Here is a 200,169-nt window from a genome sequence, read left to right as displayed (position 1 = left end):
GTCCCTGCTGCCCGCCGGTCCCCGGCTCCGCCGCGGCGGAGCCGGGGACCGGCGCGTGTCCGGGCCCGGGATGATCAGGAGATTCTGGTTGAATGGCCGCGGTGAAGGGACGACTGATCCTGGCGGCCGCCGCGCTCCTGGCGGTCACCTCGCCCGCCCCGGTGCGGGAGGGGCGGCCGGAGCTGGCGGTGATGACGTGGAACACCTGCGCCGGCACCAACTCCGACTGCGGCCTGTACCGGGCGGACGCCGCCACCCTCGGCGAGACGGTCGCCCGGTACGCCACCGACCGGCCGATCCGGCCCGGGGTGATCCTGCTGCAGGAGTTCTGCACCGGGGCCGACGACGCGCTGCGGCGGGCACTCACCGCGCGCACCGGCCGGAGCTGGAGCGTGCGGTCCTGGGCGCTACCGGGTGCGGACGGCGCCCCCTACCTCTGCCACCCGGACCGGGCCGGCCGGCCGCGCGGCGCGGCGAGCATCGTGCTGGCGGTCGCCGACGAACCGGTAACCTTCCAGGTGTTCCCGCTGCCATCCCCGCCCTGGTACGTCGGGCGGGCCGTGCTGTGCGCCACCCTCCCGGGCCGCAAGGTCCGGGTGTGCGGCACCCACCTGTCGTCCGGGCGCGCCGACGACGATCGCCAGCCGGGCGCCCCCTATCGGACCCGGCAGGTCACCGAACTGATGGCGCACGCCGCGGTGCCCGGCTACCGGTCCGTCTTCGGCGGCGACCTGAACATCGCCCCGCCGGACAGCGGGGACGGCACCGCCGCCGCCCGCCGGGCCATCGCCCCCGCCTACCGCGCCTACCAGGAGTGCGACCGGCGCGGCACCGCCCGCACCGGGCAGTGGACGCACCGCAACCAGGCCGGCACAAAGAAGCTCGACTACCTCTTCGCCCCGCACGGCACCCGGGTCCGCTGCGACCTGGCCCCGCTCACCCCGCTGTCCGACCACCGCCCCCTCTACCTCCGGGTGTCCTTCTGACGATGACCGGACCATCACACGTCGTATGGAAGCTTGGGAACCTTGATCGTGGTCGACGTCATACCTGTCAGCATGCCGAGGAAGGGGTGACGCTGCCGCTCGTTCGCTGGGTTCAGGGCGACTCACGGCGGGCGCGGGCGCGGCGCTTGCCCTCGTGCATGGCCTGCACGCGGGCGACCGGGATGGTGTGCCCCTCGGCGATCAGGTCGGCCGGCAGGCGCTGCGGCGCCGGCATCGCCGCCGCCCACGGGTCGCCCTCGCCGAGGGCCGCGACCGCGGTGCGGACGGTGAAGTCGCCCGGCGCCACCCGGTCCAGGTCCGACCAGGCCACCGGGAAGGACACCGGCACCCCCGGCCGGACGCGCGGGCTGTAGGCGGCGACCACGGTGGCCCCGCCGGCCCGGGTGGAGTCCAGGAACACCTTGCCGCCGCGGTCCTCCCGGATGAAGGCGGTGGTGGCCAGCGCCGGGTCCAGCCGCTCGGCCCGGGCGGCCAGCGCCCGGGTGGCGGCCGCCACGTCCGCCATGTCCGCCTCCGCCTCGACCGGCACGAACACGTGCAGGCCCTTGGCGCCGCTGGTCTTCACCGCGCCGGCCAGCCCGGCGCCGGCGAGCGCCTGCCGCACCAGCAGCGCCGCGCCGACCGCCGCCCGGAACCCGTCGCCGGGCGGCGGGTCCAGGTCCAGCACCAGGTGGGTGGGGTGTGCCTCCCGGCCGGCCAGGGTCAGCCCCGGGTGGTACTCCACCGCCCGCTGCCCGGCCAGCCACAGCAGCGTGCGGCGGTCGTCGCACAGCACGTAGGAGATCTCCCGCCGCGACGTCTCCGCCCACACCTTAACGGTGCGCACCCACGGCGGCGCGTTCTTGGACACGTTCTTCTGCATGAACGGGGCCTGACCCGCGCGCACCCGGACCACCGACAGCGGGCGGCCGCGCAGCGCCGGGACGATCCGGCCGGACACCGCGTCCAGGTAGTCCACCAGCTCGCGCTTGGTGACGCCGGCGTCGTCGAACAGCGGCCGGTCCAGATTGGTGAGGGTCACGCCCTCCCGCACCTCTTCGCTGGTCACCACCCCACCCTGCCACACCGGCCCGACAGAACACCGGCCGGTGCGAGGCGGAATGGGACCGGACCCCGAGGAGGGCGGGAGCCGGTCGCTCCCGCGAAGTGGCCGGGCGCCGGCGCGGATCGCCGCACGCGCGCCGGGACGGCCGCCCGGCCCGTCCGATCTCCCCGGCGCGCCGCAGGAGCCTCGCGGTGACGGGGGGTGCGGCGGGCGGCCGGAGAAGGTCGCGGTTCCGGCGGACGGGCCCCGCGGAGGGTGGGGCCCGGCCGCCGGAACGTCGGGCCGTACGCGAGGCCCTACCCTGTCGGCGGGACTGGGTAGAGCCGATCCTGGCAGGTTACGGTCAGTCCGTGTTGTCGATGCGTGCACACCGGATTGCCGATACGCGCCCGGCCGGCGATGCCGGCGATGCCGGCGCCCGGAACCGTGGCGCGGCGTGGTGCCCGGGACTCCTGGCCATCGGCGTCGACCCGCCCGGTACCACTCGGTGTCCGTTCCGGTCGCTCAGCGTGGTGTCTGCTGGTGGAAGGCCAGCCGCCAGCCGGCCGGCCGGCGCACATACAGGCTGCTCATCAGGGCCGAGTACTCCGGGGAACCGTCCCGCCGGGCGACCACGCCGTAGGTGACCAGCGCCGTGCCTTCCGCCGGATGCCGAACCTGCATGTCGTCCAGTTCGTAGGATGCCCAAGGAGGCCCGGACATGGACTTCACGGCCGTCCCCCGGTCGGCCACCGACAGGCCGCCGGGAAGCAGCATGACGACCTCCCGGTCCAGCACCTCTTGGTAGAACGCGGCGGCGGTCTCCCCGCTGGTCGCCAGCGCCCGCCACCCCTGCTCCTCCAACTCCATCGGCTCGTCCCGTTCCATCAGGGTCACCGCCTCTCCTGATCGATCTCTCCTGATCGATCGCTCTTGCCGTTCTCGCCCCCTACCCCGGTTCTGCGGGATCACCACATCCGAACCGGCGGGCACCTGCTCGCCCCGGCCGGCGACCCGTGCTGCGCGACAGCATCCTGATCACCTGGCGCCCGGCGAAGTGGGACGTCCCGCCCGCACCACCGCCCGCCGCTACCCGGGCCGGCCGGGGGCGGGCAGGGCGGCCAGGGCGAGGTGCCAGGGGAAGGCGGCGATGTCGTCAGGGGTGCCGCCTGGCACCTCCGGCCCGGAGCCGTCCGGGCCGGACAGCACGGTCACCCCCTCGGCGCGCAGCCGTCCGACGGCGTCGCGGAACGGGATCCGCCCGGCCAGCGCGGCGTTGACGTAGGGGAGCACCACGATCGGGATGCCGAGCCCGGGCGCCTCGGCGAGCAGCCCGAGCGCGTAGGTGTCGGCGATGCCGGCCGCGAACTTGTTGACCGTGTTGTAGGTGGCCGGCGCCACCACGATGGCGTCCGGGCGGGGCGGCTTCGGCTCGCTAGGCCTGCGGTACCGGCTGCGCACCGGCCGCCCGGTACGTGCCTCCAGCGCGGCCACGTCCACGAAGTCCACCGCGGACGGAGTGGCGACCACCTGCACGGTCCACCCGGCGTCCTGGGCGAGCGCGACGAGCCGGCCGGCGTCCGGCGCCGGACCGGCCGCGCACACGATGAGGTAGAGGCTGCTGCTCATGCCACCACCTTCCCGGGTCCGGCCCCGCCCCCGCCAGCACGTTGGGGCGAGGACCACCCCTGCCCACCGGGCGGGTCGCACGGTGCGCGGCGCTCGCACCGTGGTCGCGGTCAGCGCTGGCGGGATGCGGCGTACCGGGCCGGCGGCACCGAGACGTGCCGCCGGAAGTGCCGGGTGAGGTGCGCCTGGTCGTAGAAGCCGGTTCGCACCGCGACGTCGGCCGCCGGCTCGCCGGCCAGCAGGCGCTTGCGCGCCAGCTCGATCCGCGCCCCGGTGACGTAGGCGTAGGGGGAGACGCCGAACCGCCGCCGGAAGCTCCGCACCAGGTGCGGGACCGTCCGGCCGAACAGCCGGGCCGCGTCGGCGAGCACGACCTTCTCGGTGACGTGCTCGTCCAGGTAGGCGCGCAGCCGCTCGGCCAGCGCCGGCTCCGGCTCCAGGTCCGCCGCACCGCGCCGCTCCAGGTGCCGGCGCAGCCGGTCGGCGATCATGGCCAGCCGGGTCTCCACGTCCAGGAGGTCGGGATCGGCCAGCCGGTCGTGCAGGCGGCTCAGCGCGGCCCGCAGCTCCGGGTCGAACAGGGTGGAACCGTCCACCGCCGGCCCGACCAGATCGGCGGGCAGGAAGCCGGCGTCCAGGTAGAGGTTGCGCTTGCGGAACCCGCCGTGCCGCTCGGCGGGGTAACCGTCGTGCACGACCCCCGGCGGCAGCACCGAGACGGCGGCGCCGGCCGCCCCGTGGTGGCGGGTGTCCAGGTCGTAACGCAGCGCCCCGGCATCGACGATCAGCACGGTCCAGGTGTCGTGGCAGTGCCTCGGGTAGCGGTAGCCGACGATGCGGGCGTGGAAGATCTCCGAGATGCCGGGCACCGGCGGGCGCCAGGCCGTCACGCGGCACGAGTCGGGCATGTCCTCCTCGTCCACATCAACATCGTACAAGCGCCCTCCGGCCCCGGTCGGGAAGACTCGTGGCCATGAACACCGAACCCATCAACCTGACCAAGGCGCTGGCCTCGTTCGACGAGGTCTACAGCCCGCGGATCGTCGCGCGGATGAACGACTACGACGTGCGGATCGCGCACACCGAAGGCGAGCACGTCTGGCATGTCCACCAGGACACCGACGAGTTCTTCCTGGTGCTGGACGGCCGGTTCGACATCGCCCTGCGCGACGCCGGTGGCCGCGAGACCACCGTGACGCTGAACCAGGGCGACGTCTACGTGGTGCCGAAGGGCACCGAGCACAAGCCGTCGTCGCCCGGCGGGTCCATCCTGATGTTCGAGCCGTCCGGCACGCTGACCACCGGGGACCACCACGAGGGCGAGCTCCCTGACCATGTGGACAGCACCACCGGCCACGAGATGTGACCTAGCTCACATCCTGCTGCGCGAACAATGAGGGCGTGTCCGGGCGAAAGCCGGTGAACATCAACCGGACGGGAGCGCCATGTGATCGCAGATGACCCCGGCAGGCCCGACGACGCCGAAGTGATACGCCGGTCCGCCGACGACCCGGAGGCCTTCGCCGGCCTCTTCGACCGGCACGCCGCCGCGCTGCACCGGTACGTGGCGCGGCGGCTCGGCGCCTCGCTCGCCGACGACGTCGTCTCCGACGTCTTCCTGGCCGCCTTCCGGCGGCGCCGCCGCTACGAACCCGCATACCCCGACGCCCGCCCCTGGCTGTACGGCATCGCCGCCAACCTGATCCGGCGGCACCACCGGACCGAGATCCGCTCCTACCGTGCGCTGGCCCGGGCCGGCGCCGGGCAACTCGCCGAACCGGCCGCCGACCGGGTCGACGACCGGGTCGCCGCCCAGCAGGCCGGCCTGGCCGCCGCGCTCGCCGAGCTGCCGGCCGCCGACCGCGAGGTGCTGCTGCTGATCGCCTGGGCGGACATGACCTACGAGGAGGTGTCCCGCGCGCTGGACGTCCCGATGGGGACGGTCAAGTCCCGCCTGCACCGCGCCCGGGCCCGGACCAGCCGCGCCCTCGGCGGCGCCGATCCCACCCAGAACCGGGAGGAGGCCTTCCCATGGACGACCTGAAGATGCTGCGCGAGCTGCGCGCCGACGTCCCCGAACCCGGCCCGGAGTGGCTGGTCCCCGCCCGGCGGGACCTGCTACAGCGCGTGCGGGCCCGCCGCCGGATACCGGCCCGCCCGTTGCTGGCGATCGCCGCGCTCGGCGCCGCCGCCGCGGTCACCGTCACCGTGGTCCAGCCGGACCGGCCGTTCGACGGCCGGCGCGGGGTGCCCGCGGTCGTCCAGCTCGACGCCCGCGTCGTGCTGGCCAACGCCGCCAAGGTGGCCGCCCGCCGCACCCCGGGCGAGACGCCCCGTCCAACCCAGTGGCAGTACACCAGGCAGGTCGTCCGGCAGCAGAACGACGAGGCGCCGGAGATCCAGGAGCACTGGATCCGCTACGACGGCAAGCAGATCATGTCGGAGGGCAGGGTCGAGGACGTGCCCCCCGACCCCGGGGACGACGACCTGTCACCCCGGCAGTACGACGAGAAGCTACGCGAGCTGCCCACCGATCCCCGGCGGCTGCTGGCCAAGGTGACCGGTGACCGCCACTGGATCGACTATCCCAAGGAGGAGGCCGGGGTGTTCACCGAGCCGCCCGCCGAGCGTGGCTTCCGGGTCATCGGTCTCTACCTGAGCCGGTACGGCGTGATGCCCCCCAAGCTGGAGGCCGCCATGTTCCGGGCCCTGGCGCTGATCCCCGGCGTGCATGTCGACAAGGACATCGCCGACGCCGACGGCCGGCGCGGCATCGGCGTCCGGCTGGACACGGGCAGTCCCGACCCGCTCACCCGCGAATACCTGATCCTGGACCCGGACACCTACCGGTACCTGGGCGAACGAAAGGTCCTGCTCCGCGACGAGTACGTCCCCGGCGAGAGCGATCCGCTGGGACGCCAGGGCGATGAATGGGCCAGCGCTCTGCTCGTCTCGCGGATCGTCGACCACCCCGGCGACCGCTCCTGACCGCGGCCCCGCCGGCCGCACGCGGACCGGCCGGCGGGGGCGGCGGAGGCCGGCGGATCGTCCGGCTCGCCGTCGAGGACGTCGTCCATCGGGGCCGGCCGGGGGCGGCCGGAATCGCGACCACCACCCGTCAACGGCGCGATGGGCGGAGCCGGGCGGGCTCTGGACGGCGGGACCTTGACAGTGCCGGTCGCCGGGATCAGGATGCGCTCGAACCGCCCTTCCCCCCGTGCGTCCCGGAGGGATCCATGTCTCCACCCACCCCGCCCCGCCTCACCCCGGCCGGGCCGCCGCCCGCCGCCCGCCCGGCGGCCGACCGGCGTTCCCCCCACCATGGTGACGCCGGCCGGCCGGTATCGCGGGACCGCGGGGGCACCCGCGCCCGATTACAGGTTGACGATCGTGACGTCGGCGATCTCGGAGATGTGCGCGTCGCACTGCGCGGCGGACACGCCGCTGCCGTAGACGATCGGCCCTCGGACGTAGTACGGGCGGCCGTTGAACCGCTCGCAGGTGAGCTGGAGATACCACCCGGACTGGGTGCTGTTCCAGCAGTCGGCGGCCACCCGCCCGATGCCCAGGTTGTAACTGAACCGGCAGTTGGCCGGGTCGACCGTGGCCTCGGCGGGCTGGGCGGCCAGGGTGAGAACGCTCACCGCGCCGATCGCGACGGCGGCGGCACCGGCCCGTGCGCGCAGGACACCGGACATGATCACCTCTCAGTTCTCGACGTGATCCGAACGTATCCGCGCCCGTCCCCGCCGGAGTCTCAGCGAAGTCTCAACCCTCCGCCCCCTGCCGTGGCGGAGGCCGCCAGGCGCGTTCGCGCGGCGCTGGCGATGACCGGTGACGAGCATCCGCTGCTGATCGTCAACATCGTGGGCCCGCTCGGTATCGGCAAGACCCGCCTGCTCACGGCGCTGGCCGGCGGGTTCGTGGATCTCGGCCGCTCCCCGGACGCCACCGAGGTCCGCACCGGTCCGGCCCGGACCCGCCCGGGCGGGCTTTCCGGCGGTGGCCGTGCCGGGGACGGGCTCGTTCCGGGCACGCCCACCCTGGCCGGTTCCGCACCGCACGGTTCCGTGCCGCACGAGCCGCCGCCGCTCGCCATCGACGGGGTCGACACCGACCGCCGGGCGGCGGCCGCGGCCCGCTTCCTGGACCGGGCCGGCCGCGGCCGGTTCCTGGTCGCCGGCCGGCTCCCCCTCGCCGCCCGGCCCGGCTGGACGCACCGAGCCGTCGTCACCGTCGAACTCCGGCCGTGGGCGCCGGCCGACATCCGCGAGCTGGCCGCCGCGCTCGGGGTGCCCGGTCCGGAGGCGGCCGAACAGGTCGTCCGGCTCAGCGGCGGCATCCCGCTGATCGCCGAGTCGCTGTGCCGGGCGTTCCGGCGCGCTACCGACCCGGGACCGCCCGGCGCGCTGGCCGATCTGGCCGCCACCGAGGTGCTGAACCGCCTGGCCACCGAGTCACCGGGACCCGGCGCCACGGCGCTGCCGGTCGTGGCCACCGTCGACGGCGCGGACCAGGACCTGCTCGCCGCGCTCGCCCGGGTCCCGTCCGGGGCCTTCACCCGGCTGGGCCGGCTGAGCGTCGTCCGCCCGGACCGTCACGGGCTGACCGTCGCCGAGCCGTACCGGACGCTGCTCGACCTCGCCTACCGCTGGCGGCACCCGGTGCGGCGCGACGAGCTGGCGGTGCGCGGCGCCGCGCACCGGCATCGCCAGCTGGCCCGCACCACCGACCCGCCGCTGCGCGCCCGCCTCACCGACCAGGTCCTGTACCTGGCCGGTCACGGCCCGGCGCGCCGGGATCTGTTCACCGAGGCGGCCGGCGCGTTCTCCATCCGGCGCGCCGGCGACGGGGACGCCGAGACGATCGCCCGGCTGATCCGATTATGGGCGGCCACCGAAGGCCTGGCGGCGCGGCTCGCCGAGCGGATGCGCGACCGGTGGCTGGCCGGCACCGACCACGGCTTCCATCTGGTGGTGGACACCGGCGGCCGCTCGGTCGGCATGGCCAACCTGACCCCGCTGATCCCGGATGGCGCCCCGGCTCTCGAACCGCTGCTGCAGCAGCATGCCGGCCCGCTGCTGGACGCCATGAGGTCCGGGTCGGTCGTCGGCATGATGGCCGTCGAGCCGCGGTCCGCCGCCGCCCAGCCGGTGCTCGTCCGGCACATCCTGCGCACCGCAGTCGCGAGCGGCGGGCTGGTGGTGTCCACTCCGTGGGTGCCCTACCAGCGGATCGCGGCGCGCTTCGGGCTGGACCACCTGGGCGACACCCGGCACGACCTGTACCGGTGCGGCCGGCCGAGCGCCCTCTACACCCGTGCCTTCACCCCCCACGACCTGCCGTCATGGCTGCGCGGCATGCAGGGACCGCACCCCGCGGCCGCCTCGCGGCCGGCGGGGCTCGTCCGGGACGCGCTGCGAGATCTGCACCGCCCGGATCGGCTGGCCGCCTCACCGCTGCACGCCCTGTCCGGTCACGGACCGGTGCCGCTCGCCGACCTGCTGCGGCACGCGGTGGACGCGCTCGCCGCCTCGGCCGCCCCCGCGGACGCCGAGGCCGGGCGGATCCTGCGCCTGTACTATCTGCAGCGGGCCGGCGGCCACGACCTCCTCGCCCACCGTCTCCACCTGTCCCGCGCGACCTATTTCCGCCGGTTGGACCACGGCCTCGCCCAGGTCACCGCCATCGTCACCCAGGCGCTGGCCACCCCCGGCCCGCCCGGCTGACGGCCGGCCACCGGACGCCCCCCCGTCCAGTGCCGGCCCGGTGCCGGTCACGACCGGCCGCACCGGCGACCGGCACCGGGTCCGGGTGCAGGCGGCCGGCAGTTCGTGGACGCCCCTGGCCGGGTCATCCGGAACGGGAACAGCACGTACCCGTCCTGGACGGGGCCGCTCAGCCGCCGAAGCCCGGGTCGCCGCCCAGCTGGAGGGCGCCGTTGAGGACCACCGAGGTCAAGGTGAACTCCTTGCCGGCGTTGTTCCACGCGATCGGGGAGGTGGCGCCCTCGACCAGCGCGTCCAGCGGAGGCAGCGCGTCGGGCACGGCGCCGGAGATCCACTCCGGGATCTTCTCCAGCACCGCCGCGATGGCGCCGATGATGCCGCCGGCCACGATCGCGATGACCACCCGGATGATGAGCCGCTTGCCCGCGGTGGCCACGCCGGAGGCCACCAGGCCGGCGACCGCGAGAATCACGTCGGCCGCGATCTCGGTCCCCTGGACCCAGGGCGCCACCGTGGACCAGCTGTTCTCCCGGGGCGGGCGGGTCTCCACGAAGGTCAGCGCCTGGGTGCCGTCGGCCTTCTTGCCGAGCGCCAGCGTCGCGTAGGAGGTGACCTCGGCGTAGGCGTCGATGCCCGGCGAGATGTTGGTCTTCACGTAGGCGTAGGTGGTCAGTTCGGTTTCGTCCAGGCTGACCTGGAAGGTCGTCATCTGCGGGTGGTAGTCGATCAGGGCGACCCGCACCGGGTCGAGCGCCACCGTCCGGGTCGACACGATCTCGCTGGCGTTGTTGGCGACGGCGAACGTTCCCTTCTCCGCCGTGGGGAAGTGGCTCGCGGCGGCGGGCAGCACCATCTTGGTCATGAACCGCTCGGCCGAGATGCTGAACCCGGCGCGGGCTCCGGCCGGCAGCGCTCCGGCGGCCAGCTCGTCCAGCGTGCCGTCGATGTCGCGGCCCTCGGTCATGCACAGCACGCCGAGCAGCGCGTGGTCGGCGTCCTTGGCGTCGGCGTAGGCGTAGGCGGTGTAGGTGGGCTTGAGCCAGGCGAAGGCGCCGCCCGCCGCCGACTCCGCCGCGCCGATGTCGACCGTGGCGAAGACGTGCTCGAACCTGGCGAGGTTGGCGTCGCACCACTGCTGCAGCAGCTGCTTCAGCGCGTTGTCCAGGCCGTCGCTGCGCGCCGGCGAGGTGTAGGTCACCGCGGACACCTCGACCACCGGGTCGTCGAGGGACCCGCCCTTGGTGCGGATCCGCAGTTCCTTCGCCCCCGGCCCGGATTCCCCCGAGTCGGGCAGGTAGAGCAGGCGGACCAGCGCGTACGCCACCCCGCCGGTGACCTCGACGGTGTTGCCGTTGCTGGTCAGGGTGGCGGTGAACGGCAGGTGCATGCGGACGTTCGTGCCGGAGCCGGCGCCGGTGGCCAGCGACCAGGCGCCGAAGGTGCCGGTGCCGTCGATCTCGCCGCTGAAGACCGACGCCGGGATCCGGGCGTCCCACTTCTCAGGGGAGGTGCCGCGCGCGGCGATGGCCCGGTTGACGTCGGTCAGCCGGACGGCGAACGTCGTGTCCCAGCCGTTGGTGTGGAAGGTGACGTTGGAGGCGGCCCGTGTGGTCCGGACGCGGGCCGCGCCGGGCGTGTCCCGGCCGGCGACCTCGCGCGCGTCGCGCAGTTCGAGGTGCAGCAGCCGGTCCTGGTCGAAACCGAGCGGTACCTGGAGCGTCATGGCTCTCCTCACGAGATCGATGATGATCGGCCCGGATCCGGGCCGGATGTTCATGGCCGGCCCGCCGCGCACGTCCGCGGCGGGCCGGGTGGTGGACGGCGGTCAGGCCAGCCGGCCGCCGACCGCGAACCCGCCGTCCAGCTCGGCCCGCTCGACGGCGATGGCGCGGGCCCCGCACCACCGCACGGCCCGGCCGCTCCACCGCTCCAGCCCGGCCGGCCCGCGCCGCGAGCCGAGGACGGCGGTGAGGTCATCGGTGATGATCGTCACCACCAACCGGGTGATCGCCTCGACCAGCGGCCCGCCGAGCACGAACCACAGGGGGATGTCCGCGGTGGACCCGCTCTGCGGGGTTCCGTGCGGGGTGAAGGCGATGGTGCCGGCCGCCGGGTCGAAGACCAGCCGCGACCGCCCGGTCACCCAGTAGGTCATCGAGATGCCGGCCTTGAGGTCGCAGTCGCCCTCGACCCGGACCGCCAGGTCGCCGCCGACCACCCGGGCCGACAGGTAGGTCACCCGGGGCGTGTACCAGATCGCCCCCTCCTTCACCGGCCGGATGCCGAAGGCGGCGGTCTCCCGGATCTCGCCGCGGCCCGGTACGCAGACCAGGTCGGCGGCCGAGGCGTCGCCGCCGAACACCTCGGGCAGGCCGGGCAGCACCACCGCGGCCAGGAATCTCTCCGCCGACATGGCGAACGCGACCTCGGTGCCCGCCTTGAGTAGCGCCGGGTCGACCGTCCGCGGCAGGCCGCCGGCATCCCGGGTGCTCCGGGTGCCGAGCACCGCCAGGTGCCCGGCGTCCCGCTCGGACGGCCTGAGATAGACGTACGCCGGGTGCACCGGCGCCAGCGGGTCGGCCGAGCCCGGGGGCACCAGGTCGACCTCGGCCAGCACCGACGACAGCACCTTGGCGCGCTCGCACAGCGCCGTGGCGATGCCGTTCAGCACGATGCGCCGGCCGAGATCGCCCAGCCGGTCCAGGGATGCCGCCGGGCCGGTCAGCGCCACCGGGGTGACCGCGCCGGGTACCGGGTCGTCCCCGGTCCGCGCGGCCTTGCCCAGCGCGAACACCAGCCGGGCCGGGCCCGGGCCGGTTGCGGCGTCGCGGGGGAGCAGGTCGAGCGAGAGCATGACGACCGCGGTCAGCCCGGCCAGGTCGGCCGTGGCCGGACCGGCCGTGACCTGACCCCGGCCGATCGGCAGCGCCAGGGTGAGCAGGTCACCGGTCCGGCCGGGCAGGATCCGCCAGGCGTCCAGCGTGCCCGAGCCCTGGTAGCGGGTGCCGAAGGTGTCCCCGGCGAAGGCGAACTCGTCGATCAGCTCGCCGGGCCGCGCAGCGAGCATCCGGTTGACGGCCTCGATCGACACCGCGGTGACCGTGTCCCAGCCGGCCAGTTCCATGCTCCGCCTCCGCAATTCATTGGTAGGCCGGAATGAGCATGCGCCCGACGTATCGCCATCCGATTTACGGCGAATATCGGCTTATCGGCCACCATTTCAGTGGTAAATGCGCAGGTGGCAGGTACGAGTTATGGGATCTTGACAGCAGCGGTCGCCTACCCGCTGGCCGCGCTCGCCACCTCGCCGGGCATCGACCGGCGGTGGCGGGCGTTGATCGCCGTCGCGGTGCCGGCGCTCTACCCGCTCTCCTTCCTGATCTGACCCGCCGCGGCGGACCCGTACCGGGCGACGGCGGGGCTCAGCCGAAGCGGAGCTCGGCGGCGTCGTGCGGGTCGGCCGGCCGGTAGGCGACCTGAGGGAACAGCCCGTCGAAGACCGCGGCCCGGTCGAAGTCCATCGCCCGGGTCCGGGCCCGCAGCTCCAGTGCCTGCCGCTCGGCGGCGGGCATGTCCAGCACCACCCGGTCCAGCGCGGCGGCCAGCCCGGCGACGTCCCCCGGGTCGACGATGACCGCGGTGTCGCCGACCGCCTCGGCGGTGCCGCCGGTCACCGTGGTGACGATCGGGCCGCCGCCGGACAGCATCTTCTCGGCCAGCGCGATGCCGAACGTCTCCACGAAGTCCGGTTCGGGGCGGGTCGGCAGCGCGTACGCGGCGCACCCGCGCATCAGCGCCGCCTTCTCCGCGTCGTCCACGTCGGACAGCAGCATGATCCGCTCGTCCGGCCCGGCCAGCGCCCGCACGTCGTCCAGCGCCGGCCCGGTGCCCGCGACGACCAGCTTCACCGCCGACCGGCAGCGGGTTTGGGCGAAGGCATCCAGCAGATCGTAGATCCCCTTGGCCCGGGTCACCCGGGACAGGAACAGCACGTACCCGTCCCGGGTCAGGCCGCGCCGGGCCAGCACCGCGTCCACCTCGGCCGGATCCAGGTCCAGGAAGGCGGCCGAGTCGATCGGCGGGTAGCTGACCGTCACCCGGCGCCGGCACTCCTCGGCGAACGCGGTGCCGCAGTGCGCGTCCACCTGCTCGGCCGCGCCGATGATCTCCTGCCGGGTGTACTCGGACACCGCGACGACCTCGTCGTTGGCCAGGAACGTGGTGAACAGCACGGTCGCCGCGCCGAACCGCCCGTCCCGCAGGCACGAGGCGATCACGTTGGTCACGTCCGAGCCGACCGCCTTGGCCACGGTGTGCACCTCCGGCGCGAACCCGGCCGCCCGCGCCGCCGCCACCGCCTCCACCACCACCGAGGTGTGCGGGGCCAGGTACATCGACAGGCAGATCGTCGGCACCGGCTCGGCGAGCAACTCGACCAGCCGCCCGGTGAGCCCGGCCTGGAACCGGCCGTCCGGCACCCGGTAGTCGCCGACCGGCTCCGGCCGCTCCACGGTGATCCCCGGGCTGTAGGGCAGTAGCCGGTCCAGCGGCTTGAGCGGCAGTCCGGCCGCGCGTAGCGCCGGCACCGGCCAGGTCAGCAGCCGTACGTCGTCGAACCCGCGGGTCAGCGCGGCCTCGGCCAGGTTGCGCGCCTCACCGGAATGGCCGCAGATCACCGGGTCGGCGCGGACCACGATGACGAGCCGGCGGCGGGGGTGGTTCATCGTGGTTCCTCCGGGTTCGGGGGGAGATCGGACAGCGACGGCGGGCGCGGATGTCGTCCCCAGGCCGACGGCTCCGGCCCGAGCCGCAGGTGCAGCCGCCCGCCGCGATGCACGGTCGTCGCGCTCAGGTACGCCGCGGCCAGCGGCTCGCCGTCCAGCGTCGCCGACTGCACGTACCGCACCGGCGGATCGCGGTCGAGGCCGTCGGCGCCGATCGGCGTCTCCCGGTGCCCGCTGGTCTCCACGACGAACTCGCCGCCGCCGACCCGCAGTACGCTGCGCGGGAAGGCGGGCGCGTTCACCAGGAACAGGTTCTGCCCGGCCACCGGGAACAGCCCCAGCGACGCCCAGACGTACCACGAGCTCAGGCCGCCGGAGTCGTCGTTCCCCGGCAGCCCGCCGGGCCCGGTGCCGAACTGCCAGGTCAGCGCCGCGTGCACCACCTCGGCGGTCCGGTCCGGCCGGCCCGCGTAGTGGTAGGCCCACGGCGCCTCCATGTCCGGCTCGTTGTTCAGCCCCTCGAAGCGGTTCAGCGCGTACCCGGCCGCCATCTCCGCCACCGCCGGCCGCCGGCCGGGCTGGACCACCGGCGCGGCGCCGAAGCCGAAGAACCGGTCCAGCATCCCGGCGAACGCCTGGTCGCCGCCGGCCAGCGCGATCCGCGCCGCCATGTCGTGCAGCAGGCGGAACGAGTAGTTCCACTTGCCGCCCTCGTAGAATTCCGAGTCGCGCAGCAGCCCGGTGGCCGGGTCGAACGCGTTCGCCCACTGCCGGCTCCGCTCCGCCAGGTCCTCGGCCAGCCGCCGGTCGTTCAGCGCCCGGGCCACCTGGGCGGTGCAGTGATGGGCGTAGGCCAGGTCCAGAGTGTGCGAGATCGGGTGCACCACCCCGTGCTCGAAGAAGTCCTCCCCGTACAGCCGGCGCAGGTCGTCCACCATGTGGACCAGCGCCCAGTTCCAGTCCAGGCCCGCCCGGCCCAGCGCGTGCGCGTCGGCCAGCGCGGTGTGCACCAGCGCGCTGCCCTGCCGGAAGAACCGGTCCGCGCCGCGCGCCATCCGGTACCCGATCGGGAAGTTGCCCTCCTCCTCGCACACCCGGATCAGCGACTCCAGCAGGTCCACCGCCCGGTCCGGCGCGATCGCCGCCAGCAGCGGCAGCTGGGTCTTGTAGATGTCCCACATGGTGCACACGTCGAACGCGTACGGCCCGGACGCCGGCCAGAACGGGCTCTCGTCGTCGGTCACGCACGGCTTGATCAGCGCGTGGTACAGCGCGGTGCCGAACACCGTGCGGCGGGCCGGCGTGCCGCCCTCGACCTGGACCCGGTCCAGGTGCGCGCCCCAGCGCGTCCGGGTGCGGGTGCGCACCGCGTCGAACGCCGGCCGGCCCTGGCCGCACTCGCGCGCCAGGTTGTCCCGCGCCTGGTCGCAGCCGCGCAGCGAAAACCCCAGTCGCACCTCGATGGCCTGCCCGGCGGCGGCCGGCCCCATGAACATCAGCCCGAACGGGCGCAGCGTGGTGTGCCGGATGCTGTCGAAGTCCAGCCGGGTGCCGCCGTGCACCAGCCGCCGGTCGTACCAGAGCATCTGCCGCCAGCCCGGGCTGTCCACCTCCAGGTACACCGACAGCGGCACGCCCTCCATCACCACCGTGCCCTGCGCCCGGCCGTGGCCCATGCTCTCCACCTGCGCCCGCAGCGGCACCGTCCGGCCCAGCTCGATCGCCAGCCCGCCGCAGGACAGGTCCACCACCACCCGGGCACTGCCGCATTCGGGGAAGGTGTACCGGTGCACGGCCACCTTGGCGCCCACCGTCAGCTCGCAGCGCACCCCGGTGTCCAGCGTCGCCGCGTAGTACCCCGGCTCGGCCACCTCCTCGTGCAGCGGCCAGGCGTCGCCGAGCACGTCCAGCGGCTGCACCATCGGGGTGACCCGCACGTAGTTGTAATACTTGCGGATCGCCCCGGTACCGGACTGCTGGAAATGGGTGAACCCGGACGCCTGCAGCCGGTCGAACAACTCCTCGGGCACGCCCTCGGTGCTCTTGGCGTACCGGCCGTACCCGGTGGGGTAGGCGCCCGAGTAGGCGCAGGCGGACACCATGCCAAGCGGCGAGGTGGCCCCGGGGTGGGTGTTGCCCACCTGCGGTTTCGGCCACCACCAGGTGGCGGCCAGACCGCGCCCCGCGGGCAGGTCGGTCGCCGCCGTACCGATGAATGGATCAACGTGGCCGAAGATGCCCGGACTCTATCCAGCGCACCCCCCACCTTGGGTTTCGTGGAGGTGAACTACTTCTTCCAGCCAGGTCAACGACGCCGGCGGGCCGGCTGGGTGGCCTGGCCGCCCGACCCGTTCGGGCACCCCGCCCAGCGGCGGGCGGGGCTCCCGGGCGATGTACGTTTCATGCGACCGGGTGACGGCCTGGCCGGAAGGCCTTCTCATCGACCCTGGTCACGGCGGAGGAAGGTCGCCACGGCGGCCCGTCGTCGCCGCCGTGGACGTGCGCGGCGGCCGCCGGTCTGGTTGCGACGGCGGTCGAACCGGTACCGTCCGGTCGGGCGTGTCAGGGCATCGAACCTGTTCGGTCGGTGTCGCACTCCGGTCGTTACGCCGGGGTATGCGGCCGGATCGGGCGGGTTGCGAGCGCGGACGCGCTCCAGACCCCGACGAAACCCGTCTCTGGAGCCACATGTCAGGAAATCGCTGGGCGGCCCGCGCACTGCTCGCCACGTCCCTGCTGCTGATCGCCCCCATGACCGCCCTTCCACCGGTCGCCGCGGCGACACCCGCCGCCGGCCCGGCCGCCGCGTCGGGCACGCAGGCCGCCACCGTGCCGCTGACGGACATCAACGTGGTCACCACCCAGGTCGCCTTCGGCCTGCGGCGCCCGGTCGCCATCGCCGCACCCGACGACGGGACGAACCGGCTGTTCATCGTCGAGAAGCGCGGCACCGTGCGGGTCTACCACCCCGACACAGGCCTGGCCGCGGACCCGATCATCGACATCACCGCCTCGGTCGACGAATCCGGCAACGAGCGTGGGCTGCTCGGCATCGCCCTCGCCCCCGACTTCGCACAGAGCCACGTCCTCTACCTGGCGTACACCGCGCTGCCCGACAGCGCGGTGACCCTGGCCCGCTACCGGATGGACGACAAGCGCCTGGAGCCGCTGCTCTCCCAGGAGCACTCCCAGGAGAACAACCACAACGGCGGCCAGCTCACCTTCGGCACCGACGGCTACCTGTACATGAGCATCGGCGACGGCGGCGGCTCCGGCGACCCCTTCGACTCCGGGCAGCGCCTGGACACCTTGCTCGGCAAGATCCTGCGCGTCGACGTGAAGCGGGCCTGCGGCTCGCTGCCCTACTGCATTCCCGCCGACAACCCCTTCGTCGGCCGCGCCGGCGCCCGCGGGGAGATCTGGATGTACGGCGGGCGCAACCCCTGGCGGTTCTCCATCGACCAGGCGGACGGCTCGATGTGGATCGGCGACGTCGGCCAGGGCCGGTGGGAGGAGATCGACCACCTCAAGGCCGGCAAGCAGGCCGGCGCGAACCTCGGCTGGTCCTGCTACGAAGGACTCGAGGTTTTCGACCAGGGCCAGTGCCGCACCGACGTCCAGTACACCAAGCCGGTCTTCACCTACTCGCCCTACACCGGCGGCTGCGCGGTCATCGGCGGACTGGTCTACCGCGGCCGGCAGTACGCCGACCTGGTCGGCGGCACCTACATCGCCACCGACTACTGCTCCTCCACCACGTGGGCGCTCCGCGAGGACGGCAAGGGCGGCTACACCTGGGGCGAGCTCGGCCAGATGCCCACCCAGGTCACCGCGTTCGGCGCCACCCCCAGCGGCGAGTTCTACGTCGTCAACGACCTGCCCGGCGGGCTGCACCGGGTGTCGTTCGAACGGGCCGCGCCGACCTGCCGGGTCAAGGTGAAGGCGCAGACCTGGGGCACCGGCATGACCGTCGACCTCACCATCACCAACACCGGCACCAAGCCGATCGACGGCTGGAACCTGTTCTTCCGGCTGGCCCCGGGGCAGACCGTCGTCTCCGACTGGAACACCGACCTCAGCCAGGGCAGCAACGTCGTCATCGCGACGAACGCCGCGCACAACGGCGCCATCGCCCCCGGCGCCAGCGTCACCATGGGCTACCTGGCCAACCACACCGGCGACGCGTCACTGCCGAGCCACTTCTCCCTCAACAAGGACGCCTGCGCCGTAGGCTGACCGGCGCTCCCCGGTCGGTGCGGTGGCGCCCCGCCCCGCACCGACCGGCCACCGGCGGAACGCCAGGTGAAGATCTCAGTCACCGCCCGGTGGGGGGAGCGCTGCAGGCGCGGCCGGCGGAGGCGGCTGACCGGACCCATGCGTCCACGAGCGCGGATACTTCAGGCCGTCACGAGCGTGTCATGTCCGCGGATGCCATCGTTTCGTGATGCGCTGGTGGAACGTGAAGGACGGCGGGAACAGGACCGGTGATGGGGCTTCAGAGCTTGTGGGGCAGGCTGGGGGTCCTGCGTGACACGCTGCGAACGCAGCTGTGGCTGCTGCCGTCCGTCGGAGTGGGGCTCGCCGTCGCCGCCGGGGTGGGGCTGGCGCGGGTGGACGCGAGAATCGATGACGACCTGCCGGCATGGCTCGCCGGCTACCTGTTCGGCGGAGGCGCCGATGCGGCCCGCAGCGTGCTGGAGGCCATCGCGGGGTCACTGATCACCGTGACCTCGCTGACCTTCTCGCTGACCGTGGTCACCCTTCAGCTGGCCAGCAGCCAATACTCTCCCCGCCTGCTGCGCACCTTCTCCGCTGACCGGCTGGTCCAGCTCACCCTGGCGCTTTTCCTGGCCACCTTCACCTATGCGCTGACGGTGCTGCGCACCGTCCGCGCGCCCGACGAACAACAGGCATTGTTCGTACCGCAGGTCGCGGTGACCACGGGCTTCGTCCTGGCCCTGGTGAGCGTGCTGGCCCTCGTCATGTTCCTCGCCCACCTGGCCCAGGAGATCAGGGTCGAGAGCCTGCTGCGCAAGGTGCACGCGGATGCGGAGAAGACCGTCCGCCGCATCCTGCCCCCACGCCAGGAGGCGTCCGACTCCGCGGGGAGCACCGTGCCGGTCCCGCCCACCGGCGCCCTGCCCTTGCCGTCACCCTCGTCGGGCTTCGTGGTGCGCGTGGACGAGCAGGCGCTGCTGTCGGCCGCGGTGCAGGCCGACGCGGTCGTCTACCTCGACTGCTGCCCGGGAAGCCTGCTGATCGCGGGCACACCGGCCGGGGTGGCCTGGTCGCGCACCGCCGACTCCTTGTCCGGCGAGACCGGCACGGATCTGGCCGCGAAGGTGGCCAAGGCGATCGACAACCGTCCCGAACGCAGCGCGGCACACGACCTGACCTACGGCATCCGCCAGATCGTCGACGTGGCCGTCCGCGCCCTGTCGCCGGGCATCAACGACCCGACCACGGCCGTGCACGCACTTGGACACCTTTCATCTCTGCTTTGTGAGCTGGCCGGCCGGCAACTGGGGCCCCGGCTGCTGACGGACGGCCACGACCGGATCCGGGTGGTGTTGAGCCGGCCCGACTTCGCCGACCTGCTCGACCTGGCGATCCAGCAGCCCCGGCATTACGGCGGGGACGACCCGGCCGTCCTCGCGCAACTGCTGTCCATGCTGCGAGACCTCGCGTGGTGCACCGCCCACTCGCAGCGTCCGGCCATCGCCGACCAGCTGGCCCGGGTACGCCGCCACTTCAGCGAGCGACGCTACGATCCCGGCGAGCTGGCCCACTTCGACGGGCTGGCCAGGCAGGTCGAGGCGGCCCTGGCCGGCCGGTGGACCGTCGCGGGCGGGACGTGCTGAGTACTCCGCGACGCGCCATACCAGCAGCCGGGCGCCCGGTTCCCGAACTCGATCGCGGCGCTCGAACCGGAGCGGGACGCCGGCACCCCCGCCTGGGCCACGGTGCCAGACGACGGGTGTCCCTGATGCCGGAGGAAGGGGCGGTGGCGGTCGGCGCCTTCGCCGTCACGGTCGACGCGCTGGACGCACTGCCTGCCGGCGCCAGGACCGACCACCACGATCGCTTGTGCGTCCGCTTCATGGGGCCGTCACCTGAAGGCTCAGCGCGGTACGAGACGCTCGATCGTGCCCGCGACGCCACGTCTGCTCGGCGGGCCGATGAAGCTCTGGATCAGGCGCCGGGGTGGCAGGGCCGTCTCGCCCGGTTTTCCCCGCTGTCCCCGGTACCAGCCCTCCTGGTTCTCGGTCCGCAGGTGGCGAGCCAGGTGGCGTGGCGGTCGGTGAGGTCCTGGCCGGTCAAGTCGGTACGGCCGAGATCGCGGTAGTTCGGCAGCCACCCGGCCACCTCGCCCTGGGAGCGCTGGAGCGCGAACAGATCCCACAGCTCCCGGTGCGGCACCGCCGTGCCGGCGGCGTCCTGGTAAGCGCGCAGGAACGCGTCGGCGACGTCGGTGCCATGGAGCAGCACCAGGTCCAGCCGGCACCAGCCGACGTCGAACCCGCGCGGCGCCACCGAGGCCCCCGACCAGTCCACCACCCCGGTGAGCCGTCCGTCCGCCCACAGCACGTTGCCCGACCAGTAGTCGAAATGCGTGAGCACCCGCGGCTCCGCGACCAGCTCGGCCCACCGCTCCCGCACCTCGCCGCCGGCCCGCCGGGCGATGTTGGGGAGTTCGGTCACCGCGTCCCGGAACCCGCCCGCCGCGACCGGCGCGCGGTGTATCAAGGCCAGCGCCTGGCCTAGTTGCACGGCCCAGCCGAACGGGTCGGCCGGCATGATGTCCGCCCGGCCCGGCAGCCGGGACAGCAGCACGGCGGGCTCGCCGAACCGCTCACCCGCCGGATCGGCCCCGACCAGGCGTGGTGCCAGGCCGTCCAGCCCGTCCAGTGCGGACAGCACCCGCACCTCCCGGTACGCCGCGTCGTCGCCGGCGGGGTATCGGCGCAGCACCACCTCCGGGTCCGGCCCGGTCAGCCGGACCAGGTGCGTCGCGGCGTGCGTCCCCCCCGCGAGCGCCCGCACCCCGCGCACCTTCCCGCCGCAGACCCCTACCACCCAGTCCAGCACCGCCCCGGACAGCTCCCCATCAGACATCGCGCCAGTCTCGTGGACCCGTTCGCTACCCGGCGACCGATTTTCTCCACCGCTCCCGTGGCCCGTCCGGCGATGAAGCCCTCGTCCTTGAGCACGTTGAGGGTGCGCTGGACGGTCTGGCTGGTGACGCTGTACCGCGCCATGAGCTGCTGGGTGGTCGGCAGGCGCGTGCCGGGCGGAAGATCGCCGGACATGATCAGCGCACGGATCTCGGCCGCGATCTGCTGGTGCCGCGGCCGGCCGTCGGGCTTCTTGGCCATGAGATCAGCTCGTCCGGAAGTGATAGCGGAAGTGGCGTCCCTCGGGGAGCATCGTCATCACCGACGCCTCGAACGGCACGTGACCGGCGGCGAACACGACCCGGAACAGCACGACGACCAGCGTGCCGGCCGCCACCTCAAGGATCTCACCCTCCTCGCCGGTGGCCGGCCGGACCGAGATGTCCTCGTACACCTCGTCGGGAACGTAGCCGAGCCCGGCGAGCAGCGTCGGCGCGCCGCCCCGGATCTTCCGCGCCTCGGCGAGACCGGTGCCGGCGGCGACCGACGCCGGGTAGTAGGAGTCGGTGAGCTCGACCGGACGGTCCTCGACCAGCATGACCCGCCGCCGGACCACGGCGGCCTCGCCGCCGCGCAACCGCAGGGCCTCGGCCACCTGGGCCGGCGGCACGACCTCGGCCACCTCGCGCAGCCGCTGGGAACCCGACCTCCCGGTCACCGCGAGCTCCTCCGACCAGGCGTCCGCCTGCCCGTCGCCGCGAGGTGACAGGTAGGACGCCGAGCTACCGACCCATTCAGGTGGACGGCTCATCGGGCATGACTCCCAAAGCGGCTCGGCCGGCAAGGTGGCAAGCGGACGGCTTCACCTTATCGCGCGGACCAGCTGCGAAAAGTCCCGCAGATCCGCCATTTCGGGTGGTAGCGGATGGCGCCACCGGCAGCAGATACCGCGGTCGAGGACCGCCCGGCCGCCGGGGCCGGTCGGGCGAAAACCGGTTGCCGCGGAGGGCGGGGCAGGGAACCGTGGATGTGCTGACATACAGCACCCGCCATTCCCAGACGTTGCGGCGCCGATTCGCGCCGTAATTCCACGCGCCCATACCCGTTCAAGCGAAGAGAGGGTCTTTGTCCGAACAACCCGCCCGGCCGGACCCCCCGTCCACGGGGACGGCCGGCGTGACCGTGTTCGCCTCGCCCGCGAGCTGGATCGAGTCCGATGCCGTCGCGCAGTGCCATCAGGTAGCCGCCCTTGACGGCATGGTGCACGTCGCCGCCATGCCGGACCTGCACCCCGGCAAGGGCGCCCCCATCGGCGCCGCCATGGCGTCGACCGTCCTGTATCCGTTCCTGGTGGGGTCCGACATCGGCTGCGGCATCGCGGTGTTCCCCGTCAGGCTGAAGCGCGCCGTACCCGAGAAGCTGGCCGCCCGGTTCCCCGACCTCGATCGTGCGCTCGACCCGGAGCGGGACGCCGACGACCCCGCCTGGGCCGTGGTGAAGGGTGACATTCCCGCCGGTCACCTCGAAGGACTCGGCACGGTCGGCCGGGGCAACCACTTCGTCGAGCTGGCGCGGATCGGAACCATCTTCGACCCCGGCCACGCGAGCCGGCTCGAGCTCGCCGCCGGCGACCTGGTTCTCGTCGTGCACAGCGGTTCCCGGGGGCTGGGCGAGCGGATCCTGCGGGCCCACACCGAGGTCCACGGCGCAGGCCCCGCCCCCGATCCCGGCGACTACCTGGCTCAACACGACGACGCCGTACGGTGGGGGTCGCTCAACCGGCGGCTGCTGGCCGCCCGGGTCGCCCACGCGCTGGGGTTCGAGCCCGCCGAGCCGATCGTCGATCAGTGCCACAACCTGGTGGAGATCCGGGACGGGATCTACCTGCACCGAAAGGGCGCGGCGCCGGGTGACGGCCGCGACGTGCTCATCGCCGGTACCCGAGGCACCCCGTCCTACCTGGTGGCCGCGCACGCCGGGGCGCACGCCGGCCACTCCGTGGCGCACGGCGCGGGCCGCAAGATGTCACGCGCGGACGCCCTGCGCCGGGGCCGGGCCAAGCACACGGTCGAGGAGCTGCGCCGCACGCCGGTGGGATCGGTGGTGGTGTGCGGCGATCGCCAGCTCCTGTTCGAGGAGGCGCCGACGGCGTACAAGCGCATCGAGCAGGTCATCGCCGACCTGGTCGAGCATGATCTGGCGACCCCGGTGGCCACCACCGTCCCGCTGGTCACCTACAAGACGCCCGAACAGCGGGACCAGCGCGACCAGCGCGACCAGCGGGACCGGCGGGACCACCGCCGTAAGCGAGGCCGGGCGTGAGCGTCCACCTGCTCCTGTCGGCCGGGCGCGGCCCGCGGGAGTGCGCCTGGGCGCTGGCCGAGCTGCTGCACCGCCTGGAGGCCGACGCCGGCCGGCGGAACGTGGAGACCCGGCGGATCCATGACGTCCCCGGCGACCGTCCCGGCACCTATCGGTCGGTCATGGTCCGGATCACCGGAGCCGGCGCCGAGACGTTCGCCGCCTCGTGGACCGGAACCCTGTGCTGGCAGGCACCCAGCCCCTACCGGGCGAGCACCGGCCGGAAGAACTGGTACGTCATCGCCCGGCCGTGCCAGGTCGACGCCCCGCGCACGACGTTCGCCGAAGCGGACGTCGACATCGTCGCCTGCCGCACCGGCGGCCCCGGCGGCCAGCATCGGAACAAGGCCAGCACGGCGGTACGGGCCACCCACCGGCCCACCGGGATCGTCGTCGTGGTCGACACCGAGCGGCAGTTCAGCCTCAACCGTGGCATCGCCATGCGGTTGCTGCGCGAGCGCATCGAGCAGGGCGACGCGGCGGCCGAGCGCGCCGTCACCACCGCCCGCTGGCACATCCACGACGAACTCGTCCGCGGTAACCCCACCCGCATAGAACGCCCGAAACCTTCGGACCGGGACGTGTCCCCGCACAAACCGGCGGCCGCCGGCGGCGGCGTCCCAGCCGCTCCAGCTACGAGGACCACTAAGCCCTGAGATGGCACCGATCCGGACCTGGCCCGCCCCGGTTCACCGATCGCGCTGGACGCCGCGTGTTCCCTGGTGCGCCGGCTGATGAGGGGGTGATTCGGGTGGCGGTACGATCACGGCGGGCGCGCTTGGCTCGATTTATGTGGCTGCAGACCGCATACTGGGATGAATGAAACGCAACCCAGCCGCAGCCCGGCGAGCCCTGCCCGGAAGCCCCTTCAACGTTCCGACGCCCCCTCCGCCGCCTCTCGAGCACTTCGTCGTAGAGGACCTGGTGAGCCACGACAAGTACGGCCTCGGCCGCGTCATCGGCGTCGATGACGACGTCGCGGTTCTCGTCAGCTTCGGGACGGAGAACTATCGCATCAGCGCCCCCTACACCAAGCTCGTCAAGCTCTGAGACCACCCGGCCGGTTCCTGCGGCGCCGTGCCGCACCGTCTGGTCAGACCAGCGCCGCCACCGGGCCGACCGTCTTCGGCAGGGATGCCGCGCAATCCCGTCTGCCGGGCTCGCTGGATCAGCGGACGCTCCTGGCCGGTAGGCCGAACCACGCCGTGAGCCGCTGGCCGGTGGGGCAGGCGAGTACCAGGTGGCAGGCCGCCGCACGCCGGGTCATCGCGTGGACATCCGCGAGGAACGCCGCATATGACGCTGAACAGGATGGCGTTGCGAAGGTACCGCCACCGAGGGTGACGCCTGGTCACGGTGCTGACGGCCAGGCCGCAGGTTCTTGTCGGCCCTGCCTGATATCGGTTATCGCGTAATGCTTCGTTGACTCATGGAGCTGTGCGATGGCGACGGTCACCTTTCGAGATGAGACGGCAACCGGGAAACCGCTGGCCGAGTTCGAGCTGCCCGCTCTTCCGGAGCGCATCTCGGCCCGCGAGCTGGTACGGCTGCGCGTCCGGGAAGAGGTGGCCCGCCACAACGCCGCGCCGTCGGCCAGGTTCACCGGCCTGGTGCGCCCGTCGGAGACCGAGGTGGCGCTGAACGGCTACCGGACAGGTGCCGGCCGCCGGATCGACTGGGAGAGGCAGGCCGAGATCGCCGAGCGGGCCTTCCAGCACAACGGGTTCGTACTGCTGGTCGGAGACCGCCAGATCGAGGACCTGTCCGAGGTGATCGACCTGACCACCGACCCGGTGGTGTCCTTCATCAAGCTCGTCCCGCTGGTCGGAGGCTGACATGGGGGTGCTCGCCGAGTTCCCGCGCGCTTACGGGAACGTTCACAACCTCGACCAGCCGGCCGTTGACGCTTTTGCCCGGTTCGACGCGGCCTTCGCCGCGGGTGACGGGTTACCCGGGGTGGAAGAGGACCTGCGGATCTTCGGCCGCTGGGCGCAGATGCGGCTCAATCTCGGCCCGGACGGCGGTCACCACCACGATGAACGAGTCCTGAGCCTGACCAGGCTCGTCGCCGATGCCGACATCCCGTGGCAGGTCGCCGACGTCCGGCACCTCTGGCTGGTCGCCGACGTGCTGATGGCCTCGAAGCACACCGACTACGCGGAGCTGTATCGCGTCCCGCTGGCCGCCATCCGCCGCCTCGACTACATCGCCCGTCGCAGCATCCTCGGTGACAAGCTGGACTGGCTCCGCCGCAACCACCCGGTGGTCTGGGACGCGCTGCACGAGCAGCTGGCCGAGGTGCTGACCGAACCCGCCGAGCACGGCCCGGCCGGCGCGGTGCGCAACGTCGTCTGGGATTGCGACGACTTCGCCCGGCACCTGGCCGAGACCTACGGCCCGCGCCTGTCCGCGCCGGAGGTCATGCCGATCCTGCACCACTGGAACACCGCCCGATCTTCCAAGCTGAGCGGCAGGTGGCTGAAGACCGCCGCGAATCTACTGACGCCGCAGGCCGTCGCTCTCGTCCGGGAGATCCTCACCCTGGTCACGGCGCACCGGGAGCAACGTGTCAGCCACCGGGTCGACGGCTACGAGTGGACGACGATCGTCTTCCTGCACGAACGCACCGCCGTACCGGTGCGCGGCATGGTGTGGACCTGCGCGCTGCTCGACGAGCCGTGGGTGGTCCCCCTCCTCGGCGACGTCGCCCTCACCTGCGGAACCGGGATCGGCGGATCGGGTCCCAACTCCCGCAGCGAGATGCTCGCCAACGCGGCGGTGCACGTGCTGGCCCGCCGCGGCGGCCTGGACACCGTCGCGCCGCTGGCCAGGCTGCAGGTCAAGGTCCGCAAGAAGACCGTGCTGACCAACGTGGCGCGCACCCTGGACGCGGTGGCGACGGCGGCCGGGCTGGGCCGCGAGCAGCTGCTGGACCGCACCGTGCCGGACTTCGGCCTCGGCCCGGACGGAGTGCGCGAGGAGCGGATCGGTGACCACCGCGTACGGCTCGGCGTAGACGGCCCCGCCCTGCTGTTCGTCAACGGAGCCGGGAAGACCGTCAAGACGGCGCCGCAGGCCATCCGCAAGGACCCCGCGCTGGCCGAGCTCAGGAGCACCTTGAAGGAGCTGAAGCAGGTGCTTCCCGCCGAGCGGTTCCGGCTGGAGCGGGCGCTCGCGGAAGAACGGACATGGCGCTGGGACGAGGTGACCGCGTTCTTCCTCGACCACCCGGTCACCGGCCCGTACGCCCGCACCTTGATCTGGCAGACCTCGCAGGGGCCGGCCGGGATCCCCGTCCACACCGCCGATGGCTGGGAACTCACCGACCCGTGGGGGCGCAGCGTCCGGCCTGACCCTGGCAGCCAGGTCCGGCTCTGGCACCCGATCCGCGAGAGCGCGGCGGACGTACAGGCCTGGCGCGACCACCTGCTGGAGCACGGGATCCGCCAGCCGTACAAGCAGGCCTTCCGCGAGGTCTACCTGCTGACCCCCGCCGAGGAGCGCACCGGGACCTTCTCCGAACGGTTCACCGGGCACGTGCTGCGCTACGGCCAGGCCAAGGCCCTGCTGAACCAGCGCGGCTGGACCGGCCTGTCGATCGGCCACTGGGACTACGAGTGCGGCGGCGACCAGGGCGAGGCGGTCAAGCACCTGTCCGGGTGGCGGGCCCACTGGGGCATGAACGTGACCGGCGACCCGGAGGCCGACCAGTGGGGCACCGCCTCCTTCTGCCGGAGCGACCGGATCGCCTTCCACCGGGCGGAGAACGCCCCCGGCCGCTACGACGACGGTCACCACGCGGGCGTGCCGCTGGCGGAGGTCCCGCCGCTGGTGCTGTCGGAGGTGCTGCGCGACGCCGACCTGGCGGTGGGCGTCGCGTCGATCGGCCTCGATCCGCGGCGGGTCACCGAGCACGAGGACTACTGGCACTCCTACGGGTTCGGCGAGCTCACCGAGACCGCCCGCACCCGGCGCGACGCGCTGGCCCGGCTGCTGCCCCGGCTGAAGATCGCCGACCGGGCCGAGCTGACCGACCGCTTCCTGCGGGTCCGTGGCGACCTGCGCACGTACCGGATCCACCTGGGGTCGGGCAACATTCTGATGGAGCCCAACGACGCCTACCTGTGCATCGTCCCCGGCCACGACCGCGGCGCCGCCTCGGTCTTCCTGCCCTTCGAGGAGGACGGCGGCATGCTCTCGGTCATCCTGTCCAAGGCGTTCCTGCTGGCCGGCGACACCGCCATCACCGACCCCTCCATCACCCGCCAACTCCACCTCTGACCCGGCCCGTCGCCGGTCCAGGTCAGCCGTACGGGAAGGGGCGTCGTCCAGAGCGTTGGACGGGGCGGCGTGGAGATCGAGGTCGGTCGAGGAGCGTCACGCGCGCAGGACGGTGACCGGGCGGCCGGACGGGGTGGTCGCCTGGTCGAAGTCGCCGCGTTCCTTCCAGGGTGGGGCTTCGGGGCGGCGGTCGAAGATGACCAGGACGCCGGTGGTGAGGGTGAGGCGGTCGAGGTAGCGGTCGAGCTGGGCCAGGCCTTCGGGCAGCGGGTCGTCGGTGCCGGGTCGCCACACCTTCAGTTCCATGGCTTCGCGTTGTATCAGCCGTTCGCCGTCGGGGCCGGTGTAGGGCCAGCGGACGAGGACGTCCAGGCGTTTGGTGCCGGCGGCGTATTCGCGGTCGAGGTAGCCGCCGCCGTTGACCAGGCGGTGCAGGAAGGCCATCAGGATGATCTGGCAGGCGGCCTCGTGGTAGCCCTCCTGCCGGATGAGGACCTCGCCGTGCTCCCGCCAGAACACCACGAACTCCTCCAGCAGGCGGGGCAGGTCGAACCGGCCGTCGGGGAGCACGAGGCTGTGCGGGTCGGCGTGGATGTTCTGCTCGGTCAGCTCGCCCAGCACGCGCAGGATGACCTCCCGGTAGATCGGGTTGGCCACCTGCGGCGGGGGCTTCTGCGTGATCAGGCCGAGATCGCGGGCGTAGGCCAGGTCGCCGGAGTTGTGGCGGTCGATGTAGGTGCCGCCGGCGACGATGGGTTCCATCACCCGCTTCACCCGGGGCTCGTGTAGCCGGGCCGCCAGGGAGTCCAGGTGGACGGCACGCGCCCGGATCAGCCGCTCCTTGGCCTCTTCCACCTGCCCGATGGTGATGGTGCCGGTCACCCCCATCTGGGTGATGATCTCATCGGCGAGGGCGTTGACCAGCCAGGGCTGTCCCTGGGTCAGCTCGAAGATCCGCTCCACCGCGTCCTTGGCGAACTCCTGCCCGGTCACCTGCGTGTGCTGGCCGTACAGCTCGGCGATCTCGTCGGCGGTGAAGTCGCCCAGGCGCAGTGACTCAGCGACGATGTTGAACGGGCCGGGGTCGCCGCCGGAGGCGAGCTTGTAGTCGCGCACGTCACGCAACCCGCACAGCACCACGGAGGCGGGGAACGGATGGCCCTCAGGCCGCGCGTTGTGGCCGTAGCGGAGCTGGCTGAGGATGCTGACCATGCTGTTGCCCTGCAGTGCGTCGATCTCGTCGATGAGGAGCGCCACCCGGCGTGGGCAGCGGCGGCACCACGCGCTGAGCGCCGAACCGAAGCGGGTGCCCGGAGGGGACTGCGGCCAGGAATCCGGCGGTAGCAACTCGTCCGGCCATCCGGACTGCGCGGCGGCCTCGCGCAGGGATTCCAGCAGAATGGACTCCGCCCAGGCGACATCGTCGCCGGCCGACTTGGCGCGCTCGCAGGAGAACGTCAGGGCGGCGAAGTCGCCTTCGGCGGTCAGCTCTGAGGCCAGGGTGCCCAGCATGGTGGTCTTGCCGGTCTGCCGGGGCGCGTGCACCACGAAGTAACGGTCCATCTCGACGAGCGCCCGCGCCTCGGGAAGCCGTGGCGTGGGGGGCAGCATGTAATGGAGCCGCGGACCGCAGGGACCGGTGGTGTTGAAGTACCTTGCCCGGGGTGGCCGCATGGTCACATTCTGCCACCCCCCTGCCGCTCCTGGCCGGCCGCAACCACACCGAGCCGCCGTTCTCCGTTGTCCGCTGCAGCTTGATCGAGATGACGACCTCACTGGGTACGCAGCCGGGTGAACGCTACCCCGATCTTGGTCTGCTCGCAGGTCCGGCCGTTCTCGGCATCAGCCTGGTCGTCCTGTACGCCGGCAACGACAGGAGTCCCTCGCGCCGGTTCAACGCCTTCTCCGTTGCCGGCAGGTCGTTGACCTCGATCTCCGGTATCGCATGGGACGCGTCGATCTGCGATCGCTGCTCGCGACGCGTCACCATCCGGTGCGGTATTTCGTCCAGGCGATGGCGGCGGCGGCCGCTCGGCGCTGGTAGGCGCGGAGGTGGGGGACGGCGGGTGGGGCGGGAAGGCGGCTGGAGCGTGTCCAGTAGCCGGCGAAGGAGGCGGCGTAGCTGGTGATCACGTGTGCCGGGACCAGGTCCCAGGTGGGGATGCCGACCAGCGTCTTCTCCGCTGCTCCTGGTGTATGGCCTGCCATGATCATGTGGGGGATGAGATCGGTGACGTCCTGCCATGCGGCGCCCTGGCAGGGTTGGGCCCAGTCGACGACGTAGGCCGTGCCGTGGTGGGTGATGAGCAGGTTGTCGGGGCGGATGTCGCCGTGGACCAGGGTGTCGCCGTCGGCGTGGGCAGGCCACAGCTCTTCCAGGTCGGCGAGCGCGGGCAGGTGGTGCCGCTCCCATTCGCCGAGGTCCGGTGGCGTCGCGCCGGCCAGCTCGCGCCAGCCGCGTAGCATTCGGGCCCGGCCTGCGGACGCCTGTGGCAGGCCGTCCAGGGGGCAGGGCGTCAGGGTCTCTCCCATGATGGCCAGCGCCGCGGTGACGAGGGGGATGTCGGGCGAGCCGGGGGACAGCCGGGGGTGACGGCCGTGGATGTCGTCGAAGGCGAGGACGAACCATCCCGCGGCGGTGTCGTGCCAGCGCAAGCGCGGGGCCGGTGCGGCGCGGGGGAGCCGGGCGGCGGCGAGCGCTTCGGTGCGGTACTTCGCTGCCAGGACGTGATCGTCCGGGATGGCCTTGACGAACACCCGCTCGCCGCCGGCGAGGCGCAGCCGGGCCGCGACTCCGGGCGTGAAGCCGCCGCCCTGGACTTCAGCTGCGACGACGTCCGCGCCGAGCCGGCCGGCAATGAACTCGCGAAGACCTTCGGGCAGTTCCACCCAGGCGGGGCGGATCGCAGTGGCACCGAGCGGTGGATGGCTGGAGTCGTCGGTTTCTGGCATGGAAGTACCCCTTACACGTACGGACGGATCAGGCGATCACGCCGAGCAGGGGGAGGGCGCTGGGCCTCGATCGCTCCTGCTCGGCGTGGCTAGCTCGCCGTCCGGTGACGTGAAGGGGCATGTCTCTACGGTAGGTCAGTCAGCTCGAGGTGATGCCGATAAGCCTCGATCGAGAGGCGAAGGGCGTCGACGGCCTGCGGAGCGGCGCGGTGGGCAAGTGTGAGGATCCGCTCCAGCGAAGCGGCCAGGGACCCGCTGGTCGGCAGGGAGGGTGCGGTGATCATGGCTTCCAGGTCACGGAGGCAGGACCGGCCGATGGGGGTGACGCTGATGTCGGTGTCGAGGTGGTACCAGCCGTAGAACGCGTTCCGCGGTGACAGGGCGGTCCGGATCAGGGTGCGTGCAGTGGTGGCGAGCATGTGGTGCTCGGCGTAGGCCATGAACCGCTGGCCGCGCAGGATGCGCTTGTGGATCATCCAGGTGAGTACCAGGGCTTCGACGATGAGCTGTTCGCAGGTGAGGGGGGCGGCCAGGCGTGCCTCGACGAACGGGGCGACGGCCGGGTCAGGCGCGGGGTCTCCGGCCTTGTCGTTGCGGTAGACGAGGTGACCGCGGGTGAGCTTGGTGATGGCGGCGATCTTGTCGGTCGGCGCGAGGTACAGGTCGAGCTGGTAGAGCCGGCCGTCATGCTCGATCAGATGGACATAGCCCAAGCCGCCCATCCGGGGCACGATCGTGTCGGGCCAGCCCGGCATGATCGCGCCAAGGGTCGTGGAGGCCAGGGCGTCATGGACGGTCACGAACTCCTCGAACGCCGTGGGGGCGACGCCGACGACGAGGTCCACGTCCGAAAGCCGGTCGGAGGTGCCCCGGGCGATGGAACCGCGGACGAGCATGTGGGTGACGGCAGGGCCGGCCGCCAGGTGCTCGACGATGCGCTCCATGACCGCCAGCTGAACGGGTCGGTTGACGGCGGCGAGTTGGTCGATGGCCTCTGTGCAGGTGGACATGGGCCTCCTTTCAGTTGATGCCGAGCAGGACGGCCTTTTTTTCACGCCAGCCATCGGCGGCGTCGTCATGGCCTATGGCGTCGTACATGTCGGCGATCAGGTCGTAGGCGCGCCCTTCGGGCAGGGTGTGGTCGAAGAACAACCGCAGCAGGTGCTCCTCGGCTGCTTTGGCGTATCCGAGTTGAGCGAGTCTGAGAGCCTGCGCGGCGTGGTGGCGCAGAAGGGCGTCGGTCAGCGGGGGGAGGGGACGCACGCTGCCGGCCGGCAAATACTGGTCGCGGGTGAGGACGGCGAGTTCGGGACTGGCGTAGCAGTCCAAGATCAGGTGGACGCGGGCGGGGCCGAACCGGTTGCACGCGCCGTGCGCGTAGGTCGGAGTGAGCCGCCAGATGTGACCGGCGGCCAGGTGGACGGCCGAGCCGCTGAGGACCAGGTACGCCGAGGAACTCGTGACGATGGGGATGTGGAGGCGGTGCCGTTCCACATCCTTGAGTTCGCCGTAGTCGCGGTGCTCCCATAGGTACGCTGCGGCGTCCAGCCGGGCGATCCGCGCCCACATGAAGTGCAGGCCGAGGTCGGCGAGCAGTTGCCGGGTGGCGGGCATCGCCGCCAGCAGGTCGGTCTCGGTGGGCTCACAGTCGGTGATGGTCACGTCGGTGGCCCTGCCGGTCCGGTTGAGCAGCGACAGTGTCTCCCACCCGCCGGACTGGTACTCACCGTATTCCGCCATCCATCCGGAGGGGACGGTCAGTGCCTCGTGGCGGACGTGTTCGAGCAGGGCATGGTCGACTGCGCCGGCGCAGGCGACCTGTCGCAACAATGAAGTGGTCATCGAGGATCTGCCTTCATCGGTAGGGGGCTGCGCGCGATGTCCCGTATCTGTCGGCCCGGCGGGTACGAGCCGCTCCCCGCGCGAACACCGTGCCGCCGTTGATCTGGTCGGCCTTCTAGGAGCACCGGCCCGTTCATGAGACCGCCTGAGCGGCCCGGTTCTCCTGCTCGACGATCTCCAGAGTGAGCGCCGCCTTGTCGTCGGCATCGACCGTCCGATGCGCGTCGGTCTTCGACTCGGCCTCGCTGAAGGGCCGGTCGCGGGTAGCCCACCAGCGGCCGGTGTCCGAGCGGAAGGCCGACCAGCCATCCGGTACGAGGCTGCTCTCAGGCATGCAACCCGCCCTTGAGGGAGCTGCGTGGGGACGTTGCCGCGCCTCGTCCAGCTCTTCTGCCGACAATCTGACAACCGCTGCAGTCGAAGTGGCGGGAGCCCTTCAGCAGGCTCATCATCAGGTTGCATGTGCCGGCGGAGTCGGGCAGGGTGCGCGTGTCGAGGCGGCGTCCGGTAAGGAGCGCGGCCGTTCGGTGAAGTCGCGTCATCATGACAACGAGTAAACGGGTGATGACCTTCCGCAGTACAGATGACATCCGATGACAGGGAGGTGCTCGTGCCTCGCGCGGTGACCATCACCGGGACCCGATCCACCGATCACCGGCCGCTCGGTGAGTACCAGGCCCTGTTCCGCGAGTGGCTGTTCCCGTTCGCAGCTTCGGGCGTGCGGTTCTACGTCGGAGGTGCGCGCGGCATCGACTCGCTGTCGCTGCTCTGGCTGGCCGCCGAGACCGAGGCGGAACTGGTCGTGGTGGTTCCTGGCACCTTGGCCGGCCAACCGGACGACGCGCGGCAGGCCGTCGCCGTCGTTCGGCGGCAAGGACGACTGGAGGAGCTGATCGAGCTTGACCACCCTGATCATCCCTCGACCGAGGCGTATTTCCATCGCAACCGGTGGATGGTCGATCGCAGCGAGTTCGTCATTGGGTTTCCCCGATCGGGGAGCGAGGGTGGCGGAACGTGGTACACGATCGGCCACGCCGAGCGGCAAGGCAAGGCTCGCCTGATCCTGCCCGTGTAGGACGATCACATGCTGTACTTGGTTCATGACGCAGAAGGACCGGCGTGCGACCCCGCGATCCCTCCGCCTCCTGCGCGAACGGCGTGGCTGGTCGTGGTCTGACCAGGCTCGGGCGATCAGAGACGCCGCCCGCACACTGTCGATCACCCCGGTGGCGCGGCACGGAATCGCCAGCCTGGTCCGCACGATCGCCCGGTGGGAGAGCGAAGACGCCCCCGTGATCCCCGGCGAGCGGTACCAGTTGCTGCTCGCCTACGTGTTCGCACACCGCGGTGACGAAGTGGCTGTCGGGCCCGGCTCGGACTTCGATCACCTCATGTCCCTGCTGCCTTCCTGGGGCGTGCGCGCCGACCGCGTCGCCGAACTGCGCGCCCAGGTGGTCCGCACGGCCACCCCCGGCCACGCACTACTGGCCTTCTTGACCCCAGACCTGGGCCAGACACTGGCTCGCGTCCTGGCCGCGCCGCAGAACCTCACCAATGAGGTCGTCCAGCAGATCGATGATCTGGTCACCGGCATCAACGCTCAGGTCGGCAGCACGCCATTCTCGCGACTCCAGGTCGCCTTGGCGCCGGCGGTCGAGGCTTGCCGGGGCCTGCTCGCCGTCGACCTTCCGGATGTGATGCGGCTGCCATTGGCGCAGGCGGCGGCCAACGCGTTCATGGTGGCGGCGCGGATGGCGTTCGAGAGTCGTGACGATGGCACCTCAGCCGCTCTCTACGCACAGGCGGTGCGGACCGCACGGGATCTGCCTACTTGGGAGCAGGCCGCCATCCGCACCAGCCAAGCCCTGACCATGCTGTACTCCACCCGGGATGTGCCCGCGGCCCGGGGGGTCGCCGACGCGGCCGTACGGGATGCCCGCCGCAGCGACAGCCGGATCATGCGCTCTCGGGCACACGCGCTCCAAGCAGAGCTGGCCGCCCGCGCCGGCCAGGACCGGCACGCACTCGCCGCCCTCCACCTCGCCTGGCAAGAAGTCGACGGTGACGTCAGCTCCGACCCGGCAGCCGGCAGGTTCGGACCGGGATACCTCGACGGGTTCGAAGGAGTGTGCAACCTCCACCTCAACCGGGGCGCGGACGCCGAGCCACAGCTGGCCCGATCACGTGAGTCACTCACGCAGCCCAGGCAAACGGTCCAGCGGGCGATCGTCACCGCCGATCTCGCCCTCGCGCGGCTGCATGCGGAAGGCCCAGAGGCAGCGGCCGTGACATTGCACGCCTGCATCGACCTGGCGGCGGCCACACGAGCACGCGTACCCGCCTTGCGGATCGTGGACGTGCGTAACAGGTTGAAGCCCTGGCGTGGCGAGTCGTTCATCGCCGATCTCGATGAACACCTGCATGAGGAGCTCCTGGCGCGCTGACCGGAGTCCGCATCTCAGCCAACCATGGCCTCATGCCGGCCCATCTGGTGAACAACATGGCGCCATGTTCCGCGCCGGGTTTGATGGACATTGTGGTGCCCTGGGTTCTGTGGAGCTGAATTACCGGCTCATGCCACGGCGGTGGTATTGAGGTGTCTTGCTTAGGGCGGTCATTCGATCACAGTCTGTCACTTCCCGGGCGCCCCGTCTGGCCAGCGGATCGGCGGGTCAGGTGCTTGCGGTAGGTCCGCTCGGCGTAGGGGTCGCCCAGAGCTCCCGATGGTAGGCCAGGTGTCGCAGTTCCAGCCGGTGCCGCGCCACGCGCCGAAGCGGGCCGATCGGCTCGCCGGTCGGAAGGTCGATGGCCACCAGGTCGTCGTTGATCGTGACGGTGCCCTCGTCGAGCAGGACATGGTGGTCGGGACAGAGGCAGAGCACGTTGCCCGGCTCGTCAGGACCATCGTGCGTAGGTCCGGAGAAAGGCGGCCCGATTCGCCGCCGGGACGTCCGTCGGTGGACCTGATGAGGCGGCTCCGCCTTCAGGTGCCGGCCGAGGTGCCTCGGGTGGCGGGCAGGGCCATCGGGGCGAGGCCGAGGGCGGACAGGGCGGCGGCACCGCGGGGGGTGCCGGCGAGGAGGAGGGTTCGGGCGGACTGGTAGGGGCAGCCGGCGGTGTCGAAGGCGGCCGCGGTGGCGAGCAGCCGTTCCTCGTCGTGGTCGAGCAGGGCCTCGGCCCGCTCCACCAAAGCGGAGGCGACCGGGTTGCCGGTCACGACGGTACGGGCCTCGGCCACGCGGTCGCGGGCGTCGGGGCTTCCGGCGAGTACGGCGGCCTCGGTGCGCAGGGCGACGTACCAGTGGTGCCAGATCCAGGTGACCCACTTCCACACCTGCCCGGGCTCGGGGGCCGTCCGCTCCAGCGCCTCGGCCGCCTGCCCGCGGTGCAGCAGGAGGATCGCGTCGAAGACCGCCCCGTAGCCGTAGGTGTGCTCGGGCGGGGTGTCCAGCTCGTCCAGGATCCCCAGCCATTCGCGCTGCGCATCCCCGTCGCCGCGCAAACCGTGGATCATCGCGACGCCGCCCACCGCCGGGCGCAGGAGCGTCCGGGACGGGCTGCCGGCCCGCCGCCACGCGTCGAGGAACCGGACGCTGCCGGTGAGCACCTCGCCGACGTCGCCGGCGAGCGCGTCGACCATCAGCAGCCGGCAGGTGGCGCGATGGCCGACCTCCGCCAGAGAAGGGTGGTCGGCCAGCCGGCGCGCCCAGCGGCGGGCGGCCGGTACGTCGCCCGCGCCGAGGGCGGACTCGGTGGCGATGGCGAGCGCGTCGATCAGCTCGTGGGTGGCGGCGGGAGAGGCCGGCAGGGAGGACAGGAGCGTGATGCGCCGCTGGGCCGTGGCCGCGGTGGCGAACGTGTCGCCGGCCCAGCTCTGCGCGCCGGTGAGCGCGTCGAGTGCGGCCGACTCGGCGAGCGGGTCGCCGGTCCGGCGGGCGAGCTCGACCGCGTGCTCGGCGCGCGCGATCGTCTCGGGTACGGCGTTGCCGGGCGGGCCCTGGACGGCGCCGAACGCGTCGGTGAGCACCGCGGCCTCGGCCAGTGCCACGGCGGCCCGCGCGGCCGGATCGTAGCGGGCCGGGTCGTCGCCCGCCGGTTCGCGCGCCTCGGTGAGCAGCGCGAGCGCCTCCTCGTGGGACGGAAGCCGGACGAACATGGTCGAGAACCGGAACGCGATGGTGGCGGCGCTCGCCAGGTCGGCGGCGGCGCCGGCGGTGTCGCCGGATGCGCGGGCGGCGTCGGCCGCGGCGCGGCGCAGCCGGTACATGTCATCGCCGATGGTCCGGCAGCCGGCCACGGCCGCGGCCTGCCGGAGCATCGACGCCCCGGCGGCGGGGTCGGTGGCGAGCGCGGCGGCCTGCTCGTAGCGCCGCTGGGACTCGCCGGTCAGGTTGCGGGTGAAGGTCAGCTCCGCCAGGTGCCTGGCGAGCTCGTAGGCGTCCGCGCGCCGCTCCGGTCGCTCGGCCGCCCACGCGAGGGCGGCGCGGAGGTCGTCGGCCACCAGGTCGAACCGGGCCCGCCAGTCCTGGCCGGTCACCGCCAGGCCGGCGGCCTTGTCCAGGCACCAGCGCAGGTGCCGGGACCGGGCGCCGGCCAGTTCGCCGGCCTCGTCGAGCCGCTCGGTGCCGTACTGGCGGATGGTCTCCAGCGCCCGGTACTCGGTCCCGGCCGGCGACGCGGTCACCGCCAGCAGGCTCTGTTCGGCGAGCCGGGCCAGTCCGTCGGCGACGACGCCTTCCTCGCCTCCCGCCACCTGCGCGGCCGCGGCGGCGGTGAAGGGCGCCACGAACACCGACACCCGGCGCAGCAACGCCCGGTCGGCCGGGTCCAGCAGGGCATGGCTCCAGTCAAGCGCCGCGCGTACCGAACGGTGCCGCTCGTCGACGCGGGAGCCGCCGGTGAGCATGCGCAGCGGGTGGGACAGGGCGGCGGTGATGCCGTCCAGCCCGAGCGTCGGACAGCGGGCGGCGGCCAGCTCGATCGCCAGCGCCATCCCGTCCAGCCGCTCGCAGATCGCGGCGATCTGGTCGAGCGGCGCGGGATCCGGCGTCCGGCCGGCCGCCGCGGCCCGTTCCAGGAACAACGCGACCGCGTCCGACTCGCCGTCGAGGGACAGCGGCGGGACCGGATAGACCCGTTCGAACGGCACCATCAGCCGGGACCGGCTGGTCGCCAGCACCGTCACCCGGGGGCAGGCCGCGAGCAGCCGTTCGAGGAACGGCGCCACGCCGTCGACGACCTGCTCGCAGTTGTCCAGGACCAGCAGCGCGTGCCGGTCGGCCAGCGCGGCGACCACGGACGCGGTCATGTCGCGGCCGGGCTGCTCGCCGAGGCCGAGCGCCCCGGCGACCGCGGTCGCGATCATGCCTGCGTCGGTGACCGGGACCAGGTCGACGAACCACACCCCGTCGGCGTACGCGCCGGCCACCTCGGCGGCCACCGCCGACGCGAGCCGGGTCTTGCCCACTCCGCCCGGGCCGACGGCGGTGACCTGGCGGCCTGCCTTGACCAGCTCGATCAGCTCGGCGCGCTCGTTCACGCGTCCGATGAACGAGGTCAGCGGGGCGGGCAGGACCGGGGCCGTACGGGACGGGCCGGCGTCCACCGGCTCGGGGGCGCGCCGGGCGAGCGCCCGCCGATCGGGGGCCTCCAGCTTGCGCAGCAGCGAGGAGACGTGGCTCTCCACGGTGCGCACCGAGATGAAGAGCCGGGCCGCTATCTCGGCGTTGCTGAGATGGGCCCCGACCAGCTCCAGCACCTCGGATTCCCGAGCCGAGATTTCCACTTCCGCCGCCACTGTCCCAGTCTGCCGCATCCCCTCCGTGCCGTATCCGTGGCGCGGATCCGTGGTCACCACGGATGTGGGCCGGTGGGGCCGCCAGCGAGGCTGTGACCACGCGAACGACGCGCCCCACGATCACAGGAGCCGACCATGACCGGATCTTCCACCCCGGCGATCAAAACCGTGCTGCACCCCGTGTCCGACCTGGCCAAGGCCAAGGCGGTGTACGCGGCGCTGCTCGGCATCGCGCCGCAGCACGACTCGTCGTACTACGTCGGCTTCGACACCGAGGGCCAGCACATCGGGCTGGTGCCGGGCGGCGGACCGCAGGGCATGACCTCGCCGGTGGCCTACTGGCACGTACCGGACATCGAGGCGAAGCTGGCCGAGCTGACCGCCGCCGGGGCCACCGTGCAGGAGGCCGCGCACGACGTCGGCGGCGGCCGCCTGGTGGCCACCGTGACCGACCTCGACGGCAACGTCCTCGGTGTCCTGCAGGACCGGTGACCACGCCCTCCGCCCGCCGCACGACCGACCCCTCCCGAACAAAGGACCTGCCATGACCTCCTTCGAATCCGTCACCCTGGAAGTCCCCGACCCCACGACCGCGGCGGCCTTCTACCAGGCCGTCGGACTGGGCTCCTACGTGCACGTACGCGCCTCCGACGCGCCGTCGACGGGCTTCCGCGGGTTCGCGCTGTCCCTCGTGACATCCCAGCCGGGCAACGTCGACGCCATCATTGACGCCGCCCTCGAAGCCGGCGCCACGACGCTGAAGCCGGCCACGAAGAGCTTCTGGGGTTACGGCGGCATCGTGCGTGCCCCGGACGGGACCATCTGCAAGATCGCATGCTCGGCTAAGAAGGACACCGGCCCCGCCGCCCGGCAGATCGACCAGGTTGCTCTGCTGCTCGGCGTGGCGGATGTCAAGGCGAGCAAGCGGTTCTACGTCGAGCGCGGCCTGGTCGTGGCCAAGAGCTTCGGCGGCAGGTACGTGGAGTTCGATACCCCGTCGTCGGCCGTCACGCTCGCGCTCTACCCGCGCCGCGCCCTCGCCAAGGACACCGGCGTCCCCCAGGAGGGCTCCGGATCACACCGCCTCACGATCACCGGCGCCGCCACCCCCTTCAGCGACCCCGACGGCTTCCCCTGGGAGGCACGATCAGCCGTTGCCAACTCAGTCGGCAGCTGAGGCGTCGCCGGGAGAGGCGCGGCGATTTCGCCTCTTCCACCGTCGGATTAGAAGTGGACCCCCATCGGGAGGCCCATCATCGTCCTGACCTGCACCGCAAGTTCTCGGCAATCGTTCGGCAGCCAGTCCCATCCCACACATATCCCGCAGCAGCCCCAGCGTCCTAGCTCGGTGAGCCGGGTGGGAGAGTGAGGGGGTGATGTGTCAGGTCGTCCAGGAGCTACCGCTCGACGTGAGCGGCACGTTATGGATAGGGGCGAGTCAACGTCGGTGGTGGCGCCGGTGCTCGCTGGATCTGAAGGCTTCGGGGCTTGGCCAGCGTGGTCCCTGAACCTGGTCATCCTTCGACAAGTCAATTGCGAAAGCCGCGTACACGAGCATAACCTGTGGGTTATGCTCAGCGGGTGCCCTGGGAGATCATCCTGGTCCCTGAGGTCAAGGACTGGTTCATCGAGCTTGATGACGCCAGTGCTGACCAGGTCCGTGCTGCCATTGAGCTGCTCCACGAGCAGGGGCCAGCGATGACCCGACCTCTGTCTGATCGGATTACCGGATCGCGGCTCCACAACCTCAAAGAGCTTCGCCCAGGGTCTGCCGGACGTACGGAGATCCGGATCCTGTACATCTTCGATCCTGCGCGCCAGGCCATCCTGCTCGTGGCGGGCGACAAGTCGGGCAGCTGGAAGACCTGGTATACGGATGCCATCAAACTCGCGGAAGAACGATACGAACGCTACCTGAGCACTCCGGCCGAGGAGATCGAATGACCACCCACTACCGCTGGGAGACTGCTCTCGACCAGCGCCGTACCAGGGACCCCGGTATCGACGCCTCGGAGAGACGTGAAGATGCACAAACTGCGCGCGAAGCATTTGTTCTTGGCTATCACCTGGCACAGATGCGCAAAGCACGCGGACTCACGCAACAGATGGTGGCCCAGTCGATGGGCGTTAGTCAGGTCCGAGTGTCTCGCATGGAAAACGGCGAGCTAGGGCGGATGCAAATGGAGTCCATCAGTGCTTACATCGCAGCTCTGGGTGGTCACCTTGAATTGACTGCAAAGTTCGCAGAGGAGGATGAGGGCGAGCACGTTGATGTAGTCGCGATTAGTCGCGCGATCGTTCATGCTGCCACCCGCCTCTGGTCGGCATCCGACCGCCACTCCCTGCTGCAGCGCATCAGGCTTGAGGACTCTCTGCTATCACGGCAAATAACAGTGCAACTCGAGTCGCTCATGCTCTCTGCCGAAGGACGTATGCGCCCATTGCTCAGCGCAAAATGGGCGGATGTCGACGCCAAAAAAACGGCTTTGCATCACGCATTGATGGCACTCCACACGCGAGAGCTAACGGGGGAAGACATACTATCCGCCATTGATGATCCGGCTAAGTTGGCCCAACTTGCACGGGATGCCTTGGCTGACCCGAACGCACAGCTCGAGCCTTCGGGAGCCCGCTTCTACTCTTTGGTCGTGACGGCCTCTTCCGTACTCGTCGCCGAAATCGCTAGTGCTCTTTCGCGACTCGCCGCTGCAACGCCGGCCCCGAACTATGCCCAGTTTGTCAAGCTAGGGCAAGAGATCGAAGATAATCTGCCGTGGCTGCCTCTCGATACCTTGGGCGTGCCAGAGGGCTACCCTGCAAGCGAGGACTACACCTGGCAGTATCTTCACGCATTCGGCATCCAATTCAACTGGCAGGAGCCATTCGAAGCTGATCGCCGTCTAGCGAATTGCTCGCATGCGGCCTGGGATGCAGTTTGCGGCAGCGTAGAGGTCAAGGTCGGAGACGAGCGGATAACTACTCCTGTAGAATCGCTGCTGCGCCATCCCCGCATTATCGTATTCGGTAGCGCCGGTTCGGGGAAGACTGCACTTCTTGTGCAGCTTGCAATGCTCGCCTCTCGCAGAGGATCTCCACGTGAGGCTGCCTTGTCGGGAACTATTCCCTTTTTTATTAGCTTGAGGGACTATTCCGATAGGAATCTGCCAAGTCCCGAGAAGTTGCTCAACGACAACGCGGCCGCGCTTGCATCGGCTCCTCCGAAGGAATGGGTGCGTTGGCAGCTACGCGCCGGACGAGCTATGGTTTTGCTGGATGGTGCGGACGAAGTGATGAAAGCGCATCGGTCTGCAATTAAGGTGTGGATACGAGATCTTCTAAGACGTCACCCAGACAATCAAGTAGTAATTACATCGCGCCATTCTGCCGTTGATCCTCGCTGGTTGCAGGAGGAGGGATTTGTATACGCATCTGTCGAACCTCTCAACAAGGCCGAACTGTGGAATCTGATCCATTTTCGCCATGCAATTGCAGCTAAGGCTGATGTTACCCTCGCCAATAGAATTCAGGCCTACGAGACGGCTTTGCGCACACAACTCGAAGCGGTTCCAGGCCTGCAGGAACTCGCTACCACTCCGTTGCTGGCAGCGGTTATGAGCAGAGCCAATATGGAGCGAGGTGAATTGCCGGGCCGACTAACGGATCTATATAAGGCTTCGACCGAAGCGCTGCTTAATAGACGTTACTCAACGGTCTCTGCAGTGGCAGGCGGCAGGTCGACACAACTGCTGCAATACCTTGCATGGGTTCTACTAGTACGTGGTCGCGCACAAATCGAGCGAAACATCGCCGAAGACCTCGTCGCACTACGGCTACCATCGGTTTTTCCCTGGCAGCCTACGGCCGCTCCCGTCGATATTCTCGATGCGTTGATCGGTGAGACAGGAGTACTAGACGAATCATCACGAGGCACGATCCACTTCAGGCATCGAGCTATCCAGGATTACCTGGCCGCCAGAGAAGCTGCTGACATCGCTGCCGTTGATCTCCTTGCCGCGAAGGCACATGTTGCTCGTTGGTATGAAGTGATAGTGCTTGCCGCTGAGCAACTAAACCAACCAGGGCGAATCGATCTGCTGAAGCTACTGCTTAAGCGTATTGCTAAACAAGATGAGCGCTCGAGCCGAATCAAACTGGTTGTGATTGCTCTCTTGGAGTCACTGTCAACGATTCCAGCCGAGGTGGCAGAAGAGGTCAACCAGTATGTTGAAGAACTAGTCCCGCCACATAATTTGAGGACAGCTCTTTCGCTGGCGTCAGTCGGAGAACCGCTGCTAGATAAGATGCCCGACACCCTTGCTGGTGCCACAACCGAAAGTGCTAAAGCGACCATAAAGGCTGTGCAGCTGATTAGCGGACGCCGTGCTGTGGAATTGCTTCGCCGGTACTCACAAGATCCACGTCCACCTGTTCGCATCGCAGCCGTCGACGCTTTGAAACCCCTGTCGGCCGAAGACCTAGAGAATTCTTGTCTTAGTTGAGCTTGCATGCCGAATCTGGTGCGGTTTGGAACGCAAGCTCGAATCTTCCCATCGATCATAGAAGTTCGTAAGTCGGCCCCCGGCACCGGAGAATTGTCATCGGTATGTCTGATTGCCGGCTGGCTGGACCAGTAACTCAGGCTGTTCAGCTATGGAACTTGGCGGGCCGGGGCTGAGGTACGAAGTCGGGGCCCTTCGATCGGCTCCGACCAAGTGTGATGGCTGGCCAACCGGGTTGGCGATCATGGTGTTGTATCTGTGCGGTGGCGTGTTCTTTGACGACGGGTACTGGTTGTTCGGGCGGGAGCTGTGTAAGCCGGGCGGCCCGCGTTCCGCCGTTGGCAGGGACCGGCGTCGATGCCGTATGCCTGGCCGGCAGAGCGGGCGACGGTTCGCGCGGCGCCGCGGAGCGCCGTGGCCTTGATAACCCATAAGCACAACTGGGCAACGTAACCAGTAACACCCACATTAGGAGAGCGAGCTCTTCTCTGGCTCCAAGCATAATTTGAGCTGGGGACTGATCGCGGACAGTCCGTGCCAGGCAAGATCGCCCCTCGTATATCCCCCATGGTCGAGCGGGGAGCAGCGCATCATCCAATGGCGAACCCCCTCGAAGATCTGGGGGCTCTCCAGCGCTCAAGAGAGAGCATGGGCCGTCCCGGCTCCACCCCGGGTCGGGTTCCTCTTCAACGTGGATGACTGGAATCGAGCCCGACATAGGTTAGGAATCAGCGGGGGTCTTCCGTATGCGATCGAGCTTGAGGTTGGAGACCGGAGAGCGCTGCTATCCGGCTGAAGTGGTCCATGCCGTCATCTGTCACTCACCGGGTTCGCGGGGGAGGAGGGAGGCCAACTCGGGTGACCCATAGGTCAGGAAAACGAGGTCGCTGTCGCTGCTAGTGTCCCAGATGTCGCGGTCGAATGTCACGGGGACCGGGGCCGTGGGTGGCTGACGCAAATAGTGCTCGCTAGATATCGCGCCGTCGGAAGGTCTGAAGGAAACACGGGCATCGTCACGCGTAAGGAAGAGGTTGTAGATACCGGGGCGTCCGTCGTCTGGGGTCAGCCAGCGGCCTGAGAGAAGGTTGTTTGTAAGCTTGATGGCAAGAACTGGCGGAGTAATGTCTCCTACCAGGTTCGGAGGAGTCTTGATGGTTATGCCGTCATCGGGGGCGCCGAGGTCGTCGGTGCTCACGGGTTGGTTGTTGATGTCCTCGATTTGGGTTCGGATGCTGGCGATCTCGCTGGCGATGACTTCGTCGCTGAGGTCTGCAGCAAGGACGAGGTCTTCGATGACCTTCTCGACAGTGCCTAGGACAGGTGCTGCGCCCCCGACTATGTTGGTGAAGTCGTCGTAGTCCTCCTTGATGCCCTTGTAGACCTGCTCCTCGACAGTGTCTTGGTAGAAGTAGTTGCTGATTTGGAGGTCCTTGTAGGAAGCGCCGATACGGTCGATGCGACCGATGCGCTGCTCGACGCGCATCAGATTCCAGGGCATGTCGTAGTTGATGAGGCGCCCCGACGTCTGCAGGTTGAGGCCCTCGCTCATCGAGTCGGTACCGATGAGGACCTCGATACTGCCGTTGCGGAACCGGTTCTTGATCTCGGCCTTCGTGACCGGTTTCCAATCCCCTGCGACCGGATCGTAAATCTCGCCGCCGCGACCGGAGTAGCAGCCAAGCTTGTTGTAGCCAGCGGCCAAGAGGCGCTCGCGGACGTAGTCCATGGTGTCGGCGTACTGAGTGAAGACCACCGCGGAGTCATACGTCTTGAACGACTCGGCCAGATCCTCGACGAGCTGCTTGGCCTTCGTGTCCTCACCGGTGATGTCGCCGAGGTCGTTGAGGAAGGAACGGAGCTCGCTGATCTCCCCCTTAAGACGGTCGGCGCGGACGTCGAAGGCCTCGGGGTCGAAGAGAGAACCCTCCAGGTCAGCACCATCGTCGTCGGTAAGGAGGGCGGCCGCGCTCTTGCCCTGCTCGAGTACGTCCAAGCGGCGCTGGAGGGACTGCTTGATCGCTTCGAAGGAGGAAGTCAGCCGGCGCCGGTAGACCGTCATGATGAAACCGAGGGCCCTGGTGGCGTTGTCGGACTTATAGGCGTTGTAGTGGCGGCGGATGTACTCCTCGATACGGTCGTACAGCCTCCGCTCGTTCGGCGCTAGCGGGATGAACTCGTCAGTGACGTGTCGATACGGGATGACGACCGAGGCCGGGATGATGCCGGCCTCCTGGTAGGCCCGCATGGTCTTGCGGGTGTTGCGGAAAACTCGATCGCGCATCGGGGTGTGGCGGCGAGCCCACTTATCCATCCACTCCGAGGTGGCATTGGGGAACTGTGCCCTGAGGTCAGGCGAGGGTGGGTTGCCGGCCATCCCGATCACCGTGAACGCGTCGGCCCACCCGAGTGCATCGTTGACCTTCTGCTCCAGTTCGTAGTCGCGATCGGCGAGCGGGTCGGAGAAGTAATCTTCCAGCATGTCGCAGATGAGTTTCCAGCCGCGCCTCTCGGGCGGGTCGCCGAGGTAGGTGAAGTACTGAGTGAAGAAGAACGCCTGCTCGCCCCATTTACCCGGCAGTCCGAGGAGCTCGATGAGATCCCAGGCCTCGTGGGGGTGCATCTGCATCGGGGTCGCCGAAGCAAGGTAGAGCGCACGCCATAGGTCGCGCTTTTTCATCTCCTGGAGCAGCGCGAGTAGGGAGTTCGGTGTGTCGGTCGCCTTGGAGCCGCGGCGGCGGGCGTGGTGGGCCTCATCGACGAGAACGACATCCCACGGTCCGGCGTCGAGGATCTCGGTACGGCGAGCGCGGCGGCGAGCGAGATGGGAGGAGGCAAGCACAATCGGAAAGGCCGACCACGGGTTGGAATTCACGCCAGTCTCGAGGGGCTGGTCGAACCGGTCGACGAAATTGCCCTTGTCGTAGCGGGCGACGTCGAGATTCATCTTCTCGTGGAGCTCTTCCTGCCACTGTTTCATTACCGAGGCCGGCACTAGGAGCAAGGCTTTCCTTGCCCTGCCGGAAGTGAAGAGCTCACGTAGCACCATGCCTGCCTCGACGGTTTTGCCAAGACCGACCTCGTCGGCGAAGAGATAGCCCCGCGGGTACGTCGATACCACCCGATGGATCAACTCGGCCTGATGCGGTAGCGGCTGAGCCCAGGCCGTACCCACGCCAGTCCATGCGGACGCCTTCGGCGCATCTCGGAGAACGACCAGCTCGTCCCAGGCCGTCTGGATATCGACGTCCACCTCGACAGGCGGTGTCTTGTGATCGGCCCCCTCGGGCCTGGGCTGCGGCACGAGAGTGTTGGTGGGAAACGGCGGAGCGTCAGGAGCGTGCTCTATCAGGTGTTCTCGGACGGCGATGGGCAGATCGATGACAGCCCAACCTTTGTCGGGGTGGCCGCGCCAGTGCTGATCAAAGGCTTGCTCCTTGGGCTTTCCGTAGTCCTCCCATGACTCGGCACGCCAGGAGCGGTAGGCGTCGAAGGTCTCGTGGTTCTTCACCCATGCTGTGACCGAGGCATTGTTGGAGCCGCTAAATGCGACCTTGTGGCCGTAACGGTCTGTGAAGATGCCGTACTTGGTATGGAAGTAGCGGCCCGACTCCTTATGGGTAAGCAGGTGGCCATGCTTGTCGACCGGGATGCCGACTCGGATGTGAAGCTGGTTGTGGGCGACCATCCAGGCCAGCACGCTGAGATGCTCGCTCTGCACGATCTTGGTGCCCTCCAGGCCAGGATCAGCCAGTAGACGCTCGGCGATCACATCGTCGAGCGGGATGCCGGAGAGCACCGCGTCCACGTCCTTCTTACTGAGCTGGGCGCCGACGATGAGCCTCATCACGCCGCCACGGGCGATGAAGTACGCCGTGCCCTGCGCGGCAAACTGCAGTTCTGCACCGGACCAGTAGCCGACCGCACGGTCGTAGGCGACGGACCTGGAAAGCAACGGCTCGTAGAACGTCTCAAACGGTGCATCGTTGGGCGAGTACATCGCTTTCAGCGTCACACTCAGGAATGAGTCCTCGGCCGTAGCATAGTCGTGGTCGAAGAGACCATTCTGCACCGGTGCTGCTGGCGTTGCAGCATCGGGAAACAGGGCGTCGTCGTGCTCGGCCAACCTCACTCCATCTCGAAGAGCGCCTCAGGCTTGTCCTCGACCAGCGTGGCTACGTCGGTGGCCTCCGGCAGGGGCACGTCGGGGAAGTAGAGTGTGCACAGGGTGTCGAGGTTCCCTGCCTCGGGGACGACCCACTCTCCCTTAGCCTTGGCGCGCGGCATCGCGTTGACTAGACCTCGCAGGGTCGAGATGAAGCCAGCGTCGTTGGTGTAGCCGTGCTTGTCGAGGAATCGCTTCGCCGCCGGCATGCCATCGTGCTCAGCGATGTACAGGGCCGTGTCGACCGCGTCGATGATGTAGTCGAACGAGGCAGCCTCGGGGCGTACGCCGGGGGCGTGGGAGTCGCTACCGCGCCGCACCCGCTCACTCGGGGTGAGCAGGATGACCTTGCCTGAGGACTTGGAGACCACCTTGGCCCGCTCGAGATCGTCAACGTCGAGCCCACCGACGGCGAGCGCCAAGAGGCGGGCAGTGTCGAAGGGGAACTCGCGGGCAGCGAAGGTGTCCCAGGCCAGCAGCACGAAATCGGTGAGGGTGTCGACCTTCGCCGCTTTCCCGACCAGTCGTGAGCGGCGTAGTTCCACGATCTCTTCGCGTGCCAGGGCGAGGGCTTCCTCAGGGCGCAGCAGCTCGTCGCGACCATCCTCGTCGGGGGTCGAGGAGTAGACCGGCCAGCTCTGCGAGATCACTGACAGGGTGGGGCCGTACGTCGAGAGCAGCAGGTCAACGCCCTCAATTCCGTCGTGTTGGAAACGCATCGCGGCGTCGCGGGCCGCGCGGCGAACGTCCTGCTCGATGTCATCCAGATAGACCTTCGCGACACCCTCTCGATCTTCCCGCTTGCGGCACACCAGCATGATCGTCGACTGGGCTGAGTTGAGAGCTCTGATGTTGAGCCCAACCGCAGTCTCGGTGTTGACCGGCCACGAGGTCTCGATTGTGAATCCTGCCTGTAGAAGGCCCATGCCAAGGGTGTCCCACGCGTTTGCCTTCTTGTGCGTGAACATCACCGAGAGCACACCGTCACTGGCGAGGACTCTGCGGCACTCGGCGAAGATACTGGTCATCTTCGTCTCGTAGTCGAGGTCAGCGAGCTCTTGGCGACGCTTGCCCATCGTCAGAAAACGGGCGATGTTAGCGACGGCCTCGTTGTCCTTATCGGTAAGGTCGTCGTGGAAATAGTCGGGAACCAGCCGGCCGAGAGTACGCCTTTCCCATACGTAGAAGTAGTCGGCCAGTTCCGCGTACATCACGTTGTCGTAGTACGGCGGGTCCATGCACACATGGGTTACGACACCGTCGGGAAGGGCTAGACTTGCACCACTTCCCTGAAGGATGGTCACCTGTCGCGGCAATCGATTATTGACGTCCGCGAGCGAGACACCGGTCTCATCGAGCAGGCGTGCGATTCCACCATAAGCGTCGGTGAGCTGGTTGAGACACCACGAGAAAAGCGCCCGAGCACCCTCGAACTCGGCGAAGGTCCACTTGAATGAGAAATCATGGCGGTCGAAGACGCTGCGCATCTTCTGACGTGAGACGTCCCAAGACGACATGCGCGAGTTCCAGTTCAGAGCCTTGCCCTGCATCAAAGCCAACTGGAACAAGACGTCGGTGGCATCCTCACCGAGTGCCTCGCGGACCTCGGCTTCGAGGCTGGCAAACTCCTCGACGAAGACCCCCTGGACGAGTGCCTGCCGCCGAGTGAACATGTCGGTCCAGTAGGTGAAGCCGTAGGGCCGGATCTCGTGCTTGGGGATCAAGTCAGGGATCGCTTCGCTCGGCAGGATGCCGGTGGCGATCCAGAGGTCCTTAACCTCGGCGTACTTGGCTTCGGCGGCGGCGATGGCGTCGAGGTCTATCTGGTTGGGGGCACGGAAGGTGCGTTCGCCGGACGGCTTGCGGATGGCGACGGCGTAAAGGACCTGCTTCATCTGGCCAACCTGTGCGGCCTTCTTAATACAGTCGCCGTCGATGACGAGGTTGTCGTATGGCGAAATAGCCTTGCCACGGGCGGTAGTGCCAGTGGAAGCGTCGGTCTTGTCGACGTCCCTGCCAAGGACGACCTCGAAGATCGGTTCGGGGAGCGCTACGCCGTCGTACTCGGTAAGCATCCGAACGGCGGCTTCCTTGCCTGTGGTCTTGCGGAGCCACTTATCGGGCAGGAGTGGCACGGAACGGCCCGTACGGGGGCAAGGGATGGCGTTGGCCCAGATGTAGGCGATAACGCTCTCGCCACCCTGGAGTGGGAAGTACTCCTTGAGTCGGCTCTCGACGCGCTTGACAAGGACCTGCCCCCACTTTTCCAGTTCTGGAACCAGGTCGAGCCCCTTGGTCGCGGGAATCTCGACCCCAGCCTTAAGCACGCTAGCGGCGACGCCGTTGAGGTCGTTGGCGACCACCGGGAGCCCAAGGCGGGACGCCGCCCAAGGAATGCTGCCGCCACCGGCCGTCGGGTCGGCCAGCATCGGGAGTTTGCCCCAGGTATGGATGAGCACCGCATGGAGCAGGTCGATGTCCTTGCGCGGGATCGGGTTGCGAAAGGCCTGCTTGTAGCCGTAGCCGTTACCCTCGAGCTTCACGCCGGCGGCGTTGGCAGCGTCGATGACCTTCCGCCCGTACACCGGGTCGCCCCAGATACCGACAAGGTGAAGCAGCCAGCGGCGGTAGGCAGCCTCGTTCTGGAGTTCAGCAGCGTCTGGGAACGTCTCGGCGAGCTCGTCGGACCAGGCTGGTAGGACGCCAGCGAGGGCGACGGCGGCGGAGGCGACGAGGGGGCGGCGGGCCCACCAGATGTGAAGGAAGGAAAGCGGTGGAAGGGCGGAGGCGGCGCCGCGCTCGCGGCGGGACTCGATGCCGAGTTCAGCGACAGGGAGCCAGTCCTCTATGAGGACGCGTGGCTTAGTGCTGCTCAAAGATAGCTCTTTCAGGCGTCGGAGAGGAGGGTGCGGAGGGCCTTGCGGGCGCGATTGGCGTCGATGCCAATGCACTTGGAGTACCAGTAGTAGGTCTCCTCGATGCTCATGGCGTTGATGCCAGTGACGAGTGCACGGACGCGCTCGTGCTTGGCAATGGGCTGGGTGGCCATCAGGATCAGGGCCAGGCGCACGCCGTCGGGTTCGGCTAGCCGAATGGGTGCTTTGCGGGTGAAGGTCAGCACGCTGGGTTGGTGGCCCGATCGCCTCATAGCTGCAAAGAGGGCATCGATGACGCGGCTCGTCTGCTGCGGGGTGAGGGTGACGACGGCCGTGGCAAGGACGGAGCCGGCCTCCCCGTAGGTCTCCTCGATAGTCAGGCCGTAGGTCTCGCCACGGTCGGGGTGCACGATGAGACGGAAATCACGGACGCCCGTGACGGCAGCGAGCCGTCGGCTCGGGACAGTCGCCACGCGCTGGGAGGCGGTCACTTGGTCACCTCTGCAGTCATGCTGGTGCTCTTTATACCGAGCTTTTTGATGACGTCATGGATCTGTGCGAACTGCGGGTCGTTGACGTCGAGTGCCGGGTCAAATCGGAAGGTGAGGGTGAGGTCGCCGACCACCTTCGTGGCGGCGGTGAGCGCTTTCTTGGCGTGGCCATAGGCCACCTGGAAGTCGGCGCGCTCAGCGGTGCCCTGGAACTGGATGCCGCCTCCGGTGAGACCCTTGTACTCTGCGCGGATAGTGGAGCGGACCGCGATGGTCTGCTTCTGTAGCATGCCGAGCGAGGCAACAGCGAGGTCGATGTCGCTCGTGCCAGACGCAGTATCCGCGCTGACCTTCACAGTAAGAGTCTTGATGGCGCGGATCGCATAGTCGGAGACGGCGTCAAGCAGGGTCTGCATGGCCGCGCCGCCGGGGCCGTTCGCGGTGAAGGTCTTGGAGGTGGCGATGCGAGTGGGAACCTCGACACCTATCTCGTCGGCGGCCTCCCGGCTGAGGATGTGGAGGGTGTCGAGGCCCTTGTCCTTGATCGCCGAGGGAGAGAGCGCCCGGACACCGGCGGCAGGCGCGGTGTCGGTGACAACAAACCAGCTGTACTCGCTGGACTGGACTGCGGTGGCTAGCAGGTCGAGCACGTCGGTCTTGGAGGGCTCGCCGCCGCAGACGGCCTCAAGGCGGGTGCGGACGTCAGCGCCGGTGAGCTGGTCGCTGGTGAGCACCGAACGGAGGTCAGTTTGGGTGGGTTTTCGGACCAGCAGGCCGCGCTTCTGTGCCTCGGCCATAGTCATGACCTCGGCGTCGGCGCTGAAGGCGATCGACATACCAGCCTGGTTGTTGGCCGTGTAGGCCTTGCCGCTGGCCGAGTCGTAGTAGACCCAGTGGTCGTGGTTAACGCCGTTGACAATCGCGTCACGCAGCAGGGAAGTATTGCGAACGATGGAGGCCTTGTGGTCGGACCAGAAGTAGTCGGCGATCGCCGCCGTGCTCGTGGCCTCCTTGTTGGCCCAGGTGCGGTTGCGCAGGAAGGAGGCGGTGAACGGGCTGGTACGGATCTTGTCCTCGTCGGTCAGCAGGGTGATGACTGCAGAGGTGGCGTTCTTCGGGTCGCCCTGAGACTGGGCGGGAAGCTCCCGGTGGCGCAGGTAGCCGGTGGCCCTCTCGTCGGCTGGGTAGTAGATGTGCTTGAAGCACCGAGTGACCGCGATGCGGGCCTGGAGACGGGCCTCCTTGTCGTAGGCCTCGACCTTCTTGCGAACCTCCTCGCTGAACTGACCCAGCCGGTGAGTATCGGCGGCGAGGTTGTTGGAGGCGATCAGGGCACGTGCACGGTCCTTGAGCAGGTGGACCTGCTCGGCGTCGGCCAGGGCGAAAACCAGAGAGTTGCGGTATTTGCGCGGCGTACCGACCGAGCCGACCTTGTCGAGCATCTCTATGATTTGTGCCGGTGGTTGGTCGGCGTGGGCCGGGTCGACGGTAACGACATCGTGGTCGAGTACGACCACACGCAGCGCGTCCTTGTCCGCAATCTCAGCAGGGCCTGATGGGAAATGGATCGCGGTGACGCCGCCGTCGTTGGCGAACGCCTTCTGAATCAGGCTATCGACTTCCGCGGCCACCGCGGTGTTAGCGACGTTTCGCTTCTCCGTCTCGATGATGGCGTTGACGTTGGGCTCGATGTTGAAGCGCCAGCGAGCACCGTCGTACGACAGGTGCCAGAAAACCTTCTCCGACTCGGTCAGCGCCTTCTCGAAGATGGTGGCGTCCTCGCCGGGACGCAGGGTACCGACCACCCAATCGTTGCGGCCTGCTCCCGCAGTGGACACCATCTCCAGGGAGTGGGTGAATACGGTGCGGGCTACGCGGGTGGCGTAGGCAGGCTTGCCGGGGAAGACGTCGGTGTCGACGACAGCGGCGTGGGATGCCTTGGAAGCGAAGTCGCCCTTGGCTACGCTCGCGTACTCGGCGCGGCCGAGGCCGTCGGTGAGGTGGTTGAGGACCGGCTCGTTGGAATAGTCGATGTCGCCGACGTTGATGATCGCCGTGTTGTCGTTGGTGGCGTAGATGTTGGCCACGACCTCGGCCAGGAGCTTCAGGGCGCCGCGGGCGCGCTGGAACTCGGTTATGTTGCCCAGGCGCTTGTCGAGGACGCGGACCAGCTCGGGGTGAAACGGATAGCTCTTGGTGACCAAATCGCCATAGGAAACCGGGTGCTCGGCGCCGCCGGCGAGCTGCTCGGCCCTGGCGAGCTTCTCGTACAAGTCCCGGTAAGCGTCCCCGGCTGCCTTGGCGGCCTCCTCGTCGACGGAAACGAAGATGCGCTTCTTGAGGATTTCGCCGATCTCGTTGTCATCGGCCGGCTTGATCACCGCGCTCGGCTGCACCGCGCGGGTCAGCACGTCGCCGATCTCCCGGGCGGCCTTAACTGAGGCGGTGTTCGCGGCGTCGGTTTTCTCCTTCTCTTCACCGGTTAACTCGCTGATCTCGGTGGTCTCCGCACCGAACGCGTTGGTGGTCGCGGCCAGGGTGATGATGACCGAGACCTTGTTGGTCGGATCGGAGGCGACTTCGAAGAGATTGCCGAGGAAGACCGGTATCGCGCCGGCCATGCGTCGTATGTCCTCGCTCCCGGAGGAGGCCACCGCGCGCAGATACTTGGCTATCTCGTCGATGATCACGACTGTCGGTTTGCCACGGAAGGCGGCCCTGATCGTGGCGGTGCCCGGAGCGGTGCGTTGGGTGTCGTTCGCCTCCATCGCTGCGAACGCGTCATCGCCGATCTGGGCAGCCATCTCACCCCACATCGTGTAAGTGCGATGGCCGTTGGTCTCGATACCCGCGGTGGGGTCGAGCGCGTCGCCGACCAGGGCCGCTACTTGGACGGGGCCTTCGGGAAGCAGACTCAGGTCGAGGAACTCAGTGATGTTGGATGGCCGGGCACCCTTGGCGAGGTGGTAGACGGCGGTCAGACCGTGGGTCTTACCGCCACCGAACGAGGTCGTCGGGCGAAGTACGCCGTTTTCCCCCGCGACACCCTTCACTCCGCTCAGGCGACCGAAAGTCTTGGTGAGCAACGTCTTCAGACCGCTCGTGGGGTAGGTCTGCGCGAAGAATGCTTCCGCATCGCCGTACACCGGATAATGCTCCGCGTCGCGGACCACCTTGTCCAGCTGAGCTGCGAAGTGGTTGTCTGCCAACCCGCCTTCGAGGACGTCGTCCCGAGGATGACATACCTCCCGGAGCGGTACCAGATGTGCCACAAGCTTCCACCCCATCGTTACTGATGTGCTCAAGAGGTCCAGGAGGTGAGATTTTCATCAAAGCTCCCGATCCTTGACATGAGATCAGAGGGTGTTCGCACGTGGTAAACCGATGATCAATTTGCGTCTAAGTCGTTATCTGGCACGTCACCCCCTGGGCGAAGTACGAGGCCTGCGGAGCGTCTGAGGCGTAAGTAGTCCCTGATCCTGGCCATGAAACCTGGGTCGCTTGCCGTGCTCGGATGGGCATCGTGCAAGGCCCGTCCCTTCAGATACGCCCGGATCGTCGCCGGCACCGCCCCAGATGCCGCGCGATCACCGAGAGGACCAGCCACCTTTGCGCGAAGCCTGAGCTTCCCAACGTCCCCTTGCGTAGTATCTCGATGGCTTCGAGTGCGTCAGTGACTACATGGTCGGCCAGGTGGTCGACACTGAGTGAGGTGCCCCGGTCGACCCAAATCGCCGAAGAGGACTTCCTTGCTTTCCGGTGGACCTGCTACAAGCAGCACCGCTTCAGGAGGACAGTGCCTCTCACCGCCCGATGCCTGTTGACCTGGGAAAACCATCTATGACTGCGTTTCACTACTTGATCATTACGCGCACACTCCGCGTTTCGCCCTAGCGCTTCAGAGGCACCGAAGGTGTAGAAAGATCTCCGAGGAGTGGCGCGATGGCGCGGGCCGGGCAGGTGACGTCCCCTCGGGTGGTGTAACTCCAGGCTGCTGACGCAAGCCCCGGACATGGGGCGAGCCATCGTGTGACGGTCAGCGAGTTCCCGACCAAAGGTTCTCGCGGAGGACACCACACGATGGCTCTGGATCAGTCTGCCCTGCTCGACCTGTTGGAGTCTTTGAAAGCCGCCGACGCCGACGACGTCATCCGTCACGCTCTGCAAGCAGTTCTGCAGGCGTTGATCGAGGCGGAGGCGACTGCGGTAATCGGCGCCGCCCCGCACCAGCGCACCGAAGGACGCACCACCCACCGCAACGGATACCGGGACCGGCTGCTGACCACCGCGGCCGGGGACCTGGAGCTGAAGATTCCGAAACTGCGGTCGGGGTCGTTTTTCCCCTCGCTGCTGGAACGCCGCCGCCGTATCGACCAGGCCCTGTTCGCGGTGGTGATGGAGGCCTACCTGCACGGGGTGTCCACCCGCAGTGTCGACGACCTGGTCAAAGCCCTCGGCGCCGAGTCTGGCATCTCCAAAAGGAGGTCTCCCGCATCTGCGCCGACCTCGATGGCGAAGTCGCAGCGTTCCGCGACCGCCCCCTTGGCCACACAACCTTTCCCTACGTGTTCTTGGACGCGACCTACTGCAAGGCCCGGGTGAGTCACCGGGTCGTCTCCCAAGCCGTCGTCATCGCCACCGGCGTCTCGGCCGATGGCCGCCGGGAGATCCTCGGCTTCGCCGTCGGAGACTCAGAAGACGGCGCATTCTGGACCGCGTTCCTACGCTCCCTCAAAGCCCGCGGCCTGACCGGAGTGCAGTTGGCCATCTCCGACGCCCACGCCGGCCTGGTCAGCGCCCTGCGGGCGGTCTTCCTCGGCGCAGCCTGGCAACGGTGTCGGGTTCACTGGAGCTGCGCGTAATTAACGTGGTGGGTTTCCCTGTTGGGGAACGGAGGCCAAAAGGGCATCGACAGTTCGGTGTTTCCTCGGGGCTGGTTTGAGGTGGAATCCGTCTTCTTCCAGGAGCAGGCGCACGTCGAGAAGAGCGTTGCCGATGGTGCGGCGGCTCACTTGGAACAGCTCGGCCAACACCTCGCCGGTGCAGACCCGGCGGTGGAAGAGCACGGCGGCCAGCACGCGCTCCGCGTCGCCGATCTTCTGAGGAAAGATGCCGCCGCGGGTGCCCAGCTGGCGGGCGCCGCCTCGTTGTTGGTGACGGCGCCGTTCCACTCGGGCGGCCTGCCGGAGTGCGAGGCGGTCAACGAGTACGGCGAGATCGGTGCGGCTCATGCCGGTCAGGGCAGGGTCGGACAGGGTCTCGGGCAGCAGTTCGCGGCTGCGGGATGCCAGATCCCCGGTGCGCAGATAGGCCAGTAGCTCGTCGGGGGTGCTGAAGAGCAGGGTGGTCGGTTCGATGCTGACCTTGTTCTCCCGCAGCAGCACGCGGGTGTCAGTGATGACTTGGCTCATGGTGCGGTCGTTGATCTCCAACATTTCGCGCAGGACCCGCTGCGAGCACACGCGCCGCTGGTAGAGCAGGGTGACGAGGATGCGATCGCGGCCGTTGAGCAGGGGCTTCTTGCCGTGTGTTCCGGGGCGCTGACGACGTGGTCCACCGCGCGCTTCGTATCGCTGCTGTTCCCATTGGGCCCGCTGGGCCGTGGCCAGCTTTTCGGCCAGGGCATCGAGATCGCCGCTGGTCATGCCGGTCAGCCGCGGGTCGTCCAGCAGTTCCAGCACCGTGGCTCGTTCCGCTGTCGTGAAAGGGACTGGCGCGGCTGTCTGGTCGGTCGGCGCCGGGCGGAGGGTGTAGTTCCAGGTACCACGCACGGGGTGGAGTTCGATTGGCAGGGCCTGCATCCGTGCCTTGCTGATCGCCACGCCGAGCGGATAGGCGTTGAGGTCAAGTTCGGCGTGAATGCGCAGTCCAGTGCGGGTGGTGGTCGACGCGATCGTGTTGACGACGACTTCGTGGCTGGTCAGCGGCCTGCCTCGCCAGTTCATCGTGATCTGAGAGAACAGCCGGTGCTCGATTTTGTTCCACTTCGAAGTGCCGGGAGGGAAGTGGCAGACCGTGATGGCCAGTTGTGTCTCGGCGGCCAGCGCTGCGAGTTCGGCTTTCCAGGCCCGGTAGCGGTAGCTGTTGGAGCCGCCCGCGTCCGCGGTGACCAGCAGCCGGGTCGCGGCCGGATAGTCCAGCCGGCCCCGGGCCTGCCACCAGCGGCGGATCGTGGCGACCGCGAAGGCGGAGGTGTCGTGATCGACGCCGACGCTCACCCAGCCGACATCGGCCGTCAGGTCGTAGACACCGTAGGGGATGGCGGTCTCACCCTTGGGACCGGTGAAGAAGCTGTGGTCCTCAACCTCGATCGGCTCACCCTTGGGGCGCCACTCCCGTCCGGCGTTCGGCAGCCGGCCAAGCATCTCCTTCTTCTTCGCGTCGACGCTGATCACCGGCTCGCCGGCCGCCTGGAACTGTTTGACCTGCTCGTTGATGTAGCGGAACTGGGCGTCCCGGTCCGGATGCTGCTTGCCTTCCAGGGTCTTGGCGGTTCCCTGCAGGCTGAATCCGCTCGCTCGCAGCAGCTTGCCCACGGAACCCGGAGATACCGGATGGCCTTGACGGGCCAGCTCGGCGGCCAGCTTGCGCAGCGACTTTGTGGTCCAGCGCAGCGGCGACATGGGATCACCTCGTTCGTCCGGCTCGACCAGAGCCATCAGCGCCGCCAGCAGCTGCGGATCACGCTCCGTCAGACGCTTACGGCCACCTCCCTGTCTGCGGACACGTCCCCTGCCCAGAGGCGCAGAGCCTGTGTCCAGCTCGAGCAGGCCCCGGCGGACGGTGGTCTCGCTCGCTCCCGCAGCCCGCGCGACGGCGCGGACGCCGCCATGGCCGAGCAGTCCCGCCTCCGTCGCCAGCATCAGCCGCCGCTGCCGCTCGTTGAGATGCGGCAGCAACACGCCGAAACGCACGGCAAGTTGCTGCCGTACCCCCTCCTTGATCCCCATGCCGGATCAACGATCTACCCCGACGAAAGCGACCCCTTGTTTCTGTACGGGCCCACTTCATGCGGAACGTTTTGGCTCGCGTTCCGAAGGGGTCAGCCGAGATGGTCGCCGCCGCGATCCGGACCGTCTTCGCCCAACCGAACGCCGCCACGGTCCGCTCCCAGCTGGCCGCTATCGCTGCCATGCTCGGCCGCCAATTCCCTCCGGTGGAACAGATGCTGCTGGACGCGGCCGACGACGTCACCGCCTTCGCCGACTTCCCCTACCAGCACTGGAAGAAGGTCTGGTCGACCAATCCACTGAAGCGGCTCAACCGCGAGATCAAACGCCGGTCCGACGTCGTTGGCGTCTTCCCCAGCCCCGACGCCCTGGCCCGCCTGGCCGGCGCCGTCCTCGCCGAACACCACGACGAATGGCAAGTCAGCGACCGCCGCTACCTCTCAGAAGGATCCATGGCCCAACTCGCGGCCCCGCCCGAGAATCTAGCCGAACCCCTGGCGGCCACCGCCCTGGCCGCGTCATAGTCACAACGACCCTGCTCGCCGACCACACATGATCAGCTGCGAGTTACACCACCCGGCGGGACATCACCGGCGGGGGCATGGCCATCGCCGGATCGTGGCAGTGCAACAAAGCAACCTTGAGTCCGCGCGTGGCGGACATCTGCTCGTCGTCGGGCTACGCCGACGCGGTGACGAGCATGCCAGCCAGGGTCTCCAAGTGCGCTGGCAAGGCAGACCGCAATCCATGAGCCTTTTTCATCCCGACGTCGCAGGTCAGGAGCCTCGGATAGCGTCCGGTACCTGATCGACAAATAGAGAAGCCCCTGGTAGAAGGGTTGTCGACCAAGATCAACCTATACACCAGAGGCTTCAAGTTGCTGTTGTACCGTGCCGCGCTGCCGTTGTCACATCAGACGCTGTCCTACCTGTCCGGCCTCATCCGCCGCCACCGCAAGACCATCGGTTCGACCTGGCGCCGCCTCAACCCCGGCCGGCAGGCGCTGCTCGTGCTGGTCCACCTGCGCAAAGGGGAAACCCTCAGCGAGGCGGCGGCCGGGTTCGGCGTGGGAACAGCCACCGCCTGGCGCTACATCCACGAGGCTGTCACCCTGCTGGCCCGGCGGGCACCAAGCCTGGACCAGGCATTACGGACCGCCAGACGCGCCGGCTACGCCTTCGTGGTACTCGACGGAACGCTCATCCCGATTGACCGGGTGGCCGCCGACCGGCCGTACTACTCCGGCAAGAACCGGATGCACGGGATGAACATCCAGGTCATCAGCGCTCCCGACGGCACACCGTTATGGACTTCCGGTTCGCTGCCCGGATCGGTACACGATCTGACAGCGGCCCGCATCTGGGGCATCATCCGCCGACTGCAGGCCGCCGGCTTGATCACCCTCGCCGATAAGGCCTACGTCGGCGCAGGTCAGCGCGTCCTGGTGCCGTACAAGGGACGAGGCAAACCGGCCTCCCAGAAGAACGCCAACTCCGCTCACGCCAAGCTCCGCGGACCCGGCGAGCGGGCGAATGCGCAGGTGAAGAGCTGGCGAATCCTGCGAAAGCTACGCTGCTGCCCCCTTCGCGCAGGTCAGCTCGTCAAAGCCATCCTCGTCCTTCAACTACGCGAAGCAGGATGAAAAACGCTCCATGTGTCTGCCACGTCACTGCTTCGTTGATATCCACCAGTGTCCAGAGGCGATGTTAGCCATAGCGCTAGACAGCTATCATTCGGTCATGACCTGGGACGAGAACCAGCATCGAGTGAGTGGTGCGTTTGAGGAGTGGAGAACGTCGACTCAAGATATACGGGCATTCGAATATCTGAGCCTGAAGTGGGCCGAAGAGGGCTTCGGTAAATTAGAGAAGGAGGCTTCGCGTATCGCAGACCAGGAGAATCGCCCTCCGTCGGCCCTTTTCGGAGATCTAGACGTATTCTTCGAAAAGTACGATGAATTGAGTGGAGGCTTGTGGTCTACAGATTATGCCTGGATGATTGAAGCGGCTGCCATCAAAGATATGGTGACTGCTTTCGAGGTGTATGCCGAGAAATCGCTTGATGAAGCTCTTAAACCGTTTAAAATACAGGTGCCTCGCTCGGGAAGATTGCAATCGCCGGGCTGGCGGGAGTTGGTCCGGCTTCATCGACTCATTGGCAATGACCTAAACACCCCTGGCATCAATCGCAGCCGGAATATACGGCATATTCTAACCCATCAACGCGGCGAGTTGCGAACGGTCGAGCTCCGCGCCCAATTCAGCCAGGCAGATCCAGAGCCGCCGAGCGACCTAGATGCTGAGGACTATGGCATGTGGATCGCCACTAACCCTATCCAGTCAACTATCGATCTATCCTCGCATGTAGTCAACGGCATCTCCGACGAGCTAGCCCGGGTGGTCCGAAAAATGGACCCGCGGATATGGGCACTGTCGTGGGGGCGCAACATTCCTGGCGTGGAGGTTGATGTAGGAGAGATTCATAAGGAAATCGAGCGCCAGTGGATCCGCATGCGCAGATAACTAAAGAAGCACTTGGGGGGCAGATTCCAATAGGAGTACTTCGGGAATCGGTCATTTATAATCGGGTGGAGTTACCTCCCTGCGCCATTATTATTAAGAGACTGAGGTCAGAGGTATTTCCGGCCGGAGTGCCCGTGAAGATGGACGCTACTATTGCGAGCTATCCCCCTTCTTCCTATGTAGAATCTCCATGGCTTGGAGTACGTCCTTAACCACGTGGTCGGCCTGATGGTCACCCCCGGGCCAGAGGCCTCGGTCAATCCAGATGGTCCTGAGGCCCGCTGCGCGTCCGCCGGCGATGTCGGCCGTGAGATTATCCCCGACCATCCACCCGCCACCGGCGAGAGTCGTGCCGCAGCGCTGGGCCGCGATCTGAAACAGGGCAGCATTGGGCTTGCGCACTCCTTCGATTCCCGACAGCGCGTAGGCGTCTACGGCCTCGGCCAACCCGGTCTGCTGGATCTTCCCCAGTTGGTTGTCCGCCGTCCCGTTGGTCACGATCGCCACGCGCCACCCAGATTTCCGAAGCTCTGCTAGGCCTTCCAAAACTTCGGGTCGACAGCGCACCAGCTGCGGCATACGCCTTCGGTACTGGCGCCATAGTTCCCAGGCTGGGTGAGGTAGCGTGTAGCGCTCACGTACCTTGGCAAAGAAGAGTTCACGATGCGGAAATCCGGCCCGATCGAGAGCGACCAACCAGTCAATCGTTTCGGAGCCTAGGCGATGCTCACCGGCGAACTCTTCGGCCCACCTTCGAAACGCTTCGTCTAGGTCCACAAGAGTGTTATCTAGGTCGAAGAGCGCAATGGGCTGCATAGAACGATCTTACGGGACTGCGCAGCCAAGCTGCTAACCCTCGCCTCGCAGCGCTGCGCCGCCAGCTCGACTGCTCTTATGGCTAGCTTGCAGCAATGCGGTCAGCCTTAAGGCTTCATCTCAGGCTAGAGCGGGACGTCAATGAAGGTCGCTCCGTCCCAGTAGGCCAAGCTGATTTGTAGTTCAGCAAGCAACGCCCGAAGGTCCTCATGAGGCTCACCGGGGAGGAGGACCGCAAGCCCCGGGTAGCGCGGCTCGACATGCCGACGGTAATCCAAAAGCTGTCCGATAGCCATTCTCACGGCTTCGCGAGTGCAGGTACCTTTCAACTCGTACAGGACATGGCCTTGGGCATCGTACAGGTCGGTGAGGAGGGTGCCGGTGAGCCCCTTGACGGTGATCTGAAACCGCTTAAGATCCCGACCTTGGGCCTTCATAAAGGACTGGAACTGATCAGCGAGCTTGGCTTCACGCCGCTCGGCGGTCGTCTTTGGTGCCGCAGATCGCAAACTCTTCGTCTTTTTGTTCGTCTCTGGTTCTACAATTGCGCTGGTAGTGACGCTTGACGGAACTACAATGGCGCTGGTGGAAGTAGCTGGGGGGATGACGTCGTCTTCGACGTGCTGATACTCGCTGCCAAGGGGCCGCAAGCGAAACACGATTACGCGCCGCATCACGTGATTGCTGTTCGGCGCCTGGCGCATAACGTACGGCTGGATCTGGTCAAGCGCGAAGCGTCCCACGTAGCGGTGACGCTTGGTACCCGTTCCGGGTACGACACCGACGGCTTTGAAGACCTGCAGATCTCTTCCGTCATCGACATGATGCAAGGTCGCACGGTTCCCGGTGCCATGCCGGCCCTCGAAGGTTTGGTCGCCTTCACCGTGCCCGGTGTACTCGAACACTCGGCCGTGCTCGTCTACTTCGGCCAGCCAACCGTCGTAGTATCCGCGAAGTTCCCCTACCTTCGGGTCGGAGTAGAGCAGCACGTTGGGCGTTGTCCTAGAAGGGCAGATCCCCCTTGCGCGCTTCCGCCGAAAATGGGAGCAAGCTGCTCACGTGTCCGAATTTGTCCCGGCTCGAGCTGAATCATGACTCAAGCTTAGAGAAGCCCACCGACAACGGCAGCCACAAAGCCCACCTTCACATCAGAGCAGACGAGCACCTTCGACGTGGTACCCGACAGACAGTTACCGCCCTGGGAGCTTCAGCTGTAGACAGGAGCGTGCCGCTCGTGGGGCCGAATCCACCGGACCACCATGTTAGACAGCAATCTCTCACTCACTCCGAAGTCAGTTCAAACGTCAAATAATCTGATATCTGTACTGCATCATGAGTTTGTCGCCGCACGATCGAGTGCTGCATCGAGATCTTTGAGAAGATAAAGTATTGCCTGAATCTTGTTCCATTCCTCGATTGGCTCAGTCATTGATTTGGCCCGGTTTATCAGACGGTGCGCCGCCTTATTGCGCTCATTGCTAAGATCCTTCAACATGGCGCATAAAACTCCGTCGATGTCTGTTTCGGGTAAGCCGAGTGGTATAACTAGCGCGCGAAGATCCTTGTCGTCCATTCCGTGCGTCTTGTTGACGGTGTTCTCATATGCCGCATGTACCGCGTTTAGGAAGTCGGCGGCCTTTGGAACCTCCGCTGCATTTAGCGGGATTACTCCTTTGTCCCTTTTGATCAAATACCAAAGTGTGAGCGAATGACCGGTGCGCGTAGGTTGCCCTTTAGGTAGTCGATTGAGCCCATGCCGAGCAGCAGCCTTGCAGCGATCCTCAACGTATTGCTCGACTGCAGCACTAGCAAGGAGGCGGAACGAAAGTGCCATTCGATGTTCTTGGCGACTATATTTGTCGTAGTCCTTGCCGGTGACAATCAGGTCAGCCTTAAGCTCATCCAGCATCTGCCCGAGCCACCCTAGCTCTTTCGACGTCATGGGTGGCTGTTATTTCCGAGCTTCTAGGAGCTGAGACGCCCTACCGATGACGGGAAGCTGAACTCCAGTTATCTCTTGGACTTTCGTGCCGTAGCGGATGATGCGTCCGGCAACTGCGACTTCCGTCTTAGTCGTGGACTTAATGCTGTCTTGGAAAACTGGGTCGTTGCTACAAAGTTCTTCAAATGCTTGTCGGAGTTTTGTGGCGTTTTGGCTCACCAATTCCTGTGTCAGGATTGATTCCGCGAAGACTGCGCACATGAGGTCGTATACAGCGACATTGAACCGCGAGATGTAACCAGCTGTCGCGTCATATCGAAAGAATGCTTGCTTTGGGCCGAAGGCAGTCAAGGTCTTATTGATGGCTGCATCGCACGCAGCGGCCATGGCCTGGAATTGATCTCCCCTGAGCTGCCATTCTCTATTTCCCGACTCGCAAGCATCATCGAGAAATTCGCGAAGGTTTCCTGCATACTCTTCGAGTCGATCAAAGAAGGCGATAGTGCGGAGTAGCATCTCGGCGTCACGCATTCGGAAATCGGGTGCCTTAAGTCGGCGAGCCTTCCTAATGGCCTCACTCTCGATAGATCGCTGATTAATCCAGACGGTGAATTCGCCGGGAAATAGTGCTTGGCGCAACTCTTGTGGAGAGAGTGGGACGCTGTATTGATTGAGGCGAACAAATACCTGATAGAGGACTGCAGGTTTACTCCAGTTGCGAACTACTATTGTTCTGACCGGTTGGCTTAGGAGGTTATCGGCCCACTCCCGCTGATCGGGATCGGCTTGGATTTTGGCGAAGGTTTTGCCTTTCAGGTCTTCGAGGAATTGGAGTTTACCCAATCGTAGAGGTTTGAAATGTTCGTCGGGATCGGCGAATTGCTTCATGGTTACCAAACGTTGCTTGCCATCTAGAACAATGAATCTCCCCTTCTGTTTGTCTTCGGCAAGAACGATTTGAGGCACCGGAAGCCCTAGCATCAGAGATTCTATGTAGAGACTTTTGCGTGGCCCATTCCAGGCGTCTCGGCGTTGGAAGGCTGGGTTTATGTCGAAATTATTTCCTATTCGCTCCAAAAGCGAGTGGACGCTCCAGTCAAGAGTGTATGTGACCACTCCCGAGACGTCTTCTGCTGTCAGCTCGTCATATTCGCCCTCCTCCTCTATCTCATCTTCAGAAGCTGGATTCCAGAAATCACCTTGGAGGGAGAACTCGGTGTCCTCTCCGTTATATTCAGTCATTCTCGCGGATTCCTTAAAAACTGAGGGGATCTAGATACTCTCAAGGCTAGGCTTGACGCCGCGGCGGATCAACCAGGATGGCAAGTCTAAGGCGCTGGCCAACCTCCGTGCCCACTAATCGGAGCGGTGCCGTCCGACCGAGGTCCTGCCCCTCGCCGAGGCGGCTCACTGTCTCTCGGAGCTGGCTACCGCCCACTTAGACCGCTACTACGTCTACCTTGCCCGATCCTTACCTCTTCTGGCGATTGGAAGAATTGGCCGGCACCTAGCCACGTTGCTCGATGGCAAGGCGCGACGAAGGAGGGCCGCGGCAGCCGATCACCCCGACCACGTGTGCCGAGAATCGAAGTCAGTGATCGTCACGACCTTAACTGCCTACTGCTGTCGACTGCTCGGGCGCGCGGGGCGGTGCGTGCCCGGACCGGCCGAAGAGCCGCAGCCGGGCACGCAGACTGGCCAGCGCGCCCGGCGGGCCGCGCAGCGGGCCGCCTTTAAGGACGTGGAGAAAGTCCTCATCGAGGGTGATTGGCGGCCTGGTCCTGGGGCGCTTTGGCCGTCTGGGCTGGCCGGTGGTTCACTGGGCTTGTGGTGAGGGCTCGTCGTCCTCGTCCGGATCGTCTTGCCTGGTGATGTGCTCGGGCGGCTGGCCGGTTGCCGGGTCGGCGGCGAAGGTGCCGATGTTCTTGACCGTATAGATGAGGCCCTCGTCCAAGAGTGCATTGATCACCTTGCGGGCTGTCCGGCGGGCGATGCCGAACTCTTCGGCCATGCGAGGTTCGCCGGGGACGGGGTGGCCCGGCTTGTAGACGCCGGCTTTGATGCGGCGGCGCATCTCGGCGAGTACCTGCTCTGACTTGGGCTGATCAGGCCGGAAGTCGATCACATCTCTGACGATAGGAAGCGAACGGTAGGCCCAGGTCACGGGGCGTTACGGGGCGTACCGATCGGCAGGGGTAGGCAAGAGTAGGCAGGTCTGCTTATGATGCCCCGCATGGATGCACCGGAGCGGGACCCCGGGCAGGGGTCCCAGAGTGTTGTTCCGGGCCACCTGGATCTGAGTACGCCCAGTGTGGCGCGGATGTACGACTACTACCTCGGCGGCAAGGACAATCTTCCGGTCGATCGTGAGTGTGCCGAGGAGGTGATCCGCAAGACGCCGCATGTGCGGCTGATGGCGAGGTCGAACCGGGACTTCCTGGGGCGTGCGGTGCGGTTCCTGGCCGGCGAGTGCGGGATCACTCAGTTCCTCGACATCGAAACCGGCCTGCCGACGCAGAGCAACGTTCACCAGGTGGCGCAAGAGATCAATCCGCGGGCGCGTGTGGTGTACGTCGACAATGACCCGCTCGTGCTCGCCCATGCCCGCGCGCTGCTGGCCGACAACCCCAACACCCACGCCATGGCCGGTGACCTTCGAGAGCCGTTGCACATCCTGGGTGATCCGCACGTGCGGGGGGTGCTCATCTTCGGGGAGCCGGTGGCGGTGCTGCTGTGCGCCGTCCTCCACTTCATCCGCGACAGCGAAGACCCCTACGGCATCGTTGACACCTTCATCCGGGCGATGGCGCCTGGCTCGTATCTGTTGGTCTCGCATGCCGAGCAGCGCCGGGCATTGATGCCGGCGAGGGCGGCCTACGATCGGGCGAACGCTCCGGCAGTGCTGCGGACCCTGGTGGAGATCGCGAGCTTCTTCTACGGCCTGCGCCTGGTCGAGCCGGGCGTGGTCTACGTGCCGTTGTGGCGGCCGGACGGCCCGGTGTACACCGACGACCTGCGGGTGCCGGTGCTCGGCGGAATTGGGCGCAAGCCATGATCCCCGGGCTCGCGCCACCTCGGCATCCCGCCATCCGGGCCGCCTACCGGCTGCGGGATGCGCTGGATCGACATGGGATCGCGGCCGACGTCAACGAGGGAGCCGGCCTTGCGCTGGTGTCGGTCTGGTACGACCTGGTGGTCTGGGCCGGTCCCTGCTACCTGTGGTGGGCCGGCGGCGTGTCCCCGGTGACCGGGCGCTTCACCTACCGCTACAGCCCCGCCGATGACCCGGTGACCGCGGCTCGCCGGGTCGCGGATCGGTACCACGAGCTACGCCGGACACGTTCGCCGGACGCGCCTTCCTGGATCGCAGGCCATCCGCTGTGATCGTCGCGCTCGGCGAACGAACCCCTGCGGGTGGGCACGGTCGGCCGCGGCAAGCTGACTGTGCCCACCTGCGGGTGTGCTGGACCTTCGTGTGGCCCTATGGCGGCGTCATGCCGAGTGGGGCCATCTGTGAGGACTGCGGGACGTGGTGGCGGCTGGACCTCATCCCGCCGGCGGTGCTGCTACGTCTTCCCGGTGGGGTGGCGCCGAGTGAAGGGGGCGGCGAGTGAGGGCGTCGTACGCTTCGGCGATCTCGGCGGCGGCCTGGTCGGGGCCGATGCGGTCGGTGTGGAGGCGTAGGTGAAAGAAGCCGTCGTCGGCGTTGGCCTGCAGATCGGTCAATGTCTCATCCCATGCGGTCAAGCGCTGGGCGGTGTCGACGTCCCCGCGGCCCTGGGACCGCTGCCGGCAAACCTGGCGCGGTACCCACAGCAGTACGCGCAACCAGGGGTCCCGGCCGACGAGGGTGCGCAGGTCGGGGATGTTGCCGATGTGGGCAACAGGGATGAGTCCGGTGCCGGTCATGGCCTCGATCTCGGCGCGGTCGATGGCGTAGGTATTGCCGTACCGGTGGGTCTCGGCGACCGTGCGCCCGGACTGGCGCAGCTCGTCCAAGCGGGCCGCGGTGACCAGGTGGTACTCGTCGGCCCGGCCGGTGCCGACCTTCAGTTTGCGCAGCAGGCGAAACCGGGAGTCGAGCCGGTGAAGGGCGCTGGTGGTGGTGCTCTTACCGCTGGCGGGCGGGCCGTAGAGCACGACCCCGGTGGGCGGCGTGGTCACGTGAGGATGCGCTTAAGGGCGTCGCGGGTCTGGTCGGCAAGGCTGATCGCCGCCCCTAGCCGGTTGTCCACCGTCAGGTGTGCGGTCGCCGGCGGGTTGTCGACGTCCAGACCGGCCACGTACTCGTCCCAGTTCGCCAGCTTCCAAGCATCACGGGCGGCGGCGCGGAACTCGATGTACTCGCGCATGGACTCGGGATCACAGCGCACCCAGATCGCCGCGACGTCGATGCCCTTGGCGGCGCACCGGTTCTCCAACCGGGTGAACCATGCCTCATCGCGCAGTTCGGTGATAAACGGGGCCGACAGGATCGCCGAGGTGCCGACGTTGAGGTTGTCCCACGCGGTTTCCATCAGGCACCGGTACTCCAGCGGGCGCACCTCTTTCATGTACAGCTCGGTGTGCCGGTCGTTGGCGTCGCTCCCAAGGGAGATCAGCAGCCGCTCGACCATGGACGGGTCCGTCCAGTCAACGGCTCTGGCCCACTTTCGGTGGTGACGGAAAGTGGTTAGCCGAGCAGGATGCGATGACGGAGGAGCGCGAAGCCGGCTCGCCCGTACATCTGCCTCTTGATCATTTTCGTTTTGGTGTTGACACCTTCGGTGCCGCCGTTGTGGAAAGGGAGGGTGAGGGCGGCGTTGACGGCGGCCCGGTCGTAGTCCAGCCCACGGGTGAAGGCGTGCAGGTGGGGCAGGTCGGCCTGACGCGCTTGTTCAATCCAGTCGGTCAGTAGCTGGCCGTTGCCCGGCTTGGGGTCCAGGAGAGCGGCGAAGTCCCGGACGAGTCCGGCGAGCGTGGTCATCTCGTGGCAGGCGGCGATGGCGGCATCCAACCGCTCGGCGTGGTGGCCGGTGAGCTTGCTCGGTTCGGTAAGAAGAAGGGCGGCCAGACGCTTGGGCGAGATCGCGGGCCGGTCGCATTCGACGCGGCCTTGGTTGATGTAGCGGTAGAGCAGGTTCTGACTGCCGGTGTAGCCGAGCCTCTTGATCTCGACGAGGAGTTGCTGGACGGGAACGGCGGGATCTTCTGCCCGGCGTTCGCGCAGATGGTCGCGGAACGGGTCGACGAGCGTGGGCCGGTACTTCGGCACGCGCACCAGCCGCTCGGGCTCGCTGACCCGGGCATAGCGCTTGACGGTATTGAGCGCCAGGCCCAGACGGCGGGCGCATTCCAGCAGTCCGACACCCTGGCTGAGCAGGGCATGCACCTGCCGCCAGCGCTCGCGTGTAGTGGCTGCTCGCACCCCTTCTTTCGGCGGCGGGCCGGTCTTGCCCCAGCAGATCGAATGCGCGGCGACCTCTTTGACCACGGCTTGGGCCAGGTTGTGCCAGATATGCCAGCGATCACCGATCTGCACCGCTTCGGGCAGGGCGCGACGGATCGCCTCGGCATAGGCGCCGCTGCTGTCCCGGCACACCATCCGCACCCCGGGGTGGGCACGCAGCCACGCCTCCAAGGTGTCGGCCTGACGATCGGCGAGCACATCGATCCGCTCCCGCGTCACCGCGTCGATGATCACGGTGGCGTAGCGGTGTCGTTTGCGGAGCGCGAAGTCGTCCACCCCGATCACCTCCGGCACTGGACGAGCCGGCAGGGGCAAACGCAGCAACGACCGGACCGCGCTCTGCCGCGACATCCTGACTCCCAGCACGGCCAACAGGCGCGATCCAGCTCGCCCGGCCAGCTCCCGCACCACCGCCCCCACCTGCGTGGTCAAGGCGATCGTGCGGCGCTGATACGGCTCAGCCAGCCCAGGCAGCGGCTCCCGGAACGTCTGCCGCTCGCACCCCACCGTCGGACACCTCAGCCGCCGAAACCGCAGCCGCACCAACACCCGCTGCCCGCCAACAGGAACGTCGGCCAGCTGACGATCCACGTAGCCATGCACCCGCCCGACAGCCTCGCAGTCAGGGCACACTACCGGCGTTCCCCGGGACGCGACATGCACCACGATTGCCCCGGCCCCATCCCCGACCTCGGCTTGAACGCTGCCGATGGCCAAGTCAGCGAACTGTGGGAACAGCAGCCCTGGAAGATCCTTTACGTCACACCGGCGTCACGCTGACACAGCACGCCGAGATAACCATGGACCGACACGAGCTATCACGTTCCGTGACCACCGAAAGTGGGCCAGAGCCGAAGACCGTACAGTCCCCACTGGGAGTACGCCGGCCATGGCCTGGCCGCTGGAGAACAGGTCATCGCCAGCTTTCTGACCGGATGCTCTTCCCCTGCTACATCGAGCGATTTTTCCGGGAGTGCTGAATGAGCCGCCGCGACGAGCTGATGGCCGCTCCCGACATCCTCGAAGAACTGGGCGGGATCTCGGTCCGTACCTTCTACCGCTGGCGAGAGATCGGCAAGGCGCCGATGGGCTTCAAGCTGCCTAATGGCGAGATCCGGATTTATCGCAGCGAGTTCTATGCCTGGCTCGAATCTCTCCGGGAGGCTGCGTGAACACCTCCTATGACGTGAAGTTCTGGGACATCCGCCGCAACCAGTCCAGCAGGACCGCCTCCTTTGAGGTGCGCTGGAAGGTTGGCCGGCGGGGGAAATCCAAGAGCTTCCGTACCAAGGGTTTGGCCGAGAGCTTCCTGTCCGACATGCGACAAGCGGCCAAGCGTGGCGAGGCGTTCGAGCTGGAAACCGGCCTGCCCGAGTCGATGATCAAGGCCAAGAACGCGCGAACCTGGCTGCAGTTCGCACAGGCGTACGTCTTGGCCAAGTGGCCTCACTCCGCCGCCAAGTCCCGTGAGGGCCTGACGGACACCATGACAGGCGTCACGCTCGCGCTGCTGCACGACCGTCCGGGCAAGCCCGATACCGCAACGCTGCGGGCGGTCCTTCGCAACCACGTTTTTCTACCCGAAGACCGGCGGGCACGCCTCGATCCTGAGCAGACGGCGGCGATGCGCTGGCTCACTGCAGCTTCGCTGCCCGTCATCGAACTGGAGGAGGCCAAGACCGTGCGTGCTGTGTTGGAGGCGATATCCGTCAACCTCGACGGCACGCGGGCGGCTGACTCTACCTTCCGGCGCAAGCGCGCGGTGTTTCATCACGCGCTGGGCTACGCGGTTGAGCTGGGGGAACTTTCCGCGAATCCGCTGGACCGGGTGAAGTGGAAGCCTGCCAAGATATCGGGCGAGGTAGATCGGCGCGTGGTGGTCAATCCGACGCAGGCTCGGGAGCTCCTGGCGGCGGTCACCTACGTGGGCCGGACCCGCGGAGCGATGCTGGCTGGGATGTTCCCCTGCATGTACTTCGCCGGCCTGCGGCCTGCTGAGGCGGCGGGGCTCCGCGAGAAGGACTGTCACCTTCCCGAAAGCGGGTGGGGCCTGCTGACCTTGGAGGAGACTCGTCCGGAGAGTGGGCGGCAGTTCTCCGACTCGGGCGAGACTCATGATGTTCGTGGGCTGAAGCAGCGTCGGCGCAAGGCCATACGGGATGTACCGATCCCACCTGAGCTGGTGAAGATCCTCCGCGCGCACATCGAGCGGCATGGCGGCGCGGCTGACGGGCGGCTGTTTCGCACTGCGACCGGCGGCGTCTTCTCCACGACGGCTTACACCAAGGTGTGGAAGGAAGCGCGGATGTACGCGCTCACGCCTGATCAGGTTGCGTCGCCTCTGGCCGGTAGACCGTACGACCTGCGGCATGCGGCGGTCTCGCTCTGGCTCAACTCCGGGGTCCCAGCTCCGGACGTCGCTGAGCGGGCGGGGCACAGTGTGGACGTGCTGCTTCGGGTGTACGCCAAGTGCATCGATGGACAGCGAGAGATCGCCAACCAGCGGATAGCGGACGCGCTGACGACCTGAAGACGATCAATCTGCGAAGGGCCACGGGATGACCGTGGCCCTTCGATTTTGTGTGCCTGAGCTGGGCAAACGGCGTGGTTTTCATCCCGCATATATCCCGCAAGCACCCGCCTGGGGCTGCATTCGGTGGCATGTGGCTGCAGGTGGCCATGATCACCGATCAAGAGAAAAGACCAGGTCAGAGGGTAGATGACCTGGTGTGGAGGGCGCGCCCTGCAGGATTCGAACCTGCGACCGTCGGATTAGAAGTCCGATGCTCTATCCAGCTGAGCTAAGGGCGCGAGACTTGGGGCGGTGACCAGCGATGTCGCCGGCCGCGTGGCAGACTAGCATAGCCGCGAACCGATGAAACAGCATCGGATTTGGAGTCTCGCCAGATGGGTAGATCGCCGCTGCTCGCTCACCTCGTCCCGTCCTGGAGGCTGGCGCTGGCCAGTGCCCGCAAGTCGCCCGGCACGATCGAGAGCTACCTGCACACCGCCTCCCTCTTCCTCCAGTATCTCGAGGTTCACGGCCTGCCGGAACAGGTCGGCAAGATCAGCGCGCGGCATGTCCGGGGGTTCCTGGCCGGCCGGCTGAACGGGTGCTGGCTGGACGACCGGCGCACCCGGCCCTGTCCCTGCGGCCAGACCAGGAGCCGCTCGGCGGGCGACACCCACAAGCACTTCCGCAACCTGCGGGTGCTGTTCAACTGGCTGGTGGCCGAGGGGGAGCTGGCCGCCTCGCCGATGGCCAACGTGCAGCCGCCCGCCGTCACCGCCGATCCGATCGAGCCGCTGTCGGACGACGAGCTGGCGCGCATGCTCAAGACGTGCTCCGGCACCTCGTTCGTGGACCGCCGGGACACCGCCATCATCCGGGTGCTGCTGGACAACGGCATCCGCGGCGGCGGCCTGGCCGGCCTGCGCTATCACCCGGCCGACGAGGAGCGGAACGACGTCTATCTCTCCCAGCACCTGCTGCGGATCCGGTTGAAGGGCGGCCGCGCCCATATGGCGCCGATCGGCCGCAAGACGGCGGCGGCCTTGGACCGCTACCTGCGGGCCCGCGCCCGGCACAAGCACGCCGGCAGCCCGTGGCTGTGGCTGCCGGAGCGCGGCGTCACCGCGGCGGGCGGGGACCGGCGGCTGACCAGGACGGGCATCCTGCAGATGCTCAAGCGCCGCGCGAAGGAGGCAGAGATCCCCGGTGTCTACACCCACCGGTTCCGGCACACCATGGCGACCGGCTATCTGGACGCCGGCGGCGATCCCATCGACCTGATGCACATCGGCGGCTGGACGTCGCTGGCCATGGTGCAGCGGTACACCAAGGCCACCGCCGAGCGGCGGGCCCGCGCCGCGCATGCCCGGCTGTCACCGGGGGACCGGATCTAGGGTCTCTTCCAGAGGTGGATCAACATCGCGCGCTGATCCGCCTCGTGGCTCGGGGAGAGCTGGTTGACGCTCGGTGGACGGCGCTTGACGCCCTGCTTCCGAGGGGCATCATGCCCGGCGGGCCGCCGGTGCAGGGCGAACGGCGTCCGCCGAGCCCTGCGGGTCGCGGCCATCGACGCGTGGCGGTGAGTTTCACCGTTTCCGCGCCAGCAGCTGCACTCCGCGCGACCGGTGGCCGTTCATCGTCGCGACGTCGAGCCGATGCTCGTCCACCAGGTCGAACTCCGACAGCAGGGCGCGTAGGTCGGCGATGTCGTGGTGCCGGCACACCGCGCCGTCCTCGGTGGCGAACACTCCGTAGGGGGCGCTGAACCGCTCGGCGTAGGCGGTGTAGCGGGACCGGTTTCGCTCGTCGTCCTGCAGGATCAGATCACTGACGTAGAGCAGCCCACCGGGTGCCAGGACGCGGTTCAGCTCCGCGACGAGTTCCCGTTGCGCCTCGTCATCGGGAATGCACGTCAGCACGGCGAACAGCAGGACGACGTCGAAGCTCGCCGAGGGGCAGGGGAGTGCCGGTGGGGACTCCAGGACCTCGAAGCGCAGGTCGGGCTGCGACCGGCGACCCCGCGCGATCAGTGCGGGAGACAGGTCCACGCCGGACACCTGGGAGAACCCGTGGTCGCTCACTCGGCCATGACCCGGCCGTACCCGCAGCCGTAGTCGAGGATCCGGGTGTTCCGGTTCGCTCCAGCCAGCCAGTCGAGATTCAGCGGATGGGTGAACGTCTTCGTGGCGCCGACACCATCCCAGTACGCGACCTGGTTACCAAGATCCTTCATACGCGTACAGCATACGGATCCTCGACTCGCACCCGGTGGCGCCGCTGCTGGCACAGACCCGGGGCGTACCGCGATGGCCTTGGGCCGTCCGTGACGAATCGGAAGGGGATGCCGACATCCACCTCGCCGTCCGGCGGACGCGGAAAGAAGGCCGGTGAGATGCGAGGGCGATCAGGGCTCGCATCTCACCGTCCGAAGAAACCCGCGAGCGTGCGGCGTATGGTCACTGATCGGCTGATTCGAGGAGGATCTGCGCCAGCTCGCGGGGCTGGGAGAACATCGGCCAGTGCCCGGTGTCCATCTCGACCAGCCCCCAGTGCTCGCCGGGCAGCCAATCGGTCACGTCCTCGCGCTCCTCGCCCCCGGCCGGTCGGCATTGGATGTAGGTCGCCGGGAGCTCGTCAAGCGGCCCGGCCAGCACGGCGGGTTCGGTGAGCGTGGCACCCGGGTGCGGCGTCGAGCCGGCGACGATCCGGGCGATCTGCGCCTCGGTGAGGCCGTGGCCGGCGTAGTGGGACGCGGGCGCGACCGGCCAGAATCCGCCGTTCTCGGCGAGCGATGCCTTGAGTGACGCGCCGCCGTCCGGCCAGTCGGCGGTGAACGCCGCGCCGTCGGCCGGCACGCTGGAGTCGACGAAGACCACGTGGGTCAGGCGGTCGCCGATCCGCTGCGCGGCCTGGCCGGCCGGGATACCCGCGTAGCTGTGCCCCACCAGGACGACGTCGCGCAGGTCCCGGCCTTCGACCTCGGCGACGATGTCCTGGACGTGGGTCTGCTGCCCGGCCGGCACATCCCGCTTGTCGGCGAGACCGGACAGCGTCAGCGGGTGAGCGCGGTGGCCGGCCGCGCGAAGATACGGCACCACCTCGTCCCACGCCCACGCGCCGAGCCGCGCGCCGGCCACCAGTACGAAATCCGCCATGGCCGCACATTAATTGAGCAGCCGGACGATCGTCGGCGACGGCCGGGCTGCGAAGTCCGGTGGACCGAGGCCGGCGGGGTGGAGGCGGGTGCCGGTTTCAAGTTCGTGACTGGAGCCGGCGGGGGTGGCTGCGGGTGCACGTGGGCCCGGTCTTCGGGTACGCGGAAAAGGTGATGCGGTGCGGCGGCCGATTCGCGAGACTTGTCGGCATGGCCGTCGATATCACGCGCATCAATCCTGCCGAGCTTCATCGGACTCCTGGTTATCACCACATTACCGTTGTGGAGGCGGGCCGGACGGCGTTCCTGGCCGGGCAGGTCCCGCTGGACCCCTCAGGAGCGCTGGTGGGGCCGGATGATCTCGAGGCCCAGATCGACCAGGTGGCGGCCAACGCCTTCGCCGCCCTCAGTGCGGTGGGTGCCCAGCCCGATCAGGTCGTCCGTTCGGTGATCTATGTGGTCACTACCGATGTCGCGGTGCTGGGCGCCGCCTGGAAGCGCCTGAACGGTTCGGTCATCGGGCCGGCGTTCACCACCGCGGCCACGCTGCTGGGAGTCGCCCAGCTCGGGTTCACCGGGCAGCTGGTCGAGGTGGACCTCACGGCGGCACTGCCCGGCTGACCGCCACCAGCGCACACCACGTGGTTCGGGCCGCAGGTCATGCCGCCCGGGTGCTCTCGCAGCCGCTGATCACGTGGCCGGCTCTGACGAGGCCGGCCGCCCAGGGACGGTTACGGGATGTCGACCACTTCGACCGTCCACGGGCACGATCCAGCGATCTCCAGGTGGAAGGTGCCCGCCCGGTATTGCGGAGTCGTCTTGTCCGCTGACGCACCCGTCTCGCTGACCAGGAGATCTACGTGCCTGGTCCCGTCCAGCAAGGTGGCCGACATGAAAGCGGAACCGGTCGACGACTGTGAACAGTCGTAGGTGTAGTGCAGAGCCCATGAGGCGTCGACGGTGAACGGCGCGCTGTTCTTCCTGCCGCTGCCGTTGTCGGTGAGCAGCACCTTCCGTTCGCCCGGCGTCGCAGGTGGGGGCTGTGACCGGACACTCTGCCGGGCCGCGTCCGGTGGGACGGAGGTGGCGGTCGGCGCCGACGGGGGAGTGGAGCCGTTCGCGCAGGTGCCTGCGGCCTGTTTCTCGGCGACCATCTGCTCGACGGTCTTGGATCGGTACTCTGCCTGAGTTTCGGCCTCCGGGACGAATCGCCAGCGCCCGTTCTCGTACCTGAAATCGTAGGTGAACGCGGCGATCAGCCGGGTGACCTGCACCTTCGCCGTGTCGCCCTGGACGGTCGCGGACTGGACGGCGTAGCGGATTCCTTGCGCGACGGGCTTGCACAGCTCGAAGAGCCGCACATAGTCCCCTCGAGAGATCAGGTTGTGGGCGTCGCTGCTCCAGCCGTCCCAGAAGGCGCCGTGGTCACCGGCGGCGTAGGAATCGAACAGTGTCTGCGCGGCCGCTCGGGCACCGGCCTCGGTGTCAGGCTGCGGCTCGCCATCGTCGGCCAGGGCGACCCCGGCCAGGTTGGGGTGGTACTCACTCGGGTCGCCGGAGGGCTGGTCGAGAACCAGGACGATGGTGGTGGCGCAGATGGCGATGACCGCTGCCAGCGCGAGCGAGATGGTTAAGAGGATGAGTCGGGGAGTCATGGGTCAGATCCGGTAGCCGCCGATCGTCCCAGCAGGTTTTCTTATGTACCGGATCCGCGACTGCTTCATGACTCCTCGCTAGTGTCGGGGGCGCGTATATGACGCCTCTTCCTGTAGCGAGGTTGACAGCGGAATGTCCGCTACCAGGAAATGCCGGATCGAGATGGATCCGTACCCAGGCGGGACGGTCGTCGGCGGCCCGGACGGCGTGAGCCGAGCCATCGGCAGGCTGCGGCCGGGCGGGTCACGGGGTGTGGGCGGTGAGGCCGATGACCAGCCACATGAACAGGGTGCCGCCGACGGTGGCCAGCAGGGTGGCGCTGGTGGGGTGGTCGGTGGTGTGCGCCTCGGGCAGGATGTCGGCGGTCGCGAGGTAGAGCAGGAACCCGGCGAAGAACCCCAGGTAGCCGGCCAGCATCGGCTCCGGGATGTGCACCAGCAGGGTGAGCGCGGCACCGGCCAGCGGGGCGACGGCGTCCAGCAGGACGAGGGTGAGGGCGAGCCGCCGGGCGTTGCCGTACAGGGTGGTCAGGGTGAAGGTGTTGAAGCCGTCGGTGAAGTCGTGCGCGATGACCGCGATGGCGACGGTGAGGCCGAGCCCCTGACCGGACTGGAAGGCGGCGCCGATGGCGGTGCCGTCGATGAAGCTGTGCACCACCAGGGCGGATCCGGCGCCGAGGCCGACGCCGGCGTGCCGGTGGGCGTGGCCGGCGTAGTGGCCTTGCGGCACCTCGTGCACGGCCAGCGAACGCTCGACCACGTGCACGAGCAGGAACCCGGCCGCCATGGTGACCATGGGCACCGGCACGCCGAGCAGCCGGTCGGCCGACAGTTCGAGGCCTTCGGGGACGAGGTCGAAGGCGACCACGCCGAGCATGACCCCGGCCGCGGCGCCGAGGACGATGTGCCGCCGGTCCTGGACGCGCTGCGCCACGATGCCGCCGAGCAGCGTCGTGACGAAGGCGGCGAAGGCCAGCGCGATCGGCATAGGGATCACCGTAGCCCTCGCCGGACGGTCGGGTCGCCGTGCCGCCATGAGCGATGCCGGTGGTCGCCGCCCGCCCGTGCCTGAGGCGGCACGGCCGGGCCGTGGCCGGCCGCCGGTGGTGCCATCGCGCACAGCGGGGATCGCGGCGCGCCGCCACGGAACCGGGCGGGCCGTGCGGCGAGGCGCGAGTCCCGGGCGGCCGGCCCGCGGGAGAAACCGAGGTGGTTCCAACCGGGCCCGGCGGTGGCCGCGAGGCCGCGTCCGCACCGGACCGTGTGCGGGGTCAGCCGGCGGAGCCGCGGAGGGGGAGGCGGGCGGCGCGGTAGATGTCGTCGATCACCTTCATGTTGGCGATCGCGTCCGCCGGCGGGGTGAGCGGCGGCACGCCGTCCTGGACGGCGGCGAGGAAGGCACGCAGCTGGCCGGTGTAGGTGGGCTCGCCGGGCACCCGCTCGCGCCGCCGGCCGGCGGCGGTCTTGACGGTGAGCAGGTGGAAGAACTGCGGCGCGACGAAGTTGATGATCCGCAGGGATCCGCGCTCGCCCTCGACCCGGGCGCTGACGCTCATCAGCCGGCGCGACCACATGGACGTCTGGACGTGGCCGGTGGCGCCGCCTGGAAAGGCCAGCTCGGCGGTCATCGCTCGGTCGACGCCGGGGGAGCGCAGCAGCGCGGTCGCCGAGGTGACCGACGGTTCGCCCGGTCCGAGGGTGCGCAGGCAGTGCACGGCGTAGCAGCCGGCGTCCATCAGGGCGCCGCCGGCCAGCGGCAGCGAGTACCGGATGTCGGAGAACCTGGGGAGCGGGAAGCAGAACGAGGTGGTGACCCGCCGGATCTCGCCCAGCTCGCCTTCCACGATCTTCCGCGCGCGTTCCATCAGCGGGTGGTAGCGGTAGTGGAACGCCTCCATCACCACCACGCCCGCCGCCTGTGCGGCGTCGGCGACGGCCTGGGCCTCCACCGCGTTGGAGGTGAACGGCTTCTCGCACAGCACGTGCTTGCCGGCCTCGACGGCCTTCAGCGTCCACTCGGCGTGCAGGGCGTTGGGCAGCGGGACGTAGACGGCGTCCAGCGACGGATCGTCCACCAGCTCCTGGTAGGAGCCGTGCACGACGGGGACGCCGTGCTTGCCGGCGAACGCCTCGGCGCGGCCGCGGTCGCGGGCGGCGACCGCGGCCACCTCGACGCCGTCGACGGCCCGCGCCGGTTTGATCAGGGCGGTCGGGGCGATCCGTGCGGCGCCCAGTATTCCGATACGCATGGCGACATACTGCCAACACCGGACTCCATGTGGCATATCACGCTGGCACGGTGACGTGCCGGCCGGCGGGCGCCGCGGGCAGCGGCCGGTCCAGGGGGATCTCCAGGTGCAGGGTCTGGAAGCGGGCGGGATCGCCGTCGCGGGCGTCGAGGACGACCGTCGCCACGGAGCGCCAGAACGCCTCGGCTCCGGCGATCCGGGTGTCGGTGTGCAGGTAGAGGGCCTGGTACGTCGGGGAGGCGGCGACGAACCGCCGGGCCTGCTCGACCATGGCCCTGGCCAGGCCGCGGCGCCGGTGCCCGGGGGAGACGTAGACCCGGAACAGCTGGGCGGTGGCGCCCGCCGGGTAGCGGTCGGCCAGTGCCCGCGGGTGGGCGGGGGCCACGGCCCGGACGGCGGTGGTCCCGACGACCTGGTCGACGGTGGTGGCCACGAACAGGGCGTGCCGGGCGGGTCCGAGGTAGACGCCGTCGAGGTCGACGACGTCCCAGTGCCACTCGGGGCGGTAGCCGTACCCGAACTCGCGGTAGAAGGTGTCGAGCATGACGCCGCGGGCCCCGTCGAGATGCTCGGGAGCGGCGGGGTGAACGCGGTACTCGGACGGGATCATGAGGTGTCCTCCTTGTGATGCGTGCCGGGTGCGTGCGCGTCGGAGCCGGACGTCCGGAGACGCCGGGCGGCGGGGCCGCCGGATGGCGGGTGGCGGGGGGTGACGTCCGTGGACGGATCCAGCGGTTCCAGCCGGCCGCCGGACAGGACGCCGACCCGGTCGGCCAGCCGGGTGGCGACGCCCATGTCGTGACTGATCAGCAGCAGCGCCAGCCCGTCCCGGCGGAGTTCGTCCAGCAGGTCCAGCACGCTCGCCTGGGTGACCGTGTCCAGGCCGGCGGTGATCTCGTCGCAGATCAGCACGTCGGGTGCGGCGAGCAGGGCACGGGCCAGCGCCGCGCGGCGCAGCTCGCCCCCGGAGAGCGCGCCGGGCCGGCGGGCGGTGGTCGCGGCGGGCAGGCCGAGCCGGTCCAGCAGGGCGAGCGCCTCCCGCCCCGCTTCGCCCGCGCCGAGCCCGCGCAGCCGAACCGCGGTGCGGCTCACCTGGGCGGCCACCGGGCGGTGCGGGTCGAAGGAGGCGTGCGCGTCCTGGAAGACGTACTGGACGCGGGCCAGCTCGGCGCGGCTCCGCCGGACCAGGGCCGGCGCGAGCGGCCGGCCGTCGAGCAGCACGGTGCCGGCGGCCGGCCGGTGCAGGCCGGCGATGCAGCGGGCCAGGGTGGTCTTCCCGTCGCCGGAGCGCCCGAGCACCGCCAGGCAGTGGCCGGCGGGCAGCCGCAGCGAGACGTCACTGATGACCGGTGCCGAGCGGTGCCGCGCGGTCAGGCCGGCGACGGCCAGCCGGTCCGGCCCGTCCGGCGCCGGCGCGGACCAGGAGCGCGCCGTCGCCGGCCGGGTGCGGACGTCGCCGGTGTCCGGGCGGGCGGGTGGCCGGGCGGCGAGCAGCCGCCGGGTGTGGGGGTGCCGGGGTCGGGCGAGCACCTCGCCGGCCGGGCCGTGCTCGGCTACCCGGCCGTCGCCGAGCACCATGATCCGGTCGGCGATCTCCTCCACCACGTCGAAGTCGTGGGTGAGCAGCACCACCGCCATTCCCTGGTTCGCCAGGAGGCGCAGCAGGCGGGTGATCTGGTGCTTGGTGACTGGGTCCTGGCCGGTCGTCGGCTCGTCGGCCACGATCACCGAGGGGGAGCGCAGCAGCGCCTGGGCCAGCACCAGCCGCTGCTGCTGGCCGCCGGAGAGCTGGTGCGGGAAGCGGCGTGCCAGCTCCGCCGGCCCGGGCAGCGCGGCCTGCCCCAGCGCCGTGACCACCAGGCTCTCGGCGATCTCCCGGGTCCGGCGCGCGCCGGCGGAGCGGAGCCAGGGCCGGTGGGCGACGGGCCGGCCGGGTGTCTCGCGCCGCCCGGCACCGCTGGTCCCGGCGGCGCCGGCCGCCGACGTGGTGCGGGCCGCCTGCCGGGCGATCTCCCGCAGGACCCCGCCCACCCGGCGTACCGGGTTGAGCACGGACGCGGGGTGCTGCGGCAGGTATCCCACCCGCCCGGTCACCTCGACGGTGCCGGACAGCACGACGCCGGGGGCGTGCTCGCGGAGCAGCGCGCGCCCGATCGTGGTCTTGCCGCTGCCGGACGGGCCGACCAGGGCCAGCACCTGCCCGGCGGGCAGGGCGAAGGTGACGCCGCCGACCAGCGTCCGGCCGCCGGCCGCGGCGGTCAGCGCGTCGACCCGGATCATGCCGGTCTCCGGGTGGCCGGCCGGTCCAGCGCGCACCCGGCCGCCGGCGGGCTCGGCCGAGCCCGGCCGGGCGCCGCGTCCGGCGGGGCGGGACGGGGGAGGTCGCCGTCGGTGTTCGGCGGGGCGGGACGGATGATCTCGTCCTCCGGGTTCAGCCGGGTGAGACGGGTCGGGTCGGGTGCCGTGCCCGGTGGTGTGGGGCGGGCCGGGGTGCTGTGCGCGGCGGGGTGGGTCATGCCGTCCTCCGGGTGCGGATCTGGTCGAACAGCAGGTTGAGCCCGACGGCCAGCGAGACCAGCAGCAGTGCCGGGACGAGCACCGCCTCCGGCCGCACGAACATGCCGGCCCGGTTGCGGTCGACCATCACCGCCCAGTCGGCCGCGTCCGGCGGGACGCCGATGCCGAGGAAGCTCGCGGTCGCGACAAGGTAGAGCGCGCCGACGACGCGGACGCCGAGGTCGGCGAGCAGGGTGCGCAGCATCGAACGCGCGGCGTATCCGGCCCGGCGCCACCAGCCCTCCCCCTGCCCGAGCATCGCCTCCATCACGGGTCCGGCGGCGCTCTCCAGCGCCGCGGCCCGGCAGATCCGGGTGATCTCCGGCAGGTTGATCGCCGCCACGATGGGCACCAGGCCGGGCGGGCCGGGCGGAGCCGCGGCGGCCAGCAGGATGAGCAGCAGCATCGACGGGATCGCCAGCAGCAGGTCCAGCGGGCGCATCAGGAGCTCGTCGAGCAGCCGGCGCCGGGTCATCGCGGCGAGCAGGCCGAGCGGCGCGCCGGCGAGGTAGGCCAGCCCGGTGGCGGCCAGCGCGACCGTGACGACCGCGCGCCCGCCGGACAGCACCTGCCACCACACGTCCCGGCCGACGAAGTCGGTGCCCAGCGGTCCGGTGCCGGCCGCGAAGGGCACCCCGGGCGGGGCCGGCTCGCCGGCCGCCGGCGGGCCGGCGACGGCCAGGGCCAGCGGCACGGCGAGCAGCAGGCCGCCCAGCACCCACCGTGCCCTGCCCGGCCGGCCAGGCGTGGGATCGGGGCCGGTCATCCGGCGCCGTCCGACCGGGGGGCGAGGCGGTAGGCGGCGATGTCGGCGAGCAGGTTGACCGTCACCGTGGTGGCGGCGAAGAGCAGGGCGAGAGCGAGGATCACCGGGACGTCCCGGGCGGCGACCGCACCGGTCAGCGCGCTGCCGAGGCCGGGCACGACGAACACCGCCTCGACGGTGATCACGCCGCCGAGCAGCCAGTCGGTGGTCCGGGCCAGCTGCTGTACGGCCGGGGTCACCGCGTTCGGCAGGGCGTGTGCCCAGCGGACCCGGCGCGGCGCCAGACCCAGCCGGCGGGCGTGCGCGGCGTAGCCGGAACCGAGCGCGTCGATCATGCCGCCGCGGACCAGCCGGCTGATCGAGCAGATCGGCCGGGCCAGCAGGACGAGCACGGGGAGCACCAGCACCGCCGGGTCGGCGAGCAGGTCGCCGCCGGCGCCGATCGCGGTGGGCGGCAGCCAGCCGAGCCGCAGGGCGAACACGGCGCCCAGCACGATGGCGAGGGCGAACTCGGGTACCGCGTACAGCGCGACGCTCGTGCCGCTGATCACCCGGTCCAGGGCGCGGCCCGGCCGGACGGCGGCCGCGACGCCGCCGGCCACGGCCAGCGGTACCAGCAGGAGCAGGGTGATCGCGGCGAGCTGCGCGGTGGGCGGCCCGGATTCGGCGATGAACGCGGCGACCGGGCGTCCGGCGATCATGGAGGTGCCCAGGTCGCCGCGGAGCACGCCGAGCAGCCAGCCGGTGTACCGCTCGGCCGCCGAGCCGGTCAGGCCGAGTTCGTGGCGCAGCCGCGCGACGCGTCCGGGGTCGGGGGCGTCCCCGGCCAGCACGACGGCGGCGTCCCCGGGCAGCGCCTCGGTGAGTGCGAAGACCAGTGCGGTGACCAGCACGATCTGCGCCAGGCCGAGGGACAGGCGTCGCACGACGTAGCCGTGCATGATCATCGGGTCGGCCGGACTTGCCGGGCCACCGGCCCGCTCATGCCAGCCACACCTTGTCGAAGCGCGCCCAGTCCAGCGTGTTGGCCGGCGAGACGGCGATGCCCTGGAGCCCCGGCCGGGCGGCGATCAGCCAGTCGGCGAACCCCCACACCAGGTAGCCGCCTTCGGCGTGCTGCATCCGCTGCATCTCCGCGTAGACGCGGCCGCGGGCACCCGGGTCGGCCAGCGAGACGGCCTTGGCGTACAGCGCGTCGAACTCCGGTCGCCGCCATTTGGTGATGTTGGTGGTGGACGTGGTGAGCAGGCGCTGGGCGAAGTGGGACTCGATGGGCATCGCGCCGGACCGGAAGCAGCACAGGGTGCCCTTGTCGAGCACGTCGGTCCAGTAGGTGTCCTTGTCGCCCATGACGATCTCGGCGGCGAGCCCGGCCCGGCGCAGCTGGCCGGCGAAGACGGTCGCGGACTCCACGAAGCCGCCGGCCGCGGCGGAGGTGTCCAGCCGCACCTTGAGCCCTTCGGCGCCGGCCTTCCTGACCAGCCATCTGGCCCGCTCGGGGTCGTGGGCGCGTTGCGGGATGCCGGCGGCGTAGTGCTGGTAGCCCTTGCCGAACAGGTCGTTCCCCACCTGGCCGTGCCCGGCGAGCACGCTGTCGACCAGCCCGCGCCGGTCGGCGAGCAGGACCATCGCCTCGCGCAGCCGCGGGTCGTCGAACGGCGGCCGGTCCAGCTTCATGGCGAAGGCCTGCATGCCGCTGCCGGGCAGCCGGGTGATCCGCACCCGGGCGTCGTCCTGGTAGGCGCGGGCGGTGGTCGGGGTGACGTCGTGGGCGTAGTCCACCTGCCCGCCGAGCAGCGCGCCGATCCGGGCGGACTCCTCGTTGGCGGTCAGGTACTGCAGCTCGTCGACGTACGGCGCGCCGTCCCAGTGGTCGGGGTTGCGCCGCAGCAGCAGCGAGCGGCCCGGCTGGAACGAGGTGAAGATGAACGGGCCGGAGCCGACCGGCCGGGTGAAGTCCTCGGCGCCGTCCGGGACCACGAACACGCCGAAGGCGGCGAGCAGGTTGGGGAACTCGGCGTAGGGGTGCCTGAGCCGGAACTCGACGGTGCGGTCGTCCACCGCCCGGCTGCCCGGCAGGTCGATCACCGCGAGGCCGGCCCGGGCCCGGAAGGCGCGGCGCGGGTCGGCGATCCGGGCGAAGCTGTACAGCACGTCGGCGGCGCGTACCGGCCTGCCATCGTGGAAGGCGGCCTGGCGCAGGGTGACCCGCCAGGTGGTGAGGGCGGGGTCCGGCTCCCAGCGCTCGGCGAGGCGGGGACGGACCGACAGGTCGGGCCCGTAGTCGGCGAGCTTGTCGAACAGCGCCTTGGACCGGGACGCCTCGACGAACAGGTTGGACAGGTGCGGGTCGAGGGTCTCCTGCCCGCCACCGCCGGCGAAGGCCACCCGCAGCCGGCCGCCCCGGCGAGGCGTGCCGGACGCGGCGGTCCGGGACGTGGCGGTGGTGCCGCAGCCGGTGAGCAGGGCGGCGGACACGCCGGTCGCCGCGCCGAGGAAGGCGCGGCGGTGCACAGAACGCATGGGATCGGTCCTTTCGTGGGCGGCCGTGGTGGTGCCGTCGCACCGGGATCCGACGCCCATGAGAATGGTAACGATTTTCATTTTTAATGCAACCGGTGGGCCGCGCCCGTGCCGGGATCGGGCGATCTCGGTGCCCGATCGCCGGCGCGGGGCTAGAATCGGGCGCCATGTTCGTCGGCACGCGCACGCCCCAGGCGGAGGTGGCGCTGCCCGGGGGCGACATGACCGAGGGCGTCGTGCGGGTGGGCGACACCGTGCGGCGGCCGGTGGGCCGGTACGGCACCGCCGTGCACGCGCTGCTGCGCCATCTGGCGGCCGTCGGCTTCGACCGCGCGCCCCGGCTGCTCGGGGTGGACGAGCGGGGCCGCGAGATCCTCACCTTCCTGCCCGGCCAGGTGCCCACCCGCCCGCTGCCCGGGTACGCGGTGACCGACGGCACCCTGGCCGGCCTGGCGGAGCTGCTGCGCGGCTACCACGACGCGGTCGCCGGGTTCGTCCCGCCGGACGGCGCCAAGTGGGCGCCGGGCGCCACCGACGACGCCGAGCCGGAGCTGGTCGGCCACTGCGACCTCACCCCGGAGAACGTCGTGTTCCGGGACGGCCGGCCGTGGGGGCTCATCGACTTCGACCTGGCCCGGCCGACGACCCGGCTGTTCGACGCGGCGGTCGCGCTGCGCCACTGGGCGCCGATCGCCGACCCGGTGGACCGCGACCCGCGGCAGCTCGATCTGGACGTGGGCGCCCGGCTGCGGCTGTTCTGCGACGCGTACGGCTTCGCGGCCGCCGACCGGCGCCGGCTGCTGGAGGTGAGCCGGCTGCGGTTCGGCCGTTCCTACCAGGCCATGCGGGCGAGCGCCGAGGCCGAGGGCGGGCCGTGGGCCCGCATGTGGGCGGCGGGCGCCGGCGAGCGCATCCGCCGGGCCGCCGCCTGGCTGGACGCCAACTGCGACGACCTGGCCCGCCACCTTCTCTAGGACGGCGCCCGCCTGGGAACCATCGCCGGGCCGATGAATCCGAGCAGATCCGTTGATGGCAGGATTCGCCGGATGAGGATCCTGGACAGGCGGGCGCGGGCGGCCGGGCTGGTGGCGGGGGTGGTGCTGGACGCGGTGTTCGCCGATCCCCGGCACCCGGCGCATCCGGTCGCGGCGTTCGGGCGAGCCGCCGCGGCGGTGGAGCGGCGGCTGTACCGGCGGTCGGTGGCCCGGGGCGCGCTGCACGCCGGGCTGTGCGTGGGGACGGTGGCGCTGCTCGGGGTGGCCGCGGAGCGGGCGACGCGTGGCCGGCCGGCGGCGCGGGCGGCGGTGACGGCGGCGGCCACCTGGGCGGTGCTCGGCGGGACGACGCTGGCCCGGGAGGGCGCGGCGATGGCGGCGGCGCTGCGGGCCGGTGACCTGGCCGCCGCCCGGGAGCGGCTGCCGCACCTCTGCGGGCGCGACCCGTCCGCGCTCGGCCCGGCCGGGCTGGCCCGGGCGACGGTGGAGTCGATCGCGGAGAACACCTCCGACGCGGTGGTGGCGCCGCTGCTGTGGGGGGCGCTGGCCGGGGTGCCCGGATTGCTGGCCTACCGGGCGGTCAACACGCTGGACGCGATGGTCGGGCACCGGTCCGACCGGTACCTGCTGTTCGGCCGGCCGGCGGCCCGGCTGGACGACCTGGCCAACTTCCTGCCGGCCCGGCTGACGGGGGTGCTGGCCTGCGCGCTGGCCCCGGTCGCCGGCGGGTCGCCGCGGGCCGCATGGGAGGCACTGCGCCGGTACGGGCACCGGCATCCCAGCCCGAACGCGGGCCGGTGCGAGGCGGCGTTCGCCGGGGCGCTCGGCGTGCGGCTCGGCGGCCGGAACGTGTACGGCGGCCGGGTGGAGCACCGGCCGGAGCTGGGGGACGGGCCGCCGCCCGCCGTGGCGGACATCGCCAGGTCGGTCCGGCTGGCCCGCGCGGTGAACGCCGCCGCCGCCGTCCTCACCGCCGCCGCCGTCCTGTTCCTGCCCGGACTCGGCCGGATCGGCCGGGTGACGCGGCGGAACGCCGTCGGGGACATGGTTCGGTGAATGCCGTTCGGAAAGGTGGGGGCGTGCGGGGGACGTTGCTGGTGGCGGGGACGGCGTCGGACGCGGGCAAGAGCGTGGTCACCGCGGGCATCTGCCGGTGGCTGGCCCGCCAGGGCGTGCGGGTGGCGCCGTTCAAGGCGCAGAACATGTCGCTGAACTCCTACGTCACCGCCGATGGCGCCGAGATCGGCCGGGCGCAGGCCGCGCAGGCGCGGGCCGCCGGCGTCGAGCCGACCGCCGACATGAACCCGATCCTCCTCAAACCGGGCAGTGACCGGCGCAGCCAGCTGGTGCTGCTCGGCCGCCCGGTGGCCGAGGTGGACGCGACCGGGTACGGCGCGCACCGCGACCGGATGCGCGCCGTCGCGCTGGAATCGTTCGCCCGGTTGCGTGCGGCGTACGACGTGGTGGTGTGCGAGGGCGCGGGCAGCCCGGCGGAGATCAACCTGCGTGCCGGAGACCTGGCCAACATGGGGCTGGCCCGGGCCGCGAATATCCCGGTGGTCGTGGTGGGCGATATCGACCGCGGCGGGGTGTTCGCCGCGCTGTACGGGACGCTGGCGCTGCTGGACGCGGCCGACCAGGCGCTGGTGGCCGGGTTCCTGGTCAACAAGTTCCGCGGCGCGCCGGAGCTGCTCGCGCCCGGGCTCGCCATGCTGGAGCGGCTGACCGGCCGCCCGGTGTACGGGGTGCTGCCGTGGCTGGACACCCTGTGGCTGGACCTGGAGGACTCGCTCGCCCTGGACGGCCGGACCGGCCCTGCGTCCTGGGACGCGCCCGGAGTCGCGGCCGGTGCAGGGTCCCGGCACGGCGCCGGGGCCGGAAGCGGTACGGGGACCGAGGTCGAGACTGCCGCCGGTGCCGGAAAAGGGGCCGGAAACGGGATCGGGGCCGGGGCCGAGTCCGGAAACGAGGTCGGGGTCGGTTCCGGAAAGGGGACCGGAAACGAGATCGGGGCCGGAAGCGGGATCGGGGCCGGAAGCGGGATCGGGGCCGGAAGCGGGATCGGGGGCGGGGGCGGGGGGCTGCGGGTGGCGGTGGTGCGCTACCCGCGGATCTCCAACTTCACCGACCTGGACGCGCTGGCCGCCGAGCCGGGGGTGGCCGTCCGGTTCGTCACCGTCGCGCGGGACGCGGCCGAGATCGAGACGGCCGACCTGGTGGTGCTGCCCGGCTCCCGGGCCACGGTCGCCGACCTGGACTGGCTGCGCCGCACCGGGCTGGCGGGCGCGCTGCTGCGCCGGCGCGGCCCGGTGCTGGGCATCTGCGGCGGCTACCAGATGCTGGCCCGGACGATCGACGACGAGGTGGAGTCGGGCGCCGGCCGGGTGCCGGGGCTCGGCCTGCTGCCCGCGACCGTGACGTTCGGCGCCGAGAAGGTGCTCGGCCGGCCGTCCGGGGCGGCGTACGGGCACCCGGTGGCCGGGTACGAGATCCACCACGGGGTGGTGACGCCGGACGGCGGCGCCGAGCCGTTCCTGGACGGCTGCCGGGCGGGCGCGGTCTGGGGCACGACCTGGCACGGCGCGCTGGAGAACGACGGCTTCCGCCGGGCCTTCCTGGCCGAGGTGGCCGCCGCCGCGGGCCGGACGTTCACCCCGGCGCCGGGGGTGTCGTTCGCCGCGCTGCGCGAGCGGCAGCTGGACGCCCTCGCCGACCTGGTGGCCGGGCACGTGGACACCGCCGCGCTGCTGGCCCTGATCGAGAAGGGTGCGCCGGCCGGGCTGCCGTTCGTGCCGCCCGGTGCGCCGGATGCGGTTGTATGAAGGGATGAGAACCGTGCCGGTGCTGATCTACGACGGCGACTGCGGCTTCTGCCGGTGGTGCGTGGACCTCGGGCACCGCCACCTGCCGGTGATGCCCCGGGTGAGCGCCTGGCAGCGGCTGGACCTGGCCGAGTACGGCCTGACCCGGGACGAGGTGACCACATCGGTGCAGCTCGTCGGCCCGCGCGGGCTGCGGGCCTCCGGCGCGCGGGCCGTCGCGGTGCTGCTGCTGGTGCAGCCGGCCCTGTGGTGGAAGGTCGCCGGCACCGCGATGCTGGTCCCGCCGCTGAGCTGGCTGGCCGCGGCCGGCTACCACCTGGTCGCCCGGTACCGCCACCACCTGCGTGTCCCCGGCGCGCCCGCCTGCGCCGTCCCGCGCGATCGCTGACCCCGGCCGGGTTGCCGGATCCGGGAAGGGAACCGGCCGCGAGGTGTCCGGGAGTGGTCCTACCGGGACTGCCCCCGGCGGCAGCATGATTCCGGCATGACAGCAGTGGTGGAGACCGAGGGGCTGACCAAGTACTACGGTCGGCGCCGCGGCCTGGACGATCTCACGATGGAGATCCGCCCGGGCGAGGTGTTCGGGTACCTCGGCCCGAACGGCGCCGGCAAGACGACCACGATCCGGCTGCTCCTGGACGTGATCCGCCCGAGTCGCGGCACGCTGCGGGTGCTCGGCGGCGATCCGCGCGACCCGCGGGTCCGGGCCCGGATCGGCTACCTGCCGGGCGAGCTGGCCCTGGAGGGCCGGGAGAAGGCCCGCGACTACCTGGAGTTCCTGGCCGGGGTACGCGGCGGGGTGGCCCCGGGCCGGATCGAGGCGCTGGCCGAGCGGCTGGAGGCCGACCTGTCGGTGCGGATGGGGAAGCTCTCCAAGGGCAACAAGCAGAAGGTCGGGCTGATCCAGGCGTTCATGCACGACCCGGAGTTCCTCATCCTGGACGAGCCGACCAGCGGGCTGGACCCGCTGGTGCAGCAGGAGTTCCTGTCGATGGTCCGCGACGCGCGGGCGGGCGGGGCGACGGTGCTGATGTCCTCGCACGTGCTGGCCGAGGTCGAGCACGTCTCCGACCGGGTGGGCATCGTGCGCGGCGGCCGGCTGGTCGCGGTGGAGGACGTGGCGGCGCTGCGGGAGAAGGCGGTGCGCCGGGTGGAGCTGCACTTCGACGCGCCGGTCCCGGCGGAGGCGTTCGCTGACCTGCCCGGGGTACGGGACCTGAAGGTGGAGGGCGCGAGCGTGCGCTGCACGATCGACGGCCGGCCGGACGCGCTGATCAAGGCGGCGGCCCGGTTCACCGTCGTGCACATGGTCTCGGCCGAGCCGGACCTGGAGGAGATCTTCCTGACCTACTACAGCGAGGAGATGCACCATGCCCACGCTGGTGCGTAAGACGTTGCGCGAATACCGCCGCGCGATGATCGGGTGGGCGGTGGGCATCGGCGTCTTCATCGGGATGTACCTGTCGTTCTACCCGCAGATGCACGCCAACCCCGACCTGTACGGCCAGCTCGCCATGTCGAAGTACCCGGAGAACATCCGGTGGATGCTGGGCGGGCTGGAGAGCATCTCCACCGGCGCCGGATTCCTGCAGGCGGTGATCTACCAGCTGTTCGTGCCGATGCTGTTCATCGGGTGCGCGGTGGTGCTGGGCAACCGGGCGGTGGCCGCCCCCGAGGAGTCCGGCACCCTGGAGCTGGCCGTCACCCTGCCGGTGACCCGGCAGCGGCTGCTGCTGGAGCGGTTCGCCGCGCTCGCGCTCGCCCTGCTGGCGGTCTACGCGGTCACGCTGGCCGTGGTGGCCGGGGCCGGGGCCGCGGTGGATCTCGGCGTGGGGTTCGACCGGATCATCACCGCGCACACCGGGCTGCTGCTGCTCGGCCTGTTCTTCGGGGTGCTCACGGTGGCGGTGGGCGCGGCGACCGGGCGCAAGGCGATCGGGCTCGCGGTGGCCGGCGTCTACGCCGTCGCCGGATTCGTGGTGAACGCGCTGTCCCGGGACGTCGAGGGGCTGCGCTGGCTGACCTGGGCGTCGCCGTTCCGCTACTACGCCGCCGGCAACCCGCTGGCGCACGGCTTCCCGCTCGGCGACTACCTGCTGCTGCTCGGCGCCTCGGTGGTGCTGGCGCTGACCGCGGTCCTGGCGTTCGACCGGCGTGATGTGGGTGTGTGATGGACGTTCTCGCTCAGGTGAGCGAGGCGACCGGCGTGCCCGCCGGCCTGCTCGTCGGGCTGCTCCCGGTGCTCGGCGCCGCCCGGACCACCGGGCGGTTGCCGGACCGGGCCGCCCTGGACGCGCTGCGCGCCGCCGGCGCGGCCGCCGCCGAGGACGGCGTGCCGATGCGCCGGCTCGCCGACGCCTGCCTGCTGGCCGCCGAGCCGGCCGCGGCGGACCCGTCGCCGGACCCGTCGGTGGACGCGGCGCTGCTCGGCGCGTTACGCCGGTCGCTGGCCGCCTATTTCGACGGGTACGAGGAGGCGCAGACCCGGGCGATCCGGCTGGAGGAGGCGGCCCGCCGGGCGTTCGTCGACGACCTGCTGCACGGGCGGGCGGACCGGCTGGCCGAGCGGGCCGAGCACTTCGGGCTGCGGCTGGCCGAGGCGTACACGGTGGCGGCGGCCCGGCACGGCACCCCGATCACCGACGGCGACCCGCTGGTCCGCCGGGTGGAGCAGGCGCTGGTCACCCGGTTCGGCTCGCACAACATCCTGGTGGCGGCCCGGGACGGCCTGCTGGTCTGCGTGGCGCCCGCGTCGCTGGCCGCCGCGGTCGGCGAGTTCACCCACCACGTCCGCGCCGGGCTCGACCCGGGCTGGCGGGTGGGGGTGGGCCGGCCGCACCGCGGGCCGGGCGGCGTGGTGACCTCCTACCGGGAGGCCGCCGACGCGATCGGGCTGGGCGACCGGCTGGAACTGCGGCCCCAGGTGCTCAAGGCCGCCGACCTGCTGGTCTTCCCGGTGCTGCTGCGCGACCGGGCCGCGATCGAGGACCTGGTGGCGACCGTGCTCGGCCCGCTGCGCGGCGCCCGGGGCGGGCCGGAGCCGCTGCTGGACACGCTGGCGGCGGTGTTCGCCACCCAGGGCAACCAGACGGCCGCCGCCCGCCGGCTCGGGGTGAGCACCCGGGCGGTCACCTACCGGCTGGAACGCGTCCGGCGGCTCACCGGGTTCTCCCCGGACGACCCGACCCAGCGCTTCACCCTGGAGACCGCCGTCCTCGGCGCCCGGCTGCTCGGCTGGCCGGCGGACGCCCCGCCCTGATCTGCGGGACCGGGTTCGCCGCCGGGCGCGGCGCCCGGGGCGGCCGGCGTGGGTTCCGCCGCCGCGTCGCCGGACGGTCAAGGCATGGACGGTGACCGCGGGGAGCCGCGGATCGCTGGAATCGGCCCCGAAGCAGGGGGAACCGCCGGGAACAGGGACTAGCGGCCCGGCGGTTGGGCACGTGCAGGGGGTCAGGCACCTGTGCCCCCCGCGGCCGTTCACCCCCCGGACGCCCCGAGAGCCGTCCGCCCCTGTTAAGGAGCCGAACACGATGCACGCGATCGTCGTCAGCGAGACCGGCGGATCCGCCGCGCTCGTCCACCGCAAGGCGCCCGACCCCGAACCGGGGCCCGGCGAGGTGCTGGTGGACGTGGCCGCCGCCGGAGTGAACTACATCGACGTGTACCACCGCGAGGGCCGCTATCCGCTGCCGACGCCGTTCATCCCCGGCAGCGAGGGCGCCGGCACCGTGACCGCGGTCGGGCCCGGGGTGACCGACGTCGCCCGGGGCGACCGGGTCGCCTGGGCGGGCGTCCTCGGCGGGTACGCGCAGCAGGCCGTCGTCCCGGCCGAGCGGACCGTCCCGGTGCCGGAGCGGCTGTCCTTCGAGCAGGCGGCGGCGGTCCTGCTGCAGGGCCTCACCGCGCACTTCCTCACCCACTCCTGCTACCAGGTGCGCACCGGCGACGAGGTGCTCGTGCACGCCGCGGCCGGCGGCGTCGGCCTGCTGTTGGTGCAGATGGCCAAGCTGCGCGGCGCCCGGGTCATCGGCACGGTGTCCACCGAGGAGAAGGAGAAGCGGGCCCGGGAGGCCGGCGCCGACGACGTGCTGCGCTACGAGGGCTTCGCCGACGCGGTGCGCGAGCTGACCGGCATCGGCGCGCACGTCGTGTACGACGGGGTCGGCGCTCCCACCTTCGACGGCAGCCTGGCCGCGCTGCGCCCGCGCGGCCTGCTCGCGCTGTACGGGGCGGCCGGCGGGCCGGTGCCGCCGGTCGACCCGCAGCGGCTCAACCAGGGCGGCTCGCTGTTCCTGACCCGGCCGACCATGCACCACTACGTCGCCACCCGCGAGGAGTTGCTCCAGCGGGCCGACGACGTGCTCGGCTGGGCCGCCTCCGGTGCGATCGGCGTGCACGTGCACGGCACCTATCCGCTGGCCGACGCCGCGCGCGCCCACGACGACCTGGAGGCCCGTCGTACCAGCGGCAAGCTCCTGCTCGTCCCCTGACCCGCCACCTCGCGGTCACGCGATCACCTGGACCGCCGGCCGTGGCCTGATGCCCGGTCCGGCGGTCGGGTCAGGTGCTCGCGTCCGCGTGTCCTCCCGCGGTTTCTCGCGGCCGGCCGTTCCGCGGCCGGCGCGCTCCCCGGCCCGGCCGCCCCACCGGCCGGGCCGCCGTCCGTCCGGCCCGGTGAGCGCCGTCCGGCCGGTGTGTGCCGGGAATGTTCCCGGGCCGCGCCGGGTCGGCGATGATTGGGGCTGCCGGATCGCGGCGCGGGAGGGGTACCGCGCGCTCCGGGGCACGAGACGGGAGCTGTCCGACCATGACCGCCACCACGACCGTCCGCGAGCGGGCGCTGAAGTTCCCCGACGGGTTCGTCTGGGGGGCCGCGACGGCGGCCTTCCAGGTGGAGGGGGCGACCGGCGCGGACGGCCGCGGCCCGTCGATCTGGGACACTTTCTGCCGGCGGCCCGGCGCGGTGGCGGGCGGCGCCACCGGGGACACCGCGTGCGACCACTACCACCGGTACGCCGGGGACGTCGCGCTGATGGCCGAGCTGGGCATCGAGGCCTACCGGTTCTCGGTGTCGTGGCCGCGGGTGCAGCCGCCCGGCAGCGGGCCGGCCAACCAGGCGGGGCTGGACTTCTACCAGCGCCTGGTGGACGAGCTGCTGGAGGCCGGCATCGCGCCGTACGCCACCCTCTACCACTGGGACCTGCCCCAGGCGCTGGAGGACGCCGGCGGCTGGACCGCGCGCGACACCGCCCACCGGTTCGCCGACTACGCCCGGCTGGTGTACGACCGGATCGGCGACCGGGTGCACACCTGGCTGACCGTCAACGAGCCGTGGGTGGCGGCCAGCCTCGGCTACGGGGTGGGCGTGCACGCGCCGGGGCGAACCTCGGCGGCCGAGGCGCTGGTCGCCTCGCACCACCTGCTGCTCGCGCACGGCCTGGGCGCTCGGGCGCTGCGCGAGGCGGGCGCCCGGGAGATCGCGCTGACCCTGAACCTGGCGCCGGTGCTCACCCCGGCCCAGGTGCACGACCCGGCCGCGGTGCCGGCCGAGGCGGACGCCGAGGCGGTGGCCCGGGTGGACTGCCTGATCAACCGGCAGTTCCTGGACCCGGTGCTGCGCGGCGAGTACCCCGCCACCACGCTGGACATCATCGAGCGGATCGCCGGGCTCGGCCACATCCGGGACGGCGACCTGGCGGCGATCAACCAGCGGGTCGACCTGCTGGGCATCAACTACTACACGCCGTGCGTGGTGCGGGCCCGGCCCGGCGAGCCGGCCAACCCGGCGTTCCCCGGCACCGAGGGCATCGAGTTCACCGGCGGGCAGGCGCCGACGACCGCCGTCGGCTGGCCGATCGTGCCGACCGCGCTGACCCGGCTGCTGCTGCGGCTGTCGCGCGACTACCCGGGGGTCGGGTTGATCGTCACCGAGAACGGCGCCGCGTTCGAGGACGAGGTGACCGGCGAGCACGTGCACGACGCCGACCGGACCGCGTTCCTGGAGGGCCACCTGCGGGCGGCGCACGCGGCGCTGGAGGCCGGCGCCGACCTGCGCGGTTACCACGTCTGGTCGCTGCTGGACAACTTCGAGTGGGCCGAGGGGTACCGGCCGCGGTTCGGCATCGTGCACGTCGACTTCGCCACCCAGCGGCGCCGGCCCAAGGACAGCGCGCTGTGGTACCGGGACGTGATCGCCCGCGGCGGCCTGGGCTCGCGGCGTCCCCGGCGGCCGACCCTGGAGGAGGTGGCGGCCCGGGCCGGGGTGTCCCGGTCCACGGTGTCCCGGGTGATCAACGGCGAGCGGACGGTGGCGCCGCAGGCCCGGGAGACGGTCATGCACGCCGTCGCCGAGCTCGGCTACGTGCCGAACTCGGCGGCCCGCAGCCTGGTGACCCGGCGCACCGACACCGTCGCGCTGGTCGTGCTGGGCGAGGGGGCGGTGCCGTCCCCGGACGGCGACGACGACCCGGTGTTCGCCGCGGCCGTCCGCTCCGCGGCGCACGCCCTGGAGCGGGCCGGCCGGCAGGTGATCCTGGTGCCGGCCGACTCCGGGGACAGCCGGCGGCGGGCCGAGGGGTACCTGACCGCCGGGCACGCCGACGGCGCGTTGCTGGTGCCGTCCCGGTCCACCGATCCGATGCCCGGCACGCTGGCCGCCGCCGGGGTGCCGGTGGTGGCGCTCGGCCGGCCGCGGGCGGCGGTGCCGTACGTCGAGGCCGACGGGGCGGCCGGGGCGCGGGCCGCGATCCGGCACCTGGTCGCGGCCGGCCGGCGGCGGATCGCCATGATCGCCGGCCCGGTGGAGGGCGTCGCGGTGGACGGCCGGCTGGCCGGGTACCGGGCGGCGCTGCGCGAGGCGGGGCTGCCGGAGCTGGTCGTCTCCGGGGGGCGCACCCGGGCGGCGGGCGCGGCGGCGGCCCGCGGGCTGCTGGCCGGGCACCCGGAGGTGGACGCGGTGTTCGCGGCGAGCGACCTGCCGGCGATCGGCGTGCTGCGCGAGCTGCGCACGGCCGGCCGGCGGGTGCCCGACGACGTCGCGGTGGTGGGGTTCGGCGACGTGGACGCCGCGGCGTACACCACCCCCGCGCTGACCACGGTGCGCGAGGACGTGGCCGGGCAGGCGGTGGCGGCCGTCCGGATGCTGCTGGCCGCCATCGAGGGCGACCCGGTGGCCTCGGCGATCCTGCCGTGCGAGCTGGTGGTCCGCGAGTCCGGCTGACCGCTCCGCGTCGCCGGGCGGCGCCGGGCGGCGGCGGGCCGGCGACCGCGCCAGGCGTGCCGGGCCGGCCCGCGAGCGGGTGCCGGGCCGGCCCGCGACCGGGTCGGCAGGCCGCCGCCCGACCGGGTGCCGGGCCGAGCGTGCGGCTACCGGCCTGGTCGGCGGACGGCGTGGGCCGGGAGCCGGGCGGAAGGGCGGGGCCGGCAGATGACCGGGTCAGTCCTGGTCGGGCGGGCCGGCGGGCCGGCCGGCCCGCTGGCGGGCGAGCGCCCGGCCGATCGCGCGGGCGCCGTCGGGGAAGGCGCCGGGGTTCGGGCCGGCGTAGTTCAGCCGCAGGTAGCGGCCGGTCGGCTCGGCGGGGAACCACTCGTCGCCGGCCGCCACGATGACCCCGGCGGCCTCGCAGTCGCCGGCCAGCCGGGGCAGGTCGGTGGTGTCGGGCAGCCGGACCCACAGGTTGAGCCCGCCCGGTGGCAGCCCTTCCAGCCGGGCGGCGGGCACGTGCTCGGCGAGCGCGCCGGCCAGCAGGTCGCGGCGGGCGGCGAGCTGGTGGCGCAGGCCGCGCAGGTGGGTGCGCCAGGCGGGCTGGGTGACGACGTCGAGTGCCACCGCCTGCAGCAGCCCGCTGACGTACATGGACTCGGCCTGGACGTCGGCGAGGATGCGCTCGCGGGCCGGGCCGCGGGCGACGATCGCGGCGACCCGGACGGCCGGGGACACGATCTTGGTGAGCGAGCGGAGGTAGACCACGTGCCCGCCGTCGTCCCGGGCGGCGACCGGCACCGGGTCGGCGGAGATGCCGAAGCCGTGCGCCCAGTCGTCCTCGATCAGGAACGCGCCGTGCTCGCGCACCAGGTCCAGCACCCGGCCGGCCAGGGCGGGCGGCCACTGGGCGCCGGTGGGGTTGGCGAAGTTGGGCTGGGCGAAGAAGGCGCGGGCCCCGGTCTGCTCGAACGCGCGGGCCAGCGCGTCGGGGTCGGGGCCGTGCGGCCCGCAGGGGACCGGGACGACGCGGACGCCGGCCCGCGCGGCGGCGGCGATCGCCCCCCAGTAGGTCGGCGACTCCAGCAGCAGCGGGCGGTCCGGGCCGACCAGGGCGCGGAAGGCGGTGGCCAGCCCGCTCTGGCTGCCCGGCAGCACCACGACGTCGCCCGGCGCGGGCGGCGCGAGCCCGGCGGGCATCGCGGCCCCGAGCTCGGCGGCGAACCATTCCTGCAGCTCCGGGAGTCCGGCGGCCGGCGGCCTGGCGACGGCGGCGCCGCCGCGGGCCGCGCGGGTGAAGGCGGCTCGGACCAGGCGTTCGGGCAGCAGCTCGCGGTCCGGGTAGCCGGAGTGCAGCGCGATCATGTCGTTCGGGACGGTGCGCAGCGTGATGGACGGCCGCGGCGGGCGGTCGCGCGGCGTGCCGAGGGCGGCGGTCTGCCAGCCGTAGTCGTTCGGGCGGGCGGTGCGCGCCGCCCGGACGAAGGTGCCCACGCCCGGCCGGCTCTCGACCAGCCCCTGGGCCGCCAGCGCGCGCAGCGCCTTCTGCACCGTGACCGGGCTCGCCCCGTACCGCGCGACCAGAGCGCGGGTGGCCGGCAGCCGGGTGCCCGGGGCCGCGGTGGCGATCCAGGAACGGAGATCGGCGGCGATCCGGCCACTGCTATCGTGGTCCATGAAGCTCAATAGTAGCGCTACTCTGCCCGACCGGCCGGTGCTATCGGGGTCCCGGGCCGGGCTGGGCTGGGGCCTGCTCGGGGTGGCCGGGTTCTCGTTCACCGTCCCGTTCACCCGGGTGGCCGTGCAGAGCGGCGCCATCTCGCCGCTGTTCGTGGCCTCCGGCCGGGCGGTGGTGGCCGCGGTGCTCGCCGCCGGGGCGCTGGCGCTGACCGGTCAGCGGCCGCCGCGCGGCGGCCAGTGGGCCCGGCTGGCGGTCGTCGCGGCCGGCGTGGTGGCCGGCTTCCCGCTGCTGACCTCCTTCGCGCTGACCGCCGCCCCGGCCGGCCACAGCGCGGTGGTGATCGCGCTGCTGCCGGCGGCCACCGCGGTCATGGCCGTGCTGCGCGGCGGCGAGCGCCCGCCGCCGGCGTTCTGGGCGATGGCGGCGGCCGGCGCGGCCGTCACGGCCGGGTTCGCCTGGTGGCAGGGCGGCGGCGGGTCCGGCGGTTTGCGCTGGGCCGATCTGCTGCTGCTCGGCGCGGTCGCCGCGGCCGCGGTCGGCTACGCCGAGGGCGGGCTGCTGTCCCGGGAACTCGGCGCCTGGCAGACGATCTCCTGGGCGCTGGTGCTGGCCGCGCCGGTCATGCTCGTGCTGGCCGGGCTGGCGGCGGCGGCCCGGCCGCCGGCCGGGACCCCGGCCGAGTGGGCGGCGTTCGGCTACCTGGGCCTGGTGAGCATGTTCCTCGGCTTCTTCGCCTGGTACCGCGGGCTCGCCATCGGGCCGATCGCCCAGGTCGGCCAGATCCAGCTTGTCCAGCCGGTGCTGGGGGTGAGCTGGGCGGCGCTGCTGCTGGGCGAGCGGATCACCTGGGCCACCGTCCTCGGCGGCCTCGCGGTGATCGGGTGTGCCGGGCTGGCCATCCGAACGCGACAGAAACCCTCCATTCCGGATAAAAGCGATAAATCGACAATCGCCGAATAGTGAGGTTAATAACGTCATATTGACGGCCGAAAGGCGGGCCCATATCGTGATGATCAACGGTAACTGGGTCCCCTAACTTGGCGCCGACCCGCGTCACCGTCCGGACACCGCTGTTTACAGTGCCAGACATGGCCCTCGTTAAGCAGGTCGAACGCTGGAGCGACCCTCCGGGGCGCCGGGCCCGCGGGTCGGCCACCCGGAAAGGACGCCACCGGGTGAGCGCCACCAGGCCCGCCGACCGGGCGGCGCCGGGCGCCGCGGCCGACCGGCCGGCCACCTTCCGCGACGTGTTCGGCGTCGCCGAATACCGGGCGATGTTCGGCGCGGCGCTGCTGTCCTGGGTCGGCGACTATTTCGCCAAGGTGGCGGTGACCTTCCTGGTCTTCCAGGGCACTGGCTCGGTGCTGCTGTCCGCCGCCGGCTTCGCGATCAGCTATCTGCCCTGGGTGGCCGGCGGGCCGGTGCTCGCCGCGCTGGCCGAGCGTTACCCCTACCGCCGGGTCATGATCGTGTGCGACCTGGTCCGGATGGTGCTGATCGGCCTGATGGCGCTGCCCGGCACGCCGCTCGCCGTGCTGCTGCTCCTGCTGCTCGGCGCGTCCCTGCTGACCCCGCCGTTCCAGGCGGCCCGGTCGGCCATGGTGGCGCAGCTGCTCACCGGCGACCGGTACGTGGTCGGCCTGTCGTTCCAGAACATGGCCGGCCAGGCCGCCCAGGTCGCCGGGTACGCCGCGGGCGGCGTGGTGGCCGCGCTCGACGTCCGCACCGGCCTGGTGATCAACGCGGCCACCTTCGCCGCGTCCGCGCTGCTGCTGTGGCGCGGCGTCCGGCCCCGGCCCGCCCCGGCCGCCGCCGCGGCCCGCCGGTCGCTGCTGCGGGAGACCGGCGACGGGCTGCGGCTGGTCTTCGGGCACCGCGTCCTGCGGCCGATCGCCCTGGTGGTGTTCAGCGTCACGGCGATCGTGATCGTCCCCGAAGGGCTCGCCGCCGCCTGGACGCCCGCGTTCGGCGGCGGATCGCAGATCACCGGCCTGCTGATGGCCGCCGCCCCGGTGGGCTGCGTCATCGGCGCCGTGGTCACCCGGCTGACCGGCCCGGAGCGGCGGCTGCGCCTGGTCCGGCCGCTGCTGCTCGCCGGTCCCGCGCTGCTGGTGCCCATCCTGCTGGCGCCGCCGTTCGCGGTGGCCGTGGTGCTGGTGCTGCTGGCCACCGCGGCGGTCAACACGGTGCTCGTCCCGCTGAACGGCCTGTTCGTGCAGATGCTGCCGGACGCCTTCCGCGCCCGCGCGTTCGGGATCATGCAGGGCGGCATCCAGCTCGCGCACGCCGCCGCGGTGCTCGCCGCCGGCGCGCTCGCCGAGCGGGTCGCGGTGCCGGTCGTGATCGGCGGCTGGTCGCTGGCCGGCCTGGCGCTCATGGCGCTCGCCGTCGGCCGGTGGCCGGGCCGCCGGGTCGTCGCCGAGGAGGTCGCCCGCACCACCGCCCTCAACCGGCCGCAGGCCGCCCCCGCCGCCGGCTGAACCCGCCGCCGAGGGTCAGCCGGCCGGGGAGGTGCCGGTCCGGGCGTCGGGGGTGCCGGACACGCTGAAGTCGTCGAACGAAAGCTTCATCGCCGCGTCCGGGGTGGCCGGCACCCGGGCCAGGAAGCCGACGTCGCCGTTCGGCAGCGGCGCCGAGGTGTCGGTGTAGGACTGCACCTCCGCGCCGTTCACCCACATGGTGAGCCGCATCCCCTCGCCGGTCCGGTCGCACTCGGCCTGCAGTCGCACCGGATCCTTGCCGTCCAGCCCGGACACCGGCGCCGGCGGCGGCAGGTCCCCGCCCGCGCCCTTGACGACCCGGCGGATGCGGGCCTTGCCGTCCCCGGTGAGCAGGAACTCGTACCGGGTCGGCTTGTAGGTCTCGTCGGCGGACCGGCACATCAGGCCGTACTCGCCCTGGGTGGACTTCTGGCGCGGGGCGACGGTCACGGCGAGCAGCAGCCGGCCCGGCGTCGTCGGGGTCGGCGTGGCACTCGGGTCGGGGGTGGCGGGCTGGGCCGGCACGAACGGGATGGGCGCCTTCTCCACCCGCTCGGGGTGCTCGGTGTCCACGTCCACCGCGTAGAAGCCACCCGGGGCGTACCCCCAGCTGCTGCCGTCCTCGCCGGTGTAGGTGGATCCGCCCCAGCCGCCGTTGTTGTCGCCGAAATCGTCCTGGTACAGGTAGACCAGGTCGGTCGGCGGCCCGGACGGCAGCAGCGTGCGAACCCCGAGCGTGACGGTGACCGCGACCACCACGGCGGCGGCGATGATGCCGATCAGGCGCAGCCGCCGGGTGGTTCGTGTGCCGGGCTCCGCCGCCCGGCCGGCCGGACTCGCCGGCGCCGGGCCGTACCCGCCCGGCCGGCCCGGGCCGCCCGGACCTTGACCGCCCGGACCACCTGGACCCGGGCCTCCATGGCCTCCCGGACCACCCGGGCCGTAGGCGGTCGCCGCCGGGGCGTGGCTCGCGGGGCCGTATCCGGTGGGAGCTGGGCCGTGCGCGGTGGGGGACGGCCGGGACGGGACGGTCGGCGGCGGGCCGGTCAGGGTGGACGGCGGGCCGGCCAGGGTGGGGTCCTGCCGCCAGGCCGCCGCGACCGACCGCTCGGCCTGCTCCGGCCCGGTCCGGCCGACCATCTGGTCGAGGATCGCCTGGGCGGCCGGCCGCCGCGCCGGGTCCTTGGCCAGGGTGGCGGCCACCAGCGAGCGCAGCGGTTCCTCCAGCCCGGCCAGCGACGGCTCGGTGTTGAGCACCTGGTACATGATCGACGGCATCGAGTCGCCGCCGAACGGCGGGGTGGCGGTGCCGGCGAAGGCGACCAGGCAGCCCCAGGAGAACACGTCGCAGGCGGGGGAGGCCGGCTCGCCGCGCAGCACCTCCGGGGCCATGTACCGGGGCGTGCCGAGCAGCTGCCCGGTGCCGGTGATCCCGCCGAGGGTGTCCAGCGCCCGGGCGATGCCGAAGTCGATCACCCGCGGCCCGACCGGCGAGAGCAGCACGTTGGACGGCTTGAGGTCGCGGTGCACGACGCCGGCCGCGTGGATGGCGGTCAGCGCGGTGGCCACCCCGACGGCCAGCGCGTCCAGGCTGGAACCGCGCAGCGGTCCGGCGTCCCGCACCGCCTCGTGCAGGTTCGGCCCCTCGACGTACTCGGTCACCACGTACAGCTGGTCGCCGTCCAGGTCGGCGTCCAGCACGGCCGCCGTGCAGAACCGGCGCACCCGCCGGGCCGCCTCTGCCTCGCGGCGGAACCGGGTGCGGAACTCCTCGTGCCGGGCGTACTCGGGGTTGATCACCTTGATCGCGGCCGGCTGCCCCGCCGCGTCCCGGCCGAGGTAGACGGTGCCCATCCCGCCGCGGCCCAGCCGGCCGAGCAGCCGGTACCGGCCGATCTGAGGGGGGTCACCGGGACCGAGGTCGTTCAACGTGTCGCCTTTGCCGCTGTCCACCTGTTGGCGGCGCCAGCCTATCGAGATCGGCCCGTGCCGGAACCATGCTCACCCGTCCGGCCGGTACCGGGGTGTGGTGATTTGCCGTCCAGCCCCGGAGAACATATGTTCGAACCAGCACCGTCTTCCCCCGGGTGCCCCATAGTTCCGCGAGCCCGGGAGAAGACCGCCTTGAGCAGAATCTACGGTGATCCCGTCGAGGTGTGGGTGCGGGACGGCGAGCCCGCCCGCTTCGTCTGGCGTGACCGGCTCTACGTCGTGCGCCGGGTCCTGGACCACTGGGTGACCTCCCGCGAGTGGTGGAAGGTCTCCGACACCGACCCCGGCGAGCGCCGGTTCTGGCGGGTCGAGGCCACGCCCGGTGGTGACCCCGGCACCTACGAGCTGCGGTTCGACACCGCCGCCGAGGGCTGGCTGCTGCTGAGGGCGTGGGACTGATGTTCCCCCACCTGCACGTCGCGTCCGCCTACTCGCTGCGGTACGGCTCGGCGTTCCCCGCCGACCTGGCCGGCCGGGCGGCCGGGCACGGCGCCGGCATCCTCGCGCTGACCGACCGCGACGGCATGTACGGCGCGATCAAGCACGTCCAGGCCTGCCACGACGCGGGCATCGCGCCGGTCGTCGGCGTCGACCTGGAACTGCGGCCCGCGGCCGGCGACCCCGGGCGGGCCGGCCCGCCGCTCGCCGGTGCCGGCCCGGCGGCCGCGGCGAGCGGCGGGGAGGACCGGGTCACCGTGCTGGCCCGGTCCGGCGGCTGGGCGCACCTGTGCCGGCTGACCGGCGCCGCGCACGCGGCCGGCCGCCGCGGCGAGCCGTGGGTGACCCGCGAGATGGTCGCCGAGCACGCCGGTGGGCTGCTGGTGCTGCTCGGCCCGCGCTCCGACGTCGGCCGCGCGGTCGCCGGGCGGCGCGACGAGCACGCCCGCGCGCTGCTGCTGGCCTGGCGGGCCGCGGTCCCGGACCTGGCGGTCGAGGTGGTCGACCAGTACGGCCCCGGCCAGGCCGCCACCGCCGCCCGGATGCTCGCGCTGGCCGGCTCGGCCGGGGTGCCCGCCGTGCTGACCAACGCCGTGCGGCACCTGGACGCCGGCGACTACCGGGTCGGCGACGTGCTGGACGCCGCCCGCCGGCTCGTCCCGCTGCACGCCCGGCACCTGGACCACTCCGCCTCGCACGCCTACCTCAAGAGCCCCGCCGAGATGGCCCGGGTGGCCGCGCGGATCTGCGGCGGCGACCCCGGCCGGGCGCGGCGGCTGCTGGCCGCCACCCGGGCGGCCGCCGAGCGGTGCGTCCTGGACCCGCTGGAGGTGCTCGCGCTGCGCGGCGGGCGGGAGCGGCTGCACCTGCCGGAGGTGGCCGGCGATCCGGTGGCCGAGCTGCGCCGCCGCTGCGACGACGGGCTGGCCGCCCGCGGCCTGGCCCGCTCCCGGGAGGCGCGCGACCGGCTGGCCGCCGAGCTGGCGGTGATCGAGAACAAGCGGCTGTCCGCCTATTTCGTCGTGGTGTCCGACATCACCGGCATGATCCGCGAGATGGGGGTGCGCTGCGCCATCCGCGGCTCCGGCGCGGGCAGCCTGGTCAACTACCTGACCCGCATCGGCGAGGTGAACCCGCTGGAGCACGGCCTGCTCATGGAGCGCTTCCTGTCCGAGGGCCGCAAAGGGCTGCCCGACATCGACGTGGACGTGGAGTCGGCCCGCCGGCTGGACTGCTACCAGGCCATCCTGGACCGCTACGGCCCCGAACGGGTGGCCTGCGTGTCCATGATGGAGACCTACCGGGCGCGCAGCGCCATCCGCGACGTCGGCGCGGCCATGGGGCTGCCGCCGCACGAGATCGACGCCATCGCCAAGGCGTTCCCGCACATCCGGGCCCGGCAGATCCGCTCGGCGCTGTCGGACCTGCCGGAGCTGCGCGGCAGCGGCCTGGACGACCAGGCGCTCGCCACGGTGTTCCTGCTCGCCGAGCGGCTGGACGGGTTGCCCCGGCACATCGCGCTGCACCCGTGCGGCGTGCTGGTCGGCAACTCCGGGCTGCGCGACCGCACCCCGGTCGAGCGCAGCCTGCTGGACTTCCCGATGAGCCAGTTCGACAAGGACGACGTCGAGGAGGCCGGCCTGCTCAAGCTGGACGTGCTCGGCGTGCGCATGCAGTCGGCGATGGCCTACGCCCTGGCGGAGATCCGCCGGGTGGACCGCGCGGAGATCGACATCGACCGGGACGTGCCGCGGGACGACCAGGCCACCTACGACATGATCTGCACCGGCCGGACGCTCGGCTGCTTCCAGATCGAGTCGCCCGGCCAGCGCGAGCTGGTGGCCAAGCTGGAACCGCGCACGATGCACGACCTGATCGTGGACATCTCGCTGTTCCGCCCCGGGCCGGTGAACTCCGACATGGTCACCCCCTACCTGGAGGCCCGGCACGGCTGGCGCGAGGCCCGCTACCCGCACCCCGCGCTGCGGCCGGCGCTGGCCGAGACGAACGGCGTCGTCATCTTCCACGAGCAGGTGCTGCGCATCGTGGACGTGATGACCGGCTGCGGCCTGTCGGAGGCCGAGCGGATCCGCCGTGACCTGGCCACCCCCGAGGGCCGGGAGCGGGCCCGCGCCTGGTGGGAGGCCGAGGTGCTGCCCGAGTACGACCGGGAGACCACCGACCGGGCCTGGCAGGTGCTCGACGCGTTCGGCTCGTTCGGGTTCTGCAAGGCGCACGCGGCGGCGTTCGCGCTGCCCACCTACCAGTCGGCCTGGCTGAAGCGGCACCACGCCGCCGCGTTCTTCGCCGGGGTGCTCGCCCACGATCCCGGCATGTATCCGGGCCGGGTGATCCTGGACGAGGCGCGCCAGTGCGGGGTCGCGGTGCTGCCGCTGGACGTCAACGCCTCCGGCCGCGACTGGCAGGTGGAACGCCTGGCCCCGCCCGGCGCCGGCTATGGCCTGCGGGTGCCGTTCTCGGCGGTCAAGGGGATCAGCGAGCCGGAGGTCGAGCGGATGGTCGCCGGCCGGCCCTACACCTCGCTGGCCGACTTCTGGGCGCGGGCCCGCCCGTCCCGCCCGGTCGCCGAGCGGATCATCCAGGCCGGCGGGTTCGACGCCCTCTACGGGCTGCGCCCCGGCGAGCCGCGCTGGCGGCCGGGCGAGCTGACCCGCCGCGACCTGGTCGCGCAGGCCGGCGCGCTGCACCGGGCGTCCGCCACCGGCGTGACCGCGCGCCGGACCGGCCCCGGCCCGCGCACCGGGCCGCGCACCGGCCCGGCACCGGGCACCGGCGCCGGGCCGCCGGGCGGGACGGCCGCGCAGCTCCCGCTAGGGTTCACCGAGCATGTGACGCCCGGCGAGCTGCCCGAGATGACCGAGGCCGAGGCGGTGGCCGCCGAGCTGGACATCCTCGGCCTGGACGTCAGCCGGCACGTGATCGCCTTCTACGACGAGCTGCTGGACGCGCTGGGGGTCGTCCGGGCGCGCGAGCTGCTCAGGATGCGCAACGGCGCGGAGATCCTGGTCGCCGGGGTCAAGGTCGCCACCCAGACCCCGGCGGTGCGCTCCGGGCAGCGGGTGATCTTCACCACCCTGGACGACTCCACCGGCCCGATCGACCTGACCTTCTTCGAGTCGGTGCAGGGGCACTGCGCGGCGACGCTGTTCGGGTCGTGGCTGCTGGTCGCCCGGGGCGCGGTGCGGCGGGTCGGCGCCCGGGCGGTGTCGCTGCGCGCGCTGGACTGCTGGAACCTGGCCGAGCTGGACGAGCTATGGCGCGCCGAGGGCCCGGCGGCGGTGCGGGCCGTCCTCGATGCCGCCCCCGGGCGGTCCGGCGGTGTCGGCGGGCGTCCGGTCGAGTACGGCAACGGCTACCGGCTGTCCCCGTACGCCGACATCGGCCCGGCGCCGGGGCTGCGCACCCCGCCGCGCACCCTGTGGCACGCCAGCCAGGGCAGCTCCGGCCCGCCGGCCGCCTTCCCGCGCCGCCGCACCCTTCCCGCCGGCGGTGACCGGGCGGCCGGGTGAACCCCGTCCTCCGTCCCGGCCGGTCTCACCCCGGGCCGGACCTCGGTCCCGGACCCGCCTGAACCCCAGGCCGGGACCCGGTCCCGGGCCGGGACTTCAGTCGCGGGCCGGGTAGGTGTGCCGGGGGAGGGAACGCAGCGCGGGCAGCAGCTTCAGCCGGGGCGCGATGCCCGACGGGCGGGCGCTCAGCCGGGCGGCGGTCACCTCGCGGACCGTCGCCGCGCACAGCACCGCCGCCAGCACCGCGACCGCGAGCTCGCGCGGCCCGATGCCGGTCAGCGTCCGGCCGCCCGCCGGGTGCGCCAACGGCAGCCGGACGAAGACCAGGAACACCATGGTGAGCCAGGACGCCCACCAGGCGGCGAGCAGCGTCAGCCAGACCGCGTGCCGCTCCCGGCGCAGCCCGGCGTCCCGGCGCAGCGAGTGCAGCAGCAACGCGGGCGCCACCAGATCGACCACCGGCACCAGCCAGGCGAGGGCGATCGCGCCGGGCGCGGCGCCGGCCTGCCGCAGCCAGGCGAAGTAGGAGCAGCCGGCGGCGATCGTCGTGGCCGCCACCAGCAGGATCAGCACGGCGAACCAGGTCGCCGCGCCGGCGACGGCCTGCGTCCCCGGGGCGTGCGGGTCGCCGCCCAGCTCGGCCACCTGCCGTGCGAGCAGCCTGCCCCGCGCCTCCTCGAAGATCACCAAACAGGTCAGGGTGGCGATCTGGGCGGCGAGCGCCAGATAGACGCCGGCGGCCGACCTGCGCACCGCTGATCGGGTATGGCGCATGGCTTCCTCCCTGGCATGCGCTGAAGGTCGTGTTCGCTGCGCGACGTAGCGCGACGCCTGATCTCACTCCTATCCAGCGCGCCTCTCCGTTAATCGACGGGGCGACCGATAAGACCCAAGATCTCCACGTGCGGATCTAGGGTTCTGTTCACGAGACCCCCGGTCCGCCATGCGGCGCTCCCGAGGAGGGTTCCGCCGGACCACCCGGAGAGGAGAAGTGTGATGATCGCCAGGATCTGGCGTGCGACGGCCACCCGGGAGGGCGCGGCGGCCTATCACCGGCACTTCACCACGTCGGTGCTCCCCGAACTGCGCGGCCTCGACGGCCATCGCGGCGCCTACCTGCTCAACCACGACCGCGACGGCCACGTCGACATCGAGGTGATCACCCTGTGGGCCTCGATGGACGCCGTCCGCGGGTTCGCCTCACCCGACGTGGACACCGCCGTCGTGGAACCCGCCGCCCAGGCCGTGCTCGCCGGCTACGACACCACGGTCACCCACCACACCGTCGTCTCCGCCACCACCCGCTCCTGACGGGCGGCCCGCCCGGTCGATCAGCGACCGGACCTGATCGGCCTCGGGGGTGCCGAGGTCGGTGAAGATGGCCAGCGCTTGCCGCCAGTGGTCGACGGCCGCCTGGGGTGCCCGGTCCGGTCCATGGCCGAAGGCGTTCCCCAGCCGCACCAGCGCGCGCGCCTCGCCGAGGCGGTGGCGGATGCGGCCGTGCACGTCGACGGCCCGCCGCGCGTGCTCGATCGCCGCGCCGGGGTCGCCGCGCCGCAGGTGGATCTCGGCCAGCGCCGCGAAGGCCTGGCCTTCCGCGACGGGGTAGCGCACCCGCTCGGCGATGGCCAGCGCGCCTGCCGTGACGTCGTGTGCCTGCTCGAGGTCGCCGCGGTCCATGTGCAGGGCCGAAAGCCCGATGAGCGCCTCCGCTTCGTGGTGGCGGGTCCCCGACTCCCGTGCCAGGTCCAGGCTGCGGCGGTAGTGGTGGAGCGCCCCATCATATCGGCCGACGGCGTGGCAGGCCGCGGCGTAGGAGTTGTACGTGAGACATCTGCTGCGGTCGAGCGAGTGCACGCCCGTCAGGCGCAGGGCCAGGTCGGCCGTTCTCAGCGCCTCGGTCATCCGCCCCAGGTCGTGGTGCACGCCGGAGAGCGTGGCGAGCGCGGCGGCATGGACGTTGAGGTCGCGTGTCTCCAGCGTGAGATCGGCGGATTCCCGCAGGCAGGCGGCGCTGAGCGCGAACTCGCCGAGATCCCGGTAGACCTGGCCGAGCGAGTTCAGCGCGGCGGGGGACCCGGCCGGCATTCCCGCCGACCGCCAGATGGCGATCGCCCGTTCCAGGTGGCCGACGGCGGCGTCGAACCGCCCGCAGTACCGGTCCAGCGTCGCGAGATTGTTGAGGACGGTGGCCTCGTAGATCTCGGAGCCGTTATGGCGCCAGATGTGCAACGCCTGGCGGAAACAATCGTACGACGCCGTCAGGCGGCCGCTCTCCCCATGGATGGTGCCCATGTTCCCGTGCGCCACGGCCTCACCCGCCATCCAGCCGGCGCGCCGGCTCGTCTCCAGTAGATGGTCGAGATGGTCGGTGGCCTCCTTCTGGCGATTCGTCGTGTGGTAGGCGTGCGCGATGCCGAGATGGGCGGCGGCCTGTCCCATCAGGTCGGCGTCCGCGCATGCGGCGGACAACGCGCCCTTCATCACGGTCAGCCATTGCGTCGAGTGCCGGCGCTTGGCGAGGTACCCGCGTAACGCGTCGGCGATGAGCCACCCGGCCCGGCGCGGCCCGTCCTCCGCGGCCCGGACGACCGCGGCATAGAGGTTGAGATGCTCGGCGTCCAGCCAGGACATCGCACCGCGAGGTCCGTCGAAGCGGGCCGGCGACCGGCCGGACGGGTAGACCTCGTCCGGCAACCGCACCATCTGCGGATACAGCAGGCCCGCCGCGGCCTGGGTCATGCCGCGGTAATGCTCGTACAGGCGGTGCACGGCGGCGACGCGCTCGGCCGCGGCGTCCTCTTCGTGCGTGCGTTCGGCCGCGTACGCCTGCAGGAGATCGTGCCAGGTGTAGCGCTCCGGCCGCTGCTCGTCGACCAGGTGCGCCTGGACCAGCTCGCCGAGAAGGCGCCGCCCGCGCTCCTCCGGGATGTCCGCCAGGCGGGCGGCGGCGGCCAGGCCGATGTCCACGCCGGGATGGAGCGCCATCAATCGGAACAGCCGCGCCGCCTCCGGGCTGAGCGTGCGATACGACCAGGAGAACACGGTCCGCGGCTGGATGGTGGGATCGCCGCCGTGGAACGCGTCCAAGAACGTGAGTGCCCCGCCGAGTTCGGCGGCGAGCGTGGCCAGCGGGAAGTGGGCGTTGGCCGCGGCGCGGGCGCACACGATCGCGAGGGCCAGCGGCAGCCGGGCGCACCGCCCGATTATCTCGCCCACCGCTTCGGGCTCGGCCGCGACCCGATCGGAGCCGAGACGGCCGGCGAGCAGCTCACGCCCTTCCGCGGCCGAGAGACGGTCCAGGCCGAGGGGCCGCGCCCCCTCGACGGCCACCAGGCCCGGGAGCCGATCCCGGCTGGTCACCAGGACCAGGCAACCGGGCGATCCCGGAAGCAGCGGGCGCACCTGCTCGGCGTCCTTGGCGTTGTCCAGCACCACCAGCATCCGGCGGTCGGCCACCAGGCTGCGGAAGAGGCCGACCTGGGCCTCGAGGGTGGGGGGAAGCCGCGACGAGGGCACGTCCAGCGCGTCCAGGAAACACGCGATCGCGTCCGCGGGCTCCATCGCCCGGCCGGCCGAGTAGCCACGCAGGTTCAGATAGAGCTGGCCATCGGGGAAGCGGTCGCGCACCCGGTGTGCCCAGTGCACCGCCAGCGTCGTCTTGCCGACGCCGGCGGTGCCGGACAAGGTCACGATGGTCGGGTGCCCGCCGCCGCCCAGCGCGGCGTCCAGCCGGACGAGTTCGTCGCGCCGCCCCACGAAGCCGCGGGCGACGAACGGCAGCTGCGCCGGGACGGCCGGCCGCACGGCCGGCGCCCGCCGGCCGTCATCCGCCGGCGACGGCCGCGGAGCGGATGGCGCTCTCAGGGCGCCGACGGCCGGCGGGCCGCCGGCCGGGCTCTGGCTCGGCGCCGGGGCGTGCCACGGCGGCGCGGCGGGGCCGGGTGCTCCGGCGGCGGGTCCGGCGTCCGGCGGGTCCGGGGCCGGTGTGAGCGCGTCGGGCGCGGCCGGGAAGGCGGGATGCCCGCGCAGCACGCGCAGATGCGCGGCGGCGAGTTCGTGCCCGGGCTGGACGCCCAGCTCCTCGGCGAGCCTGCTGCGGATGTCGCCGAACAGGCGCAGGGCGGCGGCCTGTTCGCCGCCGCCGGCCATCGCCTGCACGAGACGCGCGTGCAGCCCTTCGTGCAGCGGCTCGTCGCGGAGGAGGTCGTGCAGCCGGGCGACGGCCTGCTGGAAACGTCCGCCGGCGAGCGCCAGGTCGGCGAATCGCAGCGCGATCTCCATCCTGCGCCGGTCGAGGGCCACTGCGGCGGGATGGTTACGCAACGCCGAACCGGAGCCGGCCAGGACCGAGCCCCGCCAGCAGCCCAGCGCCTCGCCGAACAGCTCCTCCGCCGACGACAGGTGCCCGGCCACCAGAGCGCCCTTGGCCTGGAGGCACAGATCGCCGAAGCCCAGCAGGTCGAGCTGGCCGGGCTCCACCTCCAGGCGGTAGGCGCCGCCTGCCGAGGTGACGACCGACGCCGAGGGGCCGCGGGCGGCCGTACCCAGTGACCTGCGCAGCGAAGCGACATAGCCCTGGATCAGGTTCAGGTGCGTCCTGGGCGGACGATCGTCCCACAGGACAGCGATGATCTCGTCCCTGGTGATCACCTGCGACGGTTGCATCGCCAGCAGGCCGAGCAGTTCCCGCTGCTTGGCCGCGCCGATGCCGACCGGCGCCTCACCCCGGCGGACGTTGAGCGGGCCGAGAACCGAGATGTGCATCCGGTCGCCGTGCGCCGTCCGGCCGGTGGCCCGGACCCGCGACAGCAGGGTCTCGACCTCCTCGTCGGACAACCGTAACGCCGCCCCCAGCCGCCGCAAGGACGACGGCCGGGGCCGGCCCACCCGGCCCGCCTCGATGTCGCGCAGCGAACGCTCGCTCACCCCTGCCGAGCGGGCCAGTTCCTGCTGGGTGAGCCCGGCGGTGACCCGAAGGTGACGGATCGACTCGCCGAGCAGGGTTTCCACCGGCCGCATCCGAAGCCCCCATACATGCGAACGCCCCTCCGTGATCTGCCGTTGATTCTGCCGCCCGGCCGCCGGTCACCACCCGAAATCGGCCGGCCGTCGGTGCAGAAAGGCATGTCAGGCGGCAGAGTACGGCAATTCCCCTCGGATCGGCTACCGCCGCACCGGCTCCAGATCGCGGCCCGCTGAGGCTGCAGCGGACCGTTCTAACGTTTTTCGCGGCGGCCGACGTCAAAGCCCCAAATCAGCGACCCGAAGTTCGTCGCCGGTTCAGGGTGCGCCAGGACTTCTGGCCGGCCGCGGCCGCGGCCGCTCGAAAGACCATGCCTCCGGCAAAAGGATCCATTCTGTCCGAAACCCGACTTCCGCCCAGTTCCGCCGGCCGGTGCGCCGGAAACTCCGAGAACTCCGAGAACCGACTCCCCAGGACGTCTCCCCACAACCGCTAGGAGCCGACGATGAACAGCATCACCTCCCATGGCCGTGGCCGCATGAGCCGCGTGGTCGCCGTGGCCGCGCTCGCGCTGGCCGGTCTGGCCGTGGCCCCGCCCCTGCCCGCGAGCGCCGCGACCCCGGCGTTCCAGCTTCCCTTCCCCTGCGGCCAGAAATGGCAGCTGAACTCCTGGGGACACGCCCCGGCGCTCGACATGGTCAAGGAACCCGACCAGACCGGCACCAACGGCGCCCTGCTGATCGCCCCCGCCGCGGGCACCGTCAAACAGTCCTTCTACCACTCCAACGCCGGCAACATGATCCAGATCGACCACGGCGGCGGCCACTTCACCACCTACATCCACCTGCAGTCCCGGGCGGTCAGCGTCGGCCAGAAGGTCCAGCAGGGCCAGGCGATCGGACGCGTGGGAGCCACCGGCCCCACGTCGAACGGCACCCCGCACCTGCACTACGAGCAGGCCTACGACGCGAACCACGACGGCTATGCCAGCTGGGGCGAGGCGGGCTCCGAGCGGGTCATCGCGACCTTCAACGGGGTGCAGTACGGCCAGGCCAACAACCGGGAATGGAACAACGTCACCAGTGCCAACGGCTGCGAGACGGCGCCGAGGGAGGGGGCCGTCTACCGGGAGCCGGATGGTTCGATCGCGGTGATCGCGGGTGGGGCGGCGGTGCCGTTCCTGACGATGGCGGAGGTGAACGCGGCCGGGTATGGGAACGCGGTTTCGACGGCGGTGCCGGCGGGGTGGATTCGTAGTCAGCCGTCGGAGCCGCGGGATGGGACGTTCCTGCGCAACAACGCCGATAGTTCGGTGTATGTGGTGGCTGGTGGGGCGAAGTACGGGCTGAGTTATGAGCAGTTCGTGGCGATGGGGAAGCCGGCGTCGGTGAACGTGCCGGTGCGGGTGATCGATGGTTATGGCACCGTGCCGGGCAACGGTACGTATCTGCGTAATCCGGCCGACAGTTCGGTGTATGTGGTGGCCGGTGGGGCGAAGTACGGGCTCAGCTACGAGGAGTACTCGGCGTTGGGCAAGCCGGCGTCGGCCAATGTGCCGGTCGCGATGATCGACCAGCTGGGTGCGGTGCCTTCCGATGGCACCTATCTGCGTAACCCGGCCGACAGTTCGATCTACGTGGTGGCGGGCGGGGCCAGGTACGGGCTGAGTTATGACCAGTGGAACGCACTGGGCAAGCCGGCCTCCACCAACGTGCCGATCGGGTTCGTCAACACGCTGGCCCGCGAGCCCAAGGCGGGGACCTATCTGCGCAACGCCGCCGACAGTTCGGTCTACCTCACCGTCGGCGGTGCCAGGTACGGGCTGAGCTATCCGGAGTACCAGCAGCTGGGCAGCCCCAAGTCGACCAACGTCCCGATCGAGTGGATCAACACCTTCGGCGCGATCCCTCGGGACGGCAGCTACCTGCGCGATGTGGCCGACGACGCCATCTACACCGTGACCGGCGGCAAGAAGCGCGCCCTGACCAACGAGCAGTGGGAGGCCCTCGGCAAGCCCGCCACCACCACCGTCCCCACCGGCCTCCTCACCAAGATCCCCGACGCCTGACCACGGCACCGACCGGGCCCCGGCCGTATCGGCCGGGGCCTTCCGCCGTGCGCCGCCCGCCCATCGGGTGCCGCGACCGGCCGGCGCGGCCCGCCGGACGGCCGCGTCAGCGGATGAGGCCGGACTCCCAGGCCCAGGCGGCGATCTCGACCCGGTTGCGGGCGCCGAGCTTGGCGAAGATGCTGCCCAGGTGCGTCTTCACCGTGGACAGCGAGACGAACAGCTCGGCGGCCACCTCCTGGTTGGTCCGCCCCCGGGCGATCAGCCGCACCACGTCCAGCTCCCGCTCGGTGAGCGGTTCGCGCGGCGGCCGGCCGCGCACCGCGGCGGGCCGGGCCAGGTGCTCCAGCAGGCGCACGGTGACCGACGGCGAGACCAGCGCGTCCCCGTTGGCGGCGGCGCGCACCGCCTCGATGAGCAAGGTCGGGCCGCTGTCCTTCAGCAGGAACCCGCACGCGCCGCCGCGCAGCGCGCCATAGACGTACTCGTCCAGGTCGAAGGTGGTGACGATCACCACCCGCATCGGGTCGGGCACCCCGGGGCCGGCGAGGATCCGGGTCGCCTCCAGGCCGTCCAGCCGGGGCATCCGGATGTCCAGCAGGCAGACGTCCGGGCGCAGCCGGCGGGCCTGCTCGACCGCGGCGACGCCGTCGGCGACGGCCGCGACGACCTCGATGTCCGGCTGGGCGTCCAGGATCATCTGAAAGCCGGTGCGCACCAGCTCCTGGTCGTCGGCGACGAGAACTCTCACCCGGGCGATTCTGCCAGCCCGGCCCGCCCCTTATGTCCAGCAAAGACGGTCTTCGCGGAGCGAATCGTCCTTTCGGCCGATGGCCGGCCCGCCGGATCGAACGGCCGGCCGATCCGCCGCCGGCCGCCCCCGGGCGAGGCTGGGCGGCATGTCGTCAATCGTGCTGGAAGGCCGCGCACTGCGGAAGAGTTTCGGCGCCACGGTCGCGCTCGCCGGGGTGGACGTCACCGTGGGCTCGGGCGAGGCCGTCGCGGTGATGGGCCCGAGCGGCTCGGGCAAGTCCACCCTGCTGCACTGCCTGGCCGGCATCATGCGCCCCGACGCGGGCGAGGTGCGGCTGCTCGGCGAGCGCGTCGACGCGATGGGGGAGCGGGGCCGCAGCGCCCTGCGCCGCACCAGGTTCGGCTTCGTCTTCCAGTTCGGCCAGTTGCTGCCCGAGCTGCCCGCCGAGGAGAACGTCGCGCTGCCGCTCATGCTGGGCGGGACCTCCCGCGGCAAGGCGGTGGCCCGGGCCCGGTCGTGGTTCGGCCCCCTCGGCCTGGCCGGCCTGGAGGCCCGGCGGCCCGGCGAGCTGTCCGGCGGGCAGGCCCAGCGGGTGGCGATCGCGCGTGCGCTGGTCACCGGCCCGGCCGTCGTCTTCGCCGACGAGCCCACCGGCGCGCTGGACCAGGCCACCGGGCACGACACCATGCGGCTGCTGGTGGAGGCCACCCGGGCAGGCGACGCCGCGCTGGTCGTCGTCACCCACGACCCGCAGGTGGCCGCCTGGTGCGGCCGGGTCATCGAGGTCCGCGACGGCCTCATCGTCCCCGCCGGTCCGCGCCCGGCGCCGGGGGAGTTCCCCCCGGGCCCCATCCATCAAGCGTCCGGACCGGCCACCCCGCCGCCCGGCCCGGGCCGCCCGCCGGCCCATCGGCGGTTCGGACCGGCCCATCCGGATCCCGCGCCGGCCCACCCGGCCGGCCCCACAGCCGGCCCGGGTCCCCAGGGCCACCCGGCCGGCCCTTACCCCGGTCCCGGCCCGCAGGGCCACCCGGCGGCGCCGACCCGGGTGCTGCCGGCTCCGCACCACGGCGGCGGGGAGGTCGGGCGATGAAGAGCCTGATCGCACTCACCTGGCGGCTGCTGCGCTGCGGCGGGCGGCGCGGGCTGCTCGGCTCGTCGCTGACCTTCGCCGCCGTCGCGGTGTCCACCGCGCTGCTGCTGTTCGCGATCGCCATCAACTTCGCGTTCGCCGGCCGGGCCGACCGCACCGCCTGGCGCACTCCCGTCGCGGCCACCGGGACCGTCCGGGCGGTGGAGGCGGTCCGGATCGGCTTCGCCGGCGACCGGCCGCTCACCGTGGTGCACCTGGCGGTCACCGAGCCGCGCGGCCTGGCCGCCCCCGCCGGGCTCACCCGGCTGCCCGGACCCGGCGAGACGCTGCTGTCACCCGCGCTGGCCGCCGACCCCGCGCTGCGCGGCCGGGTTCCCGGCCGCCCGGCCGGCACCATCGGCGACCAGGCGCTGCGCTACCCCGGCGAGCTGGTCGCGGTGGCGGGCCACCGGCCCACCGACCCGATCATGAAGGAGAAGTGGCGGGGGAACGACTGGCTCGGTGTCACGGCCACCCCGGTCGCCGACCTGCGCGGCACCCGGGACAACAGCTCGTCGACCTACATCGGCCTGGCCGCGATCGCCGCGGTGCTCATGGCCGTGCCGCTGCTGGTCTTCGGGGGCGCGGCGGCCCGGCTGACCGTGGCCCGGCGCGACCAGCGGCTGGCGGCGCTGCGCCTGGTCGGCGCCACCCCGTGGCAGGTGGTCATGATGACCGTCACCGAGGCGGTGATCACCGGGTTCGGCGGCGCGCTGGCCGGCCTGGTGCTGTACGCGCTGGCCATCCCGCCGCTGACCGGGATCCGGATCACCGGCGGTGGCTGGTTCGCCGGTGACATCTGGCCAGGCGTGCTGCCGGTGGCCGGGGTGCTCGCCGCGGTGCCGCTGCTGGTCGGCCTGTCCGCGGTCATCGGGCTGCGCCGGGTCGTGGTCAGCCCGCTCGGGGTGGCCCGGCGGCAGACCCCGCCCGCCATGCGGTTCGTCCGGGTGCTGGCCCTGGTGGCCGCGCTCGCCGCCACCCCGGCGATGGGCGGCACCACCAGCCTGACCGTGCTGGTGGGCGTGCTCGGCGCCGCGTTCCTCACCCTCAACCTGGCCGGCCCGTGGGGCATCGGCCTGATCGGCCGGATCACCGCCCGCACCGCCCGCCGGCCGGCCGCCCTGCTGGCCGGCCGGCGGCTGGTCGACGACCCCAAGTCGGCGTGGCGCACGGTCAGCGGGGTCGCGCTCACCGGGTTCGTCGCCGGCTTCATCGGCCTGCTCAGCCCGGACTCCTCGATCGCCAGGACCGACGACGTGCTGGGCATGTGGATCCTGCGCGACATCCGGACCGGCACGCTGGTCGTACTGATCGTCTCCTTCCTGGTGGCGATCGTCAGCGCGGGCATCACCGGCGCCTCCTCGGTGCTGGACCGGCGGCAGACCTTCGCGCTGCTGCGGCTGGCCGGCACCCCGCTCGAGGTGCTGGACCGGGCCCGCCGGCTGGAGACGTTGGTCCCGCTCGCCGTGCTCGGCGGCGGCTCGATCGCCACCGGCGTCGTCTGCGCGCTGCCGTTCGCCCGGCTCGGCGTCAGTGCGGCGGGCGCGATCACCTTGGCCTGCTGCGTGGTGGCCGGGTTCGCCGGGGTCCTCGGCGCGGGTGCGCTCAGCCGCCCGCTGCTCCGCTCGGTCACCGCCGACCCCGCCCCCCGCCCGGACTGACCCGCGGCGCCCGACCTCGATAGCGTGCGGGGATGCGAAAGGATGGGATCGGCCGGACGGCGGCGGAGGTCGAGGCGTTCATGGCGGGCCGCACCGGGAAGTCCCGGGTGATGCTGCGGGCGCTGACCGCGGCCGACCAGGACGAGTTCGTCCGGCTCACCCGGGACAGCGCCGGCCTGCACCGGCCGTGGATGTCGCTGCCCGCCACCCCGGCCGACTTCCAGGCCTACCTCGGGCGCTTCGACCACGACACGGCGCAGGGCCTGCTGGTCTGCCTGGCGGACACCGGGGCGATCGCCGGCACGGTGTTCCTCAACAGCATCATCCGCGGCCGCTACCAGAACGCATCCCTGGCCTACGCCGCCTTCTCGCCCACCGCCGGGCAGGGGTACCTGTCGGAAGGGGTCGGGCTGGTGCTCGGGTACGCGTTCGGACGGCTGCGGCTGCACCGGCTGGACGCCCAGATCCAGCCCGGCAACCAGGCGTCGCTGGCGCTCGTCCGGCGGCTCGGTTTCCGGTACGAGGGCCACTCGCCGGACCTGCTGTTCATCGACGGCGCCTGGCAGGACCACGAGAGCTGGGCGATCACCAACACCATGTACGGCCCCGGCCCCTGGCCGCCGCATCCCACCCTCCCCGCCCGCTGACCTGGCCGCTGACCTGGCCACCGTGGCGCCCCGCGGCGCCCGGTCCGCACGGTGGGACCGCGATCGGGTCAGGAGAACCAGACGATCCCCTGCCCGTGCGCCCGGGTCCAGGCCAGCGGGGTCCCGTCCAGCGCGAGCACGTTGTGCCGCGTCTCCTCCGGCGGCGCCGGCAGTACCCGGTAGGGCAGCACGCCCAGGGCCTCGTTGGCGACCCAGTGGCCGGGAAGGCCGGTGACGGTCTCGGCGAACGCCGCCCGCCGTCGCGGCGACAGCAGGTACAGCACCGAACTGTGGAACACCACCAGGGTGGCGCCCGGCGGGGCCTTGGCGGCCAGCGCGGGGAGGTCGTCCACCAGGTCTCCCCGTACCAGCAGCGGGGGGTCGGCCGCGGCGATGGCGGCCGCCGCCCGCAGCCGGGTACGGCGGTGCTCGTGCTCGGGCCAGATGAGGGCGTCCAGCCACCCGAGGTCGCCGGAGTCGGTGACGTCCAGCGGGTTCAGGTCCAGCCCGGCCCGCCACACCACGCGCGGCAGGCCGGCCGGCGGGGTCAGGCCGGCGGCGGCGCAGTCCAGGACCGGCCCGCCGGAACCGACGACGTGATCCCCGTACCGGTAGGTGTACCGGTCCGGGTAGAGGCAGAGCCCGGCCGACGCCCCGACCTCCAGCAGCGCCAGCGGCTGCGGCAGCGCGGCGAGCACCGGCAGCAGGACGGCGCACCGCCCGGCCTCGTTCGTCTGGGTCACCCGGGCGCGGATCTCCGCCTCGACCAGCGGCCAGTTCGCCACCGTGTACTCGTGGAACGCGGCCGGATCCTCCACCGGCCCGCCGAGCAGCCGGACCGAGCCGAACAGCAGGTTCGGCTGCGGCTTGGCCTCGGGCAGCGAGCCGAGCAGGCCCAGCAGCTCCCGGTCCCGCGACACGGCGGCGGCCAGCCGCTCGTACGCGGGGGACACCCCCGCGGCTTCCCGGGCCGCGAATTCCGCATAGATCTCACTGGTCGTCATATCCCATGAAATAACATCCCGGGCTGGTCCGGCCGGACATGAGGGTGCGAGCGAAGTGGTCGTCGCCTTCTGCGGCGAATTGGCCCGTGCCGGAAGCCACCGAGCCTCTTAGGCTGGCCGCCGGTTCTGAGACGAGAGGACGGGGGCGGCGTGGTAGAGGTCGGCAGGCTGCGGCCGGAGGACCGGGACGGCTGGGAGGTCCTGTTCCGCGGGTACATCGACTTCTACCGGCGGGTCGAGCCGGCGGAGATGTACGAGCAGGCGTGGCGGGAGTTCCAGAACGGCTCACGCATGCACGCGCTCGGCGCGCGGATCGACGGGCGGCTCGTCGGCATCGCGCACTTCTTCCCGCACCCCAGCACCTCGGCGCCGGCCACCGACGTCTGCTACCTGCAAGACCTTTTCACCGCACCGGACGTGCGGGGCCAAGGGGTGGGACGGGCGCTGATCGCGGCGGTCGCCGGCTGGGCCCGGGACCGCGGCTGCGGCCGGCTGTACTGGAACACCCACGAGTCGAACACCATTGCCCGCCGCCTCTACGACGCCGTCGCCGAGAACAAGGGCTTCCTCAAGTACCAGATCGACCTGTGACCCGGTCCCGGTCGTCCCGCGTCATCGGGCGATGGTGCCGACGAGCAGCGGGCGGTCGAGGAGATCGCGGGTGAAGGCCACGCCGGTGATCTCGGCGGCCAGCCAGAACGCCCGGACCAGGCCGTTCGCGGAGAGGTCGTCCCAGTCGGCCTCCTGCTCCGACGCGTCCTCGGCCGGCGGATCCGGTCGCAGGCCGGTGGCGCGCATCGGCGCGAGGAGATGGTCGGGCTCGGTGCCGTACCGGTCCTGCGGCGTCGTAGGGGTGAACCAGGTGAGCAGGTCACCGTCGATGGCGTAGGCGAAGCCGTCCTCCGCGTACTCGTGCCGGCCGACCGCCACGAACTCGCAGCCCGCCGACAGCGCGGGCACCACGTCGTGCAGCACCGCCTGCCAGCCCCAGAGTTCGATGGCCACGCTCCAGTCGCCGGCGCGCACCACGCCGACATGGCCGCCGCCGTCGCCACCGCCGGTGGAATCGGCGAAGGCGAGCACCCGCTCGGCGAGCCGCTCGAACGCCATCTCCTCCCCGGCGGCCCCGGCCGGATCGAAGCGCCGGAGAACATCGGCCGGGTCGAGCCCGTGGAAGAACGACACGCAGTAAATGTCGTCCAGCGGGCACTCCGGCCCCTGTAACCACTGGAATTCGGCAGGCACCTTGATCATCGCGCCAGTCTAGGGCGCGTCCTCGCGGGCCGGGCGCACCTCGCGTGAGTGATCAGGTGTGCTCGACCCCGCCCGTCGCCATCGGGACGCCGGTCCGGTGAGGTAGGCCCATACGCGGTGGCCGCCGACCGGGGTGCCCTGAGCGCCGGCGCGGGTGGCCAGCGCGGTCACGATTCCCAGGCCGCGCCCGTGCTCCTGGTGGGTGTCGGGCCGCCCGGCGTCGAAACGCGGGACGCCGCCGCCTCCGGGGTCGGACACCGTGATCAGGACGCCGTCCGCGGCCGGCGCGGTGGCCGGACGGCAGGTGGTCGTGACGGTGATCTCGACGGTGAAGTGGCCGCCGGGCGGCCCGCCACCGGTGTGGCGGACGGCGTTGCCGGCCAGCTCGCCCACGATCAGCTCCGCGTCGTCGGCGAAGCGGGTGCCCGCCAGCAGGAGCCGGGCGAACCTCCGCGCCTCCGGCGCCTGGTCCGGCCGGTTGGGGAAGGTGCGCCGCCAGACGAGGATGTCCGGCCCGGGGTGGCCGGGTTCGCCGTCCGGCTTCGAGCGGAATGGCGGGCCGTCGAGGAGCGTGATCGGATCGGCGGCCGTCCCGGGTTCCTCGTCGAGGTCTTCGAAGGGCATGTCCACAAGCCAGAACCCTGGCCGGTGCCGCCGACCGCGATGATCCCTGCTTACGCCGCCGGCGTCACCCTTGGCGGACGTGGCGATGAGCTGCTCTGATGCGGCCGAGCAGGTGAACCGTGCCCTCGAACGGCGGACGGCGAGCATCACATTTCCCATCGCTCTCGGTTATGGAACCAGTACGCTGAGTGTAATCATCCTTTGCCGAAGCGTGTTCGGGAGGCGTTGCGTGATGCCGGGTGAGGGAACGCAGGTCCTGCTGGAATGCCGGCGGCGCAGCGAGGCGCTGCGCGCCAAGGGGTACACCTTCGAGCAGATCGCCGACCTGTTCGCGGTGTTCCACGACGTGAGCCCGCTCCGCCGGTACCGCTACGCCTACGGGCGCACCGCCGCCGAGGCGGTGGCGCTCTACAACGACCTCGACCCGGCCGGGGCCGCGGCGCTGCGCGAGTCCCGGCTGTACGACTTCGAGCACTGGCCCCGGCGCGGCCAGCGCCCCACCGCGCGCACCGTGGCGCTGTTCGCGCAGGTCTACCGGACCGCCGCCCGGCGGCTGGTCACCGACGAGGTGTACGCCTCCTACAGCCCGCGCGACCGGCGGCTCATCGACGCCACGGATCACCGGCACCTCCCGGCACAGCGAGCCTCTGGCGCCCCGAGCCCGTTCCCCGGCCATGTCACCATGGGGCAGGAAGCAGCGGTACGTGACCCGGTCCCGGCTCCCACCTCGCAGGACTGCGCCGCGCTGCTGCGTGTCCTCGGAGCCGAGGAGGCCGATGTGAAGCGGCGCGACCTGCTGTTCGAGTTGGCCCTGGCGCTCGGCGGCGCACCCGCCGTCGTCCTGCTGCGGCACCTGTCGCCGCCGGAGAAGGACCGGTTGGCGGCGGCGGTGCGCGCCACCGCCCGGGTGGACGCCGGCACGGTGGAGGTGATCGAGAAGCTGACCGTCCGGTGCCGCCGGCTGGACGACGACCACGGTCCGGACACCGTGCTGCCCATCGTGGACGGCCAGCGCCGCCTGGTCGCCGACCTGCTCAGCCGCGCCACCCTGCTCCCTGACCTGCGCAAGCGACTCACCTACGCCTACGCCGAGCTCAGCCAGTTCGCCGGCTGGCTGCACCACGACCTCATGGATCACGCGGGAGCGCGATTGCGCTATCAGGAAGGGCTCGCCGCGGCTCACCAGATCGGTGATCCAACCATGATCGCCTACCTGCACACCTGCCTGAGTTACGTGGCCGTGTTCCGTGGAGAGGCCGGGGAGGCACTGGATCACGTCTTCGCCGCCCAAGGCTGGGCGCGGCGCAGTCCCAGCAATCTCATGCGCTCGGTGCACGCGATGGAACTCGCCCGGGTGCTGGCCCGCCGCGGCGAGACGAACGACAGCGAACGAGCGCTGGCTCAGGCAGCGGCTCTGGTCGAACATCCGCGAACCGAGGACGACCCCACATACCTGTACTGGTTCACGATCGGCCAGGTACAGGCCAGCACGGCGGACTGCCAGTTGTACTGGGGCAGGCCCGATGACGCGATCAATTCCGTGACCCGCACCCTGGCCGCGCCGACGACCTTCAGCCTCGCGCGAGGACACGCCCTGCTGCACTACGCCGAAGCGCTTACCCGGAAGCGCGAGGTGCCCGGCGCGGTGGACAAGATCCGTGGGGCGGCACAGATCACTACCAGGCACAGTTCCGGCCGGCTGGCGGACTCGGTCCGGCAGGCCCGGGCCCGCCTCCAGCCGTGGGCCGGCAACAAGCACGTCCGCACCCTCGACGACGAACTCCGCGCCCTCGGCATCATCACCGCCACCCGGGAGTAGCAGTCGACACGATCGAGGAGGAGTCCCAGCGCCCGCTTACGATCGCGGCCGGCGATAGGTCCGTCTGTGCCTCCGATCACTCGGATGATCTGTACGCCCAGATCACGAATCGGACTCCAGCGGCAGTCTGATCTCGATCGGTCCTCTGAGCCACCACGAGCGACTTTCCAGGGCGACCTCACCTGTGGCCTTTATCGACCGTCGTTCTTCGTGTGCACGAATCGCCAGATGGTAATCGCGCCCGGTCAGACTCATTTTCACTCGTCGGCGATGAGGGCCTAGGTGGCCGTCGATGACGGCCACACCGGCTTCCTGTCCTTCTGCTCTTTCCAGCCGTACGACCTGACCGATGACCTCGTCCTGTTCTATAACAGGGCGTCGCCGCAAGGACTCGCGACCGCTTTCTACGCGTTGCAGTTGTTCCTGAGGCACCACGATTTGATTTGCAATTCCGGCGGGAAGGGACGGCTGCGCAGGAGACCATTTGAACGAGAGGTCGAGAGCACTTAGTCCTTCGTGGTTCCCCATCTTTCCAAGAGAGTCGATGAGCTCGGCACTCGCACCCAGTTGCACCGCATCGTCCAGGCTCAGGCCGGGATCATCCTGTAGCAACTCTTGCGCGGCCTGAAGTCCGGTGGCCAGCGTCGTCATGACGCGACGTGTGTAAGAGCCGACGGGCTCTTCCCTCACGGATTTTGTCTCCAGGATCGACCCGACATCCGTGGCCGGTGGTTCCTCGACCCGGGATCGTCGTGCCGAGCATAGATGGTGATCACGAAGCTGCCCCGCATGGTGTGCCCCATGCGGACTTCCTTGAGGAATTCTGCCGCTGCCTCAGGCTTTCGTCCTCTGTTGGACGCTCGGGGTCGTATTGCGCTGCAAGCCGCTGCCAGCATCATCTGGTTGACGCCGGAAAGTAGACCCTGAGCCTCTTCCAGTGGAATCGAGCCATCAATCGTCGGCTGATCGGCCCGAAGGAGGAGAATGTCGCTCTGGGCTCCTGTGATCTTAAGCTCCAGTGCTTCGCTGCTGGTGAGCTTGTAGATATCGGCTATCGTCTCCAAAGCGTCCGAGAGTCGCGCCCGATAGTCTCTGTAGGCGCGGTTGTACGGAAGCAGGAGACTCGCGTCCTCTCGTTCCGACTCCCAGACCGCAAAGACTCCGTCACGCTTATCGACCTGTTCCCAGCCGGCCACTTTGAGAAAGGCCTCGATCGCAGCGGGGCTGAGGTCGTTCGCAGGCTGGAACGACCTCGCGTCGTCACGCTGTGCAACGCTCACGGCTTGCCTCCATCGCCCACACGCTGAAGTATGCCCAGAAGTTGCTCCACATTGAACACGTTTTCCCTCGGAAGAAGCACGGTCGTCTTCGTCCTGGTCTGAACAGCCGGCGCGTCCTACCAGAGGCGGGCGAGGTGGACGGGATGATCGGTGGAATCGGTTTAGCCTCGTAATTAAGAGAACTGTGCATGGGCGCATACAGGGCGTCCAAAAGCAAGGGATTTGTGCGTACTCGAGAGTATTTGCCGGCGGATGTAGATGTGCTGCCGACCTCCTCGTTGACCGCCAATAGGTTTGATTCTGTTTTGTCGTAGTTTGCGTAGCACTCGATGATGCATTTACCATGCGTGTTCGCCGCCGGAATCCTATCGCCGCACCTCACCCACTGCGTGCGATCCTCAGGAACGGTGCACATGTCTCACCCACGACCAGAAGGGGCACGTCGATGAACATGCAACTGTTCACCGCGTTCCTGCTCGCCGCGCTGGTCATCCAGGTAACGCCCGGCCCGGGCATGCTGTTCATCGTCGCGCTGGGCATGGCCGGCGGGCGGCGGGCGGGCTGGGCCGCCGCCTGCGGTGCCGCCGCCGGGATGCTGGTGCACACCTGTGCGGTGGCGCTCGGCCTGGGGGCGGTGCTCCGAGCGGCCCCGATGGCCATGGACCTGTTGCGGTTCGGTGGTGCCGCCTACCTGTTGTGGCTGGCGGTCCGGGCGTTCCGGACGTCCGACGGCGTACCGGCCGTCCCGGATCGCGCGGCGCCGGAACGGCTGGGGCCGGTGTTCGTGCGCGGCCTGGTCAACAACCTGGCCAATCCGAAGATCGTGCTGTTCTACCTGGCGTTCCTTCCGCAGTTCGTCGACCCGGTCCTGGGGCGGGAGACGGTTCAGCTGTTCGTGCTCGGGCTCGCGTTCCTGGCGCTGGGGCTGGCCGTGGACCTGATCCTCGGTGGTGCCGCCGGCGGCGCCGGGCGCCGCCTGCTCCGGCACCGGGCGGCGCGGCGATGGCTGGACCGGCTGGCCGGCACGGTCTACGGCGTACTGGCGGCCCGGCTGATCCTCAGCGACCCGGCCTGACCGGTCCCGCCGAGGCCACCCCAGGAAGCGCCGGACAGGGACATGGCGAGCAGGGTGGTCCCCGGGCTGTCGCGCCACGACCGGGGCCGCTCGCGGACGCGGCCATGGCGCGCGGGGGACCGCCGCGGGTCCGGCGTCCGGGAGCGACTCCAAATGTGATCACCGAGGCGATGTCCTGCCAAGATCGAGTAGGTCTTGCCAGAGATTTGAATGATCGTTTAAAGTCTTGAACGTGCCGTTAGGAAAGCGGACGTTCATCGAAGAGGCGCGACGGGCTCAGATCATCGAGTGCGCGATCGAGGCCATCGCGACCCTGGGATACACCCGTACGTCGCTGGCGAAGATCGCAGAACTGGCCGAGCTCTCGCCCGGATCGATCTCTTACCATTTCGGGAGCAAGGATGAGCTCATCCAGGCCGTCGTCGCCGAGGTCGCCATGATGGCGACCTCGATGATGGAGCCCGCCATCGTCGCGCAGTCCACGGCGACCGACGCCCTGCGCGTCTACTTCGAGACGAACCTCGCGTTCATGGACCGCCACCGCAAGCCGCTCTTCGCCCTGGTGGAGATCGTCACGCATGCCTGCGGCGGCACCGAGACGCCCGGGCCCTACGCGGCGCAGCACGAGACCGCGCTCCGGGACATCGAGAAGGTGCTGGCCTGGGGCCGGACCACGGGCGAGTTCCGGGAGTTCGACCCGCGTTCGATGGCCATCGCGATCCGCGGGGCGGTGGACGCGGTGCCGGCGGAGCTGCTGCGGAACCCCGACCTCGACCTTGAGCTGCTCGCCCGGGAGCTGGTCACCCTGTTCACCCTCGCCACCCGGAGGCGGCCATGACCGCGGCGCTCGACCTCGCCGGTCTCACCAAGGTCTACGGTGCGAAGACCGCCGTCGACCACCTCGACCTCGCCATCCCGCAGGGGTCCTTCTACGGCCTGGTCGGGCAGAACGGGGCCGGCAAGACGACCACCCTGTCGATGGGAGTCGGGCTGTTGCGCCCGGACGGCGGCACCGCCCGGATCTTCGACATCGATGTCTGGGCGGATTCCGGGCGGCGGGCCAAGGAGCTGGTCGGCGTGCTGCCCGACGGCCTGGCGATGCCCGAGCGGCTGACCGGGCGGGAGGTGCTGACCTACCTTGGCCTGCTCCGAGGCCTGCCCGAGCGGGTGGTGGCCGAGCGGGCGGAGGAACTGCTGGCCCTGCTGGAGCTGGACGCGGCGGAGAACACGCTGGTGGTCGAGTACTCGACCGGCATGCGCAAGAAGATCGGCCTGGCGACGGCGCTGCTGCACGCCCCCCGGCTGCTGGTGCTGGACGAGCCGTTCGAGGCGGTGGACCCGGTGTCGGCGGCGACGATCAAGGAGATCCTGCGCGGGTTCGTGGCGGGCGGCGGCTCGGTGGTGCTGTCCAGCCACGTGATGGCGCTGGTGGAGCAGCTGTGCGACCACGTCGCGGTGATCGACAAGGGCCGGGTCGTCGCGCACGGCACGCTGGCGGAGGTCAGCGGTGCTGGGTCGCTGGAGAAGCGGTTCGTGGAACTCGTCGCGGCCGGTGACGGCGGCGCCGCGAAGGGGTTGTCGTGGCTGTCGAGCTGATCATGGCCCGGATGAAGATCGCCGTCTTGCGGCACTCGATGACCGGCCGGCGCGCCGGGTTCGTCGCGATCGGCGGGATCCTCGGCGCGGCACTGGCGGTCGGCACGATCGTGCTCGCCGTGTCCGCCCCCGCGCTGCTGCCCGCCGCGTACGCCGGGTGGATGCTCGGCTGGATCCTCGGGCCGGTCTTCGCCGGTGGCGGGGACGAGACGCTGCGCCCGGAGTACTTCACCCTGGTGGGCCTGCCGCCGCGGCGGCAGGCCACCGGATTGCTGGTGTCGGCGTTCGTCGGGGTGGCGCCCGTGGTGAGCCTGCTCGCCCTGGTCGGGCTGGTGGTGGAGGGCGCGCGGCACGGCGCCGGTGCCGCACTGGTCGCCCTGCCGGCGGTGGCGTTGCAGCTGGCCGTGTTCGTGCTGCTGTCGAAGGTCGCCGTGGCGGTTCTCGGGATCGTGCTGCGGTCGCGGCTGGGCGCGGTGCCGGCCGGACTGATCAACGGAACGCTGCTGGCGGCGCTCGGACAGGTCTGGGTGTTCCCGGTGGCTTTCGGCGCGAACGGTGGCATGCCGGAGTTCATCCGCTACCTGCCGTCCGGGTGGGGGGTGCTGGCGGTCCAGGGCGAGCCGGGTCAGGCCGTCACGGCGCTGGCCGCGCTGGCGCTGCTGGTGGCCCTGCTGTTGGCCGCCTGGGCCGCGTTGCTGACCAGGCGTACCACCGCCACGAACCGGTCCGGCGGGCGGCCGGGCCGTCGGCCGGGACGCGCGGCGGATCAGGCACCGCGGGCCGGCGCGCGGCCGGCATCGGACGGCTCGACCGGCTCGACCGGCTCGGTCGGTTCCGCCGGCCCGACGGATTCCGGCAGCCCTGCCGGTTCCGCCGGTTCCGCCGGCCGGACGGTGCCGCAGAGCCGGGCCGTGCTGGGCAAGGAACTGCGCACCTGGTCGCGGGACCTCGTCCGCATCCACCAGCTCTCCTTCGCCCTCGCCTACGGCCTGGCGTTCGCCGCGGCGCCGCTCCTGGTCGGCTGGCCGGGCATGCTTCCCTGGGCCGGCCTGATCTTCATCGTGATGGCCGCGGGCATGTCGGCCAACCTGTACGGGAGCGACGGCACCGCCCTCTGGCTGACGATTATGACTCCGGGCGCCGAAGACGTCCGGGGCAGGCAGCTCGCCTGGCTGCTGATCGTCGGCCCGCCCGCCGTCGTGCTGACCGTGGTGCTGACCGCGGCGGTGGACGGCCCGTGGCCGATGATCCTCACGCTGCTGGCGGCGCTGCTCGGCGGCGGGGCCGGGCTGGTACCGCTGGTGTCGGCGTACGGCCTGGTGCCGGGCATCGACCCGCACCGCAGGTCGGGCAACCCGCTGCGCGCCACCGAGGACGAGGGCTCGGCCACCGGCCAGGTGTACGTCGTGCTGGCCCTGTGCGCGCTCACCGCCGCCCCGGCGGGGCTGATCGCCTGGCGATACGGCTGGCCGGGTGTCATCGCGGGCCTGGTCACCGGCGTGCTGTGCGCCTGGGGCTTCGGGCTGCTCGCCCAGCGGCGGCTGACCGCGCAGGGGCCCGAACTGCTGGAGCTGCTGCGAACCGGTCGCCGCCCCGCGACCAAGGCGCGGCCCGACCTCCCCCGGCGCGAACAGATCATCTCCGGCGTCTGCTGGGGCTTCGGCGCGATCCCGCTGTTCCCGCAGGGCGTCGTGCCGGCGATCACCAAGCTGAACGGGAGCGGGACGCGCAGCTGGTTCCTGGCCCTCTACCTGCCTGAGTGGCTGCAGTGGCCGACGATCGTGTTCATGATCTCGCTCGGTCTGGCCATGTACGGCGCCGGCCTGTGGATCTGGCTGCGGCACCGGCGGCACCCTGGTCTGGCGACCGCCGCCTGATGAGCGGCACCCCGGGCCGCCGTGGGGGCGCCGCGCCAGGCGCGGAGGCGCCGGCGGCCCGGCCGGTGGCCGGTCAGGCGGGAGCCGGACTCCACCGGGAGGCGTTCAGCCGCGTCCGCGCCGTCAGCCGAGGACGAGGTCGCGGACCGTACGCAGGGTGGGCTCGTCCCGGGGGCCCATGGCGAGCAGGGTGGTCACCGGGCTGTCGCGCCACGGCTGGAGGCGCTCGCGAATCCGGCCCGCCGGGCCGACCAGCGAGATGCCGTCGGCCAGTTCGTCGGGGATGGCGTGGAACGCCTCGTCCTTGCGCCCGGCCAGGTACAGCTCCTGGATCTTCTGGGCGGCGTCGGCGTAGCCCATCCGGGCGACGATGTCGGCGTGGAAGTTGCGGCTCTTGGCGCCCATTCCGCCGATGTAGAGGGTGAGCATCATCTTCACCCCGTCCAGCGCGGCCCGCACGTCGTCGGTGATGAGCACCATGACCATCGCGGCGATGTCGAACCCCGGGCGGGCGCCGGCCAGCGCGTCCCCGTACATGCGCTCGATCTCGCCGGGCAGCGCGAACAGCGGCAGCCAGCCGTGCGCGATCTCCGCGGCCAGCGCGACGTTCTTCGGGCCCTCGGCGCCGAGGTAGAGCGGGATGTCCGCGCGCAGCGGGTGGGTGATGAGCTTGAGCGGCTTGCCGAGCCCGGTGCCGCCGGGGTGGGGGAGCGGGTAGTGCGGGCCGGCCGAGGTGACCGGCTCCTCCCGGCACCACACCTGGCGCATGATGTCGGCGTACTCGCGGGTGCGGGCCAGCGGGCGCGGGAACGGCACGCCGTACCAGCCCTCCACGACCTGCGGGCCGGAGGCGCCGATCCCGAGCAGCAGCCGGCCGCCGGTGAGGTGGTCCAGGGTCATCGCGGTCATCGCGGTGGCGACCGGGGTGCGCGCGGAGATCTGCGCGACGCTGGTGCCGAGCTTGATCCGGCTGGTCCGGGCGCCGTACCAGGCGAGCGGGGTGAAGGCGTCCGAGCCGTAAGCCTCGGCCGTCCACACCGAGTCGTAGCCGAGCCGCTCGGCGGCCAGCACCGTCTCGGTGGCGTCGTCTGCGTGCCGCTGCCAGTAGCCGAGGTTGAGCCCGAGCCGCAGATCCTCGCCCATCCGCATCCCTTCCCGCGCCGATCACCGTGATTAGAACACGTTCTACCTCCCTGGGTCGAGAAGGTCTCGGTTCTTGGGGACCGTCTTCGCCGGGGACGTGGGCGGTGCGGGCCCCCGGCGAAGACCGCACCGGTCAGCGTGGCGGAGGGGGAGACATGGCGGTCAGGTCGAGCAGCCGGAACTCTTTGGCCGGCCCGGTGATCTCGACGTGGCACATGCCGCCCGCGGCTCCCCCCCGCACGTCCTCCGGATTCGTCTCCTTACCTTCCGGAGCCGGCCGGCAGATCTCGTTCGACTGCAGGGGGCCTGCCCGCCAGCCGGCGAAGGTGCCGTCCGGCGGCGAGGTGATGGCGACTCCGGTCAGGCCGGTCTGGAGTGTCCCGACGACGCTGCCCACCCCGGCGACGTCACCGGTGGCGAGGTCGTAGACCAGGCCGGAGAAGCGCTCGCCGCCGGCGGTCTCGACCAGGTCGCTCACCAGCAGGAACCGGCCCTGCCCGAGTTCGACGCCCCTTTCGAGGGTCGGTTCGGTCAACGGCTTCAACTCCGGGTCGTCCGGCCGGCCGATCACGATGCGGCCGCCGGCCCGGCCGAGGCACCGGTCCGGCGAGCACCGCAAGCCGGTCACCCCCGGGCGCGGGCGCAGGGCGCGCCGGGTGCCGCTCGCCAGGTCGACGAGCAGCGTCTGGTTCTCGTCGCCCAGCGAGGGCGTGGCCACGTCCGCCGCCCACGGCCAGGTGGTCAGGTGCAGGCCGTCCGTCCCGGCGAGCCGTTCGGGAGTGCCGCCGCCCAGCGGCACCCGGTAAACGCCGCCGGAGCGGGTCGACCAGACCAGGTGGTCACCGGCCTCCTGCAGGCGCTCCACGTCCTGATCCTTTCCGGTGAGCACGGCCACTGGCCGCTGTCTGCCACCGTCGCGCGGCATCGCCCACAGCTCGGTCCGTCGCCGCCGGTCGTAGGTGAACTCGCTCCGCCACGCGATATGCCGCTCGCCGGCGACGACGCCGGTGAAGGAACGCCGGATGCCCGGCGAGCTCAGCCGGGCGAACTCGGTACGGACGCCCGACGCGCTGTCGTAGACCTCCAGCCGATCCATCCGGTCCAGCGACGATTCGACACCGAGCAGCACGCGGGTGCGGTCGAGCACCGCCATGATCCGGTAGGGCCGGCCGTCCGCGGCGGTGGCGGGTACGGTCCTGATCGCCCCCGGCCACAGCTCCTCGGCCGGCCGGGCGTCCACCCGCCGGGGAGCGGGCACGGGGGGCGGCGAGCCGGATGCCAGATCCGGGCGGACCATGACCGTGAACCGGTCACCCACCGCGTGGATCGCCGCGGGAGCGGCCACTGCCACCGCGGCGACGGCGGCGGCCACGGCCAGCGTCGTCCGCCGCCGGGCCCGCCGCCGGCGACGGCGCCGGGCCAGTTCCGCGAACAGGCCGGCGGGTTCGGGTGCCGAGTCCGCAACGCGGTGCAGCACCTCGGTGAGGTCCGCTTCGGTACGCCGGCTCATCGCGTCCTCCTCGCCGTCAGTACGACTCCGTCCCGGGAGGTCAGCACCCGGAGTTTCCGTAGCGCCCGGAACGCCTGGCTGCGCACCGTCGCCGGGGTGACCCCCAGCATCCGGGCGATCTGCTCGTCGGAGCGGTCCTCGTAGTAGCGGAGCACGAGCACCGCCCGCTGCCGGCGTGGCAGGGCGCGGATCTCCGCCCACAGGCCCCCATCACCCGCCAGCCGCTCGTCCTGGTAGCCGGTCTCCGGGACGGCGTCCACCAGGCGTTCCCGCCGCCGGCGCCGCCACCAGCTGATGTGCTGGCGCACCATGATCGTCCGGACGTAGCCCTCCGGGTCGTCCTTGCGGCGCACCCGCGACCAGGCGTCACCCAGGCGGAGCAGGGCCTCCTGGACGAGATCGGCCGCGTCGTCGGGATCGCCGGTCAGCACGACCCCGTACCGGTACAGGGCGTGTCCTCTGGAGCGGACGAACTCCTCGAACTCCGCTGTGTCATCCACGTCCCAGGGACGTCCCTCCCGCATCCGCCGTTGCACGCGTCGCCGGAATTGTCGTCCCCCGTGCCGGGACCCCGGAGTCCCGCCGCCAGGACCAGGATCGCCCGGAGCGGCCTTGGAGAACCCGATCGGTCGCGGCCGGGACGCCGCGAACGGTGAACGTGGGCCACCTTCTCAGACCGGCAGGACGCCGGGCCGGGCGGGCCCGGATGATCGCGGTGAAGTAAGGTCGGCTCACGGTTCCCGCTCGTGGTTCGGCGGCGATGGCGCGGACCGGGTCCAGGGAGGTGCGGTGCGGGTCGGGCTGTTCGTCACCTGCGTGAACGACACGCTGTTCCCGGAGACGGGCAAGGCGGTGGTGACCCTGCTGCGCCGGCTCGGCTGCGAGGTCGACTTCCCGATGGCGCAGACCTGCTGCGGGCAGATGCACGTGAACACCGGCTACCGCGACGAGGGGGTGCGGCTGGCCCGCGGCTTCCTGGACGTCTTCGCCGGGTACCAGGCGGTGGTGGTGCCGTCCGGGTCGTGCGCCTCGATGATCCGCGAGCAGTACCCGAAGCTGGCGGCCGGGATGGGCGCGTCCCGGCCCGGTGCCTTCGCGAGCGCGCACGGCGGGCGCTCGCCGTTCGCCCGGGCGGTGGCCGAGGTGACGCCCCGGGTGTACGACCTGGCGGAGTTCCTGGTGGACGTGCTGGACCGCACCGACGTAGGCGCATATTTCCCGCACCGGGTGACGTATCACCCGACGTGTCACTCGCTGCGCGGCCTGCGGGCCGGCGACCGGCCGCTACGGCTGCTGCGCGCAGTGCGCGGCCTGGAGCTGGTCCCGCTGGCCGCCGCCGACGAGTGCTGCGGCTTCGGCGGCACCTTCGCGGTGAAGAACGCCGCCGTCTCGGCCGCCATGTGCGCCGACAAGGTGGCGAACGTGCTGAACACCGGCGCCGAGGTGCTGTGCGCGGCGGACAACTCCTGCCTGATGCACATCGGCGGCACGCTGGCCCGCCAGCGCGCCGGGGTCCGGGTGATGCACCTGGCCGAGATCCTGGCGCAGACGGAGGACGCCCGGTGAGCGGCACCTGGCTCGGCATGCCCGCGTTCCCGCGCAACGCCGAGGCGGCGCTGGGGAACTCCCGGCTGCGCGCCAACCTGCGCAAGGCCACGCACACCATCCGGGCGAGACGCGCGGCCGGCGTGGACGAGATGCCCGGCTGGGCGAAGCTGCGCGCGCGGGGCGCCGCCGTCAAGGACGCCGCGCTGCGCGACCTGGACAAGCACCTGCTGCGCGCCGAGGAGGCCGTCACCACCGCCGGCGGGCGCGTGCACTGGGCCGCGGACGCCGCCGAGGCCAACACCATCGTCACCGAGCTGGTCAAGGCGACCGGCCACCGCGAGGTGGTGAAGGTCAAGTCGATGGCCACCCAGGAGATCGGCCTGAACGAGGCCCTGGCCGCCGAGGGCATCACCGCCTACGAGACCGATCTGGCGGAGCTGATCGTCCAGCTCGGCGACGACCTGCCGTCGCACATCCTGGTGCCCGCCATCCACCGCGGCCGGGCGGAGATCCGGGAGATCTTCCGGGACCGGATGGCCGCCTGGGGCCGCCCGGCGCCGGACGGGCTGGGCGACGACCCGCGCGCGCTGGCCGAGGCCGCGCGGCTGCACCTGCGCGAGCGGTTCCTGGCCAGCAAGGTCGCCGTCTCCGGCGCCAACTTCCTGGTCGCCGAGACCGGCACCCTGGTCGTGCTGGAGTCGGAGGGCAACGGGCGGATGTGCCTGACGCTGCCCGAGACGCTGATCAGCGTGGTGGGCATCGAGAAGATCGTGCCCACCTGGCAGGACCTGGCGGTGTTCCTCGAACTGCTGCCACGCAGCTCCACCGGCGAGCGGATGAACCCCTACACCTCGATGTGGACCGGCGCCGCCGAGGGCCAGGAGTTCCACCTGGTGCTGCTGGACAACGGCCGTACCGGCGTGCTCGCCGACGAGATCGGCCGGCAGGCGCTGCGCTGCATCCGCTGCTCGGCCTGCCTGAACGTCTGCCCGGTGTACGAGCGGGCCGGCGGGCACGCGTACGGGTCGGTGTACCCGGGGCCGATCGGCGCCATCCTCACCCCGCAGCTGCGCGGCACCGCCACCCCGCTGGACGCCTCGCTGCCGTACGCCTCCAGCCTGTGCGGCGCGTGCTACGACGTGTGCCCGGTCGCCATCGACATCCCCGAGGTGCTGGTCCATCTGCGGGCCCGGGTGCCGCACCCGCCGGCCGAACGGGCCGGGCTGGCCGCGGCGGGCTGGCTGCTGGACCGGCCCGGCCGGCTGCGCGCGGCGCAGCGCCTGGCCGGCCGGCTGCGCGGGCTGGTGCCGCGCCGCCGGCTGCCCGGCCCGGGCGCGGCCTGGACCGACACCCGGGACGTGCCGCCGGTGCCCGCCGAGTCGTTCCGCGACTGGTGGCGCCGCACCGGAGGGGAGGACCGGTGACCGGGCGCGGTTCGCGCGAGCGCATCCTGGCTCGCATCCGGGCCGCGACGGCCGGCCTGCCGCCGGTGCCGGACGCCGCCGGGCCGCCGCCGGCGCCGCGGGAGCGTACCGAGGCGGAGATCGTCCGGACGGCCGAGCTGTTCGCCGCGCGGGTGCGCGATTACCGGGCCACGGTGCACCTGGTGGCGCCCGGCGGGGTGCCGGCCGCGGTGGCGGGGGCGCTGGCCGGGCGCGGCGCCCGCCGGGTCGTGCGGCCGGGCGGGTTGCCGGTGGAGTGGCCGGCGGGCGACGGGGTGGAGTTCCTGGCCGACGAGCCGCCGCTCACCGCCGCCGAGCTGGACGCGGCGGACGGCGTGCTCACCGGCTGCGCGGCCGCGGTCGCCGAGACCGGCACCATCGTGCTGGACGCGGGCGCCGGCCAGGGCCGCCGGGCGCTCACCCTGCTGCCCGACTACCACCTGTGCGTGGTGCGGGCCGGCCAGATCGTGCCCGGCGTGCCGGAGGTGCTCGGCCGGCTGGACCCGGCGCGCCCGCTCACCTGGATCAGCGGGCCGTCGGCGACCAGCGACATCGAGCTGGACCGGGTGGAGGGCGTGCACGGCCCGCGCACCCTGGAAGTGATCGTGGAGCTGCCGGCCGTCTGACGCCGCGATCGTCGCCGGCGGCGACGACGATTCCCTGCCCGTCTGCCGTGCCCGTCTGCCATACCCGCCGGCCCGCCATGGCCGGTGGTCCGGTCACCGTGTCCCCGCACGCCTTCGCCCCGATGAAGCCGGTGGCCGGCGCGCCCGTCCCGCCGGAGCCGGGACTCCGGCGATGCCCTCAATGGGACCAGCGGGCAACAACTTGAATGGGAGTTGAGTACTTGCTACTCTTTCCACGAGTTGAACGGGAGGGTGACGATGGACGACCACGACCTGAGCGCGGACCAGGCGCTGCGGGAGATCGGCCGGATGCGCCGGGAGGTGCGGCGCTCGGAGAACTGGGCCGGCCGGCTCTTCCTGGTGGCCGGCCTGGCGGTGATCCTTTACTGGACGGCGATGTTCCTGCTGCCCGACCCGGCCCCCGCCATCGCCGCCGTGCTGTGGGTCGCGCTGACCGGCGCCTCGTTCGTCTACGCCGTCCGGCAGGGAGTGCAGGGTGCCGAGTACCGGCGGCTGGAGTGGCCGGTGACGTTCGCCTGGCTCGCGACGATGGTGGGTGCGGTGCTCTTCGGCGGGTTCCTGCTGCCGGACGAGCCCGCCGGCTGGTGGGTGGCGGCCGCGCTGGCGGTGGCGCTGTGCACCGCCGTCCCGCCGCTGTGGGCGGCGTGGTGGCTGCTCCGGCGGAAAGCGGAGCGGTGAGCGGCAACGGCTCCCACCCCCGGCACGCGCTGGACCCGATGATCCACACTCCGGTCCGCCTGTCGATCATGGCGGCGCTGGCCGCCGCGGACAAGGTGGAGTTCCGCTTCCTGCGCGACACCATCGAGGTCAGCGACTCGCTGCTGTCCAAGCACATGCTGACGCTGGAGGAGTCGGGCTACGTCCGCGTCGAGAAGGCCTTCGTCGGCAAGAAGCCGGGCACCTGGTACTTCCTCACCCCTACCGGCCGCGAGGCCTTCCAGGCGTACGTCGCCACACTCGAGAAGATCATGAAAGGAACCCCCGATGCTTGAGATAGACGGTCTCCGTAAGCGGTACGGAGACCTGGTGGCGCTGGACGGCGCCGGCTTCACCGTGCGCCCCGGCGAGATGTTCGGCTTCGTCGGGGCCAACGGAGCGGGCAAGACCACCACCATGCGCATCGTGATGGGCGTGCTCGAGGCGGACGGCGGTGCGGTGCGCTGGCAGGGCGAGCCCGTGGGGTTCGCCACCCGCCGCCGGTTCGGCTACATGCCCGAAGAGCGCGGCCTGTACGCGAAGATGCGGGTCGCCGAGCAGATCGAGTACTTCGGCCGGCTGGCCGGCATGTCCCCGGCCGAGGCGCGGTCCTCGGCGGACGAGCTGATCGAGCGCCTCACCCTCACCGAGCGGCGCGACGACGAGGTGGCCGGCCTGTCGCTGGGCAACCAGCAGCGGGTGCAGCTCGCGGTCGCCCTGGTCCACCGGCCGGAGCTGCTCGTCCTGGACGAGCCGTTCTCCGGCCTCGACCCCATCGCGGTCGACGCGCTGGCCGGGGTGCTCGCCGAGCGCACCGCCGCCGGGGTTCCGGTGGTGTTCTCCAGCCACCAGCTCGACCTGGTCGAGCGGCTGTGCGACTCGATCGGCATCATCAAGGCCGGCCGGATGGTGGCCGGCGGCACGGTGGCCGAGCTGCGGGCCCGCGAGTCGCGCAAGCTGCTGCACATCGTGGTCACCGGCGCCGCGCCGGGCTGGACCGACCGGCTGCCGGGCGAGATCGTCTCCAAGACCGACCGGCCGCCCGCCGGCGAGTCCGCCGAGACCGCCCGGTACGACGAGGTGGTCCTGGTGCCGTCCGACGACCAGGAGGCGCTGCGGGTCGCCGGGCAGGCCGGCCAGGTCCAGCACTTCGGCTGGCAGCGTCCGTCGCTGACCGAGATCTTCCGGGAGGTCGTCGCGTGAACGCCATTCTGCTCATCGCCCGCCGCGAGATCGGCGTCCGCGGCCGGACCAAGGGCTTCCGCTACGGGATGCTGGTCACCGTCGCGCTGGTGGTGGTCCTCGCCGCGCTGCCGAAGATCCTCGGCGGCGGCGACGACTACACCGTCGGTCTGGCCGGGCAGCGGGCCGACCGGCTGCAGGCCGCGCTGGCGGCACAGGACGCCCAGGCCGACGATCTGACCGTCAAGGTGAAGAAGTACGCCGGCACCGCCGCCGCCCGCAAGGCGGTCGCCGCGGGCGAGGTCGAGGCGGCCATCGTGGACGACACCACCGTGATCTCCAAGACGACGGTCGGCAGCGGGCTGTCGGTGCTGCTCGACACCGCCCACCGGATCGCCGCGACCGAGGCGAACCTGGCCGCGGCCGGGCTCGACCCCGCCAAGGTGGCCCAGGCCCAGCAGGTCGCCCCGCTCACCGAGCAGGCGCTGGAGGGGTCCGGCGAGCAGGCCGCCATCCGCCAGGGCATCGCGCTGGTCATCGTGGTGGTGCTGTTCATGCTGCTCATCCAGATCTGCACCTGGGTGGCGATGGGCGTGGTCGAGGAGAAGGGCAGCCGGATCGTGGAGATCCTGCTCACCTCGGTCCGGCCGTGGCAGCTGCTGGCCGGCAAGATCATCGGACTGGGGGTGCTCGGTCTGTCGCAACTGATCGCCATCGCGGTGACCGGCCTGGTGGCGGCCCAGGTGTCCGGCTCGATACCGGAGCTGCCGGACGGCACCTACGCGCTGATGGCCCGGGTCGTGCTGTGGTTCGTGCTCGGCTACGCCTTCTACGGCGCCATGTTCGCCGCGATCGCCTCGCTGGTGTCCCGCCAGGAGGACGTCAGCGGCGTCCTCACCCCGGCCACCATGACCATGATGGTCGGCTACCTGGTCGGCTTTCTGGCGGTGCGCGAGCCGGACGGCGCGCTGGCCCACGTGCTGTCGATCGTCCCGCCGTTCTCCGCCATGGTCATGCCGGTCCGCTCGGCGGTCAGCGACGTCCCGCTGTGGGAGACCGGTCTGGCCATCGGGCTCATGGTGCTCGCCGCGGCGGGCATCCTGGCGCTCGGCGGCACGGTCTACCGCCGCGCCGTGCTGCGCACCGGCGCCCGGGTTCGGTGGCGGGAGGTCCTGCGGGCGGCCTCCTGACCGGGGCGCCACCGAGCCTGGTGGGACGCGGGTGACACCTGTTCACCCGCGTCCCGCCTCGGTGCCCACCAGTACGGCCGGTCAGGTTGCGCCGGCACCCCCAAGTGCGATGAGGTGATGTGTCTGCACGAGGGGGGAAGGCATTGCCGGGATTTTCGGAGAACTTGACGGTCGTGACCAAGCGGATGACGCTCCGGCCCTTCGGCCCCCGCGACGCCGCCCAGGCCCGCGCGATCATCGAGGCGGGGGTCGAGGTGCTCCCGCCGGGCGCCCCGGGCCACGTGTCCGGCATCTCCCAGTGGCTCTCCTACGGGGTGCACGAGCTGTGGCGCTCCGGCCAGGGCGTCAACCTGGCGATGGAGGAGGGCGGCACGATCGTCGGCGCCCTCAGCCTGTTCCGCACCGTGTGGGGGGCGGGCACCAGCGAGGTCGGCTACGGCGTCCACCCCGCGCACCGTGGCCGCGGCCTCGCGCCCGAGGCGGTCACCGGGCTCGCCGAATGGGCGCTCACCGAAGGCGGCCTGCGGCGGATCGAACTGCGCGCCAACCTGGACAACACCGCGTCGCTGCGGGTGGCGGAGAAGGCCGGCTTCACCCGGGAAGGGGTGCTGCGCGGCGGCGGCTTCGAGCACGACGGCCCGCACGACCTGGTCATCTTCGGGCTGCTGGCCGCCGACCTGGACGCGGGCCCGCCCACCGTGCACGCCCGCGGATTCGGCACCGGGGTCCGCCTGGAGAGCGAGCGCCTGCTGCTGCGTCCGTTCGACGCCGCCGACACCGACGACGCGCTGGCCGCCGTCGAGGGGGACGCGGAGATCCACCGCTGGATGCCCTGGGCCGAGGGGTACGACCGGCAGCGCTCCTACGACTGGTGCACCAGATACGCCCACGTCGACCCGGTCAGCGGGCTGCAGTTCGCCATCGAGGCCAAGGAGGACGGCCGGCTGGCCGGCTCGATCGGCGTGCAGCGGGCCGACTGGGAGCGCGGCGACGTCGAGCTCGGCTATTGGATGGCCGCCTGGGCCCGCCGGCGCGGCTTCGCCACCGAGGCGACCCGGGCGGTCACCACGTTCCTCATGATGCGCGGCTTCCACCGGGTCACCCTGCTGGCGGCGGTGGGCAACACGGCCAGCCAGGGGGTCGCCCGCCGGGCGGGCTTCACCGAGGAGGGGGTGCTGCGCCGCGCGCTGCCCGTCCCCGGCGGGTTCTCCGACGCGGTGCTGTTCAGCATGCTCAAGGACGAGGCGGGCTGAGGTGACCCGCGCGGGCCGCCCGCCCTCAGGTCAAGGCCTGGCCAAGGAAATGTTTACCGGTGGCCGGGTCCGGATATCCTCGCCACCCGGCCATCATATCCGCAGGTCAACGTATCGGAGATCCATATGAAGCCGCCGCTCCTGCTCATCGGGCACGGCGCCCACGACGACACCGGCACCGCCGAGTTCGGCCGGTTCGTCCACCGGCTGCGCTGCCGGCTGGACCAGGTGGTGGCCGACGTGTCCGGCGGGTTCGTCGCCCGGGGCCGGCCCACGGTCGCGGCCTCGGTCGGCTCCCTGGTCGCGCGCGGACACCACCGCCTGGTGGCGGTGGCCCTCACCCTGTGCGACGGTGAGGACGTCGTCGCCTCCCTGGCGGGCGAGGAACGCGCCCACCCGGCGCTGACCTGCGTGGACGGCGGCGACCTGGCCGCCGCGCCCCGGGTGCTCGCCCTGATGGCCGAGCGCCTGGCCGACGCCCTGGCCGAGATGCCGCGGCTGGCCGCGGTGCCGGCGGCCGGCGATCCCGCCGACCCGCCGCGCGAGCCGGTGGGCCCCGCCGAGACCGCCGTGGTGCTGGTCGGGCACGGCTCGGCCGATCCGGCGGCCAACGCCGAGGTGCACCGGGTGTCCCGGGTCTTCTGGGAGACGCACGCCCCGGGACTCCTCACCGTCGAGACCGCCTACGTCGCCGGTGCGCCGCCGAGCGTGGCCCAGGGCATCGAACGCTGCCGCCGCCTCGGCGCCCGCCGGGTCGTCGTGCTGCCCTACCTGCTGTTCGCCGGCGGGGTGCTGGAACGCATCTGGGCCGAGGCGCTCGCCTACGCCGCCGGGCACACCGAGCTGGACGTGCGCTGCGCCGACGTGGTGGGCGACTGCGAGGGCCTGGCCGACCTGGTCATCGAGCGGTACGAGAAGACGCTGCGCGACGCCGAGCCGGTCACCGCCGAGCGCCTTCCCGAGGATGAGACGCTGGAACTGGCCGATGGCCTCGACGACCTCGACGGCCTCGACGGCATGGCCGATTGGCCGCTGGACGAGGCGGAGAGCGCACGGCCGGAGCGGAGGCTGTCGCTCGGTGGCGGGGGCTCGGTGCGCCGCCTGTACCCGGGCGGCACCGCGCTGGCCGACGGGCTGGTGTGACCGGATGGGGCTGCTGGACGGCACGCTGGCGGGCATCCGGCCGGCGGACGCCGCCGCCATGGCGCTCGCCCGGGAACGCCAGGACCGGCTGACCAAGCCGCCCGGCTCGCTCGGCGTCCTGGAGGACATCGGGGTCCGGCTGGCCGGCGCCGCCGCCGCCTGCCCGCCCCCGATGCCCGGGCCCGCCGCGCTGGCCATCTTCGCCGCCGACCACGGCGTGCACGCCCAGGGCGTCACGCCGTGGCCGCAGGAGGTCACCGCCCAGATGGTCGCCAACTTCCTGGCCGGCGGCGCGGTGGCCAACGCCTTCGCCGCGCAGGTGGGCGCGACGGTGACCGTGGTGGACGTCGGGGTCGCCGCCGACCTGCCGGCCGCTCCCGGGCTGGTCTCCCGGAAGATCGCCCGCGGCACCGCCGACCTGTCCCGCGGGCCGGCCATGACCGCCGACCAGGCCGTCGCGGCGGTCGAAGCGGGTATCACCGTCGGTCTGGACCTGGTGGCGCGGGGTGCGGGCTGCCTGCTCACCGGAGACATGGGCATCGCCAACACCACCGCGTCGGCCGCCCTGATCTGCGCGTTCACCGGCAGCGACCCCGAGCGCGCCACCGGCGCGGGCACCGGGGTGGACGCCGCGGGCCTGGCCCGCAAGGTGGGCGTCGTCCGGCGTGCCCTGGAGGTGAACGGCCTGACCGGCGGGGCGCCGGGGCCGGTCGACCCGGTCCGGGTGCTGGCCGCCGTCGGCGGCCTGGAGCACGCGGCGATCGCCGGGTTCGTGCTCGCCGCGGCGGCGTCCCGGGTCCCGGTCATCCTGGACGGGGTGATAGCCGGCGCGGCGGCACTGGCCGCCGCGGCGCTGGCGCCCGACTGCGTCGGCTACTGCGTCGCCGGGCACCGGTCGGCCGAGCCCGGGCACGCCGTCGCGCTGCGTCACCTGGGCCTGCGCCCGCTGGTGGAGCTTGACCTGCGGCTCGGCGAGGGCACCGGTGCCCTGCTGGCCTATCCTCTGGTCGGTGCGGCGGCCAGGGTGCTGCGCGAGGTCGCCACGTTCGACTCGGCCGGCGTCACCGACAAGAACGCGGCCGGCACCGAGCACGCGGGCGGCGTGATCGGCGAGGGCGCGGCCGGCGTCACCGGTGCGGACTCCGCGGCGGGCGCCGTCCCGCCGGGGTAGGGGCCGGCCGGGGCGGTGCGGAACCGTGACCTGTGCCGGTGCCCGGGTGGCCGCCACCGCAGCCGGGTCAGAGTAAATTGTGACGTTCTGCTGCTAAGCCTGATTGGACCCGATGTGGCACGTCTGTGCGCGCGAAGCGGCAAGCCCGCCGCGCCGGCCGCCGGTGCCGGCCCGGCCGGGTCACCGCGGCCGGGATCCGGTGTCCGGCATCGCGGAGGCGCTGTAGGTTTGCTGCACGGACAACGGGTTTCGCTTCGTCCCGGGAAAGGGAAAACCGTCCCATGTCGTCGCCCTACCTGCTCGGCCTCCGCCTCGACGGCAGGCGCGTACTCGTCGTCGGCGGCGGGCGCGTGGCCCAGCGCAGGGTCCCCGCACTGCTCGCCGCCGGTGCGTCGGTCGTTCTGGTGTCCCCCTCGGTCACGCCCGCGCTGGACGATCTCATCGGGGCCGGCCAGGTGACCTGGGAGCGCCGTGGATACCTGCTCGGCGACTGCGACGGTGCCTGGCTGGTGCAGGTCTGCACCGACGACCGGCAGGTCAACGCGGCGGTCGCGGCCGAGGCCGAGGCCAAGCGCGTCTGGTGCGTGCGCGCCGACGACCGGGACGCCTCCGCCGCCTGGACGCCCGCCTCCGGCCGGGTGGACGAGATCAGCGTCGCGGTCACCGCCGGCGGTGACCCGCGCCGGGCCGCCGGGGTGCGCGACGCCGTGGTGGATGCGCTGCGCGACGGCACGCTCGCCGCGCGCCGCGAGCGCAGCCGGCCGGTCGGGGTCGCCCTGGTGGGCGGCGGGCCGGGCGATCCCGGTCTGATCACCGTGCGCGGCCGGCAGCTGCTGGCCCAGGCGGACGTGGTCATCGCCGACCGGCTCGCGCCGCGCGCCCTGCTGGACGAGCTGGCCCCCGACGTGGAGCTGATCGACGCCGCCAAGATCCCCTACGGCCGTTATCTGGCGCAGGAGCGCATCAACGAGCTGCTGGTCGAGCACGCGCGGCGCGGCAAGTTCGTCGTGCGGCTGAAGGGCGGCGACCCGTTCGTCTTCGGGCGGGGCGGCGAGGAGATGCTGGCGTGCGCGCGGGCCGGGGTGCCGGTCACCGTGGTCCCGGGGGTGACCAGCGCGGTCGCGGTGCCCGGTGCCGCCGGCGTGCCGGTCACCCATCGCGGGGTGAGCCAGGAGTTCCACGTCATCTCGGTGCACGTGGCGCCGGACGATCCGCGCTCGACCGTCGACTGGACGGCACTGGCACGCGCGCAGGGCACGCTGGTGCTGCTGATGGCCGTCGAACGAATCGCCGCAATCGCCGACAGACTGCAACGAGACGGACGTTCGCCGGAAACCCCCGTAATAGTGGTACAGGACGGTACCCTTCCGACCCAGCGAGTTCTGTACGCCGACCTTGCCACGGTGGCGGAGCGCGTGAGCGCCGCTGGGACGCGGCCCCCGGCGATCGTGGTCGTCGGTGACGTCGTCAGGGTCGGCCAGGAGATCGAGATGGTGCGAACGGAGCGGGTCCCGTGAACCCGGCTGCCGGGAAGACGGAGCGCGCCGATGGGCACACCGAGCAGTCGGGTGACGCGGTGATCGAGGGCGGGCACGTCCCGGAGAGTCCCGGGGAACAGACGATGGCCTTCCCGGCGATCCGCCCGGACGACGGCCCGCGCCCGTTCGCCGGCGGGCCGGCCGCCGGGCCGGATCCGCGCGGGGAGACCGCCCCGGATACCGGCGGCCGGCTGGACGCCGCCGCCGAGGCGGGCCCGGCCGAACCGGCGTTCCGCTCGTTCTGGGAGCCCCCCGTCGCGCCCGGCGGTACCGGCTCCGGCGGCCCGGCGGCCGCGCCCGAGCCGTCCACGGAACCCGCCGGAGAGTCCGCCGCGGACCGGCCCGGGAAGCCCGCCGAGGAACTGGCCGCGGACGCCGCCGAGAATGCCGCCGTGGACGCGGTCGAGAACGCTGCCGGGGAGACCGCCGAAGAGCCCGCCAAGGACGTGGCCGAGGATGCCGCCGAGGAGCCCGCCGAGGCGGCTTCCGCGGACGGCATCGTCGACGGTGCCGCCGGCGGTCCCGTCGACGATGCCGCGCACGACCCCGCGGATCGCGCGGCGGACGGCGCCTCGGGCGAGGTCTGGGCGCGGCCCGCGGTGTCCTTCGACGCGACCCGCACCGGGTCCGAGACGCCGGACGCCGGGGACGCGGAGAAGGCCTGGCCTGGAGGCGAGGCGGACATCGCGGCCGCCGAGCCCGCCGGCATCGGTTCCGCCACGGCGGATTCCGGCGCCGCGGAGAGCCACGAAGACCCCGATACCGGACACCAGCCCGCCAGAACCGCAGGAGTCGCCGGCGACGCCGGGGCTGCGGGGGACGTCGGGGCCGCGGGGCACGATGACGGCGGCGAGGTCGCCGGCGCCGGAGAGGCCGCCACCCGAGACTACGGGACCGAAGGCGCTCAGGTCTCTCGCGCCCCCGCCGGAGAGACCTCCGGAGACACGGCCGGAGACACCGGTGCGAACACCGCCGGAGCCGGTACGGGTGCCCGAGACCAAGACGATCAGGCGCGGGTCGGTGCCGGGGGCGGGGACGGTGCCGCCGGAACCGTGCAGGAGGCCGGCGAGCCCGTCTCGCGAGACGCCGGTGAGCCTGCGGCTGCCGAGGCGGATGGCGGAGAGGCCGTCGCGCGGGACGCCGGTGCCGGGGCGGCCGCGACCGTGCAGGAGGCGGGCGAGCCCGTCTCGCGGAACGCCGGTGAGCCTGCGGCTGCCGAGGCGGAAGGCGGCGAGGAGGCCGGCGAGCCCGCAGCTACCGAGGAGGAGGGCGGCCAGGCCGCCCCGGGCGATGCCGGAGACGAGGCCGGCGGAACCGGACAGGAGGGCCGCGACGAGGAAGGCGGCGAGGACGAGCAGGGCGAGGAAGCCGGGGACGAGGTCTTCGACGCCTTCCGGCGGGTACGCGAGGTGCCGCTGCCCAAACCGGTCTCCCGGGCGCTCACCAACGCGCTCGCCGGCCTTAAGGACGCGGTGACCGGCCTGCGGCTCGGACTGGACGTGCCCGGCGTCGAGGAGGCCCGCAAGGCGCAGCGGGAGATCCTCGCCCAGCTGGCCGACTACGTCGTCCCGCGCGTGCACATGAGCACCGCGCCGGCCCTGGTGGTCTTCGCCGGGTCCACCGGCGCCGGCAAGTCGACCCTGGTGAACACGCTCGCCAACGCCAAGGTCAGCGCGACCGGGGTGCGCCGGCCCACCACCGGTACTCCCGTGCTCACCTGCCACCCCGACGACCTGGAGTGGTACGTCCGGGACAACGTGCTCGGCGGCATGATCCGGCTGGACCGCCCGGTGCCGGACGCCGGGCTGGACGGTCTCGTCCTGGCGCCCAGCGAGCGGCTCCCTCCCGGGGTGGCGCTGCTGGACACGCCGGACATCGACTCGGTGGTGGAGGCCCACCACGACATCGCCCGGCGGATGCTCGACGCCGCCGACCTGTGGGTGTTCGTCACCACGGCCGCCCGCTACGCCGACGCGCCGGCGTGGGCCCTCTTACGGCGTGCCAAGGAGCGCGGTGCCCGCCTGGCCATCGTGCTGTCGCGCGTGCCGGCCAGGTCCCGCGAGATCATCGACGCGCACTTCGCCCGGATGCTGCACGAGTACGGCCTGGGGGAGGTGGACCGGTTCGTCATCGACGAGTCCGCAGTCACCGACGGGCGGCTCGCCGAGGACAAGGTGACCGAGCTGCGCCTGTGGCTGACGGAGCTGTCGGTCGACGACCAGCGGCGCGAGCAGGCGGTGCAGGCCACCCTGGACGGCGTGCTCAACAGCTTCCGCGTCCGGGTGCCCGCGCTGGCCCGGCACCTGGAGGCCCAGGTCGCGGTGCGCGCCGAGCTGCGCACCGACGTGGACGCGGCCTACATGGCGGCGATGGCCGGCATCGACGCGGCGCTGAACGACGGCTCGCTGCTGCGCGGCGAGGTGCTCGCCCGGTGGCAGGACTTCGCCGGGTCGGGCGACATGATGAAGACGCTGCACCTGCGGCGGCCCGGCCGCGCCGGAGGCAAGGGCGCGCAGCAGGCCCCGGCCCGGCTGCGGGCCCTGCGCACGGCGCTGCGCTCGGGCATCGAAGCCATGATCGTCTCGGCCGGGCAGCGGGCCGCCGAGGAGGCGGTCGCCCGGTGGCGGCAGCGCGAGGGCGTGGGCGGCCGGCTCGCCGCCGTCCCGGGGCTCGGCAGCTCGTCGGAGGAGTTCGCCCGCCGGGTCGACCGCACGGTCGGCGCCTGGCAGGAGCACCTGGTCACCCTGGTGAATTCCGGGGGCGTCGCCAAGCGCGCCGTGGCCAGGCTGGTCGCCTTCGACGAGGAGGCGCTCTCGCTGGTGCTCATCGTCGGCATGCTCGGGTACGAGAACTCCGACGTGGCCGCCTCCTCCGGCACCGCGACCCTGCCCGAGCGCCTGCTGCGCGGCGTGCTCGGCGCCGAGGCGCTGCGCAGCATCGGAGCCCGGGCCCGCAGCGACCTGCGGGCACGCGTCAGTGTGCTCTTCGACGAGGAGACCATGAGATACGTCCATGTGCTCGACGAGGCCGGCATTCCCGACGAAGCCGCGGCCAAGCGCCTCTACCAGGCCGGATACCACCTCGAGGTCGCCCGATGAGCGTCAGCGGGCTGCGCGCCGACACCCGCGGGGACCTCGGGGCCCGGCTTTCCGCCCTGGCCCGGGTCGTCGAGCTCGGCCGGGGGCGGGTGGACCCCGAGCCGCTCGCGGAGGGCGGCCGGCTGCTGATCCGCGCCGGCGACCGCCTGAAGCTGTCCGGCGAGCACACCGTGGTGGCCCTGGCCGGCGGCACCGGCAGCGGCAAGTCGTCGCTGTTCAACCGGATCTCCGGGCTGGAGCTGTCCCCGACGGGCGTGCGCCGGCCGACCACCGCGCGCACGCACGCCTGCGTGTGGGGCCTGGACGGTGCCGGCCCGCTGCTGGACTGGCTGCAGGTGCAGTGGCGCCACCGGTTCGCCCGGGCCAGCGCGCTGGACCGCGGCGAGAGCCAGTTGCACGGGCTGATCCTGCTGGACCTGCCCGATCACGACTCGATCCGCGCGCTCACCGATCACGAGGCGGACCGGCTGATCCAGGTGGCCGACGTGATCGTGTGGGTGCTGGACCCGCAGAAGTACGCCGACGCCGCGACGCACCGCACCTACGTCGCGGAGCTGGCCGGGCACGAGAGCGTCACCGTATTCGCGCTCAACCAGGCCGACAAGCTCGCCCCGGAGGAACTGGCCGAGTGCGTCGTCGACCTCTCCGACCTCCTCAAGCGCGAGGGGGTGCAGCAGCCGCGCATCGTGCCCACCTCCGCGGTCACCGGCCGCGGCGTCAACAGCCTCAAGAGCGTGCTGGCCGATTCGGTGGCCACCCGGCGGGCCGCCCTGCAGCGCCTTTCGGCCGACCTGGACCGGGTGATGGCCAGGCTGCTCACCAGGATGCCGGCACCCGACGCCATGGCCGTCCAGCCGACCGTCGACCTGGCCCGGCAGGAGGGGCTGACCGACGCGCTGTGCGACGCGGTCGGCGTGCCCGCCGTCGGGGAGGCGATGGAGAACGTCTACGGCGCCCGCTCGGTCGACTGGGTCGGCTGGCCGTGGGCCCGCTGGGCGGCGCGGCTGCGGTCCGATCCGCTGAGCAGCCTGCGCCTGGGCGATCTGCGCGAGGAGATCAGGGCCGTGACGGCGGCCTCGGTCAAGGCCCAGCCGGCCGAGGTGGAGAACGCGGTGCAGGCGATGGCCGACGGGCTGTCGGCCGGTATGCCGGACGCCTGGGCGCAGGGCGTGCGGGACGCCGCCCGGTCCGGGCTGGGGACGCTGCCCGCTCGCCTGTCGGACGAGCTGGCCGAGACCGCGCCGCGCCTGGACCGGGTGCCGGGCTGGTGGCGGCTGCTGAAGATCTGGCAGTACCTGCTGGTCGGTCTGTTCGCCGCGGGGGTCGCCTGGGCCGGGGCGATCCTGGCCTTCGGGGTCTTCGGGGCCGGCCAGGCGCCGGCCGAGCTGCTCGGTGACGTGTCCGCGCTGCCCTGGCTGGGCCTGATCATGGTCAGCGTGCTGGGGCTGGGGGCGCTGTCGGCGGTGGCCAGCCGCAACTTCGTGGTGCTCGGCGCGGGCGCCGAACGTGACCGGCTGGAACGGGAGATGCGCCGCCGGATCGCCGCGGTGGCCAAGGACATGGTCATCGTGCCGGTCGAGGCGGAGCTGCGCCGCTACAACGACTTCTTCGCCGCCCTGCTCGCGGCGCGTCGCTGAGCGGACACGTTATCCACAGAATCGCGTTCTGTGTCAGCTGGGCGCGGTGGTGGACGGCAGGCTCTTCCCCGTGCCGGCGGTGACCGCCCGCCGGCCGGTCACGGGAGAAGACGATGAACGACATCTACATCACGGTGCTCGGCAATGTCGCCGCCGATCCGCGGCGCCATTCCTTCGCGGACGGATCGTCGGCCACGTCCCTGCGGGTCGCCTCGACCCGGCGCGTGTTCGACCGCGCCACGCAGTCCTGGCAGGACGGCGAGACCACGTTCTACACCGTCCGCTGCTACCGCTCGCTGGCGGAGAACGTCGCCCGGTCGGTCCGGCTCGGGCATCCGGTGGTGGTGCATGGCCGGCTGCGCATCCGCTCCTACGAGCGCGACGGGCAGCGGCGACTGGCCGCCGAGGTGGAGGCGGCGTCGGTGGGGCACGACCTGAGACGCGGGGTGACCGGGTTCCAGAAGGCGCATCGGGGCGCGCATCCGCCGGTGCCCGGGTCGGCCGTCCGGTTCGACGACGGCCCGGAGGGCGGCTCGCCGGCCGGTCGTTCCTGGTCACCGGTGTCCGGAGCGGCCGAGCCGGCGGCCGCACCCGACGAGGCGCTCGATGTGCCGCCCGGCGATGACGCGCACGCGACGTCACCTGACGCGCTGCCGGGCCGGGCCGCAGAGCTACCGGGCCGGGCGCGGGCGGAGGCCGGTCCACCGTCCACGTCGCTCGCCGCCTGAGCCCGCCAGACGCCCAAGCGGTTCGCGGCCCGGGCTGCACCATGCCCGGGCTGCACCATGCCCGGGCCGCCCAAGCGCTGGGCCGCCCAAGCGCTGGGCCGCCCAAGCGCTGGGTCGCCGAAGCGCTGGGTCGCCGAAGCGCTGGGTTGTCTGAACGCTTAGTTGTCTGGACGCTGAGTCGTCCAGGCCCGGGTCTTCTGGGTCCTGGCTCGCTCCGCGTCCGGCTCGCCCTGCGTCCTGGCTCGCTCTGTCCCGGATCGGCCTGCGTTCCGGATCGGCCTGCGCACGGGACGCCCGGGTCGCCCTGGTCGCCCTGGTTTCGCCGGGGCGATCCGCTCGTCGCGCCGGCCGCCGGCGGGCCCGCTCGGGCGAGGCGCCGCCGGTTCCAGCCCGCCGGCCTGCATCATTGCCCTAGGCATGGCCCGGCGACCGCGGGTCCGCCGATCACCCGATGACGCGGTCGCGAGGTGGTCGATACCGGGCCGGACGAGTGCGCATCTGCCGCCGGGGGCGGGCGGGAGGAACTTCGAGGTGGTGATTCCTCTCGCGAGTCACACAGTCTGCGACTATTGTATTACACATCGTGAGCGTAGAGTCGATGCCAGCGCACCTGTCCCGATGGATGTGAGCGTAGGGGGATGTGATGACAGCGCCCGGTGAAATCGCGGTGGAGCCCCGCGGCGGCGTGCTCTCGCTGGCCGACCGCTGGCCACTGCTGGCCCTGCCCACCCCCTTGGCGCTCTACCTGTGTGGCACGGTCGGGTTCGCCGCCGGGGCGGCGGGTTTCCTCGCCACCTCGACCGGGTTCCGCTGGTCCGACCTGATCACCTTCATCGCGCTGACCGCCTGCGGCGCGGTGTGCATCGAGGCGACCCGGCGGCTGGGCATGCCGGCGGGCGTCTCCCGGGACCTGCTCTCCGCCTGGTGGCTGCCGGTCGCTTTATTGCTGCCACCGGTCTACGCCCTGCTGGCGCCGCTGCCGCTGCAGTTCCTGCTGCAGATCCGGGTCCGGGCGACCGTGCTGTACCGGCGGGTGTTCAGCGCCGCGGCGATCGGCCTGTCCGCGGCGGTGGCCTCCACGGTCTTCCACGCCGGAGTGGGCGATCCGGGCGGCTATTCGTTCGGCTCGGGCACGGCGATCGCGCTCGCCGTCGGATGCGCCGTGCTGTTCACGGTGCTCAACACCGCGCTGATCGCCATCGCGGCGCACATGGCCGATCCGGAGACCCCGTGGCGTGACGTGCTGTGGGACCGCGAGCGCGTCCTGCTGGACGTGGTGGAGCTGTGCCTCGGGGTCCTGGTGGCCATCGCCTGCGGGCTCAGCCTGCTGCTGCTGGCGCTCACCCTTCCCCCGGTGGTGCTGCTGCAGCGCAGCCTGCTGCACGCCCAGCTCAAGGCGGCCGCCCGCACCGACGCCAAGACCGGCCTGCTGAACGCGACCGCCTGGCAGCGGGAGGCGGACACCGAGATCGTCCGCGCCCGCCGCACCGGGGAGACCCTCGCGCTGCTCATCGTGGACATCGACCACTTCAAGCGGGTGAACGACAGCTACGGCCACCTGGTCGGCGACCAGGTGCTCGCGGGCGTCGCCACCGCGCTGCGCAGCCAGCTGCGCGACTACGACGTGGTGGGCAGGTTCGGCGGGGAGGAGTTCGTGGTGCTGCTGCCGCGGGCCGACGTCGCCGAGGCCCGCCGGGTCGCCGAGCGGCTGCGGTCGAGGGTGGGCCGGATGGCCATCCCGGTCGACGACGCGATGATCACGGTGACCATCTCCGCCGGCGTCGCCATCATGAGCCTGCACGGCGACGATCTGATCGAGTTGCTGGCCGCCGCCGACCTGGCGCTCTACCGGGCGAAAGAGCTCGGCCGCGACCGGGTCTGCCTTCCGGCCGCCCCCGCGGCGTCCCGCCGGGTGCGAGAGGACGAGCCGGACTGCGGGATCCCCTAGTCTTAGGACATGCCCGAGTACATCTACACCATGCAGCGCGTCCGCAAGGCGCACGGTGACAAGGTCATCCTCGATGACGTCACCCTGCATTTCCTGCCCGGTGCCAAGATCGGTGTGCTGGGCCCCAACGGCACCGGCAAGTCGACCCTGCTGCGCATGATGGCCGGCCTGGAACAGCCGTCCAACGGCGACGCCCGGCTGATGCCCGGGTTCAGCGTCGGCATGCTGCAGCAGGAGCCGCCGCTCAACGAGTCCAAGACCGTGCTCGGCAACGTCCAGGAGGGCGTCGCCGAGACCCTCGCCATGCGCGCCCGGTACGAAGAGATCGCCGAGCTGATGGCGACGGACTACAGCGACGCGCTGCTCGACGAGATGGGCAAGCTGCAGGAGGTGCTGGAGCACCGCAACGGCTGGGACATCGACAGCCAACTGGAGCAGGCGATGGACGCCCTGCGCTGCCCGCCGCCCGAGGCCGAGGTCACCAAGCTCTCCGGTGGCGAGCGCCGCCGCGTCGCACTGTGCAAGCTGCTGCTGGAGCAGCCCGACCTGCTGCTGCTCGACGAGCCGACCAACCACCTCGACGCCGAGAGCGTCCAGTGGCTGGAGCAGCACCTGGAGAAGTATCCGGGCACCGTCCTGGCCGTCACCCACGACCGGTACTTCCTGGACAACGTGGCGACGTGGATCCTGGAGCTGGACCGCGGCCGCTGCTTCCCCTACGAGGGCAACTACTCCACCTACCTGGAGCAGAAGGCCGCCCGCCTCAAGGTCGAGGGCCAGAAGGACGCCAAGCGCAAGAAGCGCCTGGAGGACGAGCTGGAGTGGGTGCGGTCCAACGCCCGGGCCCGCCAGACCAAGAGCCGGGCCCGGCTGCAGCGGTACGAGGAGATGGCCGCCGAAGCCGACAAGTACCGCAAGCTCGACTTCGAGGAGATCCAGATCCCGCCGGGCCCGCGCCTGGGCACCACGGTGATCCGGGCGGCCGGCCTGACCAAGGGCTTCGGCGACCGCGTGCTCATGGACGGGCTCTCCTTCGACCTGCCCCGGAACGGCATCGTCGGTGTGATCGGCCCGAACGGCGTCGGCAAGACCACGATGTTCCGTATGATCATGAAGGACGAGGTGCCGGACGCCGGGGAGATCACGATCGGTGACACGGTCCAGATCTCCTACGTCGACCAGGGGCGCGGCAACATCGACCCCAAGAAGAACGTCTGGGAGGTCGTCTCCGACGGGCTGGACCACATCAAGGTCGGCCACGTGGAGATGCCGTCCCGCGCCTACATCGCGGCGTTCGGGTTCAAGGGGCCGGACCAGCAGAAGCCGGCCGGCATCCTGTCCGGCGGCGAGCGCAACCGGCTCAACCTCGCGCTCACCCTCAAGCAGGGCGGCAACGTCCTGCTGCTCGACGAGCCGACCAACGACCTGGACACCGAGACGCTGTCCAGCCTGGAGAACGCCCTGCTGGAGTTCCCGGGCTGTGCGGTGATCACCTCGCACGACCGGTGGTTCCTGGACCGCATCGCCACGCACATCCTCGCCTGGGAGGGCGGGTCGAACTGGTTCTGGTTCGAGGGCAACTTCGCCGACTACGAGAAGAACAAGATCGACCGGCTCGGCCCGGACGCGGCGCGCCCGCACCGCGTCACCTACCGCAAGCTCACCCGCGAGTGACCCGCCGCCGATCGGCGCCCCCGCCCGGCCGGTGGTGAGCGCCGATCGGCGCGGCGACCGGTCCCCGGTACGGCCCGGCGCCGGGCCCGCCGCCTCGACCCCGGTCGCCCGTTCCGGCGGCCGGGGTCGCGCGCGTCACGCGGTGCGCAGCCAGACGCCGGTGTCCGGCGCGAGCACGCTCTCGTCCGGCGGGCCGCTGGAGATCAGCACGCCGCCGTGCGCGGGCAGCGGTACCGCCTCCACTCCACAATTGATCATGCAGGTCAGCTCGCCCCGGACGAACAGCAGCGCGTCGCCGGGCGCCTGCTGCCAGGACACCGCGTCGGGCAGCGTGGCGCGCAGCGACCGGCGCAGCGCCAGCACCCGCCGGTAGAAGGCCAGCGTGGAGTCCGGGTCGCCGGCCTGGCGCTCGGCGCTCAGCTCCGCCCACGCCGCCGGCTGCGGCAGCCACGGGCGGGTGCCCTCCGGGGCGAACCCGTACGGCTCACCGGTGCCGGACCAGGGGATCGGCACCCGGCAGCCGTCCCGGCCGGGCAACTCGCCGCCAGAGCGGGCGAAGATCGGGTCCTGTCGCGCCTCCGCCGGGATGTCGGTCACCTCCGGCAGGCCCAGTTCCTCGCCCTGGTACAGGTAGGCCGAGCCGGGCAGCGCCAGCATGGCGAGCAGCGCGGCCCGGCCGCGGGCCAGCCCGGTGCGCGGGTCGGGCGCCCCCTCCCCATACCGGGTGACGTGCCGCACCACGTCGTGGTTGGACAGCACCCAGGTGGGCGCGGTCACCGCGGCGAGCGTATCATCGATGATCTTGCGGAACGCGGTGGCCGACCAGGGTGCCTCCAGCCAGGCGAAGTTGAAGCTCTGGTGCAGCTCGTCCGGGCGGACGTACAAGGCGAGGTCCTCGGCGCTGTCGGTCCATACCTCGCCCACCGCGGCCCTGTCGCCGGGGTAGGAGTCGAGCACCTTGCGCCACTCGCGGTAGACCTCGTGCACCTCCGGCTGGCTCCAGATGGGGGAGCGGGACTGGAACCCCGAGTCGGCGGGCGGCACGTCCGGCAGGTCGGCGTCCTTGTACAGGCCCATCGCCACGTCGATGCGGAAGCCGTCCACCCCGCGGTCCAGCCAGAACCGCAGGATGTCCAGGAATTCCTCCTGCACCGCGGGGTTGCGCCAGTTGAAGTCCGGCTGCTCGGGCGCGAACAGGTGGAGGTACCACTGGCCGTCCGGCGCCTGGGTCCACGCCGGGCCGCTGAACACCGACGTCCAGTTGTTCGGCGGCGCGTCGCCGTCCCGGAAGATGTACCGGTCGCGTTCGGGGCTGCCCGGCGGGGCGGCCAGCGCGGCCTGGAACCAGGGGTGCGCCGAGGAGCTGTGGTTGGGCACCACGTCGACCATCACCCGCAGCCCGTGGGCGTGCGCGTCGGTCACCAGGGCGTCGAAGTCGGCCAGCGTGCCGAACAGCGGATCGACGCCGCGGTAGTCGGCCACGTCGTAGCCGCCGTCGGCCATGGGAGACGGTTGGAAGGGGGTCAGCCAGACCGCGTCCACGCCGAGCTCCGCCAGGTAGGGCAGGCGTGCACGGATCCCCTGGAGGTCGCCGACGCCGTCTCCGGAGGCGTCGGCGAAGCTGCGTACATAGATCTCGTAAATGACGGCGTCACGCCACCAAGGGGAATCTTTCACATGTCCTTGGCTGCCCGCCGATCCGCCGGGTTATGCGTTGACGAGGCTGTGCGCGGCGTAGACCAGGTAGTTCCACAGCCTGGTCTCCTGCTCGGCGGGCAGGGCCAGCGAGTCGACCGCGTCGCGCATGTGGCGCAGCCAGGCGTCCCGCTCGGCCTCGCCGATCACGAACGGCACGTGCCGCATGCGCAGCCGGGGATGGCCGCGCTGCTCGCTGTAGGTCTTCGGCCCGCCCCAGTACTGGACCAGGAACATGCGCAGCCGGCCCTCGGCGGCGGTCAGGTCTTCCTCGGGGTAGAGCGGGCGGAGCACGGGGTCATCGGCGACGCCCTGGTAGAACCGGTGCACCAGGCGGTCGAAGGCCTCCATGCCGCCGACGGCGTCGTAGAAGGACTCGGGTTCTGCGGGAGTAGCGGACACGGGCTCCAGCCTACTCAGACCCCGGCGAGCGCGACGCCCGCGCGGTCCAGTGCCCTCTTCACCCGGTAGCGGAGCTCGCGGGCGACCTCGGCCTGGTGGGTCGGCACGGTCTTGGCGGTGATCCGGAAGATGACCGCCTTGTCGGAGATCTGCTCCAGACCGTACACCTGAGGCTCCTCCACGATGGCGACGTCCCGCAGGTTCTGGTCCAGCCAGAGCTCGTCGGCCACCTCCTTGAGCAGGTCGCGCACGGCATTGGTGTCGGCCTCGTAGGGCACCGGCACGTCGACAAGCGCCCGCGCCCACCCCTGCGAGTCGTTGCCGATCCGGGTGATGGTGCCGTTGCGGACGTACCACACCCGGCCGTCGGCGTCGCGCAGCCGGGTGATGCGCAGGGTGACCGCCTCGACGGTGCCGACGGCGGCGCCGGTGTCGATCAGGTCGCCGACGCCGTACTGGTCCTCCATCAGCATGAACATGCCCGCGATGAAGTCCTTGACCAGCTCCTGGGCGCCGAAGCCGACCGCGACGCCGATGATGCCGACGCTGGTCAGCACCGGTGCCAGGTTGATGCCGAACCGGCCGAGGATCATGAGCGACGCGGTGCCGAGGACGACGACCGAGACCAGGCTGCTCAGCACCGAGCCGAGCGTCTCGGCACGCTGCCGGCGCCGCTCGGTGAGCACCGCCGCGGTGCCGCCGTCCATCGCGGCGGCGGCGGTCGCCCGCATCCGCAGCCGGTCCGGCATGACGCCGTCGGCGGCCCGGCGGATCACCCGGCCGATGAGCCGGCGCAGCAGCGCCCGGACGAACAGGGCGACCGCCGCGATCAGCACCAGGCTGATCAGCCAGGCCAGCGGCGACGCCCAGGTGACGGGCAGCCAGTTCAGCAGCACCGCGCAGACGACGTCGTCGTTGCCGCCGCTGTTGCACATGCCCAGCGCGCCGTCGATCGCGCCCTGCGAGAGTTCGGTCAGCGGGCTGAGCCCGGGGGTCGGCGTGGGCGTTGGGTCGAGGACGGGCAGGAACACGGGTTGAAGATCCCCTTCGGGTCGGAACGGGTCGGCCGGCGAAGACCATTATCGGTGCTTGACCGTGATGTAACGGCACTTGACCTCAAGCGGATTCGCCGGCCGGCCCGGCCGCCGTCACTTTTCGCCGGGGAAGACGGGAGTGTCCGGGCCCGGGGCCGCGAAGGGCGGGCCTGGTCACCCCGGTGACGGACGGCACGGCGCGGGACACGCACCCGGAAGCGAGTCCCGCACCGATTCCGATCGGGTCTCCCCGATCAGCCGCCGGCCCGGAAGGAGGTTCCGGGCCGGCGGCCGTTCATGTGGCCGGGCCGCGCGGGCGGGTGAGAGCCCGCGCCGGCCGGCTTGCGGAGCCGGCGGGATGCCCAGCGCCCGGGCGCCGTGTCACCACGGCGCCGGGCGCTCCGCACCGGGCACCCCGCCGACCCCGAAGAGCCGCGGTGAACGCGCGGACACGGTGACTGCGCTGCACCGGGTCCGCGCGGTGTCACTCGTTCACCGCGGCCAGCACTCGGGCGACCTTCGTCGCCGCGCCCGCCGGATCGTCGGCCTGATGCATGCGCTCGCCCCAAGACCACCAGTAGTAGGCGGCGGGGGCCTGCGGCCGGCACGTGACGTTCTCGGCGAGGCTGGTGGCGTTCGGGTTGATGACCCGGACGAACGCCCGTCCGGACTGGGTGTGGACCACTCGGGCCAGAAGCCCCCGAGCGTCGAGCTCGTCGGCCAGTCGTTCCAGATGCTGGGAGCCGTCGTCCACTTCGCGTCTTCCTCCTGTCGTCCGATCCGGCGGCCGGGGGGATGGCGGTCGATCGGTGCCGGTGCGCCAAATCTGACTCACCGCCGCCGACCTGGTCAACGAAGGCCACGAGTGCTCCGGGATAGGCATTCTTTCAAGCGGGTTGAAATAACGTCCCCGGCGGGGGACGATCCTATGCCAGCGGCTTGTCGTTAAGTTTCACACCTTCTGACATCTGGTCCATCATTCTCGTCAGGCGCAGCGGGTCCCGGACACGAAGTTGCGTCGGCGCAGGTGGGACCGGTCGGGTCGATGCGGCCGCATGCGCGGCGACCGCAGAAAGGGGCCGGTATGTCCGGCAGACAGCATAAGGAAACGGAGTTAGCCCGGCGTACCCGGGCGCGCGGCCTGGCGATTGGTCATACAGCGGCCAGAATCGCCGAAGAGATTTTCGACGAGTGTGGTCCGCATTTTGGGACAACTCGCATTAAATCTCATCGCCTGGCGCACGGCATCGCTCTCGCGGATGTCGTCGAGCAGGTCAGGGCGCTGTTCGAGCGGGACGGCAAGCCGGTGCCCGGCATCGGCGAGACGTTGCTGAGCGCCTACGAGAGCGGGCTGAAGCGTCCTGGGCCTGAGTACCTCCATTACCTGTGCTCCGTCTACCGGGTCGAGCCGGTCGCCCTCGGCTACGAGGGCCCGTGCATCTGTGGCCATGGCCACCGCATGCCGGGCGTCGTGCGGGGCGACCTCCACGAGGGCAAGCCCGACGCGTCCTCCGACTCACGCGAGCTCTGGGTGCAGCAGCCCGACGACGCCGTGGGCGGAGGTGAGGAGGAAGAGAACGTGTTACGCAGGACGCTGCTGGCGATGATCGACGGAACCGCGATGAAGCTGGACCCGCCGGTGCTGAACGCCGCGGAGAGCATCCGCCGGCGCATGGACCAGACACTGGTCTCCACCACCGTCTCGCCGGCCATGCTGGACCACTGGGAGGAGGCGGCGGCCTCGTTCGGCCGGCAGTACATGAACACCCCCCCGTTGCGCCAACTGTGCGACGTGCTGCTGGAGTTCAGCACCGTGCGCCAGGCGATGGAGCAGCACCAGCCGATCGACTTGCAGGAGCGCCTGTGCGCGCTGGCCGCGCGGCTGGCCGGGCTGGCCGGCATCATCATGATCGACCTGGGCGACCAGCGGCTCGCCCGGTCGTTCTTCCGCACCTCGCGGACCGCCGCCGACGAGACCGGCGACCGGGCGCTGCGCGCCTGGGTCACCGCCCGCGAGGCGCTGGTCCCGCTGTTCCTCGGCGACCCGCGCGAGGCGCTCAACCTCGCCAAGAAGAGCCGCGACCTGGCCGGGCAGACCCCGTGCGCGGCCAAGGCCATGGCGCCGGTGGTCGAGGCGCGGGCCCTTTCCATGCTGGCCAACGCGGGCGGGAAGAAGGACGTCGTGGACCAGGCCAAGCGGGCCCTGGCCCGGGCCAGGGCGGCGTTCGCGCAGATGAGCCCGGCGCAGCAGGAGGACACGGTGTTCGGCTACACCGAGCGCCAGCTCTACTTCCACCAGGGGGACACCCTGGCCCGGCTCGGCCAGACCCTGGAAGCAGACCTGATCTTGGAGCAGGCGCTGGAGAAGTACGACGGCGACCTGCTGGACCAGACCCTCATCCGGCTGGACCGCGCGCAGTGCCGGCTGCTGGAGGGCGACGGCGAGGAGGCGCTGAAGCAGGCCCGGCACGCCATCGACCTGGTCGGCGACGACTTCCGCAGCGACATCATCCTGCGCCGCGCGCTGGACCTGGCCAACACCATCCAGCTCAGGTGCGGAGACCTGCCGGGTCTCGCCGAGTTCATCCAGAAGCTGGTCTCGCCGGCTCCGGTTCGGATCGTCACGCCGACGGCGGAGGCATGACCCTCCGGCTCAGGCGGTATCGCTGGTCCGACCAGCAGGTGGTCTGGGAGCTGCACCGCACGTGCCTGGCCCAGGTCGGCATCATCGCCGGCGACGGCGTCTACTACGAGGACGACATCCCGCACATCAACCGGCTGTACCTGGCCGACCGGGGGGAGTTCCTGGTCGGTGAGGTGGCCGGCTCCGGCGTGGTGGCGATGGGCGGGCTGCGGCGGGTGGACGACGAGACGGCCGAGCTGTGCCGGCTGCGGGTCCATCCGGACTTCCAGCGGCGCGGGTTCGGCCGGCTGGTGCTGGAGGCGCTGGAGGAGTCCGCGGGCCGGCTCGGCTACCGGACGCTGCGCGGGGACACCACCTTGGGCCAGGGCGCGGCGCTGGAGCTCTACCGCCGGGCCGGCTGGCGCGAGGTGCGCCGGGAGGACCGTGGCGGGCTCGTCGTCGTTTACGGCGAGAAGGTACTGGCTCCGGCGTCTTCCCGGCACCTGACTATTTAGTGGGGGTTATCTGGCCAGAAAGGCCACGGTGAATGCTTGCGCATTATGGATTTGTCCGAATAATAGGGTCGGTGTACTTCAAGATCTGAGGAGGCCACCCGCCAATGAAGAAGATCACCGTCCGCAAACCCGGCGTCGCACGCCTGTCCGGTTCGGCCAGCGCGATCCACAAGGGCTGATCATCGAACCCCGGCACCTCTGGGTGTACGGCGGATGCGCCCGGGATCGTCGCGGCGTGCTCGCCTCGCTCGACCCGGGCCGCCGGTCCGCACCCGTCTTCGACGCGCACCGCCGGCTACGCGGACCGTACACCTTCGGCGGTGCCCTGCTCCAGGCCCTGGTACCGGCCACCCTGGAGCATGCGCCCGGCGTGGTGGCCGAGCACGACATCGAGATCCGCGCGGCGGCACCCGGCCTTCGGGACCAGGTGCCGCCCCGGCGCGAGCCCCTCTACACCCGGCTCCCCGACGAGGAGCGGATCCTGGTGCCGGCGCCGCGCCGTACCCTGCGGATCGCCAACGGGATCGCCGAGTTCGTCCGTGACTGCGGGACCGCACCGCGCGCCGTCGTGGTGGAGAACGTCGATCAGGCGGACGAGACGGACCGGGAACTTCTGGCCACCCTTATCCGGCGTTTCTCGCCGGCGGATCTGACAATTGTCGTGTGCTCCGGCAAGGAGCCATGGGACGAATTCCGCGGCCAATTGATAGCGGCCGAATCCGCTTTTGTGGCGGAACCGGAAAACCTCGGCGCGCTGTTCGTCGCCGCCGACGGCACGCTGGACGATCCCCGAGCTCTCGCCCGATACCGGGAACTGCCACCGGCCGAGCGGGCACGGCTGCACGACCGGCGCGCCGACGAGCTGGCCGCGACCGGTGACCCCGCCTGGACGCTCGGCGCCATCCCCTACCATCGCGAGCACGGCGGCGACCCGGCCGGGGCCGGGGTGGCGGCGCTGTGGGCCGCGCTCGACCACTGCATGCAGGAAGGATTCCTGGACGCCGCCGCCGACCTCGGCCGGCGCGGGCTGCGGCTCGCCACCCCCGGCGGCCGGCGATGGTGGAACCTCAGCCAGGGGACCGCGACCGCCCTGGCCGGACTCGGCCACCGCCGGCAGGCCCGCGAGGTGCTGGACGACGCCCGCCGTACCAGCCTGGACCCGGAGGTGCACTCGGCGTCCGCCTACGCCACCGCCATGCTGGACGCCCGCGACCCGGACCGGGCGCGCCGCGACCTCGGCCGGGCCCAGGGGTGGATCAACGAGGCCATCGCCATCTCCACCTTGCTGCCCGATCCGGCGGTACGCGCCTTCAAGCTCGGGTTCGACCTGAACGGCAAGGCGCTCATCGAGATGCGGGAGGGGCACCTGGACCAGGCGCTCACCCTGGTCGAATCGGCGATCAAGCTGGCCGAGACCGACCTGCCGCCCGGCCGCCACCTGGTGCACCGGATGATCCTGCGCGCCAACCGCGCCCAACTGCTCGGGATGCTGGGGCATCCCGGCGAGGCGCTCGCCGAGATGGACGCGGCGGTCGCGATGGACCCGGTCTACCCCGATCAGCACCTGGACCGCGGCAACCTGCTGCTCCAACTCGGCCGGATCCAGGACGCGCTGGCCGACTACGACACCGCCATCCGGCTGAGCCCGCCGCTGCCCGAGGCACACTACAACCGGGCCCAGTTGCTGCTGGCGACCGGCGACCGCGAGGCGGCCCGCGCCGACCTGGACCGGGTGCTGGAGCTCGATCCCGAGTACCTGGACGCGTACATAAACCGGGCCGGACTGCTGGCCGAACTCGGCCGGCCCGAGCAGGCGCGGGCCGACGTGCTGGCCGGGCTGGCCCTGGACCCCGGCAACGCGTACCTGTGCTGCGTGCTCGGCCAGCTCGAGACCGCCGCCGGACGGTTCGCCGCGGCGCGGGCGGCCTTCGACGACGCCCTGACCGCGGCGCCCGCGCTGGTGCCGGCCTGGGCCGGCCGGGCGGCCCTGCGGTACGAGACCGGTGACCTGGACGGGGCCGTCGCCGACCTGACCCGGGCGATCGCAGTGGACCAGGACGCCGCGCTCTACTACAACCGGGCGGTCGCGCTGCGCGACCTCGGCCGGCCGGCCGAGGCCCTGGCCGATCTCCGCCGGGCCCGCGACCTCGACCCTGACGACCCCGACATCCGCCGGGAGCTGGACGCCCGGCGGTGACCGGCTACCCGTCCTCCGGCCGGTCGCGGCCCTCGCCCGGCTCGCCGGGTCCGTCGTCCGGGGGCTCGGCGGGGGACAGGGCGTCCGGCCAGTTGTTGGCCGCCACGATCCGCCAGAACTCGCCGGGCCGGTCGGCGACCTGCCGGAGGCGCTGCCGTTCCAGCTCGGCGGCGATCGCGCGCTGCTCCGGATACGCCGCTTTCATCGCGTCCAGCCAGGTCACCGGATCGACACCCGCCCGCCGGGCCGAGCGGACGGCCATGTCGGCGTACTGCTCGGGGGTGGCGTTGAACGTCCAGCCGGTGCGCTCACCCAGTTCATCGTCGGTGAGCTCGCCACGCTGCCAGGCCATCGCCTCGGCCAGATGCTCGGCCACGAAGACGGCGTTGACATAGCCTGGGAGCATCGCGGCCAGGGCGACCGCGGCGCGCTTCTCCTCCGGTGACAGCCGGTCCCACGCAAGCACCCGTGTGCACTCCTCTCGGCTCGTCCGGGCGCCACTGTACTTTCCTTTTCGCGTGCTGTCCGATGCCCTGGGCGTCTTCAGTCGGCGGCCACCAGGTCGGCCAGGTCCAGATCCGCCGACAGTTCCGCCACGCTCGCGTAGTAGGCGACGTACTCGCGGCCCCGGCGTACCCGTAGCCAGGGCCGGTCGCCGAGGATGAGCGCCTCGAGCGTGAATCCCCTGCTGTCCACCCATTTCACGTGATAGAGGCTACGGAGGCCAAGGTCAACCGGCCGTAAGCGCCGATGCCCGATCAGGTCTTCCCCGAATCCGGCCGCCGGGCCGGGACCCGGCGCGCCGAAGGTGTCCAACCCGTGGAAGAGGCGTTCCCGAAAACCCCTGGAGGGGTAATCTGCCTGAGGCGCGAGCGAAGGGATGAGAGTCGGTTGAGCTCCGAATACGTGCTGACCCTGTCCTGTCCTGACCGGCCGGGCGTGGTCGCGGCGGTCTCCGGCATGCTGGCCACCAGGAAGTGCAACATCACCGAGAGCCAGCAGTTCGGCGACCCGGTGGCCGGCCGGTTCTTCATGCGCGTGCAGTTCACCTCCGGCCTGCCGGAGGACGAGCTGCGTTCGGCCTGCACCGCGCTGGTCCCGGAGCTGTCCATGGAGTTCCAGCTGCACGACCTCGGTGTACGCCCCCGGGTGCTGGTGATGGTCAGCAAGCTCGGCCACTGCCTGAACGACCTGCTGTACCGGGTGCGCTCCGGCCTGCTGGACATCGAGATCGTCGCGGTGGTGTCCAACCATCCCGACCTGCGGCCGCTCACCCAGTCCTACGGCATCGACTACCACCATCTGCCGGTGACCGCCGAGACCAGGCAGCGCCAGGAGGCGGAGGTCCTCACCCTGGTGGCGCACTACCGGGCCGAGATGGTGGTGCTGGCCCGCTACATGCAGGTGCTGTCGGAGGACCTGTGCGGCAAGCTGGCCGGCAAGGTGATCAACATCCACCACTCGTTCCTGCCGTCGTTCAAGGGCGCCAAGCCCTACCACCAGGCGTACTCGCGCGGTGTGAAGCTCATCGGCGCCACCGCGCACTACGTCACCGCCGACCTGGACGAGGGGCCGATCATCGAGCAGGAGGTCGCCCGGGTGAACCACACCCACTCCCCGGAGGACCTGGCCGCCATGGGCCGCGACCTGGAGTGCCTGGCGCTCTCCCGGGCGGTGCGCTGGCACGCCGAGCAGCGGGTGCTGCTCGACGGCCACAAGACCATCGTCTTCCCCCGCTAGGCGCCGGCCGGCGGCCGGCGCCTACGGACGTCAGGCGGTCAGCCCGGTGTGCCGGGCGAGGAAGGCCAGCTGGTCGGCCATCAGCTCCACCGAGCGGCTGACCGCCCGGGCGCCGTGCCCGACCTCGCTCTCGTTGCGCAGCAGCACCGGCCGGTCGTCGTCCGCCTGCGCGTGCTGGAGCGCGGCGCACATCTTCCAGGCGTGCAGCGGGTGCACCCGCGTGTCGGAGCCGAAGACCATGAACAGGGTCGCCGGGTAGCGGACGCCCTCCCGCACGTGGTGGTACGGCGAGTAGCCCCACAGCCAGGCGAACTCCTCGGGCACCGCCGCCGAGCCGTACTCGACGTTCCAGGTGGCGCCGAGCCCGAACCGCTCGTAGCGCACCATGTCCAGCAGCGGGGCCGAGCACGCCACCGCCGCGTACAGCTCGGGGCGCTGGGTGAGCGCGGCGCCGACCAGCAGGCCGCCGTTGGATCCGCCGGAGATCGCCAGCTGATCGGCGGTGGTGACGCCGGTGGCGATCAGATGCTCGGCCGCGGCGTGCAGGTCGTCGAAGACGTTCTGCTTGTCACCGAGCATGCCGGCCCGATGCCAGCTCTCCCCCTGCTCGCCGCCGCCGCGCAGCTGGGCGACCGCGTAGGCGCCGCCCGCCTCGACCCAGGTCAGGATGTTGGCCGAGAAACCCGGCGTCAGCGAAACGCCGAAGCCGCCGTAGCCGTAAAGGATGGTGGGCCGCGGTCCGGTCCCGGGCGGGGACACCACGATCATGTGCACCTCGGTGCCGTCGGCCGAGCGGTAGACCATGTGCTCGGTGGTCACCTCCGGCACCTCGACCGCCCCGGGGCTGGCGGCCCACAGCGTGGTCTGGCCGGTGCGGGCGTCGTAGCGCAGCACGCGGGTGGGCGTGGTGTGGTCGGTGTAGCCGAACCACGCCTCGTGGCCGCCCTCGGGCCGCTCGGTGATGCCGCCGATGGTGCCGAGCCCGGGAGTGGGCACCTCGCCGATCTTCTCGCCGCCGGCCAGGTCGTGTACCGAGATCTCGCTGACGGCGTGCCGGGTCCAGCCCACGAGCATCACCGGGCGGTCCAGGTCGTCGAGGATCGCGAAGTCGGCCAGCACCGCCTCGGGGTCTTCGGGGATCAGGTCCCGCCAGTGCTCGTACTCCGGCCGGTCCGGGTCGGTGACGCACACCCGGCCGCGCGGCGCCTCGCGGTCGGTGAAGACGTACATCCGCCCGTCGCGGCCGAACAGCAGCATGGTCTGCGCGTCCACGTCCTGCTGCACGCCGGTCAGGTGCGGTGACTCCGGCGGCGAGGCGGACAGGTCGGCCAGCCACAGGTCGTTGCGCGGCGCGGTGCCGCGGGATGCGGAGATCGACAGCCACCGGCCGTCCCGGGACACCGAGACGCCGTAGTAGTTGGTCTTCTCCAGGCCGGTGCCGAAGACCATGACGTCGTCGCCGACCGGCGCGCCGACCCGGTGCAGGTAGACGCGGCGGTGGAACTGCTCCTCGCCGGCCGGTACTTCGCCGGGCGGCAGCCGGCGCACGTAGTAGAACGCCTCGCCGCCGGGCAGCCAGGCGATGGGGGAGTACCGGCAGCGGTCGATCGGCCCGTCCAGCCGCTCCCCGGTGCCGACGTCGATCACATGCAGCCGGGACTCCTCGTCGCCGCCCACGGAAATCTGGTAGGCCAGCCGGCGCCCCTCCTTGTCGGGCTGCCAGGAGTCGATCGTGGTCAATCCGGAGGGGTCCATCGCCATCGGGTCGAGCAGGACGTGTTCCAGCCCGCCGGCGTCCCGGGTGTAGAGCACGGCGTGTTCCTGCTCAGGGGTGCGGCGCATGAAGAAGCAGCGCTCGCCACGCCAGACCGGCGCGCCGACGGTGCCCGAGCGCACCAGCTCGGCGACCCGGTCGCGGAACGCGTCCCGCCGGGGGGCGGCGGCCATCGCCTTGGCGAAGAGCTCACCCTGTGCCGCCAGCCATTCCTTGGTGGCCGGGTCGTCGGCGTCCTCCAGCCGGCGATACGGGTCGGGCACGGGCGTGCCGTGGTAGTCGTCGACCACGTCGTCGCGGAGGGCCTTCGGATAGGGCAATGGGCTCATGTGAGGAGCCTATGGCACCGGGCCGACCGGCGGCATGGTCACCAACCGGGCCACCCCTGGTCAAGGGGCGGTCACCGCGGATCACCGCACCATGGGGATTTGCCGACAATAGGTTTGCTTAGTGGGGTCAACCGGACATAACTCGGAGGGCAGGGCCTGGACGACACGACCGTTAATTGGGGTGGCGGGAGCGTCGTCCGAGAGGCCACACTTGCTGGAGGGCGGTGCCGCGGAACCCATCCGCTGGGCCGGCCCGCGGAGGTCGATGTGACGGAAGCATCCGAGGCCCAAGACGACGGGCCGCAAGCCGGGATGCGCCAAGGCGCATCCCTGAAGGCGTCCTGCGCGGCGGGAGAGGTCCGCTGATGCGCCAGGTTCTGCTGCTGAACGCCACTTTCGAACCACTCACCACACTCAACCTGCACCGGGCCGTGGTGCTCGTGATCAGGGAGAAGGCCGACGTCGTGCACCGCGACGGCCGGGGCGCGGTCCTGCGTTCCGCCTCGTGCACGATGGAGGTGCCGTCGGTCATCCGGCTGCGGCGCTACATCCGCATCCCGTACCGCTCCCGGATCCCGCTCACCCGGGCCGCGCTCATGCGCCGGGACGACTACCGGTGCGCGTACTGCGGCCAGCGCGCGGAGACGATCGACCACGTGCTGCCCCGCTCCCGCGGCGGGCTGCACACCTGGGAGAACTGCGTCGCCTCGTGCATGCCGTGCAACCACCGCAAGGCCGACCGGCTGCTGGAGGAGATCGGCTGGACGCTGCGGGTGGCCCCCGTGGTGCCCCGCGGGGTGCACTGGCGGCTGATCGGCGCCCAGTCCGACGGTGATCCGCAGTGGGCGCCGTACCTGGCGCTGCAGGCGGCCTGAGCGGTGCCGGGGCGCTCCCGCGCGCCCGCGGCACGGCGTACCCTGCTGTCATGCCGCGTTACGACTATCGATGCCGTGCCTGCGGGCAGACCTTCGAGATCTCCCGGCCCATGTCCGCCGCCGGCGACATCGCCCGCTGCCCCGAAGGCCACGAGGACACCGTGAAACTGCTCTCCACGGTCGCCGTCACCGGCGGCGCCGCCGCGCCCCGCGCCACGGGCGGGGGCGGCGGCGGTTGCTGTGGCGGCGGCTGCTGCGGCTGAGCCGTCGCCGGATGGTCGGCCGCGCGGGTCAGGCCGCCCGGCGGCGCTGGAACGGCAGGTAGCGGTCCGGCCGGTGCGGCCGGGCGGGCACCAGGGTGGGCTCGGCCGCGACGATGCGGTCGAAGCGGAACGCCCGGATGCCGGCCTTGGCGCGGCACCAGCCGACCAGGTACCAGTGGTCGCGGTGCACCAGGCAGGTGACCGGTTCGACGTCCCGCGAGCTGACCCGGCCGGCCGCGTCGCGGTAGTGCAGCCGCACCACCTGGCGGCCGGTCACCGCGCCGGCGATCGTGCGGGCCCGCCGCGCGATCTCCGGCGGCAGCGGCCGGGTCAGGGTGTCGAGCGTGGCGGCGATGACGTCGTCGTCCAACTCCAGGTGGTCGAACACGCTGCGCAGCCCGTGCCGGGCTGCCAGCGCCTGCGGTCCCTCGCCGAGCAGGGCGAGGGACAGGGCGAGAGCGGCGATTTCGGCGGTCGTCAGTGGGGGCGTGGTGACGTTGGCCATACGTCCACGATAGTCTCCGGCACCGACAATTTTCGAACACCAGATCCGGAAACCGCGGACCGTCTGGTAAGGTTTCCGGCCCGCCAAGTGAGATCCGGCTCACCATCCGGCCGGGCGGCGGCCCGGCCGGATGGTGAGGATCAGCGAGACAGCTGGGACAGGTCGCGGGAGGCGCCGGTGGAGGCCGATGTGGTGAGCGCCGCGTACGCCTGCAGCGCCGCGCTGACCGGGCGCCGGCGCTCGCGCGGCCGGTAGCCGCCGAGGTCGGCCAGCAGCCGCTCCCGGCGGGCGCCCAGCTCGGCCTCGGGGACCTTCAGCTCGATGCTGCGGGCCGGGATGTCGATCTCGATCTGATCGCCCGGCTCCACCAGGGCGATCAGGCCGCCGGCCGCCGCCTCGGGCGAGGCGTGCCCGATCGACAGGCCGGAGGTGCCGCCGGAGAACCGCCCGTCGGTGATCAGCGCACAGGCCTTGCCGAGCCCGCGGCCCTTCAGGAAGCTGGTCGGGTAGAGCATCTCCTGCATGCCGGGCCCGCCCTTAGGGCCCTCGTAGCGGATGACCACCACGTCACCCGCGGCGACCCGGCCGCCGAGAATGCCCTCGGAGGCCTCCTCCTGCGACTCGAACACCACGGCCGGCCCGCTGAACCGCCAGATCGACTCGTCCACGCCCGCCGTCTTGACGATGCACCCCTCGGGCGCGATGTTGCCGTACAGCACGGCCAGGCCGCCGTCCCGGGTGTAGGCGTGCTCCAGATCGCGGATGCAGCCCTGCGCGCGGTCCAGGTCCAGCGACTCCCAGCGCGCCTCCTGCGAGTAGGCCCGCACGGTGCGGACGTTGCCGGGGGCCGCGTGCCACAGCTCCAGCGCCTCCGGCGTCACCTCGGGGGAGACCGGGTCCCACGCGCGCAGGTACTCGGTCAGCGACGCGGCGTGGATGCTGTGGGTGTCACGGTGGAGCAGCCCGGCCCGGTCCAGCTCGCCGAGGATGGCCGGGATGCCGCCGGCCCGGTGCACGTCCTCGACGTGGTACTTCGACGTCGCCGGCGCCACCTTGCACAGGCAGGGCACCCGCAGGGACACCTCGTTGATCTCCTTGAGCCCGAAGTCGACACCGGCCTCCCGGGCCGCCGCCAGCAGGTGCAGGATGGTGTTGGTCGAACCGCCCATCGCCACGTCCAGCGCCATGGCGTTCTCGAAGGCGTCCCGGGTGGCGATGTTGCGCGGCAGCACCGAGGCGTCGTCGTCCTCGTAGTAGCGCCGGGTGATGTCGACCACCCGGGTGCCCGCCTCGGTGAACAGCGCCTTGCGGGCCCGGTGGGTGGCCAGGGTGGTGCCGTTGCCGGGCAGCGCGAGGCCGATCGCCTCGGTGAGGCAGTTCATCGAGTTGGCGGTGAACATGCCGCTGCACGACCCGCAGGTCGGGCAGGCGTTCTCCTCCAGCTCCAGCAGCTCGGCGTCCGAAACGCTCTCGTCCGCGGCGGCGATCATCGGGTCGATCAGGTCGAGCTTGCGGCCGGGCGTCTTGCCCGCCTCCATGGGACCGCCGGAGACGAACACCGTCGGGATGTTCAGCCGCAGCGCGGCGAGCAGCATACCCGGGGTGATCTTGTCACAGTTGGAGACGCAGACCAGGGCGTCGGCGCAGTGCGCGTTGACCATGTACTCGACCGCGTCGGCGATCAGCTCCCGCGATGGCAGCGAGTAGAGCATGCCGCCGTGGCCCATCGCGATTCCGTCGTCCACCGCGATGGTGTTGAACTCGCGCGGGATCGCCCCCGCCTCGCGGATGCCGTCCGCCACCACCTCGGCGACCTCGCGCAGGTGCACGTGGCCCGGGACGAACTGGGTGAAGCTGTTGGCCACCGCGATGATCGGCTTGCCGAAGTCACCGCCGGCCACGCCGGTCGCGCGCAGCAGGGCACGCGCCCCCACCATGTTCCTGCCGTGAGTGACCGTGCGAGATCTGAGGGCCGGCATGACCGTTCTCCCATCCGATGACTGGTCGGTCGTCAGTCTTCAAATGGTACGGCCATCGCCCGGCGGGTGAGACATGCCGCTCACCAGATGGACGGCCGCCGGGCACCCGCCCGCGGGGACCATGGGCGGGGGCCCGCCCGCCAGAGCGGGGTCCTTCGAGGCTCCCGGGGGCAGTGGAAGGGAACGGGAGACCCCGAAGGACCGATCGATGGTCAGCCTTCCGGGTAACGCGGCAGCAGGACCTCCGCCGCAGCCGCGTAGATGTCCTGGATCTCCTCCTCGGTCAGCGAGCGCTCCCGGTTGGTGATCCACTTGCGGACCCGGCTGCCGTCGAAGACGTCCACCTCGCGGATGTTGAGGATCTTCCAGGGGATCGCCGGGCCGTAGATGGCCAGCGACGGCACCACGGTGACCTCGCGCCCCAGCGCCTCGGTGATCAGCTCGCTCGCCCGGGAGGCCTCCCAGCGAGCCTCGTCCAGGCGCGGCTTCTGGTTGAAGGGGCCATGGAAGAGCTTGCGATGGGACTGCACCCGCACCGGCAGCCGCTTGTCCCACTTCTCGGAGTCGACGGCGTACACGCCGGTCGGGCCGACGATGAGGTGGTCGATCTGCGCGTCGCTGTCAGGGATCGCCCGCGCGTGCAGCGTGAGGTAGCCGTTGCGCTCCAGCTTCTTGAGCTGGGCCTCGGTCCGCCGCTCGGCCGCCGAGGCGCGCCGCCAGGGCGCCACCGAGGATGCGGTCTGGGCGCGGTACACCGTGTCGGCGATCGCGGCCAGGATGGCCGCGGCCACCCCCAGCCGCCAGCTCCACAGGGCCAGGCCCACCACCAGGCCGGCGCCGAGCGCGATCAGCGCGCGCATCCGCAGATGCCGGTACTTCGGCTGCCGGAGCAGGCCGAGCAGGGACACGCGTCCCACGGCTGCGTACCTCGCCTCGGGGGCGGCGGGCCGAGAGCTCGGCGCCGAGGGGCGGTCATCCACCCAGAGGGGTGACGTATTGTGACCGTCGTCAGGGTCTAGGCCGGAATCCACGTAACTCACGGTAGTTGACGCCCAAGAGCATGCCTAGTGTTGGCTAGTTCACATTTTTGTGGCCGTCCGCTGTCGCATCGCCCGGTGAAAAGCCGGGTATCTAACCCTTTTCTCTCTAGATAACTCATGCCGGTAAGCCTTACTGTGCGGAATCGTGGCGCACATACATGATCTTACAGCCCTGGAGCAGGCCGCCGCCGTGCGCGCCCGCGAGCTCTCACCTGTCGAGATCACCAAGCACTACCTGGAACGGGCCGAGCGCCTGGACGCCGAGGTCGGCGCGTTCGTCACGCTGACCGCCGACCGCGCCCTGGAGCAGGCCCGCCGGGCCGAGGCGCTGGTCATGACCGCGTCCGACCCGCGGGAGCTGCCGCCGCTGCTCGGCGTCCCCGTCCCCATCAAGGATCTCAACCTGGTCAAGGACGTGCCCGTGCTGTTCGGCTCGGCCACCTACGAAGGCTTCGTGGCACCGGTCGACGACAGCGTGGTGGAACGGCTGCGCGACGCCGGCACGATCATGATCGGCAAGACCGCCACCCCGGAGTTCGGCCTCCCCTGTTACACCGAGACGTCGGTGTCGCCGCCGGCGCGCACCCCGTGGGACCCGTCGCGCTCGGCGGGCGGCTCCAGCGGGGGTGCCGCGGCGGCGGTCGCCGCCGGTCTGGCACCGGCCGCGCAGGCCAGCGACGGCGCCGGGTCCATCCGCATCCCCGCCGCGGTGTGCGGGTTGTTCGGCATCAAGCCCACCCGCGGGCGCATCTCGGCCGCCCCGGTCGTCCCCGACCTGGCCGGGCTGTCCACCAACGGGCCCATCGCGCGCACCGTCGCCGACGCCGCCGCGCTGCTGGAGATCATGGCGCACAACCAGCCCGGCGACCTCTACGTCGCGCCGCCGACCCCCGTGGGTTTCCAGGAGGCGGCCGGGCGGGAGCCGGGGCGGCTGCGCATCGGCCGCAACGCCGTCCCGGTGGTGCCCGGTGCCGAGGTGCACCCGGAGGTGCTGGCCGGCTACGAGAAGGCCTCGGCGCTGCTGGAGTCGCTCGGCCACGAGGTGGTCGACATGCCGCCGCCGTTCAACGACTCCATCGTCGCCGAGTTCGAGAAGCTGTGGTTCTGCTTCTCCTGCATGCACCCGGTCGACCCGTCCGCCGCGCACCTGCTGCGGCCGTTCACCCGGTGGCTGCGCGAGCGCGGCTTCGCCACCCCGGCCCCCGTCTTCCTGCAGGCGCAGGCCGCGCTGCAGACCGCGACCCGGTTCGGCTTCCTGGTGATGAACGACTACGACGCGATCCTTAGCCCGACGGTGACCACGCCGCCCGTCCCGGTGGGCTGGTTCGAGGAAGGCGGGGACCCGGAGGAGACCTTCCAGCGGATGAAGCGGTTCGCCCCGTATCCGGCGACCTACAACGTCAGCGGCCAGCCCGCGGTCAATCTCCCGCTGCACTGGACCGCCGACGGGCTGCCCATCGGGGTCATGCTCGCCGGCCGGTACGGTGCCGAGGCGACGCTGATCTCGCTGTCGGCGCAGGTGGAGGCGGCCGTCGGCGGGTTCTGGGGGACGCGCCGCCCGGCCATGTGGTGAGGGCGCCCGGCCGAGGTCAGCCGCGGTACGCCGGCGCCGCCGGCCGTAGGGCACCGGCCGCGGCCAGCAGGCCGACGAGGTGGGCGCTCACGTCGGCCAGCAGCGTGGCCGGCGCGATCGGCGTGCCGGCCACCGCGGAGAACAGGCTCGGCAGCCCGGGCAGCGGGAACCCGTCGTCCCGGCCGGCCGGCCGGCCCGCCTCGAACTTGTCCAGCTGCGCCCGGCTGCGGGCCCAGGCGTCCAGCACCTCCTCCGGCGAGGGCACGCCGAACCCGTGGCCCACCGGGGCCGCGTGCCGTAGCCGCACCAGCGCGGTGTCGGCGAACGCCAGCGCCACCCTGGCCCGCGAGGCCAGGCTCTCGCGGTCCGGCTCGGGCACCCAGGCCATCGCGGTGCACGGCCGGCGGCAGCGGGCCACGCACTTGGCCATCGCCCCCGACAGCTGGCTGTGCTGGCGGTCGAAGTAGGCCCGCCACCCCTGGGGGGGTTCCAGGGCCACCCGCAGCGTGCGCTCGGCCGCCGACTTCTCCGGCTTGGTGTGGTCGCACTCGCGGTCCCCGATCGCCCCGAACCTGCTGCCCTCGCCGCGCAGCCCGTCCGGCCAGCGGGCCGGGTCGCCGGCGTGCCCGAGCACCGGCTCGAAGGCCAGCAGCGGCAGGTACTCGCCGGCGATGTGCACCGCCGCGATCATCGGGCTCAGCTCGCGGCGCTCCCAGCGGATGCGGATGACCTCCAGCAGCAGGCCGTAGGCCGGGCGCAACGAGGCCAGGGCACCGCGTGGCTGCTCGCGCGGGGTCTGCGGCATGTGGCAGTCGCGGGCGCGGCGCCGCAGCGCGGCGGGCACCGCCGCGACGTCGACCTCGGTCGCGAAGTCCTCGGCGTCCAGGGTGAGCAGCCGCTGGCCGAACTCGCACACCGCGGGGATCACCGGCGCCGCCGGGACGATCTTCGACGCCAGCGCGCCGAGGTCGGAGAACGCGTACCGGCGGGCCAGTTCGGTGAGCAGATCGAGGGGCGAATCCACCCGAACAGCCTCTCACGCCACTGGTGATCTCCCATCCAGCCGGGCGGCCGCCAGCCGGGCCAGTTCGACCAGGTCGTCCGGTCGCGGCGGCCCGGCGGGGGAGTGCACCCGGATCGCGAAGGTCTGGGACCCGGTCCGGGCCGCGACCACTCCCGGGTAGAGCATCGCGCCGCCGCCGATGCCGGGCACCTGCCGGCCGGTCACCCGGGTGATCAGGTGGCCGAGCATCATCAGGAAGGCGCCGCGCGGGCCGGACGACACGTGCACGTCCACCGTCACCGGAGTCCCGCCCGCCGAGCGGTAGCGGTAGGAACGCACGGCCGACGCCCCGGGGATGGGAAGCACGTCCGGGTACGCCTCCGGCGGGCCGACCCGCACCCCGAGCACGCGACGCACGTCGGCCCGGGTGACCGGCCCGCCGGTGTCGTCGCCGGTGTCGCCGGTGTCATCCGGCGGCCGGGCGGGCGGTGCGCCCCGGCGGGCGATGAGCGGCACCTCGCCCAGGTTCTCCGGGGCGTCCAGGGTGTGCTCGCCGGTGTCGTCGTAGGAGGCCGATCCGCGGTGGCGCGACCGCTCCAGCGTCTCGACCGCCTGGACCCAGCCGAGCCGGCGGCCGACGCGCAACCGGACCACGTCGCCCTCGGCCAGCGGCCGCCAGTCCGCCTCGGCGATGCCGAGCGCCTTGACGTCGCGGTTACGGCCGTCGTCCAGGGCCACCCAGTAGACGTACTTCGGCGGGCCGTCGCCGGAAGAACCCACCTGGACCGCGCGCAACCGGACGATCCGCCCCACCAGCTCCGTCGTGGTGGCCAGGTCGGCCAGCGCGAAGCCGATCGGCACGGCGGCGGCCAGGACGCCGCCGAGCTGCGCGAGCAGCGTCAGCGGCCCGCGCGGCCAGTCCAGCAGGGCACCGGCGACCAGGCCGATCACCCAGAGCCAGAAGCCGATCGCCAGCCCGGCGAGCGGGCCGGCGAGCAGGACCGGCCACGGCGGCCGGCCCCACAGGACGCGCCGCGGATAGCGCACGTTCACCACGTGCCACATACCGCCGTGGTCGGACCAGGCGCGCCCGTCATCGGCCGGCACGCTGACCGGCAGGCCCGCGACCGCGCGCCGGGCCAGTCCGAGCGCCGCCGCGTACGCCAGGTGGCGTCCCCAGATGGTGACCGCCGCGGCCGGCTGCTCGGGGAACCGCCCGGTCGCGGCCAGATGGGCCCGCACGCCCAGCCAGTGGCCGGCCACCCGGGCGCCCTCGGCCGTGCCGCGCTCGCCGTTGAACCGATCCATCAGCGCGGTCAGCATCGCCATGCCGATGACGGCCGCGCCGAAGCCGCCGCCCTTGTCCCCGTCGTCGGCCGTGGCGGCGACCGCGACGCCGATGGCGATGCCGGGCACCGCGGCGGCCGCGGTGAGGAAGATCGCCTGCCATCTGCTCCACCGGGACCGCGACAGGCCGGCCGCCCGCGCTTCGGCGATCACCTTGCGGCGGAAGCTGCTCCACCAGCGGCCGAGGTGGCGCGACCCCTCGGCAAGCGCGCCGGTGGCCACCACCCCGCCGGTGGCCAGCGAGGTGACATGGTCGAGCACCAGCTTCTCGTAGGCGGTGAGCGGCGGCCGTTCGCGGTGCCCGCCGGGCAGCCGGACCAGCGACAGCTCCGGCCCGACCTCCTCGATCTGCACCACGCCGCGCGCGGCCAGGTCGAGCAGGGTGGCGGACGTCGCCTCCTCGCACAGCCGCCAGCCGCCGGTGATCAGGTCCACCAGCGCGGGCGACTCCGGCCGCAGTTCCGCGGTGGGCGGCCCGGCGCTCACCCGAGGGCTGCGGGTGGCCAAGGCCATCGCGGTGAGCAGCAGGAGCCACAGGCCGGTCGCGCCCGCGGCGATCACGACGTAGAGCATCGGGCCGAGGGCTAGAACTCGACCTGGACCGGGCCGCGCTCCTCGCCCGGTGCCTCGAAGTAGGCACGGGACCCGAAGCCGGTCATGCCCGCGACGACGTTCGCCGGCACGGTCTGGATGCCGTTGTTGTAGGCCAGCACGGCGTCGTTGTAGTACTGCCGGGCGTAGGCGATGCGGTTCTCGCTGGTCGCCAGCTCATCCTGCAGGGCGGCGAAGTTGCGGTCGGCCCGCAGCTCCGGATAGGCCTCGGCCACGGCGAACAGGCTCTTCAGCGCGCCGGACAGCATGTTCTCCGCGGCGGCCTGATCCTGCGGCCCCTGGGCCGAGATCGCCTGCTGGCGGGCGGCCGTCACGGCGACCAGCGTGCCCCGCTCGTGCGCGGCGTATCCCTTGACCGTCTGGACGAGGTTGGGGATCAGGTCGTGGCGGCGCCGGAGCTGGACGTCGATCTGGGCCCAGGCGTTGTCGACGGCGCCGCGCCTGCGGACCAGGCCGTTGTAGAGCGCGACCAGCGGGAGCAGGAGCAGGAGGGCGAGGACGCCGGTCACGGCGAGGACGAGCACGAGGGCCTCCGGGACGTGCGGTGACAGCGCGCACGATAGACCCGCGGCCGGGGTTTCGGGAACGGCCGGCGAGGTGCGCGTTTCCAGCACACCGCGGCGCGCTTGCAATCGGCTTGCCGCGCGCCTGCGGCCGGGCCCGGCCGGTCGCCACCCCGCCGGCGGGCGCGCCCGGCCCATCCCCTGCGGGAACCGGCCGCCGCCCGGGTGCCCCGCCGGCCCGCCCGGCGTCCAACCGGACTTGGACACCGGGCGGCCCGGGACTTGAGGGAGGGCGCCCCCGGCGGGCGGGGCCCGGCCGGCCCGCCCCGGGGGGCGTGCGGGCGGGGCCCGGGTCGAGCCGGCTCAGGCGGCCGAGGCGTCCTTGGCGCGGGCGCGCAGCGCCCGGCCGATGCCGTCCGCGCCCTCCAGCAGCAGCCGGCGCAGCGCGGCCGACGGCTCGGAGGCGGAGATGTAGTCCTGCGTCCGCGCCACCGTGGTGGGGTCGATCAGCAGCGCCGGGTAGCAGCCCATCGCGAACCGCTGGGCGCTGTCGGACGGCCAGGTCTTGTAGATGCGGCCGACCTCGGCGAAGAACCGCTCACCGTACGGCCGGAGCAGGTCGGTGTGGTGCGGATCCATGAACCCGACGATGGTGGCGCGCAGGTTGGCCCCGCTGAGCTCGCCGCCGATGATGGAGGCCCAGGCCTCCTCCTTGGCGGCGGCGGTCGGGATGGCGGCCCGGCACATGGCGGCCGACTGCTCGCCGGTCGCCGTCGGGTCGCGGCGCAGTTCCTCGGCGATCTCGCCGGCCGGCACGACACCGCCGGAGGCGAGCGCGTGGATCAGCGTCCACCGCAGGTCGGCGTCCACGGTGAGGCCCTCCGGCACCGAGGTGCCGTCCAGCACGCCCCGCAGGAACGCCAGGTCGTCGTCGGCGGTGGCGCCGGCCGCGAAGGCGTTGAGGTAGGCGAGCTGGTGGTCGGAGCCGGGCTCGGCCGAGACGACCAGCCGGCGCAGTGCCGCGGTGAGCTCCGCCATGCCCTCCTCCCGCCAGGCGGGGTCGGCGTACTGCTGCAGGGCCAGCCGGCCCTGGCGCAACACGGTCTGCAGCACGGTGATGTCGGCGATCGAGTGCACGCCGGAGATCACCAGCTTGACGTAGTCGCGGGTGGCCATCTCGGCGTCCCGGGTCATGTCCCAGGCGGCCGCCCAGCACAGCGCCCGCGGCAGCGACTCGGTGAAGGCCGCGATGCCGCCGTTCACCAGGGTGCGCAGCGAGTGCTCGTCCAGCCGGATCTTGGCGTAGGTCAGGTCGTCGTCGTTGATCAGGATCAGGTCGGGCCGCGGCTCGCCGTTCAGCCCGGCGACCGGCGTGCGGGGGCCGACCACGTCGAGCTCCACCCGCTTGACCCGGACCAGCGCGTCACCCTGGCGGGAGTAGAGGCCGATCGCCACCCGGTGCGAGCGCAGCGTCGGATGGTCGGCGGGCGCCTCCTGCAGCACGTCGAAGTCGGCCAGCCGGCCCTGGTCGTCCAGGGTGAACGACGGGCGCAGTGTGTTGACCCAGGCGGTCTCCAGCCACTCCTTGGACCAGGAGGACAGGTCACGCCCCGAGGTGCGCTCCAGGGCCGACAGCAGGTCCTTCAGCTCGGTGTTGCCCCAGGCGTGCTCGTTGAAGTAGTCGCGCACGCCGGCCAGGAAGTTGTCCAGGCCGACATAGGCCACCAGCTGCTTGAGCACCGAGGCGCCCTTGGCGTAGGTGATGCCGTCGAAGTTGACCTCCACCGCCTGCATGTCCGGGATGTCGGCCGCGATGGGGTGGGTGGAGGGGAGCTGGTCCTGCCGGTAGGCCCAGGACTTCTCGACGTTGGCGAAGGTGGTCCACGCGCCCTGGCCCCAGCGGGTGGCCTCGGCCTGGCAGAGCACCGACATGTAGGTGGCGAACGACTCGTTCAGCCACAGGTCGTCCCACCAGCGCATGGTGACCAGGTCGCCGAACCACATGTGGGCCATCTCGTGCAGGATCGTCTCGGCGCGGCGCTCGACGATGGCGTCGGTGACCCGCGAGCGGAAGACGTAGTCCTCCAGGAAGGTGACCGCGCCGGCGTTCTCCATGGCGCCGGCGTTGAACTCGGGCACGAAGATCTGGTCGTACTTGCCGAACGGGTAGCGCAGCCCGAAGACCCGGTGGAAGAAGTCGAAGCCCTGCTTGGTGATCTCGAAGATGTTGTGCGCGTCGAGGTGCTCGGCCAGCGAGGCGCGGCAGAACACCCCGAGCGGGATGCCGTCGTGCTCGTCGCGCACCGTGTGGTAGGGGCCGGCGACCAGCGCGGTGATGTAGGTGGACATCACCGGGGTGGGCGGGAAGTGCCAGCGCCTGGCGCTCTGCAGGGTGCCGTGGCGCCCGCGGTGCTCCTCCAGTTCGGTCACCGTGCCCGGCGCCGCGTTGGAGATGACCTCCCAGTCGGCCGGGGCCAGCACGGTGAGCTCGAAGGCGGCCTTGAGGTCGGGCTGGTCGAAGCACGCGTACATGCGGTGCGCGTCCGCCGTCTCGAACTGCGAGTGCAGGTAGACCTTCTGGTCGACCGGGTCGACGAACCGGGTGAGGCCCTCGCCGGTGCGCATGTAGCTGCAGTCGGCGTCCACGCGCAGCTCGTTGGCGGCCGCCAGGCCGGGCAGCGGCAGGCGGCCCTTCTCGGCGTCGTAGGACGCCACGTCGAGCGCCGTGCCGTTGAGGGTCGCCGAGCGGACGCGGGCGCCCGCCAGGTCCACGAACGTGCTCGCCCCCGGCTCGGCGCAGGAGAAGCGGATCGTGGTGAGGCTCTCGAACCGCTCGTCCCCCTCGGTGAGGTCGAGCTCGACCGAGTAGGCCTCGACCTTCAGCAGCCGGGCCCGCCCCCGGGCCTCGTCACGCGTCAGATTGCCTGCCACATCCGCTCCTCATCATTACTCTTCCCCCCGGCCTCTTCGCGAGAGGGATGGATGAATCCTGCCACGTCGGGGGGCGCGGCGCCGCACCGGAAGGGGCCGTCGCGCAGGTCGGGACACCGTTGCGCCGAGGGCGAAGCATGCCGCCGTTCCGCCTGACTGACATTCACGACAAAAGCCGCAAAGGAATACATGTGCCTGGCGAGCCGGTTGTGGCTGGCGACCCTCTGTACCCGAGATGGAGAGCCGGCGATGAGCGACAGGACCCCGGTGGACTTCTGGTTCGACCCCTTCTGCCCATGGGCGTGGATGACCTCGCGATGGCTGCTGCAGGTCCAGCAGGTGCGGCCGGTCGAGCCGCGCTGGCACATCATGAGCCTGGCGGTGCTCAATGAGGACAAGGACATCCCCGAGGACTACCGCCGGGTGCTGGCGCACGCGATGTTGCCCGTCCGGGTCGTGCAGGCCGCCGCGGAGAAGTACGGTGACCAGGTCCTCGGCGGCCTTTACACCGAGATCGGCACGCGCATCCACCTCCAGGGCCGCCTGAAGTCGGAGGAGGCGGACTTCGACGAGGCGGCGGCCATCCGCGCGGTGCTCGCCGAGTCGCTGGAGGCGGCCGGGCTGGACCGCGACCTGGTCGCCGCGGCCGACTCGGCCGAGTACGACGCGGGCGTGCGCCGCTCCCACCGGGACGGCATCGAGCGGGTGGGGCAGGAGGTGGGCACGCCGGTCATCTCGGTCGGCGGCGTCGCCTTCTTCGGGCCGGTCGTCTCGCCGGCGCCCAAGGGAGAGGAGGCGGGCCGGCTCTGGGACGGCGTGCTGCTGGTCGCCGGCACCGACGGCTTTTTTGAGCTGAAGCGCTCCCGCACCCGCGACCCCATCTTCACCTGACGTCCGGGTCCCCGCCCGCCGCGCGGGTTGCGGTGCGTGACCGTCCGTGGTCAACTCGATCCGATCGCTCTGCTCGGCCGTCGGCCGGCAGGCGGCCGGATGACGGTGACCGCGCGGCGCGCCATCCTTGGGTCGCGTCGCCGCGGGGAGGCGCCGTCTCCGCGGCGCGGGCCGGCCGCCCGGCACGCCGCGCGAAGGGCTTGAAACATGCGCGGGCTGTACATCCAGGGGACCTGGGTCCCCTCCTCCTCCGGCGAGGCCGTGGCCGTGGTGAACCCGGCGACCGAAGAGGTCCTGGACCAGGTCCCGGCGGGTGCCGCCGACGACGTCGACCGGGCCGTCGCCGCGGCCCGCGAGGCCTTCCCCGCCTGGTCGGCCACCCCGCCGGCCGACCGCGGCAAGGTCCTGGAGCTGGCCGCGGGCCTGCTGCGCCGGCGCGCCGAGGAGATCGCCCGCGTCATCGCCACCGATTCGGGGGCACCCTTACGCATGGCGCTGAGAGGGCAGACCCTGGTGCCCGCCGGAGTGCTCGCCGAATACGCCCGCCTGGCGGGCGAGCGCGCCGCCGCCGAACACCGGATCGGCAACTCGCTGGTGCTGCGCGAGCCGGTGGGCGTGGTGGGCGCCATCACGTCATGGAACTACCCGCTGCACCAGGCGGTGGCCAAGGTGGCGCCCGCGCTCGCCGCCGGCTGCACGGTGGTGCTCAAGCCGAGCGAGGTCGCGCCGCTGGCCGCCTACGCCCTGATCGACATCCTGCACGAGGCCGGGCTGCCCGCCGGGGTGCTCAACATGGTCAGCGGTCGCGGCGCGATCGTCGGCGAGGCGATGGCCGCCCACCCCGGCATCGACATGATCTCCTTCACCGGTTCCACCGTCACCGGCCGGCGGGTGGCGGCGCTGGCCGCCCCGGGCGTCAAGCGGGTCACCCTGGAGCTCGGCGGCAAGTCCGCCAACATCATCCTGCCGGGCGCCGACCTGGCCGCCGCGGTGCATGCCGGGGTGGCCGACGCGTTCTTCCACTCCGGGCAGACCTGCTCGGCGCTGACCCGCATGCTGGTGCACCGCGACCGCTATGACGAGGCGGTGGCCATGGCGGCGGACGCCGCGGCCGGATACACCCTCGGCGACCCCTTCGACCCGGCCACCCGCCTCGGGCCGCTGGTGTCGGCGGCACAGCGCGACCGGGTCGTCCACTACATCAACCGCGGCCATGAGGAGGGCGCCCGCCTGATCGCCGGCGGTGGCGACCGGCCGCTGCCGCGCGGATACTACGTGGAGCCCACCGTGTTCGCCGGGGTGGCGCCCGGGATGGTGATCGAGCAGGAGGAGATCTTCGGCCCGGTGCTCTCGCTCATTCCCTACACCTGGACCGACGAGGCGGTCGAGATCGCCAACGGCACTCCCTACGGGTTGTCGGGCGCGGTCTGGGCGGCGAGCGAGCAGGAGGCGGTGGCGGTGGCCCGGCGCCTGCGCACCGGTCAGGTCTCGATCAACGGCGGCCGCTTCAACCCCTCGGCCCCGTTCGGCGGATACAAGCAGTCCGGCCTGGGCCGGGAGCTCGGCGAACACGGCCTGGAGGAGTACCAGGAGACCAAGTCGCTCCAGCTGTGAGCCCGCGGGGTCAGGGAGCCTGCAGCAGCAGCCGGCGCGCGGCGTCCTTGGCGAGCCGGTCGACGAACAGCCGTCCCTCAAGGTGGTCGTACTCGTGCTGGAAGCACCGTGCCAGCAGCCCGCGGGCCCGCACCCGGACCGGCCGCCCGAGCCGGTCGAGACCCGTGACGGTGACCCCGGCCGCCCGCGGGGTGCGGGCGTACAGCGGGCGCCCGGTCTCGCGTCCGGGAATGGACAGGCAACCCTCCTCGTCGAGCACCTCCTCGGAGTCGTCGACGGCCAGTTCCGGATTGACGACGTGCCCCTTGCGACCGGCGGCGTCGTACACGAAGATCCGCCGCGAGATGCCGATCTGCGGCGCGGCCAGGCCGACGCCGTCCGCGGCGTACATGCTCGCCATCATCTCGTCGATCAGCCGGCGTAGATCGCGGTCGAACTGCGTGACCGGCTCGGCCGGGGTGCGCAGGACCGGGTCACCGATCACGCGGATCTCACGCATGCGGGCGCTCCTGTAAGAGGTGAGATGCCATGGAGCCTCTTACTGTAGCGGAAACGCCCCTCGTGGTGGGCCTGTCGTGCGAGGCACTCGGGCGCGCGGTGTGGCCCGGTGGCCGCCCGCGGCGCGGGCCTGCGAGAATGGGGCCCGTGCGCGTCTACATCGCCGCCGACCACGCCGGCTACGAACTGAAGAACCACCTGGTCTCCTGGCTGAAGGACCACGGTCACGACGTCGTCGACGACGGCCCGTTCGGCTACGACGCCGAGGACGACTACCCCGTCTTCGTGCTGCGCGCCGCCGAGGGCGTCGCCCGCGACGAGGGGTCCTTCGGCGTGGTGATCGGCGGTTCGGGCAACGGCGAGCAGATCGCCGCCAACAAGGTGCCCGGCGTGCGTGCCGCGCTGGCGTGGAGCGAGGAGACCGCCTCGCTGGCCCGCAAGCACAACGACGCCAACGTCATCAGCCTCGGCGCGCGCATGCACCCCGCCGAGGAGGCGACCCGCTTCGTCGAGGTGTTCCTGCGCACCCCGTTCTCCGGGGACGCCCGCCATCGCCGGCGCATCGACCAGATCGGCGCCTACGTGTCCGACGGCGTTCTGCCGCCGCCGCCCTGACCGCCGCCGCCCTGACTGACAGCCGCCCCGCCGGGCGCCGGGCGGGTCAGCGGCGCGGGTCGGCGCGGCGGCGCTCAGCCCGGCGGGCCGGCTCGACCGGCCGTGGCCCCTCGCCCCGCCGCCCGGTCCCGCCCTTGCCGGCGGTGTCGGCTTCGCCCCTTCCCGCGCCGCTCTTCGCGCCGGCGTCGGCGCGGCCGCCCGGTTCGGCGCGCCCGCGGGCGGTCTCCGCGGGCCGGCGTGGCGTCTCGTCGCGCAACGGCCGCCGGTCGGCGGCCTCCTGCTGCTCACGGGTGGGACGCGAGACGTCTCGCGCGCGCATCGCGGTCACCGCGGTGATCTGCAAGCTCTGCAGGGCCATGTACCGATGCTAGGTCCTGATCGCGCCGGGTGCGGGGCCGGTCAGAAGACCAGTCCGCCCCAGGGACGGACCGGCCACGACAGCGCGGCCGACAGCGCGCGCACCGCGCCGGGGCGTGACTCCTCCAGCAGGCCCGCCGTCTGGTACTCCCCGAGGGAACGGCCACCCAGGTAGGCCGCGCCCAGGGCGTCGACCGGCAGCCTCAGATCCGCCGGATCCCCGGTACGCGCGCAGACCGCCCCCGAGCCGTCCGCCGACAGCCGCCAGCGTCCCTCGTTCCACGGGCAGAACGGGTCGGTGACCTCGATGACCACGTCCACCGGCGCCGAGTAGGCCCGGTCCGGCAGCGCGCGGCCGACGTCCACCAGCCGAACCCACAGCTCGTCCATCAGTCCCGGCGTCAGCAGCCGAGGGTCGGCGAGCAGATGGATGATCGGGTCGTCCACCGGCCGGCTGCTCGCCCGCACGACCGCGCACAGGTCACGCTCCAGCAGGTGCCGCCACAGCAGTGCGTAGGCCGCCGGGTCCATCGCGAACAGCTCCCGCAGCGACAGCTCGCCGTCGGGCAGATCGTGCGCGGTGACCCCCGGGCGGAACCGGAACAGCGCATACCCCCGCACCCCGGCGTCGTCCTCGGCCAGGACGCACCGCAGGGTGGTGTAGCCCTGCCGCCGGGGCTCCTCGTCGGCGAGGACGTGATCCCACCGGGCCGGAGTGCGCGCGTACAGGCCCGGACGGCCGGGCCGCACGGCGTCGAACAGCTTCACCAGCTCGTCGCGCACCGCGGCGGGGCGGACGACGTGCAGCCGCAGCGACGGGTCGGCCGGCGCGTTCGGCAGCAGCGCGGCGCCCCGCTTGGGAATGTCGAAGGTCACCGCGTCGGCCGCCCGGCCGTACCCGAAACGGCGGTAGATGCCGGCCTCCGCGGCGTACAGCACGGCCACCGCCTCGCCGCCCTCCCGCAGATCGTCCAGCTGGCGGCGCATCAGGGCCGTCAGGATGCCGCGCCGCCGGTGATCGGGCGCCACCGACACGGCGGTCACCCCGCAGACCGGCCGCGGGCCGCCGGGAACGGTCATGCTGAGCGAGTATCCCGCCGCGGAGCCGATCATCCGGTCCCCGTCGAAGGCGCCCAGCGTGCGGTCGAACTCCATCAGAGCCTCGAACCGGTCGGTGCGCTCGGTCCAGGTGTCCTCGACGAACGCCTCCTGGTCCAGTTCCACCCAGGCGGGCCATTCGGCCGGGGTGAAGGGGCGGATGACCGGAGTGGACCTGGGGCCGGGTCGGTTGTTCATCCGATCAACGTTAGGCCCGGGCAAACCGGAACGGCCACCTAATATCCCCGTTTAATGATCAAGGTGTTGGTCAAGTCGGCTGCCGCACGCCAGGTGGACGGATAGAGTCGGTCCCATCATGAGTTCCCGTCCGGCGCCGCTGATCCCCCCGCGGCTCCGCGCGATCCTGGTGCGTGTCCCGTTCCTGGTACGGATCGTGCGATTCCTGCGCAGGGGGCCACTGGCGCGCGACCGGAACCTGATGATCACCCTGTGCGTGCTGACGCTGGCCCTGGGCGGCCTGGCGGCGTGGGTCTCCACCGACTGGTTCTCGCCCAGCCTGTTCATTTTGATCACCCTGGTCGGCGGCCTGCAACTGCGCATGCGCAACCTCGCGGTGCTGGTCGGCGCGGTCGGCGTGTCCCTGGCCTACATCGCCGCCGTCCTCGGGGCCCGTGCGGTCGGGGCCGGCCTGCTGGTCACGCTCGGCTTCACCACGGTGCTCGCGTTCCTCATGGCCCGGACCCGCGGCAAGCTCGGCGTCCAGGGCCTGCGCGGCGACGCCATGCTGCTGGAGCTGCGCGACCGGCTCAAACGGCAGGGCGAGCTGCCGCCGCTGCCCGCCAAGGACTGGGGCTCCAAGGTGGTGCTCAAGCAGGCGGGCGGCTCCTCGTTCGGCGGCGACTTCCTGGTATCGATGCGGCACGGGTCCGTCCTGGAGATCGCCCTGGTCGATGTCTCGGGCAAGGGCGTGGACGCCGGCACCCGCGCGCTCATGCTGTCGGGCACCTTCGGCGGGCTGCTCGGCTCGGTCGACTCCTTCCTGCCGGCCTGCAACGCCTACCTGCACCGCCAGCCGGAGGGGGAGGGGTTCGTCACCGCCGTCCACCTGCGGCTCGACCTGGACACCGGCGCCTACGAGATCACCTCCGCCGGCCATCCGCCGGTGGTGAAGTTCGACGCCGGCACCGGAACCTGGCAGGTGTCGGCCGCCAAGGGCGTGGTGCTCGGCATCGTGCCCGACCTGCACTGCGAGACCGACACCGGGGTGCTGCACAAGGGCGACGCGCTGATGCTCTACACCGACGGCCTGATCGAGCAGCCGGGGCGCGACATCGACGCCGGGCTGGACCGCCTGCTCGGCGAGGCCGAGCGCCTGGTTCCCTCCGGGTTCAAGGACGGCGCCCGGCCGCTGGTCAACTCGATGTCGGCCGGGCACAACGACGACTGTGCCCTCATCCTCATCTGGCGGCCCTGACCGCCGGCGCGGTGATGACTACAACCAGCCGGCCTCGCCGGCGATGCGCACTGCGTCACCCCGGTTGCGCGCCCCCGTCTTGCAGATGATGCGCGACAGGTGGTTGCGGACCGTTCCGACCGACAGGTAGAGCTTGGCGGCGATCTCCTTGGACGACGCGCCCTGCGCCGCGATGCGCAGCACGTCCAGCTCGCGCGGGGTCAGCGGGTTGTCGGCGGAGGCGAGCGCGGCGATGGCCAGGTCGGAGTCGACCGCCTTGCGCCCGGCGGCGACTCGCCGGATGCCCTCGGCGAGCTGCTCGGGCGCCACGTCGATGCTGAGGAAGCCCAGGGCCTTGGCGGCGAAGGCGCGCCGCACCTGGCCGGGGTTCGGCCGGGCGGACAGCAGCAGCACCCGGCAGCGGGGCACCTTCTCGTGCAACCGGGCCGCGATGGTCAGCCCGTCCACGTCCGGCAGGTCCACATCGATCACCGCGATGTCCGGGTCGAGCTCGGCGGCGGCGGGGATGACGTACTCGCCGGCGGCGACGTCCGCGACGACCCGCAGATCGCTCTCACCGTTCAGCGAGGCCACGAGCCCCCGGCGAACCAGCGGGAGCTGCGCGGCGACCAAGATGCGTAACAATGTGCTCCTCTGCTGGACTCACCCAGATCCGGCAAATATCGGTTAGGCCATTCATATCGCACGGTGTCTACATGATTGCATACCGTCAAGGCAGTTTCTCTGTTCCATCGTGCTCATGCAAGTGACCTTTCCGGACCGTCCGCCCCTGGCCGCCCGGCCGATCCGGCCGGAGCCGTCGCCGAGTTCGGTTACGCTCGGACCGGGCAAGGTAAACGGCAGCGTCTTCACCACGGGTTGGAGTAGCACCTATGAGCTGGCTCGTCGTGGCGGGGTTCCTGATCTTCTTCGTCGGCGCGATGGCGTCGATCGCGCTGCACGAGATCGGCCACCTGGTCCCGGCCAAGTACTTCGGCGTCAAGGTCACGCAGTACATGGTGGGTTTCGGTCCCACCATGTGGTCGCGGCGGCGAGGGGACACCGAGTACGGCTTCAAGTGGATCCCGATGGGCGGCTACATCCGCATGATCGGCATGCTGCCGCCCCGGCCGAGCGACGCCCCGAACCGGCTGCGGTCCGGCTCCACCGGCCCCTGGCAGAACCTGATCGAGAACGCCCGGCAGGTGTCGCTGGAGGAGATCCGCCCCGGCGACGAGGACCGCGTCTTCTACCGCAAGCCCTGGTGGCAGAAGCTCATCATCATGTCCGGTGGCCCGGCGATGAACTTCGTGCTGGCCTTCCTGCTGTTCGCCATCGTGCTGATGGGCTTCGGCATCCAGGTCTCCAAGCCGGTCGTGGCGTCGGTGTCGCGGTGCGTCATCACCGTCGCCGAGCAGGCCAAGGGGCAGAAATGCGATCCCAGGCATCCGGCGACGCCGGCGGTGGCGGCCGGGCTGAAGGCCGGCGACAAGATCGTCTCTGTTGGCGGGCGATCGGTGGCGACGTGGGAGGAGGCGACGACGCTGATCCGGGCGCACGGCGCGGGCCGGGTGGCCATCGGTGTCGAGCGCGCCGGCGGGCCGGTGACGCTGACCGCGAACCTCATCGCGCAGGACCGCCCGTCCCTGGACGACCCGACCAAGACCGAGCGGGTCGGCTTCCTCGGCGTGTCCCCGACGGTCGTCGTCGAGCGGCAGGGGCCCGGTGTCGTCGTGGTCCAAATGTGGGAGTTCACCAAGCGCACCGCGGTGGCGCTGACCCGCATCCCCGAGCGGCTGGTCGGGGTGTGGCAGGCGGCCTTCGGCGGGGCCGAGCGCGACCTCAACAGCCCGGTCAGCATCGTCGGCGCGGGCCGGATCGGCGGCGAGATCGCCGCGTCCTCCGCGCCCACCGAGAACAAGATCGCCGCACTGATCCAGCTGCTCGCCGGGGTGAACCTGGCCATCGGCTTGTTCAACCTCATCCCGCTGATGCCGCTGGACGGCGGGCAGATCGCCGGCGCCCTGTGGGAGGGGCTCAAGCGCGGCTACGCCCGGGTGCGCCGCCATCCGATGCCGGGATACGTGGACATCGCCAAGGCGCTGCCGCTGACCTACGCGATGGCCCTGGTGCTGCTGGTGATGGGCACCCTGCTCCTCTACGCCGACATCGTCAACCCGATCCGGCTGAACGGCTGACCGTTCTCGAACATCTGCTCGATGGCTTAGGGTGGCCCGGTGGAGACACCCGATCCGGCGGTGGCGCTGGCCGAACTCCGGCGACGCTGCCTGGCGCTGCCCGAGGCCGCCGAGCGGCCCAGCCACGGCGAGCCGAGCTGGTTCGTCGGCGGCAAGAAGTTGTTCGTCATGTTCGCCGACCATCATCACGACGATCGGCTGGCATTCTGGTGCGCGGCGCCGCCCGGCGCGCAGGAGGCCCTGGTCGCCGCGCACCCGGCCCGCTTCTTCCGCCCGCCCTATGTCGGGCACCGCGGCTGGCTCGGCGTCTACCTCGACGTGCCGGTCGACTGGGCCGAGATCGACGAGCTGGTCACCGAGGCGTTCCTGGCCGTCGCCCCGCGCAGGCTCGCCGCCCGTCTCGCCCGGCCCGGCGCGGGCGAGACGGCCGAGGACGGCTAGTACATCGAGATGTGCACGTGGTCGAAATGGTTGGCGGTGATGCCGCCGCGGTCGCTCATCCCGCGCCAGCCGGGGTAGCCGAGGTTGTAGATCCGCTGCTTGTAGATCACGTACTTGACGCCCAGCTTCGCGCCGTTCTTGATGGCCCAGGCGGAGATCTGGTCGCCGAGGGCGGACTGCGCGGCCGACGGCATCGCGCCGCCGGAGCTGAGCATGAAGTCGCAGGCGCGGCCGAGCGGGTGCTCCCCGCTGTTCTCGGCCCGGTAGCAGCCGACCGGGAAGGCCAGCCCGAACCGCGCCTTGATCTGCGCGCGCATCAGCCGGGTGCGCGCCGTAATGTTCTCGCCGCCGGTGGGCAGCTCGGGGGCCCAGCTGCCGTTGCCCTGCTTGCCGGGCGCGACCGGGACGAGCTTGTCCAGCCGCTCCTTGATCTGCGAGATCAGCTTCTCGGCGTCCTTGCGCCGCTCGGCCACCTCGGCGGCGTCATCGCCGAGCCGCCGGGTCAACTGCACGGCGGTGTCGGCGGCCGTGCGCCGGGCGTCGCGCACTCCGGCGTAGCCGGTGAGCCGGGCGGACTGCTCGGCCTGCAGCTGCTGCAGCATCGCCGCGCCGCCGTAGCCGGGGGCCATGACCTGGCCGATCGCGCCCAGGCCGCCCGCCTGGTAACGGAGCTGGGCGATGTCGCCCACCTGGTCCTCCGCGTCGGCGAGCTCGGCGTCGGCGGCCCGCAGCCGCTCGCGGGCCGCCTTCTCCGCCTTCTTGGCCTTGGCGACGTCGACGCGCTTGGCGTTGTATTCGGCGATCAGCTTGTCGACCTTCTTGCCGAGTGAGGCCAGTTGTGCCTTGAGTTGCTTTTCGCTGGGTTTGGGGGCGGCGTGGCCGGCCGATGCCGGGCCGAGCACGAGCCCGGCCACGGTCAGGGCGCCGGCCGTCACCGTGGCACAGCGACGACTGGTGGGGGGCAGGGCCCTCTCCTCTCCATCTGCCGGCCGGGTTAGCTGACGGGTTCGGGCTGGAGACGCCCTACCACCTGAGTGGATTCACCCCAAGAACCGAATGGGTCCCCGGCTCCCAGGCGGGGCACCTGGGATTAGGCGCCGGCCATAACGGCCGGTGTCGAAGGATGGTAATGGTAGATCCCTATTTAGCGCGACTTGACCAAGGCCAAGGCTCGGCAAGGTCAGCCGCGCAGCATGCGGGCCGCCTCCTCGGGACGCACGTCGTTGACGAACGCCCCCATCGCCGACTCCGAGCCGGCCAGATACTTGAGCTTGCCGGGCGCCCGCCGCACGCTGAACAGCTCCAGGTGCAGGTACGACAGGTCCCGTCCGGTGCGCACCGGTGCCTGGTGCCAGGCGGCGATGTAGGGCATGGCGACATCGAACATCGCGTCCAGCCGCCGCAGCACGCCGGTGTACAGCGGGCCGAAGGAGTCGCGCTCGGCGTCGGTCAGCGCGGGCAGGTCCGGCACCTGGCGATTCGGATAGATGTGCACCTCGAACGGCCATCGGGCCGCGGCCGGCACGAAGGCCGTCCAATGTTCGTCGGCCGCCACCACCCGGACCCGTGCCCGCCGCTCGGCGGCCAGCACGTCGGCGAACAGGTTGCCGCCGGTGCGCTCCCGGTGCCGTTCGGCCGAAGCCAGCATCCGGCGGGTGCGCGGCGTCACATACGGATAGCCGTAGATCTGACCGTGCGGGTGGTGCAGGGTGATACCGATCTCCGCGCCGCGGTTCTCGAAGCAGAACACCTGCTCGACGCCGGGGATGGCGGCCAGCTCGGTCGTCCGGTCCGCCCAGGCCGCCATCACCAGCGAGACCTGCTCGGGCGACAGCGCCGAGAAGGAGGAGTCGTGGTCGTCGGTGAAGCAGACGACCTCGCAGCGGCCGGTACCGGCCCGCACCTCGCCGAGCGCGCCGGTCGCCGAGAGCTCGACCGGCTCGGTGCTGAACGAGGGGAAGCGGTTCTCGAAGACGACGACGTCGTAGCCGGGGGCGGGGATCTCGGTCTGCCGGCCGGGCGCCGACGGGCACAGCGGGCACTGGTCGGCGGGAGGCAGGAACGTGCGGGTCTGCCGGTGGCCGGCCACCGCCACCCATTCGTCCAGGATCGGATCGTGGCGCATCTCGGAGGCGGGCGGGCGCGGCGGGAGCTCGCGGGTGTCGCGGACGCCGCGGCCGGCGGCGCCGTCACGGTCGAAATAGATCAGTTCGCGGTCGTCGGCCAGCCGGGTCGCGGTACGCCTCATCGGGCCACCGCCTCGGCCGGATCGGCCAGATCGGCGATCAGCACGTCGCAGGCCCGCTCGCCGAGCGCGATCCGGGCGTCCTCCGGCAGGCCGGGATCGCTGATCACCATGTCCGCGCGGTCGAGCGGGGCGATCGTGCTGATTCCCACGGTGGCCCACTTGGTGTGGTCGGCCAGCACGACCAGCCGCTGGGCGGCGTCGATCAGCTCGCGGTCGGTCTCGGCCTCCAGGATGTTCGGCGTGGTGAACCCGGCCTTGACGTGCATGCCGTGCACGCCGAGCATCAGGATGTCGACGTGCAGCGAGCGGACGGCGGCGACGGCCACCGGCCCCACCAGCGCGTCGGAGGGGGTACGGATCCCGCCGGTCAGCACCACGGTCTGGTCCGGACGGCCCGCGCGGTGCAGGACGTCGGCGGCGCGCATGCAGTTGGTGATCACGGTGAGCTCCGGAACCTCGGCCAGATGGCGGGCCAGTGCCCAGGTCGTCGTGCCCGCCGACAGGGCGACGGAGCTGCCCGGCCGTACCAGCTCGGCGGCACAGCGGGCGATCGCCTCCTTTTCGGCCTGCTGGCGCACCGACTTGGCCGCGAAGCCCGGCTCCTCGGTCGACCCCTTGCCGGTGGCGGTCGCGCCGCCGTGCACCTTCTCGATCAGCCCGCGTTCAGCCAGGACCTCGAGATCGCGGCGGATGGTCATGTCCGACACTCCGAGCTCGCGCACCAGGTCGGCCACCCGGGCCGCTCCCTGCCTGCGTACGCGCTCCAGGATCGCCTGCTGCCGTTGCTGGGCCAGCATCCTCACTCCTCTTTCACAAGTTCCCCCAAATTATTACATAGTTCACATCTGATCGTGTTGGAACATGCGCGCTCCGGATCAGGGCACGCTTTACCGTGACCGCGGTGAACGGTGACGTCACGGCCCTTGCCCGGGCGGCGCGGCGGGGTCACAGTGAGGACATCCATCCGGGAAGGGAGGCCCGACATGGCCCGGCGATCACGCAAGAACAGAGCACGCAAGAAGAAGAAGGCGAACCACGGCAAGCGGCCGGTCTCCCGCTGACGGCCCCGCCCCCGCCGGGAGTCGCCCCGGCGGGGGCCGGCCGCTCAGCCCAGTTCGCGCAGCGTGGCCTCCACGGCCCGATGGAAGGTCGGGTAGGCGTAGATCATCGTGCCGAGCTCGGCCAGCGGGATCCGGGCGTGCACGGCCAGAGTCAGCAGGCCGAGCACCTCGCCCCCGGACGGCCCGGCGCAGGTCGCGCCGACCAGCCGGCCGTCCGCCGCGACGAGCTTGACGAAGCCCTCGGCCCGGTGGATCCAGCCGCGGGCGGACGCCCCGATGTCGGTGACGGCGGTGCGCACGGTCATGCCCTGGTCGGTGGCCTGCCGTTCGGTCAGCCCGACCGCGCCGACCTCCGGATCGGTGAACGTCACCCGGGGCAACGCGTGGTAGGCAGCCGGTTCGGCCGGCTCCCCGAGAACGTCGGCGATCACCAACCGCGCCTGGTACATGGACACGTGGGTGAAGGCCCCCTTGCCCGTGACGTCGCCCAGCGCCCACAGGCCGTCGGCGGCCCGCATGCGCTCGTCCACGTCCAGGGCATGGGCCGACTCGTCCAGCCCGGCCGCCCCGACGCCGATCGCCGCCAGGTCGGACCGGCGGCCCGTCGCGACCAGCAACCGCTCGGCCCGATGGCTGCCGTTCTCCGTCATCACGGTGAACGCCGCCCCGTGGTGGTCCACCCGCGTCGCCGCGGTGCCGGTGCGCACGGTGATGCCTTCGGCGGTGAACACCTTCCCCAGCAGGTCGCCGGCCTCGGGCTCCTCACGCGACAGCAACCGCTCGCCGGCCTCCAGTACGGTCACCTCCGTGCCGAACCGCCGGAAGACCTGGGCCAGCTCGGCGCCGATCGCACCGCCGCCCAGGATGATCAGCGATTCCGGGACGCGCTCCGCCTCGATCGCCTCATGATTGGTCCAGAACGGCGTCCCGGCCAGGCCGGGGACCGGGGGCGCCGACGGCTGCGATCCGGTCGCCACCACCACGCCCCGCCGGGCGCGCAGCACGCGCTCGCCGTCCACGGTGACCTCTTTGGGCCCGGTCAGCCGGCCGCGTCCGCGAACCAGGGTGCCGCCCTTGCCGGTGAACCGGTCGGCGGCCACCTTGTCGTTCCAGTCGTCGGTCGCCTCCTCGCGGATGCGCCGGGCCACCGGCTCCCACCGGGGGGTCACCGCCGCCTCGCCGGCCATCCCGGGGATCCGCCGGGCCTCGGCCAGAAGATCCGCGGCGCGGATCATCATCTTGGACGGCACACATCCCCAATACGGGCACTCGCCGCCCACCAGGCCTGCCTCGACGCCCGCCACCGCCAGCCCCGCCTCGGCCAGCCGGCCCGCCACCTCCTCGCCGCCCGGTCCGAGGCCCAGGACGACGATGTCGAACTCTTCAACTCCCGCACTCATGGGAACTGTCGTGCCCCCGCCTCGCCCGCCCAACCCCGCCGGGTATGCGACGAAACGGGCGATGGGCCGAGAAAAAGGCCCAGGAGCGCGGCCGACGCTCTTACCTGGGCCTTCGTAGTGGGAGCGGACGACGGGAATCGAACCCGCGTAGCCAGTTTGGAAGACTGGGGCTCTACCATTGAGCTACGTCCGCGCGAGCCGGTCGAGGTCTGGTCTAGACTTCTCCCGTTCGACAGGACGTTAGCGTACCGGAGAATCCGAGTGCGTGAGCGGCCCGGCGTTCCGGGGTGTAGCGCAGCTTGGTAGCGCGCCTGCTTTGGGTGCAGGAGATCATCGGTTCAAATCCGGTCACCCCGACATGCTCTGAATCTGGCGGCCGACCCGCCGGCCGCCCGGTCCGGCCGCCGGCGCTCAGGCTCCGGCGTCGAAGATGGCCCACACGGCCTTGCCGCCGCCGTCGAGCGGGTCCCAGCCCCAGCAGGTGCTGTAGGTGTCGACGATGTAGAGGCCGCGGCCGTGCTCGGAGACGAAGTCGGGCTCCTTGGCCACCGGCGCCTCGTCGCTGGGGTCGGACACCGCGAGCAGCACGTGCGGTGCCAGGCGCAGCAACGTCAGGGTGATCGGGTGCTCGCCCGCGCGCACGATCGAGTGCCGGGTGTAGCGCACGGCGTTGGTCACGAGCTCGGAGACCACCAGGGCGGCGTCGTCGCCGATCTCCGGCAGGCCCCAGCCGCGCAGGGTGGTCCGGGTGACGTCGCGTGCCGTCTTGACCGAGTCGGCCTGAGGGCGCAGCGGGCAGCTGGTGGCGTCATGGCGGTTGCCGGATCTCATCAGGCTTCGGAAGCCCATCCGGCGGGTCAGCTCCAGGCATTGGGCCGCGGATACGGGCTCCAGCATCCTGCTGATACCTCCCGTGGTCATTGTCAGTCTCCGCAGCCTGTGGTCTCTTTATTGAGCTACCGCACGTTTAGCCCAATATGCACTAGGCCATCATGGGTCTAAATGCACCTCCGTGCAAGACCCAAATGCACGTGCAGTTGCGTCGTGCAGCGGCACTGAACGCCAGGTGTACGGTGCGTGCGGGGCGAGAGGTGATTCGGCGCAGCGACGCGCGTGCCAGACCTTGTCACGGGGGCCGGAAGTGGTGACACTGTGTTGGCTGGCCCGAGAAGATAAGGAGGCCGCATGCATCCGCTCCAGCCCGGATCCGGACCGACGGCCCTCCGTATCCTCCTGGGTTCCCAGTTGCGCCGCCTGCGCGAGCAAAAGGGCATTTCCCGGGAGGACGCCGGTCACCAGATCCGCGGCTCGGAATCCAAGATCAGCAGAATGGAGCTGGGCCGGGTCGGCTTCAAGGAACGCGACGTCGCCGACCTGCTGACCTTCTACGGCGTCGAGGACGCCGAGGCGCGGTCGGTGGTCATGAGCCTGCTACGGCAGGCCAACGAGCCTGGCTGGTGGCACCGCTTCAACGACCTGCTGCCCTCCTGGTTCCAGGCCTACGTCGGCCTGGAAGAGGCCGCGTCGCGCATCCGGACCTACGAGGTGCAGTTCGTTCCCGGCCTGCTGCAGACCAAGGAGTACGCCCGCGCCGTCATCACCGCGGGCGCGGCCGGCATCGGCTCGGCCGAGATCGCGCGCCGCGTCGACCTGCGGATGGAGCGCCAGCGGGTGCTGGACCGTCCCGGGGGGCCGATCTTCTGGGCCGTCATCGACGAGGCGGCGCTGCGCCGCCCGATCGGCGGCACCGACGTCATGCGCGGCCAGCTGGAGCACCTGATCGACCTGATGCGGTCATCGCGCATCACCATTCAGGTCATGCCGTTCAGTTTCGGCGGCCACAGCGCCGAGGGCGGGGCGTTCAGCATCCTGCGCTTCAACGACAGCGAGCTGCCCGACGTGGTCTACGTCGAGCAGCTGGCCAGCGCCCTCTACCTCGACAAACGCGACGAGGTGGACCGTTACAGCGAGGTCATGGAACGGCTGTGCGCGGTGAGCACCACGCCGGAGGAGACCGTCGACATCCTGCAGAAGATCATCTCTGAGAGATTCTGACGCCTGTCGGTGGCACCGAAGGTGCCCGCCTGCCCTAGACTGGCATGCGGCGCTGGACACCCGCCACAGTTGAGCACGCCACCAGTCGTGTCCGTTGGCCCGTGCACCGGCCGCCCATGTGGGCGCGGCGCGCGAGCATGTCGCGGTAGCCGTACGGCATGACGCGCCCGCGATCACCAGTAGCTTGATCAAGGAGACCACCCCGTGAAGACCGCTGTCGAGGAGTTGAGCCCGACCCGGGTCAAGCTCACCGTCGAGGTGCCGTTCGAGGAGCTCGAGCCGAGCATGCAGGCGGCGTACAAGAAGGTCGCGCAGCAGGTGCGCGTGCCCGGATTCCGCCCCGGCAAGGTACCCGCCCGCATCATCGAGCAGCGCTTCGGCCGCGCGGTGGTCCTGGAGGAGACGCTCAACGAGGCGCTGCCCAAGCTCTACGGCCAAGCCGTGGACGAGAGCGACGTCTTCCCGGTGAGCCAGCCGGAGATCGAGGTCACCAAGATCGATGATGGCAAGGAGGTGGAGTTCACCGCGGAGGTGGACGTCCGCCCGGCCTTCGACATCCCCGACTACGAGGGCATGGAGATCACCGTGCCCTCGGCCGAGGTGTCCGACGAGGACATCGACACCCAGATCGACGCGCTGCGCCAGCGTTTCGCCACCCTGACCGGCGTGGAGCGCCCGGCCGCGGCCGGCGACTACGTGGTCATGGACCTCGCGGCCACCATCGACGGCAAGAACATCGAGGAGCAGCAGGCCTCCGACGTCTCCTACGAGGTCGGCGCCGGCTCGGTGCTCCAGGGTCTGGACGACGCGCTGGTCGGCATGGCGGCCGGTGACGAGAAGGTCTTCACCACGACGCTCGTCGGTGGTGAGAACGCCGGCGAGGAGGCCGACGTCACCATCACCGTCAAGAGCGTCAAGGAGAAGGTCCTGCCCGAGCTCGACGACGAGTTCGCCGGCCTGGCCAGCGAGTTCGACACCCTTGAGGAGCTCCGGGCGAGCCTGCGCGAGCAGGCCCGGCGCAACAAGCTGGTCGAGCAGGTCGTCGAGGCCCGCGAGCGTGCGCTGACCGCGGTGCTCGACAAGATCGACATTCCGCTGCCGGACAGCGCGGTCAAGGCCGAGCTCGACGCGCGTAAGCACAACCTCGAGCACCAGATCGCCGAGAGCGGCCTCAGCCGCGAGGCGTTCTTCCGCCTCTACCAGACGACGGAGGAGGAGCGGTTCGCCGAGTTCGAGGAGAACGCCCGCAAGGCGATCAAGACCGGCTTCCTGCTCGACAAGATCGTCAAGCGCGAGGAGCTCGGGGTCAACGAGCAGGAGCTGACCGGCTTCGTGGTGCGCCGTGCCGCGCAGATGGGCGTCGCGCCCAACACGCTGGCCCAGCACCTGGCCGACAACGACCAGCTCACGCTGGCCATGGTCGAGATCGTCCGCGAGAAGGCCAAGTCCGTGATCGGTGACGCCGTCAAGGTGACCGACGAGAGCGGCACCGAGGTGGACCTCAAGGCGATCTACGCCCAGCTCAACGAGGACGACGACGCCGAGCGGCCCGCGGAGGCCGCAGCCGCCGCGGAGTGACGCACGCGGCGCCCTGCCCGGCGCCGCCCGCCCGATGCCCCGCCGCCTGCCGCGCGCGCGGGGCATCGGCCGTTTCCCGGCCGGCCGCCATCCGTAATTGGGGTGTTTCTGGTGGCATTCCGGGCACGTCCTCGTCATGTCGGTACGAAACGCGCGATGATCACGGAGTATCTGATCATCGCGGCGGTCATCGCGGTGATCATCCTGACCGGGCAGGCGACGGCCCGATGGGCCGGCGTCCCCAGCGCCATCCCGCTGGTGCTGTTCGGCGCCGGCGCCGGCTTCCTTCCCGTCATGGCCGAGGCGGTGGTGCCGCCGGACGTCATCCTCAACCTCTACCTGCCGCTGCTGGTCTACCACGCCGCCTTTCTCACCGCGCCTCGGGAGACCAGGCGTGACGCGGTGCCGATCTCGGCGCTGGCCTTCGGACTGACCTGCGTGACCGCGATCGCGGTCGCGGGCGCCGTTCAGATCTCGGTGCCCGCCATCGGCTGGGCTGCGGCCCTGGCCCTCGGCGCGGCCGTCGCACCCACCGACCCGGTGTCGGCCACCTCGATCATGCAGCGGGTCGGGGCGCCGCGCCGGATGGTGACCATCCTGGAGGGCGAGAGCCTGGTCAACGACGCGGTGGCACTGACCCTGTTCGGCCTCGCCATCACCGCGCTCAGCGAGAAGATCACCCTGGCCGCGGGCGGGCTGATGCTGCTGCGAGTGGTGGTCGGCGGCGTGCTCTATGGTCTGCTGGTCGGCTGGCTGATCGCCCGGATCAGGCGGCGGATCGTCGACACCGGCGCGCAGATCGTGGTGTCGCTCGTCACGCCCTTCCTGGCCTATCTGCCGGCCGAGCACTTCGGCATGTCCGGCGTGCTCGCCACGGTCACCACCGGCTTCTATCTGGGCACCCGTGCCAACGGCCTGCTCCAGCCGAAATCCAGGCTCGCGGGGACGGCCTTCTGGGACGTCCTGGCGTTCCTGCTGGAGTCCAGCCTGTTCGTGCTGCTCGGCCTGGAGTTGCGCCAGGTGCTGGCCGCGGTGTCGGACTACTCGGCCGCCGCGCTGGCCGGCGCCGCCGTGCTGATCATCGGTGTGGTGGTGCTCGTGCGGCCGTTGTGGACGCTGGCCGCCTTCCCCCTGGTCACCCGGATGACCGGCCGCCACCTGTCGTTCGAGCATGTCGGCCGGGCCCAACGCCTGGTCATGGGCTGGGCCGGCATGCGCGGGGCGATCACCCTGGGCATCGCCCTGTCCATTCCGATGACCGTGCCGCACCGACCGCTACTGATCTTCTTGGCCGCTGCGGTGGTGCTGGCCACCCTGCTCGGCCAGGCCACCACCCTCGGCCCACTGCTGCGCCGTCTCGGTCTCGGCGAGTCGGGAAGGACAGTGGTAGAGGAGGCCCGGGCTCGGGAGGCCATCGTGGAGGCGGCCGTGGCCCGGCTGGACGACCTCACCGCCGGCGGTGAGGTGGACGAGCACACCGCGCAGGTTTACCGCCAGCTGCTCGAACTGCGACTGGACAAGGTACGGGCGTTCCTCGGCGATACCGGCACCTCACCGCAGGAGCCGATGTCGAGCGCCGGGACCCGGCCGGGCACCGCGGGCGCGGGGTTGCGCCGGCGTCTCGCTCAGGCCCAGCGAGAGAGGCTGGAGGAGCTCTATCGCAAGGGCAAGGTCAGTGCGGACATCCGGCGGCGCCTGATCCACGAGCTCGATCTCGACGCCCACCGGCGTTCGGCGAGCGCCCACTGAACCGGCCCACCTGCGCCGTCAGCGAACAGCAGGAGGACCGGGCATGACCGGTCGGCGGCGCGCGTTAAGGTCACAAGCAAGCCCATTGATTACGACGCATCGGAAGGTGACGCTGTGACCAGCCCGCCGACCTCTTTCCCGCCCGCCAGCTTCGGGCCGGAGTCGCGCGGCCGTGAGAACGGCGCGTACCGGCTTGAGGACCAGCTATACAACCGTCTGCTGCGCGAGCGCATCGTCGTGCTCGGCAGCCAGGTGGACGACGAGGTCGCCAACCGTATCTGCGCAGAGCTGCTGTTGCTGGCCGCCGACGACGCCAATCGGGACATCTGGTTGTACATCAACTCTCCAGGCGGTTCGGTCACGGCCGGCATGGCGATCTACGACATGATGGAGTACGTGCCGAACGACGTGTGCACCGTCGCGATGGGCCTGGCCGCCTCGATGGGGCAGTTCCTGCTCTGCGCGGGCGCGGCGGGCAAGCGTTACGCGCTGCCGCACGCGCGGATCATGATGCACCAGCCCTCCGGCGGCATCGGCGGCACCGCGGCCGACATCGCGATCCAGGCCGAGCAGATGCTCTACGTGAAGAAGACCCTGGCCGAGCGCATCGCCGCCCACACCGGACAGCCGCTCGCGCAGATCGAGAAGGACTCCGACCGCGACCGCTGGTTCACGGCGGAGGAGGCCATGGAATACGGCTTCATCGACCAAGTCGTGCGCAGCGCGCGGCAGGTGCCCTCCGAGGGCGCCGTCTCCTGAAGGGGCAACTCGTGAGTGATCTGATCCGGCCGGGAGACATCAACGGCCGCTACATCATCCCCTCGTTCGTCGAGCGCACGACGTACGGCGTCAAGGAGATGAACCCGTACAACAAGCTCTTCGAGGACCGCATCATCTTCCTCGGGGTGCAGATCGACGACGCGTCGGCCAACGACGTGATGGCCCAGCTGCTGACGCTCGAGTCGCTCGACCCCGACCGTGACATCAGCATCTACATCAACTCGCCGGGCGGTTCGTTCACCGCCATGACGGCGATCTACGACACGATGCAGTTCGTCCGGCCGGAGATCCAGACCGTGTGCCTCGGCCAGGCCGCGTCGGCGGCGGCGATCCTGCTGGCCGGCGGCACGCCGGGCAAGCGGTTCGCGCTGCCGAACGCCCGGATGCTGATCCACCAGCCGTCCACCGAGGGCGGCGGCCAGGGCAGTGACATCGAGATCCAGGCGCGCGAGATCCTGCGGATGCGCGCGCTGATGGAGGAGATCGTCGCCAGGCACTCCAACAAGGCGCCGGAGGAGGTCCGCGCCGACATCGAGCGTGACAAGATCCTCACGGCCGACGAGGCCAAGGCCTACGGCCTGATCGACGACATCATCCCCTCACGGAAGAAGCGCGCCCAAGCCGTGGCTTCCTGAGGACGCGGATCGCACCGGAACGGTGCCCAATTGGGCACGTTCCGGTGCGACTCACCGCTAGGGGGCACACTGAGGGCCCAGAAGACGGTAACGTCGAAACCTGAGCGGGATGACTTTTCGGACCGAGTCCGCAAGATTCGGATCGCGGAGCAGGCGGTCCCACGCAAAGGAGTATCTGGGGTGGCACGCATCGGCGACGGCGGAGACCTGCTGAAGTGCTCGTTCTGCGGTAAGAGCCAGAAGCAAGTCAAGAAGCTCATCGCCGGACCAGGCGTCTACATCTGCGATGAGTGCATCGATCTCTGCAACGAGATCATCGAGGAGGAGCTCTCCGAGTCCTCAGAGCTCAAGTGGGACAGTCTGCCCAAGCCGCGCGAGATCTACGAGTTCCTCGACGCCTACGTCATCGGACAGGACAAGGCGAAGAAGGCGCTCTCCGTCGCGGTCTACAACCACTACAAGCGGGTCCAGTCCGGCGAACGCGGCCGGGACGACGGCCTGGAGTTGGCGAAGTCCAACATCCTGCTGCTCGGCCCGACGGGTTCGGGTAAGACCCTGCTGGCGCAGACGCTGGCCAAGATGCTCAACGTCCCGTTCGCCATCGCGGACGCCACCGCCCTCACCGAGGCGGGCTACGTGGGCGAGGACGTCGAGAACATCCTGCTCAAGCTGATCCAGGCCGCCGACTATGACGTCAAGAAGGCCGAGACGGGCATCATCTACATCGACGAGGTCGACAAGATAGCCCGCAAGAGCGAGAACCCCTCGATCACCCGGGACGTCTCTGGCGAGGGCGTGCAGCAGGCACTGCTGAAGATCCTGGAGGGCACCACCGCCTCGGTTCCGCCGCAGGGCGGGCGCAAGCACCCGCACCAGGAGTTCATCCAGATCGACACCACCAACGTCCTGTTCATCTGCGGTGGTGCCTTCGCCGGCCTCGAGAAGATCATCGAGTCGCGCATCGGTAAGAAGGGCATCGGCTTCAACGCGATCATCCACTCCAAGGACGAGGTGGACACCTCGGACATCTTCGGCGACGTCATGCCGGAGGACCTGCTGAAGTTCGGCATGATCCCCGAGTTCGTCGGTCGGTTGCCCGTGATCACCAGCGTGCACAACCTGGACCGCGAGGCCCTCATCCAGATCCTGACCGAGCCGAAGAACGCCCTGGTCAAGCAGTACCGCCGGCTGTTCGAGCTCGACAACGTCGAGCTGGAGTTCAGCGACGACGCCCTGGAGGCCATCGCCGACCAGGCGATCCTTCGGGGTACCGGAGCCCGCGGCCTGCGCGCGATCATGGAAGAGGTCCTCCTCTCGGTGATGTACGAGGTGCCCTCCCGTGAGGACGTGGCACGGGTCGTCATCACCCGGGAGTCGGTGCTGGAGCACGTCAACCCGACCCTGGTGCCCCGCGACCAGATCGCCAAGCAGCAGCGGCCGCCACGGGAGAAGTCCGCCTGATTCGACGGCGCGCCGCCGCCCGGCCCTCGCCGCGTGACCATGGACGGCTCCACCGTCCTGGGTCACGCGGCTCTTTCGTGCCCGCGGCCGTAGCGCTGGGTGACCGGATCGTCGAGGCATGCGTACTTAATGCGGGTTACCGCGATCCTGTGGCCGAATGCCAGGTTAGTGATGCGGGCCGATATTCGACGCGGGGCACGTGTCACCATCCCTACAATTGGTTACCGTGACAACGCCAGAGCTGCCCACCCAGTACGCACCCGCCGACGTCGAGACCCACAGCTACCAGCGCTGGGTCGCGGAGGGCTACTTCACGGCGGATGTAGGCAGCGACCGCGAGCCGTACACCATCGTGCTGCCCCCGCCGAACGTCACCGGCGTGCTGCACATCGGCCACGCCCTCGACCACTCCATCCAGGACGCGCTGACCAGGCGGGCTCGTATGCGGGGCCTGGAGACGCTCTGGCTGCCCGGCATGGACCACGCCGGCATCGCGACCCAGAACGTCGTGGAGCGCGAGCTGGCCAAGGAGGGGCTCTCCCGGCACGACCTCGGCCGTGAGGCGTTCGTGGAGCGCGTGTGGCGCTGGAAGGAGGAGTCCGGCGGCCGCATCCTCGGGCAGATGGTCAAGCTCGGCGACGGCGTCGACTGGTCGCGCGAGCGCTTCACCATGGACGAAGGCCTGTCGCGCGCCGTTCAGACCATCTTCAAGCGGCTGTTCGACGACGGGCTCATCTATCGGGCCGAGCGCATCATCAACTGGTGCCCCCGCTGCCTGACCGCGCTGTCCGACATCGAGGTCGACCACTCCGAGGACGAGGGCGAGCTCGTCTCGATCCGCTACGGCGAGGGCGAGGCGTCCATCGTGGTCGCCACTACCCGGGCCGAGACGATGCTGGGCGACACGGCGGTGGCCGTGCACCCGTCCGACGAGCGGTACGCCCATCTGGTCGGCACCACCGTCGAGGTGCCGCTCACCGGCCGCCGGATCCCGGTCGTGGCCGACGAGCACGTGGACCCGGAGTTCGGCACCGGCGCGGTGAAGGTCACTCCCGCGCACGACATCAACGACTTCGAGATCGGCCGCCGACACGGCCTCCCGTCTCTGGTGATCTTGGACGAGCGCGGCGTCATCACCGCGCACGGGCCGTTCGAAGGGCTCGACCGCTTCGAGGCCCGGCCCGCCGTGGTGGCCGCGTTGCGCGCCGAGGGGCGCATCGTCGCCGAACGGCGCCCCTATCTGCACTCCGTCGGCCACTGCTCGCGGTGCAAGACGGTCGTGGAGCCGAGACTGTCGCTCCAGTGGTTCGTCAACGTGCAGCCGCTCGCCAAGGCGGCCGGCGACGCGGTGCGCGACGGCCGCACCCGCATCCACCCGCCCGAGCTCGCCAAGCGCTACTTCGACTGGGTCGACGACATGCACGACTGGTGCATCTCGCGGCAGCTGTGGTGGGGGCACCGCATCCCGGTCTGGTACGGACCGGACGGCGAGACGGTGTGCGTCGGCCCGGACGAGGAGCCGCCGCCCGGCTACGTCCAGGACCCGGACGTGCTGGACACCTGGTTCTCCTCGGGCCTGTGGCCGTTCTCCACGCTGGGCTGGCCCGACCGCACCGCCGACCTCGCGCGCTTCTACCCGACGACCGTCCTGGTCACCGGATACGACATCCTGTTCTTCTGGGTGGCCCGCATGATGATGTTCGGCCTCTACGCGATGGACGGCGTGCCGCCGTTCCAGACCGTGGCGCTGCACGGGATCGTCCGCGACCAGTACGGCAAGAAGATGTCGAAGTCCACCGGGAACGCGGTGGACCCGCTCGACTGGATCTCCCGGTACGGCGCGGACGCCACCCGGTTCACCCTGCTGCGCGGTGCGAGCCCCGGTTCGGACGTCGCCATCAGCGAGGACTGGGCGGCCGGTTCGCGCAACTTCTGCAACAAGATCTGGAACGCCACCCGGTTCGCGCTGATGAACGGCGCCTCGGTCGCGGCGCCGCTGCCCGCCCCGGCCGAGCTCACCGTGGCCGACCGCTGGATCCTTTCCCGGCTCACCGCGGTCACCGGGGCGATCGACGCCGGCTACGACGACTTCGAGTTCGCCAAGATCTCCGATCAGCTCTACCACTTCGCGTGGGACGAGGTCTGCGACTGGTACGTCGAGCTGGCCAAGATCCAGATCGCCTCGGGTGGTGACGTCGCCGAGCGCACCCGGCTGGTGCTGGGGCATGTCTTCGACGCCTTGCTGCGGCTGTTGCATCCGCTGGTGCCCTTCGTCACCGAGGAGCTCTGGCGTGCGCTGACCGGCGGTGACTCTGTCATGAAGGCCGCCTGGCCGTCGCCGTCCGAGGCCTACGCGGACCGGCCGGCCGAGGAAGAGATCGCCGCCCTGCAGGAGCTGATCACGGAGGTGCGGCGTTTCCGGGCCGATCAGGGGCTCAAGCCCGGGCAGCGGGTCGCCGCCCGGCTCAGCCTGACCGGAACCGCGCTGCCCGCGCACGAGCCGGCCATTCGCACCTTGCTGCGCCTGGACGAACCGTCGGAGGGCTTCACCGCCACCGCGCGGCTCGCACTCGGCGCGGGCGAGATCGAACTGGACACCGCGGGCACCATCGATGTCGCGGCCGAGCGCAAGCGGCTGGAGAAGGACCTGGCAGGCGCCCGGAAGGAGGCCGCTCAGGCGGCGGGCAAGCTCGGCAACGAGCAGTTCATGGCCAAGGCGCCGGATGAAGTGGTGGCCAAGGTGCGGGCCCGCGCGCTGCAGGCCGATGCCGACATCGCCCGGCTGGAAGGCCAGCTGGCCGCGCTGCCGGCGGCCTGACGTCGATCCTCGGGCAGCCCGCGACCACCGTCTGGTCGCGGGCTGCCCCTTTCCACTAGTGGCGAGGTTTGACCTCTGGTTGCCGGGGAAAGAGACCCGACTTGTGCATCGCGGCCTCCGAGCGGTGCTAGAGTTCTGTCTCGCAGGCAGCGCCACCCGGCGGCTCGCAGAGTCACCGGACCGGGAGCCATACGGATTCCGGATCTGGCCTCCTGCACCCTCCTCGTACGATCCTCGATCGGGCGTCCGTCGCGATTTGACGTGATCCGTTCGGATGGGTAAGTTCGCGGA

Annotated in this window: 166 protein-coding genes, 3 tRNA genes, 4 pseudogenes and 1 riboswitch; of the genes and pseudogenes, 91 read left to right on the top strand and 82 right to left on the bottom strand. The window is 71.3% G+C overall.

The window, feature by feature from the left end; translation table 11 throughout:
• Positions 1-101 precede the first annotated feature (101 nt).
• The gene (locus Sru01_RS20550; RefSeq protein WP_203988897.1) at positions 102-986 is read left to right on the top strand and encodes an endonuclease/exonuclease/phosphatase family protein; all 885 of its coding nucleotides are present in this window, start codon (positions 102-104) and stop codon (positions 984-986) included.
• A 112-nt stretch (positions 987-1,098) separates the two neighbouring features.
• Here the strand turns inward: Sru01_RS20550 and Sru01_RS20545 are convergent, their stop codons facing one another.
• From Sru01_RS20545 to Sru01_RS20530, 4 genes are all read right to left on the bottom strand, one after another.
• Entirely contained in the window at positions 1,099-2,055 is a 957-nt protein-coding gene (locus Sru01_RS20545; RefSeq protein ID WP_203988895.1) for a DNA polymerase domain-containing protein, read from the bottom strand.
• A 501-nt stretch (positions 2,056-2,556) separates the two neighbouring features.
• Positions 2,557-2,919, bottom strand: a complete 363-nt coding sequence (locus Sru01_RS20540; protein ID WP_239137605.1) for a nuclear transport factor 2 family protein — start codon at positions 2,917-2,919, stop codon at positions 2,557-2,559.
• 201 nt (positions 2,920-3,120) lie between these two features.
• Positions 3,121-3,660, bottom strand: a complete 540-nt coding sequence (locus Sru01_RS20535; protein WP_203988890.1) for a flavoprotein — start codon at positions 3,658-3,660, stop codon at positions 3,121-3,123.
• A 110-nt stretch (positions 3,661-3,770) separates the two neighbouring features.
• The gene (locus tag Sru01_RS20530; RefSeq protein WP_239137598.1) at positions 3,771-4,583 is read right to left on the bottom strand and encodes a helix-turn-helix domain-containing protein; all 813 of its coding nucleotides are present in this window, start codon (positions 4,581-4,583) and stop codon (positions 3,771-3,773) included.
• Between the two features lie 50 nt (positions 4,584-4,633).
• On the opposite strand from Sru01_RS20530, the gene Sru01_RS20525 reads away from it, so the two are divergent.
• From Sru01_RS20525 to Sru01_RS35770, 3 genes are all read left to right on the top strand, one after another.
• Positions 4,634-5,026, top strand: a complete 393-nt coding sequence (locus Sru01_RS20525; protein WP_203988888.1) for a cupin domain-containing protein — start codon at positions 4,634-4,636, stop codon at positions 5,024-5,026.
• A gap of 81 nt (positions 5,027-5,107) precedes the next feature.
• Entirely contained in the window at positions 5,108-5,704 is a 597-nt protein-coding gene (locus tag Sru01_RS20520; protein ID WP_239137597.1) for an RNA polymerase sigma factor, read from the top strand.
• Positions 5,692-6,648, top strand: coding sequence for a CU044_5270 family protein (locus Sru01_RS35770; protein ID WP_239137596.1), 957 nt, complete (start codon positions 5,692-5,694; stop codon positions 6,646-6,648). Before Sru01_RS20520 ends, Sru01_RS35770 begins: the two co-directional genes overlap by 13 nt.
• A gap of 386 nt (positions 6,649-7,034) precedes the next feature.
• On the opposite strand, the gene Sru01_RS20510 is transcribed toward Sru01_RS35770, so the two are convergent.
• Complete coding sequence (locus Sru01_RS20510; RefSeq protein ID WP_203988886.1) at positions 7,035-7,358, bottom strand: hypothetical protein; 324 nt, start codon at positions 7,356-7,358, stop codon at positions 7,035-7,037.
• Positions 7,359-7,487: 129 nt separating this feature from the next.
• Between Sru01_RS20510 and Sru01_RS20505 the strand changes: the two genes are divergently transcribed.
• Positions 7,488-9,389, top strand: coding sequence for a hypothetical protein (locus Sru01_RS20505; RefSeq protein WP_203988884.1), 1,902 nt, complete (start codon positions 7,488-7,490; stop codon positions 9,387-9,389).
• Positions 9,390-9,558: 169 nt separating this feature from the next.
• Here Sru01_RS20505 and Sru01_RS20500 read toward each other — a convergent pair whose 3' ends face one another.
• Positions 9,559-11,112 (bottom strand): TULIP family P47-like protein, encoded by a 1,554-nt coding sequence (locus Sru01_RS20500; protein WP_203988882.1) that lies wholly within the window; start codon positions 11,110-11,112, stop codon positions 9,559-9,561.
• Between the two features lie 102 nt (positions 11,113-11,214).
• The gene (locus Sru01_RS20495) at positions 11,215-12,513 is read right to left on the bottom strand and encodes a TULIP family P47-like protein (protein ID WP_203988879.1); all 1,299 of its coding nucleotides are present in this window, start codon (positions 12,511-12,513) and stop codon (positions 11,215-11,217) included.
• Between the two features lie 138 nt (positions 12,514-12,651).
• Here Sru01_RS20495 and Sru01_RS36275 point away from each other — a divergent pair, with 138 nt between their 5' ends.
• Positions 12,652-12,774, top strand: coding sequence for a hypothetical protein (locus tag Sru01_RS36275; RefSeq protein ID WP_275412191.1), 123 nt, complete (start codon positions 12,652-12,654; stop codon positions 12,772-12,774).
• Between the two features lie 37 nt (positions 12,775-12,811).
• Here Sru01_RS36275 and Sru01_RS20490 read toward each other — a convergent pair whose 3' ends face one another.
• Together Sru01_RS20490 and Sru01_RS20485 are read right to left on the bottom strand one after the other, a co-directional pair.
• Positions 12,812-14,113 (bottom strand): glycosyltransferase, encoded by a 1,302-nt coding sequence (locus Sru01_RS20490; RefSeq protein WP_203988877.1) that lies wholly within the window; start codon positions 14,111-14,113, stop codon positions 12,812-12,814.
• Positions 14,110-16,350, bottom strand: coding sequence for a GH92 family glycosyl hydrolase (locus Sru01_RS20485; RefSeq protein WP_275412193.1), 2,241 nt, complete (start codon positions 16,348-16,350; stop codon positions 14,110-14,112). Before Sru01_RS20485 ends, Sru01_RS20490 begins: the two co-directional genes overlap by 4 nt.
• Positions 16,351-16,801: 451 nt before the next feature.
• On the opposite strand from Sru01_RS20485, the gene Sru01_RS35765 reads away from it, so the two are divergent.
• Positions 16,802-18,349, top strand: a complete 1,548-nt coding sequence (locus tag Sru01_RS35765; RefSeq protein WP_239137595.1) for a PQQ-dependent sugar dehydrogenase — start codon at positions 16,802-16,804, stop codon at positions 18,347-18,349.
• Positions 18,350-18,600: 251 nt separating this feature from the next.
• Positions 18,601-19,974 (top strand): DUF2254 domain-containing protein, encoded by a 1,374-nt coding sequence (locus Sru01_RS20475; protein ID WP_203988875.1) that lies wholly within the window; start codon positions 18,601-18,603, stop codon positions 19,972-19,974.
• Positions 19,975-20,305: 331 nt separating this feature from the next.
• On the opposite strand, the gene Sru01_RS20470 is transcribed toward Sru01_RS20475, so the two are convergent.
• From Sru01_RS20470 to Sru01_RS20460, 3 genes are read right to left on the bottom strand one after another with little or no spacing between them, the layout of a single operon-like run.
• Positions 20,306-21,229 (bottom strand): phosphotransferase family protein, encoded by a 924-nt coding sequence (locus Sru01_RS20470; protein WP_203988873.1) that lies wholly within the window; start codon positions 21,227-21,229, stop codon positions 20,306-20,308.
• Positions 21,184-21,489 carry a GntR family transcriptional regulator gene (locus Sru01_RS20465; RefSeq protein ID WP_239137594.1) on the bottom strand — a complete coding sequence of 102 codons (306 nt, stop codon included), beginning with the start codon at positions 21,487-21,489 and terminating at the stop codon, positions 21,184-21,186. The genes Sru01_RS20470 and Sru01_RS20465 overlap by 46 nt, the downstream gene beginning before the upstream one ends.
• Positions 21,490-21,493: 4 nt before the next feature.
• Positions 21,494-22,039, bottom strand: a complete 546-nt coding sequence (locus Sru01_RS20460; RefSeq protein WP_203988872.1) for a UTRA domain-containing protein — start codon at positions 22,037-22,039, stop codon at positions 21,494-21,496.
• A 365-nt stretch (positions 22,040-22,404) separates the two neighbouring features.
• On the opposite strand from Sru01_RS20460, the gene Sru01_RS20455 reads away from it, so the two are divergent.
• The 5 genes from Sru01_RS20455 to Sru01_RS20435 all read left to right on the top strand — a co-directional run bounded on the left by Sru01_RS20455 (position 22,405) and on the right by Sru01_RS20435 (position 27,870).
• On the top strand, positions 22,405-23,550 hold the full coding sequence (locus Sru01_RS20455; protein WP_239137593.1) for an RNA ligase RtcB family protein: 1,146 nt from the start codon (positions 22,405-22,407) through the stop codon (positions 23,548-23,550).
• The gene (gene prfH, locus Sru01_RS20450) at positions 23,547-24,245 is read left to right on the top strand and encodes a peptide chain release factor H (protein ID WP_203988871.1); all 699 of its coding nucleotides are present in this window, start codon (positions 23,547-23,549) and stop codon (positions 24,243-24,245) included. The genes Sru01_RS20455 and prfH overlap by 4 nt, the downstream gene beginning before the upstream one ends.
• 163 nt (positions 24,246-24,408) lie before the next feature.
• A complete protein-coding gene (locus Sru01_RS20445) occupies positions 24,409-24,639 on the top strand; it encodes a hypothetical protein (RefSeq protein ID WP_203988870.1) in 231 nt (76 codons plus the stop codon).
• Between the two features lie 392 nt (positions 24,640-25,031).
• A complete protein-coding gene (locus tag Sru01_RS20440) occupies positions 25,032-25,424 on the top strand; it encodes a hypothetical protein (protein ID WP_203988869.1) in 393 nt (130 codons plus the stop codon).
• A gap of 1 nt (position 25,425) precedes the next feature.
• Positions 25,426-27,870, top strand: coding sequence for a DUF4132 domain-containing protein (locus tag Sru01_RS20435; protein ID WP_203988868.1), 2,445 nt, complete (start codon positions 25,426-25,428; stop codon positions 27,868-27,870).
• 96 nt (positions 27,871-27,966) lie between these two features.
• Here the strand turns inward: Sru01_RS20435 and Sru01_RS20430 are convergent, their stop codons facing one another.
• The 5 genes from Sru01_RS20430 to Sru01_RS20410 form a co-directional block, all read right to left on the bottom strand.
• Complete coding sequence (locus tag Sru01_RS20430) at positions 27,967-29,544, bottom strand: ATP-binding protein (RefSeq protein WP_203988867.1); 1,578 nt, start codon at positions 29,542-29,544, stop codon at positions 27,967-27,969.
• 309 nt (positions 29,545-29,853) lie between these two features.
• The gene (locus tag Sru01_RS20425; protein WP_203988866.1) at positions 29,854-30,822 is read right to left on the bottom strand and encodes a phosphotransferase; all 969 of its coding nucleotides are present in this window, start codon (positions 30,820-30,822) and stop codon (positions 29,854-29,856) included.
• Positions 30,823-30,947: 125 nt separating this feature from the next.
• Positions 30,948-31,832, bottom strand: coding sequence for a nucleotidyltransferase domain-containing protein (locus tag Sru01_RS20420; protein ID WP_203988864.1), 885 nt, complete (start codon positions 31,830-31,832; stop codon positions 30,948-30,950).
• A 10-nt stretch (positions 31,833-31,842) separates the two neighbouring features.
• A complete protein-coding gene (locus tag Sru01_RS20415) occupies positions 31,843-32,664 on the bottom strand; it encodes an aspartyl/asparaginyl beta-hydroxylase domain-containing protein (RefSeq protein ID WP_203988862.1) in 822 nt (273 codons plus the stop codon).
• Positions 32,665-32,797: 133 nt separating this feature from the next.
• Complete coding sequence (locus tag Sru01_RS20410; RefSeq protein WP_203988860.1) at positions 32,798-32,998, bottom strand: hypothetical protein; 201 nt, start codon at positions 32,996-32,998, stop codon at positions 32,798-32,800.
• A 249-nt stretch (positions 32,999-33,247) separates the two neighbouring features.
• Between Sru01_RS20410 and Sru01_RS20405 the strand changes: the two genes are divergently transcribed.
• Together Sru01_RS20405 and Sru01_RS20400 are read left to right on the top strand one after the other, a co-directional pair.
• Entirely contained in the window at positions 33,248-33,739 is a 492-nt protein-coding gene (locus tag Sru01_RS20405) for a hypothetical protein (protein WP_203988858.1), read from the top strand.
• Between the two features lie 25 nt (positions 33,740-33,764).
• Positions 33,765-35,108 carry an NsdA family TPR-like regulatory protein gene (locus tag Sru01_RS20400; protein WP_203988856.1) on the top strand — a complete coding sequence of 448 codons (1,344 nt, stop codon included), beginning with the start codon at positions 33,765-33,767 and terminating at the stop codon, positions 35,106-35,108.
• Between the two features lie 228 nt (positions 35,109-35,336).
• Here Sru01_RS20400 and Sru01_RS20395 read toward each other — a convergent pair whose 3' ends face one another.
• Both Sru01_RS20395 and Sru01_RS20390 read right to left on the bottom strand, forming a co-directional pair.
• Entirely contained in the window at positions 35,337-35,600 is a 264-nt protein-coding gene (locus Sru01_RS20395) for an HNH endonuclease (protein WP_275412192.1), read from the bottom strand.
• Between the two features lie 47 nt (positions 35,601-35,647).
• A complete protein-coding gene (locus Sru01_RS20390) occupies positions 35,648-38,479 on the bottom strand; it encodes an ATP-binding protein (protein WP_203988852.1) in 2,832 nt (943 codons plus the stop codon).
• Between the two features lie 117 nt (positions 38,480-38,596).
• On the opposite strand from Sru01_RS20390, the gene Sru01_RS20385 reads away from it, so the two are divergent.
• From Sru01_RS20385 to Sru01_RS20370, 4 genes are all read left to right on the top strand, one after another.
• Positions 38,597-38,953 carry a VOC family protein gene (locus tag Sru01_RS20385; protein WP_203988850.1) on the top strand — a complete coding sequence of 119 codons (357 nt, stop codon included), beginning with the start codon at positions 38,597-38,599 and terminating at the stop codon, positions 38,951-38,953.
• Positions 38,954-39,005: 52 nt separating this feature from the next.
• On the top strand, positions 39,006-39,638 hold the full coding sequence (locus tag Sru01_RS20380) for a VOC family protein (protein WP_203988848.1): 633 nt from the start codon (positions 39,006-39,008) through the stop codon (positions 39,636-39,638).
• A 404-nt stretch (positions 39,639-40,042) separates the two neighbouring features.
• Complete coding sequence (locus Sru01_RS20375) at positions 40,043-40,405, top strand: type II toxin-antitoxin system RelE/ParE family toxin (protein WP_203988846.1); 363 nt, start codon at positions 40,043-40,045, stop codon at positions 40,403-40,405.
• A complete protein-coding gene (locus tag Sru01_RS20370; protein WP_203988844.1) occupies positions 40,402-42,960 on the top strand; it encodes an NACHT domain-containing protein in 2,559 nt (852 codons plus the stop codon). Before Sru01_RS20375 ends, Sru01_RS20370 begins: the two co-directional genes overlap by 4 nt.
• Before the next feature lie 817 nt (positions 42,961-43,777).
• Here Sru01_RS20370 and Sru01_RS20365 read toward each other — a convergent pair.
• Genes Sru01_RS20365 through Sru01_RS20350 form a run of 4 tightly spaced genes read right to left on the bottom strand, consistent with a single transcriptional unit; the run spans position 43,778 to position 53,776 of the window.
• Positions 43,778-47,083, bottom strand: coding sequence for a DEAD/DEAH box helicase (locus tag Sru01_RS20365; RefSeq protein ID WP_203988843.1), 3,306 nt, complete (start codon positions 47,081-47,083; stop codon positions 43,778-43,780).
• 2 nt (positions 47,084-47,085) lie between these two features.
• The gene (locus Sru01_RS20360; RefSeq protein ID WP_203988841.1) at positions 47,086-49,998 is read right to left on the bottom strand and encodes a DUF1156 domain-containing protein; all 2,913 of its coding nucleotides are present in this window, start codon (positions 49,996-49,998) and stop codon (positions 47,086-47,088) included.
• A gap of 11 nt (positions 49,999-50,009) precedes the next feature.
• Positions 50,010-50,489 carry a DUF7680 family protein gene (locus Sru01_RS20355; RefSeq protein ID WP_203988839.1) on the bottom strand — a complete coding sequence of 160 codons (480 nt, stop codon included), beginning with the start codon at positions 50,487-50,489 and terminating at the stop codon, positions 50,010-50,012.
• The gene (locus Sru01_RS20350; protein WP_507763319.1) at positions 50,486-53,776 is read right to left on the bottom strand and encodes an ATP-binding protein; all 3,291 of its coding nucleotides are present in this window, start codon (positions 53,774-53,776) and stop codon (positions 50,486-50,488) included. The genes Sru01_RS20355 and Sru01_RS20350 overlap by 4 nt, the downstream gene beginning before the upstream one ends.
• Positions 53,777-54,569: 793 nt before the next feature.
• On the opposite strand from Sru01_RS20350, the pseudogene Sru01_RS20345 reads away from it, so the two are divergent.
• Positions 54,570-55,339, top strand: a pseudogene (locus tag Sru01_RS20345) (IS256 family transposase); the annotation flags it as partial.
• A 12-nt stretch (positions 55,340-55,351) separates the two neighbouring features.
• On the opposite strand, the gene Sru01_RS20340 reads toward Sru01_RS20345, so the two are convergent.
• Complete coding sequence (locus Sru01_RS20340) at positions 55,352-57,439, bottom strand: ISAzo13 family transposase (protein WP_203988835.1); 2,088 nt, start codon at positions 57,437-57,439, stop codon at positions 55,352-55,354.
• 47 nt (positions 57,440-57,486) lie between these two features.
• Here Sru01_RS20340 and Sru01_RS20335 point away from each other — a divergent pair.
• From Sru01_RS20335 to Sru01_RS20325, 3 genes and pseudogenes are all read left to right on the top strand, one after another.
• Positions 57,487-57,963: pseudogene (locus tag Sru01_RS20335) on the top strand (transposase); the annotation flags it as partial.
• 353 nt (positions 57,964-58,316) lie between these two features.
• The gene (locus tag Sru01_RS20330; protein WP_203988928.1) at positions 58,317-59,081 is read left to right on the top strand and encodes a transposase family protein; all 765 of its coding nucleotides are present in this window, start codon (positions 58,317-58,319) and stop codon (positions 59,079-59,081) included.
• Positions 59,082-59,178: 97 nt separating this feature from the next.
• Entirely contained in the window at positions 59,179-59,961 is a 783-nt protein-coding gene (locus Sru01_RS20325) for a hypothetical protein (RefSeq protein WP_203988833.1), read from the top strand.
• Between the two features lie 150 nt (positions 59,962-60,111).
• Here the strand turns inward: Sru01_RS20325 and Sru01_RS20320 are convergent, their stop codons facing one another.
• The 5 genes and pseudogenes from Sru01_RS20320 to Sru01_RS20300 all read right to left on the bottom strand — a co-directional run bounded on the left by Sru01_RS20320 (position 60,112) and on the right by Sru01_RS20300 (position 64,844).
• On the bottom strand, positions 60,112-60,777 hold the full coding sequence (locus tag Sru01_RS20320; RefSeq protein WP_203988831.1) for an HAD family hydrolase: 666 nt from the start codon (positions 60,775-60,777) through the stop codon (positions 60,112-60,114).
• Positions 60,778-60,902: 125 nt separating this feature from the next.
• Positions 60,903-61,796: pseudogene (locus Sru01_RS20315) on the bottom strand (SRA domain-containing endonuclease); the annotation flags it as partial.
• Positions 61,797-62,107: 311 nt separating this feature from the next.
• Positions 62,108-62,719 (bottom strand): HEPN domain-containing protein, encoded by a 612-nt coding sequence (locus Sru01_RS20310; protein ID WP_203988827.1) that lies wholly within the window; start codon positions 62,717-62,719, stop codon positions 62,108-62,110.
• 9 nt (positions 62,720-62,728) lie between these two features.
• A complete protein-coding gene (locus Sru01_RS20305; RefSeq protein ID WP_203988825.1) occupies positions 62,729-63,961 on the bottom strand; it encodes a DUF262 domain-containing protein in 1,233 nt (410 codons plus the stop codon).
• A gap of 574 nt (positions 63,962-64,535) precedes the next feature.
• Entirely contained in the window at positions 64,536-64,844 is a 309-nt protein-coding gene (locus Sru01_RS20300; protein WP_203988824.1) for a GntR family transcriptional regulator, read from the bottom strand.
• A 195-nt stretch (positions 64,845-65,039) separates the two neighbouring features.
• Here Sru01_RS20300 and Sru01_RS20295 point away from each other — a divergent pair, with 195 nt between their 5' ends.
• On the top strand, positions 65,040-65,774 hold the full coding sequence (locus tag Sru01_RS20295) for an SAM-dependent methyltransferase (RefSeq protein WP_239137591.1): 735 nt from the start codon (positions 65,040-65,042) through the stop codon (positions 65,772-65,774).
• The gene (locus tag Sru01_RS20290; protein WP_203988822.1) at positions 65,771-66,103 is read left to right on the top strand and encodes a hypothetical protein; all 333 of its coding nucleotides are present in this window, start codon (positions 65,771-65,773) and stop codon (positions 66,101-66,103) included. Before Sru01_RS20295 ends, Sru01_RS20290 begins: the two co-directional genes overlap by 4 nt.
• 162 nt (positions 66,104-66,265) lie before the next feature.
• Here the strand turns inward: Sru01_RS20290 and Sru01_RS20285 are convergent, their stop codons facing one another.
• The 3 genes from Sru01_RS20285 to Sru01_RS20275 are packed head-to-tail and all read right to left on the bottom strand — an operon-like array spanning position 66,266 to position 68,909.
• Complete coding sequence (locus Sru01_RS20285) at positions 66,266-66,883, bottom strand: guanylate kinase (RefSeq protein ID WP_203988821.1); 618 nt, start codon at positions 66,881-66,883, stop codon at positions 66,266-66,268.
• Complete coding sequence (locus Sru01_RS20280; RefSeq protein WP_203988820.1) at positions 66,880-67,335, bottom strand: P-loop nucleotide/nucleoside kinase family protein; 456 nt, start codon at positions 67,333-67,335, stop codon at positions 66,880-66,882. The genes Sru01_RS20285 and Sru01_RS20280 overlap by 4 nt, the downstream gene beginning before the upstream one ends.
• 56 nt (positions 67,336-67,391) lie before the next feature.
• Positions 67,392-68,909, bottom strand: a complete 1,518-nt coding sequence (locus Sru01_RS20275; protein WP_445009384.1) for an ISL3 family transposase — start codon at positions 68,907-68,909, stop codon at positions 67,392-67,394.
• A gap of 239 nt (positions 68,910-69,148) precedes the next feature.
• Here Sru01_RS20275 and Sru01_RS20270 point away from each other — a divergent pair, with 239 nt between their 5' ends.
• Both Sru01_RS20270 and Sru01_RS20265 read left to right on the top strand, forming a co-directional pair.
• Positions 69,149-69,340 (top strand): helix-turn-helix transcriptional regulator, encoded by a 192-nt coding sequence (locus tag Sru01_RS20270; protein WP_203988816.1) that lies wholly within the window; start codon positions 69,149-69,151, stop codon positions 69,338-69,340.
• Entirely contained in the window at positions 69,337-70,698 is a 1,362-nt protein-coding gene (locus Sru01_RS20265; RefSeq protein ID WP_203988814.1) for a tyrosine-type recombinase/integrase, read from the top strand. The genes Sru01_RS20270 and Sru01_RS20265 overlap by 4 nt, the downstream gene beginning before the upstream one ends.
• Positions 70,699-70,905: 207 nt before the next feature.
• Here Sru01_RS20265 and Sru01_RS20260 read toward each other — a convergent pair.
• Positions 70,906-70,979: transfer RNA gene (locus Sru01_RS20260), tRNA-Arg, on the bottom strand.
• A gap of 96 nt (positions 70,980-71,075) precedes the next feature.
• On the opposite strand from Sru01_RS20260, the gene Sru01_RS20255 reads away from it, so the two are divergent.
• On the top strand, positions 71,076-72,074 hold the full coding sequence (locus Sru01_RS20255; RefSeq protein WP_203988812.1) for a tyrosine-type recombinase/integrase: 999 nt from the start codon (positions 71,076-71,078) through the stop codon (positions 72,072-72,074).
• Positions 72,075-72,266: 192 nt separating this feature from the next.
• Here Sru01_RS20255 and Sru01_RS20250 read toward each other — a convergent pair whose 3' ends face one another.
• The 3 genes from Sru01_RS20250 to Sru01_RS20240 form a co-directional block, all read right to left on the bottom strand.
• A complete protein-coding gene (locus Sru01_RS20250) occupies positions 72,267-72,761 on the bottom strand; it encodes a class I SAM-dependent methyltransferase (protein ID WP_203988810.1) in 495 nt (164 codons plus the stop codon).
• The gene (locus Sru01_RS20245) at positions 72,758-72,913 is read right to left on the bottom strand and encodes a hypothetical protein (RefSeq protein ID WP_203988808.1); all 156 of its coding nucleotides are present in this window, start codon (positions 72,911-72,913) and stop codon (positions 72,758-72,760) included. Before Sru01_RS20245 ends, Sru01_RS20250 begins: the two co-directional genes overlap by 4 nt.
• A 223-nt stretch (positions 72,914-73,136) precedes the next feature.
• On the bottom strand, positions 73,137-73,835 hold the full coding sequence (locus Sru01_RS20240) for an alpha/beta fold hydrolase (protein ID WP_203988807.1): 699 nt from the start codon (positions 73,833-73,835) through the stop codon (positions 73,137-73,139).
• 209 nt (positions 73,836-74,044) lie between these two features.
• Between Sru01_RS20240 and Sru01_RS20235 the strand changes: the two genes are divergently transcribed.
• A complete protein-coding gene (locus Sru01_RS20235; protein WP_239137590.1) occupies positions 74,045-74,455 on the top strand; it encodes a RidA family protein in 411 nt (136 codons plus the stop codon).
• 110 nt (positions 74,456-74,565) lie between these two features.
• Here the strand turns inward: Sru01_RS20235 and Sru01_RS20230 are convergent, their stop codons facing one another.
• The 9 genes from Sru01_RS20230 to Sru01_RS20190 form a co-directional block, all read right to left on the bottom strand.
• Positions 74,566-75,489 (bottom strand): nuclear transport factor 2 family protein, encoded by a 924-nt coding sequence (locus tag Sru01_RS20230; RefSeq protein ID WP_203988805.1) that lies wholly within the window; start codon positions 75,487-75,489, stop codon positions 74,566-74,568.
• A gap of 244 nt (positions 75,490-75,733) precedes the next feature.
• Positions 75,734-76,477, bottom strand: a complete 744-nt coding sequence (locus tag Sru01_RS20225) for a ZIP family metal transporter (protein ID WP_203988803.1) — start codon at positions 76,475-76,477, stop codon at positions 75,734-75,736.
• A gap of 283 nt (positions 76,478-76,760) precedes the next feature.
• Complete coding sequence (locus Sru01_RS20220; protein WP_203988801.1) at positions 76,761-77,738, bottom strand: Gfo/Idh/MocA family protein; 978 nt, start codon at positions 77,736-77,738, stop codon at positions 76,761-76,763.
• 37 nt (positions 77,739-77,775) lie between these two features.
• Entirely contained in the window at positions 77,776-78,348 is a 573-nt protein-coding gene (locus Sru01_RS20215; protein ID WP_203988799.1) for a GNAT family N-acetyltransferase, read from the bottom strand.
• Positions 78,345-80,018, bottom strand: a complete 1,674-nt coding sequence (locus Sru01_RS20210) for an ABC transporter ATP-binding protein (RefSeq protein ID WP_203988797.1) — start codon at positions 80,016-80,018, stop codon at positions 78,345-78,347. The genes Sru01_RS20215 and Sru01_RS20210 overlap by 4 nt, the downstream gene beginning before the upstream one ends.
• Positions 80,015-80,254 carry a hypothetical protein gene (locus Sru01_RS20205; protein ID WP_203988795.1) on the bottom strand — a complete coding sequence of 80 codons (240 nt, stop codon included), beginning with the start codon at positions 80,252-80,254 and terminating at the stop codon, positions 80,015-80,017. The genes Sru01_RS20210 and Sru01_RS20205 overlap by 4 nt, the downstream gene beginning before the upstream one ends.
• Positions 80,251-81,060, bottom strand: a complete 810-nt coding sequence (locus Sru01_RS20200; protein ID WP_203988794.1) for an ABC transporter permease subunit — start codon at positions 81,058-81,060, stop codon at positions 80,251-80,253. Before Sru01_RS20200 ends, Sru01_RS20205 begins: the two co-directional genes overlap by 4 nt.
• Positions 81,057-82,001 (bottom strand): ABC transporter permease, encoded by a 945-nt coding sequence (locus Sru01_RS20195; protein WP_239137589.1) that lies wholly within the window; start codon positions 81,999-82,001, stop codon positions 81,057-81,059. Before Sru01_RS20195 ends, Sru01_RS20200 begins: the two co-directional genes overlap by 4 nt.
• 40 nt (positions 82,002-82,041) lie before the next feature.
• Complete coding sequence (locus Sru01_RS20190; RefSeq protein ID WP_203988792.1) at positions 82,042-83,583, bottom strand: ABC transporter substrate-binding protein; 1,542 nt, start codon at positions 83,581-83,583, stop codon at positions 82,042-82,044.
• A 167-nt stretch (positions 83,584-83,750) separates the two neighbouring features.
• Between Sru01_RS20190 and Sru01_RS20185 the strand changes: the two genes are divergently transcribed.
• From Sru01_RS20185 to Sru01_RS36480, 9 genes are all read left to right on the top strand, one after another.
• Positions 83,751-84,557 (top strand): phosphotransferase enzyme family protein, encoded by an 807-nt coding sequence (locus Sru01_RS20185; RefSeq protein ID WP_203988791.1) that lies wholly within the window; start codon positions 83,751-83,753, stop codon positions 84,555-84,557.
• A gap of 72 nt (positions 84,558-84,629) precedes the next feature.
• Positions 84,630-85,634: a cobalamin biosynthesis protein gene (locus Sru01_RS20180; protein ID WP_203988790.1), complete on the top strand. Its 1,005-nt coding sequence runs from the start codon at positions 84,630-84,632 to the stop codon at positions 85,632-85,634.
• Positions 85,635-85,657: 23 nt separating this feature from the next.
• Positions 85,658-87,400 carry a cobyric acid synthase gene (locus Sru01_RS35760; RefSeq protein ID WP_239137588.1) on the top strand — a complete coding sequence of 581 codons (1,743 nt, stop codon included), beginning with the start codon at positions 85,658-85,660 and terminating at the stop codon, positions 87,398-87,400.
• Positions 87,401-87,404: 4 nt separating this feature from the next.
• Positions 87,405-87,788, top strand: a complete 384-nt coding sequence (locus tag Sru01_RS20170; protein ID WP_203988789.1) for a thiol-disulfide oxidoreductase DCC family protein — start codon at positions 87,405-87,407, stop codon at positions 87,786-87,788.
• A 96-nt stretch (positions 87,789-87,884) separates the two neighbouring features.
• Positions 87,885-88,790, top strand: a complete 906-nt coding sequence (locus Sru01_RS20165) for an ABC transporter ATP-binding protein (RefSeq protein ID WP_203988788.1) — start codon at positions 87,885-87,887, stop codon at positions 88,788-88,790.
• A complete protein-coding gene (locus Sru01_RS20160; protein WP_203988786.1) occupies positions 88,771-89,571 on the top strand; it encodes an ABC transporter permease subunit in 801 nt (266 codons plus the stop codon). The genes Sru01_RS20165 and Sru01_RS20160 overlap by 20 nt, the downstream gene beginning before the upstream one ends.
• Positions 89,571-90,659 carry a PucR family transcriptional regulator gene (locus Sru01_RS20155; RefSeq protein WP_239137587.1) on the top strand — a complete coding sequence of 363 codons (1,089 nt, stop codon included), beginning with the start codon at positions 89,571-89,573 and terminating at the stop codon, positions 90,657-90,659. Before Sru01_RS20160 ends, Sru01_RS20155 begins: the two co-directional genes overlap by 1 nt.
• Before the next feature lie 271 nt (positions 90,660-90,930).
• Positions 90,931-91,890 carry a quinone oxidoreductase family protein gene (locus tag Sru01_RS20150; RefSeq protein WP_203988784.1) on the top strand — a complete coding sequence of 320 codons (960 nt, stop codon included), beginning with the start codon at positions 90,931-90,933 and terminating at the stop codon, positions 91,888-91,890.
• A gap of 317 nt (positions 91,891-92,207) precedes the next feature.
• Positions 92,208-94,619, top strand: a complete 2,412-nt coding sequence (locus Sru01_RS36480; RefSeq protein ID WP_307812059.1) for a GH1 family beta-glucosidase — start codon at positions 92,208-92,210, stop codon at positions 94,617-94,619.
• 216 nt (positions 94,620-94,835) lie between these two features.
• On the opposite strand, the gene Sru01_RS20140 is transcribed toward Sru01_RS36480, so the two are convergent.
• Positions 94,836-96,278: an aminotransferase-like domain-containing protein gene (locus Sru01_RS20140; RefSeq protein ID WP_203988783.1), complete on the bottom strand. Its 1,443-nt coding sequence runs from the start codon at positions 96,276-96,278 to the stop codon at positions 94,836-94,838.
• Here Sru01_RS20140 and Sru01_RS20135 point away from each other — a divergent pair.
• Both Sru01_RS20135 and Sru01_RS20130 read left to right on the top strand, forming a co-directional pair.
• The gene (locus tag Sru01_RS20135) at positions 96,277-97,242 is read left to right on the top strand and encodes a DMT family transporter (protein WP_203988782.1); all 966 of its coding nucleotides are present in this window, start codon (positions 96,277-96,279) and stop codon (positions 97,240-97,242) included. The two genes, Sru01_RS20140 and Sru01_RS20135, sit on opposite strands and share 2 nt — an antisense overlap.
• Before the next feature lie 215 nt (positions 97,243-97,457).
• Positions 97,458-98,762, top strand: coding sequence for an MFS transporter (locus Sru01_RS20130; RefSeq protein WP_203988781.1), 1,305 nt, complete (start codon positions 97,458-97,460; stop codon positions 98,760-98,762).
• 15 nt (positions 98,763-98,777) lie between these two features.
• Here Sru01_RS20130 and Sru01_RS36270 read toward each other — a convergent pair whose 3' ends face one another.
• Positions 98,778-100,691 carry a serine/threonine-protein kinase gene (locus Sru01_RS36270; protein WP_275412190.1) on the bottom strand — a complete coding sequence of 638 codons (1,914 nt, stop codon included), beginning with the start codon at positions 100,689-100,691 and terminating at the stop codon, positions 98,778-98,780.
• Positions 100,692-100,886: 195 nt separating this feature from the next.
• Here Sru01_RS36270 and Sru01_RS20120 point away from each other — a divergent pair, with 195 nt between their 5' ends.
• Complete coding sequence (locus Sru01_RS20120) at positions 100,887-101,153, top strand: DUF6504 family protein (protein WP_203988780.1); 267 nt, start codon at positions 100,887-100,889, stop codon at positions 101,151-101,153.
• Complete coding sequence (locus tag Sru01_RS20115) at positions 101,153-104,722, top strand: DNA polymerase III subunit alpha (RefSeq protein WP_203988917.1); 3,570 nt, start codon at positions 101,153-101,155, stop codon at positions 104,720-104,722. Before Sru01_RS20120 ends, Sru01_RS20115 begins: the two co-directional genes overlap by 1 nt.
• Before the next feature lie 96 nt (positions 104,723-104,818).
• On the opposite strand, the gene Sru01_RS20110 is transcribed toward Sru01_RS20115, so the two are convergent.
• The gene (locus Sru01_RS20110; RefSeq protein ID WP_203988779.1) at positions 104,819-105,496 is read right to left on the bottom strand and encodes a hypothetical protein; all 678 of its coding nucleotides are present in this window, start codon (positions 105,494-105,496) and stop codon (positions 104,819-104,821) included.
• A gap of 222 nt (positions 105,497-105,718) precedes the next feature.
• On the opposite strand from Sru01_RS20110, the gene Sru01_RS20105 reads away from it, so the two are divergent.
• Complete coding sequence (locus tag Sru01_RS20105) at positions 105,719-106,033, top strand: hypothetical protein (RefSeq protein WP_203988777.1); 315 nt, start codon at positions 105,719-105,721, stop codon at positions 106,031-106,033.
• On the opposite strand, the gene Sru01_RS20100 is transcribed toward Sru01_RS20105, so the two are convergent.
• Complete coding sequence (locus Sru01_RS20100; protein ID WP_203988776.1) at positions 105,923-109,744, bottom strand: tetratricopeptide repeat protein; 3,822 nt, start codon at positions 109,742-109,744, stop codon at positions 105,923-105,925. The two genes, Sru01_RS20105 and Sru01_RS20100, sit on opposite strands and share 111 nt — an antisense overlap.
• Positions 109,745-110,193: 449 nt before the next feature.
• Between Sru01_RS20100 and Sru01_RS20095 the strand changes: the two genes are divergently transcribed.
• Entirely contained in the window at positions 110,194-111,756 is a 1,563-nt protein-coding gene (locus tag Sru01_RS20095) for a M23 family metallopeptidase (protein WP_203988775.1), read from the top strand.
• A 106-nt stretch (positions 111,757-111,862) separates the two neighbouring features.
• Here the strand turns inward: Sru01_RS20095 and Sru01_RS20090 are convergent, their stop codons facing one another.
• Positions 111,863-112,507, bottom strand: a complete 645-nt coding sequence (locus Sru01_RS20090) for a response regulator (protein ID WP_275412189.1) — start codon at positions 112,505-112,507, stop codon at positions 111,863-111,865.
• A gap of 148 nt (positions 112,508-112,655) precedes the next feature.
• On the opposite strand from Sru01_RS20090, the gene Sru01_RS20085 reads away from it, so the two are divergent.
• Genes Sru01_RS20085 through Sru01_RS20075 form a run of 3 tightly spaced genes read left to right on the top strand, consistent with a single transcriptional unit; the run spans position 112,656 to position 115,950 of the window.
• A complete protein-coding gene (locus Sru01_RS20085; protein ID WP_239137586.1) occupies positions 112,656-113,603 on the top strand; it encodes an ABC transporter ATP-binding protein in 948 nt (315 codons plus the stop codon).
• Positions 113,600-115,303, top strand: a complete 1,704-nt coding sequence (locus Sru01_RS20080) for an ABC transporter permease (RefSeq protein WP_203988774.1) — start codon at positions 113,600-113,602, stop codon at positions 115,301-115,303. The genes Sru01_RS20085 and Sru01_RS20080 overlap by 4 nt, the downstream gene beginning before the upstream one ends.
• Before the next feature lie 32 nt (positions 115,304-115,335).
• Positions 115,336-115,950, top strand: coding sequence for a GNAT family N-acetyltransferase (locus Sru01_RS20075; RefSeq protein ID WP_239137585.1), 615 nt, complete (start codon positions 115,336-115,338; stop codon positions 115,948-115,950).
• A gap of 68 nt (positions 115,951-116,018) precedes the next feature.
• Here the strand turns inward: Sru01_RS20075 and Sru01_RS20070 are convergent, their stop codons facing one another.
• Entirely contained in the window at positions 116,019-116,954 is a 936-nt protein-coding gene (locus tag Sru01_RS20070; RefSeq protein WP_203988773.1) for a DUF2332 domain-containing protein, read from the bottom strand.
• Positions 116,955-117,104: 150 nt separating this feature from the next.
• Here Sru01_RS20070 and Sru01_RS20065 point away from each other — a divergent pair, with 150 nt between their 5' ends.
• Positions 117,105-117,545: a GNAT family N-acetyltransferase gene (locus tag Sru01_RS20065; RefSeq protein ID WP_203988772.1), complete on the top strand. Its 441-nt coding sequence runs from the start codon at positions 117,105-117,107 to the stop codon at positions 117,543-117,545.
• Positions 117,546-117,566: 21 nt separating this feature from the next.
• On the opposite strand, the gene Sru01_RS20060 is transcribed toward Sru01_RS20065, so the two are convergent.
• Positions 117,567-118,208 carry a DUF6461 domain-containing protein gene (locus tag Sru01_RS20060; protein WP_203988771.1) on the bottom strand — a complete coding sequence of 214 codons (642 nt, stop codon included), beginning with the start codon at positions 118,206-118,208 and terminating at the stop codon, positions 117,567-117,569.
• Between the two features lie 9 nt (positions 118,209-118,217).
• Entirely contained in the window at positions 118,218-118,832 is a 615-nt protein-coding gene (locus tag Sru01_RS20055; protein WP_203988769.1) for an ATP-binding protein, read from the bottom strand.
• A gap of 232 nt (positions 118,833-119,064) precedes the next feature.
• Here Sru01_RS20055 and Sru01_RS20050 point away from each other — a divergent pair, with 232 nt between their 5' ends.
• Positions 119,065-120,651, top strand: a complete 1,587-nt coding sequence (locus Sru01_RS20050; protein ID WP_203988766.1) for an NsdA family TPR-like regulatory protein — start codon at positions 119,065-119,067, stop codon at positions 120,649-120,651.
• Positions 120,652-120,753: 102 nt separating this feature from the next.
• Here the strand turns inward: Sru01_RS20050 and Sru01_RS20045 are convergent, their stop codons facing one another.
• Positions 120,754-121,302, bottom strand: a complete 549-nt coding sequence (locus tag Sru01_RS20045; RefSeq protein WP_203988764.1) for a hypothetical protein — start codon at positions 121,300-121,302, stop codon at positions 120,754-120,756.
• A 35-nt stretch (positions 121,303-121,337) separates the two neighbouring features.
• Positions 121,338-121,931, bottom strand: coding sequence for a hypothetical protein (locus Sru01_RS20040; protein WP_203988762.1), 594 nt, complete (start codon positions 121,929-121,931; stop codon positions 121,338-121,340).
• A 445-nt stretch (positions 121,932-122,376) separates the two neighbouring features.
• Between Sru01_RS20040 and Sru01_RS20035 the strand changes: the two genes are divergently transcribed.
• From Sru01_RS20035 to Sru01_RS20020, 4 genes are all read left to right on the top strand, one after another.
• Positions 122,377-123,006 carry a LysE family translocator gene (locus tag Sru01_RS20035; protein ID WP_203988760.1) on the top strand — a complete coding sequence of 210 codons (630 nt, stop codon included), beginning with the start codon at positions 122,377-122,379 and terminating at the stop codon, positions 123,004-123,006.
• A gap of 232 nt (positions 123,007-123,238) precedes the next feature.
• On the top strand, positions 123,239-123,844 hold the full coding sequence (locus Sru01_RS20030; RefSeq protein ID WP_203988758.1) for a TetR/AcrR family transcriptional regulator: 606 nt from the start codon (positions 123,239-123,241) through the stop codon (positions 123,842-123,844).
• On the top strand, positions 123,841-124,602 hold the full coding sequence (locus Sru01_RS20025) for an ABC transporter ATP-binding protein (protein ID WP_203988756.1): 762 nt from the start codon (positions 123,841-123,843) through the stop codon (positions 124,600-124,602). The genes Sru01_RS20030 and Sru01_RS20025 overlap by 4 nt, the downstream gene beginning before the upstream one ends.
• Positions 124,587-126,479, top strand: coding sequence for a hypothetical protein (locus tag Sru01_RS20020; protein ID WP_203988754.1), 1,893 nt, complete (start codon positions 124,587-124,589; stop codon positions 126,477-126,479). Before Sru01_RS20025 ends, Sru01_RS20020 begins: the two co-directional genes overlap by 16 nt.
• Positions 126,480-126,602: 123 nt before the next feature.
• Here Sru01_RS20020 and Sru01_RS20015 read toward each other — a convergent pair whose 3' ends face one another.
• The 3 genes from Sru01_RS20015 to Sru01_RS20005 all read right to left on the bottom strand — a co-directional run bounded on the left by Sru01_RS20015 (position 126,603) and on the right by Sru01_RS20005 (position 129,632).
• Complete coding sequence (locus Sru01_RS20015; protein WP_203988752.1) at positions 126,603-127,622, bottom strand: LLM class F420-dependent oxidoreductase; 1,020 nt, start codon at positions 127,620-127,622, stop codon at positions 126,603-126,605.
• A gap of 133 nt (positions 127,623-127,755) precedes the next feature.
• Entirely contained in the window at positions 127,756-129,132 is a 1,377-nt protein-coding gene (locus Sru01_RS20010; protein WP_203988751.1) for a TolB-like translocation protein, read from the bottom strand.
• The gene (locus Sru01_RS20005) at positions 129,129-129,632 is read right to left on the bottom strand and encodes a SigE family RNA polymerase sigma factor (RefSeq protein ID WP_239137584.1); all 504 of its coding nucleotides are present in this window, start codon (positions 129,630-129,632) and stop codon (positions 129,129-129,131) included. The genes Sru01_RS20010 and Sru01_RS20005 overlap by 4 nt, the downstream gene beginning before the upstream one ends.
• 289 nt (positions 129,633-129,921) lie before the next feature.
• Here Sru01_RS20005 and Sru01_RS20000 point away from each other — a divergent pair, with 289 nt between their 5' ends.
• The 16 genes from Sru01_RS20000 to ettA all read left to right on the top strand — a co-directional run bounded on the left by Sru01_RS20000 (position 129,922) and on the right by ettA (position 150,027).
• A complete protein-coding gene (locus Sru01_RS20000) occupies positions 129,922-130,698 on the top strand; it encodes a (Fe-S)-binding protein (protein WP_203988748.1) in 777 nt (258 codons plus the stop codon).
• Positions 130,695-132,104, top strand: coding sequence for a lactate utilization protein B (locus Sru01_RS19995; RefSeq protein ID WP_239137583.1), 1,410 nt, complete (start codon positions 130,695-130,697; stop codon positions 132,102-132,104). Before Sru01_RS20000 ends, Sru01_RS19995 begins: the two co-directional genes overlap by 4 nt.
• Positions 132,101-132,748 carry a LutC/YkgG family protein gene (locus Sru01_RS19990; RefSeq protein WP_203988746.1) on the top strand — a complete coding sequence of 216 codons (648 nt, stop codon included), beginning with the start codon at positions 132,101-132,103 and terminating at the stop codon, positions 132,746-132,748. Before Sru01_RS19995 ends, Sru01_RS19990 begins: the two co-directional genes overlap by 4 nt.
• Positions 132,749-133,006: 258 nt before the next feature.
• Positions 133,007-133,447 carry a hypothetical protein gene (locus tag Sru01_RS19985; protein WP_203988743.1) on the top strand — a complete coding sequence of 147 codons (441 nt, stop codon included), beginning with the start codon at positions 133,007-133,009 and terminating at the stop codon, positions 133,445-133,447.
• On the top strand, positions 133,444-133,761 hold the full coding sequence (locus Sru01_RS19980; RefSeq protein ID WP_239137582.1) for a winged helix-turn-helix domain-containing protein: 318 nt from the start codon (positions 133,444-133,446) through the stop codon (positions 133,759-133,761). The genes Sru01_RS19985 and Sru01_RS19980 overlap by 4 nt, the downstream gene beginning before the upstream one ends.
• Entirely contained in the window at positions 133,754-134,668 is a 915-nt protein-coding gene (locus Sru01_RS19975; protein ID WP_203988741.1) for an ABC transporter ATP-binding protein, read from the top strand. The genes Sru01_RS19980 and Sru01_RS19975 overlap by 8 nt, the downstream gene beginning before the upstream one ends.
• Positions 134,665-135,837, top strand: coding sequence for an ABC transporter permease (locus Sru01_RS19970; RefSeq protein WP_203988727.1), 1,173 nt, complete (start codon positions 134,665-134,667; stop codon positions 135,835-135,837). The genes Sru01_RS19975 and Sru01_RS19970 overlap by 4 nt, the downstream gene beginning before the upstream one ends.
• A 173-nt stretch (positions 135,838-136,010) precedes the next feature.
• The gene (locus Sru01_RS19965) at positions 136,011-137,090 is read left to right on the top strand and encodes a GNAT family N-acetyltransferase (RefSeq protein WP_203988725.1); all 1,080 of its coding nucleotides are present in this window, start codon (positions 136,011-136,013) and stop codon (positions 137,088-137,090) included.
• Positions 137,091-137,216: 126 nt separating this feature from the next.
• Positions 137,217-138,233, top strand: coding sequence for a sirohydrochlorin chelatase (locus Sru01_RS19960; protein ID WP_203988723.1), 1,017 nt, complete (start codon positions 137,217-137,219; stop codon positions 138,231-138,233).
• 4 nt (positions 138,234-138,237) lie between these two features.
• The gene (cobT, locus tag Sru01_RS19955) at positions 138,238-139,404 is read left to right on the top strand and encodes a nicotinate-nucleotide--dimethylbenzimidazole phosphoribosyltransferase (RefSeq protein WP_203988721.1); all 1,167 of its coding nucleotides are present in this window, start codon (positions 138,238-138,240) and stop codon (positions 139,402-139,404) included.
• 281 nt (positions 139,405-139,685) lie between these two features.
• On the top strand, positions 139,686-140,921 hold the full coding sequence (gene cobA / locus Sru01_RS19950; protein ID WP_203988719.1) for a uroporphyrinogen-III C-methyltransferase: 1,236 nt from the start codon (positions 139,686-139,688) through the stop codon (positions 140,919-140,921).
• The gene (locus Sru01_RS35740) at positions 140,918-144,040 is read left to right on the top strand and encodes a GTPase (protein ID WP_239137581.1); all 3,123 of its coding nucleotides are present in this window, start codon (positions 140,918-140,920) and stop codon (positions 144,038-144,040) included. Before cobA ends, Sru01_RS35740 begins: the two co-directional genes overlap by 4 nt.
• On the top strand, positions 144,037-145,677 hold the full coding sequence (locus Sru01_RS19940) for a GTP-binding protein (protein ID WP_203988717.1): 1,641 nt from the start codon (positions 144,037-144,039) through the stop codon (positions 145,675-145,677). The genes Sru01_RS35740 and Sru01_RS19940 overlap by 4 nt, the downstream gene beginning before the upstream one ends.
• A gap of 113 nt (positions 145,678-145,790) precedes the next feature.
• Positions 145,791-146,405, top strand: a complete 615-nt coding sequence (gene ssb / locus Sru01_RS19935; protein ID WP_203988708.1) for a single-stranded DNA-binding protein — start codon at positions 145,791-145,793, stop codon at positions 146,403-146,405.
• A gap of 643 nt (positions 146,406-147,048) precedes the next feature.
• The gene (locus Sru01_RS19930) at positions 147,049-148,353 is read left to right on the top strand and encodes a GGDEF domain-containing protein (RefSeq protein WP_203988705.1); all 1,305 of its coding nucleotides are present in this window, start codon (positions 147,049-147,051) and stop codon (positions 148,351-148,353) included.
• Between the two features lie 9 nt (positions 148,354-148,362).
• The gene (gene ettA / locus Sru01_RS19925; protein WP_203988702.1) at positions 148,363-150,027 is read left to right on the top strand and encodes an energy-dependent translational throttle protein EttA; all 1,665 of its coding nucleotides are present in this window, start codon (positions 148,363-148,365) and stop codon (positions 150,025-150,027) included.
• A 135-nt stretch (positions 150,028-150,162) separates the two neighbouring features.
• Here ettA and Sru01_RS19920 read toward each other — a convergent pair whose 3' ends face one another.
• The 4 genes and pseudogenes from Sru01_RS19920 to Sru01_RS19905 all read right to left on the bottom strand — a co-directional run bounded on the left by Sru01_RS19920 (position 150,163) and on the right by Sru01_RS19905 (position 153,912).
• Positions 150,163-151,704, bottom strand: coding sequence for a glycoside hydrolase family 13 protein (locus Sru01_RS19920; protein ID WP_239137580.1), 1,542 nt, complete (start codon positions 151,702-151,704; stop codon positions 150,163-150,165).
• A 36-nt stretch (positions 151,705-151,740) separates the two neighbouring features.
• A pseudogene (locus Sru01_RS19915) lies at positions 151,741-152,124 on the bottom strand (globin); the annotation flags it as partial.
• Positions 152,125-152,138: 14 nt separating this feature from the next.
• A complete protein-coding gene (locus tag Sru01_RS19910) occupies positions 152,139-153,155 on the bottom strand; it encodes a mechanosensitive ion channel family protein (protein ID WP_203988700.1) in 1,017 nt (338 codons plus the stop codon).
• A 487-nt stretch (positions 153,156-153,642) separates the two neighbouring features.
• The gene (locus Sru01_RS19905) at positions 153,643-153,912 is read right to left on the bottom strand and encodes a hypothetical protein (RefSeq protein ID WP_203988699.1); all 270 of its coding nucleotides are present in this window, start codon (positions 153,910-153,912) and stop codon (positions 153,643-153,645) included.
• Positions 153,913-154,203: 291 nt separating this feature from the next.
• On the opposite strand from Sru01_RS19905, the gene Sru01_RS19900 reads away from it, so the two are divergent.
• From Sru01_RS19900 to Sru01_RS19890, 3 genes are all read left to right on the top strand, one after another.
• Positions 154,204-155,802, top strand: coding sequence for a helix-turn-helix domain-containing protein (locus Sru01_RS19900; RefSeq protein ID WP_507763318.1), 1,599 nt, complete (start codon positions 154,204-154,206; stop codon positions 155,800-155,802).
• A complete protein-coding gene (locus Sru01_RS19895; RefSeq protein WP_203988697.1) occupies positions 155,799-156,296 on the top strand; it encodes a GNAT family N-acetyltransferase in 498 nt (165 codons plus the stop codon). Before Sru01_RS19900 ends, Sru01_RS19895 begins: the two co-directional genes overlap by 4 nt.
• A 235-nt stretch (positions 156,297-156,531) precedes the next feature.
• Complete coding sequence (locus tag Sru01_RS19890; RefSeq protein WP_203988695.1) at positions 156,532-158,493, top strand: tetratricopeptide repeat protein; 1,962 nt, start codon at positions 156,532-156,534, stop codon at positions 158,491-158,493.
• A 4-nt stretch (positions 158,494-158,497) separates the two neighbouring features.
• On the opposite strand, the gene Sru01_RS19885 is transcribed toward Sru01_RS19890, so the two are convergent.
• Together Sru01_RS19885 and Sru01_RS19880 are read right to left on the bottom strand one after the other, a co-directional pair.
• The gene (locus tag Sru01_RS19885; RefSeq protein ID WP_203988687.1) at positions 158,498-158,959 is read right to left on the bottom strand and encodes a hypothetical protein; all 462 of its coding nucleotides are present in this window, start codon (positions 158,957-158,959) and stop codon (positions 158,498-158,500) included.
• A 77-nt stretch (positions 158,960-159,036) separates the two neighbouring features.
• Entirely contained in the window at positions 159,037-159,198 is a 162-nt protein-coding gene (locus tag Sru01_RS19880) for a hypothetical protein (RefSeq protein ID WP_203988685.1), read from the bottom strand.
• Positions 159,199-159,384: 186 nt separating this feature from the next.
• Between Sru01_RS19880 and purU the strand changes: the two genes are divergently transcribed.
• Positions 159,385-160,233, top strand: a complete 849-nt coding sequence (gene purU, locus Sru01_RS19875; RefSeq protein ID WP_239137578.1) for a formyltetrahydrofolate deformylase — start codon at positions 159,385-159,387, stop codon at positions 160,231-160,233.
• Positions 160,234-160,263: 30 nt separating this feature from the next.
• Here the strand turns inward: purU and Sru01_RS19870 are convergent, their stop codons facing one another.
• Positions 160,264-162,336, bottom strand: a complete 2,073-nt coding sequence (locus tag Sru01_RS19870; RefSeq protein WP_203988670.1) for a prolyl oligopeptidase family serine peptidase — start codon at positions 162,334-162,336, stop codon at positions 160,264-160,266.
• A gap of 365 nt (positions 162,337-162,701) precedes the next feature.
• Between Sru01_RS19870 and Sru01_RS19865 the strand changes: the two genes are divergently transcribed.
• Entirely contained in the window at positions 162,702-163,211 is a 510-nt protein-coding gene (locus Sru01_RS19865) for an HNH endonuclease (protein ID WP_203988669.1), read from the top strand.
• A 50-nt stretch (positions 163,212-163,261) separates the two neighbouring features.
• Entirely contained in the window at positions 163,262-163,474 is a 213-nt protein-coding gene (locus Sru01_RS19860; protein WP_203988668.1) for an FmdB family zinc ribbon protein, read from the top strand.
• A gap of 28 nt (positions 163,475-163,502) precedes the next feature.
• Here the strand turns inward: Sru01_RS19860 and Sru01_RS19855 are convergent, their stop codons facing one another.
• The 3 genes from Sru01_RS19855 to Sru01_RS19845 all read right to left on the bottom strand — a co-directional run bounded on the left by Sru01_RS19855 (position 163,503) and on the right by Sru01_RS19845 (position 166,875).
• Positions 163,503-163,979: a helix-turn-helix transcriptional regulator gene (locus tag Sru01_RS19855; protein ID WP_203988666.1), complete on the bottom strand. Its 477-nt coding sequence runs from the start codon at positions 163,977-163,979 to the stop codon at positions 163,503-163,505.
• 140 nt (positions 163,980-164,119) lie between these two features.
• Positions 164,120-165,958 carry a dihydroxy-acid dehydratase gene (ilvD, locus tag Sru01_RS19850; protein ID WP_203988663.1) on the bottom strand — a complete coding sequence of 613 codons (1,839 nt, stop codon included), beginning with the start codon at positions 165,956-165,958 and terminating at the stop codon, positions 164,120-164,122.
• Between the two features lie 212 nt (positions 165,959-166,170).
• Positions 166,171-166,875 carry a nuclease-related domain-containing protein gene (locus Sru01_RS19845; protein WP_239137577.1) on the bottom strand — a complete coding sequence of 235 codons (705 nt, stop codon included), beginning with the start codon at positions 166,873-166,875 and terminating at the stop codon, positions 166,171-166,173.
• A gap of 268 nt (positions 166,876-167,143) precedes the next feature.
• Here Sru01_RS19845 and Sru01_RS19840 point away from each other — a divergent pair, with 268 nt between their 5' ends.
• Positions 167,144-168,571: an amidase gene (locus Sru01_RS19840; RefSeq protein WP_203988661.1), complete on the top strand. Its 1,428-nt coding sequence runs from the start codon at positions 167,144-167,146 to the stop codon at positions 168,569-168,571.
• Positions 168,572-168,587: 16 nt separating this feature from the next.
• Here Sru01_RS19840 and Sru01_RS19835 read toward each other — a convergent pair whose 3' ends face one another.
• The 4 genes from Sru01_RS19835 to pepN form a co-directional block, all read right to left on the bottom strand.
• Entirely contained in the window at positions 168,588-169,595 is a 1,008-nt protein-coding gene (locus Sru01_RS19835) for a hypothetical protein (RefSeq protein WP_203988659.1), read from the bottom strand.
• A gap of 12 nt (positions 169,596-169,607) precedes the next feature.
• Complete coding sequence (locus tag Sru01_RS19830) at positions 169,608-171,494, bottom strand: DUF2207 family protein (RefSeq protein ID WP_203988657.1); 1,887 nt, start codon at positions 171,492-171,494, stop codon at positions 169,608-169,610.
• 11 nt (positions 171,495-171,505) lie between these two features.
• Positions 171,506-172,057 (bottom strand): LemA family protein, encoded by a 552-nt coding sequence (locus Sru01_RS19825; RefSeq protein ID WP_239137576.1) that lies wholly within the window; start codon positions 172,055-172,057, stop codon positions 171,506-171,508.
• A 342-nt stretch (positions 172,058-172,399) separates the two neighbouring features.
• Positions 172,400-174,967, bottom strand: a complete 2,568-nt coding sequence (gene pepN / locus Sru01_RS19820) for an aminopeptidase N (protein WP_203988655.1) — start codon at positions 174,965-174,967, stop codon at positions 172,400-172,402.
• A gap of 249 nt (positions 174,968-175,216) precedes the next feature.
• Between pepN and Sru01_RS19815 the strand changes: the two genes are divergently transcribed.
• On the top strand, positions 175,217-175,858 hold the full coding sequence (locus tag Sru01_RS19815; RefSeq protein WP_203988653.1) for a mycothiol-dependent nitroreductase Rv2466c family protein: 642 nt from the start codon (positions 175,217-175,219) through the stop codon (positions 175,856-175,858).
• A gap of 207 nt (positions 175,859-176,065) precedes the next feature.
• Positions 176,066-177,472, top strand: a complete 1,407-nt coding sequence (locus Sru01_RS19810; RefSeq protein WP_203988651.1) for an aldehyde dehydrogenase family protein — start codon at positions 176,066-176,068, stop codon at positions 177,470-177,472.
• A 10-nt stretch (positions 177,473-177,482) separates the two neighbouring features.
• Here the strand turns inward: Sru01_RS19810 and def are convergent, their stop codons facing one another.
• Positions 177,483-177,971 carry a peptide deformylase gene (gene def, locus Sru01_RS19805; RefSeq protein ID WP_203988648.1) on the bottom strand — a complete coding sequence of 163 codons (489 nt, stop codon included), beginning with the start codon at positions 177,969-177,971 and terminating at the stop codon, positions 177,483-177,485.
• Between the two features lie 146 nt (positions 177,972-178,117).
• Between def and Sru01_RS19800 the strand changes: the two genes are divergently transcribed.
• Positions 178,118-178,585, top strand: a complete 468-nt coding sequence (locus Sru01_RS19800) for a ribose-5-phosphate isomerase (protein ID WP_203988646.1) — start codon at positions 178,118-178,120, stop codon at positions 178,583-178,585.
• 46 nt (positions 178,586-178,631) lie between these two features.
• On the opposite strand, the gene Sru01_RS19795 is transcribed toward Sru01_RS19800, so the two are convergent.
• Complete coding sequence (locus Sru01_RS19795) at positions 178,632-178,943, bottom strand: hypothetical protein (RefSeq protein ID WP_203988644.1); 312 nt, start codon at positions 178,941-178,943, stop codon at positions 178,632-178,634.
• Between the two features lie 41 nt (positions 178,944-178,984).
• Complete coding sequence (locus Sru01_RS19790) at positions 178,985-180,238, bottom strand: GNAT family N-acetyltransferase (protein ID WP_203988642.1); 1,254 nt, start codon at positions 180,236-180,238, stop codon at positions 178,985-178,987.
• A 118-nt stretch (positions 180,239-180,356) separates the two neighbouring features.
• On the opposite strand from Sru01_RS19790, the gene Sru01_RS19785 reads away from it, so the two are divergent.
• Entirely contained in the window at positions 180,357-181,475 is a 1,119-nt protein-coding gene (locus Sru01_RS19785; RefSeq protein ID WP_203988640.1) for a PP2C family protein-serine/threonine phosphatase, read from the top strand.
• Between the two features lie 18 nt (positions 181,476-181,493).
• On the opposite strand, the gene Sru01_RS19780 is transcribed toward Sru01_RS19785, so the two are convergent.
• Complete coding sequence (locus Sru01_RS19780; protein WP_203988639.1) at positions 181,494-182,099, bottom strand: LuxR C-terminal-related transcriptional regulator; 606 nt, start codon at positions 182,097-182,099, stop codon at positions 181,494-181,496.
• Positions 182,100-182,347: 248 nt separating this feature from the next.
• Here Sru01_RS19780 and Sru01_RS19775 point away from each other — a divergent pair, with 248 nt between their 5' ends.
• Positions 182,348-183,652, top strand: coding sequence for a M50 family metallopeptidase (locus Sru01_RS19775; RefSeq protein WP_203988637.1), 1,305 nt, complete (start codon positions 182,348-182,350; stop codon positions 183,650-183,652).
• A 39-nt stretch (positions 183,653-183,691) separates the two neighbouring features.
• Complete coding sequence (locus Sru01_RS19770; protein ID WP_239137575.1) at positions 183,692-184,093, top strand: MmcQ/YjbR family DNA-binding protein; 402 nt, start codon at positions 183,692-183,694, stop codon at positions 184,091-184,093.
• Here Sru01_RS19770 and Sru01_RS19765 read toward each other — a convergent pair.
• From Sru01_RS19765 to Sru01_RS19755, 3 genes are all read right to left on the bottom strand, one after another.
• A complete protein-coding gene (locus tag Sru01_RS19765) occupies positions 184,090-185,028 on the bottom strand; it encodes a VldE C-terminal domain-containing protein (protein ID WP_203988635.1) in 939 nt (312 codons plus the stop codon). The two genes, Sru01_RS19770 and Sru01_RS19765, sit on opposite strands and share 4 nt — an antisense overlap.
• Positions 185,029-185,062: 34 nt before the next feature.
• Positions 185,063-185,200: riboswitch (cyclic di-AMP (ydaO/yuaA leader) on the bottom strand.
• Between the two features lie 73 nt (positions 185,201-185,273).
• On the bottom strand, positions 185,274-186,341 hold the full coding sequence (gene galT, locus Sru01_RS19760; protein ID WP_203988633.1) for a galactose-1-phosphate uridylyltransferase: 1,068 nt from the start codon (positions 186,339-186,341) through the stop codon (positions 185,274-185,276).
• Positions 186,338-187,138, bottom strand: a complete 801-nt coding sequence (locus Sru01_RS19755) for a DeoR/GlpR family DNA-binding transcription regulator (protein ID WP_203988631.1) — start codon at positions 187,136-187,138, stop codon at positions 186,338-186,340. Before Sru01_RS19755 ends, galT begins: the two co-directional genes overlap by 4 nt.
• Before the next feature lie 186 nt (positions 187,139-187,324).
• Here Sru01_RS19755 and Sru01_RS36610 point away from each other — a divergent pair, with 186 nt between their 5' ends.
• Positions 187,325-187,402, top strand: coding sequence for a 50S ribosomal protein bL37 (locus tag Sru01_RS36610; protein WP_373869531.1), 78 nt, complete (start codon positions 187,325-187,327; stop codon positions 187,400-187,402).
• Between the two features lie 44 nt (positions 187,403-187,446).
• On the opposite strand, the gene Sru01_RS19750 is transcribed toward Sru01_RS36610, so the two are convergent.
• Both Sru01_RS19750 and Sru01_RS19745 read right to left on the bottom strand, forming a co-directional pair.
• Complete coding sequence (locus tag Sru01_RS19750) at positions 187,447-188,802, bottom strand: dihydrolipoyl dehydrogenase family protein (RefSeq protein ID WP_203988628.1); 1,356 nt, start codon at positions 188,800-188,802, stop codon at positions 187,447-187,449.
• Positions 188,803-188,924: 122 nt separating this feature from the next.
• Positions 188,925-188,995, bottom strand: a tRNA-Gly gene (locus tag Sru01_RS19745).
• Between the two features lie 90 nt (positions 188,996-189,085).
• Here Sru01_RS19745 and Sru01_RS19740 point away from each other — a divergent pair.
• Positions 189,086-189,159 (top strand) — tRNA-Pro (locus Sru01_RS19740).
• A 54-nt stretch (positions 189,160-189,213) separates the two neighbouring features.
• Here Sru01_RS19740 and Sru01_RS19735 read toward each other — a convergent pair.
• Positions 189,214-189,699, bottom strand: a complete 486-nt coding sequence (locus tag Sru01_RS19735; RefSeq protein WP_203988626.1) for an ATP-binding protein — start codon at positions 189,697-189,699, stop codon at positions 189,214-189,216.
• Between the two features lie 288 nt (positions 189,700-189,987).
• On the opposite strand from Sru01_RS19735, the gene Sru01_RS19730 reads away from it, so the two are divergent.
• From Sru01_RS19730 to Sru01_RS19700, 7 genes are all read left to right on the top strand, one after another.
• Entirely contained in the window at positions 189,988-190,857 is an 870-nt protein-coding gene (locus Sru01_RS19730; protein ID WP_203988624.1) for a Sco1979 family transcriptional regulator, read from the top strand.
• A gap of 204 nt (positions 190,858-191,061) precedes the next feature.
• Positions 191,062-192,435: a trigger factor gene (gene tig / locus Sru01_RS19725; RefSeq protein ID WP_203988622.1), complete on the top strand. Its 1,374-nt coding sequence runs from the start codon at positions 191,062-191,064 to the stop codon at positions 192,433-192,435.
• A gap of 156 nt (positions 192,436-192,591) precedes the next feature.
• A complete protein-coding gene (locus Sru01_RS19720) occupies positions 192,592-194,184 on the top strand; it encodes a Na+/H+ antiporter (RefSeq protein WP_203988620.1) in 1,593 nt (530 codons plus the stop codon).
• A 114-nt stretch (positions 194,185-194,298) separates the two neighbouring features.
• Positions 194,299-194,943 carry a ClpP family protease gene (locus Sru01_RS19715; protein ID WP_203988618.1) on the top strand — a complete coding sequence of 215 codons (645 nt, stop codon included), beginning with the start codon at positions 194,299-194,301 and terminating at the stop codon, positions 194,941-194,943.
• An 11-nt stretch (positions 194,944-194,954) separates the two neighbouring features.
• Positions 194,955-195,599, top strand: coding sequence for an ATP-dependent Clp protease proteolytic subunit (locus Sru01_RS19710; protein ID WP_203988617.1), 645 nt, complete (start codon positions 194,955-194,957; stop codon positions 195,597-195,599).
• Between the two features lie 180 nt (positions 195,600-195,779).
• Complete coding sequence (gene clpX, locus Sru01_RS19705) at positions 195,780-197,060, top strand: ATP-dependent Clp protease ATP-binding subunit ClpX (protein ID WP_203988615.1); 1,281 nt, start codon at positions 195,780-195,782, stop codon at positions 197,058-197,060.
• Positions 197,061-197,277: 217 nt separating this feature from the next.
• Positions 197,278-199,878, top strand: coding sequence for a valine--tRNA ligase (locus Sru01_RS19700; protein WP_203988612.1), 2,601 nt, complete (start codon positions 197,278-197,280; stop codon positions 199,876-199,878).
• Positions 199,879-200,169 lie beyond the last annotated feature (291 nt).

This window comes from Sphaerisporangium rufum, from assembly GCF_016863395.1.
Taxonomy (GTDB): domain Bacteria; phylum Actinomycetota; class Actinomycetes; order Streptosporangiales; family Streptosporangiaceae; genus Sphaerisporangium; species Sphaerisporangium rufum.
This window is presented reverse-complemented; position numbering and strand designations above follow the sequence as displayed.

Bases quoted from the DNA above. Each gene is read 5' to 3' on its own strand.
- Sru01_RS20540 (WP_239137605.1), bottom strand. From the start codon at position 2,919: ATGGAACGGGACGAGCCGATGGAGTTGGAGGAGCAGGGGTGGCGGGCG.
- Sru01_RS20535 (WP_203988890.1), bottom strand. From the start codon at position 3,660: ATGAGCAGCAGCCTCTACCTCATCGTGTGCGCGGCCGGTCCGGCGCCG.
- Sru01_RS20525 (WP_203988888.1), top strand. From the start codon at position 4,634: ATGAACACCGAACCCATCAACCTGACCAAGGCGCTGGCCTCGTTCGAC.
- Sru01_RS35770 (WP_239137596.1), top strand. From the start codon at position 5,692: ATGGACGACCTGAAGATGCTGCGCGAGCTGCGCGCCGACGTCCCCGAA.
- Sru01_RS20510 (WP_203988886.1), bottom strand. From the start codon at position 7,358: ATGTCCGGTGTCCTGCGCGCACGGGCCGGTGCCGCCGCCGTCGCGATC.
- Sru01_RS20505 (WP_203988884.1), top strand. From the start codon at position 7,488: ATGACCGGTGACGAGCATCCGCTGCTGATCGTCAACATCGTGGGCCCG.
- Sru01_RS20500 (WP_203988882.1), bottom strand. From the start codon at position 11,112: ATGACGCTCCAGGTACCGCTCGGTTTCGACCAGGACCGGCTGCTGCAC.
- Sru01_RS20495 (WP_203988879.1), bottom strand. From the start codon at position 12,513: ATGGAACTGGCCGGCTGGGACACGGTCACCGCGGTGTCGATCGAGGCC.
- Sru01_RS20490 (WP_203988877.1), bottom strand. From the start codon at position 14,113: ATGAACCACCCCCGCCGCCGGCTCGTCATCGTGGTCCGCGCCGACCCG.
- Sru01_RS35765 (WP_239137595.1), top strand. From the start codon at position 16,802: ATGTCAGGAAATCGCTGGGCGGCCCGCGCACTGCTCGCCACGTCCCTG.
- Sru01_RS20475 (WP_203988875.1), top strand. From the start codon at position 18,601: ATGGGGCTTCAGAGCTTGTGGGGCAGGCTGGGGGTCCTGCGTGACACG.
- Sru01_RS20470 (WP_203988873.1), bottom strand. From the start codon at position 21,229: ATGTCTGATGGGGAGCTGTCCGGGGCGGTGCTGGACTGGGTGGTAGGG.
- Sru01_RS20465 (WP_239137594.1), bottom strand. From the start codon at position 21,489: ATGGCCAAGAAGCCCGACGGCCGGCCGCGGCACCAGCAGATCGCGGCC.
- Sru01_RS20460 (WP_203988872.1), bottom strand. From the start codon at position 22,039: ATGAGCCGTCCACCTGAATGGGTCGGTAGCTCGGCGTCCTACCTGTCA.
- Sru01_RS20445 (WP_203988870.1), top strand. From the start codon at position 24,409: ATGAAACGCAACCCAGCCGCAGCCCGGCGAGCCCTGCCCGGAAGCCCC.
- Sru01_RS20440 (WP_203988869.1), top strand. From the start codon at position 25,032: ATGGCGACGGTCACCTTTCGAGATGAGACGGCAACCGGGAAACCGCTG.
- Sru01_RS20435 (WP_203988868.1), top strand. From the start codon at position 25,426: ATGGGGGTGCTCGCCGAGTTCCCGCGCGCTTACGGGAACGTTCACAAC.
- Sru01_RS20430 (WP_203988867.1), bottom strand. From the start codon at position 29,544: ATGCGGCCACCCCGGGCAAGGTACTTCAACACCACCGGTCCCTGCGGT.
- Sru01_RS20425 (WP_203988866.1), bottom strand. From the start codon at position 30,822: ATGCCAGAAACCGACGACTCCAGCCATCCACCGCTCGGTGCCACTGCG.
- Sru01_RS20420 (WP_203988864.1), bottom strand. From the start codon at position 31,832: ATGTCCACCTGCACAGAGGCCATCGACCAACTCGCCGCCGTCAACCGA.
- Sru01_RS20415 (WP_203988862.1), bottom strand. From the start codon at position 32,664: ATGACCACTTCATTGTTGCGACAGGTCGCCTGCGCCGGCGCAGTCGAC.
- Sru01_RS20410 (WP_203988860.1), bottom strand. From the start codon at position 32,998: ATGCCTGAGAGCAGCCTCGTACCGGATGGCTGGTCGGCCTTCCGCTCG.
- Sru01_RS20405 (WP_203988858.1), top strand. From the start codon at position 33,248: ATGACATCCGATGACAGGGAGGTGCTCGTGCCTCGCGCGGTGACCATC.
- Sru01_RS20400 (WP_203988856.1), top strand. From the start codon at position 33,765: ATGACGCAGAAGGACCGGCGTGCGACCCCGCGATCCCTCCGCCTCCTG.
- Sru01_RS20390 (WP_203988852.1), bottom strand. From the start codon at position 38,479: ATGCGGCAGACTGGGACAGTGGCGGCGGAAGTGGAAATCTCGGCTCGG.
- Sru01_RS20385 (WP_203988850.1), top strand. From the start codon at position 38,597: ATGACCGGATCTTCCACCCCGGCGATCAAAACCGTGCTGCACCCCGTG.
- Sru01_RS20380 (WP_203988848.1), top strand. From the start codon at position 39,006: ATGACCTCCTTCGAATCCGTCACCCTGGAAGTCCCCGACCCCACGACC.
- Sru01_RS20370 (WP_203988844.1), top strand. From the start codon at position 40,402: ATGACCACCCACTACCGCTGGGAGACTGCTCTCGACCAGCGCCGTACC.
- Sru01_RS20350 (WP_507763319.1), bottom strand. From the start codon at position 53,776: ATGGGGTGGAAGCTTGTGGCACATCTGGTACCGCTCCGGGAGGTATGT.
- Sru01_RS20340 (WP_203988835.1), bottom strand. From the start codon at position 57,439: ATGGGGATCAAGGAGGGGGTACGGCAGCAACTTGCCGTGCGTTTCGGC.
- Sru01_RS20325 (WP_203988833.1), top strand. From the start codon at position 59,179: ATGACCTGGGACGAGAACCAGCATCGAGTGAGTGGTGCGTTTGAGGAG.
- Sru01_RS20320 (WP_203988831.1), bottom strand. From the start codon at position 60,777: ATGCAGCCCATTGCGCTCTTCGACCTAGATAACACTCTTGTGGACCTA.
- Sru01_RS20310 (WP_203988827.1), bottom strand. From the start codon at position 62,719: ATGACGTCGAAAGAGCTAGGGTGGCTCGGGCAGATGCTGGATGAGCTT.
- Sru01_RS20305 (WP_203988825.1), bottom strand. From the start codon at position 63,961: ATGACTGAATATAACGGAGAGGACACCGAGTTCTCCCTCCAAGGTGAT.
- Sru01_RS20295 (WP_239137591.1), top strand. From the start codon at position 65,040: ATGTACGACTACTACCTCGGCGGCAAGGACAATCTTCCGGTCGATCGT.
- Sru01_RS20290 (WP_203988822.1), top strand. From the start codon at position 65,771: ATGATCCCCGGGCTCGCGCCACCTCGGCATCCCGCCATCCGGGCCGCC.
- Sru01_RS20280 (WP_203988820.1), bottom strand. From the start codon at position 67,335: ATGGTCGAGCGGCTGCTGATCTCCCTTGGGAGCGACGCCAACGACCGG.
- Sru01_RS20270 (WP_203988816.1), top strand. From the start codon at position 69,149: ATGAGCCGCCGCGACGAGCTGATGGCCGCTCCCGACATCCTCGAAGAA.
- Sru01_RS20255 (WP_203988812.1), top strand. From the start codon at position 71,076: ATGGGTAGATCGCCGCTGCTCGCTCACCTCGTCCCGTCCTGGAGGCTG.
- Sru01_RS20245 (WP_203988808.1), bottom strand. From the start codon at position 72,913: ATGAAGGATCTTGGTAACCAGGTCGCGTACTGGGATGGTGTCGGCGCC.
- Sru01_RS20240 (WP_203988807.1), bottom strand. From the start codon at position 73,835: ATGGCGGATTTCGTACTGGTGGCCGGCGCGCGGCTCGGCGCGTGGGCG.
- Sru01_RS20235 (WP_239137590.1), top strand. From the start codon at position 74,045: ATGGCCGTCGATATCACGCGCATCAATCCTGCCGAGCTTCATCGGACT.
- Sru01_RS20230 (WP_203988805.1), bottom strand. From the start codon at position 75,489: ATGACTCCCCGACTCATCCTCTTAACCATCTCGCTCGCGCTGGCAGCG.
- Sru01_RS20225 (WP_203988803.1), bottom strand. From the start codon at position 76,477: ATGCCGATCGCGCTGGCCTTCGCCGCCTTCGTCACGACGCTGCTCGGC.
- Sru01_RS20220 (WP_203988801.1), bottom strand. From the start codon at position 77,738: ATGCGTATCGGAATACTGGGCGCCGCACGGATCGCCCCGACCGCCCTG.
- Sru01_RS20215 (WP_203988799.1), bottom strand. From the start codon at position 78,348: ATGATCCCGTCCGAGTACCGCGTTCACCCCGCCGCTCCCGAGCATCTC.
- Sru01_RS20210 (WP_203988797.1), bottom strand. From the start codon at position 80,018: ATGATCCGGGTCGACGCGCTGACCGCCGCGGCCGGCGGCCGGACGCTG.
- Sru01_RS20205 (WP_203988795.1), bottom strand. From the start codon at position 80,254: ATGACCCACCCCGCCGCGCACAGCACCCCGGCCCGCCCCACACCACCG.
- Sru01_RS20200 (WP_203988794.1), bottom strand. From the start codon at position 81,060: ATGACCGGCCCCGATCCCACGCCTGGCCGGCCGGGCAGGGCACGGTGG.
- Sru01_RS20195 (WP_239137589.1), bottom strand. From the start codon at position 82,001: ATGCACGGCTACGTCGTGCGACGCCTGTCCCTCGGCCTGGCGCAGATC.
- Sru01_RS20190 (WP_203988792.1), bottom strand. From the start codon at position 83,583: ATGCGTTCTGTGCACCGCCGCGCCTTCCTCGGCGCGGCGACCGGCGTG.
- Sru01_RS20185 (WP_203988791.1), top strand. From the start codon at position 83,751: ATGTTCGTCGGCACGCGCACGCCCCAGGCGGAGGTGGCGCTGCCCGGG.
- Sru01_RS20180 (WP_203988790.1), top strand. From the start codon at position 84,630: ATGAGGATCCTGGACAGGCGGGCGCGGGCGGCCGGGCTGGTGGCGGGG.
- Sru01_RS20170 (WP_203988789.1), top strand. From the start codon at position 87,405: ATGAGAACCGTGCCGGTGCTGATCTACGACGGCGACTGCGGCTTCTGC.
- Sru01_RS20165 (WP_203988788.1), top strand. From the start codon at position 87,885: ATGACAGCAGTGGTGGAGACCGAGGGGCTGACCAAGTACTACGGTCGG.
- Sru01_RS20160 (WP_203988786.1), top strand. From the start codon at position 88,771: ATGCCCACGCTGGTGCGTAAGACGTTGCGCGAATACCGCCGCGCGATG.
- Sru01_RS20155 (WP_239137587.1), top strand. From the start codon at position 89,571: ATGGACGTTCTCGCTCAGGTGAGCGAGGCGACCGGCGTGCCCGCCGGC.
- Sru01_RS20150 (WP_203988784.1), top strand. From the start codon at position 90,931: ATGCACGCGATCGTCGTCAGCGAGACCGGCGGATCCGCCGCGCTCGTC.
- Sru01_RS36480 (WP_307812059.1), top strand. From the start codon at position 92,208: ATGACCGCCACCACGACCGTCCGCGAGCGGGCGCTGAAGTTCCCCGAC.
- Sru01_RS20135 (WP_203988782.1), top strand. From the start codon at position 96,277: ATGAAGCTCAATAGTAGCGCTACTCTGCCCGACCGGCCGGTGCTATCG.
- Sru01_RS20140 (WP_203988783.1), bottom strand. From the start codon at position 96,278: ATGGACCACGATAGCAGTGGCCGGATCGCCGCCGATCTCCGTTCCTGG.
- Sru01_RS20115 (WP_203988917.1), top strand. From the start codon at position 101,153: ATGTTCCCCCACCTGCACGTCGCGTCCGCCTACTCGCTGCGGTACGGC.
- Sru01_RS20110 (WP_203988779.1), bottom strand. From the start codon at position 105,496: ATGCGCCATACCCGATCAGCGGTGCGCAGGTCGGCCGCCGGCGTCTAT.
- Sru01_RS20105 (WP_203988777.1), top strand. From the start codon at position 105,719: ATGATCGCCAGGATCTGGCGTGCGACGGCCACCCGGGAGGGCGCGGCG.
- Sru01_RS20100 (WP_203988776.1), bottom strand. From the start codon at position 109,744: ATGCGGCCGGTGGAAACCCTGCTCGGCGAGTCGATCCGTCACCTTCGG.
- Sru01_RS20095 (WP_203988775.1), top strand. From the start codon at position 110,194: ATGAACAGCATCACCTCCCATGGCCGTGGCCGCATGAGCCGCGTGGTC.
- Sru01_RS20085 (WP_239137586.1), top strand. From the start codon at position 112,656: ATGTCGTCAATCGTGCTGGAAGGCCGCGCACTGCGGAAGAGTTTCGGC.
- Sru01_RS20080 (WP_203988774.1), top strand. From the start codon at position 113,600: ATGAAGAGCCTGATCGCACTCACCTGGCGGCTGCTGCGCTGCGGCGGG.
- Sru01_RS20075 (WP_239137585.1), top strand. From the start codon at position 115,336: ATGCGAAAGGATGGGATCGGCCGGACGGCGGCGGAGGTCGAGGCGTTC.
- Sru01_RS20070 (WP_203988773.1), bottom strand. From the start codon at position 116,954: ATGACGACCAGTGAGATCTATGCGGAATTCGCGGCCCGGGAAGCCGCG.
- Sru01_RS20060 (WP_203988771.1), bottom strand. From the start codon at position 118,208: ATGATCAAGGTGCCTGCCGAATTCCAGTGGTTACAGGGGCCGGAGTGC.
- Sru01_RS20055 (WP_203988769.1), bottom strand. From the start codon at position 118,832: ATGCCCTTCGAAGACCTCGACGAGGAACCCGGGACGGCCGCCGATCCG.
- Sru01_RS20050 (WP_203988766.1), top strand. From the start codon at position 119,065: ATGCCGGGTGAGGGAACGCAGGTCCTGCTGGAATGCCGGCGGCGCAGC.
- Sru01_RS20045 (WP_203988764.1), bottom strand. From the start codon at position 121,302: ATGACGACGCTGGCCACCGGACTTCAGGCCGCGCAAGAGTTGCTACAG.
- Sru01_RS20035 (WP_203988760.1), top strand. From the start codon at position 122,377: ATGAACATGCAACTGTTCACCGCGTTCCTGCTCGCCGCGCTGGTCATC.
- Sru01_RS20025 (WP_203988756.1), top strand. From the start codon at position 123,841: ATGACCGCGGCGCTCGACCTCGCCGGTCTCACCAAGGTCTACGGTGCG.
- Sru01_RS20015 (WP_203988752.1), bottom strand. From the start codon at position 127,622: ATGGGCGAGGATCTGCGGCTCGGGCTCAACCTCGGCTACTGGCAGCGG.
- Sru01_RS20010 (WP_203988751.1), bottom strand. From the start codon at position 129,132: ATGAGCCGGCGTACCGAAGCGGACCTCACCGAGGTGCTGCACCGCGTT.
- Sru01_RS19985 (WP_203988743.1), top strand. From the start codon at position 133,007: ATGGACGACCACGACCTGAGCGCGGACCAGGCGCTGCGGGAGATCGGC.
- Sru01_RS19975 (WP_203988741.1), top strand. From the start codon at position 133,754: ATGCTTGAGATAGACGGTCTCCGTAAGCGGTACGGAGACCTGGTGGCG.
- Sru01_RS19960 (WP_203988723.1), top strand. From the start codon at position 137,217: ATGAAGCCGCCGCTCCTGCTCATCGGGCACGGCGCCCACGACGACACC.
- cobT (WP_203988721.1), top strand. From the start codon at position 138,238: ATGGGGCTGCTGGACGGCACGCTGGCGGGCATCCGGCCGGCGGACGCC.
- cobA (WP_203988719.1), top strand. From the start codon at position 139,686: ATGTCGTCGCCCTACCTGCTCGGCCTCCGCCTCGACGGCAGGCGCGTA.
- Sru01_RS19940 (WP_203988717.1), top strand. From the start codon at position 144,037: ATGAGCGTCAGCGGGCTGCGCGCCGACACCCGCGGGGACCTCGGGGCC.
- ssb (WP_203988708.1), top strand. From the start codon at position 145,791: ATGAACGACATCTACATCACGGTGCTCGGCAATGTCGCCGCCGATCCG.
- Sru01_RS19930 (WP_203988705.1), top strand. From the start codon at position 147,049: ATGACAGCGCCCGGTGAAATCGCGGTGGAGCCCCGCGGCGGCGTGCTC.
- ettA (WP_203988702.1), top strand. From the start codon at position 148,363: ATGCCCGAGTACATCTACACCATGCAGCGCGTCCGCAAGGCGCACGGT.
- Sru01_RS19900 (WP_507763318.1), top strand. From the start codon at position 154,204: ATGCGGCCGCATGCGCGGCGACCGCAGAAAGGGGCCGGTATGTCCGGC.
- Sru01_RS19895 (WP_203988697.1), top strand. From the start codon at position 155,799: ATGACCCTCCGGCTCAGGCGGTATCGCTGGTCCGACCAGCAGGTGGTC.
- Sru01_RS19870 (WP_203988670.1), bottom strand. From the start codon at position 162,336: ATGAGCCCATTGCCCTATCCGAAGGCCCTCCGCGACGACGTGGTCGAC.
- Sru01_RS19865 (WP_203988669.1), top strand. From the start codon at position 162,702: ATGCGCCAGGTTCTGCTGCTGAACGCCACTTTCGAACCACTCACCACA.
- Sru01_RS19860 (WP_203988668.1), top strand. From the start codon at position 163,262: ATGCCGCGTTACGACTATCGATGCCGTGCCTGCGGGCAGACCTTCGAG.
- Sru01_RS19855 (WP_203988666.1), bottom strand. From the start codon at position 163,979: ATGGCCAACGTCACCACGCCCCCACTGACGACCGCCGAAATCGCCGCT.
- ilvD (WP_203988663.1), bottom strand. From the start codon at position 165,958: ATGCCGGCCCTCAGATCTCGCACGGTCACTCACGGCAGGAACATGGTG.
- Sru01_RS19830 (WP_203988657.1), bottom strand. From the start codon at position 171,494: ATGCTCTACGTCGTGATCGCCGCGGGCGCGACCGGCCTGTGGCTCCTG.
- Sru01_RS19815 (WP_203988653.1), top strand. From the start codon at position 175,217: ATGAGCGACAGGACCCCGGTGGACTTCTGGTTCGACCCCTTCTGCCCA.
- Sru01_RS19810 (WP_203988651.1), top strand. From the start codon at position 176,066: ATGCGCGGGCTGTACATCCAGGGGACCTGGGTCCCCTCCTCCTCCGGC.
- def (WP_203988648.1), bottom strand. From the start codon at position 177,971: ATGCGTGAGATCCGCGTGATCGGTGACCCGGTCCTGCGCACCCCGGCC.
- Sru01_RS19795 (WP_203988644.1), bottom strand. From the start codon at position 178,943: ATGGCCCTGCAGAGCTTGCAGATCACCGCGGTGACCGCGATGCGCGCG.
- Sru01_RS19790 (WP_203988642.1), bottom strand. From the start codon at position 180,238: ATGAACAACCGACCCGGCCCCAGGTCCACTCCGGTCATCCGCCCCTTC.
- Sru01_RS19785 (WP_203988640.1), top strand. From the start codon at position 180,357: ATGAGTTCCCGTCCGGCGCCGCTGATCCCCCCGCGGCTCCGCGCGATC.
- Sru01_RS19775 (WP_203988637.1), top strand. From the start codon at position 182,348: ATGAGCTGGCTCGTCGTGGCGGGGTTCCTGATCTTCTTCGTCGGCGCG.
- galT (WP_203988633.1), bottom strand. From the start codon at position 186,341: ATGAGGCGTACCGCGACCCGGCTGGCCGACGACCGCGAACTGATCTAT.
- Sru01_RS19755 (WP_203988631.1), bottom strand. From the start codon at position 187,138: ATGCTGGCCCAGCAACGGCAGCAGGCGATCCTGGAGCGCGTACGCAGG.
- Sru01_RS36610 (WP_373869531.1), top strand. From the start codon at position 187,325: ATGGCCCGGCGATCACGCAAGAACAGAGCACGCAAGAAGAAGAAGGCG.
- Sru01_RS19750 (WP_203988628.1), bottom strand. From the start codon at position 188,802: ATGAGTGCGGGAGTTGAAGAGTTCGACATCGTCGTCCTGGGCCTCGGA.
- Sru01_RS19735 (WP_203988626.1), bottom strand. From the start codon at position 189,699: ATGCTGGAGCCCGTATCCGCGGCCCAATGCCTGGAGCTGACCCGCCGG.
- Sru01_RS19730 (WP_203988624.1), top strand. From the start codon at position 189,988: ATGCATCCGCTCCAGCCCGGATCCGGACCGACGGCCCTCCGTATCCTC.
- Sru01_RS19720 (WP_203988620.1), top strand. From the start codon at position 192,592: ATGATCACGGAGTATCTGATCATCGCGGCGGTCATCGCGGTGATCATC.